General features: G+C 32.3%; 233 protein-coding genes, 2 other RNA genes and 3 riboswitches (2 of these 238 running past the window's edge). Of the genes, 193 read left to right on the top strand and 42 right to left on the bottom strand.

From position 1 onward, the window contains the following. From hisS to HS848_RS05485, 4 genes are all read left to right on the top strand, one after another. Positions 1-367, top strand: the end of a protein-coding gene (gene hisS, locus HS848_RS05500) for a histidine--tRNA ligase (RefSeq protein ID WP_198611525.1). Its footprint begins 896 nt before the window's first position; 367 of the gene's 1,263 nt are visible here — the last part of the coding sequence; its start codon lies beyond the left edge, outside the window; the stop codon is at positions 365-367. A gap of 12 nt (positions 368-379) precedes the next feature. After that, positions 380-2,146: an aspartate--tRNA ligase gene (gene aspS, locus HS848_RS05495; RefSeq protein ID WP_107508294.1), complete on the top strand. Its 1,767-nt coding sequence runs from the start codon at positions 380-382 to the stop codon at positions 2,144-2,146. Between the two features lie 246 nt (positions 2,147-2,392). Further along, positions 2,393-2,582, top strand: a non-coding RNA gene (ssrS, locus tag HS848_RS05490) — 6S RNA. A gap of 89 nt (positions 2,583-2,671) precedes the next feature. Then, positions 2,672-3,448, top strand: coding sequence for a tRNA threonylcarbamoyladenosine dehydratase (locus HS848_RS05485; RefSeq protein ID WP_107508295.1), 777 nt, complete (start codon positions 2,672-2,674; stop codon positions 3,446-3,448). Positions 3,449-3,555: 107 nt separating this feature from the next. On the opposite strand, the gene HS848_RS05480 is transcribed toward HS848_RS05485, so the two are convergent. Then, positions 3,556-4,824, bottom strand: a complete 1,269-nt coding sequence (locus HS848_RS05480) for a replication-associated recombination protein A (RefSeq protein WP_198611524.1) — start codon at positions 4,822-4,824, stop codon at positions 3,556-3,558. A gap of 85 nt (positions 4,825-4,909) precedes the next feature. On the opposite strand from HS848_RS05480, the gene cymR reads away from it, so the two are divergent. Then, on the top strand, positions 4,910-5,332 hold the full coding sequence (gene cymR / locus HS848_RS05475; protein ID WP_103166586.1) for a cysteine metabolism transcriptional regulator CymR: 423 nt from the start codon (positions 4,910-4,912) through the stop codon (positions 5,330-5,332). 150 nt (positions 5,333-5,482) lie between these two features. Further along, complete coding sequence (locus tag HS848_RS05470; RefSeq protein ID WP_198611523.1) at positions 5,483-5,629, top strand: SAS049 family protein; 147 nt, start codon at positions 5,483-5,485, stop codon at positions 5,627-5,629. Between the two features lie 87 nt (positions 5,630-5,716). Here the strand turns inward: HS848_RS05470 and HS848_RS05465 are convergent, their stop codons facing one another. Then, on the bottom strand, positions 5,717-6,721 hold the full coding sequence (locus HS848_RS05465; RefSeq protein ID WP_198611522.1) for an LLM class flavin-dependent oxidoreductase: 1,005 nt from the start codon (positions 6,719-6,721) through the stop codon (positions 5,717-5,719). A 254-nt stretch (positions 6,722-6,975) separates the two neighbouring features. Between HS848_RS05465 and HS848_RS05460 the strand changes: the two genes are divergently transcribed. The 32 genes from HS848_RS05460 (at position 6,976) to holA (ending at position 37,490) form a co-directional block, all read left to right on the top strand. After that, positions 6,976-8,115, top strand: a complete 1,140-nt coding sequence (locus tag HS848_RS05460) for a cysteine desulfurase family protein (protein ID WP_107508299.1) — start codon at positions 6,976-6,978, stop codon at positions 8,113-8,115. A gap of 2 nt (positions 8,116-8,117) precedes the next feature. Continuing rightward, positions 8,118-9,230, top strand: a complete 1,113-nt coding sequence (gene mnmA, locus HS848_RS05455) for a tRNA 2-thiouridine(34) synthase MnmA (RefSeq protein WP_198611521.1) — start codon at positions 8,118-8,120, stop codon at positions 9,228-9,230. Between the two features lie 224 nt (positions 9,231-9,454). Further along, complete coding sequence (locus HS848_RS05450) at positions 9,455-10,126, top strand: tetratricopeptide repeat protein (RefSeq protein ID WP_198611520.1); 672 nt, start codon at positions 9,455-9,457, stop codon at positions 10,124-10,126. A gap of 1 nt (position 10,127) precedes the next feature. Further along, positions 10,128-12,560: an SF1B family DNA helicase RecD2 gene (gene recD2 / locus HS848_RS05445; protein WP_198611519.1), complete on the top strand. Its 2,433-nt coding sequence runs from the start codon at positions 10,128-10,130 to the stop codon at positions 12,558-12,560. Positions 12,561-12,873: 313 nt separating this feature from the next. Further along, positions 12,874-15,504 carry an alanine--tRNA ligase gene (alaS, locus tag HS848_RS05440; RefSeq protein WP_198611518.1) on the top strand — a complete coding sequence of 877 codons (2,631 nt, stop codon included), beginning with the start codon at positions 12,874-12,876 and terminating at the stop codon, positions 15,502-15,504. A 66-nt stretch (positions 15,505-15,570) separates the two neighbouring features. Further along, positions 15,571-15,831: an IreB family regulatory phosphoprotein gene (locus HS848_RS05435; protein ID WP_107508304.1), complete on the top strand. Its 261-nt coding sequence runs from the start codon at positions 15,571-15,573 to the stop codon at positions 15,829-15,831. 3 nt (positions 15,832-15,834) lie between these two features. Beyond that, entirely contained in the window at positions 15,835-16,260 is a 426-nt protein-coding gene (gene ruvX / locus HS848_RS05430) for a Holliday junction resolvase RuvX (RefSeq protein ID WP_107508305.1), read from the top strand. A gap of 15 nt (positions 16,261-16,275) precedes the next feature. Then, on the top strand, positions 16,276-16,584 hold the full coding sequence (locus HS848_RS05425) for a DUF1292 domain-containing protein (RefSeq protein WP_107508306.1): 309 nt from the start codon (positions 16,276-16,278) through the stop codon (positions 16,582-16,584). 426 nt (positions 16,585-17,010) lie between these two features. Next, a complete protein-coding gene (locus tag HS848_RS05420; protein WP_107508307.1) occupies positions 17,011-17,646 on the top strand; it encodes an O-methyltransferase in 636 nt (211 codons plus the stop codon). A 2-nt stretch (positions 17,647-17,648) separates the two neighbouring features. Beyond that, positions 17,649-18,572, top strand: coding sequence for a peptidase U32 family protein (locus tag HS848_RS05415; protein ID WP_198611517.1), 924 nt, complete (start codon positions 17,649-17,651; stop codon positions 18,570-18,572). Between the two features lie 14 nt (positions 18,573-18,586). Continuing rightward, positions 18,587-19,855 (top strand): peptidase U32 family protein, encoded by a 1,269-nt coding sequence (locus HS848_RS05410; protein WP_198611516.1) that lies wholly within the window; start codon positions 18,587-18,589, stop codon positions 19,853-19,855. Beyond that, entirely contained in the window at positions 19,855-20,478 is a 624-nt protein-coding gene (gene udk, locus HS848_RS05405) for a uridine kinase (RefSeq protein WP_198611515.1), read from the top strand. Before HS848_RS05410 ends, udk begins: the two co-directional genes overlap by 1 nt. A 72-nt stretch (positions 20,479-20,550) precedes the next feature. Continuing rightward, a complete protein-coding gene (gene greA / locus HS848_RS05400) occupies positions 20,551-21,027 on the top strand; it encodes a transcription elongation factor GreA (RefSeq protein WP_103166600.1) in 477 nt (158 codons plus the stop codon). A gap of 419 nt (positions 21,028-21,446) precedes the next feature. Next, a complete protein-coding gene (gene pxpB, locus HS848_RS05395) occupies positions 21,447-22,175 on the top strand; it encodes a 5-oxoprolinase subunit PxpB (protein WP_198611514.1) in 729 nt (242 codons plus the stop codon). After that, positions 22,165-23,166 (top strand): 5-oxoprolinase subunit C family protein, encoded by a 1,002-nt coding sequence (locus HS848_RS05390; RefSeq protein WP_198611513.1) that lies wholly within the window; start codon positions 22,165-22,167, stop codon positions 23,164-23,166. The genes pxpB and HS848_RS05390 overlap by 11 nt, the downstream gene beginning before the upstream one ends. A 6-nt stretch (positions 23,167-23,172) precedes the next feature. Further along, positions 23,173-23,625, top strand: coding sequence for an acetyl-CoA carboxylase biotin carboxyl carrier protein (gene accB, locus HS848_RS05385; protein WP_107508313.1), 453 nt, complete (start codon positions 23,173-23,175; stop codon positions 23,623-23,625). 13 nt (positions 23,626-23,638) lie between these two features. Beyond that, positions 23,639-25,000, top strand: coding sequence for an acetyl-CoA carboxylase biotin carboxylase subunit (locus HS848_RS05380; protein WP_198611512.1), 1,362 nt, complete (start codon positions 23,639-23,641; stop codon positions 24,998-25,000). Beyond that, positions 25,000-25,752, top strand: a complete 753-nt coding sequence (pxpA, locus tag HS848_RS05375) for a 5-oxoprolinase subunit PxpA (protein WP_198611511.1) — start codon at positions 25,000-25,002, stop codon at positions 25,750-25,752. The genes HS848_RS05380 and pxpA overlap by 1 nt, the downstream gene beginning before the upstream one ends. Positions 25,753-25,764: 12 nt before the next feature. Beyond that, positions 25,765-27,021, top strand: coding sequence for an NRAMP family divalent metal transporter (locus HS848_RS05370; protein WP_107508316.1), 1,257 nt, complete (start codon positions 25,765-25,767; stop codon positions 27,019-27,021). 245 nt (positions 27,022-27,266) lie between these two features. Beyond that, complete coding sequence (gene mtnN / locus HS848_RS05365; RefSeq protein ID WP_107508317.1) at positions 27,267-27,953, top strand: 5'-methylthioadenosine/S-adenosylhomocysteine nucleosidase; 687 nt, start codon at positions 27,267-27,269, stop codon at positions 27,951-27,953. Between the two features lie 24 nt (positions 27,954-27,977). Next, complete coding sequence (locus HS848_RS05360; protein WP_198611510.1) at positions 27,978-28,505, top strand: YqeG family HAD IIIA-type phosphatase; 528 nt, start codon at positions 27,978-27,980, stop codon at positions 28,503-28,505. Then, positions 28,506-29,606: a ribosome biogenesis GTPase YqeH gene (yqeH, locus tag HS848_RS05355; protein ID WP_198611509.1), complete on the top strand. Its 1,101-nt coding sequence runs from the start codon at positions 28,506-28,508 to the stop codon at positions 29,604-29,606. A 12-nt stretch (positions 29,607-29,618) separates the two neighbouring features. Continuing rightward, positions 29,619-30,425 (top strand): shikimate dehydrogenase, encoded by an 807-nt coding sequence (aroE, locus tag HS848_RS05350; protein WP_198611508.1) that lies wholly within the window; start codon positions 29,619-29,621, stop codon positions 30,423-30,425. 1 nt (position 30,426) lies between these two features. Continuing rightward, on the top strand, positions 30,427-30,717 hold the full coding sequence (gene yhbY / locus HS848_RS05345; RefSeq protein ID WP_103167096.1) for a ribosome assembly RNA-binding protein YhbY: 291 nt from the start codon (positions 30,427-30,429) through the stop codon (positions 30,715-30,717). Between the two features lie 7 nt (positions 30,718-30,724). After that, a complete protein-coding gene (locus tag HS848_RS05340; RefSeq protein WP_198611507.1) occupies positions 30,725-31,297 on the top strand; it encodes a nicotinate-nucleotide adenylyltransferase in 573 nt (190 codons plus the stop codon). Then, complete coding sequence (gene yqeK, locus HS848_RS05335; protein WP_107508322.1) at positions 31,287-31,871, top strand: bis(5'-nucleosyl)-tetraphosphatase (symmetrical) YqeK; 585 nt, start codon at positions 31,287-31,289, stop codon at positions 31,869-31,871. Before HS848_RS05340 ends, yqeK begins: the two co-directional genes overlap by 11 nt. Then, complete coding sequence (gene rsfS / locus HS848_RS05330; RefSeq protein ID WP_198611506.1) at positions 31,872-32,225, top strand: ribosome silencing factor; 354 nt, start codon at positions 31,872-31,874, stop codon at positions 32,223-32,225. It abuts the gene before it with no gap. 1 nt (position 32,226) lies between these two features. Beyond that, positions 32,227-32,952, top strand: coding sequence for a class I SAM-dependent DNA methyltransferase (locus tag HS848_RS05325; protein WP_198611505.1), 726 nt, complete (start codon positions 32,227-32,229; stop codon positions 32,950-32,952). Between the two features lie 55 nt (positions 32,953-33,007). Continuing rightward, a complete protein-coding gene (locus tag HS848_RS05320) occupies positions 33,008-33,733 on the top strand; it encodes a helix-hairpin-helix domain-containing protein (protein WP_198611504.1) in 726 nt (241 codons plus the stop codon). 71 nt (positions 33,734-33,804) lie between these two features. After that, the gene (locus tag HS848_RS05315; RefSeq protein WP_107508565.1) at positions 33,805-34,263 is read left to right on the top strand and encodes a ComE operon protein 2; all 459 of its coding nucleotides are present in this window, start codon (positions 33,805-33,807) and stop codon (positions 34,261-34,263) included. Positions 34,264-34,266: 3 nt separating this feature from the next. After that, complete coding sequence (locus HS848_RS05310) at positions 34,267-36,435, top strand: DNA internalization-related competence protein ComEC/Rec2 (protein WP_198611503.1); 2,169 nt, start codon at positions 34,267-34,269, stop codon at positions 36,433-36,435. A gap of 80 nt (positions 36,436-36,515) precedes the next feature. Next, on the top strand, positions 36,516-37,490 hold the full coding sequence (gene holA, locus HS848_RS05305; RefSeq protein ID WP_198611502.1) for a DNA polymerase III subunit delta: 975 nt from the start codon (positions 36,516-36,518) through the stop codon (positions 37,488-37,490). A gap of 42 nt (positions 37,491-37,532) precedes the next feature. On the opposite strand, the gene rpsT is transcribed toward holA, so the two are convergent. Next, positions 37,533-37,784, bottom strand: coding sequence for a 30S ribosomal protein S20 (rpsT, locus tag HS848_RS05300; protein ID WP_103167625.1), 252 nt, complete (start codon positions 37,782-37,784; stop codon positions 37,533-37,535). A gap of 338 nt (positions 37,785-38,122) precedes the next feature. Between rpsT and lepA the strand changes: the two genes are divergently transcribed. The 19 genes from lepA (at position 38,123) to recO (ending at position 56,253) form a co-directional block, all read left to right on the top strand. Then, positions 38,123-39,946: a translation elongation factor 4 gene (gene lepA, locus HS848_RS05295; protein WP_103167472.1), complete on the top strand. Its 1,824-nt coding sequence runs from the start codon at positions 38,123-38,125 to the stop codon at positions 39,944-39,946. Positions 39,947-40,108: 162 nt separating this feature from the next. After that, a complete protein-coding gene (hemW, locus tag HS848_RS05290; protein ID WP_198611501.1) occupies positions 40,109-41,233 on the top strand; it encodes a radical SAM family heme chaperone HemW in 1,125 nt (374 codons plus the stop codon). A gap of 99 nt (positions 41,234-41,332) precedes the next feature. Then, positions 41,333-42,310: a heat-inducible transcriptional repressor HrcA gene (hrcA, locus tag HS848_RS05285; RefSeq protein ID WP_198611500.1), complete on the top strand. Its 978-nt coding sequence runs from the start codon at positions 41,333-41,335 to the stop codon at positions 42,308-42,310. A gap of 31 nt (positions 42,311-42,341) precedes the next feature. Then, positions 42,342-42,956, top strand: coding sequence for a nucleotide exchange factor GrpE (grpE, locus tag HS848_RS05280; RefSeq protein WP_198611499.1), 615 nt, complete (start codon positions 42,342-42,344; stop codon positions 42,954-42,956). Positions 42,957-43,010: 54 nt separating this feature from the next. Continuing rightward, positions 43,011-44,843 (top strand): molecular chaperone DnaK, encoded by a 1,833-nt coding sequence (gene dnaK / locus HS848_RS05275; protein ID WP_107508558.1) that lies wholly within the window; start codon positions 43,011-43,013, stop codon positions 44,841-44,843. 156 nt (positions 44,844-44,999) lie between these two features. After that, positions 45,000-46,130 (top strand): molecular chaperone DnaJ, encoded by a 1,131-nt coding sequence (dnaJ, locus tag HS848_RS05270; protein ID WP_107508557.1) that lies wholly within the window; start codon positions 45,000-45,002, stop codon positions 46,128-46,130. 3 nt (positions 46,131-46,133) lie between these two features. Next, positions 46,134-47,072, top strand: coding sequence for a 50S ribosomal protein L11 methyltransferase (prmA, locus tag HS848_RS05265; protein WP_107508567.1), 939 nt, complete (start codon positions 46,134-46,136; stop codon positions 47,070-47,072). Between the two features lies 1 nt (position 47,073). Beyond that, the gene (locus HS848_RS05260; protein ID WP_198611694.1) at positions 47,074-47,826 is read left to right on the top strand and encodes a 16S rRNA (uracil(1498)-N(3))-methyltransferase; all 753 of its coding nucleotides are present in this window, start codon (positions 47,074-47,076) and stop codon (positions 47,824-47,826) included. A gap of 5 nt (positions 47,827-47,831) precedes the next feature. Next, positions 47,832-49,178, top strand: a complete 1,347-nt coding sequence (gene mtaB, locus HS848_RS05255) for a tRNA (N(6)-L-threonylcarbamoyladenosine(37)-C(2))-methylthiotransferase MtaB (RefSeq protein WP_198611498.1) — start codon at positions 47,832-47,834, stop codon at positions 49,176-49,178. A 133-nt stretch (positions 49,179-49,311) separates the two neighbouring features. Next, positions 49,312-49,488, top strand: a complete 177-nt coding sequence (gene rpsU / locus HS848_RS05250) for a 30S ribosomal protein S21 (protein WP_000048060.1) — start codon at positions 49,312-49,314, stop codon at positions 49,486-49,488. Positions 49,489-49,708: 220 nt separating this feature from the next. Further along, positions 49,709-50,353: an NfeD family protein gene (locus tag HS848_RS05245; protein WP_232806106.1), complete on the top strand. Its 645-nt coding sequence runs from the start codon at positions 49,709-49,711 to the stop codon at positions 50,351-50,353. A gap of 18 nt (positions 50,354-50,371) precedes the next feature. Next, positions 50,372-51,358, top strand: a complete 987-nt coding sequence (gene floA / locus HS848_RS05240) for a flotillin-like protein FloA (protein WP_107506198.1) — start codon at positions 50,372-50,374, stop codon at positions 51,356-51,358. An 18-nt stretch (positions 51,359-51,376) separates the two neighbouring features. Continuing rightward, the gene (locus HS848_RS05235) at positions 51,377-52,066 is read left to right on the top strand and encodes a hypothetical protein (RefSeq protein ID WP_198611497.1); all 690 of its coding nucleotides are present in this window, start codon (positions 51,377-51,379) and stop codon (positions 52,064-52,066) included. A 323-nt stretch (positions 52,067-52,389) separates the two neighbouring features. Continuing rightward, a complete protein-coding gene (locus HS848_RS05230) occupies positions 52,390-53,337 on the top strand; it encodes a PhoH family protein (RefSeq protein ID WP_198611496.1) in 948 nt (315 codons plus the stop codon). Continuing rightward, positions 53,338-53,799: an rRNA maturation RNase YbeY gene (gene ybeY, locus HS848_RS05225; protein WP_198611495.1), complete on the top strand. Its 462-nt coding sequence runs from the start codon at positions 53,338-53,340 to the stop codon at positions 53,797-53,799. It abuts the gene before it with no gap. Continuing rightward, positions 53,795-54,139, top strand: a complete 345-nt coding sequence (locus HS848_RS05220) for a diacylglycerol kinase family protein (protein ID WP_107508550.1) — start codon at positions 53,795-53,797, stop codon at positions 54,137-54,139. Before ybeY ends, HS848_RS05220 begins: the two co-directional genes overlap by 5 nt. 20 nt (positions 54,140-54,159) lie before the next feature. After that, entirely contained in the window at positions 54,160-54,564 is a 405-nt protein-coding gene (gene cdd, locus HS848_RS05215) for a cytidine deaminase (protein WP_198611494.1), read from the top strand. Further along, positions 54,565-55,464 (top strand): GTPase Era, encoded by a 900-nt coding sequence (gene era / locus HS848_RS05210; protein WP_107508548.1) that lies wholly within the window; start codon positions 54,565-54,567, stop codon positions 55,462-55,464. It begins immediately after the preceding gene. Positions 55,465-55,497: 33 nt separating this feature from the next. Continuing rightward, positions 55,498-56,253: a DNA repair protein RecO gene (gene recO / locus HS848_RS05205; protein WP_198611493.1), complete on the top strand. Its 756-nt coding sequence runs from the start codon at positions 55,498-55,500 to the stop codon at positions 56,251-56,253. A gap of 102 nt (positions 56,254-56,355) precedes the next feature. Here the strand turns inward: recO and HS848_RS05200 are convergent, their stop codons facing one another. Beyond that, positions 56,356-57,747 carry a glycine--tRNA ligase gene (locus tag HS848_RS05200; RefSeq protein WP_107508143.1) on the bottom strand — a complete coding sequence of 464 codons (1,392 nt, stop codon included), beginning with the start codon at positions 57,745-57,747 and terminating at the stop codon, positions 56,356-56,358. Positions 57,748-58,081: 334 nt separating this feature from the next. Between HS848_RS05200 and HS848_RS05195 the strand changes: the two genes are divergently transcribed. From HS848_RS05195 to gcvPB, 29 genes are all read left to right on the top strand, one after another. Beyond that, positions 58,082-58,705 (top strand): helix-turn-helix transcriptional regulator, encoded by a 624-nt coding sequence (locus HS848_RS05195; RefSeq protein WP_107508142.1) that lies wholly within the window; start codon positions 58,082-58,084, stop codon positions 58,703-58,705. 11 nt (positions 58,706-58,716) lie between these two features. Further along, the gene (locus HS848_RS05190; protein ID WP_198611492.1) at positions 58,717-59,532 is read left to right on the top strand and encodes a pyruvate, water dikinase regulatory protein; all 816 of its coding nucleotides are present in this window, start codon (positions 58,717-58,719) and stop codon (positions 59,530-59,532) included. 60 nt (positions 59,533-59,592) lie between these two features. Next, positions 59,593-61,401, top strand: a complete 1,809-nt coding sequence (dnaG, locus tag HS848_RS05185; RefSeq protein ID WP_198611491.1) for a DNA primase — start codon at positions 59,593-59,595, stop codon at positions 61,399-61,401. A gap of 305 nt (positions 61,402-61,706) precedes the next feature. After that, positions 61,707-62,813 (top strand): RNA polymerase sigma factor RpoD, encoded by a 1,107-nt coding sequence (gene rpoD, locus HS848_RS05180; RefSeq protein WP_103167388.1) that lies wholly within the window; start codon positions 61,707-61,709, stop codon positions 62,811-62,813. Between the two features lie 296 nt (positions 62,814-63,109). Beyond that, positions 63,110-63,799 (top strand): tRNA (adenine(22)-N(1))-methyltransferase, encoded by a 690-nt coding sequence (locus HS848_RS05175; RefSeq protein ID WP_198611490.1) that lies wholly within the window; start codon positions 63,110-63,112, stop codon positions 63,797-63,799. After that, a complete protein-coding gene (locus HS848_RS05170; RefSeq protein ID WP_198611489.1) occupies positions 63,789-64,889 on the top strand; it encodes a Nif3-like dinuclear metal center hexameric protein in 1,101 nt (366 codons plus the stop codon). Before HS848_RS05175 ends, HS848_RS05170 begins: the two co-directional genes overlap by 11 nt. 44 nt (positions 64,890-64,933) lie before the next feature. Beyond that, complete coding sequence (locus HS848_RS05165; RefSeq protein WP_198611488.1) at positions 64,934-66,280, top strand: DEAD/DEAH box helicase; 1,347 nt, start codon at positions 64,934-64,936, stop codon at positions 66,278-66,280. Between the two features lie 9 nt (positions 66,281-66,289). Beyond that, on the top strand, positions 66,290-67,180 hold the full coding sequence (locus tag HS848_RS05160; protein ID WP_198611487.1) for a deoxyribonuclease IV: 891 nt from the start codon (positions 66,290-66,292) through the stop codon (positions 67,178-67,180). Positions 67,181-67,435: 255 nt separating this feature from the next. After that, on the top strand, positions 67,436-68,212 hold the full coding sequence (locus tag HS848_RS05155) for a metal ABC transporter ATP-binding protein (RefSeq protein ID WP_107508134.1): 777 nt from the start codon (positions 67,436-67,438) through the stop codon (positions 68,210-68,212). Between the two features lie 62 nt (positions 68,213-68,274). Then, the gene (locus HS848_RS05150; protein ID WP_198611486.1) at positions 68,275-69,120 is read left to right on the top strand and encodes a metal ABC transporter permease; all 846 of its coding nucleotides are present in this window, start codon (positions 68,275-68,277) and stop codon (positions 69,118-69,120) included. A 3-nt stretch (positions 69,121-69,123) separates the two neighbouring features. After that, on the top strand, positions 69,124-69,546 hold the full coding sequence (locus tag HS848_RS05145; protein WP_107508132.1) for a Fur family transcriptional regulator: 423 nt from the start codon (positions 69,124-69,126) through the stop codon (positions 69,544-69,546). A gap of 331 nt (positions 69,547-69,877) precedes the next feature. Further along, positions 69,878-70,477 carry a superoxide dismutase gene (locus HS848_RS05140; protein WP_198611485.1) on the top strand — a complete coding sequence of 200 codons (600 nt, stop codon included), beginning with the start codon at positions 69,878-69,880 and terminating at the stop codon, positions 70,475-70,477. Positions 70,478-70,608: 131 nt separating this feature from the next. Continuing rightward, entirely contained in the window at positions 70,609-72,654 is a 2,046-nt protein-coding gene (locus tag HS848_RS05135) for a peptidoglycan D,D-transpeptidase FtsI family protein (RefSeq protein ID WP_198611484.1), read from the top strand. 118 nt (positions 72,655-72,772) lie between these two features. Next, positions 72,773-72,922 (top strand): 50S ribosomal protein L33, encoded by a 150-nt coding sequence (gene rpmG / locus HS848_RS05130; protein WP_001830957.1) that lies wholly within the window; start codon positions 72,773-72,775, stop codon positions 72,920-72,922. A 123-nt stretch (positions 72,923-73,045) separates the two neighbouring features. Then, positions 73,046-73,582: a 5-formyltetrahydrofolate cyclo-ligase gene (locus tag HS848_RS05125; protein WP_198611483.1), complete on the top strand. Its 537-nt coding sequence runs from the start codon at positions 73,046-73,048 to the stop codon at positions 73,580-73,582. A 15-nt stretch (positions 73,583-73,597) separates the two neighbouring features. Continuing rightward, positions 73,598-75,055 (top strand): rhomboid family protein, encoded by a 1,458-nt coding sequence (locus HS848_RS05120; protein WP_198611482.1) that lies wholly within the window; start codon positions 73,598-73,600, stop codon positions 75,053-75,055. Next, positions 75,039-75,242, top strand: a complete 204-nt coding sequence (locus HS848_RS05115) for a YqgQ family protein (RefSeq protein ID WP_198611481.1) — start codon at positions 75,039-75,041, stop codon at positions 75,240-75,242. The genes HS848_RS05120 and HS848_RS05115 overlap by 17 nt, the downstream gene beginning before the upstream one ends. Further along, positions 75,239-76,225: an ROK family glucokinase gene (locus HS848_RS05110; protein WP_198611480.1), complete on the top strand. Its 987-nt coding sequence runs from the start codon at positions 75,239-75,241 to the stop codon at positions 76,223-76,225. The genes HS848_RS05115 and HS848_RS05110 overlap by 4 nt, the downstream gene beginning before the upstream one ends. Beyond that, positions 76,225-76,548, top strand: a complete 324-nt coding sequence (locus HS848_RS05105) for an MTH1187 family thiamine-binding protein (protein WP_103167417.1) — start codon at positions 76,225-76,227, stop codon at positions 76,546-76,548. Before HS848_RS05110 ends, HS848_RS05105 begins: the two co-directional genes overlap by 1 nt. A gap of 1 nt (position 76,549) precedes the next feature. Further along, a complete protein-coding gene (locus HS848_RS05100) occupies positions 76,550-77,176 on the top strand; it encodes an MBL fold metallo-hydrolase (protein ID WP_198611479.1) in 627 nt (208 codons plus the stop codon). 51 nt (positions 77,177-77,227) lie between these two features. Then, a complete protein-coding gene (comGA, locus tag HS848_RS05095; protein ID WP_198611478.1) occupies positions 77,228-78,202 on the top strand; it encodes a competence type IV pilus ATPase ComGA in 975 nt (324 codons plus the stop codon). Then, positions 78,174-79,235, top strand: coding sequence for a competence type IV pilus assembly protein ComGB (comGB, locus tag HS848_RS05090; RefSeq protein ID WP_408642060.1), 1,062 nt, complete (start codon positions 78,174-78,176; stop codon positions 79,233-79,235). Before comGA ends, comGB begins: the two co-directional genes overlap by 29 nt. A gap of 17 nt (positions 79,236-79,252) precedes the next feature. Then, the gene (comGC, locus tag HS848_RS05085) at positions 79,253-79,573 is read left to right on the top strand and encodes a competence type IV pilus major pilin ComGC (RefSeq protein WP_103167425.1); all 321 of its coding nucleotides are present in this window, start codon (positions 79,253-79,255) and stop codon (positions 79,571-79,573) included. Next, positions 79,554-80,000 (top strand): competence type IV pilus minor pilin ComGD, encoded by a 447-nt coding sequence (comGD, locus tag HS848_RS05080; RefSeq protein ID WP_332871283.1) that lies wholly within the window; start codon positions 79,554-79,556, stop codon positions 79,998-80,000. Before comGC ends, comGD begins: the two co-directional genes overlap by 20 nt. Beyond that, on the top strand, positions 79,987-80,274 hold the full coding sequence (locus HS848_RS05075; protein ID WP_107508122.1) for a hypothetical protein: 288 nt from the start codon (positions 79,987-79,989) through the stop codon (positions 80,272-80,274). Before comGD ends, HS848_RS05075 begins: the two co-directional genes overlap by 14 nt. A gap of 573 nt (positions 80,275-80,847) precedes the next feature. Further along, positions 80,848-81,366, top strand: a complete 519-nt coding sequence (locus HS848_RS05070) for a shikimate kinase (RefSeq protein ID WP_198611692.1) — start codon at positions 80,848-80,850, stop codon at positions 81,364-81,366. Continuing rightward, positions 81,363-81,478: riboswitch (glycine riboswitch) on the top strand. Its footprint overlaps the gene before it by 4 nt. 77 nt (positions 81,479-81,555) lie before the next feature. Next, entirely contained in the window at positions 81,556-82,647 is a 1,092-nt protein-coding gene (gcvT, locus tag HS848_RS05065; protein ID WP_198611476.1) for a glycine cleavage system aminomethyltransferase GcvT, read from the top strand. Between the two features lie 16 nt (positions 82,648-82,663). Continuing rightward, entirely contained in the window at positions 82,664-84,016 is a 1,353-nt protein-coding gene (gene gcvPA / locus HS848_RS05060; RefSeq protein ID WP_198611475.1) for an aminomethyl-transferring glycine dehydrogenase subunit GcvPA, read from the top strand. After that, a complete protein-coding gene (gcvPB, locus tag HS848_RS05055) occupies positions 84,003-85,481 on the top strand; it encodes an aminomethyl-transferring glycine dehydrogenase subunit GcvPB (RefSeq protein ID WP_198611474.1) in 1,479 nt (492 codons plus the stop codon). The genes gcvPA and gcvPB overlap by 14 nt, the downstream gene beginning before the upstream one ends. A 337-nt stretch (positions 85,482-85,818) precedes the next feature. On the opposite strand, the gene HS848_RS05050 is transcribed toward gcvPB, so the two are convergent. Further along, positions 85,819-86,205: a rhodanese-like domain-containing protein gene (locus tag HS848_RS05050; RefSeq protein WP_198611473.1), complete on the bottom strand. Its 387-nt coding sequence runs from the start codon at positions 86,203-86,205 to the stop codon at positions 85,819-85,821. 155 nt (positions 86,206-86,360) lie between these two features. Between HS848_RS05050 and HS848_RS05045 the strand changes: the two genes are divergently transcribed. Then, a complete protein-coding gene (locus tag HS848_RS05045; protein WP_198611472.1) occupies positions 86,361-87,191 on the top strand; it encodes a lipoate--protein ligase family protein in 831 nt (276 codons plus the stop codon). Positions 87,192-87,314: 123 nt separating this feature from the next. Here HS848_RS05045 and HS848_RS05040 read toward each other — a convergent pair whose 3' ends face one another. Then, entirely contained in the window at positions 87,315-87,530 is a 216-nt protein-coding gene (locus HS848_RS05040) for an SA1362 family protein (RefSeq protein ID WP_107508113.1), read from the bottom strand. Between the two features lie 16 nt (positions 87,531-87,546). Beyond that, positions 87,547-88,128 (bottom strand): putative periplasmic lipoprotein, encoded by a 582-nt coding sequence (locus HS848_RS05035; RefSeq protein WP_107508112.1) that lies wholly within the window; start codon positions 88,126-88,128, stop codon positions 87,547-87,549. Between the two features lie 103 nt (positions 88,129-88,231). Between HS848_RS05035 and HS848_RS05030 the strand changes: the two genes are divergently transcribed. From HS848_RS05030 to HS848_RS04940, 19 genes are all read left to right on the top strand, one after another. Further along, entirely contained in the window at positions 88,232-89,293 is a 1,062-nt protein-coding gene (locus HS848_RS05030) for a M24 family metallopeptidase (RefSeq protein WP_198611471.1), read from the top strand. A gap of 24 nt (positions 89,294-89,317) precedes the next feature. Next, on the top strand, positions 89,318-89,875 hold the full coding sequence (gene efp, locus HS848_RS05025; protein WP_198611470.1) for an elongation factor P: 558 nt from the start codon (positions 89,318-89,320) through the stop codon (positions 89,873-89,875). A gap of 275 nt (positions 89,876-90,150) precedes the next feature. After that, on the top strand, positions 90,151-90,636 hold the full coding sequence (gene accB, locus HS848_RS05020) for an acetyl-CoA carboxylase biotin carboxyl carrier protein (RefSeq protein ID WP_198611469.1): 486 nt from the start codon (positions 90,151-90,153) through the stop codon (positions 90,634-90,636). After that, positions 90,636-91,991, top strand: coding sequence for an acetyl-CoA carboxylase biotin carboxylase subunit (accC, locus tag HS848_RS05015; RefSeq protein ID WP_107508108.1), 1,356 nt, complete (start codon positions 90,636-90,638; stop codon positions 91,989-91,991). Before accB (HS848_RS05020) ends, accC begins: the two co-directional genes overlap by 1 nt. 13 nt (positions 91,992-92,004) lie before the next feature. Next, positions 92,005-92,364, top strand: coding sequence for an Asp23/Gls24 family envelope stress response protein (locus tag HS848_RS05010; RefSeq protein WP_107508107.1), 360 nt, complete (start codon positions 92,005-92,007; stop codon positions 92,362-92,364). Positions 92,365-92,395: 31 nt separating this feature from the next. Further along, complete coding sequence (gene nusB, locus HS848_RS05005) at positions 92,396-92,782, top strand: transcription antitermination factor NusB (protein ID WP_107508106.1); 387 nt, start codon at positions 92,396-92,398, stop codon at positions 92,780-92,782. A gap of 18 nt (positions 92,783-92,800) precedes the next feature. Further along, entirely contained in the window at positions 92,801-94,138 is a 1,338-nt protein-coding gene (gene xseA, locus HS848_RS05000) for an exodeoxyribonuclease VII large subunit (protein ID WP_198611468.1), read from the top strand. After that, a complete protein-coding gene (locus HS848_RS04995) occupies positions 94,131-94,358 on the top strand; it encodes an exodeoxyribonuclease VII small subunit (protein ID WP_103166147.1) in 228 nt (75 codons plus the stop codon). The genes xseA and HS848_RS04995 overlap by 8 nt, the downstream gene beginning before the upstream one ends. Beyond that, the gene (locus tag HS848_RS04990; RefSeq protein WP_198611467.1) at positions 94,336-95,217 is read left to right on the top strand and encodes a polyprenyl synthetase family protein; all 882 of its coding nucleotides are present in this window, start codon (positions 94,336-94,338) and stop codon (positions 95,215-95,217) included. The genes HS848_RS04995 and HS848_RS04990 overlap by 23 nt, the downstream gene beginning before the upstream one ends. Positions 95,218-95,515: 298 nt before the next feature. Then, the gene (gene ahrC / locus HS848_RS04985) at positions 95,516-95,968 is read left to right on the top strand and encodes a transcriptional regulator AhrC/ArgR (protein WP_107508103.1); all 453 of its coding nucleotides are present in this window, start codon (positions 95,516-95,518) and stop codon (positions 95,966-95,968) included. Between the two features lie 15 nt (positions 95,969-95,983). Next, on the top strand, positions 95,984-97,663 hold the full coding sequence (recN, locus tag HS848_RS04980) for a DNA repair protein RecN (RefSeq protein WP_198611466.1): 1,680 nt from the start codon (positions 95,984-95,986) through the stop codon (positions 97,661-97,663). Between the two features lie 183 nt (positions 97,664-97,846). Beyond that, the gene (lpdA, locus tag HS848_RS04975) at positions 97,847-99,268 is read left to right on the top strand and encodes a dihydrolipoyl dehydrogenase (RefSeq protein WP_198611465.1); all 1,422 of its coding nucleotides are present in this window, start codon (positions 97,847-97,849) and stop codon (positions 99,266-99,268) included. An 18-nt stretch (positions 99,269-99,286) separates the two neighbouring features. Next, positions 99,287-100,288 (top strand): thiamine pyrophosphate-dependent dehydrogenase E1 component subunit alpha, encoded by a 1,002-nt coding sequence (locus tag HS848_RS04970; RefSeq protein WP_107508100.1) that lies wholly within the window; start codon positions 99,287-99,289, stop codon positions 100,286-100,288. Next, a complete protein-coding gene (locus tag HS848_RS04965) occupies positions 100,281-101,264 on the top strand; it encodes an alpha-ketoacid dehydrogenase subunit beta (protein ID WP_198611464.1) in 984 nt (327 codons plus the stop codon). Before HS848_RS04970 ends, HS848_RS04965 begins: the two co-directional genes overlap by 8 nt. 12 nt (positions 101,265-101,276) lie before the next feature. Next, a complete protein-coding gene (locus tag HS848_RS04960; RefSeq protein WP_198611463.1) occupies positions 101,277-102,632 on the top strand; it encodes a dihydrolipoamide acetyltransferase family protein in 1,356 nt (451 codons plus the stop codon). A gap of 93 nt (positions 102,633-102,725) precedes the next feature. Next, positions 102,726-103,163 carry a bacilliredoxin BrxB gene (gene brxB / locus HS848_RS04955; protein ID WP_107508097.1) on the top strand — a complete coding sequence of 146 codons (438 nt, stop codon included), beginning with the start codon at positions 102,726-102,728 and terminating at the stop codon, positions 103,161-103,163. 13 nt (positions 103,164-103,176) lie between these two features. Beyond that, positions 103,177-104,154 (top strand): aromatic acid exporter family protein, encoded by a 978-nt coding sequence (locus HS848_RS04950; RefSeq protein ID WP_198611462.1) that lies wholly within the window; start codon positions 103,177-103,179, stop codon positions 104,152-104,154. 358 nt (positions 104,155-104,512) lie between these two features. Beyond that, a complete protein-coding gene (locus HS848_RS04945) occupies positions 104,513-105,643 on the top strand; it encodes a trypsin-like serine peptidase (RefSeq protein WP_198611461.1) in 1,131 nt (376 codons plus the stop codon). Positions 105,644-105,664: 21 nt separating this feature from the next. Further along, on the top strand, positions 105,665-106,264 hold the full coding sequence (locus HS848_RS04940) for an LPXTG cell wall anchor domain-containing protein (RefSeq protein ID WP_198611460.1): 600 nt from the start codon (positions 105,665-105,667) through the stop codon (positions 106,262-106,264). Between the two features lie 143 nt (positions 106,265-106,407). Here the strand turns inward: HS848_RS04940 and prli42 are convergent, their stop codons facing one another. Further along, entirely contained in the window at positions 106,408-106,503 is a 96-nt protein-coding gene (gene prli42 / locus HS848_RS04935) for a stressosome-associated protein Prli42 (protein WP_157947855.1), read from the bottom strand. A 165-nt stretch (positions 106,504-106,668) separates the two neighbouring features. Between prli42 and HS848_RS04930 the strand changes: the two genes are divergently transcribed. The 3 genes from HS848_RS04930 (at position 106,669) to HS848_RS04920 (ending at position 111,215) form a co-directional block, all read left to right on the top strand. Beyond that, complete coding sequence (locus HS848_RS04930; protein ID WP_198611459.1) at positions 106,669-107,793, top strand: M20/M25/M40 family metallo-hydrolase; 1,125 nt, start codon at positions 106,669-106,671, stop codon at positions 107,791-107,793. A gap of 76 nt (positions 107,794-107,869) precedes the next feature. Continuing rightward, positions 107,870-109,279 carry an NADP-dependent phosphogluconate dehydrogenase gene (gene gndA, locus HS848_RS04925; protein ID WP_198611458.1) on the top strand — a complete coding sequence of 470 codons (1,410 nt, stop codon included), beginning with the start codon at positions 107,870-107,872 and terminating at the stop codon, positions 109,277-109,279. Between the two features lie 289 nt (positions 109,280-109,568). Then, a complete protein-coding gene (locus HS848_RS04920; protein WP_198611457.1) occupies positions 109,569-111,215 on the top strand; it encodes a glycoside hydrolase family 13 protein in 1,647 nt (548 codons plus the stop codon). 490 nt (positions 111,216-111,705) lie between these two features. Here HS848_RS04920 and HS848_RS04915 read toward each other — a convergent pair whose 3' ends face one another. Continuing rightward, a complete protein-coding gene (locus HS848_RS04915) occupies positions 111,706-112,575 on the bottom strand; it encodes an effector binding domain-containing protein (RefSeq protein ID WP_198611456.1) in 870 nt (289 codons plus the stop codon). 187 nt (positions 112,576-112,762) lie between these two features. Beyond that, entirely contained in the window at positions 112,763-114,247 is a 1,485-nt protein-coding gene (gene zwf / locus HS848_RS04910; protein WP_198611455.1) for a glucose-6-phosphate dehydrogenase, read from the bottom strand. A 250-nt stretch (positions 114,248-114,497) separates the two neighbouring features. Here zwf and rnz point away from each other — a divergent pair, with 250 nt between their 5' ends. Beyond that, positions 114,498-115,418, top strand: a complete 921-nt coding sequence (gene rnz, locus HS848_RS04905) for a ribonuclease Z (protein WP_107508379.1) — start codon at positions 114,498-114,500, stop codon at positions 115,416-115,418. Positions 115,419-115,480: 62 nt separating this feature from the next. On the opposite strand, the gene proC is transcribed toward rnz, so the two are convergent. Then, complete coding sequence (gene proC, locus HS848_RS04900) at positions 115,481-116,296, bottom strand: pyrroline-5-carboxylate reductase (RefSeq protein ID WP_107508378.1); 816 nt, start codon at positions 116,294-116,296, stop codon at positions 115,481-115,483. A 179-nt stretch (positions 116,297-116,475) separates the two neighbouring features. On the opposite strand from proC, the gene HS848_RS04895 reads away from it, so the two are divergent. Both HS848_RS04895 and HS848_RS04890 read left to right on the top strand, forming a co-directional pair. Continuing rightward, the gene (locus HS848_RS04895) at positions 116,476-117,231 is read left to right on the top strand and encodes an SDR family NAD(P)-dependent oxidoreductase (RefSeq protein ID WP_198611454.1); all 756 of its coding nucleotides are present in this window, start codon (positions 116,476-116,478) and stop codon (positions 117,229-117,231) included. A gap of 22 nt (positions 117,232-117,253) precedes the next feature. Then, complete coding sequence (locus HS848_RS04890) at positions 117,254-117,496, top strand: hypothetical protein (RefSeq protein WP_198611453.1); 243 nt, start codon at positions 117,254-117,256, stop codon at positions 117,494-117,496. 108 nt (positions 117,497-117,604) lie between these two features. Here HS848_RS04890 and HS848_RS04885 read toward each other — a convergent pair whose 3' ends face one another. Continuing rightward, positions 117,605-118,513, bottom strand: a complete 909-nt coding sequence (locus tag HS848_RS04885; protein ID WP_198611452.1) for an aldo/keto reductase — start codon at positions 118,511-118,513, stop codon at positions 117,605-117,607. Positions 118,514-118,594: 81 nt separating this feature from the next. On the opposite strand from HS848_RS04885, the gene HS848_RS04880 reads away from it, so the two are divergent. The 3 genes from HS848_RS04880 to xerD all read left to right on the top strand — a co-directional run bounded on the left by HS848_RS04880 (position 118,595) and on the right by xerD (position 120,687). Further along, positions 118,595-119,137 carry an NUDIX domain-containing protein gene (locus tag HS848_RS04880; RefSeq protein WP_107508374.1) on the top strand — a complete coding sequence of 181 codons (543 nt, stop codon included), beginning with the start codon at positions 118,595-118,597 and terminating at the stop codon, positions 119,135-119,137. Between the two features lie 104 nt (positions 119,138-119,241). Beyond that, the gene (gene fur, locus HS848_RS04875) at positions 119,242-119,691 is read left to right on the top strand and encodes a ferric iron uptake transcriptional regulator (RefSeq protein ID WP_107508373.1); all 450 of its coding nucleotides are present in this window, start codon (positions 119,242-119,244) and stop codon (positions 119,689-119,691) included. Between the two features lie 108 nt (positions 119,692-119,799). After that, a complete protein-coding gene (xerD, locus tag HS848_RS04870; RefSeq protein ID WP_107508372.1) occupies positions 119,800-120,687 on the top strand; it encodes a site-specific tyrosine recombinase XerD in 888 nt (295 codons plus the stop codon). Positions 120,688-120,743: 56 nt separating this feature from the next. On the opposite strand, the gene HS848_RS04865 is transcribed toward xerD, so the two are convergent. Further along, positions 120,744-121,325 (bottom strand): DUF309 domain-containing protein, encoded by a 582-nt coding sequence (locus HS848_RS04865; RefSeq protein WP_198611451.1) that lies wholly within the window; start codon positions 121,323-121,325, stop codon positions 120,744-120,746. 94 nt (positions 121,326-121,419) lie between these two features. Between HS848_RS04865 and HS848_RS04860 the strand changes: the two genes are divergently transcribed. From HS848_RS04860 to HS848_RS04835, 6 genes are all read left to right on the top strand, one after another. Then, positions 121,420-122,151 carry a segregation and condensation protein A gene (locus HS848_RS04860; protein ID WP_107508370.1) on the top strand — a complete coding sequence of 244 codons (732 nt, stop codon included), beginning with the start codon at positions 121,420-121,422 and terminating at the stop codon, positions 122,149-122,151. Further along, positions 122,144-122,683 (top strand): SMC-Scp complex subunit ScpB, encoded by a 540-nt coding sequence (gene scpB, locus HS848_RS04855; RefSeq protein WP_198611450.1) that lies wholly within the window; start codon positions 122,144-122,146, stop codon positions 122,681-122,683. Before HS848_RS04860 ends, scpB begins: the two co-directional genes overlap by 8 nt. Beyond that, entirely contained in the window at positions 122,680-123,417 is a 738-nt protein-coding gene (locus HS848_RS04850; protein ID WP_198611449.1) for a pseudouridine synthase, read from the top strand. Before scpB ends, HS848_RS04850 begins: the two co-directional genes overlap by 4 nt. A gap of 140 nt (positions 123,418-123,557) precedes the next feature. After that, positions 123,558-124,283 carry a response regulator gene (locus HS848_RS04845; protein WP_198611448.1) on the top strand — a complete coding sequence of 242 codons (726 nt, stop codon included), beginning with the start codon at positions 123,558-123,560 and terminating at the stop codon, positions 124,281-124,283. Continuing rightward, positions 124,264-126,027 (top strand): ATP-binding protein, encoded by a 1,764-nt coding sequence (locus HS848_RS04840; RefSeq protein WP_198611447.1) that lies wholly within the window; start codon positions 124,264-124,266, stop codon positions 126,025-126,027. Before HS848_RS04845 ends, HS848_RS04840 begins: the two co-directional genes overlap by 20 nt. A gap of 136 nt (positions 126,028-126,163) precedes the next feature. After that, positions 126,164-126,291: riboswitch (FMN riboswitch) on the top strand. 62 nt (positions 126,292-126,353) lie between these two features. Beyond that, positions 126,354-126,899 (top strand): ECF transporter S component, encoded by a 546-nt coding sequence (locus HS848_RS04835; protein ID WP_107508365.1) that lies wholly within the window; start codon positions 126,354-126,356, stop codon positions 126,897-126,899. A 155-nt stretch (positions 126,900-127,054) separates the two neighbouring features. Here the strand turns inward: HS848_RS04835 and HS848_RS04830 are convergent, their stop codons facing one another. After that, positions 127,055-127,303, bottom strand: coding sequence for a ferredoxin (locus HS848_RS04830; RefSeq protein ID WP_103167061.1), 249 nt, complete (start codon positions 127,301-127,303; stop codon positions 127,055-127,057). A 108-nt stretch (positions 127,304-127,411) separates the two neighbouring features. Between HS848_RS04830 and HS848_RS04825 the strand changes: the two genes are divergently transcribed. The 4 genes from HS848_RS04825 (at position 127,412) to ypdA (ending at position 132,638) form a co-directional block, all read left to right on the top strand. Next, positions 127,412-128,365, top strand: coding sequence for a helix-turn-helix domain-containing protein (locus HS848_RS04825; protein WP_198611446.1), 954 nt, complete (start codon positions 127,412-127,414; stop codon positions 128,363-128,365). Further along, entirely contained in the window at positions 128,358-129,740 is a 1,383-nt protein-coding gene (locus HS848_RS04820) for a RecQ family ATP-dependent DNA helicase (RefSeq protein ID WP_198611445.1), read from the top strand. The genes HS848_RS04825 and HS848_RS04820 overlap by 8 nt, the downstream gene beginning before the upstream one ends. A 144-nt stretch (positions 129,741-129,884) precedes the next feature. Further along, entirely contained in the window at positions 129,885-131,447 is a 1,563-nt protein-coding gene (ebpS, locus tag HS848_RS04815) for an elastin-binding protein EbpS (RefSeq protein ID WP_198611444.1), read from the top strand. A gap of 204 nt (positions 131,448-131,651) precedes the next feature. Further along, positions 131,652-132,638 carry a bacillithiol disulfide reductase YpdA gene (gene ypdA, locus HS848_RS04810; RefSeq protein ID WP_107508361.1) on the top strand — a complete coding sequence of 329 codons (987 nt, stop codon included), beginning with the start codon at positions 131,652-131,654 and terminating at the stop codon, positions 132,636-132,638. A gap of 100 nt (positions 132,639-132,738) precedes the next feature. Here the strand turns inward: ypdA and HS848_RS04805 are convergent, their stop codons facing one another. Continuing rightward, a complete protein-coding gene (locus HS848_RS04805; RefSeq protein WP_198611443.1) occupies positions 132,739-133,713 on the bottom strand; it encodes an asparaginase in 975 nt (324 codons plus the stop codon). 77 nt (positions 133,714-133,790) lie between these two features. Here HS848_RS04805 and cmk point away from each other — a divergent pair, with 77 nt between their 5' ends. The 25 genes from cmk (at position 133,791) to HS848_RS04680 (ending at position 158,908) form a co-directional block, all read left to right on the top strand. Then, positions 133,791-134,447 (top strand): (d)CMP kinase, encoded by a 657-nt coding sequence (gene cmk, locus HS848_RS04800; RefSeq protein WP_107508359.1) that lies wholly within the window; start codon positions 133,791-133,793, stop codon positions 134,445-134,447. A gap of 306 nt (positions 134,448-134,753) precedes the next feature. Further along, positions 134,754-135,932, top strand: coding sequence for a 30S ribosomal protein S1 (rpsA, locus tag HS848_RS04795; protein ID WP_107508358.1), 1,179 nt, complete (start codon positions 134,754-134,756; stop codon positions 135,930-135,932). A gap of 398 nt (positions 135,933-136,330) precedes the next feature. Further along, entirely contained in the window at positions 136,331-137,641 is a 1,311-nt protein-coding gene (gene der, locus HS848_RS04790) for a ribosome biogenesis GTPase Der (protein ID WP_107508357.1), read from the top strand. Positions 137,642-137,656: 15 nt separating this feature from the next. After that, positions 137,657-138,655 (top strand): NAD(P)H-dependent glycerol-3-phosphate dehydrogenase, encoded by a 999-nt coding sequence (locus HS848_RS04785; protein WP_107508356.1) that lies wholly within the window; start codon positions 137,657-137,659, stop codon positions 138,653-138,655. Positions 138,656-138,823: 168 nt separating this feature from the next. After that, the gene (locus HS848_RS04780) at positions 138,824-139,096 is read left to right on the top strand and encodes an HU family DNA-binding protein (protein WP_002449794.1); all 273 of its coding nucleotides are present in this window, start codon (positions 138,824-138,826) and stop codon (positions 139,094-139,096) included. Between the two features lie 214 nt (positions 139,097-139,310). Then, positions 139,311-139,898, top strand: a complete 588-nt coding sequence (locus HS848_RS04775) for a heptaprenyl pyrophosphate synthase subunit A (protein ID WP_107508485.1) — start codon at positions 139,311-139,313, stop codon at positions 139,896-139,898. Continuing rightward, positions 139,891-140,610 (top strand): demethylmenaquinone methyltransferase, encoded by a 720-nt coding sequence (locus tag HS848_RS04770; RefSeq protein WP_107508484.1) that lies wholly within the window; start codon positions 139,891-139,893, stop codon positions 140,608-140,610. Before HS848_RS04775 ends, HS848_RS04770 begins: the two co-directional genes overlap by 8 nt. Before the next feature lie 12 nt (positions 140,611-140,622). Next, the gene (locus tag HS848_RS04765) at positions 140,623-141,579 is read left to right on the top strand and encodes a polyprenyl synthetase family protein (protein WP_107508483.1); all 957 of its coding nucleotides are present in this window, start codon (positions 140,623-140,625) and stop codon (positions 141,577-141,579) included. Positions 141,580-141,713: 134 nt separating this feature from the next. Beyond that, positions 141,714-142,163: a nucleoside-diphosphate kinase gene (ndk, locus tag HS848_RS04760; protein ID WP_107508482.1), complete on the top strand. Its 450-nt coding sequence runs from the start codon at positions 141,714-141,716 to the stop codon at positions 142,161-142,163. Positions 142,164-142,383: 220 nt separating this feature from the next. Next, a complete protein-coding gene (gene aroC / locus HS848_RS04755) occupies positions 142,384-143,550 on the top strand; it encodes a chorismate synthase (protein WP_103165827.1) in 1,167 nt (388 codons plus the stop codon). Between the two features lie 33 nt (positions 143,551-143,583). Beyond that, positions 143,584-144,648: a 3-dehydroquinate synthase gene (gene aroB, locus HS848_RS04750; protein WP_198611442.1), complete on the top strand. Its 1,065-nt coding sequence runs from the start codon at positions 143,584-143,586 to the stop codon at positions 144,646-144,648. A 12-nt stretch (positions 144,649-144,660) separates the two neighbouring features. Continuing rightward, positions 144,661-145,959 carry a 3-phosphoshikimate 1-carboxyvinyltransferase gene (aroA, locus tag HS848_RS04745; RefSeq protein WP_198611441.1) on the top strand — a complete coding sequence of 433 codons (1,299 nt, stop codon included), beginning with the start codon at positions 144,661-144,663 and terminating at the stop codon, positions 145,957-145,959. A 6-nt stretch (positions 145,960-145,965) separates the two neighbouring features. Then, a complete protein-coding gene (locus HS848_RS04740; protein WP_198611440.1) occupies positions 145,966-147,210 on the top strand; it encodes a tetratricopeptide repeat protein in 1,245 nt (414 codons plus the stop codon). A 4-nt stretch (positions 147,211-147,214) separates the two neighbouring features. Beyond that, the gene (locus HS848_RS04735) at positions 147,215-147,760 is read left to right on the top strand and encodes a YpiB family protein (RefSeq protein WP_408642059.1); all 546 of its coding nucleotides are present in this window, start codon (positions 147,215-147,217) and stop codon (positions 147,758-147,760) included. Positions 147,761-147,791: 31 nt separating this feature from the next. Then, the gene (locus tag HS848_RS04730) at positions 147,792-148,391 is read left to right on the top strand and encodes a DUF1405 domain-containing protein (RefSeq protein ID WP_198611438.1); all 600 of its coding nucleotides are present in this window, start codon (positions 147,792-147,794) and stop codon (positions 148,389-148,391) included. Between the two features lie 44 nt (positions 148,392-148,435). Beyond that, complete coding sequence (locus HS848_RS04725; protein WP_107506150.1) at positions 148,436-149,134, top strand: zinc metallopeptidase; 699 nt, start codon at positions 148,436-148,438, stop codon at positions 149,132-149,134. A gap of 186 nt (positions 149,135-149,320) precedes the next feature. Continuing rightward, complete coding sequence (locus HS848_RS04720) at positions 149,321-149,638, top strand: nucleotide pyrophosphohydrolase (protein WP_107508475.1); 318 nt, start codon at positions 149,321-149,323, stop codon at positions 149,636-149,638. 31 nt (positions 149,639-149,669) lie between these two features. Then, the gene (gene bshA / locus HS848_RS04715; protein ID WP_107506148.1) at positions 149,670-150,800 is read left to right on the top strand and encodes an N-acetyl-alpha-D-glucosaminyl L-malate synthase BshA; all 1,131 of its coding nucleotides are present in this window, start codon (positions 149,670-149,672) and stop codon (positions 150,798-150,800) included. Between the two features lies 1 nt (position 150,801). Continuing rightward, positions 150,802-152,004, top strand: coding sequence for a CCA tRNA nucleotidyltransferase (locus tag HS848_RS04710; RefSeq protein ID WP_198611437.1), 1,203 nt, complete (start codon positions 150,802-150,804; stop codon positions 152,002-152,004). Next, positions 151,991-152,962 (top strand): biotin--[acetyl-CoA-carboxylase] ligase, encoded by a 972-nt coding sequence (locus HS848_RS04705; protein ID WP_198611436.1) that lies wholly within the window; start codon positions 151,991-151,993, stop codon positions 152,960-152,962. Before HS848_RS04710 ends, HS848_RS04705 begins: the two co-directional genes overlap by 14 nt. A 32-nt stretch (positions 152,963-152,994) precedes the next feature. After that, positions 152,995-155,697: a helicase C-terminal domain-containing protein gene (locus HS848_RS04700; protein ID WP_198611435.1), complete on the top strand. Its 2,703-nt coding sequence runs from the start codon at positions 152,995-152,997 to the stop codon at positions 155,695-155,697. Between the two features lie 111 nt (positions 155,698-155,808). Then, positions 155,809-157,101 carry an asparagine--tRNA ligase gene (gene asnS, locus HS848_RS04695; RefSeq protein WP_198611434.1) on the top strand — a complete coding sequence of 431 codons (1,293 nt, stop codon included), beginning with the start codon at positions 155,809-155,811 and terminating at the stop codon, positions 157,099-157,101. Positions 157,102-157,238: 137 nt separating this feature from the next. Further along, positions 157,239-157,925 (top strand): DnaD domain-containing protein, encoded by a 687-nt coding sequence (locus HS848_RS04690; RefSeq protein ID WP_198611433.1) that lies wholly within the window; start codon positions 157,239-157,241, stop codon positions 157,923-157,925. Continuing rightward, on the top strand, positions 157,915-158,559 hold the full coding sequence (nth, locus tag HS848_RS04685; protein ID WP_198611432.1) for an endonuclease III: 645 nt from the start codon (positions 157,915-157,917) through the stop codon (positions 158,557-158,559). The genes HS848_RS04690 and nth overlap by 11 nt, the downstream gene beginning before the upstream one ends. Positions 158,560-158,578: 19 nt before the next feature. Then, positions 158,579-158,908 (top strand): YpoC family protein, encoded by a 330-nt coding sequence (locus HS848_RS04680; RefSeq protein ID WP_198611431.1) that lies wholly within the window; start codon positions 158,579-158,581, stop codon positions 158,906-158,908. Positions 158,909-159,059: 151 nt separating this feature from the next. Here HS848_RS04680 and HS848_RS04675 read toward each other — a convergent pair whose 3' ends face one another. Then, complete coding sequence (locus HS848_RS04675; RefSeq protein WP_198611430.1) at positions 159,060-161,369, bottom strand: transglycosylase domain-containing protein; 2,310 nt, start codon at positions 161,367-161,369, stop codon at positions 159,060-159,062. Beyond that, the gene (gene recU / locus HS848_RS04670) at positions 161,366-161,992 is read right to left on the bottom strand and encodes a Holliday junction resolvase RecU (protein WP_332871282.1); all 627 of its coding nucleotides are present in this window, start codon (positions 161,990-161,992) and stop codon (positions 161,366-161,368) included. The genes HS848_RS04675 and recU overlap by 4 nt, the downstream gene beginning before the upstream one ends. A gap of 322 nt (positions 161,993-162,314) precedes the next feature. Between recU and HS848_RS04665 the strand changes: the two genes are divergently transcribed. The 8 genes from HS848_RS04665 (at position 162,315) to HS848_RS04630 (ending at position 170,823) form a co-directional block, all read left to right on the top strand. Beyond that, positions 162,315-162,653, top strand: coding sequence for a DUF1798 family protein (locus tag HS848_RS04665; RefSeq protein ID WP_107508466.1), 339 nt, complete (start codon positions 162,315-162,317; stop codon positions 162,651-162,653). Positions 162,654-162,663: 10 nt separating this feature from the next. After that, positions 162,664-163,227, top strand: a complete 564-nt coding sequence (locus tag HS848_RS04660) for a DUF1273 domain-containing protein (RefSeq protein WP_107508465.1) — start codon at positions 162,664-162,666, stop codon at positions 163,225-163,227. 10 nt (positions 163,228-163,237) lie between these two features. Continuing rightward, entirely contained in the window at positions 163,238-163,573 is a 336-nt protein-coding gene (gpsB, locus tag HS848_RS04655) for a cell division regulator GpsB (RefSeq protein ID WP_107508464.1), read from the top strand. A 128-nt stretch (positions 163,574-163,701) separates the two neighbouring features. Further along, positions 163,702-164,085, top strand: an RNA gene (rnpB, locus tag HS848_RS04650) — RNase P RNA component class B. Between the two features lie 120 nt (positions 164,086-164,205). Continuing rightward, positions 164,206-165,336, top strand: coding sequence for a THUMP domain-containing class I SAM-dependent RNA methyltransferase (locus HS848_RS04645; RefSeq protein ID WP_198611428.1), 1,131 nt, complete (start codon positions 164,206-164,208; stop codon positions 165,334-165,336). A 206-nt stretch (positions 165,337-165,542) separates the two neighbouring features. Beyond that, positions 165,543-166,181 (top strand): SDR family oxidoreductase, encoded by a 639-nt coding sequence (locus HS848_RS04640; RefSeq protein ID WP_198611427.1) that lies wholly within the window; start codon positions 165,543-165,545, stop codon positions 166,179-166,181. A gap of 303 nt (positions 166,182-166,484) precedes the next feature. Beyond that, complete coding sequence (locus tag HS848_RS04635) at positions 166,485-169,928, top strand: dynamin family protein (RefSeq protein ID WP_198611426.1); 3,444 nt, start codon at positions 166,485-166,487, stop codon at positions 169,926-169,928. Between the two features lie 16 nt (positions 169,929-169,944). Then, positions 169,945-170,823 carry a 5'-3' exonuclease gene (locus tag HS848_RS04630; RefSeq protein ID WP_198611425.1) on the top strand — a complete coding sequence of 293 codons (879 nt, stop codon included), beginning with the start codon at positions 169,945-169,947 and terminating at the stop codon, positions 170,821-170,823. 105 nt (positions 170,824-170,928) lie between these two features. Here HS848_RS04630 and HS848_RS04625 read toward each other — a convergent pair whose 3' ends face one another. Continuing rightward, complete coding sequence (locus tag HS848_RS04625) at positions 170,929-171,324, bottom strand: ribonuclease HI family protein (protein WP_107507910.1); 396 nt, start codon at positions 171,322-171,324, stop codon at positions 170,929-170,931. 111 nt (positions 171,325-171,435) lie between these two features. Then, positions 171,436-172,140, bottom strand: a complete 705-nt coding sequence (locus HS848_RS04620; RefSeq protein WP_198611424.1) for a queuosine precursor transporter — start codon at positions 172,138-172,140, stop codon at positions 171,436-171,438. 368 nt (positions 172,141-172,508) lie between these two features. Here HS848_RS04620 and HS848_RS04615 point away from each other — a divergent pair, with 368 nt between their 5' ends. The 26 genes from HS848_RS04615 to HS848_RS04490 all read left to right on the top strand — a co-directional run bounded on the left by HS848_RS04615 (position 172,509) and on the right by HS848_RS04490 (position 198,346). Next, a complete protein-coding gene (locus HS848_RS04615) occupies positions 172,509-172,703 on the top strand; it encodes a zinc-finger domain-containing protein (RefSeq protein WP_198611423.1) in 195 nt (64 codons plus the stop codon). A gap of 13 nt (positions 172,704-172,716) precedes the next feature. Continuing rightward, positions 172,717-172,968, top strand: coding sequence for a NifU N-terminal domain-containing protein (locus HS848_RS04610; protein ID WP_198611422.1), 252 nt, complete (start codon positions 172,717-172,719; stop codon positions 172,966-172,968). 26 nt (positions 172,969-172,994) lie between these two features. Beyond that, positions 172,995-174,122 carry a conserved virulence factor C family protein gene (locus HS848_RS04605; RefSeq protein ID WP_198611421.1) on the top strand — a complete coding sequence of 376 codons (1,128 nt, stop codon included), beginning with the start codon at positions 172,995-172,997 and terminating at the stop codon, positions 174,120-174,122. A 27-nt stretch (positions 174,123-174,149) separates the two neighbouring features. Continuing rightward, a complete protein-coding gene (gene brxA / locus HS848_RS04600) occupies positions 174,150-174,584 on the top strand; it encodes a bacilliredoxin BrxA (protein WP_198611420.1) in 435 nt (144 codons plus the stop codon). A 238-nt stretch (positions 174,585-174,822) separates the two neighbouring features. Further along, entirely contained in the window at positions 174,823-175,779 is a 957-nt protein-coding gene (locus HS848_RS04595; protein ID WP_198611419.1) for a thymidylate synthase, read from the top strand. A 53-nt stretch (positions 175,780-175,832) separates the two neighbouring features. Next, a complete protein-coding gene (locus HS848_RS04590; protein WP_198611418.1) occupies positions 175,833-176,309 on the top strand; it encodes a dihydrofolate reductase in 477 nt (158 codons plus the stop codon). A gap of 30 nt (positions 176,310-176,339) precedes the next feature. Beyond that, entirely contained in the window at positions 176,340-177,185 is an 846-nt protein-coding gene (locus HS848_RS04585; RefSeq protein WP_198611417.1) for a DegV family protein, read from the top strand. 109 nt (positions 177,186-177,294) lie between these two features. Then, positions 177,295-177,822, top strand: coding sequence for a peptide-methionine (S)-S-oxide reductase MsrA (gene msrA, locus HS848_RS04580; RefSeq protein WP_198611416.1), 528 nt, complete (start codon positions 177,295-177,297; stop codon positions 177,820-177,822). Then, entirely contained in the window at positions 177,815-178,243 is a 429-nt protein-coding gene (msrB, locus tag HS848_RS04575; protein ID WP_107507919.1) for a peptide-methionine (R)-S-oxide reductase MsrB, read from the top strand. Before msrA ends, msrB begins: the two co-directional genes overlap by 8 nt. 12 nt (positions 178,244-178,255) lie before the next feature. After that, positions 178,256-178,756 (top strand): PTS sugar transporter subunit IIA, encoded by a 501-nt coding sequence (locus tag HS848_RS04570; RefSeq protein ID WP_107507920.1) that lies wholly within the window; start codon positions 178,256-178,258, stop codon positions 178,754-178,756. Continuing rightward, positions 178,756-178,977 (top strand): YozE family protein, encoded by a 222-nt coding sequence (locus HS848_RS04565; RefSeq protein WP_107507921.1) that lies wholly within the window; start codon positions 178,756-178,758, stop codon positions 178,975-178,977. The genes HS848_RS04570 and HS848_RS04565 overlap by 1 nt, the downstream gene beginning before the upstream one ends. Before the next feature lie 161 nt (positions 178,978-179,138). Further along, a complete protein-coding gene (locus tag HS848_RS04560) occupies positions 179,139-180,611 on the top strand; it encodes a S41 family peptidase (protein WP_198611415.1) in 1,473 nt (490 codons plus the stop codon). A gap of 23 nt (positions 180,612-180,634) precedes the next feature. Beyond that, the gene (locus HS848_RS04555; protein WP_107507923.1) at positions 180,635-181,138 is read left to right on the top strand and encodes a GNAT family N-acetyltransferase; all 504 of its coding nucleotides are present in this window, start codon (positions 180,635-180,637) and stop codon (positions 181,136-181,138) included. A gap of 18 nt (positions 181,139-181,156) precedes the next feature. Next, positions 181,157-182,224: an undecaprenyldiphospho-muramoylpentapeptide beta-N-acetylglucosaminyltransferase gene (locus tag HS848_RS04550; protein WP_198611414.1), complete on the top strand. Its 1,068-nt coding sequence runs from the start codon at positions 181,157-181,159 to the stop codon at positions 182,222-182,224. Between the two features lie 18 nt (positions 182,225-182,242). Then, positions 182,243-182,866 (top strand): phosphatase PAP2 family protein, encoded by a 624-nt coding sequence (locus tag HS848_RS04545; RefSeq protein WP_198611413.1) that lies wholly within the window; start codon positions 182,243-182,245, stop codon positions 182,864-182,866. An 835-nt stretch (positions 182,867-183,701) separates the two neighbouring features. Next, the gene (locus HS848_RS04540; protein WP_198611412.1) at positions 183,702-184,361 is read left to right on the top strand and encodes a response regulator transcription factor; all 660 of its coding nucleotides are present in this window, start codon (positions 183,702-183,704) and stop codon (positions 184,359-184,361) included. Next, positions 184,358-185,719, top strand: a complete 1,362-nt coding sequence (locus HS848_RS04535; RefSeq protein ID WP_198611411.1) for a HAMP domain-containing sensor histidine kinase — start codon at positions 184,358-184,360, stop codon at positions 185,717-185,719. The genes HS848_RS04540 and HS848_RS04535 overlap by 4 nt, the downstream gene beginning before the upstream one ends. A 287-nt stretch (positions 185,720-186,006) precedes the next feature. Further along, complete coding sequence (locus HS848_RS04530; RefSeq protein ID WP_198611410.1) at positions 186,007-188,814, top strand: 2-oxoglutarate dehydrogenase E1 component; 2,808 nt, start codon at positions 186,007-186,009, stop codon at positions 188,812-188,814. Between the two features lie 11 nt (positions 188,815-188,825). Further along, entirely contained in the window at positions 188,826-190,118 is a 1,293-nt protein-coding gene (gene sucB, locus HS848_RS04525; protein WP_198611409.1) for a dihydrolipoyllysine-residue succinyltransferase, read from the top strand. 702 nt (positions 190,119-190,820) lie between these two features. After that, a complete protein-coding gene (locus tag HS848_RS04520) occupies positions 190,821-191,630 on the top strand; it encodes a VOC family protein (protein ID WP_198611408.1) in 810 nt (269 codons plus the stop codon). Positions 191,631-191,697: 67 nt separating this feature from the next. Next, complete coding sequence (locus tag HS848_RS04515) at positions 191,698-191,901, top strand: DUF6501 family protein (protein WP_107507957.1); 204 nt, start codon at positions 191,698-191,700, stop codon at positions 191,899-191,901. 144 nt (positions 191,902-192,045) lie between these two features. Next, positions 192,046-192,837 carry an ATP-binding protein gene (locus HS848_RS04510; RefSeq protein ID WP_107507931.1) on the top strand — a complete coding sequence of 264 codons (792 nt, stop codon included), beginning with the start codon at positions 192,046-192,048 and terminating at the stop codon, positions 192,835-192,837. A gap of 12 nt (positions 192,838-192,849) precedes the next feature. Next, positions 192,850-194,739: a vWA domain-containing protein gene (locus tag HS848_RS04505; protein WP_198611407.1), complete on the top strand. Its 1,890-nt coding sequence runs from the start codon at positions 192,850-192,852 to the stop codon at positions 194,737-194,739. A gap of 127 nt (positions 194,740-194,866) precedes the next feature. Next, positions 194,867-196,210, top strand: a complete 1,344-nt coding sequence (gene brnQ3 / locus HS848_RS04500) for a branched-chain amino acid-like transporter carrier protein BrnQ3 (protein WP_198611406.1) — start codon at positions 194,867-194,869, stop codon at positions 196,208-196,210. A 158-nt stretch (positions 196,211-196,368) separates the two neighbouring features. Further along, on the top strand, positions 196,369-196,818 hold the full coding sequence (locus HS848_RS04495) for a MarR family transcriptional regulator (protein WP_198611405.1): 450 nt from the start codon (positions 196,369-196,371) through the stop codon (positions 196,816-196,818). 115 nt (positions 196,819-196,933) lie between these two features. Further along, positions 196,934-198,346, top strand: coding sequence for a DHA2 family efflux MFS transporter permease subunit (locus tag HS848_RS04490; RefSeq protein WP_198611404.1), 1,413 nt, complete (start codon positions 196,934-196,936; stop codon positions 198,344-198,346). A gap of 46 nt (positions 198,347-198,392) precedes the next feature. On the opposite strand, the gene HS848_RS04485 is transcribed toward HS848_RS04490, so the two are convergent. From HS848_RS04485 to HS848_RS04475, 3 genes are read right to left on the bottom strand one after another with little or no spacing between them, the layout of a single operon-like run. Then, positions 198,393-199,577 (bottom strand): toxic anion resistance protein, encoded by a 1,185-nt coding sequence (locus HS848_RS04485; protein ID WP_198611403.1) that lies wholly within the window; start codon positions 199,575-199,577, stop codon positions 198,393-198,395. 25 nt (positions 199,578-199,602) lie between these two features. After that, complete coding sequence (locus HS848_RS04480) at positions 199,603-200,229, bottom strand: 5-bromo-4-chloroindolyl phosphate hydrolysis family protein (RefSeq protein WP_198611402.1); 627 nt, start codon at positions 200,227-200,229, stop codon at positions 199,603-199,605. Between the two features lie 21 nt (positions 200,230-200,250). Next, positions 200,251-200,520: an acylphosphatase gene (locus HS848_RS04475; protein WP_198611401.1), complete on the bottom strand. Its 270-nt coding sequence runs from the start codon at positions 200,518-200,520 to the stop codon at positions 200,251-200,253. Between the two features lie 164 nt (positions 200,521-200,684). Here HS848_RS04475 and msaA point away from each other — a divergent pair, with 164 nt between their 5' ends. Together msaA and cspA are read left to right on the top strand one after the other, a co-directional pair. Further along, positions 200,685-200,993, top strand: a complete 309-nt coding sequence (gene msaA / locus HS848_RS04470; RefSeq protein WP_107507939.1) for a regulatory protein MsaA — start codon at positions 200,685-200,687, stop codon at positions 200,991-200,993. A 204-nt stretch (positions 200,994-201,197) separates the two neighbouring features. Beyond that, positions 201,198-201,398: a cold shock protein CspA gene (gene cspA, locus HS848_RS04465; protein WP_002433901.1), complete on the top strand. Its 201-nt coding sequence runs from the start codon at positions 201,198-201,200 to the stop codon at positions 201,396-201,398. A gap of 121 nt (positions 201,399-201,519) precedes the next feature. Here cspA and lysA read toward each other — a convergent pair whose 3' ends face one another. The 8 genes from lysA to HS848_RS04425 all read right to left on the bottom strand — a co-directional run bounded on the left by lysA (position 201,520) and on the right by HS848_RS04425 (position 210,701). Beyond that, the gene (gene lysA, locus HS848_RS04460; protein WP_198611400.1) at positions 201,520-202,785 is read right to left on the bottom strand and encodes a diaminopimelate decarboxylase; all 1,266 of its coding nucleotides are present in this window, start codon (positions 202,783-202,785) and stop codon (positions 201,520-201,522) included. A 2-nt stretch (positions 202,786-202,787) separates the two neighbouring features. Beyond that, a complete protein-coding gene (locus tag HS848_RS04455; protein ID WP_198611399.1) occupies positions 202,788-203,864 on the bottom strand; it encodes an alanine racemase in 1,077 nt (358 codons plus the stop codon). Positions 203,865-203,870: 6 nt separating this feature from the next. Beyond that, positions 203,871-205,022: a M20 metallopeptidase family protein gene (locus HS848_RS04450; RefSeq protein ID WP_198611398.1), complete on the bottom strand. Its 1,152-nt coding sequence runs from the start codon at positions 205,020-205,022 to the stop codon at positions 203,871-203,873. A gap of 245 nt (positions 205,023-205,267) precedes the next feature. Beyond that, a complete protein-coding gene (gene dapD / locus HS848_RS04445; RefSeq protein ID WP_198611397.1) occupies positions 205,268-205,987 on the bottom strand; it encodes a 2,3,4,5-tetrahydropyridine-2,6-dicarboxylate N-acetyltransferase in 720 nt (239 codons plus the stop codon). Positions 205,988-206,017: 30 nt separating this feature from the next. Continuing rightward, positions 206,018-206,743 carry a 4-hydroxy-tetrahydrodipicolinate reductase gene (gene dapB, locus HS848_RS04440; RefSeq protein WP_107507944.1) on the bottom strand — a complete coding sequence of 242 codons (726 nt, stop codon included), beginning with the start codon at positions 206,741-206,743 and terminating at the stop codon, positions 206,018-206,020. Continuing rightward, positions 206,743-207,627, bottom strand: coding sequence for a 4-hydroxy-tetrahydrodipicolinate synthase (dapA, locus tag HS848_RS04435; protein ID WP_198611396.1), 885 nt, complete (start codon positions 207,625-207,627; stop codon positions 206,743-206,745). The genes dapB and dapA overlap by 1 nt, the downstream gene beginning before the upstream one ends. A 1-nt stretch (position 207,628) precedes the next feature. Beyond that, positions 207,629-208,618, bottom strand: coding sequence for an aspartate-semialdehyde dehydrogenase (locus HS848_RS04430; protein WP_198611395.1), 990 nt, complete (start codon positions 208,616-208,618; stop codon positions 207,629-207,631). Positions 208,619-208,734: 116 nt separating this feature from the next. After that, positions 208,735-208,911: riboswitch (Lysine riboswitch) on the bottom strand. Positions 208,912-209,096: 185 nt separating this feature from the next. Then, a complete protein-coding gene (locus HS848_RS04425) occupies positions 209,097-210,701 on the bottom strand; it encodes an ABC-F family ATP-binding cassette domain-containing protein (protein ID WP_198611394.1) in 1,605 nt (534 codons plus the stop codon). A gap of 154 nt (positions 210,702-210,855) precedes the next feature. Here HS848_RS04425 and cvfB point away from each other — a divergent pair, with 154 nt between their 5' ends. From cvfB to phoU, 6 genes are all read left to right on the top strand, one after another. Then, positions 210,856-211,752, top strand: coding sequence for an RNA-binding virulence regulatory protein CvfB (cvfB, locus tag HS848_RS04420; protein WP_198611393.1), 897 nt, complete (start codon positions 210,856-210,858; stop codon positions 211,750-211,752). A gap of 276 nt (positions 211,753-212,028) precedes the next feature. Then, complete coding sequence (locus HS848_RS04415; RefSeq protein ID WP_198611392.1) at positions 212,029-212,979, top strand: PstS family phosphate ABC transporter substrate-binding protein; 951 nt, start codon at positions 212,029-212,031, stop codon at positions 212,977-212,979. 183 nt (positions 212,980-213,162) lie between these two features. Further along, on the top strand, positions 213,163-214,089 hold the full coding sequence (gene pstC, locus HS848_RS04410; RefSeq protein ID WP_198611391.1) for a phosphate ABC transporter permease subunit PstC: 927 nt from the start codon (positions 213,163-213,165) through the stop codon (positions 214,087-214,089). Position 214,090: 1 nt separating this feature from the next. Beyond that, on the top strand, positions 214,091-215,011 hold the full coding sequence (pstA, locus tag HS848_RS04405; RefSeq protein WP_198611390.1) for a phosphate ABC transporter permease PstA: 921 nt from the start codon (positions 214,091-214,093) through the stop codon (positions 215,009-215,011). A 94-nt stretch (positions 215,012-215,105) separates the two neighbouring features. Continuing rightward, positions 215,106-215,987 carry a phosphate ABC transporter ATP-binding protein PstB gene (pstB, locus tag HS848_RS04400; RefSeq protein WP_107507951.1) on the top strand — a complete coding sequence of 294 codons (882 nt, stop codon included), beginning with the start codon at positions 215,106-215,108 and terminating at the stop codon, positions 215,985-215,987. Between the two features lie 9 nt (positions 215,988-215,996). Then, positions 215,997-216,635 (top strand): phosphate signaling complex protein PhoU, encoded by a 639-nt coding sequence (gene phoU, locus HS848_RS04395; RefSeq protein ID WP_198611389.1) that lies wholly within the window; start codon positions 215,997-215,999, stop codon positions 216,633-216,635. Positions 216,636-216,720: 85 nt separating this feature from the next. Here the strand turns inward: phoU and pepF are convergent, their stop codons facing one another. Continuing rightward, the gene (pepF, locus tag HS848_RS04390) at positions 216,721-218,529 is read right to left on the bottom strand and encodes an oligoendopeptidase F (RefSeq protein WP_198611388.1); all 1,809 of its coding nucleotides are present in this window, start codon (positions 218,527-218,529) and stop codon (positions 216,721-216,723) included. A 168-nt stretch (positions 218,530-218,697) separates the two neighbouring features. Here pepF and HS848_RS04385 point away from each other — a divergent pair, with 168 nt between their 5' ends. Further along, on the top strand, positions 218,698-219,042 hold the full coding sequence (locus HS848_RS04385) for a hypothetical protein (RefSeq protein WP_107507954.1): 345 nt from the start codon (positions 218,698-218,700) through the stop codon (positions 219,040-219,042). Between the two features lie 74 nt (positions 219,043-219,116). On the opposite strand, the gene HS848_RS04380 is transcribed toward HS848_RS04385, so the two are convergent. From HS848_RS04380 to HS848_RS04330, 11 genes are all read right to left on the bottom strand, one after another. Continuing rightward, entirely contained in the window at positions 219,117-220,130 is a 1,014-nt protein-coding gene (locus HS848_RS04380; RefSeq protein WP_198611387.1) for a siderophore ABC transporter substrate-binding protein, read from the bottom strand. Positions 220,131-220,215: 85 nt separating this feature from the next. Then, entirely contained in the window at positions 220,216-220,989 is a 774-nt protein-coding gene (locus HS848_RS04375; RefSeq protein WP_198611386.1) for an HAD-IIB family hydrolase, read from the bottom strand. Between the two features lie 1,222 nt (positions 220,990-222,211). Then, the gene (locus HS848_RS04370) at positions 222,212-223,471 is read right to left on the bottom strand and encodes an aminoacyltransferase (RefSeq protein WP_198611385.1); all 1,260 of its coding nucleotides are present in this window, start codon (positions 223,469-223,471) and stop codon (positions 222,212-222,214) included. Positions 223,472-223,498: 27 nt separating this feature from the next. Beyond that, on the bottom strand, positions 223,499-224,752 hold the full coding sequence (locus HS848_RS04365) for an aminoacyltransferase (protein ID WP_198611384.1): 1,254 nt from the start codon (positions 224,750-224,752) through the stop codon (positions 223,499-223,501). Positions 224,753-225,256: 504 nt separating this feature from the next. After that, positions 225,257-225,991 (bottom strand): tryptophan synthase subunit alpha, encoded by a 735-nt coding sequence (trpA, locus tag HS848_RS04360; protein WP_198611383.1) that lies wholly within the window; start codon positions 225,989-225,991, stop codon positions 225,257-225,259. Further along, a complete protein-coding gene (gene trpB / locus HS848_RS04355; RefSeq protein WP_198611382.1) occupies positions 225,984-227,195 on the bottom strand; it encodes a tryptophan synthase subunit beta in 1,212 nt (403 codons plus the stop codon). Before trpB ends, trpA begins: the two co-directional genes overlap by 8 nt. Beyond that, complete coding sequence (locus HS848_RS04350; RefSeq protein WP_198611381.1) at positions 227,170-227,823, bottom strand: phosphoribosylanthranilate isomerase; 654 nt, start codon at positions 227,821-227,823, stop codon at positions 227,170-227,172. The genes trpB and HS848_RS04350 overlap by 26 nt, the downstream gene beginning before the upstream one ends. Then, entirely contained in the window at positions 227,820-228,602 is a 783-nt protein-coding gene (trpC, locus tag HS848_RS04345) for an indole-3-glycerol phosphate synthase TrpC (protein WP_198611380.1), read from the bottom strand. The genes HS848_RS04350 and trpC overlap by 4 nt, the downstream gene beginning before the upstream one ends. Before the next feature lies 1 nt (position 228,603). Continuing rightward, positions 228,604-229,602: an anthranilate phosphoribosyltransferase gene (gene trpD, locus HS848_RS04340; protein ID WP_198611379.1), complete on the bottom strand. Its 999-nt coding sequence runs from the start codon at positions 229,600-229,602 to the stop codon at positions 228,604-228,606. Then, positions 229,577-230,176 (bottom strand): anthranilate synthase component II, encoded by a 600-nt coding sequence (locus HS848_RS04335; protein ID WP_198611378.1) that lies wholly within the window; start codon positions 230,174-230,176, stop codon positions 229,577-229,579. The genes trpD and HS848_RS04335 overlap by 26 nt, the downstream gene beginning before the upstream one ends. Beyond that, positions 230,173-230,686 carry the 3' end of an anthranilate synthase component I gene (locus HS848_RS04330; protein WP_198611691.1) on the bottom strand. The gene runs 896 nt beyond the window's last position, so 514 of the gene's 1,410 nt are visible here — the last part of the coding sequence; its start codon lies off the right edge, out of view; the stop codon is at positions 230,173-230,175. The genes HS848_RS04335 and HS848_RS04330 overlap by 4 nt, the downstream gene beginning before the upstream one ends.

Raw genomic sequence — 230,686 nt, 5'->3', positions numbered from 1 at the left:
TAGTCAGACTGGTATTGGTTTTGCATTAAGTATTGAAAGACTTTTACTTGCACTTGAAGAAGAAGGTATTGAATTAGATATTGGAGAAGAGTTTGATTTATTTATAGTTACTATGGGTGATGAAGCTGAACGCTATAGTGTTAAACTTTTAAATCATCTTAGAAAAAATGGCATTAAAGCTGATAAAGATTATTTAAAACGTAAAATTAAAGGTCAGATGAAACAAGCTGATCGTTTAAATGCTAAATATACAATCGTTATAGGTGATCAAGAATTAGCAAATAATGAAATTGATATTAAAAATATGGCAACAGGTGAGTCAGAAACAGTTAAAGTAGATGAACTTGTACAGTATTTTAAACAATAAAGGAGAATTCAAATGAGTAAACGTACAACATATTGTGGTTTAGTTACTGAAGAATTACTAGACCAAAAAGTAACATTAAAAGGTTGGGTGCATAATCGACGTGATTTAGGTGGCCTAATCTTCGTAGACTTACGTGATAGAGAAGGTATTGTTCAAATAGTATTCAACCCTGATTTCTCTGCAGAAGCTTTAAGTATCGCAGAAACAGTACGTTCTGAGTATGTTATTGAAGTTGAAGGAACAGTAACTAAACGTGATGAAGAAACAGTTAACCCTAAGATTAAAACTGGTCAAGTTGAAGTTCAAGTTTCAAATATTAATATTATTAATAAATCTGAAACGCCACCATTTTCAATTAATGAGGAAAATCAAAACGTTGACGAAAATATTCGCTTGAAATATCGTTACTTAGATCTTAGACGTACTGAATTAGCACAAACATTTAAAATGAGACATCAAACAACTAAATCTATCCGTAACTATCTTGATAATAATGGTTTCTTTGATATTGAAACACCAGTATTAACAAAATCTACACCAGAAGGCGCACGTGACTATTTAGTACCTTCACGTGTTCATGAAGGTGAGTTTTACGCACTACCTCAATCACCACAATTATTTAAACAATTATTAATGATTAGTGGTTTTGACAAATATTATCAAATTGTTAAATGTTTCAGAGATGAAGATTTACGTGCTGACCGTCAACCTGAATTCACTCAAGTCGATATTGAAATGAGTTTCGTTGATCAAGAAGACGTTATTCAAATGGGAGAAGAAATGTTACGCCAAGTTGTTAAAGATGTAAAAGGCGTTGACATAGAAGGCACATTCCCACGTATGACTTATGAAGAAGCGATGAGACGTTATGGTTCTGACAAACCTGATACACGTTTTGGAATGGAATTAATTGATGTATCACAATTAGGTAAGGAAATGGACTTCAAAGTCTTCAAAGATACTGTACAAAATAATGGTGAAGTGAAAGCCATTGTTGCCGAAGGAGCATCTGATAACTATACACGTAAAGATATGGATGCCTTAACAGAGTTTGTTAATATTTACGGTGCTAAAGGCCTAGCTTGGGTCAAAGTCGTTGATGAAGGATTAAGCGGTCCTATTGCACGATTCTTCGAAGATCAAAATGTAGAAACATTAAAAGAGTTAACTGGTGCTAAACCAGGAGACTTAGTAATGTTCGTAGCAGACAAACCAAATGTCGTTGCTCAAAGTTTAGGAGCATTACGTATTAAAATTGCAAGAGAATTAGATTTAATTGATGAAAATAAATTAAACTTCTTATGGGTTACAGATTGGCCGTTACTTGAATATGATGAAGATGCTAAACGTTATGTTGCAGCACATCATCCATTCACATCACCTAAACAAGAAGATATCGCTAAATTAGATTCAGAACCTGAAAATGTTCAAGCTAATGCTTATGACATTGTATTAAATGGTTATGAACTCGGTGGGGGCTCTATAAGAATTTCAAATAGTGAGCTTCAAGAAAAAATGTTCGAAGTTTTAGGTTTCACAAAAGAACAAGCTAGAGAACAATTTGGTTTCTTATTAGATGCCTTTAAATACGGTGCACCTCCACATGGTGGTATCGCCTTAGGATTAGACCGTTTAGTTATGTTATTGACTAATCGTACAAATCTTAGAGATACAATTGCCTTTCCTAAAACAGCATCAGCTACTTGTCTATTAACTGATGCACCAGGAGAAGTATCTGATAAACAATTAGAAGAATTATCACTACGTATCCGTCACTAATTCTTGAAAAACTATTAATTACTTAAATTTAGTTTTATTAACCAACACCTTATAAGTTAGTTTAAAGACTAGCCTATAAGGTGTTTTTATTATGAAAAGAAACAAATATGACATACCATATTTTAAATAACTATAAATATATTATGTCAACTTATAATATTTAATTATTTTTCCTAATAAACTTTTCTACCCAAGTCATTAGGATTTCAATAATAGGGCTTTTGTGCTATTATATCTATATAAGATAGTCATCTGTATTGTTCGTATGTTTGCTTTTTATTTGGGCCTAACACTTTTTGATCAGGGAGCCCAATAGGTTTTCTTGCAGCGCAAACGCCTCAATGGAGGACTTGCAAAACAAGAAACAGGGCACCCACCTGTATATAGCAGGCCGAATGATCAAGCTATTTATAACTACGGCAATTACGGACTCTATCGGTACGCAAGGCTTTACTGTCTTGCGTATTTTTATACACTTTTTTAGAATTTAAAAGTTATTGAATGGTTTATAAAAAGGAGTTTACAATGAAACATCAATTTTCAAGAAATGAGTTAGCATATGGTCAAGAGGGTCTAGACTTATTAAAAGGGAAAACCGTTGCAGTATTAGGCGTTGGGGGAGTAGGTTCATTTGCTGCTGAAGCCTTAGCTCGTACTAATATTGGACATATTATATTAATTGATAAAGATGATGTCGATATTACTAATGTCAACCGTCAAATACACGCGTTAACAACAACGATTGGACAAAGTAAAGTTACATTAATGGAAGAGCGAATTAAATTAATTAACCCTGATTGTAAAGTTACGCCATTACATATGTTTTATACAGAAGAAACTTACGAGGATTTATTTAATAATTATAATATTGATTATTTTATTGATGCTAGCGATACAATTATATATAAAGTTCATTTAATGAAAGAATGCTTAGAGCGAGGGATTAAAGTTATTTCAAGTATGGGTGCTGCTAATAAAACTGATCCTACACGATTTAAAATCGCCGATATTTCACAAACGTTTATGGATCCAATGGCCAAAATTATTCGTAACCGTTTGAAAAGACAAGGTATTAAAAAAGGAGTGCCAGTAGTTTTCTCTGATGAAAGTCCTATTGTTATACGTGAAGATGTTAAGGCAACAGTTGGGGACGCTAATGCTATTAATCGTAAGGGACAAATACCGCCATCTTCAAATGCATTTGTGCCAAGTACAGTAGGATTAATTTGTGCTAGTTATGTAGTAAATGATATTTTGAAAGATATTCCAGTTAGACGTATTAAAGATAAAGGAAATATTTAAAATTTAAGACTATGATGAGTTATATAGTGAATAATGGAACGCAAAGTTAATGTCATTCAAGACTTTGCTAACCCACTTTCAACTTGTAACTCTATCATAGTCTTGTTTTATTTTTTATTTCTCAAATTATCGTATACCATTTTAAATTGTTGTTCACTTTTAGAAGTCGGTTTTGGCTCATAGTATATTTTACCTTTTAAGTTGCTAGGTAAGTACTGTTGTACTACATGGCCATTTTCATAATCATGAGGATATTTATAGCCAATCGCTCTTCCTAATTCTTTTGCACCAGCGTAATGACCATCTCTTAAGTGATCAGGAATTTGTCCAACTTTTCCCTTACGAATATCACTAAGTGCGCCATCGATTGCCTTAATAGCAGAATTAGATTTTGGAGATAAACAAAGCTCAATCACAGCTTGGCTAAGTGGAATGCGTGCTTCAGGAAATCCTAAGCGTTCAGCAGATTGAATCGCTGCTAAAGTTCTTTGTCCGGCGCTAGGGGAAGCTAAACCTATATCCTCATAACTTATGACTAATAAACGTCTTACAATTGTTGGTAAATCTCCAGCTTCAATCAGGCGAGCTAAATAGTGTAACGCAGCGTTTACGTCACTACCTCGAATCGATTTTTGAAAAGCACTCATCACATCGTAATGCATATCTCCGTCTTTATCACTGACGAAGGCGCCTTTTTGGAGACAATCTTTCGCATCTTCTAATGTCACATGTCTTGTATTATTAATGACTTCAGCACTTAACACAGCTAATTCTAAAGCATTTAATGCGCTACGAACATCACCGTTACTTTGTGTTGAGAAATATGTTAATGCTTCTTCATCTACATCTGGATGATAAGTTTTTAAACCACGTTGCTCATCTTCTAAGGCTCGATTTAATGCAAGACGTACGTCATCGTCATTTAAAGAATAAAGTTCAAAAATTTGAGCTCTAGAACGAATAGCTGGATTAATTGCATGATAGGGATTGGAAGTAGTTGCACCAATCAATACGATTTTCCCATTTTCTAAATGAGGTAATAGAAAATCTTGTTTAGCTTTATCTAGACGATGAATTTCATCTAGTAACAAAATAATCTGGCCAGACATTTTCGCTTCTTCAACTACTAATTGCATATCTTTCTTAGTATTTGTTACTGCATTCAATTGTCTAAATTTATATTCAGTACTACCTGAAATTGCTTTTGCTATACTTGTTTTACCAATTCCAGGAGGACCATAAAATATCATTGAAGATAATTTCTTAGTTTCAACCATTCGTCTAATAATACCTTTAGGACCCACCAAATGTTGCTGTGATATAATTTCATCTATATTTGTAGGTCGCATTCTGGAAGCCAAAGGTTCAGTAGTCACATTATTCACACCTTTCTATTACTATCTTAACTGAAAAAATGATAGAATGGGAATATATATTATTCGAATTAAGTGAGGTTATGTTATGAAAATATCAACGAAAGGGAGATATGGGTTAACTTTAATGATTTCCCTAGCTAAAAGGGAAGGACAAGGCTGTGTCTCATTGAAGTCAATCGCTGAGGAAAATAAGTTAAGTGACTTATACCTTGAACAATTAGTAGGCCCTTTAAGAAATGCAGGTTTAATTCGAAGTGTTCGTGGTGCTAAAGGTGGCTACCAACTCAGAGTACCCGCTGATGAAATCACTGCAGGTGATATTATTCGCTTGTTAGAGGGGCCCATTACAATTGTAGAAAGTATTGAATCAGAACCGCCGGCCCAAAAGCAACTTTGGTTACGTATGAGAGACGCGGTAAGAGAAGTTTTAGATAATACAACATTAAAATATTTAGCTGAATATGTAGAAACTGATAATCAATTAGATGGCTACATGTTCTATATTTAAATTTTTTTAAGTAAATATGTTTATTCATTTTTGTTGGTGGTATTTAATTAATACATCACAACGATACAATGTGTAGATTATTTCGTATCGTATATTTGTCAATACTTATTCAATATATTATAAGCTTAAATTTGAAAGGAGAATTTCACTATGGGATTCATGGACAAAGCGAAAGATGCAGCAGAAAAATTCAAAAATAGCGATAATGAGCAAGTAGACAAACCTAAAGATAAAATTAATGAATACACTGGCGGTAACGACAGTGATAACAAAGATGATAAAAAAGACGATAAATAGTTGATATTTTTTAAGAGTGATGAGATTCTCATCACTCTTTTTTTATGACAGAAATGAATTAAAATTAAATTCGAAGCTCCCTAAATCTTAATTATTAATACGTTGAATGACATTTTTTAATCGTTTAAAAGAATCGACTTGTTGTGCTTTATCGTAAATATAGCTAATTCCCATTAATTCATCAATTTCACCATACTCTTCAATGAAATCTTCTAATTTTTGTTTTACTGTTTCTTCAGAACCAATTAAGGAGTTACGCTCTCTTTGTTTGGCCATTTCATATTCTCTTGGAGTTAATAAATTTTTAAGGTCATCAGTAGGCGGTTGAACGGGTTGCATTTTACCACGTGCAATACTAGTAAATACTTGTGCAAGTGTGCTTGCTAAACGTTCTGCTTCGTCGTCTGTTTCGGCCACAATCGTATTTAAACATACAATCATGTAAGGTTTATCTAATACATCCGAAGGCTCAAATAATTCTTTATAAATTTGAATCGCTTCCTTCATTTGTTGAGGTGCAAAGTGTCCAGCAAAGACATAAGGTAATCCTTTACGGGCAGCTAAATTAGCTGAATCTGTTGAAGATCCTAATATATATAAAGGAACATTCTTGTTTACGGCAGGATAAGCGCGTACATATGCTTGTTTATTTTCAGGACCAAAGTACGTTTGCAATTGTTCAACTTCTTCAGGAAATTCATAAACACCGTTATGCTGATCACGTCTCAAAGCACTCGCCGTCATCATGTCAGTACCAGGTGCTCTACCTAACCCTAGATTAACTCTATTTGGGAAAAGGGTTTCCATCGTACCAAATTGTTCAGCAACAACTAGTGGCGCATGGTTAGGTAACATAATTCCACCCGAACCTACTTTTATATTTTGAGTATGTTCTAAAGTATGTTGAATGAGTAGGGCAGTCGCTGAACTCACTAAATTGGGCGCATTATGATGCTCTGCTATCCAATAACGCTCATACTCTAATTCATCTAATTGTTGTCCAAGCTCTACCATATCATCAATTGCATCTTTATCATTTTGACCTTCTCGAATAGGTACTAGATTTAGAGCTGATAATTTTATATTCGACATCTTCAACCTCTCCTTTATTATTACTACTGCCTAGTGTAACAAGATATAATATGAACAGTTATTAAATTGCTCAAATGGATTTTTGCTATTATTTTCAAAAGTAAATATATAAAAGGTGTTAATTAAATAGAGGTGTAAGTGTTAAAATATAATATAAGTATGAAATAGGTAGTTTATAAACACCAATGTAGAAAAAATATTAGTCAGGTGCTATTATAGGAACATTGATAAAAATATGAGGAGTGTACTAGAGAATGGAAGTATATGCAGATTATGCTGCTACTACACCGGTTAAACCTGAAGTTGTAGAATCGATGATGACAATATATCAATCACATTATGGTAATCCATCATCAATTCATTCAATTGGACGAGACGCACGTCGCTATTTAGATGAATCAAGAAGAAATGTAGCTAATTTATTAGGAGCCAAGCCTAGTGAAGTTATCTTTACGAGTGGCGCTACGGAATCAAATAATACAGCAATCAAAGGCTTAGTTTATGCAAACGAACATCTTGGAAACCATATCATTACAACTAAAATTGAGCATCATTCAGTATTGCACGTATTTGAACAACTAGAAAAAGAAGGATATGACGTTACTTATCTAGATGTAGATGATACAGGTAAAGTCGATTTAGACCAACTTAAAGAGGTATTAACTGACGATACGATTTTAGTTTCAATTATGTTTGTTAATAATGAAATTGGAACAGTTGAACCAATGTACGATATTGAAGATATTGTGGCTGATTCAAACGCATTATTACATGTTGATGCTGTACAAGCGATTGGTCATTTAGATGTGAAGTTCGAAGATTTTAAAATAGATACGATGAGTCTTACTGCACATAAATTTGGTGGCCCTAAAGGAGTAGGTGTTCTGTTAGTTAAAGATCAAACACCTATTGAATATTCTCAATTGGGTGGAGAACAAGAAACTAAACGTCGTGCAGGAACGGAAAACTTAGCTCAAATCGTTGGTTTAACTAAAGCATTAACACTTGCCGATGAACAAAGAGATGCTAACAATATTCACTTAATGCAATTAAAAGAATTATTCATAGTTAGTTTACAAGAACGTGCAATTCCATTTGAAGTCAACGGTTCAATGGTTGAAACCACTGGTCATATACTTAATTTATATTTTCCATTTATCGATGTTGAAACAATGTTAACATTACTAGATTTATCAAATATTTATGTTTCATCAGGATCAGCTTGTACTGCTGGTTCAACCACTCCATCACATGTTTTAGCTGCTATGTATGAAGACGAAGAACGTGCCAAACATTCTGTTCGCTTTAGTTTTAATGAACAAACTACAGAACATGAAATAAAATATATCGTAGCCGAAATTCATAAAATATATCATAAATTTAAGGAGGAATAAATTTGTCTAATAAAGATATACGCGTTGTTATTGGTATGTCTGGTGGCGTAGATAGCTCAGTAACGGCACACATATTAAAAGAACAAGGATACGACGTTATAGGTATCTTCATGAAGAATTGGGATGACACTGATGAAAACGGCGTGTGTACGGCTACTGAAGATTATAATGATGTAATCGCTGTATGTAACCAAATCGGTATACCATATTACGCCGTCAACTTTGAACAAGAATACTGGGATAAAGTATTTACCTATTTCTTAGATGAGTATAAAAAAGGGCGTACGCCTAACCCAGACGTAATGTGTAATAAAGAAATTAAATTTAAAGCATTCTTAGAACATGCACTTAAATTAGGTGCTGACTATGTTGCTACAGGACATTACGCTAGAATTCGTCGTCATGAAGATGGTCATGTAGAAATGTTACGTGGTGTAGATAATAATAAGGATCAAACCTATTTCTTAAATCAATTATCTCAAGAACAATTGTCAAAAGTAATGTTCCCAATCGGTGATATTGAGAAGAAAGAAGTACGTAAAATTGCCGAAGAACAAGATTTAGCGACTGCTAAAAAGAAAGATTCTACAGGAATTTGTTTTATAGGTGAACGTAATTTCAAAACATTTTTATCTCAATATTTACCAGCTCAATCTGGAGATATGAGAACGCTTGAAGGTAAAAAAATGGGAACGCATAGTGGTTTAATGTATTACACAATAGGCCAACGCCATGGATTAGGCATAGGCGGCGATGGAGACCCTTGGTTCGTAGTAGGAAAAAATCTACAAGACAATATATTATATGTCGAACAAGGATTCCATCATGATGCTTTATACAGTGATTATCTTATTGCCTCAGACTTTAGTTTTGTAAATCCAGTTGATTTGGAAGAAGGTTTCTCTTGTACTGCTAAATTTAGATATCGTCAAAAAGATACTAAAGTATTCGTACAACGTGAAAATGATAACTCAATCCGTGTAACATTTGATGAACCCGTACGCGCTATCACCCCAGGACAAGCAGTCGTATTTTACGATGGTGAAGTTTGCTTAGGCGGTGCCACTATTGATGATGTATTTAAAACATCTGGACAATTAAGTTATGTTGTTTAATTAGTTCAATGTGAGAATGGAACATTTAATTAAAAAATAACTTAACTTTAGTTTTGACAGTAGTTGACTAGAAATAAAGAAGCGTTGTGTAAGAGCCTCTCTTTCTTCATTTCTAATCAACTTAGCAAGGGTGGAACAACGAAATCTTTTGAATTATATTAGATTTCTGTTCCACTCCTTTTTTTACTAATGATAAATCCTAATAAGAAAGGAAGGATAGTAGTATGACCGAACAAGAGACAATTTATCAATGGATTAAAGATGGAGAACTTGAAAAAGCACTTAAAGCATTATTTGGAAATATCGAAAAAGATCCAGACACAATTGAAAACTATATTAATGCTGGTATTGTTTTAGCAGATGCAGGGGAAATTGAAAAAGCTGAACGATTTTTCCAACGCGCACTTACGATAGATGACAAAAACGGTGCAGTTTATTATAATTTAGCTAACTTATATTATGATCAAGGTCGCTATCGAGAAGCGATTAAACTGTACCAAAATGCATCCAAATACGAAATGGATCAAGTAGATACTAACTATATGATTGGAATGTCATTTAACCAACTAGATGCACCTAAAGAAGCAATGCCATTTTTAATGACGGCAGCTGAACAAGATCAATCATCAGATGCCGAAGTTCAATTTCAATATGGCTTAGTTCTTTGTCATTTAGAAATGTTTGAACAAGCTATTAAACAATTAAGCGTTGTATTAGCTATAGATCCTAAACATGTCGATGCACTATATAATCTTGGTTTAGCAACTTATATGCAATCAGAAGATATAGATTCAGCTATTGCTTATTTTGATAAAGCAATCGAAATAGATTCAGGCCATCTATTAAGTCAGCATGCAAAAGCAACATTTGAAGCATTAAAAAACGAGGAGTCTTAATATGTCAAACCCTACACTTTTTGATTATTCAATGATTAAAGGAACAGTAGATGCGATATTATTTCAAAATAATGATAACTTTTATACTGTTCTTAAAGTAGATACTATTGAAACAAATGAATCATTTGATAACTTGCCAACAGTGGTAGGGTTTTTTCCTAATATAGTCGAGGGCGACGTATATACGTTTAAAGGACAACTCGTTGAACATCCACGTTACGGTAAACAACTTAAGGCCGATACATTCGAAAAAGAATTACCACAAACGAAAGATGCCATTGTTAGCTATTTATCGAGTGACCTTTTTAAAGGAATAGGTAAGAAAACGGCACAAAATATTGTTAATGCAATCGGTGAAAATGCCATCAATGACATATTAAATGATGCATCAGTATTAGCAAAAGTGCCCGGTCTATCTAAGAAAAAGCAAAAGCAAATAGCAGAGCAAGTGAGTGCCAATCAAGAATCAGAAAAGATTATGATTAGATTGCATGATTTAGGATTTGGACCAAAACTTTCGATGGCAATTTATCAATTTTATCAATCTGAAACCTTACATATTTTAGAACAAAATCCATATCAACTCGTATATGATGTTAAGGGTATTGGTTTTCAAAAAGCTGATAATTTAGCTCGAAATAGTGGAGTGAAATTTAACGATACGGAACGTTTAAAAGCCGGTCTTTTATACACATTAGAAGAAGAATGTATCAAGAAAGGACATACATATTTATCTTATAATCATATCATTGAAGTTACTAAAGATATGTTAAGTGATGAACAGGGTGAAGAAGTTGTTGAAGTGCCACAACTTGAAGAGGTAATACAACTATTATCTGAAGAGAATAAACTGATATATGATAATGATCGTGTTGCTATACCTAGTCTCTATTATTCAGAATTAAAAAGCGTTCAGAATTTATATCGTATAAAAACCTATAAAAATAAACTCAAACAAATTGAACAGTCCGACTTACAAATCCATATTGGGAGTATTGAAGAAGCCAACAATGTTTCATACGCGCCTTCTCAAAAAGAAGCCTTACAAACCGCAATCAATTCTAAGATTATGTTATTAACTGGTGGGCCTGGTACAGGTAAAACAACAGTTATTAAAGGAATAGTGGAATTATATGCAGAAATACACGGTTTATCTTTAGATTATTCAGATTATCAAGATGATGACTATCCTGTGGTCTTGGCTGCCCCAACAGGACGCGCATCTAAACGATTACAAGAATCAACAGGTTTAGAGGCTATGACGATTCATCGTCTAATTGGCTGGAATCAAGAAACACAACCTGATGATATTTTAGATAATGAAATTAAAGCTAAACTTATTATTATTGATGAGATGTCAATGGTGGATACATGGTTATTTCATCAATTCTTAAGTGCTGTACCTTTGGATGCTCAGATTATCCTTGTAGGTGATGAAGATCAGCTGCCTTCTGTAGGACCAGGACAGATATTTAAAGATTTGATTGATTCTCAAGTGTTACCTAGAGTTAATCTTACTGAAGTTTACCGTCAACAAGATGGTTCAAGTATTATCGACTTAGCTCATCGCATGAAGCACGGTGAAATTATTGATATTACTCAACGTTATCATGATAGAAGTTTTATTAACTGTTCGGTAGATCAAATTCCTACTGTTGTTGAAAAGGTCGTCTCTAGTGCTGTAAACAAAGGCTATGATATGAGTGATATCCAAGTGTTAGCACCTATGTATAAAGGTAGTGCAGGTATTAAGCGACTTAATCAAGTGCTACAAAATATTTTAAATCCTAAAGAAAAAGATACGAGAGAAATTGAATTTGGCGATATCAAATTCCGTAAGGGCGATAAAGTACTACAACTAGTTAATCGTCCTAATGATAATATATTTAATGGAGATATAGGTGTTATTGTTGGTATTTTTTGGGCAAAGGAAAATGCACTCAACAAAGATGTTATTGTGGTTGACTTTGAAGGCAATGAAATTACTTTTACACGTCAAGATTTATTAGAGTTAACCCACGCCTATTGTACATCTATTCATAAATCTCAAGGTTCAGAATTTCCTATAGTCATTATGCCTATTGTTAAACAGTATTTTCGTATGCTTCAACGTCCTATCCTTTATACGGGACTTACCCGAGCTAAACAATCCCTAGTTTTATTAGGCGATCCAAAAGCATTTGAAATAGGGTTAAATACGCAAGGTCAAGAACGTCATACACAATTACGTGAGCTCATATTGGCCTACTTTAAAAGTGAGTCTAATCAAGAAGAATCATCTATTGAACAAAGTGTCGATAGTTCTAATGAAAAAGCAAATGAAGAAGAAACTCCTAACAAAGATAATATAGTTTTAAATGAAACTACTATTTACCGAATTGATCCAATGATAAATATGGGAGATGTATCCCCGTATGATTTCGTTGAACGTTGACATTTAGTCAGAAAATACTTAAAATAAATTTAAATTCGCATGAAGACGAGTAGACAATACTTACTATTTTAGAGATGTACTGGTTGGTGTGAAGTACAATGTAAATTGTTGAACGCTACTTCATGTTATTTGAATATAGTAATTAAGAGATAAGAGAATAGCATTTAAATTTGATGTTTGATAACAAGATATTTAAATGTAGCATGAACTCTTATAACTAGGGTGGTACCGCGAGAACGTTCGTCCCTTTATAGGATGAACGTTCTTTATTTTTGTTTAAGGTTAGATAATAATAACTTAGGAGTGAATGAGAATGAAAAATTTAAAAGCAAGTGAAATTCGTCAAATATATATTGATTTCTTTGTAGAAAAAGGGCATATGATTGAACCATCAGCTCCACTTGTACCTATTGATGATGATTCATTACTATGGATTAACTCAGGAGTTGCTACATTAAAAAAATATTTTGATGGTCGTGAAACACCTAGAAAACCTAGAATAGTAAACTCACAAAAAGCAATTAGAACAAATGATATCGAAAATGTTGGATTTACTGCACGACACCATACATTTTTTGAAATGTTAGGTAACTTCTCAATCGGTGATTATTTCAAGAAAGAAGCTATCCATTTTGCATGGGAATTCTTAACAAGTGATAAATGGATGGGTATGGAACCTGAAAAATTATATGTAACAATCCATCCTGAAGATACTGAAGCTTATCGCATTTGGAACGAAGAAATCGGTTTAGAAGAAAGTCGTATCATTAGAATTGAAGGTAACTTCTGGGATATTGGCGAAGGACCTTCTGGACCAAATACAGAAATCTTCTATGATCGTGGTACAGACTATGGCCAAGAAGATCCAGCAGAAGAAATGTATCCAGGAGGAGAAAATGAAAGATACTTGGAAGTATGGAATTTAGTATTTAGTGAATTTAACCATAATAAAGATAATACGTATACACCACTTCCAAATAAAAATATTGATACCGGCATGGGCTTAGAACGTATGGCATCAATTGCGCAAAATGTCCGTACTAATTATGAAACAGACTTATTCATGCCAATTATTCATGAAGTTGAACATGTTTCAGGTAAAACTTATCTAAAAGTTGATGAACATGACGTAGCATTCAAAGTCATTGCAGACCATATTAGAACAATCGCATTCGCGATTTCTGATGGAGCGTTACCAGCAAATGAAGGACGTGGATATGTACTTCGCAGATTATTACGTCGTGCTGTGAGATTTAGTCAAACACTCGACATTAACGAACCATTTATGTATAAATTAGTTGATATTGTAGCAGACATTATGGAACCTTATTATCCTAATGTTAAAGAAAAAGCTGATTTTATTAAACGTGTAATTAAGTCAGAAGAAGAACGTTTCCATGAAACACTTCAAGAAGGTTTAACAATTTTAAATAATTTAATAGCTAATGCTAAAGAAAGTAATAATGAAATCAATGGTTCAGATGCGTTCAAATTATATGACACATATGGTTTCCCAATTGAATTAACTGAGGAACTCGCTAGTCAAGAAGACATCACTGTTGATATGGCTACATTTGAATCTGAAATGCAACAACAACGTAATAGAGCAAGAGAAGCTCGTCAAAGTTCTCAATCTATGCAAATCCAAAGCGAAGTGCTTAAAAATATTAATACAGAAAGCACATTCGTAGGATATGACACAACTGATTATCAAACAACATTAACTGATTTGATTTATAACGGGGAAGCTGTTGATACAATTGATGCTGGCGAAACTGTTTACTTTATTCTTAAGGAGACGCCTTTCTACGCTATGAGCGGTGGTCAAGTAGCGGATAAAGGTATTGTTGGCAACGAGAACTTTGAAATTGAAGTTCAAGAAGTAACTAAAGCGCCTAATGGTCAAAACTTACATCAAGGTGTTGTACAATTTGGACAAGTGAAAGTGAATAGTGAAGTAGATGCAAGCGTCAATAGAGATGAGCGCAAAGATATTCAAAAAAATCATAGTGCTACTCATTTACTACATGCTGCACTAAAAGAAGTTCTTGGAGAACATGTCAATCAAGCAGGCTCATTAGTTGAAAGTGAACGTCTAAGATTTGACTTCTCTCATTTTGGACCAATGACTCAAGAAGAAGTAGACCAAGTAGAACGACGTGTTAACGAAGAAATTTGGAGAGGTATTTCTGTACACATCCAAGAAATGCCAATCGATGAAGCTAAACAACTAGGAGCTATGGCATTATTCGGTGAAAAATATGGCGATATTGTACGCGTAGTTAATATGGCACCATTTTCAATAGAGTTGTGTGGCGGTATTCATGTAGATAACACTGCTGAAATTGGTCTCTTTAAAATTATCAGTGAGTCTGGTACCGGTGCAGGGGTAAGACGTATTGAAGCATTAACTGGTAAAGCTGCGTTCTTACATCTTGAAGATATTCAAACGAAATTTAATTCTATTAAAGAACAAGTTAAAGTTAAATCAGACAATCAAGTATTTGATAAAGTTGTCCAACTTCAAGAAGATGAAAAAGCACTCCACAAACAATTAGAACAACGTAACAAAGAAATCACTTCACTTAAAATGGGAAATATTGAAGAACAAATTGAAGTCATCAATGACTTTAAAGTACTTGCTACAGAAGTAGAAGTTTCTAACCCTAAAGAAATTAGACAAGTGATGGATGATTTTAAATCTAAACAACAAGATGCTATTATTGTTTTAGCTAGTGATGTCGGTGGTAAAGTATCACTTATTGCATCAGTACCTAAAACATTGACTGAGCACATTAAAGCTGGAGATATAATTAAAAACATGGCACCAATCGTAGGTGGTAAAGGTGGCGGCCGTCCTGATATGGCTCAGGGTGGCGGAACTGAACCTGAAAATATCTCAGAATCATTACGCTTTATTAAAGATTATATTAAAAAACTATAACTTTATAATCAACTAGTGTAAAATCAGTATATGTAAGATAATTCGTTTTAGAGGAGTGTCGCAGCTATGGATAATATTGATAAAACTATGAAGTTTGATTACGAAGAAATTCCAAAAGAAAATGTCGAATCAGTATTAAATAATGTACATCGAACTTTAGAAGAACGCGGATATAATGCAGTCAACCAAATAGTTGGTTATCTGTTATCAGGCGACCCTGCCTATATTCCACGTCAGAATGATGCACGCAATCAAATACGTCATATCGATCGCGACGTTATTATGGAAGAACTTGTTTCAAACTACTTAAAAGAGAACAAGAAATAGCTTATGCTTACACATAAAATTTTAGGTTTAGATGTTGGTAGTAAAACGGTTGGCATAGCTATAAGTGATTTAATGGGTTGGACAGCCCAAGGACTAGACACTCTGAGAATTGATGAGGAAAATAATGAATTCGGTATTGATAAGCTTGTAACGATTGTTAAAGAAAACAATGTAGGTACAGTAGTTATCGGCTTACCGAAAAATATGAATAATTCTGTTGGATTTCGTGGAGAAGCTTCGTTACACTATAAAGAGCTACTTCAACAAGCATTACCACATATAGAAATTGTAATGTGGGATGAACGCTTGAGTACTATGGCTGCTGAACGCTCATTATTAGAAGCAGATGTTTCTAGACAAAAAAGAAAGAAAGTAATTGATAAAATGGCTGCAGTTTTTATACTTCAAGGCTATTTAGATTCTATCTAAAAGGAGATTTAAATTATGACTGAACATAACCATGATGTAGATTTAAATATTAGTAACGAAGAAGAATTATTAACTTTATTCGATGAAAATGACAATGAAGTGTTATACCGTAAAATGTTAGAGTTTTACCATCCAGAATTTAAAAAGGAATATGTTATTTTAGCAGAAGAAGGCGCTCAATCAGATGATGACGATATGATTGAACTTATTCCAATGATTAATGAACCTGACGAATCAGGTGACGGTGGTAAATTAGTCCCAATCGAAACTGACGAAGAATGGGATATGATTGAAGAAGTTGTCAATACAAACATGGAAGAATAGTTAAATAACTATTTCAAGCAGTCTGGAACACTTAATGTTTCAGGCTGCTTTCTCGTTTCATTTTAAATTTCATAAAAAAGCGATAACATTACAAGATAAAGTATGAAGTTAGCTAAGTATGGATGAATTATATAAACGATAGAATAGGGGTTGACAATTTAGCTTAATTTATTTAATCTCACTTAAATTTAAGGTGAAACTATGGTAAAATACTTTAAGTAAATTTTTATAAGTACATGTATAAATAATTAAGAATACAGATTAGTCATTAAATAAGGAGAGGCATAAATAATTTTCGTGTTACAAATCAATAATTTTTGGCACATAGTAGACGCATGTCTCCACCTTAATACGTGAAGATAAATCAGGCTTAATGAACTGGTTTATTTTTTAATGTCATTTTGCATTTTAAAAGGAAGTAAAAAAATGGAAGCAAATCAAAAATATTTACTTGAGATACATAGAGAAACTGACAATAATATTGAAGAATTAAGAGCATATGCCGAAGAAAATGCGGTTCCAATAGTAGATAGATTATCACTAGAAATGATTAAGCAATTAATCAGAATTCATAAACCTACCAATATTCTAGAGATTGGCACAGCAATAGGCTACAGTTCTATGCAGTTTGCTTCAATCTCACCAACCATTAATGTTACTACAATCGAACGTGATGATAATATGATTAACCAAGCAAAGCTTAATTTTAAAAAATATGGTTATGATAACCAAATTACCTTATTAGAAGGCGATGCTTTTGAGCAATTAGAAAAGGTTAATAACAGAACATACGATATAATATTTATTGATGCTGCAAAGGCTCAATCTAAAAAGTTTTTTGAACACTTTACCCCTTTTTTAAGAAAGGGAGGCCTAGTCATTACAGATAATGTACTTTATCACGGATTTGTCTCTGACATAGAGATTGTTCGTTCTCGTAATGTAAAACAAATGGTAAAAAAAGTACAAAAGTTCAACACTTGGCTTATGGAACAGGAAAATTATCAAACTAATTTTTTAAATATGGATGATGGACTAGCCATTTCTATCAAAGGAGAATAATGATGACTGAACTACTTGTTACTCCTAAGTCTTTAGCTCATATGGAAACACTTATAGATATCGGCGCAGATGCGTTTGTTATTGGCGAACAGAAATTTGGGTTGAGATTAGCTGGAGAATTTAAACGTGATGATATTAAAAGAGCTGTTGCCTTAGCTCATGAAAATGATAAAAAAGTTTATGTAGCGGTTAATGGAATTTTTCATAATTATCATTTAAATGCATTAGAAGATTATATTAATTACTTACATGAGTTAGAAGTGGACCGCATCATTTTCGGTGATCCTGCCGTAGTCATGTATGTTAAAAATCAAGAAAATCCAATTCCATTAAATTGGGATGCTGAAACTATAGTAACAAACTATTTTCAGTGTAATTATTGGGGCAAAAAAGGTGCGAAAAGAGCAGTTTTAGCTCGCGAATTGAACTTGGATGAAATTATTAGTATTAAAGAAAAAGCAAATGTGGAAATTGAAGTGCAAGTTCATGGAATGACATGTATGTTCCAATCTAAAAGGCTGTTATTAGGAAATTATTACACTTTCCAAGATAGACAAATGAAGATTCAACGTGATAACAGTGAACATGAACTATTATTATATGATGAAGAACGAGAAAATAAATACCCTGTCTTTGAAGACTACAATGGGACACATATTATGTCGCCTAACGATATATGTCTTATTGAAGAGTTAGAACCGTTGTTCCAAGCAAATATTGATTCTTTTAAAATAGATGGTGTATTGCAAAGTGAAGAGTACATTAATGTTGTAACTCGTCAATATAGAGAAGCTATCGATTTATATAATGAAGATCCAGAAGCTTACGAAGATGAAAAATTTATGCTAGTAGACCCAATTGAAGAAATTCAACCTGAGCATCGTCCATTTGATGAAGGGTTCTTATACAAACAAACAGTTTACTAAAAGGAGGCGCTAAAGTGAAAACTTTAACTGAAATCACTTCAAAATCAAAAAATAAAGTTAAAAAGCCTGAATTATTGGCGCCTGCTGGTAATTTAGAAAAGTTGAAAATTGCTGTGCATTACGGGGCTGATGCCGTATTTCTAGGTGGCCAAGAATACGGTTTACGCTCAAACGCTGATAATTTTACTATGGAAGAAATTAAAGAAGGCGTTGAATTTGCAAACAAGTATAACGCGAAAATTTACGTAACGACTAACATTATTGCACATGATGAGAATGTGGATGGCTTAGAAGATTATTTGAGAGACTTAGAAGCTACTGGAGCTTCAGGTATAATAGTAGCCGATCCTCTAATCATAGAAACTTGTAAACAAGTAGCACCTAAGCTAGAAATCCATTTATCTACTCAACAATCTTTATCAAATTATAAAGCCGTAGAGTATTGGAAAGAAGAAGGTTTAGATCGTGTCGTATTAGCACGTGAAACGGGCGCAATGGAAATGAAAGAAATGAAAGAAAACGTAGATATTGAAATTGAAGCGTTTATTCATGGGGCAATGTGTATTGCTTATTCAGGACGTTGTACATTGAGTAATCATATGACGGCTCGCGATTCAAATAGAGGTGGCTGTTGCCAAAGTTGTCGTTGGGATTATGATTTGTTATCAGTCGATAAAGATGGAGAGCTTGATTTATATTATCAAGACGATGAAGTTGTTCCTTTCGCAATGAGTCCTAAAGATTTAAAATTAATAGAATCTATACCTCAGATGATGGATATTGGTATCGATTCATTAAAAATAGAAGGACGCATGAAATCTATACATTATATTGCTACAGTAGTTTCTGTCTACAGAAAAGTAATTGACGCCTACGCTGAGGATCCAGAAAACTTTAAAATTAAGCCAGAATGGTTAATTGAATTAGATAAATGCGCGAATAGGGATACTGCTCCAGCATTTTTCGAAGGGACACCTGGGTACGAAGAGCAAATGTTCGGCATGCAACAAAATAAGAAATCACCATATGATTTTTGTGGTCTAGTGTTAGATTATGATGCATCTACTAAGATCGCAACAATTCAGCAAAGAAACCACTTTAAACCTGGACAAGAGATTGAATTTTTCGGCCCTGAGATTGACAGCTTTAAGCAAGTAGTTGATGTTATTTATGATGAAGAGGGTAACAGTTTAGATGCTGCACGACATCCACTTCAGATTGTGCAAATCAAGGTTGAACATCCAATTTATCCTAATAATATGATGAGAAAGGAAATCGGATAATGGCGAAGACAACAATAATTGGTATTGCTGGTGGCTCAGGTTCTGGTAAAACCACAGTTACAAATGAAATTTTGAAGAATTTAGAAGGCCATAGCGTTGCTTTATTAGCACAAGATTTTTATTATAAAGATCAATCACATCTTACGTTTGAAGAGCGTTTAGAAACAAATTATGACCATCCTTTCGCCTTTGATAATGATCTTTTAATCGAAAATTTACGTGACTTAGTGAACGGTCACGCAGTTGAAGTGCCTACTTATGATTTTACAAACCATACAAGAAGCGATGAAACGATTGCATTTGAACCTAAAGATGTTATTATCGTAGAAGGTATATTTACTTTAGAAAATAAAACATTACGTGATATGATGGATGTTAAAATATACGTTGATACTGATGCAGATTTAAGAATTTTAAGACGTCTAGTACGTGATACTAAAGAACGTGACCGTTCAATGGAATCTGTTATTAATCAATATTTGAATGTTGTTAAACCGATGCATAATCAATTTATTGAACCAACAAAAAAATATGCTGATATTATTATTCCAGAAGGTGGAAGTAATAAGGTTGCAATTGATATAATGACAACTAAAATTCAAACGCTTGTAAGCAAGCATTAATCCATGCGTAAGTGATTCGTTTTATTTCATTTTTTAAATTGAAAAATATTACTGATAAAGGAAGATGACATAATGGAAAACCAAAAACAATATCCAATGACTCAAGAAGGTTATGAACAGTTAGAACAAGAATTAGAAGAACTAAAAACTGTGAAACGTCCAGAAGTAGTTGAAAAAATTAAAGTTGCTCGTTCATTTGGTGACTTATCTGAGAACTCTGAGTATGATGCTGCTAAAGACGAACAAGGTTTCATCGAACAGGATATTCAACGTATTGAGCATATGTTAAGATACGCACTAATTATCGAAGATACTGGTGATAATAACGTTGTTCAAATTGGTAAAACAGTTACATTTGTTGAATTACCTGGTGACGAAGAAGAAAGCTATCAAATTGTTGGTTCTGCTGAATCAGATGCTTTTAAAGGTAAAATTTCAAACGAATCACCAATGGCTAAAGCGTTAATAGGCAAAAGCTTAAAAGATGAAGTTCGCGTACCACTTCCAAACGGTGGCGAAATCAACGTAAAAATAGTCGATATTAAATAAATTTTCAACCACTTCAAGCGCTAAATTTTTATAATTTAGCCGTTGGAGTGGTTTTTTTACTATTATATATTGATGTAAAAATATTTATTTAGATTAAATTTACATAATTTTTAACAACATTCTTATTAAACATTGTCAAATATATTTAAATTTCAGAACTTTTTCATGACAAATCATGATATATATGCTTAAATAACTATGTGAATACAACTAGAGATGACCAATGAATCCAGTAAAGTAAGCGATTACAATAGTCTTACTTTTTTATTATTCTTAATTTGAAATACTTATTAAACAACTATGATTATTAGGTGGTATAATTTTATATATATTTGTTAATAATGAGTTTTAACAAATTTAAACTATCTAATTAATTTAGTTGATTAAAACGTAGTATCATCAAGGGGGGAGGCAATAGATTGGACATTAAATTAGTTAATGAGCAATCAATATTGCTATATTTTAAAGAAGAAATAAGTGAAGATAATTATAAAGAAGTAGATGCAACGACTCAATACATACTTTCTAAAAATATTTCAGCAATAAAAGATATTGTTCCTTCATATCGAGCCATTATGGTGAATTTTGATAATGAATTAATTGATTATGAAGAATTAATAAAACGTCTAGATTTAGATAATATTGAACATCTAGATTTAAATACTAAAACTGAAAAAAGAGTTATACATATACCAGTGCTTTATAATTCAGAAGTAGGTCCTGATTTAGAAGAAGTAGCTAATCATAATGATTTAACAGTTGAAGACGTGATAGATATTCATAGTAGTAATGAGTATTTAGTTTATATGTTAGGTTTTATGCCAGGATTTCCATTTTTAGGAGGTCTCGACGAACGTTTACATACTCCGAGAAGATCTGAACCTAGAGTTAAAATTGATGCTGGTTCTGTAGGTATCGCTAATAATCAAACTGGCCTATATCCTTCCGATTCGCCCGGAGGTTGGCAAATTATAGGTAGAACACCTTTAAAAGTGTTTGATCAATACTCTGAACCAATGACACTTTACGAAGCTGGAGATTACATTAAATTTTATGCAATTGATGAATCAACTTTTAAAGAAATTGAAACTGAAATTGCTGAAAATAGATTTAATAAAGAAAAGTGGGTGTCTAATAATGAGCATTAAAATTATAAAACCTGGTCTTTTCACCACTGTACAAGATAAAGGTCGCTATGGTTATCAACATTTAGGCTTCTCAAGTGCTGGTGCGATGGATAAGTATAGTTATGAAGTGGGACAAACCTTGATTAATAATCAGGGGCCTAGCCTTGAATATACAATTATTGGTCCAACAATACAATTTGATAAGAATAATACAGTCGTACTTACTGGTGGTCAATTCAATGCCAAGTTGAATAATCAAAAAGTCCCTCAGAATACAGTCATTTTTGTGTCTCAAGGTGACCGATTAGAAATTGGTAATGCGATAGAAGGTGCAAGAGGGTATATATTCTTCGGACAGCCTTTAGATATTGATAAAGTAGCCGATAGTTATTCCACACATACAAGAAGTATGATTGGAGGATTTAAAGGGAGACCATTAAAAAAGAACGATGTCATTAATATCATTCCTAATGATAACTTTAAATTGAACTTAGGAAAAACATTAGAATATGACGCAATCGCTCAAGATAATATTATTCATATTATTGAAGGCCCACAGGCACAAGCATTTTCAGAAGAAAAGAAAACAACCTTAGTACAAGGTGAATATAATATTTCAGACAAATCAGATAGAATGGGCTATCGACTTATTGGAGACAATATAGCTCCTGAAAATAGTGCTGATATCATTTCAGAGCCTGTAGCACTAGGTAGTATTCAAGTACCTAACGATGGTAACCCTATTATTTTATTAAACGATAAGCAAACTGTTGGTGGCTATACTAAGATAGCAACTGTAAGTCAGTTAGATTTAAGAAAATTAGCTCAGTTCAAGCCTGGTGATACCATTCAATTTGAGTGGATATCAATGAACGATGCGAACCAAGAATTACAACAGTTCACTAAAGAATTTAATGAACTGTTAGAGAGAGTCTCATCACATCCAATTTATAATATTGAATGGTTACGACCAACTTCAAACAAATTAGCAAGAATAATCGAGGAGGAATAATTAAAAATGAATATACAAAAAATAGAAGAAGTTATTAAATTAGTAAAATCTAATAACGTTAAAAAATTCAAATATAAAGATTTTGAAAATGAATTAGAATTAGATTTCACTGAAGGGACTCAAAACAGTTCATTTATCCCATCTCAAAATCAAGATAATGGAGCGACAACTTCAAACCAACAAGAAGAAAGTCAATCTCAATCAAATACTTCTGAAGAGGCATCTAAAGAAATTACATCTCCTATGGTAGGAACATTCTTTTTACAAGATAGTAAAGAGTTAACTGAGCCACAAATCAAAGTTGGAGATCAAGTTAAATCTGGTGATGTCATCGGATATGTTGAAGCAATGAAAGTAATGAATGAAGTCACAAGTGATATTGATGGCGAAGTAGTTGAAATAGTAGTAGATCACGGAACTAATGTTGAGTATGATCAAGTACTAGTCAAAGTTAAATAAGGGGGACAGGTACATGTATCGTTGTTTAGTGGCAAATAGAGGAGAAATTGCGGTTCGTATCATTAGAGCATGTCGCGAAATGAATATTGAAACAGTTGCGATTTATGCTAAAGGTGATGAAAAAAGTTTACATGTCAGCCTTGCAGACCAAGCTGTGTGTATAGGTGAAGCGAATTCTTTAGATAGTTATTTAAATATCGAACGTATTATTGGCGCTGCTGAAATAACTGGGGCAAACGCCATTCATCCTGGATATGGATTTTTATCTGAGAGTACAACTTTTGCTGAAAAAGTTGAAGAAAATGACATTCACTTTATCGGACCTAGTAAAAAAACAATGGAAATGATGGGTGACAAAATTACTGCACGTCAAACAGTTGATTCTGCTGGAGTACCAGTAATACCTGGTTCAACAGATGCAGTAGACTCAATTGACGAAATTAAAGAATTAGCTGAGGAAATCGGTTATCCACTTGTTTTAAAAGCAGCAAGTGGTGGTGGCGGTAAAGGTATCCGTATTGTTAAGGAACCTGAACAACTCGAAAAATCACTTAAAGAAGCTAAAAGTGAAGGTAAAAAATATTTCAATGACGATAGAGTATATGTGGAAGCGTTTATACCAGTAGCTAAGCATGTTGAAGTTCAAGTTATTGGAGATGGTAAAGAGAATTACGTACATCTAGGTGAACGTGATTGTTCTGTTCAACGTAAAAATCAAAAACTTATCGAAGAATCACCTTGTGCTGCATTAACAGAAGAACGACGTCAACAAATCTGTGACGACGCAGTAGCTGTGGCAATAGCATCAAATTATCGTAGTGCAGGAACTATCGAATTCTTAGTTACTGAGGATGCGCATTATTTCATTGAAATGAATGCTCGAATTCAAGTTGAACATACAGTAACTGAAATGCGCGCGGATAGAGACTTATTACAAGCGCAATTATACTTATTACAACATGATGAATTACCATTCACTCAAGAAGATATTATATTCAATGGGCATGTCATTGAAGCACGTATCAATGCAGAAGACCCTGAGAAGAAATTCCGTCCAACACCTGGTAAAGTAAAAAAATTACATTTACCTCAAGGTTTTAACATTCGTGTCGATTCATTGCTATACCCTGGCTATCAAGTATCACCTTATTATGATTCGCTAGTAGCTAAAGTTATTGTTAAGGATGCCAATCGTCAAACAGCCATCAACAAGTTAAAAGTAGCTTTAGATGAAATGGTCATTGAAGGATTTACAACAACTGCCGACTTTTTATATGCAGTATTAAGTTATCCTTTATATGCTGATGGTGATGCTAGTGAAGTGGATATAAAATTCCTTGAAAAACATCAAATAGTAAAAGGAGTGGAGCTATAATGCAAATTGATTTAAATTGTGACTTGGGTGAAGCTTTCGGTAACTACTCATTTGGTGGAGATGCTGATATTATTCCATTAATAACATCTGCCAATATTGCATGTGGTTTTCATGCTGGTGATGAGAATGTAATGAATGAAACAGTAAAATTAGCTAAGGAACATGGTGTAGGCATTGGCGCACATCCAGGACTGCCAGATTTAAAAGGTTTTGGACGTCGCAACATGGATATCGCTCCAGATGAAATCTATAATCTAGTTGTTTATCAATTAGGTGCATTAAACGGATTTTGCAAAATACATGGAACACGTATTAATCACGTAAAACCTCATGGCGCACTTTACCAAATGGGTGCTCGTGATAAAACAATTGCACGTGCTATCGCTCAAGCCGTTTATGATTTTGATCCGGAGTTAATATTTGTAGGATTGTCTAACACTTTACTCATCTCAGAAGCTCAAGCTATCGGTCTTAAAGTTGCTTCAGAAGTATTCGCAGATAGACGCTATGAAGATGATGGCCAATTAATAAGCCGTAAAGAAAAAGATGCATCTATTACTAACACTGAAGAAGCACTAAACCAAGTAATTAAAATGGTTACTGAAAATAAAGTAGTTAGTAAAAACGGGAAAGAAATTGATTTACAAGCAGATACAATTTGTGTACACGGTGATGGGGCACATGCACTTGAATTTGTAACACAAATCAGAAAAAAATTAACGAAAGAAGGCATTGATATTCAATCCTTATAGGGGGTACCAAAGATGGGAGAAAATTTACAACAAAACCCAAATAACGAAGTAAAAAAAGATAAAAAAGATTTTAAGTTTACTAAAAATCATAGACGATTGCTATACGGTTCAGTTTTCCTGATGGCAACATCGGCAATAGGACCAGCGTTCCTTACTCAAACTGCTGTTTTTACAGCTGAGTTCTACGCTAGCTTTGCCTTTGCAATATTAATTTCAATATTAATAGATATTGGGGCTCAAATTAATATTTGGCGTGTCTTAGTAGTAACAGGTTTACGAGGTCAAGAGGTATCTAATAAAGTACTTCCTGGTTTAGGAACTTTGATATCAATATTAATTGCATTCGGTGGTCTAGCATTTAATATAGGGAACATTGCTGGCGCCGGCTTAGGCTTAAATGCCATGTTTGGTCTCGATATCAAATGGGGTGCAGCAATTACTGCTGTATTCTCAATATTAATTTTTGTAAGCAAAAGTGGACAAAAGATTATGGATGTTGTCTCAATGGTGCTTGGTGTTGTAATGATTTTAGTAGTGGCATACGTAATGGTTGTATCTAATCCACCATATGCTGATGCGCTTGTTCATACAGTTGCACCAGAACATCCAATCAAATTAATCCTACCAATTATCACTCTAGTTGGAGGTACTGTTGGTGGTTACATTACATTTGCAGGTGCACATAGATTATTAGATTCTGGAATGAAGGGCGAAGAGTTTGTGCCATTCGTTAACCGTTCTGCAATAGCAGGTATCATGACAACTGGTATCATGCGTGTACTTCTTTTCCTAGCAGTATTAGGTGTAGTTGTTACTGGAGTTACATTAAATGCTGATAACCCACCAGCGTCAGTATTTGAACATGCAATCGGTCCTATCGGTAAAAATATTTTTGGAGTAGTTATCTTTGCAGCAGCCATGTCATCAGTTATTGGCTCAGCATACACAAGTGCTACTTTCTTAAAAACTTTACATAAATCATTATTTAATAAAAATAATCTTATTGTAATCACTTTTATCGTTATTTCTACATTAATTTTCTTATTCATTGGTAAACCTATAAGTTTACTTATCATTGCTGGAGCAATAAATGGTTGGATCTTACCTATCACTTTAGGTGCTATCTTAATTGCGAGTCGCAAAAAATCAATTGTTGGAGATTATAAACACCCAACATGGATGGTTGTGTTTGGGGTGATTGCAGTTATTGTCACAATAGTAACTGGAATATTCTCATTACAAGATTTAGCAGCTCTATGGAAAGGTTAATCAATTGCTCTAATTTAAATATTAATTCTTATTTTATATAGTAAAAAAAGATGATAATAACGTTTCATTTAATACCCACTAGCGAATTTAGACAAGTTTGCTAGTGGGTATTATTGTTATGAAAGTATCTATAAAATCATTTTAAATAAAAATTATTCTACAAACATAAATGAATAATCTTTGTCGTGATGAATAAAAATATATGATAAAATAACAAATGCTAAGAAAAAAACTGAGGTGTAAATATGATAGGAATTATAGGAGCTATGGAAGAAGAAGTAGCTATTTTAAAAGATAAATTAACAGAAATGAGCGAAGTAACAGTAGCCCATGTAAAATTTTATCGTGGTAAATTAAATGATAAAGAAGTTGTCTTAACTCAAAGCGGTATTGGTAAAGTTAACGCTGCAATTTCAACAACTTTATTGATTGAAAAATTTAATCCACAAGTTATTATCAATACTGGTTCAGCAGGCGCTTTAGATGAGCAACTCGCAGTAGGTGATATATTAATTAGTAATGATGTAATGTATCATGATGCAGATGCAACAGCATTCGGGTATGAATACGGTCAAATTCCACAAATGCCAGCTAAATTCCACGCAAATGATGAACTTTTAACTTTAACTGAAAAGGTTATTACTGAGCAAAATTATAACGCTAAAGTCGGTCAAATTGTTAGTGGTGATAGTTTTATTGGCAGTGCAGAACAGCGTCTTGTTCTTAAACGTCAATTTCCAGAGGCAATGGCGGTCGAAATGGAAGCAACTGCAATAGCTCAGACGTGTTATCAATTCAAAGTACCATTTATTGTAACTCGTGCAGTTTCTGATTTGGCAAATGGCGAAGCAGAAATGTCATTTGAAGAATTTTTAGGACAAGCTGCGAAATCTTCAAGTACTATCGTAGAGCAATTAATTTTAACACTATAAATAATTGATAAAGGTGACGAATATATGGGATTAATAAAAAAATTTTTTATGCCAAATGATTACGTTAAATCAGTTTTTCAAATAGATATTGAGAAACTTGCTAAATCTGGCTTTAAAGGGATAATTACTGATTTAGATAATACTCTAGTAGGTTGGGATGTAAAATCACCAACTATTGAAATACAACAATGGTTTAAAAAAGCGAATGATTTAGGAATTACAATTACAATTGTTTCGAATAATAATGAAGACCGTGTTTCAAGTTTTTCAAAAGACTTAGATGTAGATTTTATTTTCAAAGCTCGTAAACCTATGGGTAAATCTTTTAATAAAGCAATTAAGTATATGAATATTAAACCAGAAGAAACGATTGTTATTGGAGATCAAATGTTAACAGACGTCTTCGGAGGTAATCGCAATGGCTTATACACGATTATGGTAGTACCTGTGAAAAGAACAGATGGTTTAGTGACTAGGTTTAATAGAATCATTGAACGTCGCTTATTAAATTACTTCAAGAATAAAGGTTATATTACATGGGAGGAAAATTGAATGGATGACACTTTAAAATGTATTGGTTGCGGAGCACCATTACAATCTGAAGATAAAAATGCGCCAGGTTATGTGCCCGAGCACAACCTGTTTAGAGAAGATGTTATTTGTCAAAGATGTTTTAGACTAAAAAATTATAACGAAATTCAAGATGTTGGAATGGATAGTGAAGACTTTTTAAATTTACTTAATGGTCTAGCTGAGCGACAAGGAATTATAGTAAATGTTGTCGATATTTTTGACTTCGAAGGCTCTTTTATTAACGCATTAAAGCGTATTGTAGGTAATAAAAAAATCATTTTAGTAGCAAATAAATTAGACTTACTTCCTAAACAAATTAATAAACGTCGCGTTAAAGATTGGCTTAAGAAAACGGCTAGAAAATATGGAATGAAAGCTGAGGAAGTTGTATTAATTTCTGCCTACAAAGGATGGGGCATTGATGAGTTATTAACAACTATTGATAAGCATCGTAATAACAATGATGTTTATATCGTCGGGACTACAAATGTAGGTAAATCTACACTTATTAACAAGCTTATTGAAGAGAGCGTTGGTGAGAAAAATGTAGTCACTACTTCTAGATTTCCTGGAACTACTTTAGATATGATTGATATTCCATTAGATGAAAAGTCATTCATGTTTGATACACCAGGTATTATCCAATCACATCAGATGACTCATTATGTTTCTGACAAAGAATTGAAAGTAATCGTTCCTAAGAATGAAATTAAACAACGTGTCTTTCAATTAAACGAAGGTCAAACGTTATTTTTTGGTGGTTTAGCAAGAATTGATTATGTTTCTGGAGGCAAACGACCGTTAGTATGTTATTTTTCAAATGAATTAAATATTCATAGAACTAAAACTGAAAAAGCGAATGACTTATGGCGTAATCAAATTGGGAACGTGTTAACGCCACCTAGTGATCCAACGCAATTTGACATGAATGAAACTAAGGCGGTCAGATTAGAAACTGGAAAAGAAAAACGAGATGTTATGATTTCAGGGTTAGGCTTTATTACTATTGAAGCAGGGGCGAAGGTAATAGTAAGAGTGCCTAAAAATGTCGATGTCATATTACGTAATTCAATAATGTAAGGTGGTTTGTATATGAAATATGCGGTTATAGGCGATCCTATTTCACATTCCTTATCTCCAATAATGCACAATGCCAATTTTAAAGCATTAGGTATAGAAGCCTCATATGAAGCTTTACATGTTCCAACAAATGATTTTCACCATATTCGTGAAATTATTGAAGAAAAGCAGCTAGATGGGTTTAATATAACGATTCCTCATAAAGAGCGAATCATACCTTATTTAGATGAAATAGATGAGCAATCTAAAGCAGTCGGCGCTGTAAATACTGTTAAAATAGTTAATAATAGATGGATTGGTTATAACACGGATGGTTTAGGATATTTAACAGGTTTAAAACAAGTTTATCCCGATGTTGCCAATGCATATATTTTAATTTTAGGCGCTGGCGGTGCTAGTAAAGGTATAGCGAATGAATTAAGTCATTACGTTCAACCTAAGTTAACTGTTGCGAATAGAACGATGAGTCGCTTTGAAAGTTGGGATTTAGATATTAATGCTATCTCGCTTAAGGAAGCAGAAAATTATTTAGACGAATTTGATATTATCATTAATACTACGTCTGCAGGTTTAAACGACAATACTGATAGCGTAATTAGCCTTGAAAATTTATCACCTAATTCACTCGTTAGCGACATTGTCTATATACCTTATAAAACACCATTTTTAGAAATAGCTGAATCAAAAGGAAACCACATTCATAATGGCCTTGATATGTTTGTTTATCAAGGAGCTGAAAGTTTTAAAATTTGGACAGGTAAACAACCCAATATTCAAGAAATGAAATATGCAGTACTAAAAAATTTACAAGGAGAATAACATGCTAACAGGAAAACAAAAAAGATATTTAAGAAGTTTAGCGCATAATATTGATCCTATTTTTCAAATAGGAAAAGCAGGTATAAATGAAAATATGGTATCTCAAATAGATGATACCCTTGAAACACGTGAATTAATTAAAATCCATGTCTTACAGAATAATTTTGATGATAAAAAAGAATTAGCTACTACATTAAGCGAAGCAACTAATAGTGATATTGTTCAAATAATTGGGTCTATGATTGTTATCTATAGGGAATCTGAAGATAATAAACAAATTACGTTACCTTAATTGTAATATGACTAAAAAAATTGTTTTATATGGCGGTCAGTTTAATCCGATTCATACGGCCCATATGTTAGTTGCTAATGAAGTATTCTCACAAATAAAGCCTGATAAATTTTACTTTTTGCCAAGTTATATGGCACCTTTAAAAACACATGAAGATTATTTAGATGCTAAATTTAGAATTAAAATGATTGAAATGGTTATAGAAGAGCTAGGATTTGGAGACATTTGTTATGCTGAATTAGAAAGAAAAGGTCAGAGTTATACCTATGAAACATTAAAAAGCTTAGTTTCTGATAATCCCAATGCTGACTTTTATTTTGTTATTGGTACTGATCAGTATAAACAACTAGATAAATGGTATGAAATTGATAAGTTAAAGCAATTGATAACGTTCATTATCGTAAACAGAGATACAGATTTCCAAGAAGTGGAAAATAATATGATTTCGATTAATATACCACGTATGGATATTAGCTCTTCTATGATTAGAGAGAGAATTAAAAACCACGAAACAATCAACATCTTGGTCCCTCATAATGTTAATAACTATATTAGAGAGGAAGGATTCTATGAAGATTAAAAAAGCTGTTGAACTTGTTAAAGATAAATTGCCTGAAAAACGATTTAAACATTCATTAAGAGTGGCTGAAACTGCGGTTAAACTCGCTAAAATCTACGACGGCGATGAAAAGAAAGCTGAATTAGCTGGAGTGTTACACGACTATTGTAAATATGATGAATTAAGCACTATGTATCAAATTGTTCGACAATATGATTTAGATAGTGAATTGTTGAGTTATGGAGGAGAGATTCTTCATGGGCCAGTATGTGCTGCAATAATGGAAGCTGATTATAATGTAAAAGATGAAGAAGTGTTATTAGCCATCAAAAATCATACTACGGGTCGTAAAGAAATGACTAAAACTGAAAAATTAGTATTTATCGCTGACTATATTGAACCTGGCAGAAAAACTCCAGGAGTTGAAGAAATCAGAGATATGGCATACAATCAAGGTAGTTTAGATAAAACAATTTATGAAATATCTAAGCGTACAGTATTGTTTCTAATTAATAAAGATATAACAGTTTTTGGTGCAACAATTTCATGTTTAAACTATTATAATTATAGTGATCAAAGAATAAAGGATGATTAAATGAATTCAGAAGAATTATTAAATATTGCTGTCAATGCGACAGAAAATAAAAAAGCAGAAGATATTGTTTCTCTTAATATGCAAGGTATTAGTGATATGACTGATTATTTTGTAGTTTGTCATGGTAATAATGAACGACAAGTTCAATCAATAGCTCGAGCTGTAAAAGAAGCCGTACATGAAAACGAAATAGACGTTAAACGTATGGAAGGTTATCAAGGTGCAAGATGGGTGCTTATTGATTTAGCTGATGTTGTGGTTCATATATTCCATAAAGACGAACGAAATTATTATAATATTGAGAAACTATATCAAGATGCACCAATAGAAACATACGGTCAGGCTGTCTATTAAGATGTCTCAGTATGTTGAAATGAGTGCAGTATACGATCAATTAGCTCAAGATCAACCTTATGATAAATGGTACGATATAGTAAAATACTATACACAATCATTTAATAAAGACCTTAAGCTACTTGATATTGGTTGTGGCACTGGAAGCTTAACTTCAAAACTTACTTCTATTGGTTCGGTTACAGGCATAGATTTGAGCGCTGATATGCTATCTATTGCTGTAAATAAATCTAACCAAGTCACTTGGTTAGAAGGCGATATGACCGATTTTTCATTAAATACTAAATTTGATGTTATTACAATATTTTGTGATTCACTGAATTATTTACCAGATATTGAGGATGTTCAGCAAACATTTCAATGCGTAATGCAACATCTAGATGACTCTGGCATATTTATATTTGATGTCCACACTATTTTTAAAATGAATACGTTATTTAATAATCAATGTTATATTGATGAAAATGAACAAGTCTTCTTAGCATGGGAAGCTATTGCTGGCGAAGAACCAAATAGTGTATATCATGATATGAACTTTTTTATAAAAAATAGTGATGGTAATTATCATAGATTTGATGAATCTCATTACCAAAGAACGTTTGATAAAGATACTTATATTCAATTATTAAAACAAGTTGGTTTTTCTAATATTGAAACATTCGTAGATTTTAGCATCGAAAATCACGACGATAAAGGTGAACGATTATTTTTCGTCGCTCGCAAATAAATTTAAAGTAAACTCATCTTCTTATACGTTTATATGTATAAGGAGATGAGTTTTTTTGTTTAAAAGTAAAAATGAAATGATAACGTTTTTGAAGAAATGGCAACTATATATAGTTGCGGGTATTATAGCGATTAGCATCATTCTTTATACCACTTTACATAATAATATATCCCACAGAGATGAAAACGATAGTAATACTATTCAATATAGTCAGAATAAACGCACGAAAGATGAATATTCAACAGATAACCAACCCAATGCTCTTGATCATAAGAAAGGAATAACGAGCGATGATAATAACACCGGTCAACAAGACAATCAAAATATATATGTTGATTTAAAAGGAGCTGTAACAAAACCTGGCGTTTATATAATGAAATCTACTGATAGAATCAATGATTTAATAACTAAAGCCAAATTATTAAAAGATGCTGACATTTCGCAAATTAATTTATCAGAAAAGCTTGTAGATCAAAAGATGATTTATATTCCACACAAAAATGAAAATAATTCTAAAACTGAGTCAGTTATTACTCCAACAAGTAGTAGTGCTACTAAAACAAGTAACGTAAATCAGACTTCTACTAATAATAAAGTCAATTTAAACACAAGTAGTGAGAGTGAATTACTCAATGTACCTGGTATAGGCCCCACAAAAGTAAAAGAAATAATAAGCTATAGAGAAAAAACAGGAACCTTTCAAAGTGTAGAGGATTTAAAAAAGATAAAAGGAATTGGTGAAAAGACATTTGAAAAAATTAAAGAATATTTTACTGTATGAATAAAATAATATTGGATTGAATTGAAACTTAAACTATAATAATTAATATATTTTTAAAAGGAGCTGTTTAAATGGAACGAATTAAATGGGACGAGTATTTTATGGCTCAAAGTCATTTATTAGCACTGCGTTCAACATGTGAAAGACTCTCTGTTGGAGCTACAATAGTAAAAGATAACAGAATAATAGCTGGAGGCTATAATGGTTCAGTATCGGGTGAAGTTCATTGTATAGACGAAGGTTGCTTAATTGAAGATGGGCACTGTATTAGAACTATTCACGCAGAAATGAACGCTTTGTTACAATGTGCTAAACAAGGGGTGTCTACTGAAGGAGCAACAATCTATGTTACGCATTTTCCATGTTTAAATTGTACTAAATCAATCATTCAAGCTGGTATCACTCGAATTTATTATGCTCAAGACTATCATAATCATGACTATGCGCTTAAATTATTAAACCAGTCAGGCATTGAATATAAAAAAATTGCTTTTTCTCCTAGTAAAGTAGCTCAATACTTAACAGAATAATTTATGATTTACATTGCATTAAGTTTTTTAGCAGGTATATTATGGTTACACTTAAAATTATTTTCATTATTTGTAGCTACAATCTTATGTATAATAATAATGCGAAAACTATTTCGCATAGAATTTATTATTATTTTGAGCTTATTCTTTATTATAGGTTTCCTAACAGTTCAACATAATGAACAATTAAATAATAGATTAATTACACAAGCAACGAATAATCATAGCATTAATTCAGAAGTGAAATTTGGTAATAATTTTAAGATAGCTCATCATCTTATCAAAGGGGATTTTTATTATAATGGTGTAGATTATTTATTTACATTTAAATATAAAAATACAAAGCCACTCAATTTAGAACATAAAGCGTGTCATATTAAAGGGGACATTACTAATATTTTTAATGGTAAAGCTTATGTTTTTGTGAAAAACGTGGATTATAATTCATGTCATCAGATTGATAATACCACTTTTATTAATCGTCATTTGAATTTTATTTATAACAAGCTATATAAATCTACTTTACGTGAACCAGAAAAAATCATAGCTTTAATCTTTGGTGATACTAGTGCAATAAACCCGAACTATATTGAAGAAGTCAAAGATGTCGGAATCTATCATTTATTAGCAGTCAGTGGTTCACATATAGCTACCATTTCCTTTATTGTATATCAAAGCTTAGTAAGATTTAATCTACCTAAGTTGATCATTAATACTATAATTATTTTACTATTAATACTATTCGCTTTTTATACTGATTTTGCACCAAGTGCTTTAAGAGCCATTATTGGAACTATTATATTTATTGTACTTCCTCGAAAATACAAACTAACTTCCATCGATATATTAGGATTAGTATTTATTTTGTTAACAATGTGTTATCCAAATATTATATATGATATAGGATTTCAGTTTTCTTTTCTAATTTCCTTATTTATACTTTTGTCTTTACCACTCTTTAACAGTTCACCATTTAAAAATTTTCTATTGCTTTCACTTATCGCTCAACTTTCCTCATTTATTATTAGTATTTATCATTTTAATCAGTTACAATGGCTAGGTTTATTTTCTAATATCATATTCGTACCTTTATATAGCTTTGTTATATTTCCATTAGCTATATGTAATTTTATAGTTTATCATTTCGTTAACAATATAACTTTGTTAAACATAATAACTAATAAGATATTTAAGATACATGACTTATTATTGAATTTGTTTTTACCTTTTCAAAAATTGCGCCTATTTATAACTTTCCATTCTATGTTAGAACTTTTTATTTACTTTATTTTAATCTTTTTAATTATCTTATTTGTATGCCATAAGAGACTTATCCATAGTTTGCTTGTCATTTTATTATTTGTTACTTGTATAATTATCTTTACTAAACCTAGTTCTTCAACTATTACATTTTTAAATATTGGGCAAGGGGATAGTTTAATTTTTCAAACTAAAAGTCAAGAGACTGTTATGGTAGACACTGGTGGGAAAGAAAATAGTGCTGAAGAAAATTATCAAATATCAAAATATCATATTATGCCTACACTTAAGTCCAAAGGTATAAGCACGATTGATTATTTAATCATCACTCATCCTCATGCCGACCATATGGCTGAATTACCGTATCTAGCAAAACATCTAAAAATTAAAAAGTTAATGATATATTTAGCTAGTTATCCACCAAATAAACTTTCTATGATTGAACAAATATGCCATAGCAATCACATTCAATTAATCGATGCTTCCCGTATCAATACTATTAATTTAAATTCCTCTACTATTCATTTTTTTCATACTTATATCCCAACTAGCAGCGATAAGAACGAACAAAGTGTTATTCTTTTAATAGAGTATTTAAAATACAAGATATTACTGATGGGAGACGCTACTAAAAATAATGAAAATATATTAATACATAAATATAATCTACCGAAAATCGATATTTTAAAGGTAGGTCATCACGGCAGTAAAACTAGTAGTTCTGAAGAGTTTCTAAATATCATACGTCCATCTATTAGTGTGATATCAAGTGGTAAACATAATAAATATCATCTACCTAATGAGGAAACAATTGAAAAGTTAAAATCATTCAACAGTAAAATTTATAATACTCAAAATGATGGAGAAATTACAATTGACCTTGATAGAGATTTAAAAATATCTTTCAAATAAATCATAGTTAAGTAGTGATTATCACAATTCACATGATATAATATTTAAACGCTTTATATTTTGAAAGGATGCTCATTAACATGAGAAATAACGTAGTAGCTGTTTATGGTGAAGTACCAGAATTAGTAGAAAAGAAAAGTAATGAACTAGTCAATGACTTTTTAGAAGAAGGAAAAGATGATTTTAACTTCATTAAATTCAACCTATATGAAACTAACATATCTTCAATTATAGAAGAAGCTTTGACGTTGCCATTTATTTCTGAGAAAAAAGCAATTGTGATTAAAAATTCATTTATGTTTACCGGCGAAAAAGTTTCTAAAGAAATAACGCCTAATACAGATCAAGTTATTGAGTTTTTAGAGAAGTATGATGGTAATAATCTTTTAATCTTTGAAATTTACCAAAGTAAATTAGATGAACGTAAAAAATTAACAAAAACATTAAAGAATACTAGTAAGCTTTATAAAGTTGAACAAATGTCTGAACAAGAAATGAAATCATGGATTCAAAATAAATTACATGAAAATTATAAAGACATTAAACAAGATGCTTTAAATTTATTTATTGAGTTAACAGGAATTAATTTTAATGTTATATCACAAGAATTAGACAAGATTATATTATTTTTAGGGGATAGAACAACAATAAATAAGAATGATGTCAGTTTAATCATTAACCGTAGTTTAGAACAGAATGTATTTTTATTAACAGAATATATTCAAAAGGGAGATAAAAACAAAGCCATTCAGCTTGTTAAAGATTTAATAATAATGAAAGAAGAACCGATTAAATTATTAGCATTAATTACTAGTAATTACCGTCTTTATTATCAATGTAAGATTTTATCAAGAAAAGGGTATAGTGGCCAACAGATTTCTAAGACTATTAATGTGCACCCGTATAGAGTTAAGTTAGCTCTCGGACAAGTAAAGCATTATCAACTCAATGAATTACTTAATATTATTGATCATTGCGCAGAAACAGACTATAAGCTTAAATCTTCCTATATAGATAAACAATTAATTTTAGAATTATTAATACTTGCACTATAAAAGCAATAAAAAAGTTCAAGCACTAGGCTTGAACTTTTAAAATTATTTACTTGATGACATTAATTTTGATTTAATGCGATCAGCTTTGTTTGAGTGAATTAAGTTACTTTGTGAAGCTTTATCAACTGTTTTAATTGCAAAGTTAACTAATTCAGCTTTATTATCAGCATTGTTTTCAATCGCTGTTTTAGCTCTTTTTACTGCTGTACGCATCGTATTTTTTTGTGAAATATTACGAGCTTCAGCATTATTAGTTGTTTTCACACGTTTAATAGCAGATTTAATATTTGGCATTACTGTCACCTCCTAAAAGTGATCTTAAGCATATCAAATTTTATTTTGATTACAACAAGAAATATTTTATCAAAACAAAGGTGTTTGTGCAATCATTAATTATAGCTTACTAGTGATTATTACTATTTAAATAGTATTAGCTATTGGAATGCAAAACTCAACACTTTATAATTACATTATAACAAGTTATCAAGTTCGTTAAATCACGATTAATTCGAAAGATTCAATTTTAATATATTATTACCTTTATTAGGTTTGCAATTAAGTATTAAAAACGATATTATATCAAAGATGTATACATACACGGGCTAATTTTATGAAAGCGAGAATGATAGGTCATGGATATGCAAGAACGCTATAACAGAAGAGAAAATATACGAAATTTTTCTATTATTGCTCATATTGATCATGGTAAATCAACATTAGCAGATAGAATTTTAGAAAATACGAAATCTGTTGAAACACGAGACATGCAAAATCAATTATTAGATTCAATGGATTTAGAGCGAGAACGAGGCATTACAATCAAATTAAATGCAGTACGTTTGAAATACGAGGCTAATGATGGCCAAACTTATACTTTCCATCTTATAGATACACCAGGACACGTCGACTTCTCTTATGAAGTATCAAGATCATTAGCTGCATGTGAAGGTGCTATTCTAGTAGTTGACGCTGCTCAAGGAATTGAGGCACAAACTCTAGCAAATGTTTATTTAGCACTAGATAATGAATTAGAATTATTACCTGTTGTAAATAAAATTGATTTACCTGCTGCTGAACCTGAAAGAGTTAAACAAGAACTTGAAGATGTCATCGGTCTAGACCAAGATGATGTGGTGTTAGCAAGTGCGAAATCTAACATAGGTATTGAAGAAATTCTAGAGAAAATAGTTGAAGTAGTTCCTCCACCAGAGGGTGATCCTAGTGCCCCACTTAAAGCATTAATCTTTGATTCTGAGTATGATCCTTACCGAGGTGTAATTTCATCTATACGTGTAATGGAAGGCGTAGTGAAAGCGGGCGACCGTATTAAAATGATGGCTACTGGCAAAGAGTTTGAGGTAAGTGAAGTAGGAATTAATACTCCTAAACAATTACCAGTAGAGGAACTAACTGTTGGTGACGTTGGTTATATCATTGCTAGTATTAAAAATGTAGATGACTCACGTGTAGGTGACACTATCACACATGCTAATAGACCTGCAGAATCACCACTTAAAGGTTATAAGAAAATGAACCCAATGGTATATTGTGGTTTATTCCCAATTGAAAATAAAGATTATAATGATTTAAGAGAAGCGTTAGAGAAGTTACAATTAAATGATGCTTCTTTAGAGTTTGAACCTGAATCTTCACAAGCATTAGGCTTTGGTTTTAGAACTGGATTCTTAGGTATGCTTCATATGGAAATTATTCAAGAACGTATTGAACGTGAATTCGGAATTGAATTAATTGCTACTGCACCATCCGTTATATACCAATGTATAATGAAAGACGGCTCAGAAGTTACAGTAGATAACCCAGCCCAAATGCCAGAGCGTGATAGAATAGAAGCTATTTATGAACCGTATGTTAAAGCTACTATGATGGTTCCAAATGATTATGTAGGTGCCGTTATGGAATTATGTCAACGTAAACGTGGACAATTTATCAACATGGACTACTTAGATGACATCCGAGTTAACATCGTTTATGAAATTCCACTATCTGAAGTAGTATTCGACTTTTTCGATCAATTAAAATCAAATACTAAAGGTTATGCTTCATTTGATTATGAATTCATTGAAAATAAAGTAAGTAACCTGGTTAAAATGGATATCTTATTAAATGGTGATACTGTAGATGCTTTAAGTTTCATCGTGCATAGAGACTTCGCCTATGAAAGAGGTAAAGCACTAGTTGAAAAACTTAAAACATTAATTCCTAGACAACAGTTTGAAGTACCTGTTCAAGCTGCTATTGGACAAAAAATCGTAGCTAGAACTAACATTAAATCAATGGGTAAAAATGTTTTATCTAAATGTTATGGTGGCGATATAAGTCGTAAACGTAAATTATTAGAAAAACAAAAAGCTGGTAAAGCTAAAATGAAAGCAGTTGGTAACGTAGAAATACCACAAGATGCTTTCTTAGCAGTATTAAAAATGGACGACGAATAGTTAACAAAGAGGTTGAGACAGTTATAAATTAAGATTTTAATGTTTAAATATGGTGGAAAGTATGTACTATTAAACTATTTATTTTCTCCCATTGTTAAAATCTTCAATGTTATTGTCTCAGTCTCTTTTTAATTCAATTATAAAATAAGTGAAGGTGTAAATATGACGGTCAAAAGTGCATATATCCATATTCCGTTTTGCGTTAGAATATGTACTTATTGTGATTTCAATAAGTATTTTATTGATAAACAACCTGTAGATGAATATCTAACTGCGTTAATTAAAGAAATGAAGACAAGTTCTAATAGGGAGTTAGACACTATGTATGTAGGGGGAGGAACACCTACTGCACTTAGTGAAGCACAACTTGAAAGATTATTAGAAGCAATCACTTCTATCTTTTCAATTAGTGGAGAATTTAGTTTTGAAGCTAATCCAGATGAATTAACTTTTAATAAAGTGAAATTGCTAAAACAATACGGGGTAAATAGAATTTCAATGGGTGTACAAACTTTCAAACCTGAATTATTACGCATTCTTGGCAGAACTCATGAGACGGAAGATATATATAATGCAGTAAATAATGCTAGAAAAGCAGGCATTCAATCTATAAGCCTCGATTTAATGTATCATTTGCCTGAACAAACTTTAGAAGACTTTTCAGACAGTTTAAATAGAGCAATAAATATGGATATCGATCATATCTCAAGTTATGGCCTAATTTTAGAGCCTAAAACTCAATTTTATAATATGTATCGAAAAGGTAAGTTGAAATTACCAAATGAAGACTTAGGCGCTGAAATGTACCAGTATTTAATGAATACTCTCGAAAATACACCTTTTAACCAATATGAAATTTCTAATTTCGCTAAAAATAACCATGAGTCATATCATAATAAAGTGTATTGGCTTAATGAAGAGTATTATGGTTTCGGAGCCGGGGCAAGTGGTTATGTAAATGGAGGAAGGTATACAAACTTAAATCCAGTCCAACATTACATCAATAAAGTGAATAATGATGAAAAGCCTATATTAACAAGCAATACACCGACACTTGAGGAAAAAATGGAAGAAGAAATGTTCTTAGGTTTAAGAATGAATAAAGGCGTAAGCAGAGAAAAATTTAACCTTAAATTTAAAGTTTCTATAGATAAGGTTTTTGGCCACACTATTGATAGTTTAAAAACTAAAGAACTATTAAAAGAACAAGATGGATATATTTCTTTAACTGAACGTGGAAAAGTGATTGGAAATGAGGTTTTTGAAGCTTTTCTGTTAAATATATAGATATTTTAAAAAAGTAATGCTTTAACGTTGACTTACTTTGACCAATTTGATAAATTATAATTAGCACTTGAGAGGAAACAGTGCTAATGAGGTGAAAACATGATTACAGATAGACAATTAAGCATTTTAAATGCAATTGTTGAAGATTATGTTGATTTAGGACAACCAATTGGTTCTAAGACATTGATTGACAGACATCATTTAGATGTCAGTCCAGCAACGATTAGGAATGAAATGAAATATCTAGAAGAATTAAACTTTCTAGAAAAAACACATTCATCTTCAGGTCGTTCTCCTTCAGAAGAAGGATTTAGACTTTACGTCAATCAATTGTTAAAGAAAACATCTCATCAAAAACACAATAAAGTTCAACGATTAAATCAACTCTTGATTGAGAATCACTACGATATTTCTTCAGCATTAAATTATTTTGCAAATGAATTATCAATGAAATCTCAATATGCAACGTTGGTTGTTCGTCCAGACCACAATAAAGATATTATAAATAACGTTCATTTAATACGTGCAAATCAATCGATTATTATAATGGTGATTATTTACAATTCAGGGCACGTAGAACACTTACATTTGCATTCATACATCAATTTAGACAATGATAGGTTAATTGATATTTCTAATTTCATTAGCCAACAATATAGCGATAAAACTTTCAACTTTAAAGATAAAATTAAAGCGTTTGTTAACTCTAATGAAGAAGAACTATTTATTAATAATATTGTTCATATGCTTAATTCACATCTTCACAAACAAAGTAATAGCATTTTTATGGGTGGAAAGGTTAAACTAATTGATGCATTGAATGAATCAAATGTTTCGTCAATTCAACCAATTTTACAATATTTAGAGTCAGAGCGGATTACTGAATTGTTAGAAGATATTTCTTCTTCTGAAATTAATGTCAAAATTGGAAAAGAAATTGATGAAAGTCTTAGTGATATCTCAATTGTTACTAGCCAATATCACTTTGATCATTCTCTAAAAGGACAAATAGCGGTTATTGGACCAACTGCAATGCATTATCAAAATGTGATTCAATTACTTAACCAAATTTGGTGAGTTTAATTGTAATTATATTGGAGGGTAAAAAATGACAGAAAAAGATGAATCAGTAAAAAATACTACTGAAAATACTGAAGAAAATGAAACAACTAATGAAGAAACATCATCAGTAGAAAATGCTGAAACTGCTACAGTTGAAAATGATAATTCACAAGATAGTGATGAAAGTGAAGAAACATCAGTAGATCCTAAAGATGAGGGAATTCAGCAATTACAATTAAAAGCGAATGAAAATGAAGAAAAATATTTAAGATTGTACGCAGAATTCGAAAATTATAAACGTAGAATTCAAAAAGAAAATGAAACTAATAAAAAATATCAATCACAACGCGTGTTAACTGATATTTTACCTACAATTGATAATATTGAACGTGCTTTACAAATTGAAGGTAGCGATGAATCATTTAAATCATTGCAAAAAGGTGTACAAATGGTTCATGAAAGCTTATTAAGAGCACTTCAAGAAAATGGTCTTGAAGAAATTAAATCTGAAGGTCAAGAATTTGATCCTAATTATCACCAAGCTGTAGTTCAAGATGATAATCCTGATTTCAAATCTGGAGAAATTACTCAAGAACTACAAAAAGGGTATAAATTAAAGGATAGAGTTCTAAGACCATCAATGGTTAAAGTAAATCAATAAAGCATTTGATGAAAATACCATTTTAACAAATAATTATATTGGAGGAATTTTATTATGAGTAAAGTAATCGGTATAGACTTAGGTACAACAAATTCATGTGTAGCTATTTTAGAAGGTGACGAACCTAAAGTAATTCAAAACCCTGAAGGTGCTAGAACTACTCCATCAGTAGTAGCATTCAAAAACGGTGAAACTCAAGTTGGTGAAGTAGCTAAACGTCAAGCTATTACTAACCCTAATACAGTTCAATCAATTAAACGTCATATGGGTACTGACTATAAAGTTGATATTGAAGGCAAATCATATACTCCTCAAGAAATTTCAGCAATGGTTTTACAAAACCTTAAAAACACTGCAGAAAGCTATTTAGGAGATAAAGTTGATAAAGCAGTTATCACAGTTCCTGCATACTTCAATGATGCTGAACGTCAAGCTACAAAAGACGCTGGTAAAATTGCTGGTTTAGAAGTTGAACGTATTATTAACGAACCAACTGCTGCTGCATTAGCTTATGGTTTAGACAAAACTGAACAAGACCAAAAAGTATTAGTATTCGACTTAGGTGGCGGTACATTTGACGTTTCTATCCTTGAATTAGGCGATGGCGTATTTGAAGTACTTTCAACTGCTGGTGATAATAAACTTGGTGGTGACGACTTTGACCAAGTAATTATCGATCACTTAGTTTCAGAATTCAAAAAAGAAAACGGCGTAGACTTATCACAAGATAAAATGGCATTACAACGTCTTAAAGATGCTGCTGAAAAAGCTAAAAAAGACTTATCAGGCGTTTCTCAAACTCAAATTTCATTACCATTCATCTCAGCTGGTGAAAATGGTCCATTACACTTAGAAATTAGTTTAACTCGTTCTAAATTTGAAGAATTAGCTGATTCATTAATTAGAAGAACTATGGAACCTACTCGTCAAGCACTTAAAGACGCTGGTTTATCTACTTCAGAAATCGATGAAGTTATCTTAGTAGGTGGTTCAACTCGTATCCCAGCTGTTCAAGAAGCAGTTAAAAAAGAAATTGGTAAAGATCCTCACAAAGGTGTTAACCCTGACGAAGTAGTAGCAATGGGTGCTGCTATCCAAGGTGGCGTTATCACTGGCGACGTTAAAGATGTCGTATTATTAGACGTTACACCATTATCACTTGGTATTGAAATCATGGGCGGACGTATGAACACATTAATTGAACGTAATACAACTATCCCAACTTCAAAATCTCAAGTATACTCAACTGCAGCTGATAACCAACCAGCAGTAGACATTCACGTGTTACAAGGTGAACGCCCAATGGCATCAGATAATAAAACATTAGGTAGATTCCAATTAACTGATATTCCACCTGCTCCACGTGGCGTACCTCAAATCGAAGTTACATTCGATATTGATAAAAACGGTATCGTAAATGTTACTGCAAAAGACTTAGGTACTAATAAAGAACAAAATATCACAATTCAATCAAGCTCAGCTTTATCTGATGAAGAAATCGATCGTATGGTTAAAGATGCAGAAGAAAATGCTGAAGCAGATAAAAGCCGTCGTGAAGAAGTAGACTTAAGAAATGAAGCAGATAGCTTAGTATTCCAAGTTGAAAAAACTATTAAAGACTTAGGTGAAAACATTAGCGAAGATGACAAATCTAATGCTGAAAGTAAAAAAGATGCTTTAAAATCTGCCCTTGAAGGTCAAGATTTAGAAGACATTAAAGCTAAAAAAGAAGAACTTGAAAAAGTAATTCAAGATTTATCAGCTAAAGTTTATCAACAAGCTCAACAACAAGCACAAGGTGCTGATGCTCAACAACAAGGCAATAATGACAGCAATGTAGAAGATGCTGAATTTAAAGAAGTAAATGACGATGAAGATAAAAAATAATCGCTAATCGTTTATAAGGTTCGCTAAATTAGTTAAACCACTATAAATGTCAGCCAAAAAGTCAAAGTCAATTGAACATTGGCTTTGACTTTTTCTTTTGTATTTACAATACTTGGAGATGCTCATAAAAATACCGCTTTAAAAGGAGAGATGAAATTGGCTAAAAGAGATTATTATGAAGTCTTAGGCGTTAGCAAAGGCGCATCAAAAGATGAAATAAAAAAAGCTTACCGTAAATTATCAAAAAAATATCACCCTGATATTAATAAAGAAGAAGGTGCCGACGAGAAGTTCAAAGAAATCTCTGAAGCATACGAAGTACTAAGTGATGACAATAAACGTGCTAATTATGATCAATTTGGTCACGAAGGTCCGCAAGGTGGCTTCGGAAGCCAAGGATTTGGCGGCCAAGATTTCAGTGGCTTTGGTGGCGGATTCGAAGACATATTTAGTTCATTCTTCGGTGGCTCACGTCAAAGAGATCCTAATGCGCCACGTAAAGGCGATGATTTACAATATACAATGACATTAGAATTCGAAGAAGCAGTCTTTGGAACTAAAAAAGAAATATCTATCCGTAAAGACGTCACTTGTCACACATGTAATGGTGATGGCGCTAAACCTGGCACTAGTAAGAAAACTTGTAGTTATTGTAACGGCGCAGGCCATGTTTCAGTAGAACAAAATACTATTTTAGGCCGAGTTAGAACTGAACAAACTTGTCCTAAGTGTGATGGCTCTGGTCAAGAGTTTGAAGAACCATGTCCAACTTGTCATGGTAAAGGTACAGAAAATAAAACAGTTAAACTAGAAGTAACAGTTCCAGAAGGTGTCGATAACGATCAACAAATTCGTTTAGCAGGCGAAGGTACACCAGGAGAAAATGGTGGACCACACGGTGATTTATATGTAGTATTCCGTGTTAGACCTTCAGATAAATTTGAACGTGATGGCGATGATTTATATTACAATCTAAATGTTAGTTTCCCACAAGCTTCATTAGGTGACGAAATTAAAGTTCCAACACTTAAAGGGCATGTCATGTTAACTATTCCTGCAGGCACACAAACAGGTAAACAGTTCCGCTTAAAAGACAAAGGTGTCAAAAATGTTCATGGTTACGGTCACGGTGATTTATTTGTTAACATTAAAGTGGTTACACCAACTAAACTTACAGATAAACAAAGAGAACTAATGAGAGAATTTGCAGAAATTAGTGGGGAAACTTTAGAAGAACAACCTTCTAATTTCAAAGATAAAGCACGCAAATTTTTTAGAGGAGAATAAATGATGAACTGGACAGAACTTTCAATTGTAGTTAACCATGAAGTTGAGCCTTTAGTAACTGATATACTCGAAGATAATGGATCAAACGGTGTAGTTATAGAAGATTCTGATGATTTAATCAATCAACCTGCAGATAAATTTGGCGAAATTTATGAATTGAAAAAAGAGGACTATCCTGAACAAGGCGTTAGATTAAAAGCTTATTTCAATGATTTAACTTATTCGTCTCAATTCAGAGATAAATTAGAGAATCAAATTTTATCACTAGAGGGAATTGACACTGATATTGTGAACTTTTCTGAAAAAACTATCGCAGAAGTAGATTGGGCAAACGAATGGAAAAACTACTTTCATCCTTTTAGAGCGTCAAAGAGATTTACAATCGTTCCTAGCTGGGAAGACTATACTAAAGAAACAGATGCAGAATTATGCATCGAATTAGACCCTGGAATGGCATTTGGAACAGGTGACCATCCGACAACGAGTATGTGTTTAAAAGCAATAGAGCATTATGTATCTCCTCAAAACTCAGTGATTGATGTAGGTACAGGCTCTGGAATATTGAGTATCGCTTCTCACTTAATAGGTGTTAAGAGAATTAAAGCACTCGATATAGATGAAATGGCTGTAAATGTTGCTAAAGAAAACTTTAGAAAAAATAATTGTGAAGATTCAATTGAAGCTGTGCCAGGAAATTTATTGCAAGATGAAACTGAAAAATTTGATATTGTAATCGCAAATATTTTAGCTCATATTATTGATGATATGATTGAAGATGCATATAATACTTTAAATAAAGAAGGCTATTTTATTACTTCTGGTATAATTGAAGAAAAACATGAAGAAATTCTATCTCACATGAAGCGTGTAGGATTTGAAATAGTATCAATCAATCATGACAACGGTTGGGTATGCATCGTTGGTCAGAAAGTGAGTGAATAAATTGCAAAGGTACTTTATAGATCAAAACGCTGATGAAGATCAGCGTTTTTTTATAACAAATAAGGAAGATATACATCATATAACGAATGTCATGAGAAACTCAGTTGGTAATAAGGTTATAGTAACTTTCAAAAACAAAGAAGTTTACACAACTGAGATTACGCAAATTACACCTCAAGAAATTGAACTTAAACTCATTCAAAAGTTAGATATAAATACCGAACTACCTATGCATATTACAATTTGTAGTGGATTAATAAAATCCGATAAATATGAATGGATGATTCAAAAGGCTACAGAGATGGGTGCATCAGAATTTATCGCTGTAGAAATGGATAGATCTGTTGCCAAATTACCACCAAACAAAACTCAGAAGAAGTTAGAACGTTGGCAAAAAATTATCAAAGAGGCAGCAGAACAAAGTTATCGTTTAATCGTTCCTAATATTAAATTCGAGTCGAATTTAAATAAAATTTATGATACTATTAGTCATTATGACTATATTTTATTAGCATATGAAGATGAAGCGAAACGTGGGGAAATTAGCTTGTTCAAGGATGCTTTGAGACAATTTAAGACTAACGATCGCATATTAATCATATTTGGGCCAGAAGGTGGATTTTCTGAAAAAGAAATCATAACCTTCAAAGATGTAAGTACTAATGTTGGCTTAGGTCCAAGAATTTTACGGGCAGAAACAGCACCGCTTTACGCATTGAGTGCTATAAGTTTTGAAAAAGAATTAATGGGGTGAATTTCATGTCAACAGTTGCGTTTCACACATTAGGTTGTAAAGTTAACCATTATGAAACTGAAGCAATTTGGCAATTATTTAAAGAAGCAGATTACGATAGAGTAGATTTTGAAACAAATGCAGATGTCTTTGTTATCAATACTTGTACCGTAACTAATACTGGCGATAAAAAAAGTAGACAAATTATACGTAGAGCGATTCGTCAAAATCCAGATGCAGTAGTTTGTGTGACAGGATGTTATGCACAAACATCATCTGCCGAAATTATGGAAATTCCTGGAGTAGATGTCGTTGTCGGCACACAAGATAGATATAAATTATTAGACTATATTGACCAGTTCAGAGCAGAACGTCAACCGATTAACGGTGTTGGAAATATTATGAAGAACCGTACATATGAAGAGTTAGATGTTCCATATTTCACTGATAGAACTAGAGCTTCTCTTAAAATTCAAGAAGGTTGTAACAATTTCTGTACGTTTTGCATAATTCCATGGGCACGTGGATTAATGCGTTCTAGAGATCCTGAAAAAGTAGTAGAACAAGCAACTCAACTAGTACAATCAGGATATAAAGAAATCGTTCTTACAGGTATTCATACTGGTGGATATGGCCAAGATTTAAAAAATTACAACTTAGCACAGCTATTAAGAGATTTAGAAGAAATTGATGGCTTAGAGCGTATTAGAATTTCATCAATCGAAGCTAGTCAACTTACTGATGAAGTCATCGACGTTTTAAAACAATCCAATAAAGTTGTTAGACACTTACACGTACCATTGCAATCAGGTTCTGACACAGTGTTAAAACGTATGAGAAGAAAATATACTATGGAACATTTCTCTGAAAGATTAACGAAATTACATGATGCATTACCAGACTTAGCTATTACTAGCGATGTCATTGTTGGCTTCCCAGGTGAGACTGAAGAAGAATTCCAAGAAACATTTGATTTTATTGTTAAGCATAAATTTTCAGAGTTACATGTTTTTCCTTATTCATCACGTATCGGTACACCTGCAGCACGTATGGATGACCAAATTGATGAACAGATTAAAAATGAACGTGTGCATAAATTGATTGCATTAAGTGATCAACTTGCTAAAGACTATGCTTCTAAATTCGAAAATGAAGTGTTAGAAGTCATTCCAGAAGAAGCAGGCGAAAAAGAAGGCACATTAGTAGGTTATGCTGATAATTATATGAAAGTGGAATTTGAAGCTGATGAATCATTAATTGGCCAAATTGTAAAAGTTAAAATCTTAAAAGCTGATTATCCAATTAATATTGGTAATGCTATTAGAGTAGTAGACCATGCAACTAATAAATCAGAACAAGGTGTACTATTATAAATTTTTAAAATTATAAAGATTTGCAATTGACCATAATTATTTCATATATTATACTAAGTAAAGCATAGTCATATAGCACTATGCGACTAATGACTTTAAAGTTTCGTTGATATTTGGAGGGAGGGAAATACAGATGTCTAAAACAGTAGTACGTAAAAATGAATCACTAGAAGATGCATTACGTAGATTTAAACGTTCAGTATCTAAAAGTGGTACTATCCAAGAAGTACGTAAACGTGAATTTTACGAAAAACCAAGTGTTAAACGTAAAAAGAAATCAGAAGCTGCACGTAAACGTAAATTCAAATAATTAATAGCTCTGTTGACTCCCTCAACAAGAATATTAATTATAAATATGCTCTCGATTAGTGTAAACTAATCGGGAGTTTTTTCTTTTTAAAGATATTATTCTAACACTATAAACTCCCTATATATTAATGTATAATCGAAAATGAGAGCGAGGTGAAATTGTGAACTATTTTAATGCGATACATATCATTTTCAATTCGATTTTATCTACTAATACATGGATGAACCAATTATCCGATATTATTACTAGCCCACTTATCTCCTTAATACTGACTTGTATTATCTTTTTAGGCTTTCTCTATCAATTATACTCGAAAAGAGTAAATCTTATGGGTATTATTGCAAGTCTTGCACTTTTAGTTCTATTTTTAGGTTTTCTAGTAAGTGGCGATGTTAACTTAGTATCTGTACTCTTATTTTTCGTTGGTGCGATACTGGTTATTATTGAATTATTTGTAATTGGTGCGATTATTGGAATCATAGGAATCACTTTAATTGTATTAAGTATAATTATGCTTGGAGATAACATATTATTAATGTTAATGAATGTAGTGATTGCTTCTATTCTAGCTATTATTGAATGGGTGATATTGGTGAAAATTTTCAAACGTAGAATTCCATTTCTAGATAAAGTCGTTTTAAAAGATTCAACGAATGCAGAAGCAGGTTATAGATCTCACGATGACCGTTCTCACTTGATAGGACAAACAGCACAAACTATAACTGACCTTAGACCAGCAGGAATTATTTCACTAGATAACGAAAGAATTGATGCTGTCTCTGATGGAGCGTTCATACTTAGAAATAAGCAAGTTAAAATTCTTGAAGTTGAAGGTACAAGAGTTGTAGTTAGAGAAATTGAATAATTATAAAGGAGCGATTTAATGTTTGGAATAGGTATTATCATAATTGCTGTCATTATTGTCATAGCATTATTAATTTTATTCTCATTTGTACCAGTAGGACTTTGGATATCTGCAATAGCTGCTGGCGTTAAAGTAGGTATTGGTACTTTAGTAGGTATGAGATTACGTCGTGTTTCCCCACGTAAAGTGATTGGTCCATTAATCAAAGCACATAAAGCTGGTTTGAACTTAACAACTAATCAACTAGAATCTCACTATTTAGCAGGTGGTAATGTAGACAGAGTGGTTGACGCTAACATTGCTGCTCAACGTGCAGACATCAATTTACCATTCGAACGTGCTGCTGCAATTGACTTAGCAGGCCGTGATGTATTAGAAGCTGTTCAAATGTCAGTAAACCCTAAAGTTATTGAAACACCATTTATAACTGGTGTGGCTATGAACGGTATTGAAGTTAAAGCCAAAGCAAGAATTACTGTACGTGCGAACATTTCACGTTTAGTCGGTGGTGCGGGTGAAGAAACAATTATCGCTCGTGTTGGTGAAGGTATTGTTTCAACTATCGGTTCAAGTGAACATCATACTCAAGTACTTGAAAATCCAGATAACATTTCTAAAACAGTATTAAGTAAAGGATTAGACTCAGGTACTGCATTTGAAATCCTATCTATTGATATCGCCGATGTAGATATCGGTAAAAATATCGGTGCTGACTTACAAACTGAACAAGCACTTGCTGATAAAAATATTGCACAAGCTAAAGCAGAAGAACGTCGTGCAATGGCTGTAGCTTCAGAACAAGAAATGAAAGCTCGTGTTCAAGAAATGCGCGCTAAAGTAGTAGAAGCAGAATCTGAAGTTCCACTTGCAATGGCTGAAGCTTTACGTAAAGGTAATATTGGCGTTAAAGATTATTATAACTTGAAAAATATTGAAGCCGATACAGGAATGAGAAACGCCATTAATCAACGTTCAGAACAAAATGACGATGAATCACCAGAGTAAACGATAAGGGGTGATTAAATGGATATAGGTATTATCATATTTATAATATCTATCATTATTTCAGGTGTTAGTGCTTTACGTGATAAAAGTCATGAGCAACGTCAGAACCAACGTCCACCTCAACGTAAAACTACTTCACCTAATCAAAAGCCCAAGCAACAAAAAGGGTTTTTCGAACAAATTGAAGAAGCTTTTAGCGAATTAGAGAAGGGATTTTCAGATGATGAAACAACTTCTCAAAAAAGAAAAGAAGTTCCTAAAAACAAAAGAACCGTTTATCAAGATCAACAACTTGAAAGGGAAATTTTAGAGGAACAATCTTCTGAAGAATTAGAACGTTCACAAAGAACTGTTCAACGTCATACCGACCGTCAGACTAGACAAACAAACTCAACTCGCGGTAGTGACCAAGAACGTCAAAAATTACAAAAAGAATTGGAATCGGAGTTAGTCGATAATCTATATAACGTTCGAGCTGAAATTGATAGAGAAAAAGAGAAGCAACTTACTCATATTGAAAATAGAGCCCGTTCAATTATTAGCGACAAAAACTTATCCGAACGTACTAAACGATTCAAATTAAAGCAATTGCTTAATAGCAAGAATATAGAGCAAAATATGACCCATGAAAAGCTACAATTTGATAGCGATCCAGTTATTAACGGTGTCATATGGCAAGAAATATTGAATAAACCAAAGCAATTATAGCTATATTGGCGAAGCCTAGAACTTTCCTAGTGAAAGATTTCTAGGCTTTTTTAATTTAATATACAAATTAAGCGGTTTATTTAAATAACTATACGATGATATTTACACCTAACACGCCCTATAAATCAATAAAATTTGTATACTTAAGCATTGTTTAGTAAAATTTATATGGAAGACGTTATTACTATAATTTAATATATACTTGTTTTAGTGAGAATCATTTGCTAAATTTGATTACTCATTTTCAAATTATTACATATGTGAATTAATAACCAATTTACATTGAAATATATAACTTTGTATTAGTGAAAAGGAGCGCTTATATGCCTGGAATAATTCAAATAGAAGACATCAATCATTCTCAAGCTTTAATAGGAAATAATGATGAACACTTAAAAGCTATTGAGGAATCATTTGATGTTGAGATACATGCTCGTGGACAAGAAATCGCTGTTAAAGGACAAGTATTAGAGCATGTTGAAAAAGCAGAATTAGTTCTAAAAAATTTATTGAAGGTAATTGAATTAGGAAATACAGTTACTTTAAAAGATGTTGAAGCCGCAATAAAAATGGCTCAAAATGATACAATTCAATATCTATTAGATTTATATGACGAAGAAATTACTAAGGATGCATTTGGTAAAACTATACGTGCCAAAACAATGGGTCAACGTTTATATGTGAATGCTATGAAAAGAAATGATTTAGTATTCGGTATTGGACCGGCTGGAACAGGTAAAACATTTTTAGCTGTGGTTTATGCAGCTAAACAATTAAGAAAAGGGAATGTTAAACGTATCGTTTTAACACGTCCAGCAGTAGAAGCCGGAGAATCACTAGGGTTTTTACCAGGGGATTTAAAAGAAAAAGTAGATCCTTACTTAAGACCTTTATATGATGGTTTGAATACTGTGCTAGGCAGAGAACAAACTGCGCGTTTCATTGAACGTGGTACCATTGAAATTGCACCTTTAGCATATATGCGTGGTCGTACGATTGATGATGCATTCGTTATACTAGACGAAGCTCAGAATACAACACATGCTCAAATGAAAATGTTCTTAACAAGATTAGGCTTTGGTTCGAAAATGGTAGTTACAGGAGATCAAACTCAAATTGATTTACCTAAAGGAGTTAAGAGTGGCTTAAAAGAAGCCGTCAAGAAACTACGAGATGTGAAAGGTATAACTATTATGCAATTAGACCAAAGTGACGTTGTAAGACATCCATTAGTTAGTAAAATCATTGACCGTTATGAAGGAGATATCTAAATGTTTACAATTGATTTTAATGATCACACTGAATTAGTAAAGGAAGATTGGTATCAACAAATCGATAAACTCCTCACTTTCGCTAAAGAACAAGAGGGCATCAAAGAGGATGCTGAACTTTCTGTTACATTTGTAGATAAAGACGAAATCCAACAAATTAATAAAATGTATAGAGACAAAGATAAAGTTACAGATGTTATTTCATTTGCTTTAGAAGAAGATGAACCTGAGATTACTGGATTAGATATGCCAAGAGTGCTTGGCGATATTATTATCTGTACGGATGTAGCTCAAGAACAAGCAGAATCGTATGGGCATTCTTTCGAACGTGAACTTGGTTTCTTATCTCTACATGGTTTCTTACATTTATTAGGCTATGATCACATGAATGAAGAAGATGAAAAAAGAATGTTTGGCCGTCAAGACACTATATTAAATGCATATGGACTGACAAGAGATTAAACTTTTTAAAAGGTTTCAACATACCTTTGATGGTTTTAAAACACTTCTTCTAAAAGATCATAATTATATACTGCATATTATTATTGCAATACTCACTATTGTTTTAGGATTCATTTTCAATTTAAATAGTATTGAATGGATGTTTATATTATTAGCAATATTTTTAGTGTTAACATTAGAAGCTGTGAATACTGCTATTGAATGTGTCGTAGATCTAGTAACTATGGAGTATCATGAACTGGCTAAGCAAGCTAAAGATATCGCAGCATTTAGTGTGTTGTTAGTTTCAATATTAGCATTAATTATTGGACTAATTGTTTTTATACCACATATTTTTTAGGGGAAAAGGGGATATGATAGATGAGTTATCAATCACATTATTTTTTAGAAGCGAAAGAAGCACAAAAGCGTGCCTATGCACCATATAGTAAATTCAAAGTGGGCGCATATTTAATAACTAAAGATGGACGTACATTTTATGGAGCTAATGTTGAAAATGCAGCATATCCTTCTTGTATTTGTGCGGAAAGATCAAGTTTAGTCGCTGCGATTTCAGAAGGTTATCGTCCAGGAGAATTTGAATCAATTACAATTACTGTTGATGCTGATAAACCATCTTCTCCCTGTGGTACGTGCAGACAAGTATTAAAAGAATTATGTGATGATGACATGCCGGTTTATATGACAAATCATACAGGCGAATTATTAGAGTCAACAGTGGCTGAGTTATTGCCATACGGCTTTTCAGGAAAGGATTTAGAATAAATGACAGAACATAAGTCAGGATTTGTTTCAATTATAGGAAGACCAAATGTTGGAAAATCAACATTTATGAATAGAGTGATTGGTCATAAAATAGCAATTATGTCTGATAAAGCTCAAACAACACGTAATAAAATTCAAGGTGTTATGACTAGAGAAGATGCCCAAATTATCTTTTTAGATACACCAGGTATTCATAAACCTAAACACAAATTAGGCGACTATATGATGCGCGTAGCTAAAAATACATTATCTGAAATTGACGCTATTATGTTTATGGTAAATGTAAATGAAGAAATTGGACGTGGCGATGAATATATTATTGAAATGTTAAAAAATGTGAAAACGCCAGTATTTTTAGTCTTAAATAAAATTGATTTAGTGCATCCAGATGCCTTAATGCCAAGAATTGAACAATATAAAGAATATATGGATTTCACTGAAATAGTACCTATTTCAGCGTTAGAAGGTCTTAATGTAGATCACTTTATTGATGTACTTAAAACATATTTACCAGAAGGCCCTAAATATTATCCAGACGATCAGATATCTGACCATCCTGAACAATTCGTGGTTAGTGAAATTATTCGTGAGAAAATATTGCATTTAACAAGCGAAGAAATTCCTCACGCAATAGGGGTTAACGTAGATAGAATGGTGAAAGAAAGCGAAGACCGTGTGAGAGTAGAAGCTACTATATTTGTAGAACGTGATTCGCAAAAAGGTATCGTTATTGGTAAAGGCGGTAAGAAATTAAAAGAAGTAGGTAAAAGAGCTCGACGTGATATTGAAATGCTCTTAGGTTCAAAAGTGTACTTAGAACTATGGGTTAAGGTTCAAAAAGATTGGCGCAATAAAGTTAACTTTATTCGTCAAATGGGTTATATTGAAGACCAAGATTAATATTGATTATGTGAAAGAAAGCCGGTGGGATGAATGCTCGATAAGCAAAAAGGAATTATTATTAAATCAGTCGATTATGGTGAATCTGATAAAATTATTACTGTCTTAAATGAGCATGGTGCTAAAATTCCATTAATGGTGAGACGTGCTAAAAAATCTAAAACCGGCTTACAAGCCCATACGCAATTATTTGTGTATGGCTTATTTATTTATAATAAATGGAAAGGCATGGGTACATTAAATTCTATTGATGTCATTAATCAATATTATGACTTACGTTTAGATATTTTTAATAGTAGTTACGCAACTTTATGTGCAGAAGTGATTGATCGTTCAATGGAACAAGATGAAGTTTCGCCATATCATTATCAATTATTACATTTTTCTTTGGAGAATATATCTAGAGGGGATTCTGCTCAATTAATGTCAATAATTGTACTACTTAAATGTATGAGCCGTTTTGGTTTTACGGCTTTCTTTGATCACTGTGCAATTTCAGGAGATGAAGATCAATCTAAACTAGTTGCCTATAGCTTTAGATATGACGGCACAATATCTCAGGATCAATTAATGAAAGACCCGTATGCCTTGCGAATATCTAATAAAACATTCTATTTATTAGATATCCTTCAAAAATTACCTATAACTAAAATGAATCAGTTCAATATTAGTCAGGATATTTTAGATGAAATGTCAGAGCTAATCATTTTACTTTATAAAGAATATGCTGGAATGTATTTCAAGAGTCAAAAGTTAATCAATCAACTTAAAAGACTAGGAAATGATTAATTTTATCTAATATAAGCATAAAGCTCTCTTCAATTGTTTTCACATTGAAGAGAGCTTTATTTAACTTTTTAAAGTTATAGAGTTAATGATAATAATGATGACCTAGAAACTAACTTTTTCAGCTAAGAATGTTTCAAGTTCAGCAATTGGCATGCGGACTTGTTCCATTGAGTCACGGTCACGTACTGTTACTTGATTATCTTCTAATGAGTCGAAATCAAATGTAATACAGTATGGTGTACCAATTTCATCTTGACGACGGTAACGTTTACCAATTGATTGAGATTCATCAAAGTCAATTGCAAATTTAGAACTTAATTGTTCAAAGATTTTAATTGCTTCTTCAGATAATTTTTTACTTAAAGGTAATACAGCAGCTTTATATGGTGCTAATGCAGGGTGGAAGTGCATTACTGTACGTGCGTCTTTACTTCCTTCAACGCCTTCTTCATCATAAGCATCACATAAGAATGCTAACGTTACTCGGTCTGCACCAAGTGATGGTTCGATACAATAAGGTACATATTTTTCATTTGTTTCAGGATCATGATATTTGAAATCTTCACCAGAATGCTCACTATGCTTTTTCAAGTCGAAGTCAGTACGACTAGCTATACCCCAAAGTTCGCCCCAACCAAATGGGAAACGATACTCGATATCAGTAGTTGCATTTGAGTAATGAGATAATTCTTCTTCATCATGATCACGTAAACGCATATTATCTTCATTAATATTTAAGTCTTTTAACCATTGACTAGCAAAAGTCTTCCAGTAATTTTGCCATTCGATTTCTTCGCCAGGTTTACAGAAGAATTCTAATTCCATTTGTTCAAATTCTCTAGTTCTGAAAATGAAGTTACCAGGAGTAATTTCGTTACGGAAAGATTTACCAATTTGACCTATACCGAATGGTAATTTCTTACGCATAGAACGTTGTACATTTTTATAGTTTACAAAAATACCTTGTGCAGTTTCGGGACGTAAGAAGATTTCATTTGTAGAATCTTCAGTTACACCTTGGAATGTTTTGAACATAAGATTGAACTGACGGATATCTGTCCAATTTGCTGTACCACTTACAGGACATACAATACCTTCATCATCAATAATACGTTTCATTTCATCAAAACTTAAACCATCTGCGATAAAGTTTTCATCGCCTTTTTCATTTTGCATATAATCTTCAATTAATTTGTCAGCACGATAACGAATTTTACTATCTTTATTATCAATCATAGGATCATTGAAGTTACCTAAGTGGCCTGATGCTTCCCAAGTTTTAGGATTCATTAAAATTGCTGCATCAATACCAACGTTATATGGTGATTGAGTAATAAATTTTTGCCACCAAGCTTTTTTAACATTATTTTTTAATTCTACACCTAGAGGACCGTAATCCCATGTATTTGATAAACCGCCATAGATATCACTACCAGGGAATACAAAACCTCTGTGTTTCGCTAATGATACAATTGTATCCATATCTTTAACCATATAATCTCTCCTTTTTAATAGAAAAACGCCCCAAGACAATAAATAAATGTAAAAACACTTATTATCATCTTGGGACGAGTTGATTTATTAAGCTATATATCTAAAATATATAGTTTATACCTAATTTAACCCGCGGTTCCACCCAAATTAGTGTAGCCACTCACTTTTATAAAATTATTTAATATGCCAAAATAAGTTGTTAAGCTTACACCATCCTTAACTCGCTTAACAATAGTTTAATTCATTCATTATTTATTAGCAAGGATTTATACGTATTTGTAGGGAGATAGATAAATAGGTATAATAGATATGAATTTAAAAGGGGTGAAGACCTATAGAACTTAGTAAAAGACAACAACAAATTATTGAAATTGTTAAAACAGGCGGCCCAATAACTGGTGAACACATAGCCGAAAAATTAGAGCTCACACGTGCAACACTTAGACCTGATTTAGCTATCCTTACTATGTCTGGTTTTTTAGAAGCTAGACCTCGAGTAGGTTATTTCTACTCAGGTAAATCAAAAAACAAATTGATGAGTGATCAGTTACGTCAATATGTAGTTAAAGACTATATGTCTCCTCCTGTAGTAGTTAAAGAAGACATGACGGTTTATGACGCGATATGCACAATCTTTTTAGAAGATGCTGGTACATTATTTATAATTAATGATGATAATGATTTTATCGGGGTATGTTCTAGAAAAGATTTATTACGTGCTTCTATGATTGGGGAAGATATTCACACTATGCCTATTAGTGTAAATATGTCACGTATGCCTAACTTAACTTATTTAACAGAAGATGAATTAGTGATTTATGCAGCTGATCAAATGATAGAAAAAGAGATAGACTCAATCCCTATAATTAGAAAGAAAGAAAATGACAAATTTCAAGTTATAGGCAGAATTTCAAAGACTACTATTACAAAAGTATTTGTCTCATTATTTAAAGAATAGGTGGTACATCGATGGAAAATATAAAGATAATCATTGCTTCTGATTCAATTGGTGAAACTGCTGAATTAGTAGCGAGAGCTTGTGTTTCACAGTTTAACCCTAAAGAATGTAAACATGAGTTTTTAAGATACCCATATATTGAATCATTTGAAAATATAGATGAGGTCATTCAAGTTGCACATGACAAACAAGCAATCATTGTTTACACCCTTGTTAAACCTGATATTAAAAATTATATGCAACAAAAAATTAAAGAATACAATCTACAATCAATTGATATTATGGGACCTTTAATGAATATATTAAATGAAGCTTACGATGAAAACCCATATAACCAACCCGGTAGAGTGCATCGTTTAGATGATGCGTATTTCAGAAAAATTGATGCAATTGAATTTGCTGTAAAATATGATGACGGTAAAGACCCTAAAGGATTGCCAAAAGCTGATATTGTATTAATTGGGGTTTCAAGAACTTCCAAAACGCCATTATCTCAATACTTAGCACATAAAAGTTATAAGGTAATGAATGTACCAATAGTACCTGAAGTTACTCCTCCTGAGAATTTATTTGAAATTGATCCTTCTAAATGTATAGCTCTAAGAATAAGTGAAGAGAAACTGAATCGTATACGTAAACAACGTTTAAAACAATTGGGTTTAGGTGATTCTGCTAGATATGCTAATGAGGCTCGTATAAAAGAAGAAATTAGCTATTTTGAAGAGATAGTTGAACGAATTGGTTGTCCTGTTATAGATGTTTCAGACAAAGCTATTGAAGAAACCGCTAATGACGTGATACATATTATAGAGCAACAAGCAAAATAATTTCAATTATTACTTTAGGAAGGTATAATATTATAATTAATATTTAATAGGTGATTTATTTTGCGTATCGAACAGTCAGTAATAAATGAAATTAAAGATAAGACGGATATTTTAGATTTAGTAAGTGAATACGTCAAATTAGAAAAAAGAGGACGCAATTACATAGGTTTGTGTCCTTTTCATGATGAGAAAACGCCTTCTTTCACAGTTTCTGAAGATAAACAAATTTGTCATTGCTTTGGATGTAAAAAAGGTGGAAATGTCTTTCAATTTACACAAGACATTAAAGACATTTCATTTGTGGAAGCTGTTAAGGAATTAGGTGAACGTGTCAATATTTCTGTTGACGTTGGTAATTCAGCTGAGCAATCAACTCAAATTGCTTCTGATGATTTAAATATGATTGAAATGCATGAATTGATTCAAGAGTATTATCAATATGCCTTGATGAAATCAGTTGAAGGCGAAGAAGCTTTAAATTACTTAACACAACGTGGTTTCTCAGAATCTTTAATCAAATCACGTGGCATAGGTTATGCGCCTAATAACTCTCATTTCTGTCATGATTTTTTACAAAATAAAGGTTATGATATTGAGCTAGCTTATGAAGCAGGTTTACTGTCGCGAAATGAAGAGAACTTTAGCTATTATGACCGTTTTAGAGACCGCATCATGTTTCCACTTAGAAATGCGCAAGGAAGAATAGTAGGGTATTCTGGTAGAACCTATAATAACCAAGAACCTAAATATTTGAATAGTCCTGAAACGCCTATTTTTCAAAAAAGAAGACTATTATACAATCTCGATAATGCTAGAAAGGCTATCCGAAAGAACGATGAGGCTGTTTTATTAGAAGGCTTTATGGATGTCATCAAAGCAGATGATTCTGGCTTGAAATCAGTAGTAGCTAGTATGGGTACTGCGTTGTCAGATGAACATATTACAGTCTTAAAGAAACTAGCTACAAATGTTACGTTAATGTTTGATGGTGATTTTGCTGGTCAAGAAGCTACGATGAAAACAGGTCAACATATGCTGCAACAGGGATTAAATGTCTTTGTAGTACAATTACCTAAAGATATGGATCCTGACGAGTATATTGCTAAATATGGTAAAGATAAATTTTTAGAATTTGTTAATAATGAGAAGAAATCCTTCATTATATATAAAGTAAATCGTCATAAAGATGAAATTAATAATAATGATTTAGCTTATGAAAAATACTTAAAAGAAATCACACATGATCTTGCGTTGATGAAATCTTCAATATTACAAAATAAAGTTATTAGAGATGTAGCAGACATTTTCAATATTGATCCTAGAACGCTCAATGGTGATGTTGCACAACAAAACATCCCTAACGAATCATACTTTCCTGATAGCTATATAGATGAAGGTAACTATTACGATAGTGCTCAAAATACAGTAGGCTTATTTACTAACCTATCTAAACATGAAAAGGCTGAAAGAGCATTGCTTAAACATTTTATGAACGACAAAGATTTATTTTTAAATTATCAAAAACAATTAGAGAATGATGACTTTACAAATAATTTCTTCAAGCGTATATTTAATGTTTTGCAAGAATTTTATGCTGAAAATGACCAATATATGATTAGCGATATTATCCTTTACACGGATAATGACGAACTTAGAGAAGCGCTCATTACGCTTGATAATTATGATATGAACGAAGAACCTTATGACAGTGAAATTGAAGACTATATAGACATCATAAATGAATCAAAATTTGATGACTCAATAGAGGAATTAAATCATAAGCTCCGTGAAGCCACAAGAATTGGAGATATTGAATTACAGAAATATTACCTACAACAAATTGTTAATAAAAATAAACAACGAATGTAGGCTCATTTGTATAGCTTACTTTTAAGCTATAAAGTATTAAAGAACTTTTATTATAGTATTCCTATTTAATAACCATTATTGTATAATGGTTATTATGCGCTTTTAATGGGTAAATATGGAATATACTGTATATTAATCAAATACAAATCAACTTAACGAAATTAAATTTATTACAGAATATATAATAATATTTTTTAACATGTTAGAATTATTATAGAAATTCTCTATACTTTTCTTATTATATTGTAATATTATATAATTAATTTCTTGATTGAAAGCATATATTAAAATTGGGAGGCCTTTTCATGTCTGATAACCAAGTTAAAATTAAAAAACAAACAATTGATCCGACATTAACATTAGAAGATGTTAAAAAACAATTAATTGAAAAAGGTAAAAAGGAAGGTCATCTTAGCCACGAAGAAATAGCTGAAAAGCTACAAAACTTCGATATAGATTCTGATCAAATGGACGATTTCTTTGATCAATTAAATGACAATGATATTAGTTTAGTGAATGAGAAGGACAGTACAGATACTGATGCAAAATTAAACCCTAATGACTTAAGTGCCCCTCCAGGTGTAAAAATCAACGACCCAGTTAGAATGTATCTAAAAGAAATTGGTCGTGTAAATCTTCTTAGTGCACAAGAAGAGATCGAATTAGCTAAACGTATTGAGCAAGGGGATGAGATTGCTAAATCACGTCTTGCTGAGGCAAACCTTCGTTTAGTTGTAAGTATTGCTAAAAGATACGTAGGTCGTGGCATGTTATTCTTAGATTTAATTCAAGAAGGTAACATGGGGCTTATTAAAGCAGTAGAAAAATTCGACTTCAATAAAGGATTTAAATTTTCAACTTATGCTACTTGGTGGATTAGACAAGCAATCACAAGAGCAATTGCTGACCAAGCACGTACTATCCGTATACCAGTTCACATGGTAGAAACAATTAATAAATTGATTCGTGTTCAAAGACAATTATTACAAGACTTAGGCCGTGATCCTGCACCGGAAGAAATTGGTGAAGAAATGGATTTACCACCTGAAAAAGTTCGCGAAATCCTTAAAATTGCCCAAGAGCCTGTATCACTTGAAACACCAATTGGCGAAGAAGATGACAGCCATTTAGGCGATTTCATCGAAGACCAAGAAGCTCAAAGTCCATCTGACCACGCTGCTTATGAATTACTAAAAGAACAGTTAGAAGATGTACTTGATACGCTTACTGATCGTGAAGAAAATGTATTACGTTTAAGATTTGGTTTAGATGACGGTAGAACTAGAACACTAGAAGAAGTGGGTAAAGTATTTGGTGTTACAAGAGAACGTATTCGTCAAATAGAAGCGAAAGCCCTTAGAAAACTTAGACATCCAAGTCGCAGTAAACGACTTAAAGATTTCATGGATTAATCCAAGTAGACGGTTAGGTTTGAAAGAGTTTAGCACAAAAGCATTATAGATTTAAGAAGATTCGAGTGATTAGGTGGAATTCTATATTAATTATCCTAATCGCAATGACAGTTATCGTAAATCTTGTTAGAAGACTTTAAATGCTTTTTAGAACAAATCAATATATTAATTCCAATACTAACCAGTCTTAAATTTTATTACGTTTACTTATTAATTTAGCTTTATTTTGCTTAAACGATACTTAGACTGAGACACTTTATTGTCCCAGTCTATTTTTATAAATAAAGGAGTTAGCTATGGTAACTTTAAATCAAAGATTAACACATGTAAGCCATTATCTTACACCTCATACAATGGCTGATATTGGATCTGATCATGCTTATTTACCAATATATGCTATTGAAAATAATTTATGTTCTCGTGCTATTGCTGGCGAGGTAATTAAAGGTCCTTTTGAGTCGGCAGAGAAAAACGTTAATGAACATCAACTCAACCATTTAATTAATGTTCGGCTAGGTGATGGGCTAAGTGTATTAAGAGAAGAGGATAATGTTCAAAATATAACAATCTGTGGTATGGGCGGTCCTTTAATCGCTAAAATTTTAAGAGAAGGAAAATCTCGTCTTTCAAATAAACCTCGTTTAATTTTACAGAGTAATATTCAAACTGAAGTTCTTAGACAAACTCTAGAATCTTTAAACTATACCATCATTGCTGAAGAAATTATGGAAGAAAAAGGCCATGTGTATGAAATAGTAGTTAGCGAATTTACTGATAATATTAAAACATTAACTAAAAAGCAATTAAAATTCGGACCTGAACTTCTCAAAAATAGAACAGAAACTTTTTATAAGAAATGGCGTCGAGAATTAAATGCCTTAGAGCATATCCGCAAACAATTGAATTCTGAAGTGCATCATGAGAGACTTAAAGAGATAGAAAGTGAAATGGATTTAATTAAAGAGGTGCTTGTTAATGAAGATTAAACAATTAATGTCAATTATAGATAGAAATGTTCCTTTACATACTGCCGAAAGCTGGGATAACGTCGGCTTATTGATTGGTAGTAATGACACCGAAATTACGGGTATATTGACTACTTTAGACTGTACAGATGCGATAGTAGATCAAGCAATAATGAAAGGCTATAATACTATCGTGGCACATCACCCCCTCATTTTCAAAGGGGTTAAATCAATAACAGATGATGGTTATGGCAAACTTATTCGTAAAATTATATCTAACGATCTTCAATTGATTGCGTTGCATACCAACCTTGATAATCACGTAGATGGTGTTAATGAAATGCTTGCTCAAAAACTAAACCTCCATAATATTAAGTTCTTAAATACAAACCAAGAAACTTATTATAAAGTACAAACATATATACCGAAAGAAAATGTCGAATCTTTCAAAGATGCACTAAATCAAGTAGGTTTAGCTCAAGAAGGTAATTATGAGTATTGTTTCTTTGAATCAGAAGGAAAAGGGCAATTTAAACCCGTTGGAGCAGCTAATCCCCATATTGGACAAATCGACAGCATAGAATATGTTAATGAAGTTAAAATTGAATTTATGATTGAACATCATCAACGTATGTTAACCGAAAAAACGATTATAAAAAATCACCCATATGAGACACCCGTTTACGATTTTATCGAAATGACAAGAGAAGCAAATTATGGTCTTGGAAAATTAGGCGAATTGAAAGAACCTATGCCAATTAAAGAATTTGTTAAGCAAGTCAAAGCTCAACTACAAATTCCAAGTGTTCGTTTTACAGGGGATACTAATGCAATGATTAGTAAAGTAGCTATTATTGGCGGAGCTGGTATAGGCTTTGAAGAACTTGCCTTTAAAAAGGGCGCTGATATTTTTATTACAGGTGATATTAAACATCATGATGCCTTAGATGCTCAAACTAATGGTATCAATTTATTAGATATTAACCACTATAGTGAATATGTCATGAAAGATGGGCTTAAAGACTTACTACATCAATGGTTATTCGACTATAGTACCAACTTCAAAATTGAATCATCAGATATTAATACTGATCCATTCAATTATTTATAAATTATTTTCAACCTCTAAAGAGGATATTAAAGGAGGCCAATTTAATGGCAAACCACCCATTCGAATTATTTAATTTAGATGCTACATTAATAGATGCAGTTAAAGATCTAAATTTTGAAAAACCAACTGAAATACAAAATAGAATTATTCCAAGAATTAAAAAAGGAACGAATTTAATCGGACAATCGCAAACTGGTACGGGTAAATCACATGCATTTTTATTACCTTTATTAGATTTAATAGATACAACGATAAAAGAACCACAGGCCATTGTAGTTGCTCCTACAAGAGAATTAGCTCAACAGTTGTTCCAAGCAGCAAGCCACTTAGCTAAATTTAAAACTGATGTGAAAGTAAGTTTATTTATTGGCGGTACCGATATTGAGAAAGACAGACAACGTACTAATTATCAACCACAATTAGTTATTGGTACACCTACGCGTATCAATGACCTTGCTCAAAGCGGTCACTTACATGCTCATCTAGCTTCAAATCTTGTTATTGATGAAGCAGATTTAATGATTGACCTAGGTCTTATTGAAGATGTCGATCATATTGCTTCACGTCTTGATGACAGTGCGCATATCGCAGTATTTAGTGCTACAATTCCTAAATCTTTACAACCATTTTTAAATAAATATTTAAGTAATCCAGAATTTGTTGTTGTGGATTCTAAAACTCACAATAAAAGAAATATAGAATTTTATCTAATTCCTACTAAAGGTACAGAAAAAGTTGATAAAACACTTCAGCTGATTGATATTCTCAACCCGTATTTATGTATCGTATTTTGTAATAGTCGAGATAGCGCAAACGAATTAACTAATTCATTAAATCAAGCTGGTATTAAAGTTGGAATGATTCACGGTGGCTTAACTCCTAGAGAACGTAAACAACAAATGAAACGAATTCGTAATTTAGAATTTCAATATGTTATCGCAAGTGATTTAGCTTCTCGCGGTATTGATATCGAAGGTGTAAGCCATGTGATAAACTTTGATGTACCTAATGATATTGACTTCTTTACGCATAGAGTTGGACGTACAGGAAGAGGTAACTATAAAGGCGTCGCTATTACATTATATAGTCCCGATGAAGAGCACAATATATCTTTAATAGAAAATAAAGGATATCACTTTGAAAATGTGGATGTGAAAAACGGTGAATTGTCACCAATCAAAGCTCATAATGCTCGACGTAAGCGTGAAAGAAAACATGATTATTTAACTAATGAAGTTAAACATAAAGTACGTAGTAAAACTAAAAATAAAGTTAAACCAGGATATAAAAAGAAATTTAAACAAGAAGTTGACCGAATGAAACGCCAAGAACGTAAACAATATAGTAAACGTCAAAACCGTCAACAACGTAAAAATAATAAAAAAGGATAGGTGGATAAAATGCTACTTGGTTCTCACGTATCTATGAGTGGTAAAAAAATGCTTGAAGGTTCAGCTGAAGAAGCACATCGCTTTGGTGAATCTACATTTATGATATATACAGGTGCCCCTCAAAATACACGCCGTAAAAGTATTGAAGATTTAAATATCGAAAAAGGTCATGAAGCAATGAAGAATTATGGACTTTCAAATATTGTAGTTCATGCTCCTTATATTATTAATATTGCTAATACTACTAAACCTGAAGTATTCCAATTAGGCGTAGATTTTTTACAAAATGAAATTGAAAGAACTCAAGCACTTGGTGCCAAAGATATTGTTTTACATCCTGGGTCTCACGTTGGCGCTGGTGCCGATAAAGGGATTGAACAAATCATTAAAGGTTTAAATGAAGTTTTAACGCACGATAACGACGTTAGAATTGCATTAGAAACAATGGCAGGTAAAGGTTCAGAAGTGGGCCGTAGTTTTGAAGAGATTGCACGTATTATTGATGGTGTGACTCATAATGATAGACTTTCTATTTGTTTCGACACTTGTCATACTCATGATGCCGGATATAATATTAAAGAGGATTTCGATGGAGTGTTAAATCACTTTGATAAAGTTATTGGTTTAGATCGTATCAAAGTGGTACATGTTAATGATAGTAAAAATGAACAAGGTGCGCATAAAGACCGTCACGAAAATATCGGTTTTGGTCATATTGGATTCGATGCTTTAAATTATGTTGTCCATCATGATTCATTTAAAGATATTCCAAAAATATTGGAAACACCATATGTAGGCGAAGATAAAAAGAATAAAAAGCCACCTTACAAGTTTGAAATTGAAATGCTCAAAGCTCAAAAATTTGATGCTGATTTAAAAGACAAGATTTTACAACAATAAATGATTATATAAAATTAAGAAACCTGGACATTTACAATGAATGTACCGGGTTTCTTAGTATTAGAAAAGAAATTAAAGTTATTAACGATTAAGTAAAAGAAAAGTGGACAGACTTAAAGCGCTTATTAATTTCATAAGGCGCGAAACATTAACGTTGCGTCTTCTTTAAGACTAGTAATATATCAATTTCAAGTCGTAAACGTTACTATTTACAAATTTAGAAGATAACGGTATAGTATTAACCGAGGTGAAATAATGAGTCAACCAGTATTCGAATTAAAAAATATTGATTACCACTTTGATAATAAACAAGTATTAGAAAATATAAATATTCAAATTAACAAAGGGGATTTTCTAGCTATAGTTGGACCAAATGGCGCCGGAAAATCTACTTTACTGAAAGTAATTTTAGGATTACTCCCTCTACAAAAAGGCGAGATTTATATAGATGGTAAATCATATAAGAAAAATAATCAATCAGCCTTAAAAATTAGTTATGTATCTCAAAAAGCTACTGCCTTTAATGCTGGATTTCCTGCTAGTGTAAAAGAAGTAGTGTTAAGTGGTTTAACTAAAACCAAACGCTTGTTTCAATGGTTTAATAAAGAGGATGAGCAATTAGTAGATAAAGTGCTTTCTAGGTTAAATATCCACCATTTAATTGATAAAAATATTGCCGAACTTTCTGGTGGTCAACAACAACGTGTATTAATTGCTCGTGCATTAATTTCTAATCCGACTGTATTGGTATTAGACGAACCTACAAATGGTATTGATGCAAAACATGTAAATGAGTTTTACGAAACATTGGAACGTTTAAAAGAAGAAGGTATAACAATTATTTTAGTAACGCACGATATCGGCGTAGTAGCTGATACAGCGACTAAAGTAGCTTGCTTAAATAGACATTTACATTTTCATGGTTCAACGGAAGCCTTTAAATCTCTTGATGAAGTGGAAATTTCAAAAATTTACGGCCATCCTGTTAAATTTGTGGATCATCAACACGATAGAGAATGTTGCGAAGCTTAAATTATTAATATAATAGGAGTTTAATATGAAGAGTTTAAAAATTTGTATAAGTGGTGATACCAATGATTGACGCCTTACTTAATTTCGACTTCATGAGGTATTCACTAATTAGTGGTATATTAATAGGTTTTATAGCACCACTGATCGGTGCTTTTATAGTTGTAAGAAGATTATCTCTAATAGCTGATGCATTAAGCCATGTGACATTAGGTGGTATATCCTTTGGGATGTTTGTTTTAACATTATCACCGGCATTAGCTATTATTAATCCAATGTGGTTTGGGATACTATTCGCCGTAATTGGCGCATTGCTTATTGAAAAGCTAAGAACCTCATACTCAAATTATCAAGAAATAGCTATTCCTATTATTATGAGTGCTGGTATTGCTCTAAGTGCTATTTTTATTTCATTAGCAGATGGCTTTAACCAAGAAATTGTAGGTTTATTATTTGGTTCAATTAGCGCAGTAAATTTAAGTGATTTAACAACTATCATTATTATTTCTATTCTTGTCTTACTATTTATTGTTCTATTTTATAAAGAATTATTTATTTTATCTTTTGATGAAGAATATAGTAAGGTAATCAATATTCCAAAATGGATTCAATTTTTATTTATCGTTATAGTAGCTATGGTTATTTCAGCGTCAATGAGAGTTGTCGGAATATTATTAGTAAGTGCATTAATTACCTTACCAATAGCTATTGCCATGCGAATTACAAAAGGATTTAAACAACTTATTGTCCTAAGTGTAATTATCGGAGAATTTTCGGTAATTTTAGGATTAGTGCTTGCATTTTATATGAATATTTCTCCTGGTGGTGTTATTGTAGTTTTATTAGTTTTATTACTTGGAATTACAATGTTATACCAAAAGTCTATAGTAAGAGTTAAAAAGGGGCATTAAAATATGAATACAAACGATGCGATTAAAATTTTAAAAGATAATGGTTTAAAATATACGAAAAAACGTGAAGATATGATTAATATTTTCGTTAAAGAAGATAAGTATATTAATGCAAAACATGTCCAACAACAACTTGATAAAGATTATCCAGGTATCTCTTTTGATACGATTTATAGAAACTTACATTTATTTAAAGATTTAAACATCATTGAAAGTACAGAATTAGATGGTGAGATGAAATTTAGAATTGCATGTATGAATCACCATCATCACCATTTTATTTGTGAAAATTGTGGAGATACTAAGATCATTGATTTCTGTCCAATTGATCAAATTAAACAATTTTTACCAAATGTAGATATACACACTCATAAATTAGAAGTTTATGGCATTTGCGAAAGTTGTCATAATAAAGGCGTCAAATAACTGTTTATAACCAATTCAATATATTACACGAGGTTGAGACCTTATCAATATGCGGGAATCTAATTTATAGTTTCCAAGACATAAAAGATAAACGTCTCAATCTCTTTTTTTATTTTCAATCAGTAGAAAAAATGACTATATCATAGGCCAAAAGTATGAATTATCAAGAAAATCATTAATTCTAGAGTGTTTTGATGTTTAAAGCTTACCAATTTGAGTTATATTAATAGCGTAACAAATAATAAGTATATAAGTTATAAGCAAAAGGTTTGTTGCTTATCTAACTACTTGTTATTATTAAGGTAACGAAATTTTAGGAGGATGATTATTTATGGCTTTTGAATTACCAAATTTACCATATGCAGCAGATGCATTAGAACCACATATCGATAAACAAACAATGGAAATTCACCATGACAAACATCATAACACTTATGTAACAAAATTAAATTCTGCAGTTGAAGGTACTGACTTAGAATCTAAATCAATCGAAGAAATCATTGCTAATTTAGATAGCGTACCTGAAGATATTCAAACAGCTGTTCGTAATAATGGTGGCGGACACTTAAACCACTCATTATTCTGGGAATTATTAACTCCTAATTCTGAAGAAAAAGGTACTGTAGTTGATAAAATTAAAGAACAATGGGGTTCTTTAGATGAATTCAAAAAAGAATTTGCTGACAAAGCTGCAGCACGCTTTGGTTCAGGTTGGGCTTGGCTAGTAGTTAATAACGGCCAATTAGAAATCGTTACTACTCCAAACCAAGATAACCCATTAACTGAAGGTAAAACTCCAATCCTTGGTTTAGATGTTTGGGAACATGCTTATTATCTTAAATATCAAAACAAACGTCCAGATTACATCAGTGCATTCTGGAACGTTGTAAACTGGGAAAAAGTAGATGAATTATACAACGTTGCTAAATAAGTTGTTTAGTAAATTCTCTGATTAAGTGGTCTCTATTAAGAGGCCACTTTTTTTATGAAAATTATAGCAATATCTATAAATTTCATATATCATTTATAAGTAAACATGTTTAATAATTGAGGTAGGTTATCTTGCTAAAAAGATTAAAAGAAAAATCAAATGATGAAAAAATAAAGCACACGATGAATAAGCGAATTAGTTTTATCTTTGGTGCGATTGTATTAATTTTTGGAATTATAGTTTTGCGCCTAGGCTATTTACAAATTGCTCAAGGCAATCATTACAGTCAACTTGTCAAAAATGATGAGAATATCACAGTTAACGAATCTGTTCCTAGAGGGAGAATACTGGATAGAAACGGCAAAGTTTTAGTAGATAATGCTTCAAAATTGGCAATTACATATACACGTTCGAAAAAGACAAGCCAAGAAGATATATTACATACCGCCGAAAAATTATCAAAGTTAATTTCTATGAAAACAGATAAAATAACTGAACGCGACAAACAAGATTTCTGGATTCAGAAAAATCCGGATGAAGTTAACAAATTAATGGATAAAGAAAAATCCATGCTAGACGAAGGTAGTATAAGTCAAGATCAATTTGACGAACAATTATATAATAAAATTGGTGATAAACAATTAAAAAGTTTATCTAAGGATGATTTACAGGTTCTAGCAATATATAGAGAAATGTCTGTCGGATCTACTATGGATCCACAAACTATAAAGAATGATGATGTTTCTGAAAAAGAATACGCCGCTGTATCTCAACAACTAGATGAATTACCTGGTGTGAACACTACCATGGATTGGGACAGACGTTATCCATATGGAGACAGTCTCAGAAGTATATTCGGAAATGTTTCAACTCCATCAGAAGGTATTCCTAAAGAATTAACTGAACAATATTTAGCAAAAGGATATTCAAGAAATGATAGAGTAGGTAAATCCTATCTAGAATATCAATATGAAGATATTTTACGTGGTAAGAAAAAAGAAATGAAATATACTACGGATAAATCTGGTAAAGTAATTAACTCAGAAGTTATAAATCCTGGATCAAGAGGAGACGACTTACAACTTACCATTGATATCGATTTACAGAAGAAAGTAGAATCATTATTAGAAGATGAAATTAAAACACTCCGTAGTCAAGGCGCTCGTGATATGGATAATGCTTTAATAGTAGTGCAAAATCCTAAAAATGGAGACATACTTGCTATGGCAGGTAAGCAAATTGATAAAGATGGTAAACTAACAGATTACGATTTAGGTAACTTTACTGGCCAATTTGCTGTAGGCTCTTCAGTTAAAGGAGGAACATTATTAGCCGGTTATCAAAATAACGCTATAAAAGTTGGAGAAGAGATGATTGATGAGCCTTTACATTTTAGTGGCGGCTTAACTAAACGTTCATACTTTAATAAAGATGGAAAAGTTGAAATAAATGATAAAGAAGCACTTATGCATTCTTCAAACGTTTATATGTTTAAAACGGCCTTAAAATTAGCCGGCGACCCTTATTCATATGGCATGAGTTTACCTAATAATATTTCTGAAGCAGGTAAAAAATTAAGAAAAGGACTAAACCAAGTTGGCTTAGGTGTTAAAACTGGTATTGATTTACCTAATGAAACTATTGGACAAATTGAACCACTCACTAACAATTCAGGTAACTATCTTGATTTATCAATTGGTCAATATGATACGTATACGCCACTACAATTATCACAGTATGTATCAACTATTGCGAATGATGGTTATAGAATTCAACCACATATTGGATTAGCAGTACATAATGCTACTAATAGTGATGAAGTTGGCCCTGTAAAACAAAAAATTAAAGGTAATGTACTTAATAAAGTAAACAATTCTAAAGAAGAAGTAGATGAAGTTCAAGAAGGTTTTAACATGGCCTTCAATAAAAAAGATGGTACAGGATATGCAAGTTTCCATAAAACAGTTGTTCCTTCTGCGGGTAAAACGGGTACGGCTGAGGTTTATCAAGATGGTGAACCTCGAGTTAACTCAACCTACATTGGTTACGCTCCGGTGAAAGATCCTAAATTAGCCTTTTCAATTGTTTACACTAACCAACCCGTACCACCTCCATGGTTAAATGGTGGCGATTTAGGTAGAGATGTTATTAACTATTACTTTAAAGATAAAAAGTAATTTTAAAAAATTTAACGTATTCAACTCAAATTAGTATAAAAAAATTAATACTTTTCAATTATTCTGCTAAGTGGTATGATAATAAAGTCGTATTTAGAAAAGGTAAGGAGGAATTAACATGCGCGTAAACGTAACATTAGCTTGTACAGAATGTGGTGACAGAAACTACATCTCAACTAAAAACAAAAGAAACAACCCTGAACGTGTTGAAATGAAAAAATATTGTTCACGTGATAACAAACACACTTTACATCGTGAAACTAAATAACATATTAGTACTATTAAGTGACTTTCTAATTAAATGGAAAGTCACTTTTTTTATATTTCATCTAAATGACATCATCATTTAATAACGTTATAATATATTTAGTGTCGAAGGGTAGGGATTCTAATGAGAAAAAAAGAGATACGTAGTAACATACTCACAAAAATGAAAGCTTTTCCGGATGAAGATAAAGTAAAGGCAGATCAATGGTTAAAGGAACAGTTATTTACTAATCCAAGTTACCAAAAGGCACAACGCATAGGTATCGTGTTATCTATGCCACATGAAGTTGATACATATAAGATAATTGAAGACTCATTGTCTAGAAATAAAGAAATATTTGTGCCAAATACTGACTATAGTTCCCATAGTATGAACTTTAAAGAATTAAAAGATTTATCTACTCTAAAAAAAGATGAAAAAGGTATTTATTATGTGAGCGAGAATACTGAAATTACAGATGACTTAGATTTAGTCATTGTCCCAGGCGTTGCCTTTAGAGAAGATGGATATAGAATTGGTTATGGTGGCGGATATTTCGACCGTTTTTTAAGTAACTCAAATGCATCAACTTTAAGTTTACTTTATGACTTTCAATTAACACATTTTGAAATAGAAAGTCATGATCAACCAGTTGATAAATTAATTATTTACAACACATAGATTTTGGAGGAATTAATGGATATTGAAAAACGCTTTTGGAAATCGATTTATTATTGGATAAGGTATTATAATTATCAGCTAATCAATATTGAGAAAAATGAAAATGAAATCTGGTTAATTAATAAACATAAAAAGAAAATTGCCATTTTTAGAAAAGAGATAACTTCTACACAAGAAATTAGATTTGATAAATCAAAGATACTAGATAATTATGAACACATTAAAGAGACCGTTCAATTTGATCCTAAAATGGTTGAATTGTTCTACTTTTCCGATAAACAGTTAAATATAACTGAATTTATTGAAACCCATCCGGTTAAAATTAAGTGCAATGCAATCACTGAAGATAAGCATATAGAGAAGATGATATCTAATCCATTTTTAACTAGGACTATAGTTAGAAAGGATAATAAGACATCATTTTATTATAGAAAACGTGTTTTAACTCGGAATTTTATTGATAAGTATATGATGACTTTTACTCCTATGACTTATCTTCTAATAGCCTTAAATGTTATTGTCTGGTTAATCATGATTCTTTATTTAAATCATTTTTCAGACATAAAGCTATTAGATGTCGGCGGATTAGTTCACTTTAATGTTGTTCACGGTGAATGGTATCGACTCATAACCTCCATGTTCTTGCATTTTAATTTTGAACACATTTTAATGAATATGCTATCTCTCTACATATTCGGCAAGATAGTGGAATCTATTATAGGACCGTTAAAGATGTTAGGTGTCTATTTAATTTCAGGATTATTAGGTAACTTCATCTCATTATCATTTAATTTGCATACTATCTCAGTTGGGGCGAGTGGCGCTATTTTTGGTTTGATTGGTGCTATTTTTGCAATGATGTTTGTAAGTAAAAACTTTAATAGAAAAGTTTTAGGCCAGATGTTAATTGCATTATTAGTCCTTATTGTTCTATCATTATTTATGTCGAACGTTAATATTATGGCTCATCTAGGTGGTTTCGTTGGGGGCGTATTAATTATATTAATAGGTTACTATTTTAATGAGAACCGTAATCTATTTTGGATATTTTTAATTTTATTATTAATTATTTTTGTGGCATTACAGATAAGAATTTTTACCATCAAAGAACAAAATATTTATGATAAATTAATTCAAGATGCGATGCTAGACTATAATTATAAAGAAGCTAATTCACTAGTAAGTCATACCATAAAAAAGGGCTACGATGACGATCGTACTTATTATTTAAAAGGGTTGATTACTGCTACGACCAGTTCAAGAGCTGAAGGTATGGCGGATTGGGAAAGAGGTTTAAAAAATCATCCAAATTCTGGGATGTTAAACTATGAGCTTGCCGTTGCTAATAGAGCCTTGGATGATAATGATAAAGCATTAAAATATATAAAAAATGCAGTAAAGTTAGATTCACATAATAACGACTATAAAAATTTAGAAAAAGAATTGAGACATGCACATGAATCGGGAAATTAAGAGCTTCTATGATGTCCAACAACTTTTAAAAAAATATGGCTTTATCATCTATTTTAAAAACTCAGATGATATGCATGAGATGATGTTACAAGAAATCAAATCATTATATAACTACGACTTATTAACTAAAGATGAGTATCTAAAATGTATTTTAATAATTAATCAGAGAAGGAATGAGCATAAATGAAAAATATAATTTTAGCAGCTGATATTGGTGGAACAACTTGTAAATTAGGAATATTTGATGAGAATTTAGAACAACTACACAAGTGGTCAATTGAAACTGATACTTCGGATCACACAGGAAGAACTTTATTAAAAAACATCTATGATTCATTCACCGAAATATTGCCAACTCGCAACTTGAACCTTTCGGACGTTATTGGAGTAGGTATAGGTGTGCCGGGACCAGTTGATTTTGAGACAGGTATTGTTAATGGTGCTGTTAACTTACACTGGCCGGAAAATGTAAACGTTAGAGAAATATTTAAAGAATTTATTGATTGTCCAATTTACGTAGATAATGATGCAAATGTAGCTGCGCTAGGTGAAAAACATAAAGGCGCTGGACAAGGCGCAGATGATGTAGTAGCTATTACTTTAGGTACTGGCTTAGGTGGAGGCATCATTTCCAATGGCGAACTAGTACACGGCCATAATGGTTCAGGCGCAGAAATTGGACATATTAGAACTGACTTTGACCAAAGATTTAACTGTAACTGTGGCAAATCTGGTTGTATTGAAACAGTAGCTTCTGCAACTGGGGTAGTCAACCTAGTTAATTTTTATTATCCTAAACTAACATTTAAATCTTCTATATTACCTCTAATTAAAGAAAATAAAGTAACGGCTAAAGCAGTATTTGATGCCGCTAAAGCAGGGGATCAATTCTGTATTTTCATTACAGAAAAAGTAGCTAATCATATTGGATATTTATGTAGTATTATTAGTGCCACAAGTAATCCAAAATATATTGTTTTAGGTGGAGGCATGTCTACCGCTGGATTAATCTTAATTGAAAATATTAAAACTGAATATCATAATTTAACATTTACGCCTGCGCAAAAGGATACCGAAATTGTACAAGCCAAATTAGGTAACGATGCCGGTATAACTGGCGCAGCTGGTTTAATCAAAACTTATATTATTGAAAAGGATGGTGTTAAATAATGGCTATCGTTGACGTAGTTATTATTCCCGTAGGTACTAATGGTCCAAGTGTAAGTAAATATATTGCAGAAATTCAAAAGAAATTAGAAGAATTCAAAAAGCAAGGTAAAATTGATTACCAATTAACACCAATGAACACACTTATCGAAGGTGATCTTAAAGATTTATTTGAAGTTGTGCAAGTAATCCATGAATTACCTTTCGATAAAGGTTTAGATAGAGTTTGCACAAATCTACGTATTGATGACAGAAGAGATAAATCACGCAAAATGAATGATAAATTAAAATCTGTACAAAAACACTTAGATAATCAAGGAGAATAATATGAGAATCTCAAACTTAACGTTAGGGTTAGTTGATACCAATGCATATTTCATTGAGAATGATGACCACGTATTATTAGTAGACCCGGCTGGTGAGTCTGATAAAATCCTTAAAAAGTTAAATCAGATTAATAAACCGTTAAAAGCAATTTTACTAACTCATGCTCATTTTGATCATATCGCTGCATTAGATGATGTGTTGGCTAAATATGATGTACCATTATATATGCATAAAGAAGAATTTGATTTTCTAACTGATCCTGAAAAGAATGGCTCAGCTAAATTCAAACAATACGGTATGCCACTTATCACAAGTAAGGCAAGCCCTGAACAATTAGACGAAGGATCTTTCACTATTGAAGACTTTAAGTTTAATGTCCTTCATACGCCAGGGCATTCACCTGGTAGTTTAACCTTTGTGTTTGATGAGTTTGCTGTAGTAGGCGACACATTATTTAATAATGGTATAGGCCGTACCGATTTATATAAAGGCGATTATGAAACCTTAGTTGATTCTATAAAAGATAAATTGTTTGAACTAGATGGCGATTTACCTCTATTTCCTGGTCATGGCCAATACACAACTGTTGATGATGAACAATTAAATCCATTTCTTGATGGACAATAAAATAAAGTAATTTAATCACCTCCTACGTTTATATACGTAGGAGGTGATTTTTTGAAGATATTATTTCAAGAAATAATTAACAAAGCCATTTCGCAAAATGCTAGCGATATTCATTTTATTCCTTGTGAAGAAGAAGTACATATTAAATTTAGGGTTAACGATTGTTTGGAATTGTACGACATTTTCAAAATGAAAATTTACCAAAAGTTATTAGTCTACATGAAATTTCAAGCGGGGTTGGACGTGTCTAGTCATCAAGTTGCACAAAGTGGACGTTACACGTATCAATCGAAATCAATTTATTACTTAAGAGTCTCTACATTACCTTTATCACTTGGCATAGAAAGTTGCGTCATTAGAATCATTCCTCAGTATTTTCAATGCAAAAAAGAATATAAAGATTTCAAAGACTTTAAGTATTTAATGAATAAAAAGCAAGGGCTTATATTATTTACTGGACCAACTGGTTCTGGTAAGAGTACCTTAATGTATCAAATGGTGTTATGTGCGCATGAGGAATTGAATCTCAATGTTATTTCAATCGAGAATCCTGTAGAACAGCTTATAAAAGGAATTACACAAGTTTCTATTAATAAAAAAGCTGGCATTGATTACGTGAACTCCTTTAAGGCGATTTTAAGATGTGATCCTGACGTAATTTTAATAGGAGAGATAAGAGACGCTGAAGTAGCTAAATGTGTTATACAAGCAAGCTTGAGTGGCCATCTCGTGTTATCCACGATGCATTCGAGTAATTGTAAAGGAGCGATTTTAAGATTACTTGAAATGGGCATTAGTGTCCAAGAAATAAGCCAAGCCATTAATCTAATATCGAATCAACGTTTAATTACTAACAACAAGAACCAACGACAACTTGTTTGTGAAATAATCAATAATAATCAAATCCAATATTTTTTCGAACATAATAATACATTACCTAACAACTTTAATCATTTAGAAGATAAGTTACTATCTTTATCGAGAGAAGGAACAATATGTGAAGATATCGCAAATAAGTATATTTAAACTTCCTAAAAAGAACTTAAATGCTTATCAACAGATTATGCTTTTAGAGAATTTAACAAGCTTACTTAGTAATGGATTTACACTTTTAGAATGCTTTAACTTTATCAATCTATATTTTAAATATAAAGATAAACAGTTAGACACTAAAATTATTAAAAATATTAAAAATGGAATGACTTGTAGCGAAATATTAAAACTTATAGGCTATCCACATTCTATTATTACCCAAATATTTTTCGCACAGAAATATGGTCATATAGATAACGCCTTAAAAGAATCAATTCAATATTTAAAAATTAATGTTAACGCTAAACAACAAATCATAAAGACGATACAGTATCCTTTAATATTGATTATTATTTTTTTGAGTATGATTTTACTTCTAAATTATACTGTTTTGCCTCAATTTGAAACATTATATACAACGATAAATGTTAATCTAACTTTGTTTCAAAGAATTTTAACGCATATCATTTCCACGTTGCCCGCTTCAATATTCACCTTTATTATCTCACTTATACTCATAAGCGCGACTTTATCTATTATTTATACTAAATACGATACTGCTAAAAAGATTAAGTTATTAACTCATATTCCAATTTTAAACATTTACTTTAAGATTATTAAAACCTATCAAGTTTCTACAGACTTAGCGCTATTTTATAAAAATGGTATTAACCTACAAGATATAGTCAAAATATATACGCAACAAGATAATGACTTTTTACAATACTTAGGTCGTCAACTACTGGCTAGTACTAATAATGGCCTTAGTTTAGCTGATAGCCTAGATAAAATTCCATGTTTTCAAAAAGATTTAATTAATTTTATTTCACAAGGAGAGAAAAGTGGCAAATTAGATGTTGAACTTACTATTTATAGTCCAATTTTAATTAAAAGATTTCAAGATACTGCTATAAAGCACACTAAAATAATACAACCTTTAGTATTTTTCTTCTTAGGTTTTTTCATCATAAGTTTATATTTAGTAATTATGCTTCCTATGTTCCAACTAATGCAAAATATTAAATAAGAAATGAGGTTAATATAATGAGAAAATATCTGCAATATATCAAAAAAATGAAAGCATTCACGTTAATAGAGATGTTATTAGTACTTCTAATCATAAGCGTATTGTTAATTTTAATTATTCCAAATATCGCTAAACAAACAGCACACATACAGTCTACAGGATGCGAAGCGCAAGTGAAGATGGTTAATAGTCAAATAGAAGCATACAATTTAAAACACAATAGAATGCCTTCAAGTATTGATGATTTAGTAACAGAAGGCTACATTAAAGAAGGACAAAAGAATTGTAAATCTGGCGAATCAATTACAATTAGTAACGGTGAAGCGATTGCAAATTAGTTTACTAAAAGCCTTTACTTTAGTTGAGAGTTTATTAGTAATGTTAGTACTAACCATATTATTACAACTCTCTTTATCCTCATTTAATTTATCAACCTTATTAAGAGTTAATGATGAACTAAAAGTAAATCAATTAATTACTCAACTTGAGTATTTTAAATCAAAAGCAATTGGTGAAAATCAATCTATAACATTATTATTGAGTAAGAATTCATCTGTAATCAAGGTTATAGAACAAAAGGATAAGAAATATAATTTTAAAATACTAGACGGAAAAATCACTTACGTTTCAAAAGTAAAAACAATCACATTTAATAAAGAGGGTACAATAAATAACTTTGGTTCCTTTATATTACAAGTACACAATCATTTATACAGAATTATCTTCCATATCGATAAGGGGAGAATAAGATATGCCAAAATTTAACGCTAGTATTCTTGCCGATAGTCTACTTAGCTTTCTAACCATTATGATAATATCAACTATCTTTATCCCTATTTTATTGAAATTAACATTATCTCTAGATGACGAATATGAAAAATTGGAAATGAAACAGGCTATTTTAACTAGTATTAATCATTATAAAAAGGAGGATCTTTTTAAAGGAATTAGATTAGGTAAATATGACATTAAACTTTCTAAAAACTCTATATGTAACGACAATCTCTCTCTTAAAAAGAAAATTTGCATTAAGTACTAAACTTAAAGCTTTCACCTTCATTGAAATGGCGCTCTCACTCTTAATCACAGTTACAATTTTAACGCTATTACCTAACATAATTAAATTAACAAATTTCTACTTTCATGAAGCCTACGAAAATAATCGCACCGAATACTCATTTTTTCAAGCCGATTTATCACACATAGTTAACAACTCACATACAACCTTAAAACTAGAAAATCACAATTCGATTATCGTTCAAACTAAGAATGAACGAAATTATATAAAGTTTAAGAATAATAAACTAATCTACGAAAATGAAGGACGAGGGAATATCACACTACTTAATAATGTTATCGCTGCTAAATTTCATAATACTAACTCAAAAATAATAGTAATAAATCTAAAGATAGGTGATGCTAACCAATACTATGAGAAAACATTATATATTTAAATTAAAAGCATTTATCAGCCCTTACACTTTAATGATCTTTATGATTTACTTGTCTTTAATCACTTTTTATACCACTCAATTTGGTTTAAAATTAAAAACAATCCAGAATATTAATAATTATTATGACCGAACAATTATTGAGAAATTTGAAAAAGGTGATTGAATTGAATAATAAACAAACCCCAATTATTTTAATTGGTTTCATGGGAACTGGTAAGAGTACTATTGGCGAATACTTATCACTAGCCCAAGACATGTCTTTTGTCGATTTAGATATTTATATTGAATTCAAGGAAGAACAATCTATTCCACAACTATTTGAACAGGTAGGCGAGTCAGGTTTTAGAAAGTTGGAATGCAAATACTTGAAAGAATGTATAGAGAAATACGACATTATCGCTACCGGTGGTGGAATTATTGAATATCCAGAGTCGCTAAAAATCTTAAAAAATTCCAAACATGTCATTTGGTTAGATTGCGATATAGAGGTAATTTACAATAGAATTCGAAACGATGCCCACAGACCGAATGCAAAAGACAAAAGTAAAAAACAATTAAAAAACTTGTATTTATCAAGGGTTTCAAGATATAATGAAATCGCATTCATGAAAGTGAATAGTGAAAAAACAATCAAAGATGTTTGTGATTTAATCACAAATAATCTATCTTGCGGTTGATCAGTATTAGAGAGAATAATGTTAATTCTATTTACACATAGTAATTAAACATTATCGCCGAAGGTGCAAGTATTCATACGAAACTCTCAGGCAAAAGGATAATACTGTTACGCATTCCTGGATTAAGTGTATAAACAGGGTAGCTTTTTGCTACTCTGTTTTTTTATAAAAATTATAGGGGGTTTTCAAATGACAAGCGAATTAAAAAAGACACCATTGTATCAAAATTATGTTGATAGTGGTGCTAAAATAGTAGAATTCGGTGGATGGGCTATGCCTGTTCAGTTTACAAGTATCAAAGAAGAACATAATGCGGTTCGATATAACGTAGGTATGTTCGATGTTAGCCATATGGGAGAAATTTCTATTAAAGGCAATGATGCTAGTAAATTTGTCCAATACTTACTTTCAAATGATACTAATAACCTAACTGATACTAAAGCTCAATACACTGCTTTATGTAATGAAGAAGGCGGTATTATTGATGACTTAGTAACTTATAAAGTGGGAGATAATAGTTATTTATTAATTGTAAATGCTGCTAACACAGATAAAGACTTTGATTGGGTTCAAAAACACGCTGAAAAATTTGACGTTGAAGTATCAAATGTATCAGACCAATATGGTCAATTAGCGGTTCAAGGCCCTAAAGCAAGAGATTTAGTTAGTGAATTAGTAGACATCGATGTAAGTGAAATGAAACCATTTGATTTTCAACAAGATGTAACACTATTCGGAAAAAATGTTATTTTATCTCAATCTGGTTATACAGGTGAAGATGGCTTTGAAATCTATTGTAATTCTAAAGATACAGTAGACATTTGGAACGGCTTTGTTGAACATGATGTAGTTCCATGTGGTTTAGGAGCTAGAGATACATTAAGATTAGAAGCTGGATTACCTTTACATGGTCAAGATTTAACTGAATCAATTACACCTTATGAAGGCGGAATTGCTTTTGCGGCTAAGCCTTTAATTGAAGAAGACTTTATTGGTAAATCAGTATTAAAAGACCAAAAAGAAAATGGTTCATCTCGTAGAACTGTAGGACTAGAATTACTTGAAAAAGGTATTGCTAGAACTGGATATACAGTATATGACCTTGATGGAAATGAAATTGGGGAAGTTACTTCAGGAACACAATCTCCTTCTTCAGGTAAATCAATTGCTATGGCAATTATTAAACGCGATGAATTTGAAATGGGACGTGAATTATTAGTTCAAGTCCGTAAAAAACAACTAAAAGCTAAAATTGTTAAGAAAAACCAAATTGAAAAATAACTAAGGGGTGTGTATTGTGAGTCATCGTTATATACCGTTAACTGAAAAAGATAAAAAAGAAATGTTAGACACGATTGGTGCTAACTCTATCAATGAATTATTTGGTGATGTACCAGAAGATATTTTATTAAATAGAGATTTAAATATCGCAAGTGGTGAAGCTGAAACATCACTATTAAGAAGATTAAGTAATGTAGCTAAAAAGAACGTTACTAAAGAAACACATGCTTCTTTCCTAGGAGCAGGAGTTTATGATCATTATGCGCCAGCCGTAGTAGACGCTATGATTTCACGCTCTGAATTTTATACAGCTTATACACCTTATCAACCAGAAATTTCTCAAGGTGAATTACAAGCAATTTTTGAATTCCAAACACTAATTTGTGAATTAACAAATATGGATGTTGCAAACTCTTCTATGTATGATGGAATTACTAGTTTTGCAGAAGCTTGTATTTTAGCCTTTAACCATACTAAGAAAAATAAAATTGTAGTTTCTAAAGGTCTTCATTATCAAGCGTTACAAGTTCTAAATACTTATGTAAAAGTACGTGAAGATTTCGAGATTGTTGAAGTCGACTTAGATGGTACGATTACTGATTTAGATAAACTAGAAAAAGCAATGGATGATGAAACTGCAGCTGTAGCAGTTCAATATCCTAACTTCTACGGTTCTATTGAAGATTTAGAAAAAATTCAATCATTTATTGAAGATAAAAAAGCCTTATTCATCGTATATGCTAACCCATTAGCATTAGGATTATTAACTCCTCCAGGTTCATTTGGCGCAGATATTGTTGTAGGTGATACTCAACCATTTGGTATTCCAACACAATTTGGTGGACCTCACTGTGGTTACTTCGCAACAACTAAAAAATTAATGCGTAAAGTACCTGGTAGATTAGTTGGTGAAACTAAAGATGAAGATGGTAATAGAGGATTTGTATTAACATTACAAGCTCGTGAACAACATATTCGTCGTGATAAAGCGACTTCAAATATTTGTTCTAACCAAGCGCTTAATGCGTTAGCTTCATCAATTGCAATGTCTGCTCTTGGTAAACAAGGTGTTTACGATATTGCGGTTCAAAACTTAGAACATGCTAATTACGCTAAAAACCAATTTAAAGATAAAGGTTTCGAAGTTCTAGACGGTACTTCATTTAACGAATTCGTTGTTAAATTCGATCAACCTATTAAAGAAATCAATAAAAAATTAGCACATGAAGGATTCATTGGCGGATTTGATTTAAGCGAAGCTTCAAAAGACTTTGAAAATCATATGCTAGTGGCCGTTACTGAATTAAGAACAAAAGATGAAATTGACACATTTGTTGAGAAAGCTGGTGAGCTAAATGGTAGTAAGTAAATCAAGTCCATTAATTTTTGAAAGATCTCGCGCAGATAGATATGCTTATTCATTACCACAAAGTGATATCAAAAGTGATTCTGTAGAGAGTATCTTAGACGATAAATTTATTCGTAAAGATAAAGCTGAATTTCCTGAAGTAGCAGAATTAGATTTAGTACGTCACTATACAGAACTTTCTAATAAAAACTTTGGTGTTGATTCAGGATTTTACCCATTAGGTTCTTGTACAATGAAATACAACCCTAAAATTAATGAAAAAGTAGCACGTATTCCTGGATTTGCTGAATCACATCCACTTCAAGAAGAAGAACAAGTTCAAGGTTCTTTAGAAATCATTTATAGTTTACAAGAAGAACTTAAAGAAATTACTGGTATGGATGAAGTAACATTACAACCAGCTGCAGGTGCTCATGGTGAGTGGACTGCATTAATGATTTTTAAATCTTATCATATTAAAAACGGTGAAAGTCATCGTGACGAAGTTATCGTGCCTGACTCAGCGCATGGTACTAACCCTGCATCAGCTTCATTTGCTGGTTTTAAAGCTGTGACTGTAAAATCAAACGAACGTGGAGAAGTCGATATCGAAGACTTAAAACGCGTTGTTAATGAAAATACGGCAGCTATCATGTTAACTAACCCTAATACTTTAGGTATTTTCGAGAAAAACATTATGGAAATCCGTGAGATTGTGCATGAAGCAGGCGGTTTATTATACTATGATGGTGCAAACTTAAACGCTATTATGGATAAGGTACGTCCTGGAGATATGGGCTTTGACGCAGTACATCTAAACTTACACAAAACGTTCACAGGCCCTCACGGTGGTGGCGGACCTGGTTCAGGACCAGTAGGCGTTAAAAAAGAATTAGCAAGCTATTTACCAAAACCAATGGTAATTAAAGACGGCGATAAATTTAAATATGACAATGATATTGAAAATTCTATTGGTCGAGTTAAACCATTCTATGGTAACTTCGGAATTTACTTAAGAGCTTATACGTACATTAGAACTATGGGTGCTGAAGGCTTAAGAGAAGTATCTGAAGCTGCAGTATTAAATGCTAATTATATTAAAGCAAGTCTTAAAGACCACTTTGAAATTCCATATGAACAATATTGTAAACACGAATTTGTACTTAGTGGTTCTAAGCAAAAAGAAAACGGTGTACGTACATTAGATATGGCTAAACGTTTATTAGACTTTGGTGTACATCCACCAACTATCTATTTCCCACTTAATGTAGAAGAAGGTATGATGATTGAGCCAACTGAAACTGAATCTAAAGAAACATTAGATTACTTCATTAAATCTATGATTCAAATTGCTGAAGAAGCTAAAGAAAATCTAGATACAGTTTTAGAAGCTCCTCATACAACAATTATTGACAGATTAGATGAAACAACAGCTGCTCGTAAACCAGTGCTTAAATTTGAGCACTTACATTCTGAAAAAGAATAGTAATAGAGTAGTGAACTGAATTAGAACTATGAGAAAAGCTGAGACATTTTACACGAATGTCTCAGCTTTTAGTTTTATCTGTAGATAACTGAAGGAAATATAAGTATCAATCCCATATTTTTTGATCTCTGAACAATCTTAGATGGGAGACCGAACTCTTTATAATTATATTAAGTTTCATACGCGGTCACTTTATTTATTAAATTTATTCTGTACTAAGAATTAAAATTCATAACCACTATATAGAATAATCGTAGTTTTTATATCTCTGATAACCAAAAAATAAAAAAACTCTCAAAGATTCAAGTTCTCTGAGAGTTAAACATGGACTATTAAATTATTTTTTCGTTTTAATTTTTCCAGTCCATTTTTTATATCCACCTTTAAGCATATAGATGTTTTTATAGCCATTCTTTTTAAGAATTCTAGCAGCACGATACCCAGCAATACCATTTGCATCACAAAGATATATAGGTTGGTCTTTTCTCAAACCTTGATATCTTTGGCTAAACATTGACATTGGGATGTTACGCGCACCATTGATATGTCCATAGTCATAGTCTACTTTTTCACGTACATCAATAACTTGAGCTTTTCTTAAACCATTATGAAACTCATTTTGATCTAATTCAGTTACTGCACGTTTATTAATAAACCAATTTCCTACCATGTAAAGAATAATTAAAACTATAATAATCAATGCTATGATCAAAGATACATTCATATTGCATCCTCCCTAATTAACCGATATTATAATTATAAGGCCGATAGCTAAATTTATCAAAATTTTTTTATCGTTTATTTATAGTGTTACATTATATGTAAGTAATTTTTATTTAAGTTTTATAAAAGATTAAATGCTGTGATTGGAGTTTTTTTATGACTGAAGTTTGGAATTTTATAAACACTGGTAGCCATGACCCTTATTATAATATGGCAATGGACGAAGCATTACTTAACTTTGTTTCACGAGGTGAAATCGATCCTGTTATCAGATTTTATACTTGGAACCCTGCAACACTTTCAGTTGGCTATTTCCAAAGATTAACAAAAGAAATAGATATTGATAAAGTTAAAGAAAAAGGATTTGGATTAGTAAGACGTCAAACAGGTGGAAGAGGCGTGCTCCATGATAAAGAATTAACATATAGTGTAATTGTGCCTGAATCTCATCCAAATATGCCTTCAACGGTAACAGAAGCCTATCGTGTTATCTCAGAAGGGCTACTAGAAGGCTTTAAGTTACTTGGATTTGAAGCATACTTTGCTATTCCACGTTCTAAAGAAGAAAGAGAAAAATTAAAACAACCAAGAAGTGCAGTATGTTTTGACGCTCCTAGTTGGTATGAATTAGTTGTCGAAGGTCGTAAGATAGCTGGAAGCGCTCAAACGCGTCAAAAAGGCGTAATTCTTCAACATGGTTCATTATTACAAGATGTAGATGTAGATGAATTATTTGATATGTTTACATTTAAAAATGATCGCTTAAAAGAAAAAATGAAAAAAGCGTTTGTCGATAAAGCAGTTGCAATCAATGATATCTCAGATAGACATATCACGTTAGAAGAAATGGAACAAGCCTTTGAAGAAGGATTTAAAAAAGGTTTAGGACTAGAATTCAAACCTTTAACATTAACTGAGGAACAACTAGCTGAAGTCAAAGAACTTGAAGAAAAATATCGTTCTGATGAATGGTTATACAAAAAATAACCATATCTTAAACTATATAATTAACTTAAATTATAACTAAAAAACTCACGCATACTTGCAAAGTATAAGCGTGAGTTTTTCATATTTAAACGAATATATAATTGTAATGTTATTCGTAAGTCATTATTTTCTATTCTTTCTTTTATATTTACGTACTGCTTTTTTATATTTTCTTTGCTCTTCAGTTAAGAAGAAGAAATAATAAATTAAATAAATGATTATAGCTATAATGATTAATGTAAAAATAGTTTTAGCAAATGACATTAAAAACATATTTAGATTTAATAATAAACCAATAGCTGCAATAGCTAAAATGATATAAAATACTACATTTTTCAAATTTAAAACTCCTAATTTACGAACTACTAGACATGTCTATTTGTGATAATTTAGTACGTCCTTGATTTAGTTTATTCTTGTTATTATTTTCATATCCATTTTTGATATCCTTAAATGCTGATTGAATATCTTTATTAATCTGACGGATATTTTTATCTTCTTTTTTATTATTGCTACTCATCTCATTAGTTGAAATAGAGCCTTTATATTTACTATATGCATCGTCAATATCATTCGAAATAGTATTAAGCTTTTCTAAATTTTGCTCTTTATCTTCTTTCTTTTTCTTACTCAAATCAATTTGATTATAATTACCAATGATTTTCACAATATCTTGATAATATTGAGACGATGCTTCTAAAAATCTTGCTTGCTTTTTATTATCAACGGTTTTAGATACGTTCTTCTTATCTTTATTTAAGGCCTCAACTTGAGACTTTTGGTTACTAATATCTTGATTTAGTTGTTGTATATCTAACTTCAAATTATGATTTTCATCTCTTAATTTGGTAGTTTTTTCTTCTAAAGGACCTAAGTTTTGAGACCCACAACCAACCAATAAACAAGAGGCTCCTAAAATGGCTATTAATTTTTTCATGTAAATCTCCCTAAATCAAAATCTCTTTATTTCTAAAATAAGTATGCTATTATTTTAAAGTAAATAGGGAAAATGTACAAATGTTATACTAGGAGTGATTTTTATGGATAAATTAACTAAAGTTCGCGAAATACTTAAACAGCAAAATCTTGATGCGATTGTAATTTTATCAGATTACAATAGAAGATATCTTTCAGGTTTTACGGGAACTAGTGGCGCTTTAGTAATTACATCGACTCAAAACCAACTAATTACTGATTTCCGTTATATTGAGCAAGCAACAAATCAAGCTACTAATTTTGAAATAGTTAATAGAAGTGAGGGGTTAATTGATGAAATTAAATCGATTATTACTAAGCTTAATTTACAACGTGTTGGGTTTGAAGGTCATTTAATAAGTTATGATACATATCAATCTCTTAATGAAACATCTGCTACTTTCATTAGTATTGGCGAAGTAATTGAAGAAATTAGACAAATTAAATCTCCTGAAGAAATTGAGAAAATTAAACATGCTGCTAAAATAGTGGACGACACGTACAACTATATCTTAGAAGTGGCGAAAGCCGGTATGACTGAAAAAGAATTAAAAGCATTACTAGAAAGCAAAATGCTACATTTAGGTGCTGAAGGTCCTTCATTCGATACAATAGTAGCTTCAGGTTATAGAGGCGCACTCCCTCATGGAGTAGCAAGTGATAAAGTTATTGAACAAGGCGATATGATTACATTAGATTTTGGTGCTTACTATGAGGGTTATTGTTCTGACATTACTAGAACCTTCGCTATTGGTGAACCAGACCCTAAAATGAAAGAAATATATAATATTGTTCTAGAATCTCAAATTAAAGCAATTAATGAAATTAAACCAGGGATGACTGTTCAAGAAGCTGATGCTTTATCTAGAGATTATATTGATGCTCATGGTTACGGTAAAGAGTTTGGTCATTCATTAGGTCATGGTATTGGTTTAGATATTCATGAAGGGCCTTTATTATCTAAAAATGCTAAAGGTACAATTCAAGTAAATAACTGTGTTACTATTGAACCAGGAATTTATGTCGATGGTCTTGGTGGCGTGCGTATCGAAGACGATATTTTAATTACTGAAAATGGTTGTGAAGTCTTTACTAAATGCACGAAAGACCTTATTATTTTAAAGTAAGCGTATAATTGAGGAGGAAACTGAATGATTTCGGTTAATGATTTTAAAACAGGTTTAACTATTTCTGTAGATAATGGTATTTGGAAAGTTATTGATTTCCAACACGTAAAACCAGGTAAAGGTTCTGCTTTCGTACGTTCTAAATTACGTAATCTTAGAACTGGCGCTATTCAAGAAAAAACTTTCAGAGCTGGTGAGAAAGTAGAACAAGCAATGATTGAAAATCGCCGTATGCAATATTTATATGCAGATGGTGACAACCATGTATTTATGGATAATGAAACATTTGATCAAACTGAATTATCAGCTGATTATTTAAAAGACGAATTAAAATATTTAAAAGCTAGTATGGAAGTTCAAATTCAGTCTTATGAAGGTGAAACAATCGGCGTTGAATTACCAAAAACTGTTGAGTTAGAAGTGACTGAAACAGAACCAGGAATTAAAGGTGATACAGCTACTGGTGCTACTAAATCAGCTACAGTTGAAACAGGTTACACTTTAAACGTACCTTTATTTATTAATGAAGGCGATGTCTTAGTTATCAATACTAGCGATGGTAGTTACATCTCAAGAGCATAATCTCAAATTTTAATATTAGTTAACTAGAATTTATCGTAATATGCTTCTTATAACTATATCTAAATTATACAGTCAGGGACATTAATATCCTTGGCTGTTTTTTATATTAATTTACTTGTTACATACTTAATAATAGAATGTACTTTACCATTAATAGTACAATATAGTAATAAGCTAAACTCTATCACATCCAAAATGAGACATGCTTGAATTGGTTGTTCCAGTCAAGTAAAATAGATTGGTAGATGAAAACTAAGTCAAGGAGTCAGTAACTTATGAATTTTAAAGAAGTAAAAGAATTAATCGAAATTCTTGATCAATCGAGTTTAACTGAAATTAATATTGAAGATAACAAGGGCAGCGTAATTAACTTAAAGAAACAAAAAGAAACTGAAATAATTACGCCACAATATACACAACAAGCACCTATGATGGCACCTCAAGCAGCGCCAATGACTCAAGCTCCAAGCAATAATGAAGCTACGGCATCACCAAGTGCTGATAGTGCATCTAATGATGATACAAATTATCAAACAATCAATGCACCTATGGTCGGTACATTCTATAAATCACCATCACCTGAAGAGGACGCTTATGTTCAAGTGGGCGATAAAGTAACTAGTGATTCAACTGTATGTATTTTAGAAGCAATGAAATTATTTAATGAAATCCAAGCAGAAGTTTCTGGCGAAATCGTAGAAATCCTAGTAGAAGACGGGCAAATGGTAGAGTATGGCCAACCGTTATTCAAGGTGAAATAATGAAAAAAATATTAATAGCTAATCGTGGAGAAATTGCAGTTAGAATTATTAGAGCTTGTCACGATTTAGGTATCCAAACTGTAGCTATTTATTCTGAGGGAGATAAAGACGCATTACATACTCAAATTGCTGATGAAGCATATTGCGTTGGTCCTACTCAGTCTAAAGATTCATACTTAAATATTCCGAATATATTATCTATCGCAACTTCAACAGGCTGTGATGGGGTCCATCCGGGATATGGATTCTTAGCTGAAAATGGCGATTTTGCTGAACTATGTGAAGCATGTCAATTAAAATTTATTGGTCCTAGTTATGAGTCTATCCAAAAAATGGGTATAAAAGACGTAGCCAAAGCTGAAATGATAGCTGCTAACGTTCCCGTTGTGCCAGGTAGTGATGGTCTAGTTGAATCTATCGCAGATGCTAAAAAGATAGCATCAGAAATAGGCTATCCTGTCATTATTAAAGCTACTGCTGGCGGCGGTGGTAAAGGGATTCGAGTGGCTCGCACTGAGAAAGAACTTGAAAACGGCTATCGCATGACTCAACAAGAAGCCGAAACTGCATTTGGTAATGGTGGATTGTATCTTGAGAAGTTCATCGAAAACTTCCGTCATATTGAAATCCAAATTATTGGAGATCAATTTGGTAATGTAATTCATCTTGGAGAAAGAGATTGTACAATTCAACGACGCATGCAAAAGTTAGTTGAAGAATCTCCTTCACCAATTTTATCTGATGCTAAACGTCAAGAAATGGGTAATGCAGCAGTAAGAGCTGCAAAAGCCGTTAACTATGAAAATGCCGGAACTATTGAATTTATTTACGATTTAAATGAAGATAACTTTTATTTCATGGAAATGAATACGCGTATTCAAGTAGAACATCCTGTAACTGAAATGGTAACAGGAATCGATTTAGTTAAATTACAATTAAAAGTAGCAATGGGTGAAGCTTTACCATACACACAAGATGATATAACTATCAATGGTCATGCAATTGAATATAGAATTAATGCTGAAAATCCATATAAAAACTTCATGCCTTCTCCAGGTAAAATAACTCAATACTTAGCACCAGGCGGGTATGGTGTAAGAATCGAATCAGCATGTTATACCAATTACACGATACCACCATATTATGATTCAATGGTGGCAAAGCTCATTGTACATGAACCAACTCGAGATGAAGCGATAATGACAGGAATTAGAGCATTAAGTGAGTATTTAATTTTAGGCATTGATACTACAATACCTTTCCATCTCAAACTAATGAATAATGACATATTCAGAAGTGGTTCATTTAATACTAATTTCTTAGAAAAATACAACATTATGGATGATAGTGAGTAGGAGGTTAAATCATATGGTAAATGTAGCAGATTATTCATCTTCTAATTTAGGTAAAATTGAAATTGCACCTGAGGTAATTCAAGTCATTGCGAGTATCGCAGTCTCTGAGGTTGAAGGGGTAACAGGTCATTTTTCCGAATTGAAAAATAGTAACCTCGAAAAAATAAGTCGTAAAAACCTTAATAAAAATTTAAAAATTGAGGCAAAAGAAGATGGCATTCAAATAGATGTGTATTGCTCAATCAAACATGGTATTAACATATCTAAATTTGCTAGTAAAATACAAACTTCTATCTTCAACTCAATTAAAACTATGACTGCTATAGAACCTAAAGAGATTAACGTTCATATCATGCATATTACTGCAGAATAAAATAAAGAAACATTAAATTAAGGAGTTATTTATGAGTCGTAAAGAATCGAGAAAACAAGCGTTTCAAACATTATTTCAGTTAGAAATGAAAAATACTGACTTAACGATTAATGAAGCAATTAACTTTATCAAAGATGACTATCCAGACTTAGATTTAAAATTTATAGAGTGGTTAGTTACTGGTGTAAAAGACCATGAACCAGTTTTAGATAATACGATTGAACCTAAATTAAAAGACTGGTCACTTCAACGTTTATTAAAAACAGACCGTATCATTTTGAGAATGGCAACATTCGAACTACTTCATAGTGATACTCCTCCAAAAGTAATTATTAACGAAGCTGTAGAATTAACTAAACAATTTAGTGATGACGACCACTATAAATTTATCAATGGTGTTTTAAGTAATATAAACTAATAATATTGAGTGATAATTATGTCAGAGTATTTAAGCATAACAACTTTAACTAAATATATTAAATATAAATTTGACCAAGATCCTCATTTACAGTCAGTACTGCTCAAAGGAGAGCTTTCTAATTTTAAAAGACATTCTAGTGGGCACTTATACTTTAATGTAAAGGATAAGGATAGCGTTATCAGTGCAATGATGTTTAAAGGAAGTGCTTCTAAACTTACTTTTGATCCTAAAGAAGGAGATGAGGTGCTACTCGAGGCACGGGTTTCTGTCTATGAGCGTAGAGGGAATTATCAAATTTATGTTAATAAAATGGAATTAGATGGGATAGGTAATCTCTATCAAAAATTAGAGCAGCTTAAAAACAAACTATCTAAGCAAGGCTATTTTAATAAGGAGCATAAAAAAGCAATTTCAAAATTCCCGAAAAAAATAGCTATATTAACAGCTAGTACAGGAGCTGCAATTAGAGATATTCAATCTACAATTGAAAGTAGATATCCTTTAGTTGAAAAAATTCCATTAAGTACTTTAGTACAAGGGACACAAGCTAAAAAAGATATCATCGAAAAAATTGAATATGCTGATACATTAGGCGTAGATACTATTATCGTAGGACGCGGTGGTGGTTCAATTGAAGATTTGTGGAACTTTAATGAAGAAGACGTAGTAAAAGCAATTTATAATTGTAATACTCCAATCATCTCGGCAGTTGGACATGAAACAGATTTCACACTAAGTGATTTTGTTGCGGATGTAAGGGCAGCAACGCCTACACAAGCAGCCGTTATTGCAACGCCAGATCAATATGAACTCATGCAACAAATCAAGCAGTATCAATTTTCATTAACTAAATTTATTAAACAATTTGTCGAGAAACAACAACAACATTTAAATCATCTTTCTTCGTATTATAAATTTAAGCAGCCCTCATTACTGTATGACCAACAAATTCAAAGAAGAGATGATTTAGAAAGACAATTAAAACAATTGCTAACATCAAAAATTGAAAATAAAAGAAATGAAATTAAATTATTACGCAATTATTTTAATTTGAAAAAGCTCAACCAATCAATTACCCAGAATCAACAACACTTAAATAATTATCGTAATCGCTTAATTAATACGACTAATAAGAACATCCAAAATAGTCATAACAAACTAAAGAATAAAATAGAACAACTCGATAATTTAAGTCCTACAAATACAATGTTGAGAGGTTATTCAATTATCAACAAAAAGGACAAAGTCATTACGAGTACTCATGATTTAGCAGAAAATGATGAAATTACATTATCTATGAAAGATGGTAGTGTTGATGCCATTGTTAAGAAAGTAAGGTGTGAAGATGAGTAAAGAACAACAAAGCTTTGAAGAAATGATGCAAGAATTAGAAAATATAGTTCAGAAATTAGATAACGAAACAGTTTCTCTTGAAGAGTCACTAGATTTATATCAACGTGGTATGAAATTATCAGCAGCATGTGATTCAACTTTAAAAGATGCTGAAAACAAAGTAAATCAATTGATCAAAGACGAAACCGAGGTTGAAGATGATGAAGAAGTCAATGAATGATTTGATTGAAAATATTAATAATGATCTTAACGGTATTATTGGGACATCACCTTTAAAAACTAATTTAGAAGAGAGCATGCAATATTCTTTAAATGCAGGTGGCAAAAGAATACGTCCTTTACTCATACTACTTACACTAGATGTATTAAATGCAGATTATAACAAAGGACGTCAAACAGCACTTGCGCTTGAAATGATTCACACTTATTCACTTATCCATGATGATTTACCAGCCATGGATAACGATGATTATAGACGTGGTAAACTTACAAATCATAAAGTTTATGGTGAATGGAAAGCCATCTTAGCTGGAGATGCATTATTGACTAAGGCTTTTGAATTAGTCGCTAATGATGACCTACTAAGTGCTGATGTTAAAGTAAAAATTATCTCTAGATTAGCACATGATAGTGGTCATTTAGGAATGGTCGGTGGACAAACACTTGATATGGAAAGTGAAGATTCACCAATTGATATAGCAACATTGGAACAAATTCACAAAGCTAAAACTGGCGCGTTATTAAAATTTGCTATTCTGAGTGCCGCTGAGATAGCAGAAGTCGACCAAGCCACTTTCGAAGCACTTGAAACATATAGTGAACATCTCGGTTTAATGTTTCAGATTAAAGATGATTTACTCGACATTTATGGTGATGAAGCGAAATTAGGTAAAAAAGTTGGAAGCGACTTAGAAAATGATAAAAGTACTTATGTATCATTATTAGGTAAAGAGGGCGCTGAAGAAAAACTAGAATATCATAAAGATAGCGCCATTCAATCAATTAACCAATTGTCTTCTAACTATGATATTGAGCCTTTACTAGATATTGTAAATCTTTTTTATAATAGAGATCACTAAACAATTTAAATAACTTCTCCCTTCAAAGTAGATAGTAAATACATAATGACTTTGAAGGGTTTTATTTTTAGAATAGATTTTGCTAATTATTTTAAAAAACGCTAACTTTTTTCATAAGTATTTATAATTTTATACATTATACAAATGGATTATTCAACAATTTAATAAGTCAAACTAACTTAACTTCAAGATAAGATGCACGTCATATCAGTATTTTACACAAATCAACTTTAGTAGTAGTTCATATATAGTTGTGTTAAAATTAATGTATAAATATTCGAAACCAGGAGTGTTCATAATGGCAAAAAAATCAGTGAGACATATAAAAATTAGAGAAATTATCTCAAGTGAACAGATAGAGACCCAAGATGAACTTGTTAAACGTCTAAATGAATACGACCTTAATGTTACTCAAGCTACTGTTTCACGAGACATTAAAGAATTACAACTAATCAAAGTTCCAGCACCATCAGGTCAGTACGTCTACAGCCTACCTAATGATCGTAAGTATCATCCATTAGAAAAACTTGGAAGATACTTGATGGATTCATTTGTAAATATCGAAGGAACAGACAATCTATTAGTCTTAAAAACATTACCAGGCAATGCGCAATCTATAGGTGCAATTCTTGATCAAATTGATTGGGATGAAGTGCTTGGAACGATTTGTGGCGACGATACTTGTCTTTTGATTTGTAGAGATAAAGAAGCAAGTAATACAATTAAAACTAGAATTTTCAATTTATTATAAGGATGCGATGTTTCCATGTTACAAACCTTATCAATAAAACAATTTGCAATCATCGATGAATTAGAAATTCATTTTTCAGATGGGTTAACTGTGTTAAGTGGTGAAACCGGTTCTGGGAAATCTATCATCATAGATGCAATCGGTCAATTGATTGGCGTGCGTGCTTCATCTGACTATGTAAGGCATGGTGAGAAGAAAGCGATTATCGAAGGTATCTTTGATATTGATAATAGTAAGGATGCTATTGAAGTACTTCACAATTTAGATATTGATATCGATGAAGATTTCTTATTAGTTAAGCGAGAAATTTTTAGCTCTGGGAAAAGTATTTGCAGATTAAATAATCAAATCGTTACACTTCAAGATTTGCGAAAAGTTATGCAGGAACTTCTAGATATTCATGGTCAACATGAGACTCAGACACTATTAAAACAAAAATATCATCTTAAACTATTAGATGATTACGCCGAAGAGAAATATTTAAAAACTAAAGAGAAATATCAACATATTTTCAATGAATATAAAAATAAAAAACAAGAATTAGAAGAACTTGAGTCAGCTGACCAAGCATTACTTCAACGTCTAGATTTAATGAAATTCCAATATGAAGAGTTAACGGAAGCATCTCTTAAAGAGGGCGAAGCTGAACAATTAGAAGTAGATATCCGTAGAATTCAAAATTCTGAAAAGTTAAGCTTAGCTCTAAATAATGCGCATCTTACTTTAACAGATGAACATGCGATAACTGATAGATTATATGAATTGAGTAATCATCTACAATCAATTGATGAAATTCTGCCTGATAAATTTACTAAATTAAAAGAAGACATAGACCAGTTTTATTATACGCTTGAAGATGCAAAACACGAATTGTATGACGAAATGTCTAATACAGAGTTTGACGAGCAAACATTAAACGAATTAGAGTCTAGAATGAATTTACTCAATAATTTAAAACGAAAATATGGAAAAGATATTTCCGAATTAATCAATTATCAAGATAAATTAAAAAATGAAATTGCTAAAATTGAAAATTATGAAGAAAGTACGTCACAACTAAGAGATGAAATCGCTCAACTTTATAAACAAGTGATGTCACAAGGTAAGAAACTATCTGATGAGCGTCGTAAAGTTGCACTTGTTTTGAGAGATCACATAGTTGCGGAAATACAAAACTTACAAATGAAAGATGCAAATCTTGAAATTTCCTTCCAACCTTTAGAAAGTCCTACAATTAATGGTATAGAATTTGTAGAATTTTTAATTAGTCCTAATAAAGGCGAACCACTTAAAAGTCTTAATAAAATTGCTTCAGGCGGTGAATTGTCTCGAATTATGCTCGCCCTTAAAAGTATATTCGTCCAATCACGTGGTCAAACTGCTATTTTATTCGATGAAGTGGATTCAGGGGTTTCAGGTCAAGCTGCTCAGAAAATGGCAGAAAAAATGCGCGATATAGCTGAATATATTCAAGTTATTTGTATCTCTCACTTGCCTCAAGTTGCTTCAATGAGTGATCACCATTTACTAATTAGCAAAGCTTCAACGGATGATCGTACAACAACTCAAGTTAAAGAACTTGAAGATGATGACAAAGTTGATGAAATTGCTCGAATGATTTCGGGTGCAAGTGTAACAGAGTTAACACGCGAAAATGCTAAAGAAATGATAGCGCAAAATAATCGCAATAAGTAATACACTATTAATAACATAAGTAACTAGACTCAGTTTATGAATTTATTAATAAAACTTTTTGATGTAAAATAAATAAGTATGAATTATATTGGTAGGTTGGGGCATTATCATCTAAAGCTTGATTAGTATTAAAAGATGATGTCCTAGCCTAAAACTAAGTTTAGAGTAGTTAGGAGTAAGCATATGTCTGAAAAGCAATATGACTTAGTTGTATTAGGTGGAGGAACAGCAGGATATGTAGCCGCTATTCGAGCCTCACAATTAGGTAAAAAAGTTGCCATAGTTGAAAAATCATTGTTAGGTGGAACTTGCTTACACAAGGGTTGTATCCCGACTAAGGCATTATTAAAATCTGCAGAAGTGACACGTACGGTACGTCATTCATCTGATTTTGGAGTAAACATCAACGACTTTACAATAGATTTTTCTAAAATGATGGAGCGTAAATCGGAAATTGTTAACCAAATGTATCAAGGCGTTAATAGTCTTATGCAGAAGAATCATATTGATGTATATAATGGCACGGGTCGTATTATGGGTACTTCAATATTTTCACCTCAAAGTGGAACAATATCGGTAGAATATAGTGATGGAGAGTCTGATTTATTACCTAACCAATATGTACTTATTGCTACTGGTTCCGCACCTAAAAGTTTGCCGATTTTAGAATTTGATCATAACCAAATTATTTCTAGTACTGATTTACTAGAAATGTCGGAATTACCATCGAGTGTGGCGATTATAGGTGGCGGTGTAATAGGATTAGAATTTGCTTCTTTACTTATTGATTTAGGAAAAGAAGTTACAGTTATTGAAGCAGGAAATCGTATCTTACCAACTGAGAGTACTCAAATATCAAAGTTTTTAAAAGAAAAATTAGAAGCTAGAGGGGTACAATTTTTTGAAAATTGTCAATTAAACGAAGACGCTTACGAAATTGGTAGCGACCAAGTTGCTATTACGATTGGCAAGACTAAAATTAATGTCGAAAAAGTTTTAGTTGCAATTGGACGTACTCCTAATACAGATGATATTGGGTTGAATAATACTAAGATAAAAAAAGATACTGCTGGATACATATTAGTTAATGAATATCAGCAAACTGAAGATAAACATATTTATGCTGCCGGCGATTGTATTGGAAAGTTACAATTAGCACATGTGGCATCAAAAGAAAGTGTCATAGCGGTTGAACATATGTTTAATGAAGCACCGGTATCTCTTGATTATAATACAATGCCTAAATGCGTATATACATATCCGGAAATAGCTTCGATAGGGCTCAATATTAATAGAGCTAAAGAAGAAGGTCTGAATGTGAAAGCTTACAAAGTTCCTTTCAACTCAAATGGTAAAGCTGTAATTGAAGATAATTCTAGACAACGTGGATTTTGCGAAGTGGTTACCAGCCAAGATACTGGCGATATTATAGGAATAAGTATGGTAGGCCCTCACGTTACTGAACTTATCAATGAAGTAGCCCTTTTACAATTTATGAATGGTTCAGCATTAGAATTAGGTCTTACTACGCATGCTCATCCATCAATATCAGAAGTATTAATGGAATTAGGATTAAAAATAGAGAACAGAGCAATTCATGTTTAATAGGGAGGAAATTATAGGATGATTGATTATAAATCTGTCGGCCTTACAGAAGAAGACCTTAAAGAAATTTATAAATGGATGGATTTAGGAAGAAAAGTCGACGAACGCTTATGGCTACTTAACAGAGCTGGAAAAATCCCCTTTGTTGTAAGTGGACAAGGACAAGAAGCGACTCAGATTGGAATGGCTTATGCAATGAAAGAAGGAGATATTTCATCTCCATACTATAGAGATTTAGCTTTCGTAACTTATATGGGTATTTCACCATATGATACGATGCTTGCTTCATTTGGTAAGAAAGATGATATCAATTCGGGCGGTAAACAAATGCCGTCACACTTTAGCCATCGTGAGAAAGGAATCTTATCACAAAGCTCTCCTGTGGCAACTCAAATACCCCATTCAGTCGGTGCTGCTTTAGCTTTGAAAATGGATAAAAAATCTAACATAGCTACAGCTACAGTAGGCGAAGGTAGTTCTAACCAAGGTGATTTCCACGAAGGTTTAAACTTTGCGGGCGTACATAAATTACCATTTGTGTGTGTCATCATTAATAATAAATACGCTATCTCTGTGCCTGATTCCCTCCAATATGCCGCGGAAAAATTATCTGATAGAGCGATTGGCTATGGCATCCATGGAGAAACTGTCGATGGGAATGATCCAATCGCTATGTATAAAGCAATGAAAGAAGCGCGTGACAGAGCCCTTAATGGCGAAGGCGCTACTTTAATTGAAGCCGTTACGAGTCGTATGACACCTCACTCTTCTGATGATGATGATACATATCGTACTAAAGAGGAACGTGAATCATTAAAAGCTTTAGATTGTAATTTAAAATTCAAAGATTATTTACTTGAACAAGGTATTATTGATGAAGCATGGTTGTCTGAACTTGAAGAAGCTCATAAAGAAATTATAAATAAAGCAACTAAAGATGCTGAACAAGCTGAATATCCATCTGTAGATGAAGCTTATACTTATGTATACGACCCTGAAGGAGGTATTAACAATGACTAAAATGAGCTACATTGAAGCTATTCAACAAGCACAAGACTTAGCTATGGAGCACAATCCTAATACCTTCATTTTAGGAGAAGACGTAGGACGTAAAGGTGGCGTATTTGGTGCCACTCGTGGTTTACAAGAAAAATACGGTGCTGAACGCGTCATCGATACACCACTTGCTGAATCCAATATCGTAGGTACAGCTATTGGCGCTGCAATGATGGGTAAACGTCCAATCGCCGAAATTCAATTCGCTGATTTTATTTTACCTGCAGTGAACCAAATTATTAGTGAAGCTGCTAAAATGCGTTATCGTACAAACAACGATTGGCAATGTCCAATTACTATTCGTGCACCATTTGGTGGCGGCGTTCATGGTGGGCTATACCATTCACAAAGTATTGAAAGTATCTTTGCTTCAACACCTGGATTAACTATTGTTATTCCTTCAACACCATATGATGCTAAAGGCTTATTACTTTCTTCTGTTGAATCTAATGATCCAGTGCTCTTTTTCGAACATAAAAAGGCTTATCGTTTTCTAAAAGAAGAAGTTCCTACTGACTATTATACTGTTCCTCTAGGAAAAGCTGATGTTAAACGTGAAGGTGACGATATTACTGTATTTACATATGGTTTATGTGTGAATTACTGTTTACAAGCTGCTGACATCTTAGCTGCTGATGGAGTAAGTGTAGAAGTCGTAGATTTAAGAACCGTTTATCCGTTAGATAAACAAACTATCATTGAACGTGCTAAACGTAATGGTAAAATTTTATTAGTAACTGAAGATAATTTAGAAGGTAGTGTCATGTCTGAAGTTTCTGCAATTATTGCTGAAAACTGCTTATTTGAACTTGATGCACCGATTATAAGATTAGCTGGTGCCGATGTACCATCAATGCCATTTTCTCCTAACCTTGAAAATGAACTAATGATGAATCCAGAAAAAATCTTAACTAAAATGCGAGAACTTGCACAATTTTAAGGAGGCAATACAATGGACGTAAAAATGCCTAAACTAGGTGAAAGCGTACATGAGGGAACTATAGAACAGTGGCTAGTATCTGTAGGCGATCATGTTGATGAATACGAACCTTTATGTGAGGTAGTAACTGATAAAGTTACTGCCGAGGTGCCTTCAACCGTATCAGGTACCATTACAGAACTTCTAGTTAATGAAGGAGAAACTGTTCAAGTTGATCATATCATCTGTAAGATTGAAACAACTAATTCAACTGATTCATCAAATGACAATAATGATACAGATTCAAATCATAGCGAAGTCAATTTAAGTGGCGATGATAATTTAGCACTTGAAGGTAACGACATTTCTAATAATGTTGGTAAAAATAAGGATGAAACAAATCAACCTCAACAACAAACACCAGATTCATCACAAGTTAATAACGGAAGATTTTCACCCGTAGTCTTTAAAATTGCCTCAGAAAATAATGTCGATTTATCGTTAGTACCTGGCACAGGTTTTGAGGGTCGTGTAACTAAAAAAGATATAGAAGCTTATGTAAGTTCTGAACAACAATCTGCGTCTTTAAATACACAAAATCAACCAACACAAAATAGTAGTCAAACAGCTATTAGCCAAGATATACCATCTGCTCCTTCAAATAATAAAGCATCAAGCGAATCAAATCATTCTGGTAAAACGATACCAGTTAATGGTGTGCGTAAAGCAATTGCGCAAAACATGGTAACAAGTGCTACAGAAATTCCACATGGCTGGATGATGGTAGAAGTAGATGCGACTAATTTAGTAAAAACAAGAAATTATTATAAAGACACTTTTAAAGAAAATGAAGGCTACAATTTAACGTTCTTTGCATTCTTTATTAAAGCTGTAGCTGAAGCGCTTAAAGCTAATCCATTACTAAATAGTACTTGGGATAATAATGAAATTATCTTACACAAAGATATTAATATTTCTATTGCCGTTGCCGATGAAGATAAATTATATGTTCCTGTAATTAAGCATGCAGATGAAAAATCAATTAAAGGAATAGCTAGAGAAATTAATGAACTTGCCCGTAAAGCGCGTAATAAGAAACTTACGCAAGAGGACATGACTGGTGGCACATTCACAGTTAATAATACGGGTACGTTTGGTTCAGTATCATCGATGGGTATTATTAACCATCCTCAAGCAGCCATTTTACAAGTAGAATCTATTGTAAAAAGACCTGTAGTTATCGATGATATGATTGCGATTAGACATATGGTTAACTTATGTATCTCAATTGACCACCGTATCCTTGATGGCGTACAAACAGGACGCTTTATGGCGCAAGTGAAAAAACGTATCGAGCAATATGCCATCGAAACAGCTAACATCTATTAATTTGCCTGTAAATTAACTAGACAAGCTATTTGAACTATGACTGTCAAATTAGTAAAATAGCATTAAATAACAATTGATTGAAAGGTGATTCTAATGGATTTAAACTTTGATTTATATATGAATGGTGTCGTCGATCAAGCTCGTAACGAGATTGAATCTGCAGGATATGAGCAATTAACAAGTGCTGAAGAAGTAGATAAAGTATTACAACAAGATGGTACTTCTCTAGTAATGGTTAACTCAGTATGTGGTTGTGCAGGCGGTATCGCTCGTCCAGCAGCAAGTCATGCTTTGCATTATGATAAATTACCAGATAGATTAGTTACTGTTTTTGCTGGTCAAGATAAAGAAGCAACACAACAAGCTAGAGATTATTTTGAAGGTTATGCACCTTCAAGCCCATCATTTGCACTTATTAAAGATGGAAAAATTACCGAAATGATTGAACGTCATCAAATCGAAGGTCACGATGTAATGGATGTTATTAATCAATTACAAGGCTTATTCGATAAATATTGCGAAGAAAGATAAGAGGGACTTACCAATGTTAAAGTTAAATCCCTATAAAATTGGATTTAGAACACTTAAGACTGCGGTAGGTATCACTCTCGGTGTTATTTTAGCTAAATGGATGGGGCTCGATAATTATGCATCGAGCGCTATCCTTATCGTTTTATGTATCAAACATACTAAAATGCACTCTGTTCAAGCAATTGTATCTCGATTCGTATCATGTCTTTTAATATTATTATTTGGCTCCCTTGTGTTCAGTTTACTTGGTCAAAATGCCTTAGTTTTAGGTTTGATTGTTTTATTATTTATACCTATTACAGTAATGTTGAAAGTTCAAGAAGGTGTCGTTACAAGTTGCGTTATATTACTCCATGTATTTAACGCTAGTGCGATTAATCTTCACCTTATTATTAATGAAATATTACTTTTAAGTGTAGGGTTAGGCATTGCCTTTATTATGAATTTGATTATGCCTAGCTTCGATAAAACATTAGGCAATTTGAAGAAAGAAATTGAAACGGGCTTTAAAGAGATTTTTAAAACGTATAGTCATGCATGCACAAATTATCATAATGATTTAACAGTCTCTTTTGAAAAATTGCAATTAGATATTCGTAAAGCTAAATCAATTGCTTTCAAAGATGTAAAAAATCATTTTGTACGTAATGAAAATTCATATTATCACTATTTTGATATGAGACAGGAGCAATTAGAACTTTTACGTAGAATCCAACCACTTATTCATCAAATAACTGTTGATGACCCATTAATTAGTGATATTTCAAAATTAATGGCTGAGATAGGTAACAACGTAAACAGTAATGATTATACTGCGTTAAGATTACATTCACTGTATGAGATACGTTTAACACTAGACGAATTACCTCTACCTAGCTCTCATCAATCTTTAAAATCACGCGCAAGTATGATGCAAATATTAAATGAGTTAGAAGAATATTTAAATATTAAGTCACACTTTGGTTCATTAAAGTTACATAGTGAAATATAGTAATGATAAGTTTTAAGTGTATTTATAGAGATTAAGCAATGTTTTGTTGCTTAATCTCTTTTTTATATGTATAAAGTTTTGACCATAAAATAATACTATAGTACAAATGATTATAATTTCTTTAAACATTAAATACCAATTTAAATAATTAAGCCTCTATTCTATATTAGCCTTATTAGCATATCTATAAATTAAGCATTTTTTATTGGTTTATCTTATTTTTTAATTTGTTCAGAAAAACAGACATTAAATTCGAAAATATAAGTTTTGGTCGTTTAGATAAATATTATAATAAAGTTGTTGATTATTTTATAAAATAGTTATATAGTTAAATCAAATATATTAGTGAGGTGTTGAAATGAATAAGAAATTTTATTTAAAAGCAGCTAGTTTAACTTTAATAAGTAGTATGTTATTTAGCACTCAGTTTAGCGCTCATGCTGAAGAAGACTATGTAGCAAACGATGGAATCGTTGAAAATCAGGAATACCCCGAACTAGCTGAATCTAACCCAGAAATTCAGGGGAAAGAAGCTACTGAAGCGCCAGAATCAGGTAAGCTTGAATTAGATCAATCGAAGTTAAAAACTATTGATGAAGTTTTATATGATACTGAAGAAAGAGTATTTGGAAAAGATGAAAGAGTAAAAGTTTCTAATTATACCTCTACTCCATATAAACAAGTTGTATTATTAAATATAACTTTTTCTAATGGACTTACTTATATAGGCTCTGGCACAATGGTTGGAAATGATACTGTACTTACTGCCGGTCACAATCTTTATTCTAAAGAATTTGGTTGGGCTAAAAGTGTTACTGTATATGCTGGAATAAAAGTTAATAATTATAAAATTGGTAAAGCTAAATCTAAAAAATTGATGGTTTTAAAGCCATGGCAAAATTCTCAAAACTCAGAATATGATTTAGGAGCTATAAAATTAGATTCTAATTTAGGAAAAAAAACTGGGACTTTATCATTAACATCTTCAATGAAAGTCAATGATAAAATTGAAACTTCAGGCTTCCCTGGAGACAAAGGTGGAGCAACACAATATAAATCTACTGGTACTATAAAGAGAATTACTGTTAATAATTTATTTTATTTAATGGACACAAATCGAGGACAAAGTGGTAGTAGTATAAGAGACAAACATAACAAAGTAATAGGGGTGCATACTTTTGGTTCTAGCGAATATAATGGAGCAACTAAATTAAATCCAATAAACATAGATTATATAAAACACTGGATTGGAACACCCTTAGCTCATTCTTATAATCACAAAGTTAAAGTAACACGGAGTAAAATTATAGTTTGGGGAAACCTTGAGTTCACTTCTAGAAAAGATTTACGAAATATCAAGGTAGGTAATATCTATACTGCTAAGTATTTATATAATCATCCAAATGGACAAACATATTATTCATTATACGATTCTAAAAATAAATGGGTTGGTTATTTTAATAGTAGAGATGTAACTAAAGTTAAATAATATAATTGGAAGGAGATTCATATGTTAAAAAAAAATATTTTAGTAAGCACGTTAATGGCTACAGTAACAACAATAAATTTAAATAACGCTCATGCCGCTGAGCGTAATTACAGTAATGGTAATATCAATAACGCTACTAATGGTTTGGATCACGGTATTCTTCATAAAGATGGGACGTTTACTCCTCCTAACGTAAACCCTCATTATGATATTCTAGAAGTTGAAGATCCTATTATTCCTGGTGATGAGCTTAATGTCAAGGTCAAGGATTCGCCGACGCTTGTAGTTGAAGATCCTATTAATCCTGGTGATGCGCTTAATCGCAATGTAACTTCAAATAAAGCTAATCATACAACTGATAATAAAGCCGTATCTAATAACAATAATGGCTCTAATACAACTAACTATAATAAACTTAACAGTAACAATGCTATGAATAATGACAATAGTTCAAATCATTATGAAGCTAAAGCTAATACTCAACCTAACGCTTTAACTCATAGTGCGAGTGTATTGCCTAATACTGGTGTAACTCAAAGCAATTCATTAATCAATGTCATAGCATATTCTTCAATATTTATCGGCTTATTCCTAGTTTATAGAAACCGTATTAAACAATAAATTAAATTAATTCATTTCAAAAAACGACTAACTCCCTCTATTCAATAAAGAGGGGGCTAGTCGTTAATTTTTCATATAAAAAGCGTATATAAAACATGATTTAGTAAAACTTAGATATGTTTAAATTCGAACGCTTTATGTTATTAATGCATAAGTGGTACTAAACTTGTAAGTAATAATGCCGCTACAATTGCAACTAACATAACAATAATGATGATTCTTAAAACTTTATTGTTCAATCTATAACGCTCCTTACTATTAAGCACAGATAAAGCTTAACTTATTCGATTTAATTACATATAAAAATACTTTAAATGATTTTTATACAAATAGCAATCAATTTAGTTTTGATATGGTGAAAAATTAGTTAGAATAGAATTTATATAAGAAAGGGGTTATTACTAATGGTTAACAGTCAACGATTACTTGATACATTTTTAGAATTAGTCCAAATTAATTCTGAAACTGGACACGAGGAAGTTATTCAACCCATTTTAAAAAATAAATTTGAACAGCTTGGGTTAAATGTAGTTGAAGATAATGCTTCTGAGAAAGAATGGTTAGGAGCAAACAATCTTATATGTACGTTACCAAGCACAAGTGAAGATAATAGCATTCCTAGTATTTATTTCACAAGTCATATGGATACGGTCGTGCCTGGAATCAATGTAAAACCACATGTAAGCGATGATGGTTACATTTATTCAGACGGAACTACCGTGCTTGGCTCAGATGATAAAGCTGGCTTAGCAGCTATTATTGAGACAATTGAATACTTGCAAGAGCATAATCTGCCTCATGGCCAAATCCAATTTATCATAACAGTAGGAGAGGAATCTGGACTAAAAGGTGCTAAAGAATTAGATAGCAACGCACTTGATGCTCAGTTCGGTTATGCGGTAGATGCAAGTCAGCCTGTAGGTACAACTGTCGTGGGTGCGCCTACACAAATGTCTATTCATACTACGATAACGGGTAAAACAGCTCATGCAAGCACACCAGATAAAGGCGTGAGTGCTATTAATATTGCGGCTAAAGCGATAAGTAAAATGAAATTAGGTAGAATCGATGAGTACACTACCGCAAATATAGGCAAATTTCACGGTGGTTCTGCTACTAATATTGTTGCAGACGAAGTTGTCTTAGAAGCTGAAGCACGTTCTCACAACGATGAAAGCATTAATCAACAAGTTACTCATATGAAAGATATATTTGAATCGACGGCTAAAGAATTAGGTGGAGAAGCTCATGTTCGTATTGAAAAGAGCTATCCTGGATTTAAGATTGAAGATAATGCAGAAGTGACTCAATATGCGATAAATAGTGCAAAAGAACTTGGTCTAACAGGAGATACTGTCATTGCTGGCGGTGGTTCAGACGGAAGTATCATTAATACATTCGGTATACCGACCGTTATACTTGGAGTTGGTTATGAAAATATCCACACAACATCAGAACGAATTTCAGTACAATCTTTAAATCAATTAGCTCAACAATTGATTAAAATAATCGAATTAGTCTCTAAATAACGATTGAGTTTAGTGAAGTAATTCTCGTTTTTATGATACAATACTATTGAAAAATTGAATGAGAGAGGTAAGTAATATGACTCAACAAATAGGTGTAGTAGGTTTAGCTGTAATGGGTAAAAACCTAGCTTGGAACATTGAATCACGCGGTTACAGTGTATCTGTTTATAACCGTTCAAGCGAAAAAACAGACATAATGGTTAAAGAATCAGAAGGTAAACAAATCCATCCAACATACTCTTTAGAAGAGTTTGTGAATTCACTTGAAAAACCACGTAAAATTTTATTAATGGTTAAAGCTGGTCCTGCTACAGATGCAACAATTGAAAGTTTATTACCTTTATTAGATGACGATGATATTTTAATCGACGGTGGTAATACAAATTATCAAGATACAATTCGTCGTAATAAAGCATTAGCGCAAAGTGGCGTTAACTTTATTGGTATGGGTGTATCTGGTGGAGAAATCGGTGCGCTTACTGGTCCATCACTAATGCCAGGCGGACAAGAAGAAGCTTATAATAAAGTAAGTGATATCTTAGACGCTATCGCAGCCAAAGCTAAAGATGGCGCATCTTGTGTTGAATACATCGGACCAAACGGTGCCGGTCACTACGTAAAAATGGTACACAATGGTATTGAATACGCAGATATGCAATTAATCGCAGAAAGCTATGCCATGATGAAAGATTTATTAGGCATGTCACACGAAGAAATTTCAAAAACTTTCAAAGAATGGAATGCTGGCGAACTTGAAAGCTACTTAATTGAAATTACTGGCGATATTTTCACTAAACTAGATGAAGATAATGATGCTCTAGTTGAAAAAATTCTTGATACTGCTGGCCAAAAAGGTACAGGTAAATGGACTTCAATCAACGCATTAGAATTAGGTATTCCATTAACTATCATTACTGAATCAGTATTTGCTCGTTTTATTTCATCAATTAAAGAAGAGCGTGTGAATGCTTCTAAAGAATTAAATGGACCTAACGCTAAATTTGAAGGTAATAAAGAAGAATTTTTAGAAAAAATTCGTAAAGCATTATATATGAGTAAAATTTGTTCATATGCACAAGGTTTCGCTCAAATGCGTAAAGCAAGTGAAGAAAATGAATGGAATCTTAAATTAGGCGATTTAGCTATGATTTGGCGTGAAGGTTGTATCATTCGTGCACAATTCTTACAAAAAATTAAAGACGCTTATGATAATAATGCTGAATTACAAAACTTATTATTAGATCCTTACTTTAAAGATATCGTTACAGACTATCAAGATGCATTAAGAGATGTCGTAGCTACTGGCGTACGTAATGGTGTACCAACGCCTGGTTTCTCTGCAAGTGTTAACTATTATGATAGCTATCGCTCTGAGAACTTACCTGCTAACTTAATTCAAGCACAACGTGATTACTTTGGTGCGCATACTTATCAACGTAAAGATAAAGAAGGCGTATTCCATACACAATGGGTTGAAGAAGAGTAATAGTTTTTATAATCTTGGTTTAATACTAATATTTAAAATGGTTGATTTTGTCGTTGGCAATTTCAGCCATTTTTTTATAAAATTTTGTTTGTTTATTTAGTTATTTTTATTAGTTAATTGACTTATATTTCTTAAATTATTACGATATGAGTATACTCATATATGAAATCGCTTACTTATATTCCGATTAACTAGTCAAAATATCAAGTTAATATATTCGCCTAGCAATTTCATTTTCAAAAATAGAAATACATATCAAAATGTGTGCAAAGACAAAGGAGATTAAATTATGACTAAAAATTGGTGGAAAGAAGCCGTAGCTTATCAAGTCTATCCTAGAAGTTTTAATGATAGTAATAATGATGGAATTGGGGACTTACCTGGTATTATAGAGAAATTAGACTATTTAAAGGACTTAGGGATTGATGTGATTTGGTTAAGTCCAATGTACCAATCACCGAATGATGATAATGGTTATGATATTAGTGATTATCAAGCGATTATGGATGAGTTTGGAACGATGGACGATTTCAATCTTCTATTGGAAAAGGTTCATGACAAAGGCATGAAATTAATTCTAGATTTAGTAGTGAACCATACATCTGATGAACATCCATGGTTTATTGAATCTAAATCAAGTAAGGACAATCCTAAACGTGACTGGTATATTTGGGCAGACCCTAAACCGGATGGCTCAGAACCGAACAATTGGGAAAGTATCTTTAACGGGTCTACTTGGCAATTTGACGAAGTAACTGATCAATACTATTTCCATCTCTTTAGTAAAAAGCAACCGGATTTAAATTGGAATAATCCAGAAGTACGTGAAGCTGTCTTTAGTATGATGAATTGGTGGTTTGAAAAAGGGATCGACGGATTCAGAGTCGATGCGATTACTCATATCAAGAAGACATTTGAAGCAGGGGATTTACCGATTCCTGAAGGTAAAAGATATGCTCCAGCGTTTGATGTAGATATGAATCAACCTGGTATTCAAGAGTGGCTACAAGAAATGAAAGACGAATCTTTAAGTCATTACGACATCATGACGGTGGGGGAAGCTAACGGTGTGAATCCAGATAATGCTGAAGAATGGGTCGGCAAAGATAAAGGAAAATTTAATATGATTTTCCAATTCGAGCATCTAGGCTTATGGAGCACAGGTGATTCACAATTTGATGTAAAAGCCTATAAAGAAGTATTAAATCGTTGGCAAAAGACATTAGAAGATGTAGGTTGGAATGCATTATTTATTGAAAACCATGACCAACCGCGTCGAGTTTCAACGTGGGGTAATGACAAAGATTATTGGTTTGAATCTGCTACAAGTCACGCCGTAGTTTACTTCTTACAACAAGGCACGCCGTTTATTTATCAAGGCCAAGAAATTGGTATGACGAATTATCCATTTGAGAGTATCGAAACATTTAATGATGTTGCTGTTAAAAATGAATATCAAATCGTCAAAGAGCAAGGTGGCGACGTTAATCAATTATTGGATAAATATAAAATGGAAAACCGTGATAACTCACGTACACCTATGCAGTGGGATAATTCAGAGAATGGTGGCTTTACGAAGGGCGAACCTTGGTTCCCAGTTAATCCAAATTATAAGTCAATTAATGTTGAAGATCAGTTACAAGATGACAATTCAGTATTAAATTTCTATAAAGATTTGATTCAATTGAAAAAATCAGATGATATTTATACGTATGGACAATTTGATTTAGTAGATGCTGATAATGACAAAGTGTTCGCTTATACACGTCAACTTAATGGTCAAACAGTAGTAGTAGTTGGAAATCTTACTGGTGACAATGCTTCATTAGAGTTACCATTTGATTTAACCAAAGATGGTATTAAACTTCATAATTATCATACTGACATTGACCTCAAAACACTTAAACCATACGAAGCTTTCGTAGCAACTATTTAAGATTTTTTAATTTAAATGTACCTGAAACTAACATAGCATTGATAAAAATAGAAGCGTCTGGGACATAAACATTTCGGCTTAAAGGTAAAATGGTAATTTCTATCTGTTTTCAATAGAAATTACCATTTTCTTTATTTATATAACATAGTATTGTTGGCGAGACTCCTGAGGGAATAGGATGAGTGTCGAGACCGAGGCTCGACCTGGCAGTAGTTGTCTGAAATGAAGATGCGTCCAATCTGTACTTTCTTCATTTCTAGTCAACCATGCCGGGGTGGGACTACGAAATTTTTGAAATTACATTAGATTTCTGTCCCGCTCCCCCCCTAGGAACGAGAGCCAAACAATACGAAGTATCGATATAAAAAGAGAAACGTAGAGGTGATTCAATCATGTACTGAATCATCTCTACGCTATTATTTTAGGATTTATGTCCCAGCCTCTTACATTTTAGTGTTTAATTATTAGGCTCTTTAAATTTTTAAATTAATTAATCTAAATCATCATAGTCGTCTTGTTCAATAGGTAGCCATAATTGAATTTTAGTGAATGGGTCCTCAAATGAGATATCAAAAGGATAAATTTCGACATACAAGCTGTCTCTTTCATAAGGTAAAGTAAGTTGTAAACTTGATTCAATGTAATACCAGGCTTCATTTACAGCATAATCAATTTCACCTTGTAAATTGAATTTTGCATAATGACGACCAGGCAATAATCTACTTTCTAAATGAGAAGGGTAGCGATCACTCGGAACGCCTATAAATATTTCTACACCTTCATCTAAAGGACAAGTAATTACAAATAACTCAAAAGGGCTTATATTATTATATCTTTTTAAATCTTTTATTTTACCATCAAGAAATAAATCTTCTAAAAAATCAGGAACTTTATAAGGATTAGACAAATCATTTCCTTCAATAAATCGAACGTAGCCTACTAGTGCGATATCGTCTGTTGTGTCTAATCTATATGGATAAGGTGCACGTTCAGTGGTTGTTAATTTTATATAAAGACGTTTTTGTAACTTTAATTCATCTTTTTTGGTAGATGCTTGTATAGGTGAGATACCATGAAAATCACTAAAGTCATTCGCAAAGTCATTTGAACTCACATAATTATATTTTTTTGCCACATCTACAAGTCTCGAAGAACTTTGTATCATCTCTTTTGCTGCTACTGTCATTTTTCTAGCATGCGCATAGCTCTCAGGTGATTGTCCTACAATCATTTTAAATGATTGATCCAGATGGTAAGGAGAAAGACCAACGTAATCACTTAACTCTTGCAAATTAAACGGCTCTAATAAACGGTCTTCGATAAATACGATTGCCTGTTGTATCTGCTTGATAACGTTCAAAACTTTCACTCCAATAAATTTACAATCATTAACTCATATTTTACCTTATTTTTAGAAAATATACATCTTAACGTGTGCTATAACGTAAAATTTTTTCACAAACAATTCAAAAAAGGGAAGACACCGCTTCAAATGAGCTGTCTTCCCATATACTCTGACTTATTCAATTGTAAAGTTTACATTAAATTTATTGAATATCGTCCCACCAGTGATTACCATCTCTACTTAATAATAAGTCACTTTCTAATGGACCATTTGTGCCTGATTCATAATTAGGGAAATTAGGTTCATTCATTGTCCATTCCTCTTGAATGACATCCACAAATTTCCAAGTAGATTTTAATTCTTCCCAGTGAGTAAAGTTCGTAGCATCACCTTTTAGGCAATCAAATAATAAGTTTTCATAAGCGTCTACTGTGTTCATCTTATCTTGTGCGCCCATGGCATAAGATAATTGAACTGGTTCAGTATCAATGCCTTGAATATTCTTTTTAGCGTTTAAATGAAGTGACAAACCTTCATTAGGTTGAATATTAATCACTAGAAGATTAGAATCAAGAAGTTTATCTGTTTGATAATAAAGATTTAATGGGACTTCTTTAAATTCAACAACGACTTGAATCGTTTTAGATTTCATACGTTTACCAGTTCGAATATAGAAAGGTACGCCTGCCCAACGGAAATTATCAATTGTTAAGCGTCCTGATACAAACGTAGGTGTGTTAGAGTCCTCAGCTACACGATCTTCGTCACGATATGCTTTTACTTTAGTATCGTTTATATGACCTTCACCATATTGACCACGTACAAAGTTTTGACGCACTTCTTGTGGTTTTAATTGTCTTAGAGATTTAAGTACTTTAACTTTCTCAGCACGGATATCTTCACTCTTAAGACTTATAGGCGCTTCCATCGCTAATAAAGCTACCATTTGAAGCATATGATTTTGAACCATATCTTTTAATGCGCCACTAGATTCATAGTATCCACCACGATCTTCTACACCTAGAACTTCAGATGAAGTCACTTGAATATTAGAAATATATTTATTATTCCATAATGGTTCGAACATCGCATTCGCAAAGCGAAGTACCTCAATATTTTGGACCATGTCTTTACCTAAGTAATGGTCAATTCTATAAATTTCTTCTTCTTTAAATGATTGACGTAGTTGATTATTTAATTGTTCAGCCGATTTTAAATCGCTACCGAATGGTTTCTCGATGACTAAGCGTTTAAATCCATTTGTTTCAGTAAGGCCAGCTGATTTTAAATAATCAGAAATAACGCCAAAGAATTGAGGAGCCATCGCTAAATAGAATAGACGATTACCTTTTAATTGATATTTACTATCAAGTTCATTAGAGAAATCTAAGAGTGCATGATAGCTTTGTTCATCGCTAACATCATGTTTAAAATAATAAACATGTTCCATAAATTCATCTATTTGATCAGTATCTTTCACATGTGTTGCTATAGACTCTTTAACTTGTTCACGAAAGACTTCATTTGTGTAATCTCGACGTCCAATACCAATAAGGGCAATATGTTCGTCTAAATTGTCTTGTTGGAATAAATGGAAAAGAGATGGAAATAATTTTCTATGACTTAAATCTCCGGTTGCCCCGAAGATAGTAATTAAACAAGGGATATGTTTAGTATGTTTACTCAAGATCAAAACCTCAATTCTTTAATTGCTATGATTAATTTATTATAAAATAAATTGACACCGCTTCATACAATTTTGCCTAAAATATATATATTATTTTCAGGATGTACGTATGAAATGAAAGACGAGCAATTTAATAATTTATTAATATCATTATACCTTAAATTGTTTCTAGTTAGTTAATTTCATTTCTTATTATAACAATCAATGGGAGATGTGATAAAATATATTGGAGAAAAAGGGAGGCATATGCATGGAAGTGACGTTTTTTGGTACAAGCGCTGGGTTGCCAACTAAAGAAAGAAATACTCAAGCCATCGCTTTAAATCTAGAACCTTATTCGAATTCTATTTGGCTATTTGACGTTGGGGAAGGTACACAACATCAAATTTTGCATCATTCGATTAAACTTGGCAAAGTGAATCATATATTTATCACGCATATGCATGGCGACCATATCTTTGGCTTACCCGGCTTATTAACAAGTCGCTCATTCCAAGGTGGGGAAGATAAGCCACTAACGATTATAGGGCCAAAGGGATTACAAAATTTTATTGAAACTACTTTAAGATTATCAGAATCCCATTTAAATTATCCTATTACATATATTGAAATAGATAATAACTTTACATATCATCATGACGGTTTTACAGTTTCTGCTAAACTATTAAATCATGGTATCCCATCATATGGTTATCGCATTGAATCGCCAACTACTCCAGGAACTATTGATGTTAATGCGCTTAAAGCGATAGGTTTAGAACCTGGACCTAAATATCAAGAAGTTAAAGTTTATGAGACGTTTGAACATGAAGGCCAAATATTTAATTCAGATGATTTTAAAGGGCCTGCTAAACCTGGACCAATTGTATCAATCTTTGGTGACACTAAGCCTTGTAAAAATGAATTTTATATAGCTGAAAATGCTGACGTTATGGTTCACGAAGCTACGTATATAGAAGGCGATAAAACATTAGCCAATAACTATCATCATAGTCATATAGAAGATGTCTTTGATTTAATAGAACAAGCTAATGTAAAACGAAGCTTAATTACTCATTTAAGTAACCGTTACAATCATGATGTCATTGACTCAATAAAATTGGACTTACAAGCCAAAGAACAAACACCAAATTTTGAGTTTGTGAAAGACTTTGATACGTTTAAAATTTAATGTGCCATGTCAAAAACCCCTAGAATAACAAAGATTCTAGGGGCTATTTTTAAATGATTATATTAGTTATCGTCATTTTTAGATAATTCAATACTACGACTTACTGCTGCGTTTAGACAATCTTCAAAGATGCCTTTAATATCATGTTGATCTAAAGCATTTAAACCTGCTTGTGTCGTACCACCTTTAGATGTAATATTTCTACGCAATTGTTCCATACTTAAATCAGAACGTTCAATCATTTTACTCGTTCCAATAATTAAATTTTTAATAGATTCTTCAACTTGTCCTTTTTCCAAGCCTAATTCTGTACCAGCTTTAACATATTGTTCAAACACATGATATAAGAAGGCTGGACCACTGCCTGTAATTGCAGTAACTTGATGTAAATGATCTTCATCTACTTCAATGACTGAACCGAATGCATTTACTAAATCAATTACTTCATCTTTAGATTTAGGTCCAAAATTCCCTGAGAAGCTAATCCCTGTAACAGAATGACCGACTTGAGCATTCGTATTAGGCATGATTCGAGCAATTGGATTTGTAACTTGTAGTTGATCATGAATATAGTTGATAGGTAAACCTGCCATAATAGAGATAAAACGATTTTCATCAGTAATATAAGGACGGATTCGTTTTGCTACTGTTTCGAAATCATATGGTTTAGTTCCCAAGAATACATAATCTGCATCTTTTAATAAGGCTTCATCATCGTAACTATATTCTACTCCTAATTCTTCCGCAAATTTCTTTAAACTTTCTTCATTAGATTTGTTTGTAAGATAGATATCATCTGAATTTAATTTCTTAGAGTTAATAATTCCCTTGAAAATTGCTTGCGCCATATTGCCAGCGCCATAGAATACTAATTTCATTGACTACATCATCCTCACTCTATTTTTTATAAAACCATAGTAACATATTATACAATCATCATGGCAAACTAGTGGTTACTTTGCTAAGTTATCTCTTCCAGGCTTATTTATTATTTTCTTTATCAAATAGTATGAATACGTTAGTATAAGTATGAATCTTTAAAGGAGGAGAAGTCATCATGATTGGCAACCATTATGTAGTAACAGGAGGCACGAGTGGTTTAGGATTAGAAATTGTTAAACAACTTCTTAAACGTGGCGCTTACGTGACGATGATTGCTCGAAACCCTCAAAAATTTAACCAAATTGATTTCAAGACATATCATGATAAGGTCTCAATGGTTCAATGTGACTTACAAGATAGGGAAGCAATTTTTAAATTAGCGTCAAATATCAATAAACCAATACATGGCTTAATCTATAGTTCTGGTTTAGGCTATTTTAAGTCTATTCAGCAACATTCACCTAGAGAAATGATTGAAACCTATGACGTGAATGTGATTAGCTTTAATCTTATATTGGACGTCTTACGCACTCATTTCACTACGAAGGCTTCAATAGTTGGGATTGCTAGCCAAGCAGCTTATGTGACACAGGCGCATGCCGCTCATTATGGTGCTTCCAAAGCAGCTTTAAACGCCGTGCTTAACGCTTTAAGAATTGAAGAACCTAACTATCATGTGATGTCGGTTAATACCGGACCGATTCTAACACCATTTCACGAAAAGGCTGACCCCACACTAGCATACGCTCAGAAGTATGAAGCGCTTATGTTAGACCCTAAGCAATTAGCAAGTGAAGTAGTAGAGAGCATAATTAAACAAAAAAAAGAAATTAACAAACCTAAATGGATGCATCAATTACTAAAGTTATATCATTTAGCGCCGAGAACATTTGAACAATGGCTAACACCATTTTTTAAAAATAAAAGTTAATATTTAAATTGGAGGGGTTATCATGTTGTGTTGCGTCAATCATCATGTCAAACAGGCAGTAGAAAATATTCCTGCTTTAGAACTTCATAGTACGTTTACATTTAGAGATTTATTAGGGCATGAGCATTATGATTCATTAGAAGTTTCGGAACAAGAATTTGTTGAATTTAAATTTCACGAAATAATACTTAGAGGAGAAGTCATGAACGTTGCTCTAGATAGTGAATCACTAGGGGATAACTACTTATATAAAAAGTTATACTAAAAAATTAACCAAAAACGAATATCCTTTTAAAAAGCTCGCTATTTTAAAGCAATTAAAATAGCCAGGGAAGATATTAACTCCCTGGACTATTATAATTATTGATAAGTTTTATTTTAAATGTTGTGTGTATTCGAGATTTTTAACTCTTTCACGTGCAGCTTTAACTTGATCTAAACTTACTTTTTTGTGATAATTTCTCACATTTTCTTCTATTTGTTCAGGAGAACTAGCGCCTACAATAATTGAGCCAAGTGCATCATGAGATTTTAAATATTCAAATGAAAGGGCACTCAAGTTACTTTCAACTTCTTTAATAGAGGCAATTGTTTCACCTAAATCATGATGATTATAGTCAAAGATACCTTCATTAAATTTATTATCTAAAGCATTAACACTATTAGATGTTAATAATCCTTTAAATACTGGACCACGTGCTAAAACTTTAACATTATGAGCATGTATATCATTTAATAGTTTTTCTGGTCGATTATCGATAAGGTTAAATTGAGACATAATTGTTTCAATTTCACTATGTTTTAAATAATAATCGATAACGTTAGGGCGAATTGATGAGATACCATACGCTTTAATAATACCTTCTTGTTTTAATTCATTAAATGCACTAATCGTTTCATCTAATGGATCATCAATTGTGCCTCCATGTAGTTGATATAAATCTAAATGGTCTAACCCGAGACGTTTTAAAGATTCCTTAACGCTCTCTTTAATATATTTTTTTGAAGGATCCCAAGTTGTACCACCATCTTCTGTTGGACGATTTCCAACTTTTGTACCAATAACAATATCATCTCTATTTTGATATTTTTTTAGTGCCTTACCCACGATTTCTTCATTTGTTCCTCTGTCATATATATCAGCAGTATCAAAATAAGTAATACCATTTTCAATTGCACTTTCGATAATTGGTTCAGCCTCTTGATAATTAGTTCCTAAACTCATACAACCTAAACCTAGTTCTGAAATTTCGATGCCACTCTTTAAAATATTTTTTTGCATGTCCAATCTCCTTTCGATACACTTTAGGTAACGCATTTATCTTATCAATTAATATAACGAATTAAAAGGGACGTGAATTAAATGGAATTTAATGAAAAGACTTTTGATAGAACAGTAATTTATAACGGTAAAATTATCGATTTAGAAATACATGATGTAGAGCTACCGGATGGCAATACTTCTAAACGCGAACTAGTTTATCACAATGGTGCTGTCGCAGTTTGTGCAATTACACCTGAGAACGAAGTACTGCTAGTTAAACAATATCGTAAACCTGTTGAGAAACCATTATTAGAACTACCAGCTGGTAAATTAGAAGAAGACGAAGAAAGAGAAGAAGCAGCAAAACGTGAGTTAGAAGAAGAAACAGGCTATATTGCAAAAGATTTAGAGCTAATTACAAATATGTATGGATCACCAGGCTTTTCAAATGAAAAATTAACGATTTACTTTGCAGATCAATTAAGTGAAGGCACACTAAATCTTGATGACGACGAATTTGTGGAATTACATAAAGTCCCTGTTAAAGATATTAAAGCCTTACTTGATAGTAACGAAATTGAAGATGCTAAAACTATCATTGGATTACAACATGTATTATTAAATTATAATCATTCTAAATAAGAATGGCTTACGACTTGCTTTTTAGCGAAAATATTGGTAATTTAGTAATTGAAATATTTTCAAATTAAAATGATTATAATTATTAATAGAGGAGTGTCGCTCCCATGGAAGAACGATTAAATAGAGTAAAACAACAATTACAACAATCTTCATATAAATTAACACCTCAACGTGAAGCAACAGTGCGTGTCTTAATTGAAAATGAAAAGGATCATCTTAGTGCAGAAGATGTCTACTTAAAAGTAAAGGATAAAGCGCCTGAAATAGGTTTAGCCACTGTATATAGAACTTTAGAATTACTTGCCGAACTAAAAGTAGTTGATAAAATCAACTTCGGTGATGGCGTGGCTCGTTTTGACCTTAGAAAAGAGGGCGCTAAACACTTTCACCACCACTTAGTATGCATGGAATGTGGTAAAGTAGATGAAATTCATGAAGATTTATTACCTCAAGTAGAAGAACGTGTAGAATCTGAATACAATTTCAAAATTTTAGACCACAGATTAACATTTCATGGCGTTTGTGCCGAATGCCAAGCTAAAAAAAATCAATAAAGAATTGATTGGTGAGACAGGATGATAAAGGTTCATGTAAAGATTAAAACTTAGAAAGTTAAACATGAATCCTTTTCTATTCCTTTTCTGAAAAATAGAGGTGTTGTTATGGATACAATTATCGAAGAATATTTAAAATTCATTCAAATAGAAAAAGGGTTAAGTGAGAATACGATTGGTGCTTATCGTCGAGATTTAAATAAATATAAAACATATATGTCAGAACATAAAATCGCACATATAGATTTTATCGACCGTCAAACGATTCAAGAATGTCTAGGCCACTTAATCGATGAAGGTGCTTCCTCAAAATCAATTGCCCGTTTTATTTCTACAATACGCAGTTTTCACCAATTTGCATTACGTGAAAAATATGCAGCTAAAGATCCTACTGTGTTAATTGAAACACCTAAGTATGAAAAAAAACTCCCAGACGTACTAGAAGTTGATGAAGTACTTGAACTTTTAGAAACACCAAATCTAAATAAGAATAATGGTTATCGAGATCGCACAATTCTTGAATTATTGTATGCGACTGGAATGCGTGTTTCTGAATTAATTCAAATAGAAATTGAAGATATTAATTTAATCATGGGGTTTGTAAAAGTGTTCGGTAAGGGGAATAAAGAACGTATTATCCCTCTTGGCGATACAGTTATTGAATACTTAGATACTTATATTAATAACGTTCGACCGCAATTATTAAAGAAAACCGTCACTAACGTATTGTTTCTAAATATGCATGGCCGACCTTTAACACGGCAAGGTATTTGGAAGATTATTAAACAATATGGTTTACAAGCGAATATTACTAAAACGTTAACGCCACATACGTTAAGACATTCATTTGCCACTCATTTACTTGAAAATGGGGCTGATTTACGTGCGGTTCAAGAAATGTTAGGTCATTCAGATATATCCACAACACAATTATATACACACGTTTCAAAAACCCAAATTAGACAAATGTATAATCAATTTCATCCTAGAGCGTAAACAAAAGAGGCTAAATCTCTCTAACACTGGTTGACTAAGATATAGGTGTATTAAATCTAATGCCTTTCTTTTATGTCGCCATATTGGGACGAGACAATGAAATCCTTGTAAAATATTAGATTTCTGTCTCGTCTCTCTCTTTTTCTATGTTTATTTAGAAGTGCTTGTTGTCTAGCTTCTACAACTTCTCTTCTATCTCTTAACAAATGGTGATGTACAATGTAATCTTCTCTCACTGGTAAGTGTTTAAATTCATAATCTGGATAAACTTTATATATTAACTTTTCCATATAATTAGTCACAGGTAAATATACAGGTATAAATGTATGGTGATTCATTACATTATCGATTTGTTTTTCTATTAAATTAATATAGTCCTCTTCTTTTAAACCTATATCTACTTTATCTGACGCTTGTTGAAAAGTAAGCAATGCCTTTTGGAAACTTTTCAAAGCGCCTTTAAAATTATGTCTCCTAAAATGATACATCGCAGTTGAAAACAGGATTAAACTTACAATAGCATCCTTTTTGGAAAAAGATGGGTTCATCTTCCAAGCCTCTTCTAAGATATCATGGCAGAGAAAATAATGTTGATGCTTATGAAAATGATAATAGAAATTTATTAATGCTTGTTCCAATCTACATCATCCTTAATTTAAATGTTTATGATATTCATGCTATAATACTCTAGTAAATTATGCACGTTATAGAATTTTTATGAGGACGATAACTATGTATGAAGTAAAATTAGATGCCTTCAACGGCCCGTTAGATTTGTTACTACACTTAATACAGAAATATGAGATTGATATTTATGATATTCCTATGAAGTCTCTAACTGAACAATACATGCAATATATCCATGCGATGAAACAGCTTGAAATTAATGGGGCGAGTGAATACTTAGTCATGGCTTCTGAATTATTAATGATTAAAAGCAAACTATTATTACCACAACAAGAAATGGACGATGAAATTGTTGAAGATCCAAGAGAAGAGTTAGTTGGACGTTTAATAGAATATCAAAACTATAAGCAATATACGGAATTACTTAATGATATGAAAAAGGAACGTGAATTATACTTCACTAAACATCCCACTGATTTATCACATTTAGAAAAAGACGCAACATGGGATGCAAACCAAACAATTGATTTAACTGAATTAATTGTAGCGTATCAAAGAGTGAGAAATAGAGTAGCGATTAACACGCCTAAATCAGTTGAAATTACAAAAGAATCGTTTACCATTCAACAAGCTACTGAAAAGGTTTCACTTCAATTACAAAAACAGTCATCTTTCAATTTCTTCAGTTTGTTCACATTTCACGAACCGATAGAGCAAGTAGTAACACATTTTCTCGCTATACTTGAAATGTCTAAATCTGGTCTCATTAATATAGAACAATCAAAGAATTTTGATGACATCAACATCATCAGAGGAGTGAATTTTAACATTGGATAATAAGGGAATTATAGAAGCATTACTTTATACAGCCGGTGACGAAGGTCTTGAAGAGAAACAACTCATTGAAATTCTTGATATAGATAAAGAAGCGCTAGATAAATTGATTTCATCTTATGATTCTACGGGGCTTACCATTCAGAAATTTGGTTCTACTTATATTTTAACTTCAAAAAAAGAAGCCGCTTCCTATATAGAACAACTAATTGAACAAAAAGCAAATATGAAACTCTCTCAAGCTGCGATGGAAACTTTATCCATTATTGCCTATAATCAGCCTTTAACCAGAAATGACATAGAACTGATAAGAGGCATTAATTCTGATGGTGCAGTACGTACTTTAATTGCTCGTGGTCTGATTGAAGCTAAAGATGTTGAAAGTTCACGTAGTCATCTTTTACAAACAACTGATTTATTTTTAAATGTATTTGGTATTGAAAAAATAGAAGATTTACCTATAACTGAAGAAGATGAAGAAGAAATGGAAGATTTCTTCAGTAACCTTGTAAATCAAAAAGGAGATTCAAAATGAGCAAAGAATTAGAAAGACTTCAAAAACGAATTGCAAATAGTGGTTATACGTCACGAAGAAAAGCAGAAACATTAATAACTGAAGGTAAAGTTAGAGTGAATGGTGAAGTTGTAACCGAATTAGGTACCAAAGTAAAACCTTCAGATAATGTAGAAGTTGAAGGGATTAAAATTGAACAAGAAGATAAAATGTATATTTTATTCTACAAACCTACTCAAGTTATTACGAGTGTTTCTGATGATAGAGGCCGTAGAGTAGTTACAGACTATTTTGAGGACTTAGAAACTAGAATTTATCCAGTCGGTCGTCTTGATTATGATACATCAGGTTTATTATTACTTACAAATGACGGTGAATTCACAAATCTAATGACTCATCCAAGATACCATATTCAAAAGAAATACGTCGCTAAATTAAAAGGCTACCTAATGCGTGAAGAAGTTAAAGCATTAGAAAATGGTATTGAATTAGAAGATGGCTTTACACAACCCGCACAAGTTAAAGTAAAAAAACAAGATAAAGAAAGAAACACAACGCTTGTAGAAATTACTATTAGCGAAGGACGTAATAGACAAGTAAGACGTATGTTTGAGCATTTTGGCCAAAAAGTAGATAAATTAACACGTATTGAGTTAGGAAACCTAGATCTTAAAGGTTTAAATGCTGGAGAAGGTCGTGTCTTAACTCCTCATGAAGTTAAAGTTTTAAGACATATGGCAGAAAACGGTAAATAATTAGCTATATAACTGAAAATAAATTTTAGCAATTACGCTTGCTAATTTTTTCACAAAGTATATCTTTAGATAAAGCTTTCACTAGTTCTATATGCTATAATAAATGGAGTAAAGAGCATGTGTAGGAGGTAAAAAGCAAAATGACGAAAGAAATATTAATTGTAGACGATGAAGATAGAATTAGAAGATTATTAAAACTATACTTAGAAAGAGAATCGTTTACTATTCATGAAGCAAGTGACGGTAAAGAAGCTTATGATCTTGCCATTGAAAATGACTATGCGTGCATTCTTTTAGATTTAATGCTTCCTGAAATGGATGGAATTGAAATGGCATCTAAATTGCGTGAGCATAAGAACACTCCAATTATTATGCTTACTGCAAAAGGCGAGGAAATGAATAGAGTTGAAGGATTTGAATCTGGTGCTGATGATTATATTGTCAAACCATTTTCACCTAGAGAAGTGGTCCTTAGAGTTAAAGCTTTATTACGTAGAACTCAATCATCCCAACCAGAACAAAGTGAACCTCATGCAAGAGACGTTATTGAATTTAATCACTTACTTATTGATAACGATGCACATCGTGTCTTAGCGGATAATCAACAAGTTAACTTAACACCTAAAGAATATGAACTACTTATCTATTTAGCTAAAACACCAAATAAAGTATTTGATCGTGAACAGCTGCTTAAAGAAGTATGGCATTATGAATTTTATGGTGATTTAAGAACCGTGGATACCCACGTTAAGCGTTTAAGAGAAAAATTAAATCGCGTTTCTGCTGACGCAGCTCATATGATTCAAACAGTGTGGGGCGTTGGTTACAAATTCGAGGTAAAATCTAGTGAAGAACCGACTAAATAGTGTCGTCATAAAACTGTGGTTAACTATTTTATTTATAGTAACGACAGTTTTAATTTTATTAAGCGCTGCTTTAATCACCTTTATTCAATATTACTATACTCAACAAACTGAAAATTCAATTCGAGAAGATGCGTCAAGGATTAGTCATCTCGTCGAGAAAGCTGATAATAAATCTCTTGCTATTAAACATAGTCAACAACTGATTGATGGTTCAGGTGGCGTCATTATAATGACTAACAAAGATACGAAGGCTGATCATTCAAACAGTGAGACTAAAAATAAAATGCTCCAAGAAATACATAATAATGGTCACTTTAAGCAAGTATTTTCACAGGGCAAATCAGCAACCCAGAATGTAACTATTAGAGAAAACGGAAATTCACATTCATACATTTTATTAGGTTATCCAATGCAAGCACAAGATAACGCTAATTCTAAATATAGTGCTGTATTTATTTTCCAAGATTTAAAATCTATAGAAGATACTAATAATGCGATAACAATTATTATCTTAATTACCGCAATCATTTTCTTAGCTATCTCAACTATATTTGCGTTCTTTTTATCAAATCGTATAACTAAACCATTGAGAGAGTTAAGATCACAAGCTATTAATGTATCAAAGGGAGATTATTCTCAAAAAACGACGGTCTCTACAAAAGACGAAATCGGAGAACTTTCTCATACCTTCAACCATATGAGCCATGAAATCCAGGAAAACATTGAAGCATTATCAACACAAAAAAATATTCGAGATAGTTTGATTAATTCAATGGTGGAAGGCGTTTTAGGTCTAAATGATAATAGAGAGATCATTTTATCTAATAAAATGGCTGATGATATCATTCCTACAATTGATAATAATACTTACCAAGAAATCGAAAGACAAATTGAAAAGACCTTTAAATCTAAAGGTACAGAATTTAATGAATATGAATTTAACTCTAAATACTATGTATTTATTATGAGTTATATCGAGCGAATTCAACAAGACGGGCGTAGTGGCATTGTAGTGATTATCAGGGATATGACAAATGAACATAATCTTGACCAAATGAAGAAAGATTTCATAGCTAATGTATCACATGAACTACGTACACCAATTTCATTATTACAAGGCTATACCGAATCAATTGTTGATGGTATTGTTACAGAGCCAGAAGAAATAAGAGATTCATTATCCATTGTTCTTGATGAAACTAAGCGTCTTAATCGATTAGTAAACGAATTATTAAATGTGGCACGCATGGATGCTGAAGGCTTGACGGTAAACAAAGAAGTTCAGCCAATTCAAACACTGCTTTCAAAAATACAAATGAAATATCGTCAACAAGCATTGGATTTAGAATTGGATATAAATTTATCGCCAGAGGTTGGTAATGAACTTTGGTATTATGACGCCGATCGTATCGACCAAGTTCTCACTAACTTAATCGATAATGCGACACGCTATACTAAACCAGGGGACTCAATTAATATCACTACATCTTCAACTGAAGATGATCAAATATTATATATCAGTGATACTGGTAGTGGTATAGCGCCAGAACATCTAGAACTTGTATTTGACCGTTTCTACAAAGTAGAGGCTTCTAGAACAAGAGGTAAACAGGGGACAGGCTTAGGATTATTTATTTGTAAAATGATAATCGAAGAACATGGTGGTTCAATTTCTGTTCAAAGTGAAGTTAATGAAGGCACAACATTTATTATTCGATTACCTAAGCCACAAACAATATCTTAAACCCTATTGTATTATAATAAGACCGTTTAAACTTTTTAATTACTTAATTAATTGGTTTAAACGGTCTTCTTTTAATTGAGCAACAGTATTGCACAATTCATATGCTTCATGTAAGATTTAAATAAATAATTATACAATTCATCTTCGGGGTAGGGTGCAAGTCCCAACCGGCAGTAAATTAAGCCTGCGACCCGCTTCTTATGAAGTGGCTGATTCAGTGTAAATCTGAAGCCGACAGTATAGTCTGGATGGGAGGAGATGGAGGTTTTTTGTTGCGCAAATTATCTCCAATTCTATGTAAGATGAATGGAAGGAGAAAATTTAATATGCAACAAAACAAACGTCTTATTACTATAAGTATGTTGGGGGCAATCGCGTTTATCCTAACGTTTATTAAATTTCCATTGCCATTTTTACCGCCATACTTAACACTTGATTTTAGTGATGTGCCTACATTGCTAGCTACATTTATATTAGGACCAATGGCTGGTGTAATAGTAGCGCTTATCAAAAATATTCTTAACTTTTTATTTAATATGGGAGATCCAGTTGGCCCTGTGGCTAACTTTTTAGCTGGCATAAGTTTTCTACTTTCAGCTTATTATGTAAGTAAACGTGTACGTTCTAATTCTAATCGTTCATTAATTATTGGTTTAATAGTTGGTACAGTTGTTATGACAATCGTACTTAGTATCCTTAATTACTTTGTACTATTACCTCTATATGGCATGATTTTTAATTTAGGTGATGTAGTTGGTAATCTAAAAATTATAATTTTATCTGGCATCATTCCATTTAATATTATTAAAGGTATTGTTATTTCAATCATATTTGTACTATTATATGAACGTTTAAGAAAAGTTATCAAATAAAATATTATATAAACCTATTCTAGTTTAACGAACTTGAAAAAGTGTCGATACTATAAAAGGCTTAGAGACGATTTATAAAACAATCATCTCTAAGCCTTTATTGTTGGGTTATATCCCAATTCCAAAATATATATGGTACAATTCAATTATAGATTTTATTCGAATTTTAATGCATCACCATCAAAAGGTTCTTCTTCAATCTTAATTGAATCTGTTGGACAACCATCAAGAGCATCTTCCATATCTTCATATAATTCTTCAGGTACTTCAGCAGTACCTTGATTATCATCAAGGATTACGAAAGCAATACCTTCGTCGTCATAATCATAAATGTCCGGCGCTGCAGCACCACACGCACCACATGCTATGCATGTATCCATATCAACGATTGTATACTTCGCCAATTTCTTCGCCTCCTTTGATAAAAATGTTACACTAGTATAACAAATGTTAACTAAGTCTTCGATTATTTAATTTATTATTTTACAGTTTCATAAAGTGAGGATTCACAAATGCATTCAATCATTTCATATGCATCAACGCATGCATTTAAATATAAAACTGATAAAAGTATCTATAATATTTTAAGTGGTAAAAAAACGCACCAAACGTTTTTTGATGCTTGTTCTCAACAACTTTTATCATTATATCATAGTTTTCCTAAATTAAAATATCCGTCTTTTGAGCGATTTATTACAGAAAAGACAAATGAAAATATAAAAATTAAAATTCACCCACGCTATACATATGATAGTCTTATCAATACTTTTAGTGGTATTCAGTTGTTAGCTCAGTCCATTTCACATTACTTGAATGACCATTTAGACTTTACTCCCGTTTCTCAACATATGATGGTTCAACAAAAAGTAAAACAACTTTATGCAGAAATTATCCAAAATGATTTATTTACTCATTTTCAAGATGAAATTAAACGTCTTTTTACAATCATTGATCAAAATAATGAACATCATTGCTACTTACATTATTATCTTCAAGGTTATGAAGAATCAATGTACACAAGACAACAGGTCAGTTTAATTGAAGGTGTGCCTATTAAAGAGCTTTTTGTATTTGAACTTAATAATTTGGTAGATATGATGTTTGCTATCGAATCTAAAGAGAATTTTCCTTTATTATCAAAATTAATTATATTGCCGTCTTTATTAAATAAAACTGCACTTTCATATCAACAATTAGCTCAAGGCTTATCGATGGAAGAAATAGCAGTTACCCAAGATGTGAAACTTAATACAGTAGAAGATCATGTTTTAGAGTTGTTTATTAAGGGTTATTACCAAAATTATCAACATTATATTCCTTTTGATGTAGTGAAAAATTTCGAAATATTTTATTTAGATTATAGAGGCGAAAAATTAAAAGTATTTAAAGAAACGTTTAATGAATTATCTTACTTTCAAATTAAATTAATAATTGTAGGTATAGAGAGAGGGGATATCTATGCTTGAAGACAAGCTAAAAGAATGGTTTGGCTATGACACCTTTAATCCTGGGCAGAAAGAAATTATTCAAAATGTACTAAATCAACAACATACACTAGGTATTTTACCAACCGGTAGTGGTAAAAGTTTGTGTTATCAATTTCCAACTTATATGAAACAACAACCAACATTAATTATTTCACCTTTAATTTCTTTAATGGATGATCAAGTTACACAACTAAAATCACAAGGTGAGAAGTTAATTTCATGTATTCACTCAGGCATGGATGAGTATGAGAAGAAAGCAAATATTGATATGCTAAATCAAAGTCGTTTTATATATTTAAGTCCAGAATTTATTTTACAACCTAACAACTTTAAATTAATAAAACATTTATCGTTTGGATTGATAGTTTTAGATGAAGCCCACTGCTTATCAGAATGGGGTTATGATTTTAGACCTCACTATGCTTTAATTGGCCAAATTACACGTCACTTCAATAATGCAACTATTTTGGCACTTACTGCAACAGCACCTCCACATTTATCAAATGATTTAGAAATGATTTTGTCTACTAAATTGGAAATAATAAAGACAACTATGAATCGTGATAATATATCATTTTCTCATATTAACTTTGATAACGACGAAGGGAAAATATCATGGCTACTCAAATTTATAGAGCATTCTGGTCCTACTATTATTTACGTGTCATCTAAGAAAATATGTTTAGAACTTGCAAAACTAATATATCAACATGGTTATTTAACCGGCATTTATCATGGCGACTTGTCTTATCAAGAGCGTCACACTGTACAGTATCAATTCTTTAATAATTTTATACCTATTATTGTGGCAACCAATGCTTTTGGTATGGGGGTGAATAAAAAAGATATTAGAACAATTATTCATTACCACTTAGCAACCAGTCCTTCAAATTATCTACAAGAAATAGGCAGGGCTGGTAGAGATGGTCAACCAAGCCAAGCAATTAGTTTATATCAACCTGATGATAGTTACATTCTTGAGACTTTACTATTTAATGACGCAATCATGCCAGAAGATATAGATGGATATCAATTAGGCGCATTTCTACCACCTAACAAACAAGAAATGTTAGATGTCTTAGCATTAAATTATACTACCCAACAACTTAAGACTATTTTTGCTAATTCATTACAACGTAAAAAAAGAAATTATCAACGCATGTTAGGTTATACAACTTTAGATCAATGCAGAAGAAGCTATCTTTTAGAATTTTTCGGTGAAATACCAGATAAGCCGAAGAATTGCTGTGATATAGATTCAAACTTAAGCAATATATCGAAATTTAATAGAAAAAAAGTAAAACGCAAATTAACTTATACTGAAAAACTAGAAAATTTGTTTAAAGTAGAATAGCTTTTCTTTACTTAAATATTTTATACAGGATATAATAAAATCACTGAATGTTTTACAAGAAATATCAAAAATGATACATATTTAACACTTATCAGGGTATAAAGTATGTGTTATTAAAATAAACAATATGAAAGGATGTTGACCGTGTCTAAAAACAACTTTAAAGATGACTTTGAAAAGAATCGTCAATCGATAGATTCTGATGACCAAGTCGATCAAGTGACGAATCATTCTGATGATAACGTTGATAATGTTGACAATCAATCAGATCAGCAATTCCCACCTAGAAACTCACAAAGACGTCAAAGAAGACGTAATCAAGCTACTCATCGTAATAAAAAATTTAATGACCAACAAAATGAAAATATAAATGAAGGTTCATTAGATGATCGTTATGATGAAGAATCATTTGATGATTTACATAATAATCGAAACGAAAGAAATTCAACAAACTTAAATGAAGACGACGTTCGAAATGATGAACATCGCCGTCCTTCTAGAAAAGATACTCGTGACTTAGATGAAGAAAAGTATCAAGATGCTAAAGCTTCCAAAAGAGATGACTATGATACTAAACGACACAACAAACATGATGACGATGACCGTTTAGTTGATGGTAAAGACGCTGCTATTGCTGGAGGCGCAGGCGCCACTGGTGCAGCTGGTGCTTCATATGCAGCTAAAGACAAAGGTAAACATCGTAAAAATGATCGTTTAGATGATAATACTCCACGTAATTCTCGTCACAATACTAAAGATGATGTTGATCAACGTTATGAAGATAAACATCATGTAGACAATGATGAGCGTCATGAAGATTTAAATGACTCACGTGATTCTCGTAAAAAAGGAAGTAAAGGTAAAAAGGCCGCAGTAGCTGGGGCAGGAGTTGCTGGAGCTGGAGCTGCTGGCGCGGCCGCTGCTAAACATAAAAATAAACATTCTCACGACAATGATTTAAATCATCGTGACAACAATCATCGTCATGATAACCACAAAGACGATTATCGTGATGATCACCGTGATAATCATCGTTATGATGACAATGATGGATTCCAAGCACACAATGGTAAAAAGAAACGTGGCTTAATGGGTATTTTACTACCACTTATAGCATTATTATTAATTTTAGCTGCATTAGCTATCTTCATAGGCATGTATTTAAATAATGACCATAAAGATAGTAAACAAAGTGATAATAAAACTGAACAAACTACTAATAAATCTGATGATAAAGACAGCAAAGATAAAGCATCTAGCGATAGCGATAAAGATAAATCTAGCGATAAAGCTTCAAAAGATGATAGCGACAATAACTCATCTGATAAAGATAAATCTAGTGATGACAACAGTTCTAATCCATCTGATAAAGCAACAACTTCTGGTTCTTCTTCAGAAGATAGTAACGCTAATGATTCAGATAACAGTTCTAATGATTCATCTAATGGATCTAATAGCGACAATAATGCTAATTCACAAGCTACTAATAATAACAGTACACAAAGCAATAATAATAACAATAGCCAATCTAGTAACTCTTCATCAGGCGGACAAACTCACGTAGTTTCTGGCAATGAAAACTTATATAGAATTGCTATTCAATACTATGGTGAAGGTACTGTTGAAAACGTCAATAAATTAAAACAAGCTAATGGCTTATCAAGTAATAACATTACTAATGGTCAAAAATTAGTTATTCCTCAATAATTATTATTTGAGTTTTGGCCTAGGCGAGACGTTGAAATCTAAGAATTAAATTAGATTTCGATGTCTCGCTTTTTTTATTTAATATGCACTTTCCTCTCCATATTTTCATCAATTTATGTTCAATTAGAAATTCAAAAGTTATTTCTATTTAGAATTAAAGTATGAACTGCTATAATATATGGGTGATTAAAGGAGGCCAATGACATGCAAACCATAGAAAGTATAATTATCGGCGGAGGCCCATGTGGTTTAAGTGCTGCAATTGAACAAAAGAAAAAAGGGATTAAAACTTTAGTTATTGAAAAAGGAAACGTTGTGGATGCGATTTATAAATATCCAACACACCAAACATTCTTTTCTTCAAGTGACAAGTTAAGTATAGGGGATATTCCTTTTATAGTAGAGGAGAGTAAGCCACACCGTAACCAGGCACTCGTTTACTACAGAGAAGTTGTAAAACATCACAACTTAAATGTGAATGCTTTTGAAGAAGTACTAACTGTTAAAAAAATTGATAATAAATTTACGATTACAACTACAAAAGATGTATACGAATGTAAGTTTTTAACAGTGGCGACTGGTTATTATGGTCAACATAATACATTAGAAGTTAAAGGGGCTGAATTACCTAAAGTACAACACTATTTTAAAGAAGCTCATCCATACTTCAATCAAAATGTGACCGTTATCGGTGGTAAAAACTCTGCAGTAGATGCTGCACTAGAATTAGAAAAAGCAGGCGCTAATGTGACTGTGTTATATAGAGGTGACCGTTATTCTGCGGCTATCAAACCTTGGATTTTACCTAATTTTGAATCATTAGTAAATCACGAGAAGATTACGATGGAATTTAATGCCAATGTAACCGAAATCACTGAGAATAGTGTGTTTTATGAAAAAAATGGCAAAGTCATTGAAATTCCAAATGATCATGTGTTTGCGATGATAGGTTATCATCCAGATTATGATTTCTTAAAATCTATTGGTATTGAAATTAATACTAATGAATTTGGTACTGCGCCCGTCCACAATAAAGAAACATTTGAGACAAATGTAGAGAATTGCTATATCGCAGGTGTTATTGCTGCTGGTAATGATAATAACAGTATTTTCATTGAAAATGGGAAGTACCATGGCGGTATCATTACTCAAAGTATATTAAGTAAAAAACAAACGCCTTTAGAAAGTTAAATATAAAAAAGCGAGAATACTTGAGACTGAGCCACACTTATTTTGTGCTCTTAGAAACCGATAAACGGTATCTAAATCTCAATTGTTCTCGCTTTATTTTTTAAAATTGTTCTTCAAAATATTGTTTTAATGTACTTGTATCTAAATGGTTACTTAGAGCTACTAATAATTTCAAACGCGCTTTAGGACCATTTAAACCATTAGAAAAAATCAATCCTTTTTCTGCTAGCGTGTAGCCGCCGCCTTCATACGCATAAACTGGACTAACGATACCATTAAACGACCTTGAGACAAGCACAATAGGTATATCTTTATTTAAACATGCCTCAATCCCATCTAAGCAACTAGGTGGCAAATTACCTTGTCCTAGTGCCTCTATCACTATACCGTCTACTTCTTGTTCAGCGTAAAAATGTAAAACATCGCTTTGCATGCCTACATATGCTTTAAGTAATGGCACGTACAAATCATTACTTATTTTGGAAAATGATTTTTGGTGATAGGGTTGATTATAAAATTGCACTTTATCTTTAGTAAGAATACCTAATGGGCCTTGGTTGGGACTTTGGAATGTATTGATATTAGAAGTGTGTGTTTTAGTTACATTTCTTGCAGTATGTATTTCATCGTTAAATACAACCATTACTCCATTGTTGCGTGATTGCTCTGATGAAGCTACACGTATGGCAGAAATAAAATTATAAAGACCATCTGATCCAATTTCATTAGAGGAACGCATAGCTCCAGTAATGACTATTGGCGCTTCAATATCTAATAATAAATCTAATAAGTAAGCAGTTTCTTCTAAAGTATCTGTACCATGTGTAATCACAAAACCAGAGTATTCTTCGGTACTAATCGACTGCATAATAATGTCCCTAAGTTCAATAACATGTTGTAGCGTAATATGAGGAGAAGGAACATTAAAAGGGTGGATTTCATCTACTTCTGCATATTGTCTAATATCATCTTTATGTAAAGAAATAGGATTAACTTCATTTGTTACTACTTGATTAAATTGATTTTGAGACATACTAATCGTTCCACCAGTATGTATAACGAGAAGACGCTTCATTAAATTCCTCCTATTTTTAAATTACATATTTATGATAAAATAATACAAATAAAACAACAAGGAAGGATATAAATTTTATGGATTCAATTAATATAGCTTTGGACGGACCTGCAGCTGCAGGAAAAAGTACTATAGCACGACAAGTAGCTAGTAAACTATCAATGATTTATGTAGATACCGGGGCCATGTATCGAGCATTAACATATAAATATTTACAACAAAACCGTCCAGAAGATTTTCAAGAACTTGTTGACCAAACTACTTTAGAATTAACTTATGATAGTTCAAAAGGTCAACGTATCATCTTAGACAACGAAGATGTAACTGATTTTTTACGTGAAAATGATGTCACTCAAAATGTTTCTTACGTAGCTTCAAAAGCACCAGTACGTACATTTGCAGTAGAAAAACAAAAAGACTTAGCCGCTAAAAAAGGTATTGTTATGGATGGCAGAGACATAGGGACGGTAGTACTTCCTGATGCTGATTTAAAAATCTATATGATTGCTTCAGTAGAAGAAAGAGCTGAACGACGCCAAAAGGAAAACGAAAAAAGAGGTATACCTTCAACACTGTCACAATTAAAAAAAGAAATTGAAGATCGTGATCAATACGATATGAATCGAGAAATTTCTCCTTTAAGAAAAGCTGAAGACGCTATAACAATTGATACAACAAGTAAAACAATTGAAGAAGTTACAGAAGAAATTATGGCGTTAGTCAAAAATCTTTAGAAATTACATTAAAGCTATTTAGAATATTTTGCGTTTTATTTTATTTAAAGTGCGAATTGTTTTAAATAGCTATTTTTGTTCGATATAATTGATGTTAGAAACAAATAGTCACTTCTAAATCTTATATGCATTCCCGAGTCACAATATAAATTGAAATTATAAATTGCAGTATTAATTACTCAATATTAAATAAACAAAGCGATTGATAGCTTTCATCAAAACTTATGAAGCTAAAGGGGAATGTCTTGACAATTCTGTCAGTTTATAAGATGTTATTATTATGTAGTGTATAAGGAGGGAAACAAGATGACTGAAGAATTCAATGAATCAATGATTAACGACATTAAAGAAGGTGACAAAGTCACTGGCGAAGTTCAACAAGTTGAAGATAAACAAGTCGTAGTTCACATTAATGGTGGTAAATTCAATGGGATAATTCCTATTAGCCAACTTTCAACGCATCACATTGAAAATCCTAGTGAAGTTGTAAAAGAAGGCGACGAAATTGAAGCATATGTGACTAAAATCGAAATCGATGAAGAAAATGACTCAGGTGCTTACATTTTATCTAAACGTCAACTTGAGACTGAAAAATCATATGAATATTTACAAGAAAAACTTGATAATGGAGAAGTAATTGAAGCTAAAGTTACTGAAGTTGTTAAAGGTGGCTTAGTTGTAGACGTTGGCCAACGTGGCTTCGTACCAGCTTCACTAATTTCAACTGATTTCATTGAAGATTTCTCTGTATTCGATGGACAAACAATTCGTATTAAAGTTGAAGAATTAGATCCAGAAAATAACAGAGTCATTTTAAGCCGTAAAGCTGTAGAACAAGCTGAAAATGATGTTAAGAAATCATCATTATTAGAATCACTTAACGTTGGTGATGTAATTAAAGGTAAAGTAGCACGCTTAACAAACTTTGGTGCTTTCGTTGATATCGGAGGCGTTGATGGTTTAGTACACGTGTCTGAACTTTCTCACGAACATGTTGACTCTCCAGAAAACGTAGTTTCTGTAGGTCAAGAAGTAGATGTAAAAATCAAATCAGTTGAAAAAGATGCAGAACGTATTTCACTATCTATTAAAGATACGCTTCCTACACCGTTTGAAAGCATTAAAGGTCGTTTCCATGAAGACGATGTTATCGAAGGTAAAGTTATGCGTTTAGCTAATTTTGGTGCTTTCGTGGAAATCGCACCTGGTGTTCAAGGTTTAGTTCATATTTCTGAAATCGCACATGAACACATTGGTACTCCTGGCGAAAAATTAGAACCAGGCCAACAAGTTAATGTTAAAATTTTAGGAATTGATGAAGAAAATGAACGTATTTCATTATCTATTAAAGCTACGTTACCTAAAGGTGACCTAATTGAAAGTACAGATGCGACAACTCGTTCTTATCTAAATAATGATTCTAACGAAGATAATCCTACTTTAGGAGACGTATTTGGCGATAAATTTAAAAACTTAAAATTTTAATTAATTGCAATATAACTTTTAAGATTAGAGCCTAGGGCATTTATAGTGAAATGTTCTAGGCTCATTTATTTGGTTCATGTTGATTAGAGAAGATTAGAACAAGAATGTTTAGAATTTGAGTAGAATCATAACGATATCTGTCGAGAATCTTGCTTTAGAGACATCATTTAACGGTTTTCCAGAGCATAAATTACTAATTTCTTAATCTTTTCTAGTTAATTAAACCGAGCGGGAGTGTGAAATCATACTAGTTAAATTTGATTTCTATCCTGCTCTTATTTTCTTTATACATATTGTATTCAATTGGTAATGCTCAAGTCATACTTATATACTTAGTTTTAAAACATAAACGCATATGATAAAATTATAGAGATTTTAGAAAGAGAGGAAGTTAACTTATGACTAAACCTATTGTAGCTATTGTAGGCAGACCTAATGTAGGGAAATCTACAATATTTAATAGAGTAGTAGGTGAACGTGTATCAATCGTTGAAGATACTCCTGGTGTAACACGTGACCGTATATATTCATCAGGCGAATGGTTAACACATGAATTCAACATTATTGATACTGGTGGTATAGAAATTGGAGATGCTCCTTTTCAAACACAAATTAGAGCACAAGCAGAAATTGCCATCGATGAAGCAGACGTTATTATCTTCATGGTTAATGTACGTGAAGGTTTAACACAAAGCGATGAAATAGTTGCTCAAATGTTATATAAATCTAAAAAACCTGTTGTCTTAGCTGTTAACAAAGTCGATAACCCTGAAATGAAGAGTGATATATTTGATTTCTACTCACTTGGATTTGGCGATCCATATCCTATATCTGGTTCACATGGTCTAGGGCTAGGAGATTTATTAGACGCAGTTGTTCAACATTTTAAAGAAGAAACTGAAGACCCATACGATGAAAATACGATACAATTATCTATAATTGGACGACCAAATGTAGGGAAATCAAGTTTAGTTAACGCCATCTTAGGTGAAGAACGTGTCATCGTATCTAACGTTGCCGGAACTACTAGAGATGCTGTCGATACTGAATATAGTTATGACGGACAAGATTATGTATTAATCGATACTGCTGGAATGCGAAAAAAAGGTAAAGTATATGAATCGACCGAAAAGTATTCAGTACTACGTGCATTAAAAGCAATTGAACGGTCTAACGTAGTATTAATTGTCATTGATGCCGAAGAAGGTATTATAGAACAAGATAAACGTGTGGCTGGTTATGCACATGAAGAAGGTAAAGCAATTGTTATTGTAGTGAATAAATGGGATACAGTAGATAAAGATAGTAATACAATGAAAAAATTTGCAGACGACGTACGAAATCAATTCCAATTTTTAGATTATGCGCAAATTGCGTTTGTTTCAGCAAAAACAAGAACACGTCTTCGTACGCTATTCCCTTATATAAACGAAGCGAGTCAAAATCACAAAAAACGCGTGAAAAGTTCTACATTAAACGAAGTGGTAACTGATGCGATTTCTATGAATCCTACTCCAACAGATAAAGGGCGTCGTTTAAATGTTTTCTACACTACACAAGTAGCAATAGAACCTCCTACATTTGTTGTATTCGTAAATGATGTTGAATTAATGCACTTCTCTTACAAACGCTATCTTGAAAATCAAATTAGACACGCTTTTGGATTTGAAGGCACGCCGATTCATATCATTCCAAGAAGAAGAAACTAAAAAGGAGACTTAACTATGACTAAAATTACAATATTTGGTATGGGGAGTTTTGGTACTGCGTTAGCAAATGTGCTAGCTGAAAATGGACACACTGTTTTAATGTGGGGAAAAAATGAGGACAGTGTAAAAGAACTTAACGACCATCATCAAAATAAACGTTATTTAAAAAGTGCACAGTTAAATCATACTATTAAAGCTACAAGTAACCTAAAGGAAGCTACAGAGTTCTCTGATGTTTATTTAATGGCATTACCGACGAAAGCAATCAGAGAGGTTACTGAACAAATTGACCAACTTATTGATTCTAAAAAAACATTTATCCATGTAGCTAAAGGTATTGAAAACAAAACCTTTAAACGTGTGTCAGAAATGATTGAAGACTCAATTTCTGAAGCTCATAACGGTGGTATAGGTGTATTATCTGGGCCAAGTCATGCCGAAGAAGTAGTGATTAAACAGCCTACTACAGTTGCGGCATCCTCAAAAGATGAACACATTAGCCAATTAATTCAAGATTTATTTATGAATGATTATTTACGTGTATATACAAATAATGATTTAGTAGGTGTTGAATTAGGCGGTGCTTTAAAAAATATTATTGCCGTTGCTAGTGGTATCGTTGCCGGAATCGGTTATGGAGATAATGCAAAAGCTGCATTAATGACAAGAGGTTTAGCTGAAATAAGTAGATTAGGTGAAAAATTAGGCGCCGACCCTATGACATTTTTAGGTCTCGGAGGTATCGGCGATTTAATAGTAACATGTACATCAACACATTCTAGAAACTACACTTTAGGTTATAAATTAGGTAAAGGTCAAACTACTGAAGAAGCTTTAAATGAAATGGATATGGTCGTTGAAGGAATCAACACAACTAATTCTGTTTATCATTTAGCTAAAGAACAACATGTAGATATGCCGATTACTAATGCATTATATAAAGTTTTATTTGAAGATAAACCTGTGAAAGATAGCGTAAGAGATTTAATGGGACGCGACAAGAAAGCAGAATAATGTGTTATATTACACTTTAATAGCTATTTTTTAAAAGTTTTATGTATAAATACTGATATTTCAGTGTTTTAAGCGTATAAATCATTGCGGTGACGTTAATCATTGTGTTAAAGTCATAGCATAATGATATAAAGATATCATTATCATTCATCTGGAGGTGAACTCGTAATGAATAAAACTGACTTAATTAATGCAGTTGCTGAACAAGCTGACTTAACTAAAAAAGAAGCTGGTTCTGCTGTAGATGCTGTTTTCGAATCAATTCAAAACTCACTTTCAAAAGGTGAAAAAGTTCAATTAATTGGTTTCGGAAACTTTGAGGTACGTGAACGTGCTGCACGTAAAGGACGTAACCCTCAAACAGGTAAAGAAATCGAAATCCCTGCAAGTAAAGTTCCAGCATTTAAAGCTGGTAAAGCATTAAAAGATGCTGTTAAATAATTTACTTAAAAGCCCTACATAAGGGCTTTTTTATTTTTATACATAAAATTTAAAACGATTAAGTTATTATATATGTGTTAGTTTAATTACTTTCTTCAAATAAACTTAATTTCTCTTAATTATAAAATAAAGTTTGATTCACACTAAATCACTATATTTTATTTTTATGTATATAATGTTAAGATGTATAGTGATAATAACGTGAGGTGTGAACATGGAAAGAACATTAAGCATATTAAAGAGACAAATTGATCAAAGGCTTAAGGGTATCAATAATTATGAATCAATTGATATCAATAGTAATTTAAGCGATTTACTGGATAGATTTGATATCCCTGAAAATGCTAAACTTGCTTGCCTCACTATCGATACTTCAATGAAGCATCTTGACAAGATTTCATATAATAAATTATCAAAGAAATCAATATTGATTGGAGATTTATTAAGTGCCCATTTTTATACTTTATTAGCTGAAATTAATGAACCTAAATTTCAATTGGCTATGAGTAAGGCTATCGTTAAGTCTAATGAGTTAAAATCATCTTTACATTACCAATCTCTAGAATTAAATGATATTTATGAAACCATTATTGAAATAGAAACAATTTTCCCATATATAACATTGTCCCATTTTGGTGACAAAAACTTATCGGAAGTTGATATATATAAATACCTTTTCAAAGATGTCGATACGTATTATCCATCTTACTTGAAAATGTATAATGAAAATGAAGTTCATCAATTTATTAAAGATATTAATCAAAGCTATATAGAAAAAAGTAGAGGTAATAAAAATGGCTGAAAATAATGCAAAAAAAGAACAAGTTCATACAGTCTTTCAAAATATTTCAAAAAAATACGATCGTTTAAACAATATTATTAGTTTCGAACAACATAAGGTTTGGCGTAAACATGTCATGAAAACAATGAACGTTAAACCAGGGAGCAAAGCTCTAGATGTATGTTGTGGTACTGCCGATTGGACAATTGCTCTTAGTAAAGCAGTAGGGCCACATGGCGAAGTTACAGGATTAGATTTTAGTGAAAATATGCTTGAAGTTGGTAAAGAAAAAACTAAAACTATGGATAATATCCATTTAGTCCATGGCGATGCAATGAGCTTACCATTTGAAGATAATTCATTCGATTATGTCACTATTGGTTTTGGGCTTCGTAACGTCCCTGATTATTTAGCTGCCCTAAAAGAAATGAATCGTGTGCTAAAACCTGGTGGTATGGTAGTATGTTTAGAAACAAGTCAACCTACTATGCCCGTCTTTAAACAAGTCTATAAACTATACTTTAAATTTGTTATGCCTGTATTTGGTAAATTATTTGCCAAATCTAAAGAAGAGTATGAATGGTTACAACAATCGACGTTTAATTTTCCTAATAAAGAAAAGTTAAAACGTATGTTTGAACAAGCTGGATTTAATAATATTAAAATCCGTAGCTTCACAGGTGGCGTTGCTGCAATGCACCTAGGCTATAAACAAAAAAGTTCTTCTAAATAAAAGGTGATTAATGTGGCAAAGTTAAACATGAATAGTGAAATTAAAAATGTAGAAAAACGCCTCCAAGAAGCTATTAAAAGTAATGATCCGGTGTTACAAGAAGCTACATTTCATTTACTATCATCAGGAGGGAAACGCGTTAGACCAGCGTTTGTTATATTAAGTAGTCAATTCGGTCCAAAAAAGAATACTGAAGATACTTATCGTGTAGCTGTAGCTTTAGAATTAATTCATATGGCTACACTTGTTCATGATGATGTCATTGATAAAAGCGATAAGCGTAGAGGCCGTTTAACTATAGTAAAAAAATGGGATGTTACAACGGCTATTTTAACTGGAAACTTTTTACTTGCTTTAGGCTTACATCATCTATCCGAAATACAGGATAATCGCATCCACCATATTATATCTAATTCAATAGTAGATGTTTGTAGGGGCGAGCTATTCCAATTTCAAGATCAATTCAATAGTGAACAAACTATAACTAATTATTTACGTCGTATTAATCGTAAAACTGCCTTACTTATCCAATTAGCAACTGAAGTTGGTGCGATTACTTCTGAAGCTGATGATGAGACAGTTCGAAAATTAAAAATGATTGGCCATTATATAGGTATGAGTTTCCAAATTGTCGATGATATTTTAGATTTCACTAGTTCTGAAAAGAAACTTGGAAAGCCTGTGGGTAGTGATTTAATGAATGGCCATATTACTTTACCAGTACTACTCGAAATGAGAAGTGATAACTCATTTAAGCAACAGATTGCATCACTTAACCATAATACAAGTACTGAAGTATTTGAGCCTATTATTGAAAGAGTAAAAAATTCAGATAGTATAAAGACATCTAAAAGAATTAGTGATCGCTATCTTGCTAAAGCTTTAAAATTAATCGATCAACTCGAAGAACCTAATGCTCAAAATCTTTTTGTAAAATTGATAAAGAAAATGGGTTCCCGAAACGTTTAGAATAAAACTGTATTGAAAGCGCTTTACCAACCTGTTACTATAAACTAGTAACAGGTTTTATTTTTATTGATAGTTAAATACATATTTAACAACACTGAATAACGAAAGATAAACAAACAAGGGGATGAAGTGTGATGGAGAGAACATTTTTAATGATTAAACCAGATGCTGTACAACGTAATTTAATTGGGGAAATTATTTCTAGAATTGAACGTAAAGGATTAAAACTTGTGGGAGCTAAATTAATGACAGTGCCACAATCGTTAGCAGAAGAGCACTACGCGGAACATGTTGAAAGACCTTTCTACGGTAAACTTATTTCATTCATTACCTCAGCGCCAGTATTTGCAATGGTCGTTGAAGGTGAAGATGCTGTAGACGTTTCAAGACATATTATAGGTAAAACAAATCCTTCAGAAGCAACTCCTGGTTCAATAAGAGGAGATTTAGGATTAACAGTAGGTAGAAACGTCATTCATGGTTCTGACTCAGTTGAATCTGCCGAACGAGAAATTAATTTATGGTTTAAAGAAGATGAGTTAAGCAATTATGAATCACCAAGAGACACATGGTTATACGAATAATCAATTAACAATAGACTAATAATAAAGCAGGACAATCTATTCATATGAATGAGGTCCTGCTTTTTAATTTCTTAATTTCAAGAAGATATAATCGGATATTTGTTTGAATTTTCAAATAATTTTAATTTAAGCGTTTTCCAACCGTTATGTAAATACACTGAATATGATATGATAACACATATCATAATTTAACGTAGTAAAGAGAAAGGAGCTTGTGCTCATGAGATATTTAACATCAGGAGAATCACACGGCCCTCAATTAACAGTCATTATTGAAGGTGTACCTGCCAATTTAAAAATTAAAGCTGAAGATATTAATAAGGAAATGTTTAAGCGTCAAGGTGGCTACGGTAGAGGGCGTAGAATGCAAATCGAAAAAGACGCTGTAGAAATTGTTTCTGGTGTTAGAAATGGTTACACGTTAGGAAGCCCGATTACAATTGTTGTTACGAATGATGATTTTACTCATTGGAGAAAAATCATGGGTGTTGAGCCTATTACTGATGAAGAACGTGAAAATATGAAACGTACCATTACTAAACCTCGTCCTGGTCATGCTGATTTAATCGGTGGCATGAAATATAATCATCGCGATTTAAGAAATGTATTAGAACGTTCTTCTGCTAGAGAAACCGCAGCACGTGTAGCAGTGGGAGCTGTTTCAAAGATTTTATTACAACAACTAGACATTCAAATGTATAGTCGTGTAGTAGAAATTGGTGGCGTTAAGGATGAAGGATTATACGACACTGAAACATTCAAACAAAATATTGATAAAAATGATGTGCGCGTGATTGATGATACTATTGCGCAACAAATGAGAGATAAAATCGATGAAGCTAAAAAAGAGGGCGACTCAATTGGTGGCGTCGTTCAAGTTATGGTAGAAAACATGCCTATTGGAATCGGTAGCTATGTTCAATACGATCGTAAATTAGACGGCCGAATTGCTCAGGGCGTGGTAAGTATTAATGCATTTAAAGGCGTAAGTTTTGGAGAAGGTTTTAAAGCAGCTGAAAAGCCTGGTAGCCAAATTCAAGACGAAATCTTATATAATTCAGAGAGAGGATTCTATAGAGGATCTAATCACTTAGGCGGATTTGAAGGTGGCATGACGAATGGTATGCCAATTATCGTAAACGGTGTGATGAAACCTATACCAACTTTATATAAACCATTAAATTCCGTAGATATTAATACGAAAGAAGACTTTAAGGCTACGATTGAACGTTCAGACAGTTGTGCAGTCCCTGCAGCAAGTGTAGTATGTGAACACGTGGTTGCTTTTGAAGTGGCAAAAGCATTATTAGAAGAGTTCCAATCAAATCATATCGATCAATTAAAAGAACAAATTAAAGAACGCAGAAAGTTAAATATTGAATTTTAATTAATAAGAACAGTAAGAAACGAGGTTTTTTACATGCAATTACAAACAACGTATCATAGTAATAATTACCCGATTATCGTAGAGCATCATGCAATTTCTTATTTGTCTGATTACATTCAGGAATATGATAAAGCATTTTTAATCATAGATGAATATGTTGATTTTAACTTTAAACAACAATTTGAACCTTTACTTAAAAGTCCTAACGTTTATAAGTTAGTTATGCCAGCTGGCGAAAAAATGAAAACTTTCGAACATTATCAGCAAACACTAGAACAACTATTAAGTTATAACGTTACGCGTAACACTTGCTTATTAGCCATAGGTGGTGGAGCAACTGGCGACTTGACTGGCTTTTTAGCGGCAACTCTATTAAGAGGCGTTGATTTTATTCAGGTTCCAACTACAATATTAGCTCATGATTCTAGTGTTGGGGGTAAGGTCGGTATTAATTCATCTCACGTTAAAAATCTTATTGGTGCATTTTATAGACCTAAAGCAGTCATTTATGATTTAGATTTTTTACAAACTTTGCCTTACGAAGAAGTATTAAGTGGCTATGCTGAAATATATAAACACGCACTTTTAACCGGACAAGTTGCAGTAGATGACATTGAAAAGCACTTTTCAACAAAAGAAAAATTACAATCATTAGAAGAGATGGACCAATTTATCTTTAAAGGGATTAAAACTAAGTTAAATATTATTATTAAAGATGAAAAAGAACATAATATGCGTAAATACTTAAATTTAGGGCATACATTGGGCCATGCGATAGAATATAAGTATAAAATTCCTCATGGCCACGCCATCATGATTGGTATAATTTACCAATTTATTATTTCTAATGAAGTAATGGGCGCTCAATTCGATACGCATCATTTTGCAAATTATATTAAAGAACTTCATTATCCAACTTCAATAGTGGAAACATTAGACTTTGAGGAAATGTATCACTATATGTTATTAGATAAAAAGAATGATGAACAAGGCATCCAAATGGTATTGCTTGAAGCGTTAGGTAAGCCTCATGTTCGTCATGTTGAAAAAAATGTATTAATTACAGCGTTTAACGAATTGCAATCATTATTAAAGTAGGTGAAGAGGATAATGACAAACGAACAAATAATTGATATACATGGCCCTTTAGTAGGCGAAATAGAAGTACCTGGCGATAAATCTATGACACATAGAGCAATTATGTTATCCTCCTTAGCTACCGGTACATCTACTATCTATAAGCCTTTACTAGGGGAAGATTGTCAACGTACAATTGATATTTTCAAATTACTAGGTGTAGATATTCGCATTGAAGATGAAAAAATTATTATTCATTCTCCAGGATATCAAAATTTTGAAACGCCACATCAAACGCTTTACACAGGTAATTCAGGTACTACAACTCGCTTATTAGCTGGTTTATTGAGTGGTTTAGGTATTGAGTGTGTGTTATCTGGAGATGCATCTATAGGTAAACGACCAATGGATCGGGTTATTAAGCCTTTAACACTAATGGGGGCGCATATTAACGGTATTGATAATAATTACACACCTTTAATCATTAAACCCGCTTCTATTAAAGGTATTAATTACCAAATGGAAGTAGCGAGTGCACAAGTAAAAAGTGCTATTTTATTTTCTAGTTTATTTTCAAAAGAATCATCTAAAATAACTGAAATTGACATTACGCGTAATCACACCGAAACGATGTTTGAACATTATAATATTCCATTACAAGTTGAACAGAATATTATTACTACATCTGCAAACGCAATTGAGAATATTCAAGCCAAAGACTTTCACGTACCTGGAGATATTTCTTCAGCAGCATTCTTTATCGTTGCAGCGCTTATTACACCTGGAAGTGATATTACAATTCATAATGTTGGCATCAACCCGACACGTTCAGGTATTATAGAAATCGTCCAACAAATGGGTGGTAATATTGACTTATTCAATATTACTAAAACCTCGGAACCTACTGCATCTATTCGCATACGCTATACACCGAATTTGAAACCTATTCATATCGAAGGTGAATTAGTACCTAAAGCAATTGATGAATTACCAATTGTTGCATTATTATGTACTCAAGCGTCAGGTACTAGTATCATTAAAGATGCAGAAGAATTGAAGGTTAAAGAAACAAATCGTATCGATACAACTGCAGATATGCTTGGCTTATTAGGCTTTGAATTACAACCTACTGCCGACGGACTAATTATTCATCCATCTACATTTACACGTTCCGCTACAGTGAGCAGTATGACGGATCATCGTATTGGCATGATGTTGGCTATCGCGTCACTTTTAAGCAACGAGCCTCTTACTATACGTCAATTTGATGCAGTCAATGTATCGTTTCCAGGTTTCTTGCCCAAATTAAAGCTTTTAGAAAATGAGGGATAATACATTATGGAAGATATCTATAAATTAATAGATGATATTAATCTTCAAAAAATAGACAATCTAGACTCACGTGTGAATGAGGCATTGAATTCTAACAATGATGATGCTTTATTTATTCTAGGGGAGACCTTATATAACTTTGGTTTGACACCTCAAGGACTAGAAGTATTTAGAGCGCTTTACCACAAATATCCTGATGAGAGTGAACTATTGATTTACTTTATTGAGGGCTTAATGGCTGAAAATCAAACTGATGAAGCGCTAGAATACCTAAGTCAAGTTACGCTTTCAACTGAAAAGCTAATGCTAGAAGCTGACTTATATCAACAAATTAATATGACTGAAGTTGCTATAGATAAACTCACTGAAGCACGTGAATTAGAACCTAATGATCCAATCATTCATTTTGCATTAGCTGAGTTATTATATTTCGATGGTCAATATTTACGCGCTACACACGAATATGAAGTTGTCTTAGATACTGGTGAGTACGAAGTGAATGGGGTCAACCTATTTGCACGTATGGCTGATTGTGCACTACAAAGCGGAAATTATAGTGATGCCATTCATTTATATGATGAAATTAATGAAGACGAAATGGCCTCTGAAGATTTCTTCAAAAAAGCAATTGCCTATGAAAAGAACGAAATTACGCAAGAAGCAATTAAGATTATGACTAATCTATTGTCTAAAGACCCTGATTTCATTCAAGGCTACTTTTATTTACAATCATTATATGAAAATGAAAAGAACTATCCTGATGCTATTGAGACTGGTAAAGAGGGGTTACGTTTAAACCAATTCTACAAAGAATTAATGGTTTCGACTGGTAGTCTTGAAATAGAACATGGCGATGCTAATGAAGGTGTTGAATTATTAAAACAAGCACTTGAAGTAGATAATGGTTATCATGAACCGTTATTAATCTTAAGTGATTTATTCCGTAATGAAGAAGATTACGAGGCTATTATTGGATTACTTTCTTACGTTGACGAAGAAGATTTAGATCCTGTATTTATGTGGCACTTAGCACATGCCTATGGTCAAGAAGAGCGAGATACTGAAGCACAACACTTCTTCACGCTTGCTTATCCTACATTGAAATCTCAAAGTGCATTCCTAAGTGATTATTACTTCTACTTAACTGAAATAGGTCAAAAAGACCAAGGTAAATTAATTCTTAATGAATTGTTAGAGCTTGATCCAAGCAATGAAACATGGCATGAAGAAGCAAGCCGTTTGGATTACTAAGTAGGTGAATGTCTTGAATCAAACACTTTTCAAAATGAAACAAAGCTATATAGAATATGCTTTGTTTCATTATCATTTTAAATCGCGTATAAGTGTATGGATATTAAATTACTTGAAAGCTTCTCCTGAGATGTTAAATAATGTTCATTTCGTAAATCATAAAGTACCTAACCATGAAACACTTGAAATAAGTTTAAAAGACTCTCAAATGTCTGCTATTAAACTTTCACGTGATAATCAGGCACTTATCAATACGAATGAAATTTTTAGTTATGTTATATCGCAACGTAGACCATTCGATATATTGTTTCATTTTGATAAATATCACTCGACTGATAGACGACTTAACGAAGTCATTATTAATCAACTTATGTATTCTTCTCAGTTTGATGCATACCTTGATAATATTCATCATCTATCATTAGAACCTAATAAAAAGCACTTACTTATTGAACAATTACAACAAAGTATAGATTTAAGTTTACAGATGAATGACCGTCATCAATTTTATCAATTATCTCAAATTTTAAATCTGCTTAATACACACTAAAAATTATTTAACAACGAAGGAACTAACGTTTATGCTAACTTTTAAACAAATGTGGGAACTAACTTTGTATCATAGGTTAAGTTTAATTATCCTACTAATATGTAACATTTTAGGTACAATATATGGGTTTATATGGTACGGTGATCAGCTGTTCCAAACAAAATGGTATTTTTTACCATTCATACCCGATAGTCCTATTGCTTCACTATTTTTATGTATAGCAATAATAACTATACTTTTAAACAGAAGTAATTCTATAATAGGTGCCTTAGCATTTGTTTCATTATTAAAATATGGATTATGGGCCGTTATTATGAATATCATCATGATTAATATGTATCACGATATTACAATAATGAATGTCTTTTTAATTATGAGTCATGGCATAATGGCGTTAGAAGCTATTTATTTTTATCCACGTTTTAAAGTCACATGTAGCGGGTTTTTAGTTGCAATGATTTGGGTCTTTCACAATGACTTTATTGATTATGTTCTAGGAAAGTTCCCATACTACGGCTTTATCGCTGAACATAGCGCTATAATCGGTTATATTGCATTCTGGTTAAGTGTGTTTGCTTTAATTATGTATTATTCTCTTAACCGTCTCTTAACGGTTAAATTATTTGATTAAAAAGACGATAGTCAGTAAAATATTATTAAAGGAGAGTGGAATTATTGTCTATAGTGTCTTATATCATATATATTGTCATTATTATGCTCATTCCAATGTGGGCACAACATAAAGTTAAATCAAATTATGAAAAATATTCTCAAGTTAGATCTACAAGTGGTAAAACTGGCCGTGAGGTAGCGGAAGAAATTTTACATGCTAACGGTATTTACGACGTAGATGTAGTTAAAGGCCAAGGCTTTTTAACTGACCACTATGATCCTAATAAAAAAGTTGTTTGTTTATCTCCTGCAAACTTCGATAGACCTTCAGTAGCTGGTACAGCTATTGCAGCACACGAAGTTGGACATGCTATTCAACACCAACAAGGTTATGCTTTCTTACGTTTTAGAACAGCATTAGTACCATTAGCTAATGTAGGGAGTTCATTAAGTTACATGATTGTTATGTTAGGAATTATCCTTACTGCAATGGGTAGCGCATTCGGCTCTACAGCTTTATGGATTGGTGCTGGTTTAATGTCACTAGCGGTTTTATTCTCTATCGTGACATTACCTGTTGAATTTGACGCAAGTTCAAGAGCAATGAAACAAATTACCGCACTAGATATAGTGAATGAAAAAGAATATAAACATGCGAAAAAAGTATTATCTGCCGCTGCAATGACTTATGTTGCTGCAACTGCAACAGCTGTTGCTGAGCTAGTTAGAATTATTCTAATGGCTAGAGCGAGCGATAATTAATAAGCGATTGAATTTATATTATGCTGGTAACCATTTTGAAATGGTTACCAGTTTTTGTATAGTTACACTTAATTTAATCAATCACTAGTAAAAGGGGAATTTATCTGTACTTTACGAATTCATGAAATGCATGATTGATTAATATGATATATACTAATTAAGAAATGTTTATAAAGGAGTATAGATATGAAATCAATGCAAGATATGCAAAATGAAGTCGACGAATATATAGGCCAATTTAAAGCAGGTTATTTCTCTCCATTAGCCAATCTCGCACGTTTAACAGAAGAGGTCGGCGAATTAGCTAGAGAAATTAATCATTATCATGGTGAGAAGAAAAAGAAAGATTCTGAAGCTGATAATACGATTAAGGCTGAACTAGGTGATAATCTATTCGTTTTACTTTGCATAGCTAACTCATTAGGAATAGATATGACCGAAAGTTTCAATGATACCATGCATAAATTCAATACTCGTGATAAAGATCGCTTCGAGCGTAAATAAGATAATAAAGAAAGAGAAGGAGGGCGCTATCATGAAAATTGGTATAACGTGCTATCCCTCAATGGGCGGCTCAGGCATTATTGCCACAGAATTAGGTATTAAAATGGCAGAAAGAGGTCATGACGTCCATTTCATCACTTCAAATATTCCATTTAGAATTCGGAAACCACTGCCGAATATTACGTTTCACCAAGTAGAAGTGAATCAATACGCAGTGTTTCAATACCCTCCATATGATATAACGTTAAGCACAAAAATATCAGAAGTTATTAAAGAATACGATTTAGATATATTGCATATGCATTATGCTGTTCCACATGCGATATGTGGTATTTTGGCACGTCAAATGTCCGGTAAAGATATTAAAATAATGACGACTTTACATGGAACTGACATTACAGTGCTTGGATATGATCATTCTTTAAAAGGAGCAATTAAGTTTGGTATTGAAAAAAGCGATATAGTCACAAGCGTGAGTCGTTCACTCGCCGAACAAACAAAATCAATTATTGAAACTGATAAAGAGATTGTTCCTATTTATAATTTTGTACGTGAAAATGAATTTCCTACACGTCGTGAAACAAAACTTAAAGAAGTCTATGGAATTCAACCAGATGAGAAAGTACTTATTCATGTATCTAATTTTAGAAGAGTAAAACGTATAGATACTATTTTAGAAACTTTCGCAAAAGTACATAAACACATACCAAGTAAACTCTTACTATTAGGTGACGGACCAGAATTGCTTGATATGCGTAAAATGGCTAGAGATTTAAATATTGAAGATAGCGTGCTATTTTTAGGTAAACAAGACCAAGTAAGTAAATTTTATCAATTATCAGATTTAGTTTTACTTTTAAGTGAAAAAGAAAGTTTTGGCCTTACTTTGCTTGAAGCAATGAAGACAGGTGTTGTACCAATAGGTTCTAATGCTGGTGGTATTAAAGAGGTTATTAAGCATGAAGAAACGGGCTTTATCGTTGATATCGGTGATAGCGAAAATGCTAGTAAATACGCAATACAATTGCTTACTGACGACTCATTATATAAACAGCTGCAACAAAATATGTTACAAGATGTAAAAGAGCGCTTTGGTTCAGAACTAATCACTGATCAATATGAAAATTATTATAGAAAAATGTTAAATCAAGATGAGGAATAATATGGGAATAGAATTATTTGAAAAAGCACAGCCCATTTTAGAAACAATAGAAAACAATGAGTTTGAGGCTTATTTTGTTGGTGGATCTGTTAGAGATTATCTAATGAATAGAGTAATTCATGATATTGATATTACTACCAGTGCCACACCTGATGAAGTAGAAGAGATGTTTGATAAAACAATACCAATAGGCAAAGAACATGGCACAGTTAATGTAGTTTATAACAAAGAAAATTATGAAGTAACAACTTTTAGAGCGGAAGCTGAATATTTAGATCATCGTAGACCAAGCGAGGTTTATTTTGTTCGGGACTTGAAAGAAGATTTACAACGACGGGACTTTACGATTAATGCAATAGCTATGGATAGAAACTATAACGTTTACGATTATTTTGATGGTCAAATAGATATTAATCAACAAGTCATACGTACTGTTGGTAATGCTCAAGAACGTTTCAGTGAAGATGCTTTGCGTATTGTTAGAGGATTACGTTTTCAAGCTCAACTCGGATTTTCATTAGATGCAGCTACTTATTCTGCAATGCAAGGTCAAATTGCAGATATTGAACATCTTTCAATTGAACGGATTATAGTTGAATTTAAAAAGTTAATTAAAGGTAAAAATGTGAGTCAAAGTTATCATAATTCTTTAAATTTAGGTTTATTTGACTATGTTCCATTTTTCAAAGAATTAGATATGTCAGAAACTACTATCACAGTGCCGGTATCTTTTGAAATTTGGTTAGCAATTCTTATGGCAAAAAGTCAATCTGAACTTTCTTTGGCAGTACTCAACCTTAGTAACAAAGAAAAAAGTATGATTCAGTTATATAAAAAGATTATCTTAGAACTACCAAACGTTAATAGTAAGGACGCTTTTAGAATTTTTGTGTATGATTATGGCGAACAAAACATTTTAGAGATATTTTCAATTCAATCATTATTAACACTGAATAATTTAGCCATATCCTCACCACTTATCGTTAATACGCAATCAATTAATGAAGTAGCACAGCAACTTCCTATACAAGAACGTAAAGAAATGAATATAAATGGTGGAGATTTATTAAATTATTTTCATAAAAAGAGTGGGCCTTGGATAAAGGAAGTACTTCGCGAAATTGAGTGTGCTATTATAACTAACAAAGTTCAAAATGTGAAAAAAGAAATTTTGGAATGGGTGAAGGACAATGTCAAAATATAGCCAAGATGTTATTAAAATACTTTATACGCATCAATCAGAATATATTTCAGGACAAGATATAGCGGATGAATTACATATCTCGAGAGCTGCTGTTAAAAAGGTGATAGACCAATTAAAGGCGGACGGTTGCCAAATAGATTCTATCAATCATAAGGGACATCAATTAAATCAATTGGCTGACCAATGGTATAGTGGGATTGTATCGCATATTTTAAGCGATAATCAGCTTGTTACATCTATCAATGTTTATGATACTGTAGAGTCTACTCAAACAATTGCTAAGCAAACGTTAGTTGGAAATAACGATACTATGATTATCTTAAGCGATGAACAAACTAAAGGACGTGGTCGCTTCAATCGTAATTGGGCATCGTCTAAAGGAAAAGGGCTATGGATGTCATTAGTACTAAGACCTCATATACCGTTCTCTATGATTCCAAAATTTAATCTATTCATTGCATTAGGTATTAAAGAAGCGATTCAACAATTTTCTAAAGATAAAGTAGCAATTAAATGGCCTAATGATATCTATATTAATGATAAAAAAGTGTGTGGATTTTTAACAGAAATGGTGGCAAATTATGATTCAATTGAAGCCATTATATGTGGGACTGGAATTAACTTAAATCATTTAGCGGAAGACTTTTCAGAAGATATTCAACATAGAGCAACAAGCATCCGAATGCATAGTGATGAAAAAATAAACCGCTACGATTTTTTAAAAGTACTTATTTCAGCCATTGAAAAACGGTACAATCAATTTTTAAACCAACCATTTGAATCAATTAGAGATGAGTATATTGAAGCTTCAAATATTTGGCAGCGAAAATTGAAATTCACTGAGAATAAAAAACAATTCATCGGTGAAGCGATTGATATTGATAAAGATGGTTTCTTAATGGTTAAAGATGAAAATGATCAGATAAGACGCCTTATTAGTGCCGATATCGAAATCTAAATAGAAACACATGAAGATAAGGAGAGTTTATTATGGCAAATACTAGTTTTGCGGTAGTGGATTTAGAAACGACCGGAAACCAACTGGATTACGATGAAATTATACAAATTGGTATTACGTTTGTACGAGATAATAAAATATCTGGGACATATCACTCAATGATTCGTACCGATTTAGAAATCCCGCCATTTATCCAAGCTCTAACTTCAATTGAAGAAACAATGTTAGAACAAGCACCTTATTTTCATGAAGTAGCGAACGAAATTTATAATCAACTTAAAGATTGTATATTTGTGGCACATAATGTAGATTTTGATTTAAATTTTTTAAAAAAAGCCTTTAAACAAAATAACATTACTTTTCAACCTAAAAAGGTCCTTGATACATTAGAGCTCTTTAAAATCGCATTTCCCACTGATAAAAGTTACCAACTTAGCGAATTAGCGGAAGCGCATAATGTGTCATTAGTAAATGCGCATAGGGCTGATGAAGATGCTACAACTACTGCTTATTTAATGATTAATGCTTTTAAAAAGTTTGAACAACTACCATTGGATACCTTGAAGCAACTATATTATTTAAGTAAGAATCTTAAGTACGATTTATTTAATATCTTGTTTGAAATGGTAAGACATCACAATCAATCTAGTTTAGATGATAGGTTCGGACAATTTGAGCAAATTATTTATAAAAAACAAGTTGATTTAAAAGCACCTCAAACTAAGTTTAACGGTTCATTAAAACAACTATACTCAAGTGTCACAGAGGCGTTGAACCTTACATACCGTCCTCAACAACTTTATTTGTCTGAGATTATTTTAGAGCAATTGATGCATAATGATAAAGCTATGATTGAAGCGCCACTAGGAAGTGGAAAGTCTCTTGCTTATTTAATTGCCGCCTTGATGTATAACATTGAAACAGGGCGTCATGTAATGATCTCTACAAATACTAAATTGCTGCAAAATCAATTATTACAAAAAGACATACCTAGTTTGAATCAAGCGTTAAATTTTAAAATTAATGCTGCTTTAATTAAAAGTAAAAACGAATATATATCACTAGGTTTAATTAGCCAAATACTAAAAGATGAGACCTCAAATTATGAGGTTAACATTTTAAAAATGCAGTTACTTATTTGGATTACCGAGACCACAACCGGCGACATACAAGATTTAAATCTAAAGGGTGGTCAAAAGATGTATTTTGACCAAAAAGTTGAAACGTATGTGCCTGTAAGACATGATATACATTACTATAATTATATAAAACGTAATGCTCATAATATTCAAATTGGAATTACAAATCATGCTCATTTAATACATTCTGATTATGAAAATTCAATTTATCAATTATTTGATGATTGTATTATTGACGAAGCGCATCGTTTACCTGACTATGCATTAAATCAAGTGACCAATGAACTCAATTATTCAGATTTAAAATACCAATTAGGCTTAATTGGTAAAAATGAAAATGAACGACTTTTACATGCTATTGATACATTAGAACAACGTCGTATTTTAGAACGTCTAGATATAGCCCCAATTGATGTATTTGGTCTAAAAACAAATATCAATGAAATTCATGAATTGAACGAACGACTATTCAATAATTTATATACTATTATTAAAGATTCTGATGTCCATGATGATGATAGCCATCGCTATCATTATGTGTTCGAATTTGATACAACTCAAATACTTCACGATTTACATGCGATCGTAGATAAAATCAATAAAACCCTAGAATTTTTCAATGGCATGAACCACAAAACAATAAAAACGATACGTAAGCAATTATTATACATCAATGATAACTATAGAAATATTGAACAAAGCTTAAAAGCTCAGCATACTGCTTATCTATCTATTAAAAATCTAGCTCAGAAATCTACAATACGATTAATCGTCAAAGATTATGACGTGAAAGATGTGTTAACGACTAGAGTTTTAGACAAGTTTAATTCTTTAACTTTTATTTCTGGTACTTTAACTTTCAATCGTTCTTTCGATGCCTTTAAAAATTGGTTTAACGAAGATATTCACTTTAACACGTACCAAGTTCAGTCACCACTTGCCAAACACAACAATACGAATGTTTATATACCAAGTGATGTGGCATCATATAACTTTAAGAATATCGATGATTACGTTGCGTCTATAGTAGACTATCTTCAAGAATATATCACTATAACTGAATCTAAGTGCTTAGTACTTTTCACAAGTTATCGTATGATGCTTATGGTTCAAGAATTATTAAATGAGTTACCTGCATTTGAGGATTACGTTGTCTTAACACAACAACAAAATCAGAACTATAAGATTGTCCAACAATTTAATAACTTTGAAAAATCAATATTACTTGGTACTTCTACGTTCTTTGAAGGTTTTGATTATCAAGCTAAAGGCATTAAGTGTGTTATGATTGCGAAATTACCATTTATGAATAAATACAATACAAAACACTGGTTAATGAATTCTGAATTTGAATCTACATTTAAAGATTATGTATTACCTGATGCCGTGACACGTTTTAGACAAGGTTTAGGCCGCTTAATACGTAATGAAAATGATAAGGGATTAATCGTCTCTTTCGATGATCGACTTGTAAATAGTAATTATAAGAACTTTTTCGCTCAAACTCTTGAAAATTATAGCCAGAAAAAGGGCGATATTAAACAATTTAGTAAGTTACTTAAAAAAATACAACAAGATATCAATAAAAACACCTAGCATTTGAGTGAGAATACGTATTCAATACGCTCATGTGCTAGAACTTCACTATCTATTTTGTTAAAATAAATAGGTATTGAATATAAAGAAATTTCAATTAGGAGATTGGTTATGAAAACAACGATTAAACAAGCAAAACAATATCTTAACCAAGAAGTAACAATTGGCGCTTGGTTAACTAATAAACGTTCTAGTGGTAAAATTGCCTTCTTACAATTACGTGATGGCAGTGGTTTCATGCAAGGAGTAGTAGTTAAGTCTGAAGTTGATGAAGAAACTTTCCAATTAGCTAAAGAGATTACTCAAGAATCTTCATTATACCTGACTGGGGTTATTACAGAAGATAATCGTTCAGATTTAGGTTATGAAATGCAAGTTAAATCTATAGAGGTTATCCATGAAGCACACGATTACCCTATTACTCCAAAAAATCATGGTACTGAATTCTTAATGGACCACCGTCATTTATGGTTACGTTCTAAGAAACAACATGCAGTTATGAAAATTAGAAATGAAATCATTAGAGCAACATATGAATTCTTTAATGACAATGGATTTACAAAAATAGATCCTCCGATCTTAACTGCAAGTGCACCAGAGGGTACAAGTGAGCTTTTCCATACAAAATATTTTGATGAAGATGCATTCTTATCACAAAGTGGTCAATTATACATGGAAGCTGCTGCTATGGCACATGGCCGTGTGTTCTCATTTGGTCCAACTTTTAGAGCAGAAAAATCTAAAACACGACGTCATTTAATTGAATTTTGGATGATTGAACCTGAAATGGCGTTTACAAATCACGCTGAAAGCTTAGAAGTTCAAGAACAATATGTCGCACACGTTGTTCAATCAGTTTTAAAAAACTGTAAATTAGAGTTAAAAGCGTTAGATAGAGATACTAGTAAATTAGAAAAAGTAGCAACACCATTCCCAAGAATTTCTTATGATGATGCGGTCAAATTCTTAAAAGAAGAAGGGTTTGATGATATTGAATGGGGCGAAGATTTCGGTGCGCCTCATGAAACAGCTATTGCAAATCATTATGATTTACCAGTATTTATCACAAATTATCCAACTAAAATTAAACCATTTTATATGCAACCAAATCCTGAAAATGAAGATACAGTATTGTGTGCAGATTTAATAGCACCAGAAGGTTATGGTGAAATCATCGGTGGTTCTGAACGTATAAACGATTTAGAATTACTAGAACAACGTATTGATGAACATCATTTAGACCCTGAAAGCTATAATTACTATTTAGATTTACGTCGTTACGGTAGTGTACCTCATAGTGGATTTGGATTAGGTTTAGAACGTACTGTAGCTTGGATTTCAGGTGTTGATCATGTAAGAGAAACATCTCCATTCCCACGTTTATTAAATCGTTTATATCCATAAGATTTATATAATATTGAGCCTGGGACATTTATCTTGAAATGTTCTAGGCTTATTCATTTAGGAGTAAATCATTCAACAAACGTTAATGATTACTTTTAAATTGTTAGTAGATATTTATTAAAAAAGGGGGTAATATCTTGGATAAATTGCAACTTAAAACTCGTCCGGTAGTGGTTAGACGAGAATTATTTGACCATTACGATGAATTAGGACTGTCCGAGAAAGATTTAGTCATCTTAATTAAACTAATATATGCCTCTGAAACTTCAAATAAACAACCGTCTATTGAATTTTTAAAAAGAGGTTCTAACATGGAACCCCGTGAAGTAACTTCTGTCATCCAACATTTAATACAACGAGATTTATTACAACTTCAAGTAAAAAAGGATGAAGAAGGCAAATTTACAGAATACATGAATTTAGATAGCTTTTATGACAAATTAAATAAAATATTAATTCAAGAAGAAACAGATAATAAGCAATCAACTTCTCAACAAAATTTCAAAGACTTATTCCAGTATATTGAACAATTATTTGCTAGACCTTTATCACCATATGAAATTGAAACTTTGAATCAATGGATAGATGTCGACCAACACGATTTTTCTTTAATACGTGCAGCATTAGATGAAGCTTATAGTCATGATAAACTTAGCTTTAAATACGTGGACCGTATATTATTAAACTGGAAGAAAAACAATGTAACGACAACTGAAGAATCCAAAAAAATAAGGGAAAAATTCAATCAACCCAAAATGAAGCATACAGTTACACACGTCCCTAAATTTGACTGGTTAAATGGAGAGAACTTAGATGATAAGTAAGAAAAAGGCACTCGAAATGATTGATGTAATTGCCGATATGTTTCCTGATGCGCAATGTGAATTAAAACATGATAATGCTTTTGAATTAACAATTGCTGTGCTACTCTCTGCTCAATGTACCGATAACTTGGTGAATAAGGTTACTCGCTCACTTTTCAAGAAATATAAAACGCCTGAAGATTATCTAAATGTAGATATTGAAGAATTGCAAGAAGATATACGCTCTATAGGTTTATATCGTAATAAATCTAAAAATATACAAAAACTTTGTCGTTCTCTTTTGGATAAATTTGATGGGCATATACCTCAAACGCATAAAGAACTTGAAAGTCTTGCAGGAGTTGGGCGTAAAACAGCAAATGTAGTGATGAGCGTGGCGTTTGATGAACCATCATTAGCAGTAGATACCCATGTTGAACGTGTATCCAAAAGGTTAGGTATTAATCGTTGGAAAGATAATGTCACTCAAGTTGAAGATCGTTTATGTGATATTATTCCACGTGAACGTTGGAGTAAAAGCCACCATCAGCTTATCTTTTTCGGTCGTTATCACTGTATTGCTCGTAAGCCTAAATGTGATATTTGCCCTTTACTTGAAGATTGTAGAGAAGGGCAAAAGCGTATGAAAGTATAACTAAAGGAAGCTTGATAAGATGATTAATAAACAAGAATTTGAAGATATTGAAGCACAACTTGATGTATTTTCTAGTCAAAGAGCTTTAAAAAGTCCTGAAGCTAAACCTATAATTGATAAATACTTTGAACTTATTATTCAATTCTTTAAACAAATTAATGAAATTGAATATATTAATTTTGAAGATTTGAATGAATATCCGGTCGTTCCTATGAATTTTGAAGAACGATACAACTACATGTTAGCTAGAAAATATCACTTTATGGGATACAGTCAGATGAAAACATTGAAAAATGAACTAATTAAAATGAATGCTTCATACCAAATTAGAAAAAAACGTCGCAATTAAAAAGAAAGCTTTTTACAATAACAACATGTTTTAAGACCAATAGGTTTAACCATGTCGTGAAATTATTGTAAAAAGCTTTTTCGTTTATATAATTATTTTCATCAAAAAAGGAGCCTAAGCGCAATGCTTAAGCTCCTTTAGTTATGCTATATTATGATGATTTTTTTACATCAAATATACTATTCAAATGGAAAATGTTAGATAATGTGCCGCCTACACTGTTACTGCTTTGTGTAGTAGAGTTAGTAGAGTTGTTATTTGTAGTTGAAGTAGAGCCGTTAGATGAACTGTTTGAGTTACCTGAATTGCTTGAACTACTTGAACTGCTTGAGCTACTTGATGAGCTTGAACTACTTGAATCTCCGCTATCGCTAGATCCATTACTACCATACACTTTACGGTTAGTTGTATTATCATCAGGATGACCACTTACAGATAAGTCATCTGCATCAGAACCATTAACTGAATCTGGTTTTTTGAAGTCACCATCACTACTTGATGTGATATCAGACATTACATCCTCATATAAATATTGTGGATATTCTTGTTCTGAATGTCCTAAGAATGAGTTTGTTCCGCCTTCTTTAATTTCACTGAATCCCATCCATATTGACATAGTATATTTAGGAGTGAACCCGTTAATCCAAACATCTTTAGCTGCGTTATCTGGTAAGTTATATTGTTGGTTAACTTCAGTACCATAAGTACTAGTACCAGTTTTAGCACCCATTGTAACACCAGATACGCCATGACCGTATGCAGAACCATAAGCTTTAAATGTACCAGTTAACATTTCAGCTAACATGTAAGACGTGTAGTCTTTCATAGCTTTATGACTCGTATGGTCAAATTCGATAGTGTCATCATCAGCAGTTACGACTTTTTGAATAGAGTGTGCATTATTATAAGTACCACCATTCGCAATTGAAGCGAAAGCTGAAGCTAATTGAGTAGGTGAGAACTCAGATGCGCCACCACCTAATACATCTGCAGGACCAAGATCACTTTGATAATCTAGGCCAACATTTGATGCAAAGTCTTTAACTGCATCTTTACCAGCGTTAGAGTTAACGCTTTGCCAAGTTTTTAATGCTGGAATGTTGAAACTTTGTCTTAAAGCATCATACGCTGTAACGTCACCATGACCCTTAGCATCATAGTTTTGGAACGTACCGCCAGCAATAGAATAACTTGATTCATCTTGAATAGAATGGTTTGTAGCCCATTGCATATTTTCAATGGCTGGACCATATGCTAAGAATGGTTTTAATGATGAACCTGTTAGATGTGCGTCTGTTGCAGCATTATTATCAACAACATCTTTAAAGTTACGGCCACCTGAAATTGCTACAAGGCCACCAGTTTTACTATCAAGAATTGTTGATCCAACTCGTTGGTCATCATTTTTATAGTAGTTACCATTATTAATACGATCTTGTAATGTTTTTTGAACGTCTTTGTCCATGTTAGTGTAGATTTTAATACCACTTTGTAATAAATCACTTAAATTTTTGTTTTTAAAGTGTTTATTATTCATTAACTCAGATTTAACAAAGTTAACATATGAGTCGTATTCAGAATCTTCATTATTTGTACCAATTTGACGTTCTTTAGTACTACGTTTTACTAAATTATCTTCTAATGAGATTTTTTTAGCATCTTTCCATTCTTTATCAGTAATTCTGTGGTGATAGTGCATTAAGTATAATACTGTATCTTTACGACTCTCAGCTTGTTTAGGATTATCGTAAATATTATAAAGGTTTGGAACTTGTGGTAATCCAGCTAAGTATGCTTTTTCAGCTAAATTTAAATCTTTTAAATCTTTGTCGAAGTAATATTTAGCTGCAGCTTTAACACCGTACACACCGTCAGAGTAATAAATTTTATTTAAGTACATTTGGAAGATTTCATCCTTACTGTACTCTTGCTCTAAACGATAAGATAGGTATGCTTCTTGAGCTTTACGACCGATTGATTTTTCTTCACTAAGGAAAGCACGTTTAACTACTTGTTGAGTTAAAGTTGAAGCACCCTGTGAACCAAAACCACCTGTCAAGTTTTTACCAACTGCGCCGAACAAACGTTTATAGTCTAATGCACCGTGGTCATAGAAACGATTATCCTCAGTTGCTAATACAGCATTTCTCATGTCTTTAGGTACTTCTTTCAAATCAACATGTTCTCTTCTTGCGCCGTTATCTAATTTTTTAACCAAATCACCGTTTTTGTCATAAATTTCCGCCGGTTTAGGGTCTTGTAATTTAGATTCAGTAAATGCTGGAGCTTTCCAAGCATAATACGCAAATAACAAAATACCTAGTAGAGCTAATACGATAAAAGCAATTAATAAAAAGCCTATTATTTTAATAATCGTTCTTTTAACACTCTTATTCTTTTTTGCTTTGGATTTCCCATTTTTACCGTTTTTCGGCTGAGAAGATCCTTTATTCTCCGTCATACGCGGTCCTCACTTTCATCTAATATCAACTTATCAACAACTTTGAGGTAATCTAATCTTGGTTGATATTGATAAGGAATATAGTAACTATTTTTTCTTATTTCTTCAACTGTTATTGATTTTTTTATTTCATTTTTATATCTATCCCAAAATTTTTGAAATCTTGAAAAGGGTAATAAATATATTTCATCAAGCGTTTTGAACCTTATTAATAGAAACACAATACCTTTTTGAAGATAAGCGTTTTTCATATGTTCAACCTGATGATCATGAATATTATTCAAAGGAAAAGAAGTTTTGTTCTTCGTTTCTTTTGCTTCAAAATCAATATAATGACCTTGATAAACGCCATTGTAGTCAGTCGTTGAAGGTGTACGAAAATAGGCTTCATTTATAACAGCCTTACTTCGTTTGGGATAATGAACATTAACAATTTGTACTGGCGTAGGTTTTTTATGAATAACCGCTTTGCCATGTTTTAAGTAAAAATCGTTTGATAGTTCAATATCTTTTTCAAGAGACATACCTCGACTACCATACTCTATCTTACTAGAGTTAGAAGAAGAATTTCTTCCGGCCTTAGTCGTATTTACCTTGAAAGGTTTCCCATTAGGATAATTCACTGTATTCACCACACTAGTTTGGTTAACTATAGTAGAACGAAACTCAACCATTATACCATTAAATAATTAAGTATTCCTTTCTACATACTTATCCCTAGTCCTACACTGTAAACCGTTATTACTGTAAGTAGGGCAGCCAAACCATTATTAGACAATAACAAAAATAATTTATAAAGACCTAGACGATTATTTTCATTATTAACTTTCTTTATTTTAACGTGCTTTACCCGTTAAAACAATATTTCCTTTAATTTAAGATAGTACAACTACATGACGCTTCCTTTTAATTATGATAAATTATAGTGAAGTAGGAGGCGTCTTTATGTATGAACTTATTAATGAGATGTTACTTGAACTTTACACCATAGAAAGACGCTATAATGAAGTAAAAGTTACAAATCAAGACTTTGATTTTTATGAAACAGTGTATCCCTACGCACAACGTATTGATAAAAAATTACAAGATTTAACTAAATATAAGGATGAGATTATTAATTTACCTTATATGAATAGTAAAAAATTTGATTTATTAATCAACACCATTAAAGAATTATCGGTGGATTGTCATTTTCAAAGAACAAGTAGAAAGTTATTTACTGAAAAATTAAAAGCTGTTAATTATGATTTAAATTATATACTTCAAAGTAGTAAGGAAGAGTGAGGTTCTTAATTTGAAAACGGTGTATGTAACTGGGTACAAATCTTTTGAATTGAATATTTTCAAAGAAGATATACCGGAAGTAACTTATCTAAAAGCTTTTATCAAACATAAATTAGAACAGTATTTAGATGAAGGGTTAGAATGGGTGCTAATTCAAGGTCAAATAGGTATTGAGCTTTGGACCGCTGAAGTAGTCATTGAACTTCGTGAATCTTATCCCGATTTAAAATTAGGCATAATTACTCCATTTTATGGACATACTTCTAAATGGAACGAACAAAACCAAGCTAAATATAATAAAATAGCTCAAGAAGCTGATTTTTTAGAAAGTGTACATCATACTGAATATGAAGGACCGCACCAATTTAAACAAACTGATCAATTTATGTTAGACCATTCTGATATGTCATTACTAATTTATGACGAAGAACAAGAGGGAAGCCCTAAATTCTTCAAAAGGATGTTAGTTGATTTTATGAAAAAAACAAACTATACTTGTGATATTGTGGCGTTTGATGAACTCACTGAATTTATAAATGACTTACAGTGGGAACAATATCAAAGTTTCGAATGAGGTGGAAAAAATGGCAGATGTTTCTTTAAAACTTTCAGCAAAAGATATCTATGAAAAAGATTTCGAGAAAACAATGGCCCGTGGCTATCGTCGCGAAGAAGTGGATGCTTTTTTAGATGATATTATTACTGATTATCAAAAAATGGCTGATATGAATAATGAAGTTGTAAAATTATCTGAAGAAAATAACAAATTAAAAAAAGAAGTTGAAGAGTTAAGATTAAGAGTTGCAACATCAAGACCTTCTGATAACAAATCTTTCTCTTCAAATAATACGAGTTCATCGAACAATGTAGATATTTTAAAAAGAATTTCTAATCTTGAAAAAGCTGTTTTTGGTAAATAATATTAGATTGGGTTCGTTGATTCAAAACAAGGCTATATTTAAAATGGTAGTTAATTTACCTTATTAAATATATTGCCTAGAAATTATCTGTTATAGTATTTAAAACTGTGTTATAATCGCAAAAGTGATATTTTGGGTAATCGCTATAGAAATATAGAGGAAAGTCCATGCTCACACAGTCTGAGATGACTGTAGTGTTCGTGCTTGATGAAACAATAAATCAAGGCATTAATTTGACGGCAACGAAATAACCTACGTCTCAGGATATGGTTAGAATAGTTTGAAAGTGCCACAGTGACGTAGTCTTTATAGAAATATAAAGGGTGGAACGCGGTAAACCCCTCGAGTGAGCAATCCAAATTAGGTAGGAGCACTTGTTTAGCGGAATTCAACGTATAAACGAGACGTCTTTATTCATTTAATAAAGATTTGTAGACAGATGGTTACCACCTGAGTACCAGTACAACTAGTGTACGTTATGAGTACAATGGTACAGAACATGGCTTACAGAAATATCATGACTAGTTTAGCTCTCCATTTAACGGGAGAGCTTTTATTTTTTGTAAATATACATAACTAAATCAAATTCTGTTAACATAAAAATTAATCATATAAATAAAGGAGATAAGTGGATGTTTCAATTACTTGCGGTATGTCCGATGGGTTTAGAAGCGATTGTCGCTAAAGAAGTACAAGAACTTGGTTATGAAACACAAGTTGAAAATGGTCGTATTTTTTTTGAAGGTGATGCTAAAGCAATTGTAAAGTGTAATCTATGGTTGCGTACAGCTGACCGAATTAAAATCGTTGTAGGTCGTTTTGAGGCAAAAACATTTGATGAGCTTTTCGAACAAACAAAAGCATTGCCTTGGGAAAACATTATAGATAAAGAAGGGCAGTTTCCTGTTCAAGGACGTAGTGTTAAATCTACGCTTTATAGCGTGCCTGACTGCCAAGCGATTACTAAAAAAGCGATTGTTGAACGTTTAAAACATGCTTATAACGAAAAAGGTTGGTTAAATGAAAGTGGCGCAAAATATCCTGTAGAAGTCTCTATATTAAAAGATAATGTTCTATTAACTATTGATACTTCAGGTTCTGGCTTGAACAGACGAGGTTATCGTTTAGCGCAAGGTGAGGCACCTATTAAAGAAACACTAGCTGCTAGTCTAGTTCGCTTAGCAAACTGGAAAGGTGATACGCCATTTATCGATCCTTTCTGTGGTTCTGGGACAATCGCGATTGAAGCATGTCTAATTGCTCAAAATATCGCTCCAGGATTCAATCGAGACTTTGTATCAGAAGAATGGAATGTTATGCCTCCAAATATTTATGATGAAATGCGTGACGAAGCTGACAAACAGGCTGATTATGATAAGCCCGTACAAGTATATGCTTCAGATATTGACCCTGAAATGATAGACATTGCCAAACGTAACGCTGAAGAAGTCGGTCTAGGTGATATTATTCAATTTAGTGTTAAAGATGTTAATACACTTACTATTGATAGTGAAGAACCTATGGCGCTTGTAGGCAACCCGCCATATGGTGAACGTATTGGTGATAGAGAAGAAGTTGAAGAAATGTATCGTTATATTGGTAAATTAATGAAAGATCATCCTTATCTTTCAACTTATATTCTGACAAGTAACAAAGAATTTGAGTATTTAGTTAATAAAAAAGCCACTAAACGACGTAAACTATTTAATGGTTATATTGAATGTACTTATTATCAATATTGGGGCGAAAGATTCAACAAATAATAAATATAATACTGCATGATTAATAACAATAAATATTGAGTATATTTTTTATTAAATTTGTAAATTTTTCTTAACTAATTAGATAATATTTAATTAATTTAAACAATTTATTAGCACTCTTAATATTACTGATGTAAAGTAGTATTAAGAGTGTTTCATTATATATAACATAACTCAATATCACATCTTAGTTGGGAGAGAAAAATATGCAAACTATTTTAATTATTGGTGCTAACGGAAAAGTCTCAATGGAGGCTACTAAAATATTTCTAGAAGATTCTAATTTTAATGTTGATTTATTTTTAAGAAATGCACATCGTCTACCAGACTATGCTTCAAATAGAATAACTGTTTATGAAGGTGATGCTAAAAATGTTGAAGATTTAGAACAAGCATTAGATAACGTGGATATTGTTTTTGCTAGCTTATCAGGTTCATTGGATATCGAAGCTAAAGCAATTATAGACGCTATGAATAGCAAAAATGTCCAACGTTTAATATTTATTGCTGCTCCAGGCATTTATGATGAATTACCACCGAAGTTTAACGAATTTAATAAAGAACAATTTGGCGATAAGTTAGTTAAATATCGTAAAGCGAGTGATATTATCGAAGATTCTAACATAGATTACACTATCATTCGTCCAGCTTGGTTAACTTTCAAAAACGAAACTGATTACGAAGTAACAGATAAAAACTCAGAATTTAAAGGGACAGAAGTTTCAAGACGTAGTGTTGCCAGCTTGGCTGTTCGAATTGCTAAAAATCCTGAACTATATTTAAAACAAAATATCGGTGTCAATAAACCTAATACTGATGGTGACAAACCGGCTTGGTTTAACTAGTAATCTATATATTTGTTTCATCCCCCCAATATGATAAAATTTAATCAATGAAATCAAACAAGGGTGAAGGCTTTGATTTTACCATTCTAACTATATAAGAATTAATAATCTTTCAATTAAAATTTGATAGTGTTTTAATTCTTTTACAATAATAATGACTAAAGTGAAAAGCATGCCTAAGGTGGGGTTTTTTATTTTAGTCAATTATTGCATAATTAATTAGCCTGAAAAATTGCAATCATGAAGATATGCACTGGTTAATTTTCATTATATTTAGAATGATTGGATAAAGGGGATAGAAGCATGGCAAATCATGAACAATTAGATATTTTATATAAATTAAAAAAAGAAGTAGAAAAATCCAATAACACTGCTTTAATACATACAATCAATCAAGTGATTAAAAAAGTATATTTAAATCAATATACCGTTTCACTTGTTGGTCACTTTTCAGCTGGTAAATCAACACTTATAAATTTATTACTCGAACAAGATATACTACCTAGTTCTCCGGTACCTACCACGAGTAATACAGCCATAGTCTCTGTATCAGATGATAAAGGGATTATTGCTAATTTAGAAAATCAACAATATACAAAATTAAAAACCTATGACGAAGTGAAGCAGATGAATCGTTTAAACGTGGATGTTGAATCTGTCGAAATTAAATTCCCATCTGCTAAATTTCATAATGGTTTTACGTTACAAGATACGCCAGGTATTGACTCTAATGTTGCTACGCATCAAACAACAACTGAACAATTCATGTATACGAGTAACATTTTGTTTTATACGGTAGATTACAACCATGTACAATCTGCGCTGAATTTCCAATTTATGAAACGTATGAATGATATTGGTATTCCAGTCATTTTTGTTATTAATCAAATTGATAAACATAATGAAGATGAAATTACTTTCCAAACTTTTAAAGAAAGTGTCAATCAATCCATTAATGACTGGGGTATTGATTTAACAAGAATTTTTTATGTCTCTAAATTTGACCATCCTGAAAATGAACTCCAACAATTATCGGACTATTTAGTGGAAAAAGATCACCATCGTGAGTCTATAGAAGACTATGTTAACCGTACTGTAAAATTTATTACTGAAGCTCAATTAGGATATATTCAAAACGAACTCCAAGATATACTAGATCAATTAAATATAAATGAAGATGAATTTGAACAGGCCTATGCGCAATTTAATCAGAATCAAGCAATTAGTGAAGAAGCTCAATTATTAAATAATCCTGACCAATTATTTAGCTTTTTAAAACAAAAACGTAAAGACATCTTAGAAAATGCTTATATTATGACGCATGATATGCGAGAGGATATTCGTTCATATTTAGAAAGTATGTCGTCTGAATTTAAAGTAGGCGGGTTATTTAACAAGAAAAAGAAAAAAGAAGAAGAACAACAAAATCGTCTAAAAATAGTAACCGAGAAATTACAAGATAAAGTCAATCAACAAGTACGTCAACCTTTAAGAGAAGATATGTCATTCCTGACACGTTTTATTAATAACACGAAGGTTAATAATGAAATTTTAAATCAACACTATGAAATCAGTAGTGACTTAATTTCAAATATATATCAACCGCAAACTAATATAAGCAATACTTATGTCTTAACTTTTAGCGATGACGTATTAAAAGCGATTAGTAACTATGTTGAAAAACAATCTAACCCATTATTCGAAAAAGCGATAAATAATACACAAGCAAATGAACTGTCTACAACTGAAAATGAAGATTTGCAAGTGTATGAACGTTTTATCGAAATTAAGAATTTAAGAGAATCATTAACCACTCAAAATTATCAACATTATTACATTCATATGGAAGATTCACTAGATAAATTAATCGGTAGAACTGAAGCAAATTATGATTTAAGCGAAAATGCTCTAAATAATAATTACGCAGATGATACATCCGCTAATACTCAAAGTGCAAGTTCAAAACAAGAAGTAGATATTCGAGCAGCGTTAGAGTTAGTTAAACCTGTTCCACTTTTCGAAAGAACAAAAAGCGATATAGAAGAAACGTTACAACGCCTTGATAATAAAGTGATTAAAATAGGTGTATTCGGAACATTTAGTGCTGGAAAAAGTAGTTTAATTAACGCATTATTAGGTGGTCAATATTTAGTAAGTTCTCCTAATCCTACAACGGCTGCTACTACAGAATTATCTTATGGAGACAATAGTAAAATCACGCTAAAAACTAAAGAACAATTACTTAATGAATTAAATCAAATGATTGAATACCATAATATTTCTTACGATTCTTTAGAAACATTTATCAACAGTGATATTGAAGCACTAAAACAAAAATTAGAAAAAAATCAGCTAGCTTTTATTAGTGCAGTAAAAAAACATTACTCAATGTATAACGAAATGTTAGAAGAAGGGGTTACCCACACTATTTCTCAAGAAGAAGTTAAGAAATGGAGTGCTAAAGATGAATACGCTACGTTTGTTAAAACAGTCCATCTTCACTTACCAATAGAATGGTTAAAAGGCAAAATCATTGTCGATTCATTAGGATTACATTCAAATAACCAACGCCATACAAACGAAACAGAACAAATTCTAACCTCTTCTGATTTAATTTTATATGTGAGTTATTTCAATCATTCATTTACAGATAACGATAAAGCGTTTATCGAACATATGAAAGATATGAATCAACTGAACGAAAATCAAGCTTTTAAAATGGTTATCAATGCTGTAGATTTAGCAGAGAATGAAAATGATTTAAATGCTGTTAAATACTATGTTAAAGATGCGTTAAATCAAACAAATTTAAATTCAGATATATTTGGTGTTTCTAGCAGACGTGCGTTACAAGACGGTGACGACAGTATCAATGAATTACGTGCAAGTATCCAACAGTTTGTGGAAATAGACTCTAAAACAATTTTAGAACAACAAATGATTAGTCAACTCGAACAAATGAGTCAATCATTCGATCAAATGATTAATGAATTCCATCATAATAAAGAGCAAATTACTGAACGCCAAAATAAATTAAACGCTTATAAGAATAAGCAACGTTTATCTAACCAATTACTTTTTACTAGTGAACAGCACACGACAAACGAAGTTGAAGATCAAATCTATCATTTAAATAAACGTTTAAAACTTCAATTATTAGATGACGTTAAAAGTATATATAACAGTCAAATGACTCAAAATAATGACTTTAATGCTGAAAAGAAAATTTCTTCTAAAGCATTCTTAGATCAGATTCATCAACGATTATATTTAGAACAAAGTTTATTAATCGAAAGAATTAAAAAGTACTTTAACCAACAGTTAAACGAACAAGTTGCACCTACTATTAAAAAATTAAATCAATTACATGTACTCGTACACCCAGATTTCGAAATTAAACCTAGTTTCGGTGATACAGCATACTTACGAATTGATTTAAATGATTTAATGGCAGTATTACCAAAACAACTTACTAAAAGAAAGATTCTAAATCCTAATTCACAACGTGAAATACAAGAAATGATTAGTCAAAATACACTTGAGTTGTTACAAAATCAACTAGGCGAACTCAGACAAGCTTTAATAGACTTTGTAGCAAAATTAACTGCAGTAGCTGAGGAACAATTTGTTGATATCGAACAAGATATTCAAGAACAGATCAATGATTTACTTTCATTTGATATGGATGATTCTTTAATTCAACAACTACAAGATGTTAATAAAGATTTAAATGCTTTAATAAAGTAGAAAGAAGGCACATTAAATGACACAACGTGTCCTATTAGTAGATGGCATGGCGTTACTATTCAGACATTTTTACGCCACTAGCTTACACAACCAATTTATGTACAATTCAGAAGGAATACCTACCAATGGAATTCAAGGGTTCGTACGTCATATTTTCACAGCAATTAAAGAAATTAATCCAAGCCATGTAGCGGTATGTTGGGATATGGGTCAAGATACTTTCAGAAATGAAATGTATGACATGTATAAACAAAACCGAGCTGCACCACCTGATGAGCTCATTCCTCAGTTTAATTATGTAAAAGAAATATCAGAACAATTTGGTTTCGTGAACGTTGGCGTTACTAATTATGAAGCTGATGATGTGATAGGCACTTTAGCGAAAGCTTACTCAACTGATAATGAAGTTCATATTATCACGGGGGATAAAGATATATTACAATGTATCAATGATAATGTAGAAGTTTGGTTAATCAAAAAAGGATTTACTATTTATAACCGTTATACACTTTCTAGATTTATTGAAGAATATGAATTAAATCCGCTTCAACTTATCGATATTAAAGCATTTATGGGGGATTCAGCTGATGGTTATCCTGGTGTAAAAGGAATAGGGGAAAAGACAGCGCTTAAGTTAATTCAAACTTACGGAAGTGTGGACAATGTTCTTGAACATCTTGACCAGCTTACACCGGCACAACAAAAAAAGATTAATAATGATAAAGAGAATTTAATACTCTCTAAGCAACTTGCTGAAATCTATACAGAGGTTCCAATTGATACTGAAGAATTGTATAACGAAATGACGTATGCACATTCACTTAATCATATTCTTTCAATTTGTAATGAACACGAATTATATATTTCAGGTAAATATATTTCATCGAACCTTTAAGCTATTATTGAATAAATTGTTCTAATAAAAGCTATTTAATGCATATAAAAATGCTCTCATTCAAACGTTTAACGTTGATGAGAGCATTTAGTATATGGTTTAAAGTTATTTCTTAGTTATTTTATATAAGAATTGTTGTGCTAATTGGTTTGCTTCTTTATTTTGATCACGAGGGACCCATTTTACAAACAATAATTCAAAACTATGTTCTAAAATTTCCATATTTTCAAAGTAGGGCTTAAAGCGAATATTTTTCACATAACCTTGATTCACGCTATCTTCAATTAACTTAGAATCTGTATACAATAAAGCGTTAGTCACGTTTAATTCACGAGCATGTTCTAGCGCATGGATAAGGGCAGCCCATTCCGCGCTATGATTGTCTAATATACCTAGCTCATGAGTAAAAGTATGTTTCATATCATCTTCTTTAATAACTATCCCACAAGTGCTTATGCCAGGATTACCACTCGATGCTGCATCAAAATAAATTTTCGCCATATTATAACACCTTTTCGAAAAGTAGATTTATTCTAATAATAAAGTGAGACTGAGACATTAATACTTTGTGCATGCGAACATCGGTAAATGATGTCACAACCTCACTATTAATTAATATCCTTCATCTAATTTATGAATATGTCCTTTACGATACATTGATTTGGCAATATATCCAAATGGAACATTGAATATAGTTGACAGTAATTTAAGGAAATATGTCGTGATAAAGATTTGGAAAACTACTGTTGCCGGTAATGTACCAACAAATGCAATAGTGACAAATAACGCAGTATCTATAATAGAACTTAAGATAGTACTACCATAAGCTCTAATAATAAATGTTTTATCTGAGTTAAATATCTTCTTAATTGCTGAAAATATAAATACATCCACGTGTTGACCAATAATGTAAGCAACAATAGAACCAAGTGCTATTCTAGGGACAAGATCAAAAATAGTTGAAAGTGACTTTTGCGCCATATCTTCAGGGGCAGGTATAAAATGCAGTGACATTTGCATTACGATAATCATTACTAATGTAGATGAAAATCCTAACCAAACTGCACGTTTAGCCACCTTACGTCCATAGATGTCATTTAAAATATCTGTTGCTAGATAAATCGAAGCAAACATTACATTACCTAATGTAGCTGAAATACCAAAAATATCTACAGTCTTTATTACTTGGATATTCGCAATAACTGTACCGATTGCTACCCAAGCAAGCAAACCATGCTTCCCAAAACAACGAAACATTATAACCATTAAAATAAAAGTAACTAAAAATGTAGCTACTCCAAAGATTTCATTATACATGATTGTCCTCCTAAATTTTGATAGTGCGGGTGTTTAGAAACCGCAAAACAACTTATTCATTTTATATTAAAAGTTATCTTGTTGCAATAGGTCTCATAATAATTGAAAAACTAGGAGTCTGGTCCATTAATATAACAATGGTCTAGACTCTAGTATTGGCAGTAGTTGTCTAAGATGAAGGTGCGTTCGAGCCTCACTGCCTTCATTTCTAGTCAACCTTGCCGGGGCGGGACTACGAAATCTTTGAAATTACATTAGATTTCAGTCCCGCTCCCTAGATTACTTTCCCGTTCCCTATTATTTCAAAATAAATACAAAGTAAGTTATAATAATTTCATGCTTATAATAAACGAAATTGTGTACAAGGAGTGACTGTTATACTTACACATTCCGAACAAAAAGCAATTGATAAAATTGATGATTTAATGAATACTTATTGCAATAACTGTTTACTTAAAAAACACATTAGAAAAACTGAAGGTAAGACACAAGCACATCACTTTTGTATTTCTGAATGTTCAATTGGTAAACAGATTAAACAATTAGGAAATGAACTTCAATAGGAGGTAATTGAATATGCAAATCGTATCAATCGAAGAAACACCAAATCATAATACAATGAAGATTAACTTAAACGAAAAAAGAGAAGATAATAAATCTAACACATTTACTTCTGCTAAAGAGGGACAACCTGATTTTATTAACCGATTATTTGAAATCGAAGGTGTAAAGTCAGTTTTTTATGTTATGGATTTTATCTCAGTAGATAAAGATGATGACGCAGATTGGGATGACTTACTACCTAAAATCCAATCCACTTTCGAATAATATTTCAATCTAGAAAGGGGAAGCATATGGAAATTTTACGTGTCGAGCCAACGCCAAGTCCAAATACTATGAAAATAGTACTATCAGAAAAAAGAGAAGATAATAAATCTAATACTTACACTGAAACTAGTACAGAACATCCCAATTTCATCAATGACTTACTAGCACTTGACGGTGTAAAATCTATTTTTTATGTTATGGACTTCTTAGCTATCGATAAACAACCTAAAGCTAAATGGGAAGATGTATTACCTGATATTACATCTACGTTGAATAAGGAAGAAACTTCTTTAGAATCTTATCAACCAGATGATCATTTTGGAGAAATTAAAGCAGAAGTTTTAACTTTCAAAGATATTCCTTATCAAATCAAACTGACGTCTTCAACTGAAGAGCAACGTAAGCAACTACCTGATGAGTATGTTGATAGTATGTTAAAAGCACAAAAAGAAGGCGACAACATTGTATTTTTACGTAAGTGGCAAGATTTAGGTGTTCGTTATGGGGACCTTGAACAAGTTATGAATGATGTATATGAGGAAGTAATTGCCTTGTATCCTACTCATAGAATCGAAGAATTAGTCAATATAGCTTTATCTCAAGATATTATCGTGCCTCAACAACAATATAAACACGTCACTTTAGAAGAGTATAATGAAACAACTAATTGGAAAACACGTTTACGTATGTTGAAAGATTTTCCAACGCCTACTATGGATGATACGCCACTATTACAACAAGCTTTAAAAGAAGATAAGGCACCACTTAGACGTCAAGCAGTTGTCCTATTAGGAATGATTGAAACTAAAGACGTACTTCCATACTTGTACGAAGGTTTAAACGATAAAAGTCCGGCCGTAAGACGTACTGCAGGAGATTGTCTTAGTGATTTAGGATTCAAGGAAGCATTACCAGAAATGGAAAAGGCACTTGATGATCCACAAAAAATCGTTCGTTGGAGAGCAGCAATGTTTATTTTTGATGAAGGTGGAAAAGCTCAATTAAACGCCTTAAAATCACACGTAGATGACCCTGCGTACGAAGTGAAATTACAGATAGAAATGGCTATTTCTCGCATTGAAAATGGGGATGCAGCTTTAGGATCTGTATGGAAACAAATAGCCAATCGAAATAAAACTAGTGAAAACAATTAAGCTAATCAAAATAGGAGAGTAATAATTATGAATCCATATGAACAATATATGCATGAATTAGCACAACAAATGCGTTCAGAACTAACTGACAATGGCTTTGAAAGCTTAGAAACAATTGAAGATGTATCTAATTACATGAATAACGTAAATGATAATGATACGACTTTCGTAGTTATCAACTCAACATGTGGTTGTGCAGCTGGCTTAGCACGTCCAGCCGCTGTGGCAGTTGCTGAACAAAATGAGAAAAAACCAACAAATAAAATCACAGTATTTGCTGGTCAAGATAAAGAAGCAACGCAAACAATGCGCGAATATATTCAACAAATACCTTCAAGCCCTTCATATGCATTATTTAAAGGGACAGAATTAAAACATTTTATCCCTCGCGAACATATTGAAGGACGTGACATCCAAGATATTTGTATGGATATTAAAGACGCTTTTGATGAAAATTGCTAAATCGTAACTTTATTTAAAATGAGACTGAGACATTAATAAAATGAGCTCTAGGAATCCAATATACGGTGACCCAATCTCACTTAACGTCTAATTATAATTTATTAAATTAATCGATAAATTATAGTTAGACGTTTTTTTATCATATTTAAAATTGAGAAATTGACCTACATTTAATTTTATAAGTATCAGTTTTCTAGTATAATAAACATTAATATAAATAATTCTAGGAGATGAAAATATGCTAAATCCATTTGATTCAGCGTATCATAGTTTATGCGAAGAGATTTTAGAGCTTGGCAGACAACGTGATGATAGAACACATACAGGTACGATATCAAAATTCGGTCATCAGTTAAGATTCGATTTGTCTAAAGGCTTTCCTTTGTTAACTACTAAAAAAGTATCGTTTAAACTAATCGCTACTGAATTATTGTGGTTTATAAAAGGTGATACGAATATTCAGTACTTACTTAAATACGATAATAATATTTGGAATGAATGGGCTTTTGAAAAGTATATTCAATCAAGTGATTATAAAGGTCCAGATATGAGTAATTTTGGACATAGAGCACTCCAAGATGAAGCATTTAATGAGCTTTATAAAGAAGAGATGAAAAAGTTTAAACAACAAATTCTTAATGATGATGAATTTGCGAAAAAATATGGTGATTTAGGGAATGTTTATGGTAAGCAATGGCGTGATTGGGTAGATAAAGAAGGTAATCACTTTGATCAACTTAAAACGGTGATTCAACAAATCAAAGAAAATCCTAACTCTCGTCGACATATTGTATCGGCATGGAACCCTACCGAAATTGATACTATGGCTTTACCTCCTTGCCACACAATGTTTCAATTTTATGTTCAAGAGGGTAAATTAAGCTGCCAACTTTATCAACGTAGTGCAGATATTTTTCTAGGCGTTCCATTTAATATTGCTAGTTATGCACTTCTAACTCATCTTATCGCTAAAGAATGTAATCTTGAGGTTGGAGAGTTTATTCACACATTTGGCGACGCCCATATTTACTCAAATCATATTGACGCTATTCAAACTCAGCTATCTAGAGATAGTTTTACTCCACCAACTTTAAAGATTAATTCAGATGCATCTATTTTTGATATTAATTATGAAGATTTAGAAATAGTAAATTATGAATCTCATCCATCAATTAAAGCTCCAATAGCAGTATGATAAATTTACTAATTATATAAATATACTCAAATATAAAACCTGGAGGTAAGATCATGACTTTATCAATTCTAGTAGCACATGACCAACAACGAGTGATTGGTTACAATAACGCATTACCTTGGCACTTACCAAACGATTTAAAACATGTAAAGAAACTTTCTACCGGTAATACTTTAGTGATGGGAAGAAGAACTTTTGAATCAATCGGTAAACCACTACCTAACAGAAGAAATGTCGTTTTAACTCACGATACTTCTTTTAACGTAGAAGGTGTGGATGTCATTCATTCAATTGATGAAATTTATGAGTTAGAAGGTCATATTTTTATATTTGGGGGACAAACACTCTTTGAAGAAATGATGGATAAGGTGGATGATATGTATATCACTGTTGTTGAAGGTAAACATCAAGGTGATACATTCTTCCCACCTTATACATTTGAAGAGTGGGAAATTGCTTCATCAGAAGAAGGTCAATTAGATGAAAAAAATAAAATTCCACATACCTTTTTACATCTTGTAAGAAAATAAACAAAAATAAATTATTAAGCGGAGGCAGTTATGACTAAACAAATAATTGTGACTGATTCTACATCAGATTTATCACAAGACTATTTAACGCAACACAATATACATGTTGTCCCTTTGAGTTTAACTATCGACGGACAATCATATGTAGACCAAATTGATATTTCATCTAAAGATTATATTCAAAGAATAGAAGAAGATGCAGATGTTAAAACAAGTCAACCGCCCATCGGCAAATTCATAGAACTATATGAACAATTAGGACAAGAAGATGTTGAAATTATTAGTATTCACATGGCTTCTGGTCTTAGTGGCACTTACCAAACTGCGCTTCAAGCGAGTGATATGGTCGATGCCAACGTCACAGTCATCGATTCTAAATCCATCTCATTTGGTTTAGGTTATCAAATTCAACGATTAGTAGAATTAGTAAACACTAATCTCTCAACAAATGAAATTGTCACTAAAATTCAAGAATTACAAAAAAATATTAAACTGTTTGTAGTGATTGGCCAATTAAATCAACTAATTAAAGGTGGACGAATTAGTAAGACTAAAGGTTTTATTGGTAATATTATGAAAATCAAACCTATTGGTACACTTGAAGATGGCTATCTTGAAATTGTTCATAATTCACGTACACAAAACTCAAGTATTCAATATTTGAAAAAAGAAATTTCAGAATTTATAGACAAACATAAAATCAAATCAATTGGTGTAGCCCATGCGAATGTAATTGAATTTGTCGAAAAGCTTAAAACTCAATTTGACGATGCTTTCGGTAAACATGAGTATGATGTTAACGTAACTACACCTGTGGTGACTACTCATACTGGCCAAGGTGCTATTGGTCTAGTTGTAGTTAGAGAAGCGAAGTAATACACTTTTATCTATACTTACTTGGGAGTTACGAGACATAGCTGAGTAAATTACTTTAAATTAAGCTAATATTATCGTAAATTTAAGTAATGATAGAGGAGGTAATTATATGGCATACGCAACATTCGCAGGAGGATGCTTTTGGTGTTTAGTAAAACCTTTCACATCTTATCCTGGCATTGAAAGTGTAGTGTCTGGTTATAGTGGCGGACACGTTGAAAATCCTACTTATGAGCAAGTTTGTACAAATCAAACTGGTCACAGAGAGGCAGTTCAAATCACTTATAATTCAGAAATCACGTCCTTCGAAAATATTTTAGACGTCTATTTTAAAACATTTGATCCAACTGACAATAGTGGACAATTCTTTGATAGAGGCGAGAGCTATGAACCAGCTATTTTTTATCATGATGAACATCAAAAAAAGGCTGCTGAGCTAAAGATACAACAACTTAACGAAGAAGGTGTGTTCAAGAAACCTGTTGTGACACCTATTCTTCCTTATAAAAACTTTTACCCAGCTGAAGATTATCATCAAGACTATTATAAGAAAAATCCAATGCATTACGAACAATACCAACGTGGGTCAGCCCGCAAAGCATTTATCGAATCACATTGGGGGTCTCAAAATGATTAAAAAAAATAAAAATGAATTAAATGAAATGGAATATTTAGTAACGCAAGAAAATGGTACAGAACCACCATTTCAAAATGAATACTGGAATCATTTTGATAAAGGCATTTATGTCGATAAAATTTCAGGTAAACCACTTTTTACATCTGAAGAAAAATTCGAATCAGATTGCGGATGGCCAAGTTTTTCAAAATCTATTGATGATGATGAAATAATTGAACTTGTGGATAAAACATTTGGAATGGTTAGAACTGAAGTTAGATCAGAAGGTGCCAACAGCCACTTAGGCCACGTGTTTAATGATGGCCCTAAGGATCAAGGCGGATTACGCTACTGCATTAATTCGGCAGCTATCCAATTTATTCCATACGAAAAACTAGAAGAACTTGGATACGGTGATTTAATACCATACTTTGAAAAATAGGAGTGACAGTTAATGTTTAAAAAATTATTTGGAAAAGGTAAAGAAGTAGATAAAAACATTGAAATTTATGCACCAATTACAGGTGAGTATGTAAATATCGAAGAAATTCCCGACCCTGTTTTTGCACAAAAAATGATGGGCGAAGGCTTTGGAATTAATCCTACTGAAGGTGAAGTTGTATCACCTATAGAAGGTAAAGTTGATAATGTCTTTCCAACTAAACACGCAATTGGTTTAAAGGCAGATAATGGTTTAGAACTTTTAGTACACATTGGTTTAGACACTGTCCAATTAGATGGAGAAGGCTTTGAAATTTTAGTAAATAGTGGAGATACGGTTCAAGTCGGTGACCCGCTTCTTAAATTTGATTTAGAATTTATTAGAAATAATGCTAAAGATGTTATTTCACCAATTATTATTACAAATTCTGATCAAACTGAATCTATTTATATCAATGATGCACAAGCTGTTATCAAAGGTGAAACTAAAATCGTTGATGTGACAATGAGCTAATGAAAGATCATTCATTTTATCAATTTGCTTTAACAGCAAGAGGTCGCAAAGATAGTAAAGGGGAACTAGCAGAAGAAATCTTTAATGATTTATCGTTTCCTAAGCATGAGAGTGACTTCAACAAATTATCCGATTATATTGAAATGCAAAGTGATATCACATTACCAATGTCTATCTTTGATGATTTGTACGCTGAATATCAAGAATGGTTAAAATTCTAAGTTAAGACAAAAGCTGAGACCCTTAACGTCTCAGCTTTTATATTGCGTCTATAAAATCGTCCCTTTTAAGTTGCGTTTAATTTAAAATAAAGACATACTAGTAATATCTTTTCGACATCATTCAATATAAATACATAGAGGTTACAAGAGGAAGTGGTTTTATGAGTAACAAATCTGAAGAATATAATGATAATAATAGATCTAAATCAGAAGAAACGACATCATCAAATAAAAAAGTACGCTTAAAAGTTTGGCAATTCATATTATTATTATTAGTTACTATTCTTATCACAGCTGGCATAACAGTCGCAGCTACTATTGGAATTAGTCACAAAATTAGTGGATTAACTAAAAGTGAAGCTAAAGAAATGAAAAAAATAGAATATGCTTATAAAACTTTAAACAATGATTATTATAAAAAGCAAAATTCTGATAAATTAACAGAAGCAGCTATTGACGGTATGGTTAAAGAATTAGATGATCCATATTCAGAATATATGACGAAAGATAAAACTAAAAGTTTCAATGAAGATGTGTCTGGTGACTTCGTAGGAATAGGCGCAGAAATGCAAAAGAAAGATAAACAAATTATGATTACAAGTCCAATGAAAGATTCTCCTGCCGAAAAAGCTGGTATTAAACCAAAAGATGTAGTCACTAAAGTGAATGGTAAATCTACTAAAGATAAACCATTAGACCAGATTGTTAAAATGGTAAGAGGTAAAGAAGGTACAACAGTGACACTTACTATTAAGCGTGGTTCTCAAGAAAAAGATATCGATATCAAACGTGATAAAATTCACGTTAAAAGTGTTGAATACAAAAAGAAAAATAACGTTGGCGTCTTTACAATTAATAAATTTCAAGAAAACACTGCCGGAGAATTAAAATCCTCTATTATCAAAGCACACAAAGATGGTGTCCGTGATATCGTATTAGATTTAAGAAATAATCCGGGTGGACTATTAGATGAAGCTGTCAAAATGGCTAATATCTTTATTGATAAAGATCAAACAGTCGTTAAGCTTAAAAAAGGTGATGATACAGAACCTATTACGACGTCAAACAACTCATTAAAAGAAGCAAAAGATATGAAAGTGAGTATATTAGTTAATGAAGGTTCTGCAAGTGCTTCTGAAGTCTTTACTGGAGCCATGAAAGATTACAATAAAGCGAAAGTATATGGCTCTAAAACATTTGGTAAAGGTATAGTACAAACTACACGTGAATTTAAAGACGGCTCATTATTGAAATATACGCAAATGAAATGGTTAACTCCTGATGGTCATTATATCCATGGCAAAGGAATCCAACCAGATGTTAAAATTAGTTCTCCTAAATATCAATCTATAAGTGTCATTCCAACTGATAAAACATATTCAGTCGGTGACAGTAATAAAAATATTAAATCAATAAAAATAGGTTTAGACGCGCTAGGATATCACACTAATGACGAGTCTAATCAATTTGATACAGATTTAGAACAAGCTATTAAGCAATTCCAAAACGAGCACAATTTAACAACAAATGGTAAATTCGATACCAAAACTAATGAGAAATTCACACAGTTATTAGTTGAAAAATCTAACAAAGAAGATACAGTATTAGATAAATTAATAGATAAACTTAAATAAAGTAAAGAGGTGTATTTAAACAAATGATTAGATTAGGTACTATGGAGGATATCTCCCAAATTGAAACGTTAGTCCAAGAAGCAAAAGAATTAATGCAAGAATTTGATAATAACCAATGGGATGACAAATATCCTGTGACTGAACATTTTGAAGAAGATATTAACGCTAAAACACTATACGTGTTAGAAGAAAAAAGCACAATTTATGGTTTTATAGTGGTCGACCAACAACAATCAGAATGGTATGATGATTTAGAATGGCCAGTTGATAGAGAAGGTGCTTATGTCATTCATAGATTAGCTGGTTCACAAAACTATAAAGGTGCAGCCACTCAACTTTTCGACTTCGCAGTCAATTTAGCTGAAGAGCATGGCATCCATGTTATATTAACTGATACATTTGCTTTAAATAAACCTGCTCAAGGTCTTTTTGAGAAATTTGGTTTTGAAAAGGTTGGCGAAGCAGAAATAGACTATCATCCATTTGATAGAGGCGCACCTTTCTATGCATACTATAAAAACATATAAGAATAGAGGTTAATAACTATGGCTAAAATAGCATTTACCGGCGGCGGTACAGTTGGACATGTTTCAGTAAACTTAAGTCTAATACCAACTGCTACCGAAAAAGGACACGAAGCGTTCTATATTGGGTCTAAAGAGGGTATTGAACGTGAAATGATAGAAACTCAATTACCTAATGTTAAATACCATCCCATATCTAGCGGTAAATTACGTAGATATTTATCTTTTGATAATGCAAAGGATATTTTTAAAGTGTTAAAAGGTGTACTCGATGCACGCAAGGTACTTAAACGTGAAAAGCCCAATATATTATTTTCTAAAGGTGGGTTCGTTTCAGTACCAGTTGTAATAGCTGCGCGCTCTTTAAATATTCCTACGATTATTCATGAATCTGATTTAACGCCTGGACTAGCAAATAAAATCTCGTTGAAATTTGCTAAAAAAATCTATACTACCTTTGAAGATACATTAAAATATCTACCACGCGAAAAAGCTGATTTTGTGGGCGCTACAATTCGTGAAGACTTAAAAGAAGGCCAAAAGGACCGTGGTTATCAACTTACTGGTTTTGATAATTCTAAAAAAGTTTTACTAGTTATGGGTGGCAGCTTAGGTAGTAAAAAATTAAATGAATCCATTCGTGAAAATTTAGAAGCTTTATTACATGATTATCAGATCATTCACTTAACAGGTCATGATTTAGTAGACAACTCATATGATAAAAAAGGGTATGTCCAATATGAATTTGTTAAAGAAGAACTTACAGACTTATTAGCAATTACAGATACTGTGGTAAGTCGTGCTGGTTCCAATGCAATCTATGAATTTTTAACTTTACGCCTCCCTATGTTGTTAATTCCTTTAGGATTAGATCAATCACGTGGTGACCAAATTGATAACGCTAAGAATTTCGAATCAAAAGGTTACGGAAGATTCATTCCTGAAGATCAATTAACTCAAATTAAATTATTAGAGCAATTAAAAGACATAGAAGCTAATCGTGACGCTATAATTAAACAAATGGAAACTTACAAAGAAAGTTATACAAAAGAAGATTTATTCAATAAAATTTTAAAAGATGCTTTATAAGCTTGGGAGGCGCACACAATGAATCGTACAAAGCGTATTACCTTACTTATTATTTTTACATTAATATTTGGAATTATTGCCTTTTTCCATGAATCACGCCTAGGCAAATGGGTAGATAATGAAGTTTATGAATTTATATACTCGTCAGAGAGTTTTATAACAACTTCAATCTTACTAGGTGCTACTAAAATCGGCGAAGTATGGGCTATGGTCTGTTTATCATTAATGCTAGTGGCCTATCTAATGCTTAAAAAATATAGAATCGAAACTTTATTTTTTGTAATTGTCATGATTTTATCTAGTATCATTAATCCAGTGCTAAAAAATATCTTTGACCGTGAACGTCCTACTTTATTACGTCTTATTGATATCACAGGATTTAGTTTTCCTAGTGGCCATGCTATGGGTTCAACCTCATTCTTTGGCAGTGCTATATTTATAGCTAATCGACGAATGTCAGGAAGTTACAAAGGTGTATTAATTGGACTTTGCGCACTCTTTATTATGCTCATTTCTATTTCTAGAGTATATTTAGGTGTTCACTACCCAACTGATGTAATTGCTGGAATTATTGGCGGAGCATTTTGTATTGTGCTTTCAACTTTAATTTTGAAAAAGCAATTGTATCCTTCATCAAGTTAAAAGATTTTATGCGAGCGAGACTGAGACATTGTCACAATGTTTCAGTCTCTTTTTCTATATGTAACAAATGCATATTAATAAACATATAAAAAAGCAGTGAATCTCGGCATTAGATTCACTGCTTTAATTAAAACGTTCAAAGTTAATTTGAAAACTTTAACGTTAGTCTTTTACGGGCATATAAAAGGGGAATAACTTGAAAATGATCAATCCTTTAAGAACGAAATATATGTGGGGGGAATTGTCTTAGTCGGTATTGATAATCATTTTCAAATATTATTATACAGTACTGAGAATCATTGTCAATTATAAATGCGAAAAATTCTCAATTAAATTTTATATTTTAAAACTTTCATATCTTACACTTCGTTAAACTGTCATATCATTTCAAATGAAACGCTTATTTTTAAGCTTTTATGTGATAAAATATAGTCTATGCAAAATAGCTTAAAAGAGTGGGAGCGAGACAGAAATCTAATGAGCGGGACAGAATCCTACTTTTAGAATATCGTTTATCGGTTTTTAAAAGCACAAATTATTAATGTCTGAATTTCATTTCAGACCATTACTGCCAACTGATTCATTTTTATATTATTGTTTCAGTCTCTTTATGGAAATGATTGACGTATCCCATACTCAATTTAAAAAGTCTTAAATATCACTATATTTACTTTTATTTAAAAAGGGCTTTTAAAATTAGACGTTTTGTCAGAACAAATCATAAATTGCCAATTTTGAGTGATAATTTTGCTCATCATTTAGGATTAACAACGTTCTATTATACATACTTATAGTCCTAACTTTTTTCATATTAAATAAGAGGTGTTTTTAAACAATGACAAATATATTAATCGTTGAAGATGAACAAAATTTAGCTCGTTTCTTAGAGTTAGAATTAACTCATGATAACTACAGTGTAGATATTGAATATGAAGGCCAAGCTGGTCTAGATAAAGCACTTACCAATAATTACGACTTAATTATATTAGATTTAATGTTACCTAATATTAATGGATTAGAAATATGTCGTCGTGTGCGTCAACAACAAAGTACACCTATTATCATTATTACCGCAAAGAGTGATACGTATGATAAGGTAACAGGCTTAGACTATGGCGCTGATGATTACATCGTCAAACCATTCGAAATAGAAGAATTATTTGCCCGTATACGTGCCGTGCTACGCCGACAACCACAAAAGGATATTATTGATATAAATGGAATTAAAATAGATATTGTTGCCTTTAAAGTGACTATAGAGGGTCAACAATTGGATTTCACTAAAACAGAATATGATTTACTATATTTGTTAGCTACAAACCGTAATCATGTTTTACAAAGAGAGCAAATCCTCGATCATGTGTGGGGATATGACAGTGAAGTTGAAACAAATGTAGTAGATGTTTACATTCGTTATTTAAGAAATAAATTAAAACCATTTGGCAAAGAAAAGACAATCGAAACAGTTCGTGGCGTTGGGTATGTGATTAGATGATTAAAAAACGTACTTTACAATACAAATGGATGATGATAACTACCCTCATAATGTTCACTACAATTATTTTGTTTTGCTTAATCATTATCTTTTTTCTTAAAGATACATTAAGACATGGCGAAATTGATGAAGCTGAGCACAGTTTAAGTGATATCGTAAATTTAATTCAAACTAAATCCATTAATAATATATCTACATTAGATTTGAGTGCGTCACTAGAAAACTTTGAAGAAGCTATTATTTATGATCGAGATGGCAAACAAATTATGCAAACTTCAAATGAAAATGGTATGAATTTTAAACCTTCAATTGATTTCACAAAGATAGAACATATCCAAGTGAAACGCAATGAAGGTGTGCAATATCTCATTTTAACCGAACCTATTCACACTCGTTATTTCGAAGGTTATAGCGTACTCGCGCACTCTCTAGAAGGCTATAACAATGTAGTACGATCTCTATACGTTGTAGCAATTGCTTTTGGGTTACTAGCTACTATTATTACTGGCGGTATTAGCTACATCTTCTCAACTCAAATCACGAAACCATTAGTAACGATGTCTAATAAGATGAATCAGATTAAACGTGATGGTTTTCAGAAGAAATTAGAACTTAATACGAATTATGAAGAAACAGACAATTTAATTGATACCTTTAATGATATGATGTACCAAATTGAAGACTCTTTTAATCAACAGCGGCAGTTTGTTGAGGATGCTTCACATGAATTACGAACTCCTTTACAAATTATACAAGGACATTTAAATTTAATTCAAAGATGGGGTAAAAAAGACCCAGCAATTTTAGAAGAATCACTTAATATTTCTTTAGAAGAAATGAATCGGATCACAAAACTTGTTGAGGAATTATTACTTTTAACAAAAGATAAGGTGAATAGCCAAATCTTAGAATCTGAAGAAGTAAATATCAATGATGAAATACGGTCTCGTATTAAATCGTTGAAACAATTACATCCTGACTATAAATTTGAAACAGATTTAGCTAACAAACCATTAACGTTAAAAATTAATCGTCATCAATTTGAACAACTCTTATTAATTTTTATAGATAATGCGATGAAATACGATAAAGATAATAAACATGTTCATATCAAAACAAACTTACGTAATAAACAAACTAGTATTGAAATCACTGATCACGGACTAGGTATTCCTAAAGAAGACCAAGATTTCATTTTTGATCGTTTTTATAGGGTTGATAAATCCCGAGCGAGAAGTCAAGGTGGGAATGGATTAGGATTATCTATCGCTGAAAAAATTGTTCAACAATATGGTGGCTATATATTAGTTGAAAGTGAAGTCAATAAATACACTAAATTTAAAATCATATTCAAATAATATTATATATATATAAATTTGGGGTTAAGACAATCATCGTGAATGCTTTGTGAACCAATCAATTAATTAAGGTTACCAAAGCAAGAGCTATAGTAAACATTTTAAGGAATAGAGTGTAAGACATTAAGATTTCTATACCACTCTCTCACTTAATTTTGCTATTAGCTATATGTTTTGTCTTAACCTCATTGTTTTTCCATAATATTCAGTTAATAGACTTTATCAAAGTGCTAAATAGTGCTATTATTGTCATGTAAGCGGTTTAACTATTTTGTGGAGGGTACATTATGGCAAAGGATAACAAGGATGTTACGGAAGCTCCTGTAAACTTTGGTGCAAATTTAGGACTTATGCTTGATTTATATGATGATTATTTACAAGATCCTACTTCTGTACCAGATGATTTACAAGTTCTTTTTAGTACAATTAAAAATGGTGAAGCAAATATTCAGGCACAGCCTGCCACTGAAGGGAGTGGCTCATCAGCAAGTGATGACACCATCAAACGCATTATGCGCTTAATCGATAATATACGTCAATACGGCCATCTCATGGCGGCTATTTATCCTGTAAATACTCCTGAAAGAACCAACGTTCCAAAACTGACAATGAAAGATTTTAACTTAGACAAAGAAACATTAGAGAACATTTCTTCAAGTATTGTCTCAGATCATTTCAGTGATATTTATGATAACGCATATGAAGCAATCGAACGCATGGAGAAGCGTTATAAGGGATCGATTGCATTCGAATATAACCATATTAACAATAATAAAGAACGTACATGGTTAAAACGTCGTATTGAAACACCTTACCGAGCTACTATTAATAATGATGAGAAAAAACAATTATTTGATACTTTAGCTCATGTTGAAGGTTTTGAAAAATATTTACACAAAAACTTTGTTGGAGCTAAACGTTTCTCTATTGAAGGTGTAGATTCATTAGTATTAATGCTTCAACAAACATTAAAACGTGCTGCAGAAGTCGAAATTCAGAATATTCAAATTGGTATGGCCCATAGAGGTCGCTTAAACGTATTAACTCATGTACTTGAGAAACCTTATGAAATGATGATTTCTGAGTTTATGCATACAGACCCTATGAAATTCTTACCGGAAGATGGCAGTTTAGAACTAACTGCTGGATGGACTGGCGATGTTAAATACCACTTAGGTGGCGTTAAAACTACATCTTCATATGGTATTGAACAACGTATTTCATTAGCAAATAACCCAAGTCATTTAGAAGTCGTGGCACCAGTAGTAATTGGTAGAACACGTGCTTCACAAGATAATACACAACATCATGGTGGTCCTACGACTGATTTCCATAAGGCTATGCCAATTATCATCCATGGGGACGCAGCATATCCAGGACAAGGTATTAATTTTGAAACGATGAACTTAAGTAATCTTGATGGTTATTCTACTGGTGGCGCATTACATATCATTACTAATAACCGAATTGGCTTTACTACTGAACCTATCGACGGTCGTTCAACAACTTATTCTACAGATATTGCTAAAGGTTATGATGTTCCAATATTACATGTTAATGCGGACGATGTTGAAGCAACTATCGAAGCGATTGATATTGCTATGGAATTTAGAAAAGAGTTCCATAAAGACTTTGTAATTGATTTAGTAGGTTACCGTCGTTACGGGCATAACGAAATGGATGAACCATCAATCACTAACCCTGTTCAATATCAAAGTATTCGTAAACATGATTCTGTTGAAATTATCTACGGTAAAAAATTAGTAGATGAAGGAGTTATAACTCAAGAACAAATGGATGAAATAATGGATAACGTGCAAAAAGAAATGCGTGCTGCTCAAGATAAAATCGATAAAACTGATAAAATGGATAATCCAGATATGGAAAAACCCGAATCACTTGAGCTTCCTTTACAAAGTGATGATACAGATTTCTCATTCGAGCATTTAAAAGAAATTAATGATGCGATGTTAACGTATCCAGAAGATTTCCATGTTTTGAAAAAGCTTAATAAAGTTCTTGAAAAACGTAGAGAGCCATTTGAAAAAGAAGATGGTTTAGTCGACTGGGCTCAAGCAGAACAACTTGCGTTTGCGACTATTGTTCAAGACGGCATATCAGTGCGTTTAACTGGCCAAGATAGCGAAAGAGGAACATTCAGTCATAGACATGCTGTATTACATGATGAAGAAAATGGAGATACATTCACTCCTTTACATCATGTGCCGGATCAAAAAGCAACATTTGAAGTTCATAATAGTCCGTTATCAGAAGCAGCTGTCGTTGGCTTTGAATATGGTTACAATGTTGAGAATAAAAACAGTATGAATATTTGGGAAGCACAATATGGTGATTTCTCAAACATGGCTCAAATGATCTTTGATAACTTTATGTCTTCTGCACGTGCAAAATGGGGAGAACGCAGTGGTTTGACTCTATTTTTACCTCATGCATTTGAAGGCCAAGGGGCAGAACATTCATCAGCTCGTCTTGAAAGATTTTTACAACTTGCAGCTGAAAATAATAGTACAGTAGTTAACTTATCAAGTTCTAGTAACTACTTCCATTTATTAAGAGCTCAAGCTAAAAGTCTAAATACAGAGGCTATGAGACCATTAATTGTTATGTCACCTAAAAGTTTATTAAGAAACAAAACAGTGGCTCAACCAATTGACCAATTTACATCAGGTGGTTTTAAACCAATTATCGTTGATGAAGCTAATAAAGATAAAGTTACAAAAGTCATTTTAGCTTCAGGTAAGATGTTAATTGATTTAAAAGAACATTTAGCTAAAAATCCTGATGAGTCTATTTTGTTAGTAGCTGTCGAAAGATTATATCCATTCCCTGAAGAGGAAATTAAAGAAGTGTTAAACGAATTACCAAATCTTGAAACAGTTTCATGGGTTCAAGAAGAGCCTAAAAACCAAGGTGCATGGTTATTTGTTTATCCATACTTAAAATCTCTTGTAGGCGATCAATATAACCTAAGCTATCACGGTAGAATTCAACGTGCGGCACCAGCTGAAGGTGATGGAGAAATTCATAAGCTTGTTCAAAATAAAATTATTGAAAGTAGTATGAAAAATAACTAGGGGGAAATACTATGCCAGAGGTAAAAGTTCCAGAATTAGCAGAATCTATTACGGAAGGTACGATTGCAGAATGGTTAAAGAACGTAGGAGATAGCGTTGAAAAAGGAGAAGCCATTCTTGAATTAGAAACTGATAAAGTCAATGTTGAAGTTGTATCAGAAGAAGAAGGTGTTTTACAAGAACAACTCGCTTCTGAAGGAGATACAGTTGAAGTGGGTCAAGTCATTGCTACTGTTGGGGAAGGCAGTGGTAATAACTCTTCAGACAATCAAGATGATAAGAAAGCTGAAGACACTACTGAAGATAAAGATAATGCGCCAACTGAATCTAAAGAAGAATCAAAAGACACATCAGAAAAAGCAACTGATGAATCAACTGGAGAAACATCATCTAATCAACGTGTTAATGCGACACCTTCTGCACGTCGTCACGCACGCGAAAATGGTGTTGATTTAAGTTCAGTTTCTGGAAAAGGTAATGATATTTTACGCAAAGATGATATCGATAATAATCAAAAAGCTAGTCAAACACAATCTTCTAATAAAGCATCAGAACCAAGCAAAAAAGAAGAATCTAAAAAATCATCAAGCGCTCCTAATAAACCAGTAATTCGTGAAAAAATGTCACGTAGAAAGAAAACTGCTGCCAAGAAATTATTAGAAGTATCTAATAATACTGCAATGTTAACAACATTTAATGAAGTTGATATGACAAATGTTATGGCATTACGTAAACGTAAAAAAGAACAATTTATTAAAGACCACGATGGTACTAAATTAGGTTTCATGTCATTCTTTACAAAAGCAGCAGTAGCAGCATTGAAGAAATATCCTGAAGTTAATGCTGAAATTGACGGCGACGATATGATTACTAAACAATACTATGATATCGGTATTGCTGTATCAACTGACGATGGTTTATTAGTACCTTTCGTTAGAGATTGTGATAAGAAAAATTTTGCTGAACTTGAAAATGCAATTGCAGATTTAGCTGTAAAAGCACGTGATAAAAAACTTGGCTTAGATGACATGGTTAATGGTTCGTTTACTATCACTAATGGTGGCGTATTTGGATCAATGATGAGTACTCCAATTATCAATGGTAATCAAGCAGCGATATTGGGAATGCATTCAATTATTACGCGTCCTATCGCGATTGATAAAGATACTATTGAAAACAGACCAATGATGTATATCGCTTTAAGTTATGATCACAGAATTATCGATGGTAAGGAAGCAGTTGGTTTCCTAAAAACAATTAAAGAGTTAATTGAAAGCCCTGAAGACTTACTACTCGAAAGCTAATTCAAATATAATCAATTTAAAATTTGAAATATAAATGATTTAAAATCCAATTGAGATGTCGCAATTTCAATTGGATTTTTTATGTTCTTATCACTCTTTTAGATAAGCCTATATGCTATTTTAAGATATAATTCGAGCTAAAGGAGTGGATATCTGGAACCGGGCTTCTGAAAAGTCTTATCCTTGTCTATGCTATATAACAAGGCAAATATAGACTTAATTTTCAATATTGCAATAACATAACCATAACTATACACATCTGCAGGTTAGGGACTAAACTTTCATTTAATTAAAGTAAAATGGTTTATAATATAATTACAACTTATCTAGCATAAAAGTATGAATAATAGTTGTTTAGTGTTGTTAAAAGCTAAATATAAGTATTAAGTTATTTAGCTTATATATTTACAAAATGGTAAATAACGAACTTTAAAGCAATTCAAACTCACTATTCTTTAGTGCAAAAAGAAATAAACGACCAACTCCCCTCACTAATAAAATAAAGGTAGGGGAGTTAGTTTTGTAATTCTTTATACAAAATATCAATTTAAAATTATCGAACTTTAAACAACTTTTAATTAATTATAGTTCGTTAATAATCTTTACAATCATTATATCTTTGACCCAATACCTCATCATATAAATCGTATTTAAAATGCGTTATAATATATTGGAAAAGACAAATATTAGGGGTGTCAATAAATGAGCGGACTTAGAAGTGTCACGATAGGCACAAGCGATCTTTCTAAAACGAAAGAATTATTTAAAGATGTTTTAGGATTAAATGTTGCATCTAAGAATCAGGCTTTACGTTTCGGGGATGCTGATTTAAATCCAGGTACTAGACTTCATTTTGTAGAGGTTGCTAATCCTGAATATGAGAATCAACATATCTCAAGTGTAGGGTTAAGAACACCAACTGATTCAGGTTTGGATGAATATCAATCTATTTTAAAAGAACATCATATTGATTTTAATCCGGTAACTGAATTAAATGGAAATAAACATTTTGATTTTAAAGATGCGAATCATCAAATATTCGATATTTATTCTAATGAACATAATACCGGAGTTGGTTTAGGTACACCAACCTTTGATAGTTCAGTCAATCCGCTCCATCAGTTACAAGGCCTCGGTCCTGTAATTATTAAGGTTAATGAGTTGCCGGTCACTGCTTCAATTTTCAAAAATGTATTTAATTTAACTCATTATGCAGAATATGAGTCAACCGAATTCTCAGGCCAAATTATTCAAGTATTTCGAATTGGCGAAGGAGGTTTAGGTGGAGAAATTCATCTATATCAACCTGACGAACCGGTTGAATTAAAAGAAGAAGGTATTGTTGAACAAGTTGAATTTAGCGCTAATTCAATAGAAGAGTTTAATAAAGCACAACGAGAGTTGGACGAAATTGGCATTCCTTACCAGTCATTGAATCAAGGAGATGCTAAGTCTTTAAGGATTACTGAAAATAGTGGTATCTCATTTATTTATACTTTAGACAACAAATAATTATCAGCATTGAGCTGAATTTTAATAAATTATTACTTTAACATTAATGGAGGATTTTAATATGGCAATGTTACATGAAACATGGAAGGAACGTACACCAATTAAAAAGGTAGAAGTAGTTAATACTGATGCTAAGAAATTTACGGTTTCTAATATGTTAACTATCGGACAACAATATGATGTAATTAATGAAACAGAAGAATACTATCAAATTATTGATAATTCAGGTAAAGTTGGCGGCTATTTCAAAGATTATTTTAAAGAAGTATAATTAGTTTAATCATTGTAACTACATTTAGAATATATGCTCAGAGGATAGGAGTTTATCATTATATAATGATTCTAACGTTCCTAAGCACTTTAATTCCGCCTCATGGGCTATTTTTCATGTTAAAAAGGAGAGAGTAAATTTAAAATGATACAAAATCAATATATTAATTCAGATGAATCTGTATTTAATGATGCTAAAGCATTGTTTAGTTTAAATAAAAATATTTTATTAAAAGGACCAACAGGCTCAGGTAAAACTAAATTAGCCGAAACATTAGGTCAAGAAGTCAATACTCCAATGCATCAAGTTAACTGCTCTGTAGATTTAGATGCTGAAAGTTTACTAGGATTTAAAACGATTAAAACTAATGAAGAAGGTCAACAAGAAATAGTATTTATTGATGGCCCAGTTATTAAAGCTATGCGTGAAGGTCATATTTTATACATTGACGAAATTAACATGGCTAAGCCAGAAACATTACCTATCTTAAATGGCGTGCTCGACTATAGACGTCAATTAACTAATCCATTTACTGGGGAAGTTATCAAAGCTGCACCCGGCTTCAACGTTATTGCTGCAATTAATGAAGGGTATGTAGGTACTTTACCTATGAACGAAGCCTTGAAAAACCGTTTCGTGGTAATTCAAGTAGATTACATCGACGGCGATATTCTGAAAAACGTTATTAAGCAACAAAGTAGATTGCAAGATGATAAAATTATCGAACAAATTATCAAATTTAATGAAGATTTACGTACAATGTCTAAACAAGGTCAAATTTCAGAAGAAGCAGCAAGTATACGTGCGTTAATCGATTTAAGTGATTTAATTACTGTTATGCCAATCGAACGTGCAATTCAACGTACAATTATCGATAAATTAGAAGATGAACGTGAACAACAAGCAATTAAAAATGCTATCGAATTAAACTTTTAAAGAGGGGCTATTATGAGTGATCGTTTTATAAAATTTAATGATGAGCAATTAGATGCCAAACAAGTCATGATGTTACAAGACTTAGCTCGCTTGCTACTAAAAAACGAACAAACACAAGTTAAAATACAAAAATTCCCTTATTATGATCCTATCAATAATACACTTATCACTAGTTGGTTCTGGTCTCATCGTCCAAAAGAGATTGAAAGTGCTGGATTGAAAACCGATGTCATGCTAGCAGCTTACGGCTATGAAATGATGGATGAATCAATCGTTAATGAGGTCTTACATGAGGATGAATTTGCTCATCCAAAGTTATATCATCAAATTTTTCGTTTATTAGAAGATATGCGTGTATTTAACCATATTAAAAACGAACGTCCAAGTACCGCTAAATTAATCGATTTACGTCTACAAACGCGTTTATCATATACGGAGTCTCAAATCAAATTTTACAAGACTAAAACGGTATATACTGATTTACTATTTTTATATTTGGAACGTGCATTTTTAAGTCAAAACTTCTTTGATATCCCGACGATTCATCCACAATTAGATGATATCTTAAATCATATGTTGCAGTATTTGCCTAACTTTTTCCAAAATGAAACATCAGAAGACAATATGTATCTCGCTCAACGAATCATGTTTCAAATCGATGATATGTTAACCAAAGATATGCTTAATGAATATTATCATCTGCCACGTAGAGTCTATGAAGCAATTCACGACTTAACATTTGAGGATATTAAACGTACGGATGCAAGTAACGTAGATGGACAAGATAATACAAATGAAGAATCTGAAGCTGAAACAGCTGAGGCTGAAACTAATGCTCAAGATAGCAAGTCTGAAGGTGGCGCTTATCTTGAAATGGAATTACACGAAGGCGAAAATAGTGACGTTATTGGCGATAATGACACTGCTCGTGAAGGCGATTCTACAGATGATATGACTGATATAATGACTAAAAAAGGACGCGGATCTGAGAGTACATTAGATAATGAAGAGGGCGGCGCAGTAGGTCAAAATGCTGCTTTTGCACTTAAAGGGATTAATAATAACGTTGAAATAGAATGGAAAGTACCTGATATTGAGCCAGAATATCTCAGTGAATATCAAAACGCTAAAAACGACGTTCAATTTGAAACTAAGGATTTAATTCAAATTATTAAAAAAACTATCGACCGTGAACATGTCGATGAGCGTCATAATTTAACTAAAGGTCGTTTACAACGTGATTTAACTAATTGGTTTATAGATGATCAATACAAGCTATTTTATAAAAAACAAGACTTAAGTAAGACGTTCGATGCCACTTTCACATTATTGATCGACGCATCAGCGAGTATGTTCGATAAAATGGAAGAAACAATTAAAGGTGTAGTACTCTTCCATGAAACTTTAAAATCACTCAATGTAAAACATGAGATTTTAGCTTTTAATGAAGACGCATTTGAAGCTGATGATAATAAACAACCGAATATCATCGATGAAATCATCGGTTATGATTATTCTACTATGGAGAAAAATGGGCCACGCATTATGTCATTAAGTCCTCAAGACGACAATCGTGATGGTGTCGCTATAAGGGTAGCAAGTGAACGTTTATTAAGAAGAAGTCACAATCAGCGCTTCTTAATTGTATTCTCTGATGGAGAGCCATCTGCCTATAACTATGCGCAAGATGGAATTTTAGATACTTATGAGGCGGTAGAAATGGCTCGTAAATATGGTATCGAAGTATTTAATGTCTTTTTAAGCCAAGACGCAATTACTGAAGACATTGAACAAACTATCCACAATATTTATGGTCAATATGCGCTATTTGTTGAAGGTGTAGAGAATTTACCAAGTCATTTATCTCCATTACTGAAAAAATTATTATTAAAATCATTCTAATTTTAGATATTATATAATTTATATATATTTCAGATTTTCAAATTTTCTGAAATTACATAGACTTGTAATTCCTTTTTGTGCTAGAATGTTAAATATTGCACACATATACATAAAAAGGAGCAATTCTATGAACAAGAACACTTGGATAATTGGTTTTACTTTGTTCGCCATGTTCTTTGGTGCAGGTAATCTCATTTTTCCACCGAATTTAGGACAAGATAGTGGACAATTTTTTTGGCCCGCAGTTGTAGCCTTTTGCCTTACCGGTATTGGTTTACCATTACTGGGCGTTATTGTAGGCGCGCTTGATAAACAAGGGTACGTAGGTTCACTTAATAAAATTTCACCTAAATTCTCAATTACTTTTTTAATTATAATTTATTTAACTATTGGTCCTTTATTTGCAATACCGCGTACGGCTTCGACATCGTTTGAGATGACGATTACGCCTATTGCACATACTAATAGTAAATTAGCTTTATTTATATTTACACTCATTTATTTCCTAGTCGTTTTATATTTATGTATTAATCCTGGGAAAATAGTTGACCGCATTGGCTCACTTTTAACACCATTGTTATTACTTACTATCTTAGCAATGATTGTTAAAGGATTTGTAGATTTTAGTGGAAATGGCTCGTCTCATGGTAATCCGGAAGCATATAGTTCTGGATTGGAAAGCTTTTCAAAAGGCTTTACTGAAGGTTATTTAACCATGGATGCTATTGCGGCTATCGCTTTCTCTATGATTGTGGTTAATGCTATTAAAGCAACTGGTGTTCAACATGCAGATAATATCTTTAAACAAACTGTGATGGCAGGCTTAATTGCAGCTGTAGCGCTTGTTTTTATTTATGTTTCCTTAGGTTATATTGGAAATCACATGCATGTACCAGAAAGTACGTTGAAAGACCTTGTATCTAAAGATCAAAATGTCGGCGTTTATCTCTTAACGACCATTGCTGCAAATGGCTTTGGTGTATTCGGAAAATATATGCTTGGAATTATTGTAGCGTTGGCTTGTTTAACTACAGCTTGTGGTTTAATCGTATCAGTAAGTCAATATTTCCATAGAATCTTCCCTAAAATTTCCTATAAAATTTATGCTGTATTCTTTACTTTAATCAGCTTTATTTTAGCAAATCTAGGTTTAAATTCTGTGATTACAATGTCTGTGCCAGTTTTAAGCATCATTTATCCAGTGGCAATCACTGTAGTTCTGCTTATTTTAATGGCTCGATTAATACCTACAAAACCTATTGCACAACAAATACCAATTGTAATAGTGACGATTGTCTCAATATTAAGCGTAATTAATACAAGTGGTTGGATAAAGATGTCATTTATAGATGCGTTACCGTTAAAGCAATATTCTTTAGAATGGTTCCCAATTGCTATTTTAGCGACTATAGTCGGATATATCGTAGCTAAATTTGTTAAACAAGATTATATTGTATACCAAAAAGAGTAAGCTTTTTATTTGAGAATATACTTTTATCTCACCAGTCTAGTACATTTACAGTGTTCTAGACTGGTTTTAATATGTCTAAAATTACACACAGCTTTGACGGGAATTTTAAAGTATAAGAGCTTATAATAAAAATTAAAGTAAATAAAAAGGTGACTGATATGAAGAAAATACATGAAAATTTAGATTTCGTAGATTTAATGAGTGAGCGTCACGGTGAGCTAAGAACAATGATAGAAAAATTAACTAATGATGAAATATTAGACAATCACTTATCAAGTTCACAATGGTACGTAATTACAATCATTTATAAAAGAACATCTAGCTTATCTCAATTAAATGACCGGATGAATTTATCTCGTCAAGCCATTCATAAAGCAGTTAAAAATTTACAAGAAAAAAATATTGTTACTGTTAGTGATGTTGAAGGCAATAAAAAAGAAAAAAGCGTAGCATTGACACAATATGGAGAAAGTTGTTGTGAGAAATATATAAATATAAAACATCAAATCGAACTTTATATTCAAACACAAATTGGTGCCGAAAATATGAAATTATTAAAAACCTATCTAGGAACAGATTGGCATTTAGAAGATTTTAAAGTTAACTAGATATATATTGTTGATTCTGATCCCTTAATTTTGTCAACTAAGTTGACAAAACGAAAACCTCTTTGCTATATTAAGTAAGTCTTTTAAAGGAAGAATATAAAGAAAGAGGTATGAAATGACAGCTCAAGTAAAAGTACGTAGTCCAAAAATGTTTGCTTTCGTATTAATGTTAGGCGGGTTTATGGGGCTTTTTAGTGAAACAGCTTTAAACATGGCTTTAACTAACATCATGAAAGATTATCATATTACCGCAGTTTTAGCTCAGTGGCTTACAACAGGCTACTTATTAACGATGGCGTGCTTAGTACCCATATCAGTATATTTAATGAAATGGTTTAGTACTAAGACATTAATCGTTTCAGGCGTTACATTGTCATTGGTAGGGGTTTTAACTGCTGCAGTAGCTCCTACATTTTCAATATTATTGTTAGGACGCATTATTCAAGCGCTAGGCACAGGCATACTACTACCATTAATGGTAACCGTATTGATGCTCATTTTCCCTATAGAAAAAAGAGGAGTTATCATGGGGATGATGGGGCTAGTAATGACTGCAGGCCCAGCGTTAGGACCGACAATCGCAGGGGTAATTATTTCTAGTTTAAGTTGGCATTATATATTTTGGATTAGCGCCTTATTATATATAATTATATTATTTATTGCCTTTATTAAAGTGGAAAATGTAGCTAAAATAACTAAACCTAAAGTGGATATCTTCTCAATTATATTATCAACGATTAGTTTTTCAGGTATTATTTTAGGATTAAATATGATGGCAGAAATGTCATTCGCTCAAATGGCAGTATGGGGCCCATTATTAATCGGTATAGTCTCATTAGCATTATTTGTTAGAAGACAATTCAGTATTTCTTCCCCAATGTTAAATTTACGAGTATTTAAATATCCAATGTTTAATTTGGGTGCTGCTATGGTCTTTCTAGTCATTTTATGTATTTTAGGAACAGGTATTATACTTCCAATCTACATTAAAGGAGCATTGTTCTTTAGTTCCATAATGGCTGGTTTAATTCTTCTACCTGGAAACGCGATCAATCTAGTTCTTTCACCCATAATAGGTAAGTTATTCGATAAGCTAGGAGCAAAATTATTTGGAACGCTAGGATTCGTCATCCTTTTTATTGCCATGCTTATTTTTGCGCTAACAATTTCTGCAACAACACCTATATGGGTAATTATCCTCACTTTTATAGTGATGTTTATTGGCGTCACAATGATTATGATGCCAGCTCAAACTAATGCATTGAATCAATTGCCAAAAGAATTATATCCAGATGGTTCCGCAACAATTACTACTTTAATTCAAGTAGGTGGCTCTGCTGGAACAACTATCGCTATTACAATTTATACTATATCTATGAAAAGTGTATCAGAAGGAACTACTCAACTATCTGGGCCTTCACTTATAGCATATGGAGCTGAACATACTTTTTGGTACTTAACCGTCTTAACAATTATAGGATTGATTTGTTCACTATTTGTAAAAAAGAATACATCCAAAAATGATTAATAAAAAGCAATTTCTATTGAAATAGGATAGAAATTGCTTTTTTATATTAATATTTGTTATCAAGTTTTTGCGTATTAGGCTCTTTGATGGATAAAACATGTTGTTTTAACTCATTCTCTAGACCTAATAATTCTTTTTCAGCTTCTTGGCGTTTTTGACGACCATTTGCTTGAATTTGTAAGGTTTGTTCAATCGTTTCGATGATATCACTTTGAGTTGTTTTCAATGTCTCAATATCAACAATGCCACGTTCATTTTCAGTGGCTGTTTCGATAGCATTTTGTTTTAGCATCGCTGCATTTTGAGTTAATAAGTCATTAGTCGTATCTGTAACCCCACGTTGAGCAGATACTGCATTTCGTTGTCTCATCAATGTAAGTGCTATTGCCATTTGATTCTTCCACAACGGAATACTTGTTAATATTGAGCTTTGAATTTTTTCTGCTAATGCTTGATTTACATTTTGAATCATTCGTATTTGTGGAGCAGTTTGAATTGCTATTTGTCTTGATAATTGTAAATCATAAATACGTTTATCTAAACGGTCTACGAATTGTTCCATATCAGCGACTGCCTGAATATCCATTTGATTGCCTGTTTGTTCAGCATGTTGTTGCAATTTAGGAATATCGTTAGTTTGTATTTCACGCTTTTTGTGTTTCGCAGCTGCAATATATAATGACACATCATCGAAATATTCTTTGTTTTGGTCATATAAACTATTTAATAGTTGAATATCCTTAGATAAATTTGCTTTATGTTTATCTAATTGAATTGTAATACGATCAACTTGTGAACTTACTGATTGCATTCTAGAAAACACTTCATTTATAGAAGCTTTCGTTCTTTTAAATAAACGTTTGATTTTAGATTGTTTTTCAGGATTCAACTCATCAGGGTTGACCGCTTTAAGCTTAGACATAAGCTGATCAAGCGTGTCACCAATAGGTCCTACATCTTTAGTTTGCACCTCATCTAACATACGATGAGAAAATTTAGACATATTTTGTTGTAAGTGGGAACCAAATGATAATAAGCCTTCGTCATCTAGTGGTTTAATTTGCTGACTGATAGTTTCAATCTTTTGAAGTTCTTTATCACTAAATTGAAGTTCAGTTTCTTCAGCTATAGCATTTGGAGTAATCTCATTTTGATTAGACTGATTTAAATCTTGTTGCTCTATATAATCATCTAATGGATGTGAGTTGATAAATTGTTCTTCTCGAGTCATTTAAAAATTCGCTCCATTTCTTTATTTAAGAATCTTTACGACGTGATTGTTCTAAACGATTGAGTTCCATTTCTACATCTAATCGCTCGTAATCCTCTTCGTTAATGCGTTTTAAATCTGCAATTAATGTACGTTTTACCTCATCTAGGGTAATACGTGTTTGTTCTAATTTTTGTTTCTCTTCGATAGTTTTCTTAGGCATTTTTGAAAGACGCGTATATGAATCGATTAAATTTAAGGCGTTATCTATATGTGAGTAAAAGAAGCTTTCTACTTTAAAAAATAAAGCAGGTCTTTGCTTAACTGCGAAATGAATTGATTTAGAAATTCTATAAATATCATTAATTTGGCGAAAATCTTTTAGAGATCTAACATTGATAAATGATTTTAAGATATTTCTAATTTTATCTTGTGCCTGGTTTAAGTTAGTTCTCACAAAACGATAATCTCTACGCGATAATCCAATTTCAACTAAATACTTATTAGATGTAAGTCTTTGAGTAGGGAAGTAAGAGACGAAAAACATGCCGACGCCTATTAATCCATCTATTATAAATGAAAGGTCAAACCCAAAGACGCTGACCATCCAGGAAACAAATGCTACTGGAACGCCTACAATTACACCTAAAAGTCGAGAAATATTATATTTCAAAATTCATCTTCCTTTATATAATTAAATCGATTTAAAATCTGAATATTGATCGTTGGAATTTAAATCTTCGATATCATAGTCAGTCACCGAAGAAGCAGGTGAGGCACCATTTTTTACTGCATCAATAAATTGCTCTAAGTCTTGTTCTTCACCTTGAGCATATATATCTACATAGTCTTCTTCATTTTCAACTGTTCCTACTATATGATATTTGTGCGCTAATCTTTGTGTATAGTAACGGAAACCTACTCCCTGAACTGTTCCAAAAACTCGTAAATGCTTATGTTGCATAGTATCACCTCTTAAATATATTATACGAATTTTTGTATTAAAAAACTAATATTTACTATCACATTACGCTCTACATCGGTCAAAAGTATGAGCCATTAAACTTGAATTCAAATGTAAAAAAGTTAAAATACTTGTTATAGGCTAATTTGAGAGGGGAATTTACAATGTGGACAGTTGCAAAGATTCGAGCTGACTATGAGGGATGGTGGTTATTTAGCGACTGGACAGATAAAATTATTGAAAAACATCAATTTGATGATTATGACACTATGATTGAAAATTATGAGACATTGATTAAGCAAAGTATGCAATATTATGATAATTATGTAGTTGGGAAATACAATATTCACGCTTTTTATAATAATTGTGATTTAAATTTTTGTGAGGATTGCGATGAAGATTTGCAAATATTTTATAGTTTTATTGTTTTAAATAATAAAGATGTTTATTATAATCTCCCAAAAATTAATTAAATGACAATTTTCTATAATTGTATTGCAATTTAGTACGAATTAACATATAATAACTAATAAGCAATGGTTTTATTCCATATTGCAAAGAATATTTGTAAGAGTTATTTATAGGTTGTGTTATTAATACATAATTGTCACATGTATTTTTTGTAATATGCGAATAATGCATATTGAATGAATTTTAGTCTTGGAGGTTTCAGAATTATGAAACAAGGTACAGTAAAATGGTTTAACGCTGAAAAAGGTTTTGGTTTTATCGAAGTTGAAGGAGAAAACGACGTATTCGTACACTTCTCAGCAATTAACCAAGATGGTTACAAATCATTAGAAGAAGGTCAATCAGTTGAATTTGAAGTAGTTGAAGGCGACCGCGGTCCTCAAGCTGCAAACGTTGTTAAACTATAATAAATAGATTGTTAAATATTGACTTTAGTAACACCTTACCAAGATGTAAGGTGTTTTTTTATTTCTACAATTATGAAAAGCCTTATTCTACTGAAATAGTGGAATAAGGCTTTTCATAAGTTTATTTTGTATCATTAATGATTAATTGTCTTAGTGATTGACGTTTAATAACTTCACGTGCTTTTCCATCTTTTAAGAAGAACACAGGTGGTTTTTGCATTTGATTATAATTAGAAGCCATTGAGTAATGATATGCTCCAGTAGATAATATAGCTAAATAATCACCGCGTGCAACTGATGAAGGTAACTGCGCATCACGAATAATAATATCTCCAGATTCACATAGTTTACCTGCAATCGTTACAGTGTCATCCGCTTCTTCATGACGATTTACTAGTAAGGCTTGATATTTAGCATCATATAAAGCAGTTCTAATATGATCACTCATACCACCGTCAATTGAAATATATTTATTTACATTTGGAATATCTTTAATTGTTCCTACTTCATATAATGTAATACCGGCTTCACCTACAATTGAACGACCTGGTTCAATACCAATTTCTGGCATGTCATAATTTAAACGTTCAACTTCATGTTTAATAGCGTTAGTAATTTCACCAATGCCTTCTTCAATAGGGAAACTTACATCGCTTTCAAGATATTTAATTCCAAATCCTCCGCCTAAGTTAAGCAACTCGACTTTAATGTCATTCTCATGTAACCAATTTAATACAATCTTCGCAGTTTCAATCATTGCTTCAGTGCCTTCGATTTGAGAGCCTATATGGAAGTGAACACCTTTTAAATGTAAACGTTTAGAATCACGCACTTTATTAACTGCTTCAAGTGCTAAACCATGACGAATTGATAAGCCAAATTTACTATCTTCTTGTCCAGTTTGAATAAATTCATGTGTATGAGCCTCTACGCCAGGATTTACACGAATTACAACATTGACAGTATCACTCGCATATCTATCAATTAAATCAATTTCTTCAAGCGAATCAATTACAAAATAACCTACGCCATTTTCTAACGCATACTGAATCTCACGTTTAGTTTTATTGTTACCATGGAAATGAATCTTGCTAGGATCGAATTTAGCCTCTAGAGCTGTATATAATTCTCCTTCAGACACCACGTCTAACTGTAAGTCTTCTTCTTGCACAAGTTTTACCATTTGAATACAAGTAAATGCTTTAGATGCATAAGAAATATTATATTTTAATCCGCTTTCTTGAAAAGCTTTATGATATCTACGCATTTGATTGCGAATTTCGTCTTCGTCGTACACAATAGTAGGTGTCCCAAAACTTTGAGCAAGCGTTTTTAAGCTTGTGCCCGCCATTGTTAATTCACCATACTCATTATATTTAACTGCCATCTTTATCTATACTCCTTTATGAGAGAATCATGATTCATTGCACTAAGTTGTTCTGAGTTAGCGCCTACGCCCTTGAAAGTGTATTCATCAATGCGTATATCTTCATTATATAATATCACTTCATCTTGTGCATGGACTTCATCATTTACTTCTACAAACATATGACTCATCATTAAAGCTCGGATAGGGTAACGTTTGCCATTTATTAATGCTTCATGTTTTGCGCGAGACTTAAGAATACCGTCCCCATAGCCAATATCCACAACCGCTAAACGTGTTTGATTTTTCGTTGCTTCAAAAGCAAAGCTGTAACCACAATAGTCACCATGATTAACTTCTCGTACTTGAATTACATTAGCTTTAACTGTGAGTGCCTGATTAATTTCTTGTTCATCTAAATTGCTATACGGACGAGAACCATATAACGCTATGCCCACACGTGCATGTGTATGATGAGGAAGAAGGGCGCGTCCTTCACGATAATAGCTTGCACTATTTTGTGCATGAATCATATCAAAATTATAGCCTTCATTTAATAAAGTGTTAACTACATTCAACCACGCTTCTCGTTCCACCGTATATTCCGGCACATCAAACTCATCAGCATAACCAAAATGAGTCCATAATCCTACAATATTCATTTTTTGATGACTTTGGTTATTTTGATGATCTACGATTACTTCTTTAATTTCATCTAATGATTTAAATCCAGAGCGATGTAATAAATTTTCAAATTCTAAATGGACATTAATCCCTTGTAAATCACTTTTATATTGATAATAGTATTCTAGTGAAGGTAAAGTCATTTGAATTTGATACTTTCTAACCGTTTCAAAATCATATACTGCATTCATTAAAAAGACAGTTGCTTTAGGAGCAAGTGAACTTATTTTCACTGCTTCCTTTAAAGATGTAGTACTAAATGTAGTTATCCCAGCTTTTAAAAAAGTTTTTACAGCAAATTCTAATCCATAATGGTAGGCATTATTTTTAACTACCGCCATGATTGAATTACCATTTTTTACTTTAACTACATTTTGATAAAATCGTTCTGTATCCACTGACCAAGTTGCTGTCACAATCTATTACTCCTTTCCGTAATTTTTTAATAATTGTTCATAATAATTTGCTACATAAATTAAAACCTTTTCATCAAAATTAAGGGTAGGAGTATGTAGACCTGTTACAAAGCCTTTATCTTCATTTCGTGTACCTACAAAAGCAAAATAAGAGGGCGCTAAATGTTGGCCATAAAAACTAAAATCTTCACCGAACAAGAAAGGTAGAGGTTTATCTATAACCTCTAAATTCGCATCTTGAATAGCTCGTTCAACGCTAGCACGCAATTTTGGGCTGTTCATAGTAGGTGGATATCCTTCTTCAAATTTAACTTCACATTCTACATTAAACAATAAGCTCACACTGTCAGCTATCTTTTGCATTTGAGCAGTTACAACTCTTAAGTCTTCAGGATCATATGTTCTAATTGTGCCTTCAAGATAACCATTACTAGGTACTGTATTAATGGCTTCGCCAGCTTCAAAGTGACCCATATGAACAATATTTCGTTTTAATCCATTTAAATGATATTGTTGAATTTGTCCAACTTGGTTAAGTACATGTAACAGTGCTTCACCACATGAGTGTCCCTGTTCTTTATCGGCAACATGGCTTGATAATCCTTTTAAAAAGAATCTATATTCAGTAGCACTAGCAGTAATTTCTTCATCTCTAATGACTACTTGTCCTTTTTTTGCAAAAGGATTCACATGAATGCCGAAGACCGCTTCGATAGGGTAATCTTTAAATGCACCTGCTTTAATTAAACGATGTGCGCCACCGCCAGTTTCTTCAGCGGGTTGAAAGATAAAGACAACATTATGAGGTAGTTCATTACGGTCTGCCATAGTTTTACAACGTTTCACAAATAGCATTAACGCTGTTGTATGACCATCATGGCCACAAGCATGCATCACATTATCTGTTTGACTGCGGTAGTCCACTTCATTTTCTTCAAAGATAGGTAAAGCATCGATATCAGCACGAAAAGCGATAGTGTGATCACTATTACCTTCTAAATATGCAATTGCGCCAGTTTCTAAAGGTCGTTGATGTGGCACATCTAATTCTTCTAAAAATTGAATAATATGTTGTGTTGTTTCATATTCGTGAAGACTTAACTCAGGGTGTTGATGTAAATGTCTTCTATGTTTAGTTACAAATTCTAATTCGCTCATAATATCATTCCTTTAACTTATTTTTCATTAAAAATTTTATATGTAAAGCTTAGCTTAATCATGGGAGAGTGAGGCATCAATAATGTGTCTGGAAAACTGGTAAAATTAATGTCACAAAAATATAAATATGGTTAAGAGCCCGAAACATTTATTTAGTCAAATGTTCTAGGCTCTTAATCTTATAATTAGTAGGGATTAATTAAATATAGTTCTTAACTCAAAATAATTTTCTATTAAATTAACTTTTAGTCATTTAACTTTCTTAAAGCTGAAACAATTTCTCGTTTCGAATCTTCAACTTCAGAAGTTTGTTTAATTACTTTAGCAGGGGTACCAGCAACAACAGCACCAGCGGGAACATCTTGGGTTACAATTGCACCTGCAGCCACAATCGCACCTTCACCCACACGCACACCTTCAAGGATAACTGCATTGGCTCCAATTAAAACATTATCTTCAATAACTACTGGAGAGGCACTTGGTGGTTCAATAACACCCGCTAATACTGCGCCTGCGCCAACATGGACATTTTTACCAGTTGTAGCACGGCCACCTAATGTAGCATTCATATCTATCATAGTACCTTCACCGACAACAGCACCGATATTAATTGTTGCGCCCATCATTACTACAGCGCCATCTTTAATAATAGCTTGTTCACGAATAAACGCACCTGGTTCAATACGTGCGTTGGTATTCGTTAAATCTTTAAGCGGAATCGCTGAATTACGACGATCCATTTCTATCTCTAATTCTTCAATATTAGCTTGATAGCTATCATAAAATTCTTTCCATTCATCTGTCTCACAGAAAATTACTTTTGAATTTTCTGAACCAAATACTTTAAATGTTTGTGGAAAGGTTACATCTTCAAAATTACCATTTGCATATACTTTTAATGGTGTTGATTTCTTAGCATCGCTAATATATTGAATGATTTCTTCTGCTGACAAGTGTTGTACCATAAGTTTAGTCTCTCCTTGAAAATTATATTTTTATAGATTATCAAATGTATAATAACCATTAGGTAATTTTATTAATTTTTCACCGGCATTAATTGCACCGTTAGCGAAAATGTCTTTAGATTGTGCCTTATGAGAAATAGTGATTGTTTCATCAATACCGGCAAATAAGATATCATGTTCACCGACGATTGTACCGCCGCGAATTGCATGAATACCAATCTCATCTTTAGTACGTTTTTCATTACGTTCATGTCTATTATAAACTGGAGTAATGTTTTCTCGTGCTTCTTTAATCGCATCATACAATTTAATTAACGTACCACTTGGTGCATCTACTTTTTTATTGTGGTGCGCTTCAGTTAACTCAATATCAAAATCTTGTAATAGGGGAACTGCCGCTTCTAATATTTTAGTAAGTGCATGGACACCATAACTCATATTGGCACTAAAGAATACTGGCATGCGTGACGCTAATTCTTCAAGTTTTTTTACAATAGCTTCTTTTTCACCTGTAGTTGCAATCACTAAAGGTAACTCAAACGCTTCATCTAAAAGAGGTAAGAGTAAGTTCGGATTAGAAAAATCAATAGCTACATCTGCTTTGTCTTGAGCATCAGCGATATGATCAAAATGTGTATATGGTGTAGCCTCATTATGTTCAGGTTCTATTACACCAATAATTTCATGACCTTTCTCTTCGGCAAGTCGTGCAACACGTTGGTTCATTGCCCCGTAACCAATTAATAAAATTCTCATTAAAGTTCACCCGCTTTAAACTGTTTATACGTATTTACTAATGCTTTTGTATCTTCAACTTCTAAAGGCAAGAGTGGTAAACGTAATTCATAGTTACCGAACCCTAAATAACTCGTTAACGCTTTAATTGGAATTGGGTTAACATCTACTGATAATGCGTTTAATAATTTACCAACTGCTTCAAACTCTTTTGAAATATCTTCTCCACTTTGTTTAGCATCGTATAGCGCTTGAAACTCTTTAGGAATCACATTTGCAATTACTGAAATTACACCGTTACCCCCGCGATTATAAAACTCTACAATGTTATCATCATTACCACTATATAAAGCAAATTCATCTTGATTAATACGTTTTTTAACTTCTTCGTAGTAATCAAAATCATTAGTGGCATCTTTGATTGCTACAATATATTGGTGATGACTTAGTGTTTCAACAGTTTCTGGATCAATCGTCATATTCGTTCTTGAAGGCACATTATATAACACCACAGGCAACTGAACTTTATTAGCAATCGTTTCAAAATGCTTAACTAGTCCTCGTTGATTCGTTTTATTATAGTACGGAGTGATTAACATAATTGCATCAGCACCGAGCGCTTTAGCACGTAATGAGGCTTGGATTGATTTTTCAGTATTATTTGTCCCAGTTCCCGCAATAATAGCAACTTGGTGATTAACTTGTTTAATGACCGCTTCAAGTACTGATTCTTTTTCCTCTTCCGTCAAAGTAGGGCTTTCTGCCGTAGTCCCATTAACAATAATAGCTTGTACATTATTTTCTAATAAAAAGTCTACATGTTTTTCTAATGCGTTATAATCAACTTCATTATTTGTAAATGGAGTAGCTAATGCTACACCTACGCCTTCAAAGATATGCGTCATATTATCTAGCTCCTTTTAAATTAATGACTTGCTCCAATACTTGTACTGCATTTAATGCCGCGCCTTTAAGTAAGTTATCAGATGTACACCATACGTGGAATGTATTATCTAAAGAATCATCACGGCGGATTCTACCCACGAATACTTCATCTTTACCAGTTGAATTAATCGCTTGAGGATATTCATTATTATCAGGATTATCTACTAGAACTACTCGGTTATCATTTTCAAATAAATCTTTAATTTCTTGAACTGTTGCTTCTTTATCGAGTGTCACGTCAATTTCCACACTATGACTATCTTGAACTGGCACACGCGCACATGTTGCTGTTACTCGTAAGTCTGGCTCACGTAAAATTTTACGTGTTTCATCAATCATTTTTTGTTCTTCTTTGGTATAGCCATCCTCTAAGAACACATCAATATGTGGTAACACATTGTTATAAATAGGGTGGGGATAAGCTTCTGGAGCTTTACCATTTGCGCCTTCAATTAAATCTCTTTTACCCTTAACACCTGAACCAGAAACTGCTTGATATGTTGTATAGGCCACACGTTTCAAGCCAAATTTATCTTGTAATACTTTTAAAGGTACTACTGATTGAATTGTTGAACAGTTAGGATTAGCGATAATTCCACGTTTAAATTGAGGTTCATTGACTTCAGGAACAATTAAGTCAATATCTTCAGTCATTCGCCATTGGCTAGAGTTATCAATTACGATTGCTCCCGCTTGTTCAAAGATAGGGGCGAATTGTGCGCTTGTTCCGCCACCAGCACTCATTAAAACGTAATCATATTTTTCACTTGCCGTTTGTTCAGTAAGTTCTTGAACAATATATGTTTGTCCTTGGAAACTAATCTCTTTACCTGCAGATTTTGCAGATGAAAATAATACTAACTCGTCAAATTTAATATGCTTACGATCGATAGTTTCTAACATTTTTGTTCCAACTAATCCTGTTGCACCAACTACTGCTATTCTTGTCATGAAAAGTCACTCCATTGTTCTTTTTTGAATTTTCGAAAAATTAATTATAAATATTATGTGGAGACATGCGATATAAAAAAAGTAAGTTCGAAATGCACGAACTTACTCATAATATATATAAGTGATGCACTCCATTATCAAATAATAATGACAAACTCTTAGCTCTTAACCATAAAGTCCAATAAATTATAACTGCGTTTATAATCTACTTCGGCATCGCACCCTTTCAATATTAGCTGTTGCAGACAGTTAACCTAATATATACTGATGATTGATGCGCCTCATCGATTTTATTTAATTGTTATGAGTTACATTATACATAAGCTAAATATTTATGTAAACAGATAATTGTGATTTTTTGGAAAAGACTGAAAATTAATCTATGCTATTATATGAAAAAGTTATCAGTATGAATAGAAAAATAGCTTGTTCCCTTAAACTTAATCTAAAAGGGGACAAGCTATATTTATTTAAAAGACTATTTTTGTAATATACCAATTTCTTGAAGATATTCTTCATAAGGTACTTCTTTAGATAGACCACCAGGTTGATTTAAATCAATGACACGATTTGAAATCGTATTAATGAATTCAAAGTCATATGAAGTAAAGATGATTGAACCTTTAAATGATTTCAAACCATCGTTGACAGCAGTTATACTTTCTAAATCAAGGTGGTTCGTAGGTTCATCAAGTAATAATACATTAGCACTAGAAAGCATCATTTTACTTAACATGCAACGTACTTTCTCACCACCTGAAAGCACACTCGCTTTTTTCTTAACTTCTTCGCCACTAAATAACATACGACCTAAGAAACCACGTAAGAATGTTTCTGTTTGTTCGTCTTCAGGCGCATATTGACGTAACCAGTCAACCAAGTTCATGTCTACACCCTCAAAGAATTCTGAATTATCTTTAGGGAAATAGCTTAATGAAGTTGTGACGCCCCATTTAAATGAACCTTCATCAGGTTCCATTTCGCCAGCTAGTATTTTTAATAATGTTGATTTAGAAATCTCACTATCTCCAATTAGAATAGCTTTATCATTTGGATTCATAGTAAACGAAATATTATCTAATACTTTTTCACCATCAATTGTTTTTGAAAGACCTTCAACAGTCAATAAATCATTACCAATTTCACGTTCTGGAGTGAATTTAACGTATGGATAACGTCTAGAAGATGGTTGAATATCATCTAATTCAATTTTTTCTAATTGTTTTTTACGACTAGTCGCTTGTTTTGATTTAGAAGCGTTAGCAGAGAAACGAGCGATAAAGTCTTGTAATTCTTTCATTTTTTCTTCTTTTTTCTTATTTTGTTCTTGAGCCATCTTTTGGGCTAATTGACTTGATTGATACCAGAAATCATAGTTACCGACATATAACTTAATTTTACCAAAGTCTAAATCTGCAATATGCGTACACACATTATTTAAGAAGTGACGGTCGTGGGATACCACAATTACAGTATTATCAAAATGAATTAAGAAGTCTTCTAACCAGTTGATGGCAGGGATATCTAAACCATTGGTAGGCTCATCAAGTAATAATACATCTGGCTCTCCGAATAAACTTTGGGCTAATAACACTTTCACTTTTTGGTTGTTTTCTAACTCTGACATTTGCTTATCTTGTAAGTCAGCAGAAATTCCTAAACCAGAAAGTAGGGAACCAGCATCCGCTTCAGCGTTCCAGCCGTTCATTTCAGCAAATTCGCCTTCTAATTCAGCAGCGCGAATACCATCTTCATCACTGAAATCGGGTTTCATATAAATTTCATCTTTTTCTTTCATTACTTCATATAAACGTTCATGGCCTTTAATCACTACGTCTAAAACACGCTCATCTTCATAAGCGAAGTGATCCTGTTTTAAAACTGCTAAACGTTCGTCTTTACCCATTGATACATGGCCAGTTTGAGAATCTAATTCTCCAGATAATATTTTTAAAAATGTAGATTTACCAGCACCATTTGCCCCAATAAGTCCATAACAATTACCTTCTGTAAATTTAATATTTACATCTTCAAATAGTTTACGATCGCCGAAACGTAAACTTACATCAGTTACTTGTAACATGCATGTACTCCTTTATTAATCGTTTATCTAACGGAAAAATTATATCATATTATCTTTTGAGTTTCGACCTAATCTAAAACTGAAAGAGTGAAATGCTAGTTTCTATTAAGCGTGTTATAATAGGTAAGAATACAAACCCTTGAAGGAGAATATTATGGCATTAGATAAAGATATCGTTGGTTCAATAGAGTTCTTAGAAGTAACCGGCTTAGAAGGTTCTACTTACCTTTTAAAAGGGCCTAACAATGAACAAGTTAAATTAAATCAATCTGAAATCAATGATGAAGATGAATTAGAAGTAGGAGAAGAATATAGTTTCTTTATTTACCCTAACCGTTCAGGCGAGTTATTTGCTACTCAAAACATGCCTGACATTACTAAAGATAAATATGATTTTGCAAAAGTACTAAAAACAGATCGTGACGGCGCACGTGTTGACGTAGGATTACCTAGAGAAGTATTAATTCCTTGGGAAGACCTGCCTAAAGTTAAATCATTATGGCCTCAAGTAGGCGATTATGTATTAGTAACTATGAGAATAGATAGAGAAAATCAAATGTTCGCACGTTTAGCAAGTGAAACTATCGTTGAGAGTATGTTTACTCCAGTACTTGACGATAGCCAACAAAATAAATTAATCAAAGCACGCCCTTATCGTTTATTACGTATAGGAAGTTTCCTATTATCAGAAGATGGTTATAAAATCTTTGTGCATGAATCAGAGCGTAAATACGAACCTCGCTTAGGTGAGGAAGTAGAAGTAAGAATTATCGGTCACAATGAGAAAGGTGAACTCAATGGTTCATTTTTACCTTTAGCACATGAACGATTAGATGAAGATGGACAAATTATTTTCGATTTATTAGTCGAATACGAAGGAGAGCTTCCATTCTGGGATAAATCTAGTCCTGAGGCGATTAAAGAAGTCTTTAACATGAGTAAAGGTTCATTTAAACGAGCGATTGGCCATCTTTATAAACAAAAAATGATTAACATTGAAACTGGCAAAATTTCACTAACTAAAAAAGGTTGGAGTCATGCAGAACAATAATGAATAGAGACGTTTTTCTTCTATTATTAAGTTTCGACATAATCAACAAATATCAATAATTTACTATTATTACAAAACATTCATTGTTTAAGTTATAGCTTAATCAGTGAATGTTTTTTATTTTATAAAGTTTTTTTATCTACCATATTAAATTTTCTATCATCTTAACAAAACCTTTACATTTAATCTATTTTATATTAACAAAAGGTATGTAATATAGGCATTGTAAGAAATACATATAACAATTTGGGTTATTTATATTAGGAGGATGTTTCAATGAAAAAATGGCAATTAGTCGGTACAACTGTTTTAGGCGCTTCGGTATTATTAGGCGCATGTGGCGGTGGCGATAGTAGTGGTAGCGGTTCAGGAGATGGAAAAGATCTTAAAGGCCAAGCAAAAGGTGAAGGTTCATCTACAGTAGCTCCAATCGTTGAAAAATTAAATGAAAAATGGGCAAAAGACCATCCAAACGCAACTATCTCTTCTGGTCAAGCAGGTACTGGTGCTGGCTTTGAAAAATTCATCGCCGGTGAAACTGATTTCTCACAAGCTTCTAGACCTATTAAAGATGAAGAAAAACAAAAATTAGAAGACAAAGGTATTAAATATAAAGAATTCAAAATTGCACAAGATGGTGTAACAGTTACAGTTAACAAAGATAATGATTTCGTAAATGAATTATCTAAAGACCAATTGAAAAAAATCTACACTGGCGAAGCTAAAACTTGGAAAGATGTAAACTCAAGTTGGCCAGATAAAGAAATTAAAGCCTTTTCTCCAAACTCAAGTCATGGTACTTATGACTTCTTTGAAGAAGAAGTAATGGATAAAGAAGATATCAAAGCTGAGAAAAACGGTGACACTAACGTAATCGTTCAATCAGTTGAAAAGAACAAACAAGGTATTGGTTACTTCGGTTATAACTTCTATGAACAAAATAAAGATAAATTAAAAGAAGTTAAAATCAAAGATGACAAAGGTAAAGCAACTGAACCAACTAAGAAAACAATCAAAGAAGGCTCTTATGCTTTAAGTAGACCATTATTCTTATATGTTAAAGAAAAATCATTAAAAGAAAATGATGTAATGAGAGAATTCATTAAATTCACTTTAGAAGATAAAGGTAAAGCGGCTGAAGATGCTGGTTATGTAGCTTCTCCAGAAAAAACTTACAAAGATGAATTAAAAGAACTAAAAAAATATGACAAAGATTCAGATAAATAATAATCAATTTTAATATCAAAGGGCTGGAAATTATTCAAGGGGGAGGACAAGGTGGCATTACCGCTACCTTGTTCTCGATTATATGGGTGATTGTTAAAATGTTGTAGATTAATTTGAACTCATTATTTACCTGATAATTTCTCGCTCTTTTTTATACATTGGGAGAAAAAGAGAGGGTTATATATGGCATCAGAAACAAATGTTAGAGAATTGATAGCTAAGAATAACGCCAAAAAGGGTGGTTTCAGTGATAAAATTGTTCCCATTATTTTAGGAATTATAGCTGCTATCTCTATCTTAACTACAATTGGTATCTTATTTACGCTAGTAACTGAAACGATTACATTCTTTACACGAGTATCATTAGCTGAATTCTTATTTACTAAAGATTGGAACCCAACTGGCTCTGATCCTAAATATGGTATTTGGGCATTAATTCTTGGAACATTGAAAATTACAGTTATCGCTACAATCGTAGCTGTACCAATTGGTTTAGGCGCTGCAATTTACTTAAGTGAATATGCAAGTGATAAAGCACGTCGTATTATTAAACCAATTCTTGAAATCTTAGCAGGTATTCCAACTATTGTTTTTGGTTTCTTTGCATTAACTTTTGTAACACCAATTATTAGAACAATTATTCCTGGCCTTGATAGTTTTAACTCAATTAGTCCTGGGATTGTAGTAGGAATCATGATTGTTCCAGTTATTACAAGTATGAGTGAAGATGCTATGGCATCCGTTCCTTCAAAAATTCGCGAAGGTGCTTATGGACTAGGTTCTACTAGATTTGAAGTAGCTACAAAAGTAGTTTTAACAGCGGCAGCTTCAGGAGTTGTTGCATCTATCGTATTAGGTATTTCAAGAGCTATCGGGGAAACAATGATTGTATCATTAGCAGCTGGTAGTTCACCAACATCTTCATTAAGTTTAACTAGTTCTATCCAAACAATGACTGGTTATATTGTAGAAGTTGCAACTGGGGACGCAACTTTTGGTTCAGATATGTACTACAGTATTTATGCTGTTGGTTTTACATTATTTGTATTCACACTAATCATGAACTTAATCTCATATTGGATTTCTAAACGCTTCAGAGAGGAGTATTAATATGACAGCTACTACAGATGCTAACTCAAAAACGTTAGTAGACCAAAACAAAGTTGAAAAGAATATAACGAGTCGTAGTAAAAAAAATAAACTTAATAAATGGTTGTTTTTCACTTGTATAGTGATTGCACTACTTGTCCTTGTAGCATTACTCGTTCAAACGCTTGTTAAAGGGATTGGTTATTTAACACCTGAGTTCTTTACAAGTTTCTCTTCTTCTACACCATCACAAGCAGGTATTAAAGGGGCCTTAGCGGGAACTATCTGGTTAATGCTAAGTATCATTCCTATTTCAATTATTTTAGGTGTAGGGACAGCAATTTACTTAGAAGAATATGCTAAAGATAATTTCTTCACTAGTTTCGTGAAAATCAGTATTTCTAACTTAGCAGGTGTACCTTCAATCGTCTTCGGTTTATTAGGTTTAACTCTATTCGTACGTGGTGGAGGCATTGAGGCATTATCATTAGGTAACAGCGTTATCGCAGCAGCATTAACCATGTCTCTACTTATACTACCAATCATTATTGTTTCAAGTCAGGAAGCAATTCGCGCAGTACCTAATTCAGTACGTGAAGCTTCATATGGTTTAGGTGCTAATAAATGGCAAACTATTAGACGTGTCGTATTACCAGCATCATTACCTGGTATCTTAACAGGTTTCATCTTGTCTCTATCTCGTGCATTAGGTGAAACAGCACCTTTAGTTTTAATCGGTATTCCAACCATTTTATTAGCAACACCAACAAGTATCATGTCAATGTTCACTGCGTTACCAACGCAAATCTATACTTGGGCTAAAATGCCTCAAGCTGAATTCCAAGACGTCGCTTCAGGAGCGATTATCGTATTACTTGTTATCTTATTATTAATGAACGGCGTAGCGATATTCTTACGTAATAAGTTCTCTAGAAAATATTAATACTAATATACAACTACACATAGCTTAAATTAGGGAATAGAGAAGGCGATGTTAAAGAAACTTCCTTCTCTCAGATATAAAAGGAGTTTTAATAATGACAAATACAAACTTAAAAGAGAAAAAACAAGAAGTAGCAGAACACACTGATCGTTCACAAGAACCTGTTTCAACAGTCGTCTCTTCAAATGAACACCAACACATTCAACATAATGATAGCGATAAAAAAGTCGTTTATTCTACTCAAAATTTAGATTTATGGTATGGAGATACACATGCATTACAAAATATCAATTTAGATATTTTAGAAAATAATGTTACTGCCATTATCGGACCTTCTGGTTGTGGTAAATCAACATACATTAAAGCATTAAACCGTATGGTAGAATTAGTACCTTCTGTGAAAACTGCCGGTAAAATTTTATATCGTGACCAAAATATTTTTGATGAAAATTATTCAAAAGAAAAATTAAGAACTAATGTAGGAATGGTCTTCCAACAGCCTAACCCATTCCCTAAATCAATTTACGATAATATTACTTACGGCCCTAAAACACATGGTATTAAAGACAAAAAATTACTTGATGAAATTGTAGAAAAATCATTACGTGGCGCTGCAATATGGGATGAATTGAAAGATAGATTACACACAAATGCTTATGGTTTATCTGGTGGACAACAACAACGTGTTTGTATTGCTAGATGTTTAGCAATCGAACCAGACGTCATCTTAATGGACGAGCCTACGTCAGCATTAGACCCAATTTCTACTTTAAGAGTCGAAGAGTTAGTTCAAGAATTAAAAGAACGTTACTCTATTATTATTGTTACACACAACATGCAACAAGCTGCACGTGTATCTGATAAAACTGCATTCTTCCTTAATGGTTATGTTAACGAATACGACGACACTGATAAAATTTTCTCTAATCCTTCTGATAAACAAACTGAAGACTACATTTCAGGACGTTTTGGTTGATATTCGATAATGGCCATTATTAGACAGAAATACGAAGGCCAACTTGGCGATTTAATTAAAGATATTCGTCGACTTGGTCTTCATGTTTATTTTAATATCGAAAATGCATTAGTGTCGTTAAGTGAAAATGATAGAAATTTTGCAAGAGAGATTATTGAAAAAGATAAAACGATTAATAACTTAGATTACGAAATTAATGAAAAAGTAATTATGCTAATTACTAAACAGCAGCCGATTGCTACAGATTTAAGAATGATGATGTCGGCATTAAAAATTTCAACTGATTTTGAACGTATGGGAGATAACGCGGCAAATATCGCTCATATCCGTTTACGTGTAAAAATCACAGACCATTATGTATTAACACGTTTAAAAACAATGGGGAAATTGGCTATGCTGATGTTACAAGATTTAGATAATGCTTTTAAAAATGAGGATATCACTTTAATTAAAGAAATCATTGAACGTGATCATGATATTGATGATTTATATGTCAATATCGTTAATACGACGTATCTTATTGATAATGATCCATTTGTAGCTGGACAAGCACATTTAGCCGCGCGTAACTTAGAACGCGTAGGGGATCATGTAAGTAATATTGCCGAGAGTGTTTATTACTACTTTACTGGTGAATACTACGAATAAATTTTCTTCTTAATAACCCAAATAAATAGAACGTAAAAGACCTGCTACTCATTGAATGATGAATAGCAGGTCTTTCATAATATCATTAATTTTGTTGTTCTATTTGATCTGTTAAGGTTTCGACTTCATTAACCAGTTCTGAAATATACTTAATTGTTGCTTTTAATGGAGCGTCGGTAGTGATATCCACACCAGCAATTTTAGCAAGTTCTACTGGAGATTTGCTACCGCCAGCTTTAAGTGTATTTAACCAAGCATCTACTGCAGGTTGGCCTTCTTGTTTAATTTTCTGAGAAACAACTGTACCAATAGTTAATCCGGCAGAATAAGTATATGAATATAATCCCATATAATAGTGTGGTTGGCGCATCCATGTTAATTCGGCACTGTTTGTTAATTCAACTGCGTCGCCAAAGAATTGTTCGTAAACATCTCGCATAATAGAATTAAGTACCGGAGCTGTTAACGATTCACCATTATCGACTTTACGATAAACTTCACGTTGATAGGCCGCTTCAAGTAGGTGAGTTACCATATTATGATAATACGTACGGGATAATATTGAACCGATCACCCAACGTTTAAATTTAGGGTCTTCACTGTTACTAAATAAATAATTGGCCATTATCATCTCATTCATTGTTGAAGGTGCTTCAACGAAATACATAGATGCTTCAGAATCTAATAATTTTTGGTGTTGTTGGGCAAGAGTGAAATGACCTGCATGGCCTAACTCATGTGCTAATACAAACGTTTCTGCCATTTTACCAGTCCATGAAATGAAAACATATGAGTGAGTAAAATAAGGACTAGCACAATAAGCACCTGTGTCTTTGCCTTTATTTTGAGCAAAGTCAATCCAGCGTTGATTATAAGCATTATCAATCATTTGTGCGTAATCATCACCAAGTACATCTAATGCACCATGAATATACTTTTTAGAATCTTCTATTGAAATTTCAGGTTCATAACTAGGATCTACTGAAATTTTTAAGTCTTCAAAACGCATTTTATCAAGGCCATGAATTCGTTGTAATAACTTCGCATATTTCTGCATCACAGGGGCTAAATCACTCATAATTACATCAATTTGACGGTCGTACATTTCACGAGTCACTTCTTGGTCATGTAATAAGTAATCAATGACTGAATCATAACCTCTGAGATCAGCTTCAATTTTTTCTTGTTGTACATGCTGATTATAAGTAGCAGCAGTCGTATGTTGATACTTACGTAATGCATTATTAAAACTTTCAAAACTTTTTCTTCTGAATTCAGGATCTGCATTGTCTTCGTATTCATTTTCAAACGTAGCGTAATCCATTGGATAATTAATGTGGTTATGTTCAAACGATTCAAATGCGATATCTAGCATTTTAGTAGTTCCATATAGTTCATATGCACTTTGGAAAGTAGGGGACAGACTTGCTAACACTTCTTCAACTTCTGATGATAATTGATATGGTTTTCTTTCAATTAACTTTTCAAGATAGTGAGGAACTTCTGAATTAGCCATTATACTTTCAATTTCGCTACTTGATAATAGTAAAATTTCAGATTCTACGAAGGATAATTGACTTGCTATTTTACCGTAACTAGTAGATAATTTAGCGCTTAGTATTTGAGCATCTTCACTTGTAGTATCCACGCTTAATCTTAGTTCAGCATAGTTACCTAAACGGTCTAACTGGATAAGTATTTCTTCAAGTTCAGCTAATACTTTTTCAACTATACTAGCTTCTATTTTATCTTTATATTTTTGATTAAATGCTTTAGAAATCTGTAATACTTCTTTTAAAGTAGTATAAAACTGTTCATCGCTTTCAAATAAGTCTTTTAAGTCCCATGTTTCTTGTGTCGGAATATCTTTTCTAGATGGTAATCCTGTTGACATATATATCACTCCCTAAACTAAGTCTTACGCATATTATACACAATATTTTTTTCGAACTCATTATTAAGCCTTTAGCCTGAGTTGATGATTTATAGAAAGGTGTATAATTTATTTAAATAATATTGTATCATGAGTTAATAATTCATTTTATTATGTTAGGAGAGTAATATGACTATTTTTGATATGCCAAATTATCTTTGGGTTACTATCATAGCAATGATTATTTTAACTGTTTTTTGTTCACTTGTTTTGAAAAAGTGGTTCGCAGCTGCAGTCATCACATTTGTAGTGTTAGCTGTTTTAGCATTCTTTATACCAAATTTTTATGATATTTCATTCCAACCATTATTAGGTTATGCAGCATTTTTAGCAATCATCAGTTTAATCATTAGTTTCTTATTATGGTACTTCACCAAAAATTGGCGTCGCGAACGTAAAAAGAAACAATTAGAAAAAGAAATTCAGAAATATGAGCACGATGAACCTCAATATCGTCGTCGTGATAGAAGATAAAACTAATAGAGCGAGTAGGCCACTTTTGGTGACTAACTCGCTCTATCTATTTAGTAAAAGTGAAGGAGAATCCCTTACTTTTCAAACGCTTTTTCGATTTTATCTAATTGTTCAATAGTAGTATTAATACCGCCTTCACTGAAATACCACGCATTTGTTTCGAATTGATAGATTTGATTATTTTTTACTGCTTTCATATTTTTAATTACATCATTCTTCAACACTGATGGTAAGGTTTTGTCATCACCATTTTTCGTATGATCTATAACCAATAATTTATCCGGATTAACTTTATTCAAATATTCATAAGTAACTGTATTACCCGCTGAATTCTCTTTCATATTTTTATCAGCATGTTGAATACCTAAATCCTTATTTAAGAAGCCACCAAATCGGCCTGTAGAACCAAAGGCTTTAACCCCTTTATCATCCACATTTAAAAATAGAACCGTATCATTATTAATGGCCTCTTTAGTATCCTTTACTTTATTGCTTAATTTATTATTAAGCTCCTTGGCCTTATCTTCTTTTTTGAAAATTTTTCCTAATAATGTTGTATGATCTTTAATAGAATGAATGTAGTTATTATTATCAGGACTAACAAATAATATCTTAGCATTAGGCGCTGCTTTCTTCATTTCATCAAGTGTTTTTGTATGAGCTTGTCTAAAAGAAGCAAATATTACGTCAGGTTTAGATTTAGCTAACGTATCATAATTAGGTCTTCCAGGATTACCTAAATTAGCGTATTTACTGTCTTTAAATTCAGAAAGGGAAGAGAGTAGAAATGATGCACCTTTACCTTTAGCGATAGACACTATTTTGCCTTGTAATCCCATTTGTTGCATGATATCTAACGCACCGTAGTCTAATACAGCTACACGATCAGGATCAACAGGGACCTTAACTTTCTGAGTCTTACTTTCGCCACTGCTGTGCGTGTGTTTTTGATCTTTAAACTCATAAGTGTTCTCAACTGTAATGGTTTCCTTATTAGAGGAAGATGTTGAATTAGATTTATTGCTACATGCTACAAGTATTAATATTGTAGTAATTAATAATATGCTTAATTTGAATGTATTTTTCATAATGTAACCTCCTAGGTAACATTATAATTGCAAATGATAATCGTTTTCAATAACAATTTATTAAAAATCTCAATTGTTCTTATTATTATCTACTCATTAAACTGTCTAACACCTTGCATACCGAGTTAATATTAGCATCAACAAAAGTAATTAATTCTTCATTTTCAAATAAAGAAGTGCTCATCGTACTGTTATTAATAAAATAGGCAGCTTGCGCATGATTGAGCATTTTAATATCATTATGATCATTTCCAAAAGCAATATAAGTTGGATTTGTACCAAGTATATGAGTAATAGCAAAATATTTATTAATATGTTTAGCAGTGATATCGATATTCAATTCATTTGAGTGATTAATTAATTCTAGTTGTTTACCATTTGTAGCTAGATATGTAGCAATATCTTTGAAATTGTCTTGGTTAATATTTAATAAAATAGTCTTAATAGGTGATTGAATGTCATTCATTGAAAGCTTTTGAGCAAGACGATGAGGGTCTAAATGTTGATAAATAGTATTAGTTGTAGCTACTTCAGCAGCATAGTTCCAGTCATCATCGATAATATAACTTAAATTATATTGTTCTATAACTTCTTTAATAAGCGCAAAATCTTCATTTGAAATAGTAGCTAGTGTTTGAATATGATTATTTTCAGAAATAATCGAACCATTGCCGCCAATCAATGTAAATTCGTGAAACTGTGTAGGAAGTACAGGTAATAAGTCGCGTATAGGTCTCGCTGAAGCAAAAATAATTCTATGTCCTATGTTATGTAAACTAGAAAGTCGCTCTATAATTCTTTTATCTATATGACGGCCATCAAAACAAATCGTGCCATCAATATCGAGGATGATATTCATTTATAAACTCCTTATATTACATATATACGTATATATGTATGTTATATAGAGAATTTTATCATAATGACGTGGTAATAAGCGTACGAATATAAATGTGTAGTGAAATGATTAACGATTTATTTGAGCAATAATTATTAAAGTAATAATAAAAGGAGTGGTCCCCTAAAGCTCAACACATTACTTCCTATAATATATATTATGTAAACTAAAATATTGAAAAATATCTATACTGCTATTCTTAACGCTGTCACGACGATTTCTGAGCATTTAAACTTCTTAAACCGTATAATCCATCTGTTAACGTTTTGATCTGATCTTTAATTTTAATATAATCATGATAAATAAATTGTCTAGTTCGTTGTTATGATACCTATATGTACGAATACGTTGATTGGAACTCTAAACCTTTAACTTACAATACTTGCTAATCAATAATAAATTAATAGCCAATTCGAATTATAAGGCTAAGGCATTAGTACCTTATAATTTGGAAAATCCACGGACTATAATCCGATAAGATTGAAAACATCAACATAGCTTCAATATAATCATTAAATTTGCTAATATACGGCCGTTAAATCAACATTTATTCAAATCGTAATAATTACGTTATAAATGTTTGTTGTTTTATCTAGACAAAATGTTAGTTTTACTAAATTTTTCATTTTACAAATGATTTAAATTTTACTAAATAAAATAGTTTGTCAATATTATTGTTAAAAATTATAAGTGTGCTATTATAAAACTGTAGGAATCAACATGCTATAACACCTAGAATTTTACCTACAACATATTGTAACTTGTCTCTATCACTCGTTACGATAAAAAAGCAAGATATTGAAATCTAAAGTTCTCGCAGGTTTTATTATCTCGCTCTGGCAAGGTTGGGGAGAGATGCAGAATGTATAATTTCAACGCCTCTCCCTTTCTCCCTCAACCTTCGCTAAAAGCAAAGGGAGCGAGACAGAAATCTAATGTAATTTCAAAGATTTCGTCGTCCCGCCCCGGCAAAGTTGACTAGAAATGAAGAAAGTGAGGCTCGAACGCATCTTCATTTCAGACAACTACTGCCAAGTTTCAAAGATTTCCTCGTCCCGCCCCGGCAAGGTTGACTAGAAATGAAGAACGTGAGGTTCGAACACCCCTTCATTTCAGACAATTACTGCCATAACTAAAGGCTGAACCATTTTTTTATATTAATGGCTCAGCCTCTTCTTAAAAGTTATTTTTTTATTTTCTTACGAATACTATTTAAAGTTGTGAATAGCCAATATTTCACTTTATTAATCGGTTTATAAAAATCTCCTATCAATTCTTCAATATAAACATTAAATCCTCGTTTAAAGCGATAAACACCATAATCCTCACTATTTTCAGTAAAGTCACCAGATAAACCATAGAAATTATAGCGATCATAACCATGTTCAAAGCAATAGTTCATCATGTGCCAGTGCATCATGTATGGTCCCATATAATTGTTGTATTTCTCTGATGATCCTCCTGAGAAGTAATTCACTTCATAGGCATTCGCAAAGAAAATACCTGAAGCTAGATTTAGAATTTGACCATCTGTTTGACGCAATTCGCTCGCGTTTAAGAGTTCTTTTTTATCGTGTTCAATTTGGCTATCTAAATCGGCAATTTTTCTTAATTGCTTATCATTTTTATTTTCTTTTGCCATCATTTGATCACGACGATTTTCTTTATCACTTAAAGCGTCTTGTAGTGATTTTATGTATTCGTCTAAATCAATATAAGCTAGTGGAACAAGAACTTTATCACCATAGGTATCAAAGAAATTGTAGAAATATTCGTCAGTTTTTGATACAAATCCAGTACGTGCTTCTGTTTCACGATATAAATCTAAGAATAGATGGAATTCATCTCTACCAAGAAATCTAACTTCAACTCCGTAGTTTATCGCTTTATTTATATTACGTTTACGTTGGCTATCAAATTGTTTTCTTAACGATGCAGGCGTTTCACCTTTTAAGTAGCTAACGCCCATCCATCTCGCTTGACTTGAAGTATCATATTGAGTTGTAAAACCATGATGATTATAGCCATGTGATTTAAATAAATTAACAATCGCATCATTTTTTTCGCGACCTTCAACAGGTTTTACGTCTTTATCATAGATTTGGTAAATCCAATAAGGGTCAAGTTTAACGTATAAACATTGATGTTGATGTAGATACTTTTCTAATTCACGTAAATAGAAGTCTGCAAGTCCTAAGTCAGAATAATCCATGACTGGTCCACGGTTTGAGTAATATACATAACTTCCCATAGTTGGTATTTTAGAAAAAAGACTAGCAGCAATGACTTTATTACTTTCATCTTTGACTCCTAACAATACTACTTGGAACCCATCATTTTCACGGGTCTGGATATTTTCTTTAGTTTGAAAGTAATGACTTTCTAATGATGGATTTTGTACAAAGTTTTCATACTCTTTTACTGTTAACTCTGTAAATTTCATATTAGTCTAATCCCCTCTTAATAAAATCTATTTTTTAACCCTTTTAAGTGTCTTATAAACAGAATACATTGGTTTGTTAATTGGTTTCACAAAATCACCAACATATTCAATTACATCTGCGTTAAAGCCTTTTTTGAACTTCACAACTCCTGCGTCTTCTGCGTCTTCACTGAAATGACCACTTATTCCATAGAAATTATATCTATCAATACCATGCTCTAAGGCATAGTTAATCATTGTCCATTGAACCGCATAGCTACCAGCAAAATGTCTGTATTTATTAGACGTTCCACCAGCATAGTAAACCACTTCGAATGGGTTAATAAAGAAGAAACCAGCTGAAATTGGTAATTCATTGCCATGTTCCTTTTGTAATTCTGTTGCTTCATCAATCTTTTGTTGATTAGCCTCTAATTGTTGTTCTAAATTGACTTGTTTATTTTGTGCCTTTTTATTTTCAGGACGTTTTTCTAAATCTTTGATAGCTTTATTTAAGTCTCTATTTAATGTTTCTCTTTCATTTTGAAGTTCTTCGATGTATTCATCAAATTTAATGTATGCTAATGGGACTAATACTCTATCTTTAAAATGTTTAAATCGAGTGTAATAGAAACTGTCTTCTCTATCTTTAAAATCTTTAGTTTCTGTTGTATCTTCCATAAACGATCTAAAGATTGGCAATTCTTCTTCAGTTAAAAATTTAACTTTAACACCATTTTTTTGAACTTTTTTGGTATTACGTTTTCGTAAACTGTCCATATTATTCAAAATATCTTTAGCTGTTTTATCTTTTAAATCAAGCACAGAATGGAATCTAATTTGGAGAAGAGAATCGAAACCTGTTGTAAATCCTTGGTGTTCAAATCCTAACTCTTGCATCTTATCAAAGAGCCAATCATTGCCTGCATTATTTGTAATTTCACCATCATGATTACGATATTGATAAGGTAAATAAGGGTCGACTCTTACATATAAGCAGTTGTGTTGTTTTAAATATTTAGTTAGTTCATTAAAGAAGAAGTGAACAAGTTCTTTATTTTCATAATCAATCACAGGCCCACGGTTTGAATAAAAATATTTAAAGAATTTCATTACAGGTACTGCTGTTAACATACATGCTGCAATGACTTCATTATTCTTATTTTTAATACCAACTAAGTGGGTTTCTGTCTTCTCAGCAACTTTCACTTCATAATTTTCGACCGTTTGTGTAAAATGACTGTACGGCATTTTATCTGTAAAATCACCGAATTCAGTCGCTGTTAAATTTGTAAACTTCATTTTTTTATAACTCCCATTTTAAAGAATCTTTCTCTCTTGATGTTCACTATTTGCATTATAGTTTTAATAATTATTATATGTATCATTAATAAAAATTTTTATCTTTCTAATCTCGTTAATTATACAATAGTTGACTATAAAACTGAAATAGAAACCATTTCTATAAGAGAATTATTAAACTACATGCAAATTAATAGCCTAGAACATTTTATTAAACATTCCAGGCTATTATAGTAATTATCTTGTCACTTATTCTAAATCATTTCGCTTTAATTTTCCAACCATTGAAACAAGGGAGCGAGATAGAAATCTAATGCAATTTCTAAGATTTTATCGTCCCGCCCCGGCAAAGTTAACTAGAGATGAAGAAAGTCCAGTTTGGATGCATCTTCATTCCAGTCAACCCCTGTCTAATCACATAGATTATAAATTTCACTCATGATAATTTAATAGGTTACAAGTTATCATAATGTAAAAGTCACGTTATTATTTTAAATTTCTTATTTATTCATACGAATCCAGTGTGGCCCTAATCTCGTTTAGATATGCTTCAAATTCCGTTGTATTCCCTTCCTCAATACGACGTACGATTTCACTTCCGATTACAATACCATCTGCTACAGTAGCTATACTGCGAACATGTTCAGGTGTTCGAATACCAAAGCCAGCTACTACTGGAATAGAAGTATATTCTTTTATCTTGTGTAGCTTTTCTTTGAGTTCAGGATGAAACGTACCATTTTCTCCAGTTGTTGCATTCATAGTTACTGTGTATACAAATCCTTCTGCATTTTCAGCAATTGTTTTGATTCTATCTTGGGAAGCGGTCATTGCTATAAGTGAGATAATCTTTACAGAGAATTTAGACACTCTGGCTTTCAATTGCTCTGTTAATTCAAATGGTAGATCTGGAATAATCACTCCATAAACATTCACATTTTGACATCGTTGGAAGAATGCTTCTTCGCCATAAGACAATATAATATTATAGTAAGTCATCAAAACATATTTATTTTTAATTTCACCTTTATGTTTTTCTAATTCATCAAAGATGTAATCAATCGTTATGCCATCTTCAATTGCCTTATTACCTGCTTTCATAATTGCTGGTCCATCCGCTACTGGGTCTGAAAAAGGAACCCCAATTTCTATAATATCGGCACCATGTTTATCTAGTAATTTAACATCTTCGATAAAGTCTTTCGCTCCCATTAAATAAGGTATAAATAATTTAGTCATGTAAATCACCTCTTTCTTCAGTGTATTGACGAATTGTTTCCATATCTTTGTCTCCACGACCTGAAACAGTAACCACAATAACTTGATCCTTATCCATCGTTGGAGCTAATTTTTCAACATAGCTTAGTGCATGCGCACTTTCAATTGCTGGAATAATCCCTTCACATTGACTGAAGCGGATAAGTGCTTCCATAGCTTCTTCATCGCTAGCATTTTCATATTGAACTCTTCCTATATCATGATAATATGAATGTTCTGGACCAATACCTGGATAATCTAAACCTGCTGAGATGGAATGTGCTAATTCAATTTGACCATGATCATCTTGAATAAGGTACATCTTAGAACCATGAAGTACACCTGGACGCCCTTTTCCAATAGCCAGAGCGTGTTTATCTGTATTAATACCTTTACCAGCTGCCTCAATTCCATATAGTTTTACATCATCTTGAATAAACGGATAGAACGTGCCAATTGAATTGGAACCGCCACCCACACATGCAACCACCGCATCCGGTAAACGCCCTTCTTTATCAAGTATTTGAGTTTTAATCTCTTGTCCAATGACACTTTGGAAATCTCTAACCATAGTTGGAAACGGATCTGGTCCTAAAGCAGAGCCTAGCAAATAATGTGTATCGTCTACATGACTCACCCAATACTGCAACGCTTTATTTACCGCATCCGATAATGTACCTTGTCCATCATCTACTGCTTCCACTTTCGCGCCAAGCAGTTCCATTCTAAATACATTAAGTTGTTGGCGTTTAATGTCTTCTCTGCCCATAAACACTACAAGTTCCATATCGAAAAGTGCTGCAACGGTTGCACTCGCTACTCCGTGTTGCCCCGCGCCAGTTTCTGCAACCAACTTGTTTTTGCCCATACGTTTTGCAAGTAACACTTGTCCTATCGCGTTATTAATTTTATGCGCTCCTGTATGATTTAAATCTTCTCTTTTTAAATATATTTTTGCGCCACCTAACTGTTCAGTGTAGGATTTTGCGTATGTTAATGGCGTTTCTCTACCTACGTAGTCTTTTAAATAATGAGCGATTTCTTTTTGGAATTCTTCATCTTGCTTAGCTTTCTGATAAGCTTGCTTTAATTCGATAATCGCTGGCATCAAGGTTTCTGGTACATACTGTCCTCCATATTCTCCGAAAAATCCTAATTCATCAGCTTCTGTTTGTATATTTTTCATTTTTTAACGCTCCTTTAACTAGTTTAACGATAGTAATCATTTTGTTTTTATCTTTATTTCCTGCTATTTCGATACCGCTCGAGATATCATAACCTGCATGTTTAAGACCCATTTTCTCTATTTGTGTAATCTTATTAGCGTCTATGCCTCCAGCAATTAAATAAGGTACTTCAATATCAATATGATTTAATAAACTCCAATCAAAAGACTCTCCAGTACCTCCATATTGAGTTGAAGGTGTATCAATAATAAATAAATCGACGAAATCTTTATATAATTTCATAGTTTCTGCAACTTTATGATCAGCTGACAACGCTTTAATTATCTTAATATTCTTGAAATTATCCCTAATATTTTTTATAAATTCTGGTGATTCTCTTCCATGAAATTGAATCGTATTAATTGCTGTATTTTCAATTAAATTTTTTACTTTTTGAAAAGTAGGATTCACTACTACCACAACTTTATCTATATCATTAGACATAAGAAGTGACATTTTGTTTATATGACTGATATCAACATGTCTTTTGCTTTTAGGATAATGTATAAAGCCGACCATATCTATATTAAGTAAATTGACTTTCTGGATATCTTCTTCCGTCTTAAATCCACAAAATTTTAATATCATATGTTCACCTTACGTAGCTTAAGGTTAGGCATAAATGATGATAAATCATCACAATTCATCAAGGCACCGCCAATTAATAAACCATCGATTCCAGAATTAACGATGTTCTGAACATCTTCAACTGAATTAATACCACTTTCAGAAATATAATAATGGCCAGGTTGCTTACATCGTAATATTTGATTCGTATGTTCAACGTTCGTTACAAATGTTTTTAAATCTCTATTGTTAATTCCAATAATTTTAGCATTTAACTGATAAGCTCTTTCTAGTTCTTCTTTATCATGCACTTCGACCAATACTTCTAACCCTACAGATGTTGCATAGTTATATAATTGTGTTAATTGCGTATCTGTTAAAATATTAACAATTAGCAATATAATAGAGGCTCCAGCTTTTTTAGCAACATCAATTTGAAGCGGGTCTACGATAAAATCTTTACAGAGTACTGGTAACGTGGTTTTAAGTGAGAGTTTTTGTAACCTTTCAAAGCTTCCCCCGAAGTACTGTTCATCGGTTAGCACTGAAATCGCATTTGCACCGTAACGTTCATAATCTTGTACTTGTTGAACTAAATTACGTTCATGAAAAGCTTTGACTGAAGGACTTTTAGATTTTATCTCTGCTATAATACTCAAATCATTGTTCTTTTCTAGTGCCTTCGATAACACGGATTTAGTAGGCAAGTTAATTTCGCTTAATGTTTTAAGTTTAGACGCATAATATCCCTCATTTAACAGTTGCCTTTTATAACTTACAATCTCGTTTAAAATCGTCATATTAATTGCCCTCCATGACTAAACATTGTTTCATGGCACAGCCACTATCAATTAAATCCTCAGCTAATTTTATTCCTGCTTTAATCGTTTCTACTTTTCCAGATACATAAAACGCTAATGCTGAATTTAGAACGACTACATCTCTTTTGCATGTTTTATCGTGTCCACTAAGAATGTTGAGTGTGATAGTTCTATTGTCTTTAGGTGTGCCACCTTGTAGTTCATTATTATCAGCATATTTCAGACCATAATCTGTAGCGTTTAAATAATAATGCTCGATTGTGCCATTTTCTGTTATTTCATAGATTTCGTTATCTCCAGAAAGCGATGCTTCATCCATACCATTTGCGCCATGTACGACTATAGCGCGTCGTCGACCTAAATCTCTTAGAGTTTCAGCCACCATTTTTAACTTAGTAGGATCATAGACGCCCATCACTTGATAGGATAATTTGAAAGGATTAATTAATGGTCCTACTAAATTGAATATCGTTGGCGTACTTATCATTTTTCTCAGAGGTTGAATATACTTCATTATTGGATACGATTGTGTCGCGCTAATAAATGCTAAGCCTTTTTCTTGTACTTGAAAAGGCACTTCCGACACATTAGTCTTAGCAATATCTAACTCTTGAAGCAAATCTGTACTTCCAGAATTTGAAGTTATACTTTTATTACCATGTTTAATTACCGGAATACCTGCGCTTGCCACTATAAATGCTACTGTGGTAGAAATATTAAAGCTATTCGATCGATCACCGCCTGTGCCACATACACATATACTACCTTCGTAAGTTGGTTGTTGTGGATACATAATTTGTATTAAGCTATTCACTACATAAGTCAATTCTTGTTGTTGAATGTCTTTCTTTGTGAATTGTAGTAAAGCTTCAACCTTTTTATCATTATCAATTGATGGATTGATTAAATATTCAATAAATTGGGTAATTTCTTGTTGATTTAACGTATGTTGTTTACTGAGTTGAGCTAAGTTTTCCATTTATGGTGCCCCTTTCACTAACGATGTTGATGAAATTTTGAATGATTTGAGTGCCGAATTCTGTCGCGAATGATTCAGGATGGTATTGAATACCGTAATGAAGCTTTTGAGTGTCTTCAAAAGACTGTAGTGCATCTTTACTTTCGCCAGTAATTGTTAAATTAGGTGGAAACGTTTTGGTATCACTAACAAGTGAATGGTAACGCATAATTTTAAATTGTTTAGGTAGACCTTGGTATAACCTTGTTTCATGGGTTACCTTCATCGTATCTACCTTGCCATGCATAACCTTTTCCCCTTGAATAACCTTGCCTCCGTAGTAACAAGTTAAGGCTTGTGCACCTAAACATACGCCTAAAATAGGCAATGCCTGATATGCTTCAATAATTTTCATTAAACAATCTGTGTCTAATGGGTGTCCCGGCCCAGGTGAGATGATGACGCCGTCAACCTTAGACGTATAAGTTAATACATCTTCATCATCAGGATATTTAATAATGGTTTCTTCTTTTTGATTGACGATATCTACTAAGTTATAGGTAAAAGAATCATAGTTATCTATCACTAATATCATGGTGTCACCTCTAATAAACTTTTGGCTTTTAATCGCGTTTCTTCTAATTCTTTTTCAGGGACGGAATCATAAACTACGCCACACCCTGCTTCAATTTGTATAGTGGTATCATCGACAAGCATTGTTCTTATCGCTAAGGCAAAATCTAAATTTTGATTACAATTGATGTAGCCTATACCTCCACTATAAATTCCTCTTTTATACGGATGAACTTCATAAATACGTTCTATCGCTCTTAGTTTTGGAGCACCAGATACCGTACCTGTTGGTAATAAATTGGCTATAATTGTCATAGGAGACAATTCCTTTTTAATTTTTCCTTTCACTTCACTAACAAGATGGATGACATGTTCATATTTTTCTATTTCCATCAGTTTTGTTAGTTGTGAAGTACCAGTAACGCTCACTCTGTGAATATCATTACGACCTAGATCTACTAGCATGCTATGCTCGCTTCTTTCTTTTTCATCTGCTAATAACTGTTGCGCGTTTCGGTCATCCTCTTCAGGC

The organism is Staphylococcus caledonicus (assembly GCF_016238465.1).
Lineage (GTDB): Bacteria > Bacillota > Bacilli > Staphylococcales > Staphylococcaceae > Staphylococcus > Staphylococcus caledonicus.
Note: the sequence above shows the minus strand (reverse complement) of the source record. Positions and strands in the feature narration are given on the sequence as shown.

Bases quoted from the DNA above. Each gene is read 5' to 3' on its own strand.
- aspS (WP_107508294.1), top strand. From the start codon at position 380: ATGAGTAAACGTACAACATATTGTGGTTTAGTTACTGAAGAATTACTA.
- HS848_RS05485 (WP_107508295.1), top strand. From the start codon at position 2,672: ATGAAACATCAATTTTCAAGAAATGAGTTAGCATATGGTCAAGAGGGT.
- cymR (WP_103166586.1), top strand. From the start codon at position 4,910: ATGAAAATATCAACGAAAGGGAGATATGGGTTAACTTTAATGATTTCC.
- HS848_RS05470 (WP_198611523.1), top strand. From the start codon at position 5,483: ATGGGATTCATGGACAAAGCGAAAGATGCAGCAGAAAAATTCAAAAAT.
- HS848_RS05465 (WP_198611522.1), bottom strand. From the start codon at position 6,721: ATGTCGAATATAAAATTATCAGCTCTAAATCTAGTACCTATTCGAGAA.
- HS848_RS05460 (WP_107508299.1), top strand. From the start codon at position 6,976: ATGGAAGTATATGCAGATTATGCTGCTACTACACCGGTTAAACCTGAA.
- HS848_RS05450 (WP_198611520.1), top strand. From the start codon at position 9,455: ATGACCGAACAAGAGACAATTTATCAATGGATTAAAGATGGAGAACTT.
- recD2 (WP_198611519.1), top strand. From the start codon at position 10,128: ATGTCAAACCCTACACTTTTTGATTATTCAATGATTAAAGGAACAGTA.
- alaS (WP_198611518.1), top strand. From the start codon at position 12,874: ATGAAAAATTTAAAAGCAAGTGAAATTCGTCAAATATATATTGATTTC.
- HS848_RS05435 (WP_107508304.1), top strand. From the start codon at position 15,571: ATGGATAATATTGATAAAACTATGAAGTTTGATTACGAAGAAATTCCA.
- ruvX (WP_107508305.1), top strand. From the start codon at position 15,835: ATGCTTACACATAAAATTTTAGGTTTAGATGTTGGTAGTAAAACGGTT.
- HS848_RS05425 (WP_107508306.1), top strand. From the start codon at position 16,276: ATGACTGAACATAACCATGATGTAGATTTAAATATTAGTAACGAAGAA.
- HS848_RS05420 (WP_107508307.1), top strand. From the start codon at position 17,011: ATGGAAGCAAATCAAAAATATTTACTTGAGATACATAGAGAAACTGAC.
- HS848_RS05415 (WP_198611517.1), top strand. From the start codon at position 17,649: ATGACTGAACTACTTGTTACTCCTAAGTCTTTAGCTCATATGGAAACA.
- udk (WP_198611515.1), top strand. From the start codon at position 19,855: ATGGCGAAGACAACAATAATTGGTATTGCTGGTGGCTCAGGTTCTGGT.
- greA (WP_103166600.1), top strand. From the start codon at position 20,551: ATGGAAAACCAAAAACAATATCCAATGACTCAAGAAGGTTATGAACAG.
- HS848_RS05390 (WP_198611513.1), top strand. From the start codon at position 22,165: ATGAGCATTAAAATTATAAAACCTGGTCTTTTCACCACTGTACAAGAT.
- accB (WP_107508313.1), top strand. From the start codon at position 23,173: ATGAATATACAAAAAATAGAAGAAGTTATTAAATTAGTAAAATCTAAT.
- HS848_RS05380 (WP_198611512.1), top strand. From the start codon at position 23,639: ATGTATCGTTGTTTAGTGGCAAATAGAGGAGAAATTGCGGTTCGTATC.
- pxpA (WP_198611511.1), top strand. From the start codon at position 25,000: ATGCAAATTGATTTAAATTGTGACTTGGGTGAAGCTTTCGGTAACTAC.
- HS848_RS05370 (WP_107508316.1), top strand. From the start codon at position 25,765: ATGGGAGAAAATTTACAACAAAACCCAAATAACGAAGTAAAAAAAGAT.
- mtnN (WP_107508317.1), top strand. From the start codon at position 27,267: ATGATAGGAATTATAGGAGCTATGGAAGAAGAAGTAGCTATTTTAAAA.
- HS848_RS05360 (WP_198611510.1), top strand. From the start codon at position 27,978: ATGGGATTAATAAAAAAATTTTTTATGCCAAATGATTACGTTAAATCA.
- yqeH (WP_198611509.1), top strand. From the start codon at position 28,506: ATGGATGACACTTTAAAATGTATTGGTTGCGGAGCACCATTACAATCT.
- aroE (WP_198611508.1), top strand. From the start codon at position 29,619: ATGAAATATGCGGTTATAGGCGATCCTATTTCACATTCCTTATCTCCA.
- yhbY (WP_103167096.1), top strand. From the start codon at position 30,427: ATGCTAACAGGAAAACAAAAAAGATATTTAAGAAGTTTAGCGCATAAT.
- HS848_RS05340 (WP_198611507.1), top strand. From the start codon at position 30,725: ATGACTAAAAAAATTGTTTTATATGGCGGTCAGTTTAATCCGATTCAT.
- yqeK (WP_107508322.1), top strand. From the start codon at position 31,287: ATGAAGATTAAAAAAGCTGTTGAACTTGTTAAAGATAAATTGCCTGAA.
- rsfS (WP_198611506.1), top strand. From the start codon at position 31,872: ATGAATTCAGAAGAATTATTAAATATTGCTGTCAATGCGACAGAAAAT.
- HS848_RS05325 (WP_198611505.1), top strand. From the start codon at position 32,227: ATGTCTCAGTATGTTGAAATGAGTGCAGTATACGATCAATTAGCTCAA.
- HS848_RS05315 (WP_107508565.1), top strand. From the start codon at position 33,805: ATGGAACGAATTAAATGGGACGAGTATTTTATGGCTCAAAGTCATTTA.
- HS848_RS05310 (WP_198611503.1), top strand. From the start codon at position 34,267: ATGATTTACATTGCATTAAGTTTTTTAGCAGGTATATTATGGTTACAC.
- holA (WP_198611502.1), top strand. From the start codon at position 36,516: ATGAGAAATAACGTAGTAGCTGTTTATGGTGAAGTACCAGAATTAGTA.
- rpsT (WP_103167625.1), bottom strand. From the start codon at position 37,784: ATGCCAAATATTAAATCTGCTATTAAACGTGTGAAAACAACTAATAAT.
- lepA (WP_103167472.1), top strand. From the start codon at position 38,123: ATGGATATGCAAGAACGCTATAACAGAAGAGAAAATATACGAAATTTT.
- hemW (WP_198611501.1), top strand. From the start codon at position 40,109: ATGACGGTCAAAAGTGCATATATCCATATTCCGTTTTGCGTTAGAATA.
- hrcA (WP_198611500.1), top strand. From the start codon at position 41,333: ATGATTACAGATAGACAATTAAGCATTTTAAATGCAATTGTTGAAGAT.
- grpE (WP_198611499.1), top strand. From the start codon at position 42,342: ATGACAGAAAAAGATGAATCAGTAAAAAATACTACTGAAAATACTGAA.
- dnaK (WP_107508558.1), top strand. From the start codon at position 43,011: ATGAGTAAAGTAATCGGTATAGACTTAGGTACAACAAATTCATGTGTA.
- prmA (WP_107508567.1), top strand. From the start codon at position 46,134: ATGAACTGGACAGAACTTTCAATTGTAGTTAACCATGAAGTTGAGCCT.
- mtaB (WP_198611498.1), top strand. From the start codon at position 47,832: ATGTCAACAGTTGCGTTTCACACATTAGGTTGTAAAGTTAACCATTAT.
- rpsU (WP_000048060.1), top strand. From the start codon at position 49,312: ATGTCTAAAACAGTAGTACGTAAAAATGAATCACTAGAAGATGCATTA.
- HS848_RS05245 (WP_232806106.1), top strand. From the start codon at position 49,709: ATGAACCAATTATCCGATATTATTACTAGCCCACTTATCTCCTTAATA.
- floA (WP_107506198.1), top strand. From the start codon at position 50,372: ATGTTTGGAATAGGTATTATCATAATTGCTGTCATTATTGTCATAGCA.
- HS848_RS05235 (WP_198611497.1), top strand. From the start codon at position 51,377: ATGGATATAGGTATTATCATATTTATAATATCTATCATTATTTCAGGT.
- HS848_RS05230 (WP_198611496.1), top strand. From the start codon at position 52,390: ATGCCTGGAATAATTCAAATAGAAGACATCAATCATTCTCAAGCTTTA.
- ybeY (WP_198611495.1), top strand. From the start codon at position 53,338: ATGTTTACAATTGATTTTAATGATCACACTGAATTAGTAAAGGAAGAT.
- cdd (WP_198611494.1), top strand. From the start codon at position 54,160: ATGAGTTATCAATCACATTATTTTTTAGAAGCGAAAGAAGCACAAAAG.
- era (WP_107508548.1), top strand. From the start codon at position 54,565: ATGACAGAACATAAGTCAGGATTTGTTTCAATTATAGGAAGACCAAAT.
- recO (WP_198611493.1), top strand. From the start codon at position 55,498: ATGCTCGATAAGCAAAAAGGAATTATTATTAAATCAGTCGATTATGGT.
- HS848_RS05200 (WP_107508143.1), bottom strand. From the start codon at position 57,747: ATGGTTAAAGATATGGATACAATTGTATCATTAGCGAAACACAGAGGT.
- HS848_RS05190 (WP_198611492.1), top strand. From the start codon at position 58,717: ATGGAAAATATAAAGATAATCATTGCTTCTGATTCAATTGGTGAAACT.
- rpoD (WP_103167388.1), top strand. From the start codon at position 61,707: ATGTCTGATAACCAAGTTAAAATTAAAAAACAAACAATTGATCCGACA.
- HS848_RS05175 (WP_198611490.1), top strand. From the start codon at position 63,110: ATGGTAACTTTAAATCAAAGATTAACACATGTAAGCCATTATCTTACA.
- HS848_RS05170 (WP_198611489.1), top strand. From the start codon at position 63,789: ATGAAGATTAAACAATTAATGTCAATTATAGATAGAAATGTTCCTTTA.
- HS848_RS05165 (WP_198611488.1), top strand. From the start codon at position 64,934: ATGGCAAACCACCCATTCGAATTATTTAATTTAGATGCTACATTAATA.
- HS848_RS05160 (WP_198611487.1), top strand. From the start codon at position 66,290: ATGCTACTTGGTTCTCACGTATCTATGAGTGGTAAAAAAATGCTTGAA.
- HS848_RS05155 (WP_107508134.1), top strand. From the start codon at position 67,436: ATGAGTCAACCAGTATTCGAATTAAAAAATATTGATTACCACTTTGAT.
- HS848_RS05150 (WP_198611486.1), top strand. From the start codon at position 68,275: ATGATTGACGCCTTACTTAATTTCGACTTCATGAGGTATTCACTAATT.
- HS848_RS05145 (WP_107508132.1), top strand. From the start codon at position 69,124: ATGAATACAAACGATGCGATTAAAATTTTAAAAGATAATGGTTTAAAA.
- HS848_RS05140 (WP_198611485.1), top strand. From the start codon at position 69,878: ATGGCTTTTGAATTACCAAATTTACCATATGCAGCAGATGCATTAGAA.
- rpmG (WP_001830957.1), top strand. From the start codon at position 72,773: ATGCGCGTAAACGTAACATTAGCTTGTACAGAATGTGGTGACAGAAAC.
- HS848_RS05125 (WP_198611483.1), top strand. From the start codon at position 73,046: ATGAGAAAAAAAGAGATACGTAGTAACATACTCACAAAAATGAAAGCT.
- HS848_RS05120 (WP_198611482.1), top strand. From the start codon at position 73,598: ATGGATATTGAAAAACGCTTTTGGAAATCGATTTATTATTGGATAAGG.
- HS848_RS05115 (WP_198611481.1), top strand. From the start codon at position 75,039: ATGAATCGGGAAATTAAGAGCTTCTATGATGTCCAACAACTTTTAAAA.
- HS848_RS05110 (WP_198611480.1), top strand. From the start codon at position 75,239: ATGAAAAATATAATTTTAGCAGCTGATATTGGTGGAACAACTTGTAAA.
- HS848_RS05105 (WP_103167417.1), top strand. From the start codon at position 76,225: ATGGCTATCGTTGACGTAGTTATTATTCCCGTAGGTACTAATGGTCCA.
- HS848_RS05100 (WP_198611479.1), top strand. From the start codon at position 76,550: ATGAGAATCTCAAACTTAACGTTAGGGTTAGTTGATACCAATGCATAT.
- comGC (WP_103167425.1), top strand. From the start codon at position 79,253: ATGAGAAAATATCTGCAATATATCAAAAAAATGAAAGCATTCACGTTA.
- HS848_RS05075 (WP_107508122.1), top strand. From the start codon at position 79,987: ATGCCAAAATTTAACGCTAGTATTCTTGCCGATAGTCTACTTAGCTTT.
- gcvT (WP_198611476.1), top strand. From the start codon at position 81,556: ATGACAAGCGAATTAAAAAAGACACCATTGTATCAAAATTATGTTGAT.
- gcvPB (WP_198611474.1), top strand. From the start codon at position 84,003: ATGGTAGTAAGTAAATCAAGTCCATTAATTTTTGAAAGATCTCGCGCA.
- HS848_RS05050 (WP_198611473.1), bottom strand. From the start codon at position 86,205: ATGAATGTATCTTTGATCATAGCATTGATTATTATAGTTTTAATTATT.
- HS848_RS05045 (WP_198611472.1), top strand. From the start codon at position 86,361: ATGACTGAAGTTTGGAATTTTATAAACACTGGTAGCCATGACCCTTAT.
- HS848_RS05035 (WP_107508112.1), bottom strand. From the start codon at position 88,128: ATGAAAAAATTAATAGCCATTTTAGGAGCCTCTTGTTTATTGGTTGGT.
- HS848_RS05030 (WP_198611471.1), top strand. From the start codon at position 88,232: ATGGATAAATTAACTAAAGTTCGCGAAATACTTAAACAGCAAAATCTT.
- efp (WP_198611470.1), top strand. From the start codon at position 89,318: ATGATTTCGGTTAATGATTTTAAAACAGGTTTAACTATTTCTGTAGAT.
- accB (WP_198611469.1), top strand. From the start codon at position 90,151: ATGAATTTTAAAGAAGTAAAAGAATTAATCGAAATTCTTGATCAATCG.
- accC (WP_107508108.1), top strand. From the start codon at position 90,636: ATGAAAAAAATATTAATAGCTAATCGTGGAGAAATTGCAGTTAGAATT.
- HS848_RS05010 (WP_107508107.1), top strand. From the start codon at position 92,005: ATGGTAAATGTAGCAGATTATTCATCTTCTAATTTAGGTAAAATTGAA.
- nusB (WP_107508106.1), top strand. From the start codon at position 92,396: ATGAGTCGTAAAGAATCGAGAAAACAAGCGTTTCAAACATTATTTCAG.
- xseA (WP_198611468.1), top strand. From the start codon at position 92,801: ATGTCAGAGTATTTAAGCATAACAACTTTAACTAAATATATTAAATAT.
- HS848_RS04995 (WP_103166147.1), top strand. From the start codon at position 94,131: ATGAGTAAAGAACAACAAAGCTTTGAAGAAATGATGCAAGAATTAGAA.
- HS848_RS04990 (WP_198611467.1), top strand. From the start codon at position 94,336: ATGATGAAGAAGTCAATGAATGATTTGATTGAAAATATTAATAATGAT.
- ahrC (WP_107508103.1), top strand. From the start codon at position 95,516: ATGGCAAAAAAATCAGTGAGACATATAAAAATTAGAGAAATTATCTCA.
- recN (WP_198611466.1), top strand. From the start codon at position 95,984: ATGTTACAAACCTTATCAATAAAACAATTTGCAATCATCGATGAATTA.
- lpdA (WP_198611465.1), top strand. From the start codon at position 97,847: ATGTCTGAAAAGCAATATGACTTAGTTGTATTAGGTGGAGGAACAGCA.
- HS848_RS04970 (WP_107508100.1), top strand. From the start codon at position 99,287: ATGATTGATTATAAATCTGTCGGCCTTACAGAAGAAGACCTTAAAGAA.
- HS848_RS04965 (WP_198611464.1), top strand. From the start codon at position 100,281: ATGACTAAAATGAGCTACATTGAAGCTATTCAACAAGCACAAGACTTA.
- HS848_RS04960 (WP_198611463.1), top strand. From the start codon at position 101,277: ATGGACGTAAAAATGCCTAAACTAGGTGAAAGCGTACATGAGGGAACT.
- brxB (WP_107508097.1), top strand. From the start codon at position 102,726: ATGGATTTAAACTTTGATTTATATATGAATGGTGTCGTCGATCAAGCT.
- HS848_RS04950 (WP_198611462.1), top strand. From the start codon at position 103,177: ATGTTAAAGTTAAATCCCTATAAAATTGGATTTAGAACACTTAAGACT.
- HS848_RS04945 (WP_198611461.1), top strand. From the start codon at position 104,513: ATGAATAAGAAATTTTATTTAAAAGCAGCTAGTTTAACTTTAATAAGT.
- HS848_RS04940 (WP_198611460.1), top strand. From the start codon at position 105,665: ATGTTAAAAAAAAATATTTTAGTAAGCACGTTAATGGCTACAGTAACA.
- HS848_RS04930 (WP_198611459.1), top strand. From the start codon at position 106,669: ATGGTTAACAGTCAACGATTACTTGATACATTTTTAGAATTAGTCCAA.
- gndA (WP_198611458.1), top strand. From the start codon at position 107,870: ATGACTCAACAAATAGGTGTAGTAGGTTTAGCTGTAATGGGTAAAAAC.
- HS848_RS04920 (WP_198611457.1), top strand. From the start codon at position 109,569: ATGACTAAAAATTGGTGGAAAGAAGCCGTAGCTTATCAAGTCTATCCT.
- rnz (WP_107508379.1), top strand. From the start codon at position 114,498: ATGGAAGTGACGTTTTTTGGTACAAGCGCTGGGTTGCCAACTAAAGAA.
- proC (WP_107508378.1), bottom strand. From the start codon at position 116,296: ATGAAATTAGTATTCTATGGCGCTGGCAATATGGCGCAAGCAATTTTC.
- HS848_RS04895 (WP_198611454.1), top strand. From the start codon at position 116,476: ATGATTGGCAACCATTATGTAGTAACAGGAGGCACGAGTGGTTTAGGA.
- HS848_RS04890 (WP_198611453.1), top strand. From the start codon at position 117,254: ATGTTGTGTTGCGTCAATCATCATGTCAAACAGGCAGTAGAAAATATT.
- HS848_RS04885 (WP_198611452.1), bottom strand. From the start codon at position 118,513: ATGCAAAAAAATATTTTAAAGAGTGGCATCGAAATTTCAGAACTAGGT.
- HS848_RS04880 (WP_107508374.1), top strand. From the start codon at position 118,595: ATGGAATTTAATGAAAAGACTTTTGATAGAACAGTAATTTATAACGGT.
- fur (WP_107508373.1), top strand. From the start codon at position 119,242: ATGGAAGAACGATTAAATAGAGTAAAACAACAATTACAACAATCTTCA.
- xerD (WP_107508372.1), top strand. From the start codon at position 119,800: ATGGATACAATTATCGAAGAATATTTAAAATTCATTCAAATAGAAAAA.
- HS848_RS04860 (WP_107508370.1), top strand. From the start codon at position 121,420: ATGTATGAAGTAAAATTAGATGCCTTCAACGGCCCGTTAGATTTGTTA.
- HS848_RS04850 (WP_198611449.1), top strand. From the start codon at position 122,680: ATGAGCAAAGAATTAGAAAGACTTCAAAAACGAATTGCAAATAGTGGT.
- HS848_RS04845 (WP_198611448.1), top strand. From the start codon at position 123,558: ATGACGAAAGAAATATTAATTGTAGACGATGAAGATAGAATTAGAAGA.
- HS848_RS04835 (WP_107508365.1), top strand. From the start codon at position 126,354: ATGCAACAAAACAAACGTCTTATTACTATAAGTATGTTGGGGGCAATC.
- HS848_RS04825 (WP_198611446.1), top strand. From the start codon at position 127,412: ATGCATTCAATCATTTCATATGCATCAACGCATGCATTTAAATATAAA.
- HS848_RS04820 (WP_198611445.1), top strand. From the start codon at position 128,358: ATGCTTGAAGACAAGCTAAAAGAATGGTTTGGCTATGACACCTTTAAT.
- ypdA (WP_107508361.1), top strand. From the start codon at position 131,652: ATGCAAACCATAGAAAGTATAATTATCGGCGGAGGCCCATGTGGTTTA.
- HS848_RS04805 (WP_198611443.1), bottom strand. From the start codon at position 133,713: ATGAAGCGTCTTCTCGTTATACATACTGGTGGAACGATTAGTATGTCT.
- cmk (WP_107508359.1), top strand. From the start codon at position 133,791: ATGGATTCAATTAATATAGCTTTGGACGGACCTGCAGCTGCAGGAAAA.
- rpsA (WP_107508358.1), top strand. From the start codon at position 134,754: ATGACTGAAGAATTCAATGAATCAATGATTAACGACATTAAAGAAGGT.
- der (WP_107508357.1), top strand. From the start codon at position 136,331: ATGACTAAACCTATTGTAGCTATTGTAGGCAGACCTAATGTAGGGAAA.
- HS848_RS04785 (WP_107508356.1), top strand. From the start codon at position 137,657: ATGACTAAAATTACAATATTTGGTATGGGGAGTTTTGGTACTGCGTTA.
- HS848_RS04780 (WP_002449794.1), top strand. From the start codon at position 138,824: ATGAATAAAACTGACTTAATTAATGCAGTTGCTGAACAAGCTGACTTA.
- HS848_RS04775 (WP_107508485.1), top strand. From the start codon at position 139,311: ATGGAAAGAACATTAAGCATATTAAAGAGACAAATTGATCAAAGGCTT.
- HS848_RS04770 (WP_107508484.1), top strand. From the start codon at position 139,891: ATGGCTGAAAATAATGCAAAAAAAGAACAAGTTCATACAGTCTTTCAA.
- ndk (WP_107508482.1), top strand. From the start codon at position 141,714: ATGGAGAGAACATTTTTAATGATTAAACCAGATGCTGTACAACGTAAT.
- aroC (WP_103165827.1), top strand. From the start codon at position 142,384: ATGAGATATTTAACATCAGGAGAATCACACGGCCCTCAATTAACAGTC.
- aroB (WP_198611442.1), top strand. From the start codon at position 143,584: ATGCAATTACAAACAACGTATCATAGTAATAATTACCCGATTATCGTA.
- aroA (WP_198611441.1), top strand. From the start codon at position 144,661: ATGACAAACGAACAAATAATTGATATACATGGCCCTTTAGTAGGCGAA.
- HS848_RS04740 (WP_198611440.1), top strand. From the start codon at position 145,966: ATGGAAGATATCTATAAATTAATAGATGATATTAATCTTCAAAAAATA.
- HS848_RS04730 (WP_198611438.1), top strand. From the start codon at position 147,792: ATGCTAACTTTTAAACAAATGTGGGAACTAACTTTGTATCATAGGTTA.
- HS848_RS04720 (WP_107508475.1), top strand. From the start codon at position 149,321: ATGAAATCAATGCAAGATATGCAAAATGAAGTCGACGAATATATAGGC.
- bshA (WP_107506148.1), top strand. From the start codon at position 149,670: ATGAAAATTGGTATAACGTGCTATCCCTCAATGGGCGGCTCAGGCATT.
- HS848_RS04710 (WP_198611437.1), top strand. From the start codon at position 150,802: ATGGGAATAGAATTATTTGAAAAAGCACAGCCCATTTTAGAAACAATA.
- HS848_RS04705 (WP_198611436.1), top strand. From the start codon at position 151,991: ATGTCAAAATATAGCCAAGATGTTATTAAAATACTTTATACGCATCAA.
- HS848_RS04700 (WP_198611435.1), top strand. From the start codon at position 152,995: ATGGCAAATACTAGTTTTGCGGTAGTGGATTTAGAAACGACCGGAAAC.
- asnS (WP_198611434.1), top strand. From the start codon at position 155,809: ATGAAAACAACGATTAAACAAGCAAAACAATATCTTAACCAAGAAGTA.
- nth (WP_198611432.1), top strand. From the start codon at position 157,915: ATGATAAGTAAGAAAAAGGCACTCGAAATGATTGATGTAATTGCCGAT.
- HS848_RS04680 (WP_198611431.1), top strand. From the start codon at position 158,579: ATGATTAATAAACAAGAATTTGAAGATATTGAAGCACAACTTGATGTA.
- HS848_RS04675 (WP_198611430.1), bottom strand. From the start codon at position 161,369: ATGACGGAGAATAAAGGATCTTCTCAGCCGAAAAACGGTAAAAATGGG.
- HS848_RS04665 (WP_107508466.1), top strand. From the start codon at position 162,315: ATGTATGAACTTATTAATGAGATGTTACTTGAACTTTACACCATAGAA.
- gpsB (WP_107508464.1), top strand. From the start codon at position 163,238: ATGGCAGATGTTTCTTTAAAACTTTCAGCAAAAGATATCTATGAAAAA.
- HS848_RS04645 (WP_198611428.1), top strand. From the start codon at position 164,206: ATGTTTCAATTACTTGCGGTATGTCCGATGGGTTTAGAAGCGATTGTC.
- HS848_RS04640 (WP_198611427.1), top strand. From the start codon at position 165,543: ATGCAAACTATTTTAATTATTGGTGCTAACGGAAAAGTCTCAATGGAG.
- HS848_RS04635 (WP_198611426.1), top strand. From the start codon at position 166,485: ATGGCAAATCATGAACAATTAGATATTTTATATAAATTAAAAAAAGAA.
- HS848_RS04630 (WP_198611425.1), top strand. From the start codon at position 169,945: ATGACACAACGTGTCCTATTAGTAGATGGCATGGCGTTACTATTCAGA.
- HS848_RS04625 (WP_107507910.1), bottom strand. From the start codon at position 171,324: ATGGCGAAAATTTATTTTGATGCAGCATCGAGTGGTAATCCTGGCATA.
- HS848_RS04620 (WP_198611424.1), bottom strand. From the start codon at position 172,140: ATGTATAATGAAATCTTTGGAGTAGCTACATTTTTAGTTACTTTTATT.
- HS848_RS04610 (WP_198611422.1), top strand. From the start codon at position 172,717: ATGCAAATCGTATCAATCGAAGAAACACCAAATCATAATACAATGAAG.
- HS848_RS04605 (WP_198611421.1), top strand. From the start codon at position 172,995: ATGGAAATTTTACGTGTCGAGCCAACGCCAAGTCCAAATACTATGAAA.
- brxA (WP_198611420.1), top strand. From the start codon at position 174,150: ATGAATCCATATGAACAATATATGCATGAATTAGCACAACAAATGCGT.
- HS848_RS04595 (WP_198611419.1), top strand. From the start codon at position 174,823: ATGCTAAATCCATTTGATTCAGCGTATCATAGTTTATGCGAAGAGATT.
- HS848_RS04590 (WP_198611418.1), top strand. From the start codon at position 175,833: ATGACTTTATCAATTCTAGTAGCACATGACCAACAACGAGTGATTGGT.
- HS848_RS04585 (WP_198611417.1), top strand. From the start codon at position 176,340: ATGACTAAACAAATAATTGTGACTGATTCTACATCAGATTTATCACAA.
- msrA (WP_198611416.1), top strand. From the start codon at position 177,295: ATGGCATACGCAACATTCGCAGGAGGATGCTTTTGGTGTTTAGTAAAA.
- msrB (WP_107507919.1), top strand. From the start codon at position 177,815: ATGATTAAAAAAAATAAAAATGAATTAAATGAAATGGAATATTTAGTA.
- HS848_RS04570 (WP_107507920.1), top strand. From the start codon at position 178,256: ATGTTTAAAAAATTATTTGGAAAAGGTAAAGAAGTAGATAAAAACATT.
- HS848_RS04565 (WP_107507921.1), top strand. From the start codon at position 178,756: ATGAAAGATCATTCATTTTATCAATTTGCTTTAACAGCAAGAGGTCGC.
- HS848_RS04560 (WP_198611415.1), top strand. From the start codon at position 179,139: ATGAGTAACAAATCTGAAGAATATAATGATAATAATAGATCTAAATCA.
- HS848_RS04555 (WP_107507923.1), top strand. From the start codon at position 180,635: ATGATTAGATTAGGTACTATGGAGGATATCTCCCAAATTGAAACGTTA.
- HS848_RS04550 (WP_198611414.1), top strand. From the start codon at position 181,157: ATGGCTAAAATAGCATTTACCGGCGGCGGTACAGTTGGACATGTTTCA.
- HS848_RS04545 (WP_198611413.1), top strand. From the start codon at position 182,243: ATGAATCGTACAAAGCGTATTACCTTACTTATTATTTTTACATTAATA.
- HS848_RS04540 (WP_198611412.1), top strand. From the start codon at position 183,702: ATGACAAATATATTAATCGTTGAAGATGAACAAAATTTAGCTCGTTTC.
- HS848_RS04535 (WP_198611411.1), top strand. From the start codon at position 184,358: ATGATTAAAAAACGTACTTTACAATACAAATGGATGATGATAACTACC.
- HS848_RS04530 (WP_198611410.1), top strand. From the start codon at position 186,007: ATGGCAAAGGATAACAAGGATGTTACGGAAGCTCCTGTAAACTTTGGT.
- sucB (WP_198611409.1), top strand. From the start codon at position 188,826: ATGCCAGAGGTAAAAGTTCCAGAATTAGCAGAATCTATTACGGAAGGT.
- HS848_RS04520 (WP_198611408.1), top strand. From the start codon at position 190,821: ATGAGCGGACTTAGAAGTGTCACGATAGGCACAAGCGATCTTTCTAAA.
- HS848_RS04515 (WP_107507957.1), top strand. From the start codon at position 191,698: ATGTTACATGAAACATGGAAGGAACGTACACCAATTAAAAAGGTAGAA.
- HS848_RS04510 (WP_107507931.1), top strand. From the start codon at position 192,046: ATGATACAAAATCAATATATTAATTCAGATGAATCTGTATTTAATGAT.
- HS848_RS04505 (WP_198611407.1), top strand. From the start codon at position 192,850: ATGAGTGATCGTTTTATAAAATTTAATGATGAGCAATTAGATGCCAAA.
- brnQ3 (WP_198611406.1), top strand. From the start codon at position 194,867: ATGAACAAGAACACTTGGATAATTGGTTTTACTTTGTTCGCCATGTTC.
- HS848_RS04495 (WP_198611405.1), top strand. From the start codon at position 196,369: ATGAAGAAAATACATGAAAATTTAGATTTCGTAGATTTAATGAGTGAG.
- HS848_RS04490 (WP_198611404.1), top strand. From the start codon at position 196,934: ATGACAGCTCAAGTAAAAGTACGTAGTCCAAAAATGTTTGCTTTCGTA.
- HS848_RS04485 (WP_198611403.1), bottom strand. From the start codon at position 199,577: ATGACTCGAGAAGAACAATTTATCAACTCACATCCATTAGATGATTAT.
- HS848_RS04475 (WP_198611401.1), bottom strand. From the start codon at position 200,520: ATGCAACATAAGCATTTACGAGTTTTTGGAACAGTTCAGGGAGTAGGT.
- msaA (WP_107507939.1), top strand. From the start codon at position 200,685: ATGTGGACAGTTGCAAAGATTCGAGCTGACTATGAGGGATGGTGGTTA.
- cspA (WP_002433901.1), top strand. From the start codon at position 201,198: ATGAAACAAGGTACAGTAAAATGGTTTAACGCTGAAAAAGGTTTTGGT.
- lysA (WP_198611400.1), bottom strand. From the start codon at position 202,785: ATGGCAGTTAAATATAATGAGTATGGTGAATTAACAATGGCGGGCACA.
- HS848_RS04450 (WP_198611398.1), bottom strand. From the start codon at position 205,022: ATGAGCGAATTAGAATTTGTAACTAAACATAGAAGACATTTACATCAA.
- dapD (WP_198611397.1), bottom strand. From the start codon at position 205,987: ATGGTACAACACTTGTCAGCAGAAGAAATCATTCAATATATTAGCGAT.
- dapB (WP_107507944.1), bottom strand. From the start codon at position 206,743: ATGAGAATTTTATTAATTGGTTACGGGGCAATGAACCAACGTGTTGCA.
- dapA (WP_198611396.1), bottom strand. From the start codon at position 207,627: ATGACGCATATCTTTGAAGGCGTAGGTGTAGCATTAGCTACTCCATTT.
- HS848_RS04430 (WP_198611395.1), bottom strand. From the start codon at position 208,618: ATGACAAGAATAGCAGTAGTTGGTGCAACAGGATTAGTTGGAACAAAA.
- HS848_RS04425 (WP_198611394.1), bottom strand. From the start codon at position 210,701: ATGTTACAAGTAACTGATGTAAGTTTACGTTTCGGCGATCGTAAACTA.
- cvfB (WP_198611393.1), top strand. From the start codon at position 210,856: ATGGCATTAGATAAAGATATCGTTGGTTCAATAGAGTTCTTAGAAGTA.
- HS848_RS04415 (WP_198611392.1), top strand. From the start codon at position 212,029: ATGAAAAAATGGCAATTAGTCGGTACAACTGTTTTAGGCGCTTCGGTA.
- pstC (WP_198611391.1), top strand. From the start codon at position 213,163: ATGGCATCAGAAACAAATGTTAGAGAATTGATAGCTAAGAATAACGCC.
- pstA (WP_198611390.1), top strand. From the start codon at position 214,091: ATGACAGCTACTACAGATGCTAACTCAAAAACGTTAGTAGACCAAAAC.
- pstB (WP_107507951.1), top strand. From the start codon at position 215,106: ATGACAAATACAAACTTAAAAGAGAAAAAACAAGAAGTAGCAGAACAC.
- phoU (WP_198611389.1), top strand. From the start codon at position 215,997: ATGGCCATTATTAGACAGAAATACGAAGGCCAACTTGGCGATTTAATT.
- pepF (WP_198611388.1), bottom strand. From the start codon at position 218,529: ATGTCAACAGGATTACCATCTAGAAAAGATATTCCGACACAAGAAACA.
- HS848_RS04385 (WP_107507954.1), top strand. From the start codon at position 218,698: ATGACTATTTTTGATATGCCAAATTATCTTTGGGTTACTATCATAGCA.
- HS848_RS04380 (WP_198611387.1), bottom strand. From the start codon at position 220,130: ATGAAAAATACATTCAAATTAAGCATATTATTAATTACTACAATATTA.
- HS848_RS04375 (WP_198611386.1), bottom strand. From the start codon at position 220,989: ATGAATATCATCCTCGATATTGATGGCACGATTTGTTTTGATGGCCGT.
- HS848_RS04370 (WP_198611385.1), bottom strand. From the start codon at position 223,471: ATGAAATTTACAGAGTTAACAGTAAAAGAGTATGAAAACTTTGTACAA.
- HS848_RS04365 (WP_198611384.1), bottom strand. From the start codon at position 224,752: ATGAAGTTTACAAATTTAACAGCGACTGAATTCGGTGATTTTACAGAT.
- trpA (WP_198611383.1), bottom strand. From the start codon at position 225,991: ATGACTAAATTATTTATACCTTATTTAATGGGAGCGAAAGACTTTATC.
- trpB (WP_198611382.1), bottom strand. From the start codon at position 227,195: ATGAAAAATATACAAACAGAAGCTGATGAATTAGGATTTTTCGGAGAA.
- HS848_RS04350 (WP_198611381.1), bottom strand. From the start codon at position 227,823: ATGATATTAAAATTTTGTGGATTTAAGACGGAAGAAGATATCCAGAAA.
- trpC (WP_198611380.1), bottom strand. From the start codon at position 228,602: ATGACGATTTTAAACGAGATTGTAAGTTATAAAAGGCAACTGTTAAAT.
- trpD (WP_198611379.1), bottom strand. From the start codon at position 229,602: ATGGAAAACTTAGCTCAACTCAGTAAACAACATACGTTAAATCAACAA.
- HS848_RS04335 (WP_198611378.1), bottom strand. From the start codon at position 230,176: ATGATATTAGTGATAGATAACTATGATTCTTTTACCTATAACTTAGTA.